Genomic DNA, 230,686 nt, shown 5'->3' with positions numbered 1-230,686 from the left:
CGATAAACTCGATTCTCTTATCTGTCCTCGGATCTCCGATTCCGAGGACTGGGGTTAAAAGATGTTCCTGTAAGAGTGAAACATCCAGACCTTTCACCGGATCTGCGGTCATTATGCTCTCTCTGGCTTTCAGCGTATACCAGGCGCCGTCAAGCAGCATGCAGATTTCACCTTTGCGGGCAGGAATTTTCCCGGAGCATGCATCGCATCCGGCGTTTTCGGTGTTCACTGTATTTTTGGCCGTTTTCCCGGCGGTATTCTCAGCCTTCCTCTCAATTTTTCCGGTTATCTCAAATGACTCCTGTACCTGAGCGAGAAATTCCTGCGTTCCAAGTCCGTTCAAATCCTTTACCACCCTGTTATAGGACAGGATCTGGAGTTCGTCATCCGGGAACAGCACGGAAAGGAAATAATTAAACTCTTCCTCCCCCGTGTATTCCGGATGCTCCTCCCGCCTCTTTAATGCCACCTTCACGGCCGAGGCCGCACGGTGATGTCCGTCCGCTATGTAGGTATAGGGAATATGGGAAAATTCTTCCGTGATCGCGCTTACCCATTCCGGGCGCGCAATTTTGAATACTCTGTGGCGCACTCCGTCAGGGGAAGTAAAGTCATAAAGAGCTTCTTCCTTTTTCACCTCTTCTTCCAGTTTCTTTATTACGCTGCTGGCCCGGTAAGCGAGAAAAATAGGGCCTGTCTGGGCATCCGTCACATCAACGTGCCTGATGCGGTCCACCTCTTTATCCGCCCTGGTGTTCTCATGTTTTTTCACTATCTGGTTCAAATAGTCATCCACCGATGAACAGGCCGTGATACCGGTCTGGGTATGGCCGTCCATCGTAAGCTCATAGAGATAGTAGCAGGGAACCTCTTCGGTCACAAAAATCCCTTCCTCTTCCATCTGGGCCATAAGCTCCCTGGCTCTGGCGTAAACGCGCTCATCATAGGTATCCACTTCGTCCGGAAAAGACGTTTCCGCCCTGTCGATTCTTAAAAAGGAGAGGGGTTCTCTCTCCACCTCTGACTTAGCCTCTTCTCTGTTGTAAACATCATAGGGCAGGGCCGCCACCCTCGACGCGAATTCTGCGGCGGGCCGCATGCAGTAAAACGGTTTAATACCGGCCATTTTTCTTCCTCCTTCATCATCAAAAATACCGGGGCGGCCGCTCTTTATCAAGCTGCCGCTCCGGCGTATCCTGCATTCATCAACAATTATCTGATTACGCGCACACGCATCATGCCTTTGATCGCATTCAGTTTCTGGCGTGTCAGATCATCCAGCTCCGTCTCCAGATCAATCAGTGTGTAGGCATATTTATCCTTGCTCTTGTTGGTCATGTTGGCAATATTCATGTCGGCGGCAGCCAGGATTGCAGAAATCTGGCCGATCATGTTCGGAACATTCATATGCAGCAGAGCCACACGGTTTAACGAGGAGCACACACCCATATCACAGTCGGGATAGTTAACCGAATTCTTGATATTGCCGTTATTGAGATAATCCATCATCTCTTTTACCGCCATAGCGGCGCAGTTATCCTCGGACTCTTCCGTGGACGCGCCCAAGTGAGGCGTAACGATGGAATGCTCCATAGCCATAACCTTCGGGTTCGGGAAATCGGTTACATAGCGTCTCACCTTGCCGGACTTCAGAGCTTCGGCCATATCATCGTCATTTACAAGCAGATCCCTTGCAAAGTTCAGGATGACAACGCCGTCCTTCATATCCGCCATAGTGGTCTTATTAATCATCTGTCTCGTTCCGTCGAGAAGCGGAACGTGAACGGTTATGTAATCGCACTCTTTGTAAATAATATCGGCCGACATGATGTGTTTTACATCCCTTGAAAGCATCCAGGCTGCGCTTACGGAAATAAAAGGATCGTATCCGTAAACTTCCATTCCCAGCGCTGCCGCCGCATTAGCAACCTCCGCGCCGATCGCGCCGAGGCCGATTACGCCCAGCTTTTTGCCCTTAATCTCGGTGCCGGCAAATGCCTTTTTCGCCTTTTCAACGTCTTTTGCGATGTCCGGGTTTTCTTTCTCCTGTTTACACCAGCCGATTCCTCCGGCAATATCGCGGGCAGACAGCATAAGGCCTGCAATCACCAGCTCCTTCACTCCGTTTGCGTTCGCACCCGGTGTATTGAATACGACGATACCGCGCTCCGCACAGGCATCCAGAGGGATGTTGTTCACGCCGGCCCCTGCACGCGCCACGGCCCGGAGGTTCTCCGAGAACTCCATCTCGTGCATGGAGGCGCTTCTTACAAGGATTCCGTCGGCCTCAGCCGCAGAGTCCGTCATCTCATATTCTTCAGGTAACAACCCGGTTCCGTATTTGGAAATCGGATTGAGGCAATGTATCTTTCTCTTTTTCATATCAGTTGCGTCCTCCGTCTCATCGATTACTTCGCGTGATTCTTCTCAAATTCACGCATAAACTCCACCAGCTTCTCGACGCCTTCGATTGGCATGGCATTATAAATGCTGGCCCTCATACCGCCTACCGTGCGGTGTCCCTTTAAGTTTACAAATCCGGCTGCCTTTGCCTCTTTGACAAACAGGGCATCCATCTCTTCATCTCCCGTCACGAACGGTACGTTCATCAGGGAACGGTCCTTCTTCTCTACCGTGCCTTTAAACAGAGCGCTCTCATCCAGGAAATCGTAAAGGATCTTCGCTTTTTTCTCATTGCGCTCCTTCATTACTTCCAGGCCGCCCATCTTCTTCAGCCACTTGAACACCTTGCCGCACATATAAATCGTATAGGTCGGCGGTGTGTTGTAAAGGGAATCACTGTCCGCATATGTCTTGTAGCGCAGCATCGTAGGTGTACCGGGAAGTACATCCTCCGTAATCAGGTCTTCACGGATAATCACAATGGCAACACCGGCCGGCCCTACGTTCTTCTGTACGCCGCCCCATAAAATGCCAAATTTACTTACATCGATCGGTTCTGAGAGAAAACATGAGGAGATATCGGCCACCAGGGGTTTTCCCTTGGTGTTTGGAAGTTCATGGTATACGGTACCATAAATTGTGTTGTTCAGGCAGATATAAACGTAATCCGCATTCTCATCGATAGGCAGATCCGAACAGTCCGGAATGTAGCTGAATGTCTTGTCGGCGCTTGATGCAACCGCATTCGCCGTGCCAAACAGCTTAGCCTCCGAATATGCTTTCTTTGCCCACTGGCCTGTGATGATATAGTCGCCGACTTTGTTCTTCATCAGATTCATCGGGACCATGGCAAACTGTACGTGTCCGCCTCCCTGTACAAATAATACTTTGTAATTGTCGGGAATATTCATCAGTTCGCGCAGATCTTTTTCAGCGTCGTCGATAATATCCTGGAAATCCTTTGATCTGTGGCTCATCTCCATAACGGACATGCCACTGCCATTGTAATCCATCATCTCAACGGCTGCTTCTTTCAGTACTTCTTCCGGCAGAATGGCCGGACCTGCCGAAAAATTGTAGACTCTGCTCATAGATAGTTCCTCCTCTTTTCCTCATATCTCTTCTCAAACTCTGTTACTGCTCACATCCCAGAATATGGAATGTTCTCTATTTTACAACTGTTCTATCCGTAAGTCAATCTCATCAAAGGCTTCTTCGATCGGTTTTCCCGCAGGAACCATCGGGAATACCTTGTCGTCCGTCCCAATCTGGCAGTCAATTACCACCGGGACATTCAGGCTGATCGCCTCGCGGAGAACCGGCTCCAGCTCCTCTTTCGCCGTCACGCGGTAAGCCTTAGCGCCAAGTCCTTCCGCCACCTTCACGAAGTCCACCTGATCGTTTAAGACGGTCTGTGAATATCTCATGCCGTAGAACAGCGTCTGCCACTGGCGTACCATACCCAGCACGTGATTGTTAAATATAACCTGGATAATCGGGATGTTGTAACGTGTTGCGGTGGCAATCTCGTTCATGTTCATGCGGAAACAGCCGTCTCCGCCGATATTGATGACAGTTTTGTCCATACATCCCATCTTGGCTCCGATGGCGGCGCCCAGGCCGTATCCCATCGTGCCCAGTCCGCCCGAAGTGAGAAGCTGTCTCGGCCTCTTGTACTTATAATACTGGGCGGCCCACATCTGATGCTGGCCTACGTCTGTGGAGATGATTGCCTCACCGTCCGTCACCTCATATATCTTTTCCATAATATACGGGCCTGTCAGAATCTCTTTGTTGTAGCGGAGCGGATACATATCCTTTAACCGTTCCACATGGGCAATCCACTGGTCATGGTTGATCGGATCCAGGCGGGCATTAAGTTTTCTTAAAATCACTTTGACATCGCCGATAACGCTGGCATCTGTTATGATATTCTTGTTAATCTCCGCGGGATCCACATCCAGCTGGAGAATCTTTGCATGGGACGCAAAACGGGATGCGTCTCCCACCACGCGGTCGCTGAACCTGGCTCCCACTACGATCAGAAGGTCGCACTCGGCCACGCCGAAGTTGGAAGTCTTGGTGCCGTGCATGCCGATCATGCCCGTGTAGAGTTCATCCGTTCCGTCAAACGCGCCTTTTCCCATCAGGCTGTCGGCCACCGGGGCCTGGATCTTATGGGCAAATGCATGGAGTTCGTCGGCCGCCTCTGCAGCTACGGCTCCGCCGCCCACGAAAATAAACGGCTTTTTGGATGCGCGGATCATGCCGAGGGCTTTTTCCAGATCTTCCTCCGTAATCTCGGAATCTTCCCGCCTTATCTCATCCGGCTTTTTGTATTCGTAATCGCATTCCGCCGCCGTAACATCCTTGGTAATATCCACAAGGACAGGGCCCGGGCGCCCGCTGCTTGCGATGGTAAATGCCCTTCTCAGCACGCCGGCCAGTTTTGTTACGTCCTTCACAATGAAATTATATTTCGTAATCGGCATTGTTACGCCAAGAATATCGATCTCCTGGAAGCTGTCTTTTCCGAGAAGGTTCATGGACACGTTACAGGTGATAGCCACCATCGGGATGGAGTCCAGATTGGCGGTTGCAATGCCTGTAACAAGGTTCGTCGCTCCCGGTCCTGACGTAGCCAGGCAGACGCCCACCTTTCCCGTGGCTCTGGCATAACCGTCGGCCGCATGGGATGCTCCCTGCTCGTGGGAAGTCAGGATATGGGTGATCTCATTCTGATGTTTATAAAGCGCATCGTAAATGTTTAAAATGGAACCGCCGGGATAGCCGAATACGGTGTCAACTCCCTGTTCTTTTAAACATTCGATGACGATTTCTGCTCCTGTTAATGTTTTCATTTATATTCCTCTGCTTTCCTGTGATCTTTTATCTCACGGCTGATGCCGGTTCTTTCGGGACTCCGCTTATTTCTTCGGGACCTCCAGCACAGCTCCCCTGTTGCCGCTGGTAACCATGGCCGAATATCTTGCCAGATAACCGGTTGTAACCTGAGGGGTCCTCGGCTGCCAGTTCTTCCTTCTCTCCTCCAGTACCTCGTCGGAAACAAGAACATTTAATTTATTTTGATTGATGTCGATGGAAATGATATCTCCCTCTTCTACGAGGGCAATCGGTCCGCCCACGGCTGCTTCCGGTGAAACGTGTCCGATGGATGCCCCTCTGGATGCGCCTGAGAAGCGGCCGTCCGTAATCAGGGCAACGGAGGAACCCAGTCCCATTCCCGCAATCGCCGACGTCGGGTTCAGCATCTCTCTCATGCCCGGTCCGCCCTTAGGACCTTCATAACGGATCACAACCACATCTCCGGCCACAATCTTTCCTTCCTTGATGGCGGCAATCGCATCTTCCTCACAGTCGAATACGCGGGCCGGTCCCTGGTGCTCAAGCATCTCCGGCGCTACGGCGGAACGTTTTACCACTGCCGTGTCAGGCGCCAGATTGCCCTTTAATACAGCAATTCCGCCTGTCTGGCTGTATGGGTTTTCGATCGGCCTGATGATCTCGGGGTCACGGTTTACACAGTTTTTAATATTCTCTCCGACCGTCTTGCCCGTCACCGTCATGCAGTCCAGGTTTAACAGGTTCTTCTTCGACAGTTCGTTCATAACGGCATAGACGCCGCCGGCTTCATTTAAATCTTCCATATATGTAGGACCTGCAGGCGCCAGGTGGCAGAGGTTCGGTGTCTTTGAACTCATCTCATTGACCAGCTCCATGTTCAGATCAACGCCTGCCTCATGAGCGACCGCAGGAAGGTGAAGCATGCTGTTGGTGGAACATCCGAGCGCCATGTCTACAGTGAGGGCATTTAAGAATGCCTCTTTTGTCATAATATCCCTTGGGCGGATGTTCTTCTCATACATCTCCATTACCTTCATACCGGCGTGTTTGGCCAGCTTGATACGCTCGGAGTACACGGCCGGAATGGTTCCGTTGCCCTTAAGTCCCATACCCAGCACTTCGGTCAGGCAGTTCATGCTGTTAGCAGTGTACATGCCTGAGCAGGAACCGCAGGTCGGGCAGACTTTATTCTCGAATTCCGTTACCTCTTCCTCCGTCATCGTGCCGGCTGCGTAGGACCCCACCGCCTCAAACATACTGGAAAGACTTCTCTTCTGTCCATGGACTCTTCCTGCCATCATCGGGCCGCCGCTGACGAACACGGTCGGTACATTGACTCGGGCCGCCGCCATCAGGAGTCCCGGTACGTTCTTGTCACAGTTTGGAACCATGACGAGGGCGTCAAACGCATGAGCCAGCGCCATACACTCTGTGGAATCCGCAATCAGATCTCTTGTCACCAGTGAGTACTTCATTCCAATGTGCCCCAGGGCGATCCCGTCACATACGGCAATAGCCGGGAAGCCCCCCGGTGTGCCTCCGGCCATTGCACCCCCCATTTTAACCGCCTCTACAATTTTATCCAGATTCATATGGCCGGGAACAATCTCATTGTAAGAGCTGACAATTCCCACCATTGGTTTTCTCATTTCTTCTTCGGTCATGCCTAGCGCATTAAATAATGAACGGTGGGGTGCCTGCTGCATCCCTTTTCTAACTGCATCACTTTTCATATTTCCTCGTCTCCTTTTTTCTGCCTGTTTTCCGTCTTGTCACAAGTCAACTGACTCCACGACTGATTTTTACACGTTCAGATAAACGCCCATTTTGGTTTATCTTTTATTCTACAGCATTTCCCAGCTTTTTTCACCTGTTTTATATGCTTTTTTCCAGGTTTTTTTTGGATTCTTTCAAGTATTTTGGGCTTTTACCAGGTTTTTGTAAAACCTGCCCCGGTTCGGCGCATTGTTTTCGCCTTTCATGTAATTTTATAAATGATGGAGTTTTGTGCAAAACTCCATCATTTATTCCTGTAACAATTTTTTTATTTTTTTGGGATTTATGTAGTCTTTTATTGATAATAAACTTTTATTTACAATTAATATTCAATTAATGTATCTTGCACTTTTAAACAATTTTCAAGTAATGTCTAAACAATAATCAACACTTTATGTTTTTTAGTTGTTTATTGCATACAGTGTCATTTTCTTCAAGCCTTAATGTTCCGGTCTTTTTTCTTATTTGTGGATCCGCTCGCAAATCAGCTTCCCCATCTGAGTGGTGCCGACCTGGGAACATCCGTCCGCCATAATGTCTACCGTCCTGTATCCTTCCGTCAATACCTGCTGCACCGCATTCTCGACCGCCTTTGATTCCTCATCCAAATCAAAAGAATAGCTGAGCATCATCGCAGCCGACAGGATTGTTGCAATAGGGTTTGCAATCCCTTTTCCTGCAATGTCGGGAGCAGAACCGTGGCTTGGCTCGTAGAGGCCGAATTTGCCCTCGTTCAGGCTGGCCGAAGACAGCATTCCGATAGAACCCGTAATCATGCTCGCCTCGTCAGACAGAATATCGCCAAACATGTTTTCCGTAAGGACGACATCAAACTGTCCCGGATTCATGACAAGCTGCATTGCGCAGTTATCGACCAGCATATGGGACAGGGTGACTTCCGGGTAATCCTTTGCCACTTCCTCCACCACTTTTCTCCAGAGCCTTGAGGAATCAAGTACATTCGCCTTATCGACGCTGGTCACGTGTTTCTTTCTCTTCATTGCAATGTCAAATGCCTTAACGGCAATTCTTCTGATTTCATTCTCATTGTAAACGAGGGTATCCACGGCCTGAAGCACTCCGTCCACTTCCTCTGTATGACGCTCTCCAAAATAGAGGCCGCCTGTCAGTTCCCTCATAATTACCATGTCGAACCCGTCCCCGATTATCTCACGTTTCAACGGGCAGGCATCGGCCAGTTCATTATACAGGTAAGCGGGACGGATATTAGCAAAGAGTCCCAGCCCCTTTCTGATAGCCAGAAGCCCGGCTTCCGGACGCAGGTTCGGAGCCACATCGTACCACCTGGAATTACCCACATCTCCGCCGACAGCGCCTAAAAGCACGGAATCGCTCTTTCTTGCCGTCTCGAGCGCCTCATCCGTAAGCGGTACTCCATGTGCGTCGATGGAAACGCCTCCCATCAGCACCTCCGTATATTGAAAGGTGTGGCCGTAGACTTCTCCTACCCGATCCAGCACCTTGCATGCCTCTCTCACGATTTCTGGTCCAATTCCGTCTCCCGGAATCACTGCTATCTGATAATTCATATCCCTGTCCTCCTGCGTTTCTTAATTTATTATATAGAGCGTGTCTGAAAACTCATTTCCGCAGAAGTGGGCTTTCAGACACGCTCTAACTGATTGATGACGGTGGCCCGCACGCCCGGCGTGCAGATTATCGCTGTATCCATCATATCTTATTCAACTTGATTTTTCAACCGTCTGTACCGATTTACCGGCTCCCGGCGTATAGTAATTTGGAATTCGACCTATAACCTGGGGTTATCTGGGTGGATGGCAGTGATTACCAAACGCGGTAAGCCTGAATCATTGCATGAAATATTACACTTTGCTGCACTCTTCTTTTTAGCGGGCTGTATCAGTATCTTCTTAAGATTAGGTAACGGAACGGCAAAAATTGAACGGACTTATTAAAGCAATTGTAAACGCTACTGTTTATTCCTGTTTTCCAGCTTGCAAATCCCCTGAGTCATTGTTCCCATCGGACAGAAGGTACACCAGGTACGCGGTTTATAGAGAACCATCACAATCAGCCCGATCAGTAAAGATGTCAGCATCAGACTGTAGAAACCAAAGCTGTACTGGGCCACCCAGTCGGGCACCATACCGGCCGTGTAAGTCCATCCCCAGGGGACCCTGAAAGTCCAGAACAGCTTGATTGCCTCTCTGAGACCCGACGCTCCGGCTGCCACAAGATATGTCTGGAATACCATATTACAGAACATGGTAAGGAAAAATGCAAGAAAACCGTAGCGGAACCACGGGCTTACAAGAAAACGCGGAGTCGGCCTGTTTCTGGAGCACTTATATTTTCCTCCCAGCATGGCAAAAAGCTGGCCGCGTCCGCAGAGGTTGTTACAAAACCATTTATTTCTGCCAAATATCGCGATGAACATCGGCAGGAGAAAATCAATCATTCCCAGCCAGGCAAAAAGTATATTAAAAAATCCAAGGGCAAAATAGATAATTGACCATATCCAAAGATAATCATACCAGTGCTTATTTTTCATGACTGCACCTCCCTGGTAAAAATAGAAAGCGCTCCCGCCGGACAAATCCTTGCGCAGAGCCCGCACCCGACGCACCGCCCCGGATCGACGGCGGCATAGCATCCTCTGAAAACCTCAATTGCCGTTTTCGGACACACCTTCTGGCATGCCCCGCAGGCGACACAACTCTTCTCATTCACTGACACGCATCGTTTTGCAGTTGTTTTAACAGACATACATATTACTCCTTTATGTTTGATAGTTAGAATCATAACATATCATCGCGCTCCGTTCTGTAACCAGGTCACGTTTAATCCGCTCCTGTTTGCACAGGATGTATTTTGTAAAATGTTTTGTCCGTTTCTCTATATCGCAGAGCATGTTACCGGGAAATGTTGATTATTTTATGTTTATTCGGTAAGATAGACTCATAACAGACTGTTTTCGTGCCGTCTTATGCCAGTTTCAGGCTCCGCAACCTCAGGTAGCGGACAAAATCAGATTTGATACATGAAGTTGGTGGAGGTAGCGCCGGTGCAACTGTAGAATTAAACACATAAAATACATTCTGCAGGAGGATAAAATATGAGTTTTACAGACAATTTGCAATATTTACGAAAGAAAAAAAATCTGACACAGGAACAGTTTGCCGAACAACTGGAGGTGTCCAGACAGGCTGTATCCAAGTGGGAATCCGGTCAGTCCTACCCGGAGATGGAGAAACTGCTCCAGATCTGCGAACTGTTTGATTGTTCGATGGACACTCTGCTCAAGGGCGACGTGACGGAGGCGGAAAAAGAAGACCTGGCCGGCTATGACCTCCATATGAACCATTTTTCCCTTATGACGGCCTTTGCGGTTTCCCTGATCATATTATCAGTCGTTCCCGCCGCCTCTCTTGAAGGGATTCTTAACGAAGCCTTCACCAGCATTATTATGTTTATCCTGATTGGCATCGGCGTATATATACTGATTATATCAAACGTCAACCACAGATATTACTGCAAACGCTATCCCTCCGTCGCTGATTTCTATACGGGAGAACAGCGTGACGAGTTTCACAGGAAATATGCAATCGCCATGGCATCCGGCGTCAGCCTGCTTCTGTTTGCCCTCTGCCTGAACGTGGTACTGGAATATATGCAGTCTCCTTACTTTGATGAAGCGGGCGGCGCTGTTTTTCTCATCTGTACTTCTCTTGCCGTGGGCATTTTTATCTACTTCGGCCTCCAGAAGGATAAGTATAATATTGAAAAATACAACCGGGCAAACCTTCCGCATGACACGGAAAAAGGCCGTTTGGCCGGTAAACTGTGCGGCGCCGTGATGCTGCTTGCAACCGCCCTGTTTCTGTTCCTCGGCCTTGCGTTCGACATGTTCCGCTATGCCTCGGTTATTTTCCCAATCGCAGGTATTTTCTGCGGCATTATCTATCTGTTCCTGGGTGATAAAAGCTAAAAAGCCTGCGGGATGATCACAACGTGACTGTCCCGCAAGCCTGATTTTTTTCATGGATGCATTATACAACCGGCCTGATATGCTAATTTTCCTTAATTACCTGTTTCCTGAGCCTCAGCAGCAGTAAAATCACGCCAACCGAAAGCAGAATATGGCCAATCCCAGCAATGCCCGATATGGAGGCGTCCATGCCCCTGCTCAGCGTGCTGTTCCATACCTGTGTCAGCCCTCTGATTAAAAAGCCAAGTCCGGTAATATTCAGCCCCGCATGATAGACGGCGATAATCTTTCCAACGCCCCTTTCTCCTGCCAATCTAAAATTCTTTTCAAGCAGCATCAATATAAGAAAAAAGAACATTCCCAGAATAAAATAATGCGTATGCATCACAGACAAATTTGTATAGCCTGTGAAACCGTTCAATTTCGTGTATTCCCTGTAAAACACTCCCGATGCCATGGCTGCCGCCGCGTATACAAGAGATGCGTTTGCGTAATGTTTCATCATTTGCTCCCCTTTCTGTAGGACTCTCAGTTGCTTTGCCGTTCCTGCTTATAAAGTCTTCGGTTCATCAGCACAATCCATACGTAAGCCAGTGTTTTCGGTATCATCAGCATGCCGACCGCAGGCGCGGTTCCGCTGAACAGTACAACCGGCAGATAAAATCCAAAGGACAGCCCCACCGCCAGTGGCATAAAACGGAATACACCGTCGTTTGCCCGCTTTATCTCCCTTGCAAAAATCACAATGATAATAAGGCCCATTACCGCAAACGGCACGTTGCGCAGTATGCCGAACATCAGCGGCTGGCGGTACTGGAGCCATTGGTTCTGCGGCAGAAGGCAGAGCCCAATCCGGAGAATAGAGAGAATCCACACGGCCGCCGTAAGTTGTCTCTCTTCCCTGATTCCATACCGTTCACGCCATATATAATAAAGAAGCAGATAAAAAACTGTCATCGTGATGGAGGTGACAAATTTGCCAATCCCCAGCGCAGCAGCGTTGGCCTCCAGCCCCTTTGTCCATAGTGCGTAGGAACGCGGCACCAGATGAAATGCATCCCCCGCTCCAAGTAATGCCGTCATAAGCCCGGCCAGCTTCACAAGCCTGCCTTTTCCCTTAGCCAGCATGGTCAGTCCCGTTATCAGGGCAAACCCAAGATATAAAATATCAAATATTGTTTCCGCAATCGCCTGTGCCATCTTCGTCTCCCGTCCTGCAGAGCGTACGCCTGACCATCTCGATAAAGAAATGGAATTCATACGGCTCCGTCCTCAATAACATGACCATATTCGCCACAATAAAGCGCGAATACTGTTCCATGGTAAATGTCCCGTTCCAGATATCATTCCGCACGGAAGGGTCCTGCTCCATCCGCCGGAGCAGCGTTTCTGCCAGTACCGCCTGCATCGATTCCATGCGTTCCTGCCCCGCTTTCTTCACTTCACCCAGGCTGTTCATAAGCGAACTTCCCGAGCTGTCGATACGTTCCTTCAGAAAGAAGAAAATCTCTTCAAGCTGTCCGCAGAAAGAATCTGCCGTGACCGCCGTCCTCATCTCGTACAGCGTCTTCTTCCAGTACTCTTCCGTCAGAGCCAGCAGGATATCCTCCTTGCTGGAAAAATAGTTATAAACCGTACCGGTTGCAACCCCTGCCCTCTGTGCAATCGAGCGCATATTGACCGCTTCAATTCCTTCCGTATCTGCAATTGCCCGCGCAGAATCGATCAGAGTGCCGCGCAGACTGTCATCTTTTTTTCTCATACTGTAACCTTCCCCTGTCTCTATTAAATGAACATGTTCATTTATATTATATGATAATGGTTCTTGTTTGTCAACGTTTTAATGAACGCGTTCATTTTAAGATGTTGCCTTTTACTATTAAATGAGGATTTGATTGAGAAATGAGGACACCGCCGTCAGGCCAGGGGCCGGGGTGGTGAGGGGGATCGATGAGTCTTTCGTCCCGGAGAAAGGTTGTCGTGGGCGGGGAATCCGGGCAGAAAAAGTTCCTCCGGGAAACGCTTGCGCTCGTTGGAGTACATATGGTACTAACCTCGAAAAGACCTCGGTAAGTACCAATGAACTCCCAGGTTCCCTCCGGAATCTTTTTCTCCCTCCCCCGCAGGAAGGTTATGGCCGGGACAAAAGACTCAGCCAAAGACGGCTGCCCGGCCCCCGGCCTGCGGCGCCTGATCTGTCCTACTTCTTCAATGGGGGGAGGCGCTTGTCGCTGCCACTACGTTTCCCCGGATGCCCGAAAACTACATCCTGTTCACTTTGAAACTATGTAAACTTATAATCTTATAATCTTAGAGTGTTTATTCTGCTACTCTTTTTATGCATCCCAGGATATCGTCAGAACGTAAAATAGTTACGGCTATATAGTGGCCGCGACAATACTACCACCCCACTTGACGAAAGAGACAATCAGCCCCTGAAGCCGGCGGACGGGGCAACAACCTTCCCTGAGTCTTCAGTCCCGCCGACAACCTGCCCGGGGAAGGAAGGAGAAAACTTTCCGAAGGGAGACCTTGGAATCCGCCGGTGCTTGATGAGGTATTTTCGAATCTAGCACCCGCTGCGCATTCCACAAGCGGGAGCGAGTCCCCGCAGGAATTTTTTCTCCTGGATTCCCCCTCGCCACCCCCTGCAAACCGGGACTGAAGACTCATACACACCCTCCCCCTCCCCCGTCCGCCGTCTCACAGAGGCGTCCTCGCATCTCAACTAAAATAAAAACGCCGCCCGGACAATTCTCCAGACAGCGTTTCCTGCTGCGGTAAAACAATACTGTTACATATCTTCAACCACTATTTTTCAATTACAGTTCCGGTTTTTCAACCTGAACGATTGCATCCTTGCGCATTGGAATACGGCAGTTCTTATTGCTTCCAAATTCCACGATAACCGTGTCATCCGTCATGTCGATGATAACACCGTAAAATCCACTGGATGTCAGAACGCTGTCGCCTACTGAAACACCTGCCATCAGTTCCTGCATCTTTTTCTTTTCTTTCTGCTGTGGTCTGATCGCGATAAAGTACATAAGTCCTATGATAAAGACAAAATAAAGTACCCAGCCCATTGTGCCCATTTTCTTTCCTCCTTTGACCGATCCGCCGCCTCGCCGCGTAATCTTAATTTTTAGTTTGTTCCCGGATGGAGCTCTTAACTGAGTATTCTCAGTTCTGTTCCTCACCGGCCATCATGCCGGCCAGCTTTGCAGCCTTATACTCGGCATAACGGTGATGTTCGATTGCGTCGCGAATCTCTTCCATCATTTTATTATAAAAATATAAATTATGCAATACACATAATCTCATCCCGAGCATTTCTTTTGCCTTGAAGAGATGTCTGATATACGCCCGGCTGTAAGAACGGCATGCCGGACAGCCGCATCCCTCCTCAAGAGGTCTCGGATCCAGCTCATATTTTGAATTGAGCAGGTTCATCTTGCCATGGTTTGTGTATACATGGCTGTGGCGTCCGTTTCTGGTCGGATATACGCAGTCGAAGAAATCCACACCGCGGTCTACCGCCTCCAGAATGTTGGCCGGCGTTCCCACTCCCATCAGGTAAGTAGGTTTATCCTCCGGCAGATATGGAACAACCGAGTCCAGTATGCGGTACATCTCATCGTGAGTTTCCCCCACGGCCAGACCGCCCACCGCATAACCGTCCAAATCCATCTCACTGATGGTCTTTGCATGTTCAATACGGATATCGTCGTAAACCGCTCCCTGGTTGATTCCAAAAAGAAGCTGCTCCCGGTTTACCGTGTCGGGCAGGGAGTTGAGACGTTTCATCTCCTCCTTACAGCGGACAAGCCATCTCGTGGTCCTGTCTACCGACGCCTGGACATATTCCCTGGAGGCCACGCTGGAAGGACATTCATCGAATGCCATCGCGATTGTGGAACCCAGGTTGGACTGAATCTGCATGCTCTCTTCCGGTCCCATGAATATCTTCCTGCCGTCGATGTGGGAGTTGAAATAAACGCCCTCCTCCTTAATCTTTCGGAGACCCGACAGGGAAAATACCTGGAAACCGCCGGAATCAGTCAGAATCGGCCTGTCCCAGTGCATAAATTTGTGAAGGCCGCCAAACTGTTTAATCAGCTTGTCTCCGGTCCTCACATGAAGGTGGTAGGTGTTGGACAGCTCCACCTGGGTACCGATTTCCTTCAAATCGTCGGTCGACACGGCGCCTTTAATGGCGCCGACCGTACCCACATTCATGAAAACCGGTGTCTGGATGGTGCCGTGGGCGGTTTTCATCTCCGCCCTCTTGGCACGTCCATCTTTATAAAGAATCTTGTATTCCATAAATTATTTCTCTTTCTTTTTCATTGCCGTACGTGCCTCGGCTGCCTTCTTATCCTTATTCTGGCTGAAGACATACCACAGGGAACCGGTCAGGCAAACGGAAGAGTACGTACCGCAGACAATACCAACCATTAACGGAAGCGCAAATTCGCGGATGGAAGAAACGCCCATCAGGAAGAGTACAAATACCATAATAAAGGTGGTAAGGGAAGTATTGATACTTCTTGTCAGCGTCTGGCTGATACTTAAGTTTACAACATCTTCAACCGTCTGTGTGTGCTTTTTCAGCTTCATATTCTCACGGATACGGTCGAAAATAACAATGGTGGCATTGATGGAATATCCCACAATAGTAAGCATACACGCAATAAAGGTAGAACCTACAGACCACTTGAATACTGCATAGAATGTGATAACTACAAGCACGTCATGCACAAGAGCCAGAACCGCGCTGGCCGCAAATGTAATGTTGCTGAACCGGAACCAGATGTAAAGCAGCATACAGATAGTGGCAATGACTACGGCTATGATGGCATCCTGCTTCATCTCGTTGCTGATCGCACCGGAAATACTGTCTGCCGTAATCTTCTCCTGGTCAACTCCGAAATTGTCAACCATAGCCTGATCAAGCGCTTCTCTCTCATCCACGCTCAGGGTTCTTGTCTTGATAATAACCTCATTCGTTCCCGCTACTTTTTGGGTCTGAGTTCCCGCTTCTCCCGTAATTTTCTCCACTACAGGGACAACTTCGGACGAAATCTGATCTAAAGACAGATCCTCATTAAAGGTCACGTTGGTAGATGTTCCTCCCCTGAACTCCATGCTGTAATTCAGAATCGTACCTGTGGAGGAGCTGTTCAGGCCCATGGCGGCAAAACCTGCCACAATCATAACTGCTGAAATTGCAAAACAGATTTTTTTGTATTTTAAGAATGGTTTTATCTTGGTATCCTTTTTAATACCATAGAATTTGGCATCCTGCAATCCTGCCTCATACAGGCAGTTCAAGGTGAATTTTGTCACAAACAATGCCGTAAACATGGAAAGGACAATACCGATCGCCAACGTGGAAGCGAAACCTTTTACGGTACCGGAACCTCTCCAAAACAGAACCGCCGCCGCAATCAGAGTTGTAACGTTACCATCGATAATCGCGGAAAGGGCTTTTGCAAAACCTGTCTTAATTGCAGATTTTACAGTCTTGCCAAGGCCAATCTCCTCCTTGATACGGGTGAAGATGATGACATTGGCATCTACCGCCATACCGATAGACAGGATAATACCGGCCACACCCGGAAGGGTGAGCGTTACTTCAAAAGCTGCCAGCAGGACCAGAATCAGGCCTACATACAGGCACAGAGCTATGGAAGCTGCAAGACCGGGTACCAGGTATGCAAAAATCATAAATACAACAACAATTGCAAAGCCAATTGCTCCGGCCTTAAGGCTGGTGGAAATGGCTTCCTGGCCCAGCTTTGCACCAACGACATTGGAACGAAGCTCTTCCAGTTCCAGGGAAAGGGAACCGATACGGATCGTAGCAGCCAGATTCTCAGCCTCCTCATAGCTTCCCATACCGTCGATACGGCACTGTCCGCCTGTGATTGGCTCTTTTACGTTAGGGGCGGAAATGGCCTGCCCATCATATACGATATAAATTGGTTTTCCAACTCCGTTTGTCGTTGCATCGGCAAATGCCTTTGTACCTTCCTCATTGAAGGTCAGGGCAACCACATACTCTTTTACGCCGCTGCTGTCATCCATGCCGGCCTTGGCGCTGCTCACCTGTTTTCCGTCCAGAACCTGATTAAATTCAGAATCCAGGAAAACGAGGGAACCAGGTTTGCCTAATTCCTGCAGAATCGCGTTGGCATCGGAAACACCAGGGATATCTACGTTGATACGGTTGTTACCTTCCTGATAAACCTCAGCCTCGGTGCTGTAGTTCTGCACCCTCTGCTGCAGTTTATAGATCGTGTCCGCCATATCTTCTGAAGACGGATTTTCCTCTTTTGCCTGGTAGGTAATGCTGACACCGCCGGCCAGATCCAGTCCCAGCTTGATTGATTCCATCGTTGAATATCCAAAATAACCGAATATACCGACGGCAACAAGCAGGATCAGCAGCCCTAAGAGGCCCTTTCCTTTTTTGTTCTTCATTGCTTTTCTCCTTTTGCTTTTCATCTATGCTTGCTTTTCAGCCGTGTTTCTCAAATTATCTCTTCTTTTATTCTTCCTCGGCCAGAGCCGCTTTAATCATGATTGCGCATTCAATGCGCTTTTTCTGCATCTCGCATCCGATGTCATAGGCATCTGTGATGGAGCCGTGGAAATTAAAAGAGTTGGCCGCACAGCCGCCGCTGCAGTAAAATCTGGCGAAGCAGTCCCTGCACTTGTCCTTTGCGTAGACGTTGCAGAGCTTGAATTCATCACGGATCGCCGAATTCGTCACTCCCTCGTCCACATTGCCGAGCAGGAATTCTTCATTTCCCACAAACTGATGGCATGGATAGAGATCCCCCCATGGCGTCACTGCCAGGTACTCAGTTCCCGAACCGCAGCCGGAAAGGCGTTTTGCAACGCAGGGGCCCTGGTTCAGATCCAGCATAAAGTGGAAAAAGGTAAAACCCCTTCCCTCTTTCTGGCGTTTAATATATTCTACAGCCAGTTTATCGTACTCTTCCATAATCTGAGGAAGATCTTCCTCCCGGATGGCGTAATCTTCCTCCGGAGGAGCCACGACCGGCTCTATGGACATCTTTTCAAAACCGAGATCTGCAAAATGGAGCACATCCCCGGAGAAGTCCAGGTTATTTCTGGTGAACGTTCCCCTGACAAAGTAGTCGCGCTCCGCCCGCTCTTTCGCGAACTTCTGGAACTTTGGAACGATCAGATCATAGCTTCCCTTTCCGTTTCTGAACGGACGCATCCTGTCGTTGACATCCTGCCTTCCGTCCAGGCTCAGAACAACATTACTCATCTCCCTGTTACAGAAATCCATGATCTCGTCGTTTAACAGAACCCCGTTTGTGGTCAGGGTAAAACGGAACTTCTTATTGTAAAGCTCCTCCTGAGAACGGCCGTATTCCACAAGCTGTTTTACAACCTCCCAGTTCATCAGAGGCTCGCCGCCGAAGAAATCCACTTCCAGGTTTCTCCTGGAACCGGAATTTGCAATCAGGAAATCGAGTGCCTTCTTGCCCACTTCAAAGCTCATCAGCGCCCTGCGGCCGTGGTACTCTCCCTCTTCCGCAAAGCAGTATTTACAGGCCAGATTACAGTCGTGGGCAATGTGGAGGCAAAGCGCTTTTACAACCGTCTGCCTCTTTTTAAAATCCATGACATAGTCTTTATACACATCGGCAGTAAAAAGCTCTTCCCTGTCAATCAGCTCCTGAATGTCGGAAAACGCTTCCCTTATTTCATCCGTACTGTATTTTTCCTTCAGAATACCCGTCACTTCCTCTGCCACAGCCTGAGGCACCGGCGCAGGTTCACTCATATCCGCGAGCCTGTCTGAGAGAAGTTTAATTGCATCATAAAGAAGCGGATCCACTGAATGGACAGAACCGCTGTTCACGTCTAAAACGATATAAAAACCGTTATTTATATATTGATGAATCACTCGCTTTTCTCCTTATCCAGACATATGTAGGCAGGCAATACTGGTGTCTTGCCTGCCTCCCTTGTCAAATCTCTTCTGTTTACCGACGGTGAAAAGTTGACAAAGCAGACTCTTCATCGTTTTCCGAGGAAATTAGCGATTCTGGTTCTCGCAGCTCTGGTTTCCTACCGTACAGGATGTCTTACATGCAGACTGGCAGGATGTCTGGCATTCGCCGCAGCCGCCCTTCTTCATGGTGTTCTTTAAAGTATTTGTGTTTAATGTTTTAACGTGTTTCATTATTCTATATCCTCCTCATTAAAATTACGATATAAATTCTTACAGATTATATCACATGTTACTCACATGTGCAAGCTAAAAGGCCTGATATTACGTGAGAAATCAGGCAGGTAAAGGAAGCTGAGTAACCAATTCCCACCCTGTCCGCATATCCCGCCCTTCTCCTGAATATACATGAAGCAGATGAAAATTTACAAGGAGTCAATATGGGAAAGTCCAGTCTGCGGATTCTCATCCGCACCATTTTTACCACCTACATACTCACCGCCGTTTTTCTGCTGATTCTGGCGTTCAGCCTCTATCAGTTTCACTTGAGTGAAAGTCAGGTAAACCTGGGAATCAATGTCATTTACATTGTCGCCTGCTTTATCGGCGGCGTATTGGCCGGGAAAGCCGCCAGGATGAAACGGTTTCTGTGGGGATTCTTCTCCGGCGCCGTCTATTTCCTGGTGCTTCTGGCCGTATCCTTCATCATTAACAAAAGCATTGGAAGCAATATGAACGAACTGGCTCTTATTTTCGCAATGTGTGCCGGCAGCGGCACCATCGGCGGGATGATCAGCTGACGGCAAAGGGCTGAACAAAATCCCCGCATGTTTTCCGCCTCCTCCTGGGCAGTAAACACACGGGGATTACTTTTCTAATGTTTCTCTTCCTTTTTCTCTGCTTCTTCCTCCCGCATCGCCGTTACGGCCTCCACCGGATTCAGAATATATACATGGATTTTATCGATTCTGTTCTTCTCCACGCTGTCCACTCTCAGGCGGACATTATCTATCACAACGTCCTCCCCCTCCTCGGGTAGGTGATCCAGAAGTCCTATCACCAGGCCGCCGATTGAATCGTAATCCTCCGACTGAAGACTCAGCTCCAGGTGGTCATTTAAGTCCGCCAGCTTCATGGAACCTTCCACCACGTATTCCTTCGGGCTGATTTGGATCAGGGAATTCTCCTCATCCTCGTCGTATTCATCACGTATCTCCCCGACGATCTCCTCCAGCATATCTTCAAGCGTAATCAGGCCCGCCGTTGCACCGTATTCATCCAGGACGATAACGATATTAATCATCGCCTTCCTCATCTCAATCATCAGCTCCGAAACCTTCTTGAACTCATAGGTATAGAGAGGCTGGCGCAGATAACTCCTCACCGAAAAGTCTTCCCTGTTCTCCGCCAGGAAAATATCCTTGATGTTGATGATACCCAGCACATTGTCCGTCGTCTCTTCATAGACGGGAAACCTGGTGTACTTTTCCTCACGGAACAGGTCAATCAGTTCTTCGTAACTGCTGTTCACATCCACAAAACTCATATCGATACGCGGCACCATCACGTCTTTTGCGACGGCGTCACCGAAATCAAACACATTGTTGATCATCTTTTTCTCTTCTGACTCGATTACGCCCTCCTCATGGCTGACCTGCACGATCGTCCTCAGCTCGTCCTCGGTGATGGACTCACCTCTCTTATTCGGATCTACCCGGAAGATTTTCAACACAAAAAAGGAGAGGTGGTTCACAACATAAATCACCGGCGTCAAAATGATCATAATAATATATATGATTTTTGCAAAACGAAGCGCTATATTCTCTGCTGATAGGGTGGAAATTGTCTTCGGCGTAATCTCACCGAACACAAGAATAAGTAAAGTCAGCACACCTGTCGCAAATCCCACTGCCTCATTACCCCACACTCTGGTCGCCAGCAGCGTGGACAGGGACGAAGCATAAAGGTTTACGATATTATTGCCGATCAGAATCGCACTGAGCATCTTGCCCGGGTTACTGATTACTTTCATGACAAACTCGGCTCTGCCGTCACCGGCGTCGGCCAAATTCCTCATCCGAATCTTATTCACCGTGGTAAGGGCAGTCTCTGACGATGAGAAAAATGCAGATAGAGCAAGTAAAACAACTAATATAAGCAACTGTATGGCGTCACTTGAATCCAAAAAGATCACTCCTATTTTTACATATTTTATAGCTGATTTTACATTATTTCATAGAGCCTGTCAAGTTACATTCAGTTACATTCAGGCGAAATCCCGGCTTGCTAAAAAACCGCCCTCTGTATATAATGGTAATAATTCGGATATTGAACGGATTACTCTCAACACGGAAGGAAAAAATCATGAAAGCAACGATTGGTATCGATATCGGCGGCTCTACGACGAAAATCGCCGGGTTTTCAGAGAATAAGAAGCTTCTCGGCACGCTGCAGGTCAAGGCCTCGGATCAGATGACGTCCATGTATGGCGCTCTCGGCCGTTTTCTGCGCGAACAGAAACTCTCACTGGGAGATGTGTCTAAAATCGTACTTACCGGAGTGGGTGCCTCTTTTGTTAATGAAGATATTTATGGGATCCCGACCGTTAAAGCGGTGGAACTGGACGCCATTGCCCGCGGTGGACTGGCTCTCGCGGGTCTGGACGCGGCCCTGATCGTCAGCATCGGCACCGGCACTGCCTTTGTAAGGGCGGATCAAAACGAGATCCGTCATATCGGCGGCAGTGGAGTCGGCGGAGGGACGCTCTCCGGACTGGCCTCACATTTTCTCCATGAAAGTGACATCTTTGTTCTGTCCTCCATGGCGGAAAAAGGCAATCTGTCAAAGGTGGATCTGATGATGAGCGATATTTTCTGCGGTGACATCGCCTCACTGCCCCCGGAACTGACCGCCGCCAACTTCGGAAAAGTAAAAAATGACGCCAGCGACTGTGACGTCGCTGCCGCCCTGTTTAATCTTGTATATCAGACCGTCGGTGTCCTGGCTATCTTTGCCCTGACGAACGATACACTGACCGATATTGTCCTGACGGGTTCTCTTGCCTGTCTGCCGCCGGCCGTAAAGGTATTTGACGTGTTTGAGAAGATGAAGGACCTCTATGGCGTCCGCTTCATCATCCCGCCGAACGCCGCTTTTGCAACCGCCATCGGCGCGGTTATGCTGAACTTTGACGAAAACTGAGACAGATAAATATAACTGCAGAGTCCTGGAAAATCCGGCGCCCTGCAGTTTTTCAATCTTACTTTTTTTAATTCTTCCCGTTCTCTTATTCTTCCCGTTCTTTTATTTTTCTTTTTCCATCACTTTTTCCGGTATGTTCTTATGCTCTGTGCCGGGAAAAAACTCCGACACGGTCAGAAGAAAGGTTCCAAAGAAGATGCAGAGGTCGCCTATATTAAATACCACCTTTTTAAGCCACCCAAACTGAAAACTGAAATAGTCGACCACGTATCCCCGCTTCATCCTGTCGAAAAGATTGCTGAGCGCTCCTGCCGTCACAAAAGTAAAGCCAAGTTTATCGATAAAGCGGCCCTTCCTCGTCAAAAGCCACAGAAAAACGCCTGTCACGGCTGACGTGAATGCAAGCGGAACGTTTTTCACAAGCTCCTTGTTCTGTTTGAGAAGTCCAAAACAGAACCCTTCATTGTGATTCCTGTACAGTCTGATTCTTCCGGAAGTTCCCCCTAAATCCCTGGGATATTCTTCCGGTCTCCCAGCTTCTGTTTTACCCTTTAAAAAAATATCGAGCCCAAACAGTCCTGCCATTAAACCCAGAAAATACATTTTCGCCCTCCTATTCTTTTTCTCTCTGTTTTATCTTTCACTGCCTCTATCGTACCATCTTTTTACTGTCCCGTAAAGGTAACAGACGGTAGTTTCTAAAGCTTTACAACTGATAATATTTTTCCCGCTCCGGCATATATTAATAAAAACAATTTAAGGAAATTTCACATGCCGTGCACTGAAAATCCTGCATCCGAATCAATCGCCGATTTTATTCAGCGTTTCTATGTATTCTCTCCTCTTTCCATCCTGGAAGGTGAGGATTTCTGTTTTGATTTTGTCAATAACCAGTTTGTTATTATCTACCGTCCGCTCTCTGAAGTGGAACCGATATCCACCGAGAGGATAGGATACGACGCAATCCCAAGCCTTTATACCCTGCTGGACTCCACCAATATGGAAAGCGCCGGTATTTTAAAGACCTTTGATCAGCCGCAGCTCGCATTTAAGGGGCGCGGAACATTGATTGGCATTATTGATACCGGGATTGATTATCAAAATCCGCTTTTCAGAAATCCCGACGGTTCTACGAGGATTGTTGGAATTTGGGATCAGTCAATAGAAGGTCCCGGACTTGAGGCGGGTGATATCGTAGAAGATATCCGATATGGAACCGCATACACAGAAGAACAGATTAATGAAGCTTTAAGAAGCGAGAATCCACTTTCAATTGTCCCCTCGGTAGACACCAACGGACACGGCACCTTCATGGCCGCCATAGCCGGAGGTAATCAGGTCCCTGCTGAAAATTTTACCGGAGCAGCGCCCGAATGCAGGTTTGCAATCGTAAAACTGAAACCGGCAAAAAAATATCTCAGGGATTTTTACATGATCACCGAGGATGCAATCGCCTTTCAGGAAAACGACATTATGCTCGGAATTAAATACCTGAGGATTATGGCCAGAACTTACCAGCTTCCAATTACTACGGTCCTGGGGCTGGGCACCAACACAGGAAGTCACAGCGGCACCTCCCCGCTTGCCCGCTATCTGAACGACACCAGCAATAACGTGGGACAGATCAGCGTAGTTGCAGGAGGCAATGAGACCGGTCTGGGTCATCATTTTCTCGGCCACATCTCCTCTGAAGAAGAATTTGAGGAAGTGGAACTGAGAGTCGGCGCCAATGAACCAGGATTTACAATGGAACTGTGGGCCAGAGAATCCGAACTGTACTCTATTTCCTTTATCTCTCCAACCGGTGAGCAGATTCCAAGGGTTCCGAATACTTCCCCCGTAGAACACCGGCTCACTTTTCTACTGGAAGATACGGTAATCTACTTAAGTTACAGCGGAGCGGAGAGCGCAACCGGCAGCCAGCTCATCCTGATGCGTTTTCAGACTCCCACACCGGGAATTTGGAAAATCAGGGTCCACAATGCCCTGGTTATCCAGGGAGAATACCACATCTGGCTTCCGGCCGCAGGCCTTATCTCGGATAATACCTTTTTCCTGCGCCCCGATCCCAACACCATTATCACAGATCCTGGAAATTCGGCCGTCGTCATCACCACAGCCGCCTATAACCACCGCAACAATAGCATCTACATTCATTCCAGCAGGGGTTATACCCGTAACGGCGCAATCAAACCCGATCTGGCAGCTCCGGGAGTCAACGTCAATATCCCCGGCAACCTGACGGCAACCGGCACTTCCGTCGCAGCGGCACATATGGCCGGTGCAGCGGCCAATATTCTCTCATGGGCCATCACGGGCAATAATGATCTCACAATCAACACCACCTCGGCCAAATCCATGCTGATCCGCGGCGCCCGCCGGAATCCCAATTTCATTTACCCGAACAGGGAATGGGGATATGGGATGCTGGATCTCTATAATTCATTCCTGCAGTTAAGGCTGTAGCCATATTGAAGTTTGGCCTTACGGCCTGACCGTCATGCGTCAAAACCTTTATCCTCTCATTTCAATCATTGGCCCGCCGCTCTTTTCCAGATAGGCTCTCGTTATGACAACTGAGCCGATATTGGAATCCTTCGGTATCTCATACATGATGTCGAGCATAAACTCCTCGATAATCGCTCTGAGCGCGCGGGCTCCCGTTTCCTTCTTAAGCGCTTCCTCTGCAATCCACTCCAGCGCCTCATCCTCAAATACAAGCTTCACCTCATCCAGCTCCAGAAGCTTAATATACTGCTTAAGGATCGCATTCTTCGGCTCTTTCAGGACCTGGACCATCAGTTCCTTTGTGAGGGCCTGCAGCGTCACCACGATAGGAAGACGGCCGAGGAACTCGGGAATCATGCCGAATGCGCGCAGATCTTCCGTCGTCACCTTGGAGAGTATGTTCGGGTCCGACTCATATTTGTCGCGAAGCTCTCCCATAAATCCCATCGTCGTGGATTTTGTCAGACGTTCCTTGATAATCCCTTCCAAATCCGGGAATGCCCCGCCGCAGATAAACAGGATATTATTCGTATCAACCGTCGTCATCGGAGTCAGGGCATTCTTCTGGTTTGAGCCCACCGGCACCTCCACCTGGCTTCCCTCCAGAAGTTTCAGAAGCTCCTGCTGCACCGATTCGCCGCTGACGTCACGGTTGGTAATATTCTTCTTTTTTGCAATCTTGTCGATCTCATCGATAAAGATAATACCGTGTTCCGCTTTCTCCACATCGTTATCCGCCGCCGAGAGAAGCTTGGAAACCACACTTTCAATATCATCGCCGATATAGCCGGCCTCCGTAAGTGACGTGGCGTCGGCAATAGCCAACGGCACATCCAGAAGGCGGGCCAGCGTCTTTACCAGATAAGTCTTGCCGCTTCCGGTAGGTCCAAGCATCAGGATATTAGACTTCTCAATCAGGACATCCTTTTCTTCCCCGTCCTCTTTCGGTGTGCCGTTCTGCAGAAGAACGCGCTTGTAATGGTTATAGACAGCCACGGAGATCACTTTTTTTGCCTTCTCCTGGCCTATCACGTACTCATCAAGGCGTGATTTAATCACATGGGGAGCCGGAATATCACGGATGCTGAATTCCGCTTTCTGCTTTTCTTCCTCTTTTTTCTTCTTCACCTTATTCTTTTTGGGAATCTCCATATTAAGGCCGTCCATGTTGGGAAGATCGTTGAGGTTCATGTTCATATACGGCATATTCTGCAGCTTGCTGAAATCAAATCCGCTCTGTGTTACGGAATCAAATGCCTTCTGCATGCAGTCGTGGCAGAAATTCATTCCGCCCGGCATTGTGATCATGGTTCCCGCCTTGCTCTCCGGCCGGCGGCACACGTAGCAGATTTTCTCATAATCGTCGTCGCTGTCGGAATGGTTCTCTTTTCCCGGAACCGTCTCCCGGTTAACGCTGCTATCCACATTCTGCACCGAATCATTATCATGTTCCGTGGACACGCTCTCTTCCAATTTATCTTTTTCTCTGTCTTCCAACGTCTGTTTCCTCCTGTCTGTAAATGCACAATTCGTTTCTTTATCTTTACAGTTCCCTGATTTCCACTATTTCCTGGATCGTCTCAAATTCTCCGTAAACCAGCGCCCTGTCCTCATACTCCGCTTCCCCCATCTGATTGTCGTATGGGTCGCTTCCATGCCACCTCATCGGGGGCATAAACTGCCATCCAAACTCTGAATTCATAGGAATCCTGAATGGATCCAGATTCCCAAAATAGAATTCCCTTCTCTCTTCCTTACCGTCGCGGTATGCGCCTCCGCCAAACGAGCAGTCCGCATAAAGCCAGCCGTAGGGTTCAATATAAAACTGTGCCCAGTCGTGGCAGCCGATATCCCGCGGACTGGCGTAAAGACCAGCCTGCCATCTGGCCGGAATACCTGCAATCCTGCAAAGGGTAATGAACAGGAGGGCCTGTATTCCACAGTCACCTTTTTGCCCCGAAGCCGCATATCCCGGAATGTCGGTTATTGTAAAATAAGATCGGACAAAGGAATAATTCACATGAGAAGTAATATAATCATAGATAAGTTTCGCTTTGCGCAGCGGATCTGTTTCTTCCCCTGTGACCTCCCCGGCCAGGCTCTTAAGAAACGGCGTGAACCGGATCTGCGGAAGCTGTTCTCCCAGCCAGTCTTTCAGCCTGCTTCCGTCGGGAAGAATCTTCTCCCCGTCCGCCTTCATACCTCCTGCGTATGGTTCCAGTGCAGTATAAGGCGTATGGTTCTCGAATTCATATTCGATGGAAAAACAGTGTTCCTTCCCTGCCTCCGCCTCAAAGCAGACCGTCCTCTGAGGCCAGAGCGGCGGCGCGATGCAGAGCGGTTCCATCGATGTGTAAAGAAGCCTGAAATTTCTCACCTGGGAATATTCAAGCGGTATCGGCAGGTAAACTCTTATCTTTTTCCCCTGCTCCACAGCATCTTCTCTGAGCTTCATCGTGGTCCTGATATGAAAATAGCAGGCAAGGCCTCCCGATTCTTTCATCTTTTTAACCGTTTTATCTCTGAGAATCCCTTCCTGTATTCCATCCTCCAACAGAGACCTGTCACAGACGCGCTCCCTGATATCTGCTCTTGTCTTTATGAGATTGTCGAAGAAATCATCTTTAATCCTTCTCTCTCCCTCGATAAACATCCAGTCAACCGCATTATCGTCAATTAGGTCTTCCAATTCCTCCGCAGTAAATTTCCCGACTTTTTCCGCCGCAAGCTCCATGGCCTGCTCCGTGGTATATGGGTACTGCAGGGGAAGCCGGCTTATGATTTCGCGTTCCAGCCTGAGCCTTTCCTTCAACATCTTTGGCAAATCCTTTTCAAGACGTATTTCAATCAGGCGGAGCGCTCTGTTAAAATCTCCGTGCCATTTCAGTTTCTCTATATCCTCCGGCAGCGGCGCAGTAAGCGCAGCCAGATTTTTCGCTCTGTTTTCTTCCATCATGATACGTTCCTCCATCCTTCGGCAGCTACCGCAGTTAAAGTATCCGCCCTGCTTCCCAGTATACAATATTTACCTTGAAAAGTCATTGGAAAGTTTTGTTGCAGAAGGCAGACGCCGCCCGGCCGGTTACTGTTCACACCGCATTGCGCTGTGAACAATAACACGCTTCGCGATGCACAGAAATGGCAAAGAACGCCATTTCGCGCCGCAGAACTCGGGATTTTCACGAAAAACACGTGAAAACACCTCGCGGAATACATCCCGAGTGAACAGTAACCCCGGCCGTGCCCCCTCCCCTCCGGCGGACAGCAGGAGGGGAGGGGCACTGGAACGAGCTAAAAAGCTGTTACGCACGCAGAGAGCCGCTGTGCCCTGAAGGTAAAATGTTCTATTCACATTCTGCCCGTTCCGTGCACAGCGGCCCCGCTGTTCTTCCGGTATATGTTTTCTTCCGGAGTACGTTTCCTTCCGGTGTATGCTTTTTTCCGGTGTATATTTAGTTGTTATGCTTCACAGTACACTGTTTACCTGCAAAGAGTGTTCTGTTTCATTTAGTTCTGCTGTACTTCCTGTTTCTGGCTGTCTTTTTTGAACCCTAATGTAATCTGTACCTGCCGTTCAACATAGGCTCCGTTTTCCAGGCTCTGTACCGTAAGAGTTACATTGGAACCGCCCTTGTAGTAGGTCAGCATCTTCTGAAGCTCATCTCCTGTCTTAACTGTCTCACCGTCAAATTTTGTGATGATATCACGCTCACGCAGGTCGGAATTTGCCGCAGCTCCGCCCTCCACAATCTTATACACATAGATTCCTTCCGGCATTCCATAAGCCTGTGCCATTCTGCTGTCAATATTCTGAAGCTGGATTCCCAGATATCCCTGCTGATCCTCATCCACGGTGATCTTCGTCGTCTTTGTCATCAGATCGTCAATGATGTCCTTGGCAAAAGAAATCGGGATGGCATATCCGATACCCTCAACATCCGTATCCGCATATTTGGCGGCGTTGATTCCAATCACCTCGCCCTGCATGTTAAGGAGCGCTCCGCCGCTGTTGCCGGGGTTGATAGCCGCGTCCACCTGAAGGAGCGTCCTGTCCACTCCGCCGATGGTCACTTCTTTATTCAGTGCGCTTACATAACCTACCGTCACGGACTGGCCCTGGCCGAGTGCATTACCTATGGCAACTACTCCCTGGCCCAGTTTCAGTGTATCGGAATCGCCCAGTGTGGCCGGCTGGATTTTCCCTCTCGTCTCCTCCGGGATATCGGAAAGGCTGACCGCGATTACAGCCAGATCCGAATCAGAGTCCGTACCCTTGACCGCTGCTTTCACCGTTGTATTGTCGATAAATGTGACAGAAAGCTCCTCCGAACCTTCTACCACATGATTGTTCGTCACAATCAGAAGTTCCGAATCATTCTGGCCTGCAATAATACCGGAACCGCTGCTCGGCACCTCGTAGGACTGTTTTCCGAAAAACCAGTCTTCCTGTGTGTAGATCATCTTATTATTAATAGCTACGACGGACGGCATTGCCTTGTCAACAATTGCCGACACATCATTACCCGTGGAAACAGGCACTGCCGCCGCTGTTGTCGGCTGTTCCGCCGCAGCCTGCGTCGAAAGCGCAGCCGCCTCACTGCTCTGCACCGTCTCCTGCGTCATGCGCTCGGTCAGGATGTTCACACCCGCCATCGTCCCTCCGGCCACACAGCCGAAAAGGATTCCCGCGGCCGCAATCCCTGCGAACCGCTTTGCCACATGACCGCTTCTTCTGTGGCCGCGGTTCGGTTCCTGAGGAATATAACTTCTGTCCGGTTTTCTGTCCTGACCGGCGCCGTCTCTTCGCTCCGAACCTTCAGTATTTCCCCTGTATCTTCCATCAGGATCTCCCGCATTACCGGTGTATCTTCCATCAGAGCCTCCCGGATTTCCCGTATATCTGGAATCATGGTAACCTCCATAACTGTTCTCTGGCCTCCTGGAAGAATTGCTGTCTGCATAAGCCCCTTCCGTATAATTTAAATCATTATCAGGATTGTGATCCGGACCCAGGCCGCTGCCCTGGCGATTGTCATGTTCATTTTCATTATACATAATCATGTCTCCTCTCTGTTTTCTATTTTTCTATCATTTTTTCTGTATTTATCTTTTTACAAGGCTTAGTCTATCAGCTATTTGTGATAGAACTGTGAAGAAAATATCATCAAATTATGTTTTATAAAATTTTTATTATTTAGTTGAAAAATGAGGACGCCGCCGTCAGGCCGGGGACCGGGGTGGTGAGGGGGATCGATGAGTCTTTCGTCCCGGTGGAAGGTTATCGTGGGCGGGGAATCCGGGCAGAAAAAGTTCCTGCGGGAAACGCTTTCGCTCGTTGGAGTACATAACGGTCACTAACCTCGAAAATACCTCGGTAAGTGCCGATGAACTCCCAGGTTCCCTCCGGAATCTTTTTCTCCCTTCTTCCCCACAAGAAGGTTATGTCCGGGACGAAAGACTCAGCCCAGGATAGCGGCCCGGCCCCCGGCCTGCGGCGGCTGATCTGTCCTATTTCTTCAATGGGGGAGGCGCTTGTCGCTGCCACTACGTTTCTCTGGATGCCTTAAAACTACATCCTGTTCACGATGAAACTATGGAAACTTACAATCTTATAATCTTAGAGTGTTTATGCTGATACTTTTTTATGCAGCTCAAACCAAGGTGTCGTCAGAATGTAAACTAGTTACGACTATATGGTGGCCGCGACAATACCACCACCCCACTTGACGAAAGAGACAATCAGCCCCTGAAGCCGGCGGACGGGGCAACACCTTCCCTGAGTCTTCAGTCCCGCCAACACCCTCCCCGGGGAAGGAAGAGAAAAACTTTCCGAAGGGAGACCTTGAAGCCCGCCGGTGCTTAGCGACACATTGAGCACTTAGCGAGGTCTCTTCGAGCTTAGTGCAAAAGCGTGCGGTGGCAGGTCCTTTCGAGCTTAGCATCCGCTGTGCGCTTCACAAGCGGGAGCGAGTCCCCGCAGGAATTTTTTTCTCCGGATTCCCCCTCACCACACCCTACCAACCGGGACTGAAGACTCATACACACCCTCCCACCACCCCGTCCGCCATCTTACAGAGGCGTCCTCGCATCTCAATTAAATCCCTATTCTGCTTGCCACCCTTTTCCCACTCCTGTATACTTGTAACAAAACAATAAAAGAAAGAGGGATAACGACATGAATGAACAGGCAGTAGTCCATATAAAAAAAGGTGAAGCCCGTTCCCTGAAGGCAGGGGGAATGTGGATTTATGATAATGAAATAGAACGGATTGAAGGAGAATTTGAAAACGGGGACATGGTAAGAGTGCTGGACTTTGACGGCTATATCCTGGGGACTGGGTTTATCAACACCCGTTCCAAGCTGACCGTCCGCATGATGTCACGCAGAAAAGATACGGTAATCGACAATGCTTTTATTGAGATGCGTGTTAGGAATGCCTGGGAATACAGGAAGGCCACGGTGGACACCTCCAGCTGCCGCATCATTTTCGGTGAGGCCGATTTCCTGCCAGGCATCGTGGTTGATAAATTTTCCGATGTCCTCGTTGTGGAATCACTGGCGCTCGGCGTCGACCGCTTAAAACCCGTCATCCTGGACTGCCTGAAAAAAGCACTTCAGGAAGACGGAATCAGCATCCGGGGTATCTATGAGCGCAGCGACGCCAAGGTACGGCTTCAGGAGGGTATGGAACGGTATAAGGGATTTATCGGAGAACCGTTCGACACCCGAGTGGAGATTGAAGAAAATGGGGTACGCTATTATGTCGATGTGAAAGACGGACAGAAAACCGGGTTTTTCCTGGATCAGAAATATAACCGTCTGGCCATTCAGAAACTCTGCAAAGGAAAACGTGTCCTGGACTGTTTCACCCACACCGGCTCCTTTGCCCTGAATGCGGCAGTCTCGGGGGCCAAAGAAGTCCTCGGTGTGGATGCCTCGGAGCTGGGAATCGCACAGGCGAGGGAAAATGCCGAATTAAACGGCGTATCCGAAACCGCCTCCTTCCTCTGCGCCGATGTGTTTGAACTTTTACCTGAGCTGGAACAGAAGGGGGAAAAGTTTGACGTCGTTATCCTAGATCCTCCCGCTTTCACGAAATCCAGAAACTCTATCAAGAATGCGGTCAAGGGATACCGGGAAATCAATATGAGAGGACTTAAGCTGGTAAAAGACGGAGGGTTCCTCGCCACCTGCTCCTGTTCCCACTTCATGAATCCGGAGCTTTTTGCAAAAACCATCCGCGAGGCCGCCGCAAGCGTGCACAAACGCCTCCGCCAGGTGGAATATCGGACACAAGCTGCGGACCATCCGATTCTCTGGTCCGGCGATGAATCTTCCTACTATCTGAAGTTTTATATTTTCCAGGTATGTGACGAAAAATAAAAAACAAAATACGGGAATATCCAATGTGCCCGTCACACAGTTCACTGACAAAGCAGCGCCCCTGCGGTCCGGTTTCCTGAAAACCTGTCCCGCAGGGGCGCTGTCGTTCTTTACTATATAATACGGTTCTATAATAATCCTATTCTGTTATAATTTGAAACTCTAATATCCCGGCGGGCCCGAATACTCCACGTTGTTCCCGGAATTGTTGGACCCCGGCGTGTTATAATTGCCGCCGTTTCCACTTCCCGTACCCGTTCCCGGAGGCAGAATCACACCCGTGTCCGTATTGCTCCCCGGCGTCTGATTCTGATTCTGGGAGTTGGAGGATCCGCCTCCCGGCGCATTATTGTAGCTCGGTGAGGTTTCGCTTCCCGGTGCATTACTATTTCCGTTGCTGCCGCCTCCCGGGTAGTAACCGCCGGTGCCCTCCGTACCCGGATACGTGCTTTCTTCCGTTGTCCCCGGCCTTATAACGCTTCCGGTCTCTGTCTCACCGGGTCTCTCCGAGGGTTTTGACGGATTGCTCTCATTCTCCCTCGACGGGAATATCATATTACCCTGGGAATCTGTTTCAGCCTCCGTAGGCCTGCCCGGGTAATATCCCGAGGATGACGATTCATCTGTTCCGTGGGTGCTGTGCTCATTCTCGCCAGATTCATTTGTAATATCAATTCCATGCTCCTTGGTCTCTTTCGTCTCATCTGCCGCCGTCGACTTCGGAACCTGTCCGCCGCCCGTTCCCACGTCACCGGCAGGCTTGGCTTCCTTTGCAAGGCCAGTATCGGAAATAATCTTTCTGCTGATACTCTTTACCGTATCCGTCGGTACATAATTCTCATCACCAAACAGGAACTTATGGAGTTCGATTACATTTTTCTCCAGAGTCTGAGGGATGACGCAGTCTCCCTTCTTCCCCATCTTAGCTTCCCCTCTGGAGCTTGGGAAGCCGGTGGTATCGCCCATATGGAACTTGGGCAGTGTTCTCGCTACCGAAAGCAGATCGCTGAGCTGGATACTGGTCGAAACCTGCGGATATATGGTCTGTATCACATTGTTGATCGTCGACCAGTCGGCTTTCTTAAACTTCTCAAATGCAAGGGTAATGACCTTCCTCTGCCGTTCCGTTCTGGCATAGTCCGTATCCATGAGGCGGAGCCTTCCGTAAGCCACTGCCTGGACACCGTCCAGATGATTCATTCCCGTCTTTTTCAGATGGACGGAATAAACTCCCGTCGCCTTGACCGTCTCGGTGATGAAGGCATTAATATAGTAAAGCTCCGCCTTACTTATCTCCACATCGATACCGCCCAGGATATTGATGGCATCCGCCACTGCCTTCCAGTTAAAGGTGGCGTAATCGTCTATATCCAGATCCAGGTTCTTGTTCAGCGCTTTTACAGCCTGCTCGGGACCGCCCTGCAGGTACGCCGCATTGATTTTATTGTATGAATTTTTATCACTGACATTGAGGTACGTATCGCGGAAAATAGAAACCAGCTTAATCTCTCCCGTATCCATGTTAATATTACATACCATGTTTACATCCGAGTTGTTTCCCTTTCCCACCGATGAATTACGGCTGTCAACGCCGAAGACGGCAATCGTCCAGTACCCCTTCATCTGCTCCTGTTTTTCCTGTGAGATTTCAATATTTTTAATCTCATCCGGATTCCACTGGAGTCTCGACATGCCGCTCAGGCGCTTGTCCACATAGGAATATGCGGCGAAGGCAATGACACTCAGGAGAATCAGCACTTCAAAGAGAATAATAACAATCTTTCTTTTCCGTTTCTTCGCTTTTTTCCTGGCGGGAGTATTATAAATCCCTCCGCCTCTTTCCGGCTCACCGCGTCCTCTGCCCTTATCCTTTTCCTGCTTCGCCTCTTTCCGTCCGCGGCTCTTCTTCCGGCTTTCCTGCTCCTGCCTCGGCTTGCCGCGGTTTGGCTTTTCATGGCTCGGCCTCTCGTAATCCGGCCTGTCATAGTTTGGCCTGCGGCCGCCTCCGTCCGTAAATGTATCCGTGATCAGGTTAAGCCCAGGCTGTGAATACCCAGGCTCTCTGTATTTTCTCTGTTCAATTTCCCTGTCCCCCGTCCGTTTGACAGGCTGTCTGGCCCGGCTCTTCCTGTTTCTGGAGCGGTCCACCTCGTCATCATATCCCATGCAGCTGACCTCTTCTAATATATACTAATATGCATTCTTGTTGATAAATCCCTTAAAGAATGTCAGGAATAAAATTTTGAAATCAAATCCCAGGGTCCAGTTCTCAATATAGTAAAGATCGTGTTCAATTCTTTTCGTAATCGAAGTATCTCCCCTGTATCCGTTGACCTGAGCCCAACCGGTCATTCCCGGCCTGACCTGATGCTTAATCATATACCGTGGAATTTCCTCTTTAAACTTCTCCACAAAGAACGGCCGTTCCGGCCTCGGTCCGACAAGGCTCATATCGCCTTTCAGGACATTAAACAGCTGCGGCATCTCATCGATGCTTGTCTTTCTGATAAAACGGCCGATGGAGGTAACTCTCGGATCTCCCGGCGTTGTCCACTGGCTTTTCTCTTTAACCGCGGGCTGAACCGTCATAGAACGGAACTTATACATCTTAAAAGGTTTATTATGAAGTCCGACGCGCTCCTGGCTGAAAATAACCGGTCCCGGAGATGTTATCTTGATCCCGATTACAGTCAGCAGCATAAACGGCGAGAATAAAACCAGAGCCACCAGCGCTCCAAAAATATCCACGCTCCGCTTTACCGTCGCATTCATAAGACTGGTCAGAGGGACATGGCGAATATGGATGACGGGAAGGCCCTGGAGATCCTCCATAAATGGTTTCGTCGGAATAAAGTTGTGGTAATCCGGGATAAATTTCGTATGGACACCAGATTTCTCACAGACGGCCACGATCCGCTCCAAAGCGCCGTACTCTTTGATACTCAGCGTGATGGCAATCTCATCCAGGGTGTTAAGCTCAAGAATTGTATTCAGATCGGTTGTTTTGCCGATGACCCGCACATCCTTGTATTCCTTGCCCCACTCCTCGTGATCGTCCAGGATTCCCCTGACCTTGTATCCCCATTCAGGGTTGGCATTCACCCGGTCGATAAATCCTTCGGCCGCACGGCTGTATCCCACAAGGAGGAGATGCTTCTGGTTATACCCCTTTGAACGCATCGAGCGAAGCGCCTTGCGCAGAATATTCCTGACCAGGACCTCACTGATTACATTGATTGCAAAAAAAACTACCAGCATGGAGCCGGAAAAGTTTACAAAATATGGGTTTTTTCTGAGTGCGAACAGGAACAGTGAAATGATCAGAAGGCCGATTGTGTTGGCTTTCAGAATATTCGCCAGCTCAAGCCTGCGCCCCTGCACCCGTTTCGGTGTATATAAATGAAAGAAAGCATAAAGGATCAGATAAAACGGCACAATAACCACGGCAGTCATCAGGTATACGACCGCCATTACCTGTTTATTGTGGGGCGTTACACCAAACCACGGATTCCCAATCTGGATATACCACGCCAGGGCATAGGAAAGCAATATTACAATAGCGTCCAATACCACATGGAAATTATTCAGACGTTTCTGATTATCTTTTATCATAGTATCTCACCTAGATCCTGCTGTTATTCATCAAAGCGGTGAAAAGCACGTTCTACGGACCTTTCACCGCCATTCTTTTTTCTCAGGCTCCCGGTCCTGAAGGACCGCTTCCGCCAGGTGACTGGTTGGAAACAGTATTCGTCCCCGAGGAAGAATTGCCGCCTGACGGGGAATTATTTCCTGAAGGAGAAATGCTGCCCGATGGGGAATTGTTCCCCGAAGGAGAGTTGCTGCCCGATGTTGGATTGCTGTTCGGTGAAACAGAGCTTTCCTCCGTTGGCTTACTGTTGTTCTCCTTTGTTTCTCCCGGTTTTGTCACATTTGAATTTCCCGGTCCTGTCGCTGCCGGACCCGTTGCATTGCCGTCCGGATCGGCCTCTGTCGTCTTATCGGAGCCAGGTTTGGAGGAGCTTGAAGGTCTTGTGGAGGATCCGGGACCGCTTCCCGGGCCTACGCTGCCTGGTCCGTAATTCTCATTGTCCTCATCGTCCCAGTCGGGCCAGTCGTCCCAGTCATCCCAACCGTCTTCCGTGCTGGATTCGCTGCTGTCTGCCGTTCCGCTCTCGTCGGTGGATGATTCGTCGGTCTCATCGGTCTCTTCCGTAGAAGATTCCCTCGTAGCATCCTCGGCCGCCTTCTTATCGGCTGCCGCTGCTGCCGCCTTATCCGCCTGTTTCTGGGCCTGTCTCTTTACATAGGAACGGGCATTCACTCCCTGGTCAACCGCAACATGGCCAATCAGTTTTCCCTCATTATACATTCCTGAGACACTGGCGATATGCTCGCTGTACTGGCTGACATTGGACGGTACCTTGTAGTCGGATGCGTCAAAAAGAAATTTATGGAGTTCTGTTACGTTATATTCAAGCGTCTGCGGTACAACGCAATCTCCGATTTTTCCGATGTCCATCTCTCCCCTGGCCGCCGGGAATCCATAGGTATCCCCCATATGATAGGTGGTAATATTCCTGGCAAGAGGAATCAGATCGGTAATCGTAATGTTTGTGGCAATCTGAGGCATAACCGTCTCAATTACACAGTTTAAGGTAACCCAGTCGGCTTTTTTCGCTTTTTCAAAAGCCTTGTTGAGGACGATACGCTGACGCTCCGTACGGGCAAAGTCCGTATCTCCCAGCCGCAAACGGCCGTAAGCTACAGCCTGAACACCATCCAGATGCACATCACCGGCTTTTTTAAGATGGGTGGAATAAATCCCCGTCTCTTCAACTGTCTCGGTAATGTATGCATTAATCCAGGAAAATTCATTTTCACTGATCGTGATGTCGATCCCTCCAAGGATATTGATGGCATCTGCCACTGCCTTCCAGTTAAATGTAGCATACTGGGTCATGTTGAGGCCCAGGTTTTTATTGAGAGCCTTTACTGCCTGTTCGGGTCCGCCCTGCGCATAAGCGTAGTTAATCTTATTATAAGAATTTTTGTCATTTACATTCAGATAAGTGTCCCTGAATACGGAAACGAGTTTAATCTCTCCGGTCTCCAGATTGACGTTACAGATCATATTGACATCCGCGTTCGTTCCTTTTCCTACGTTCATTTTACCGCCGACACTTCTGGAATCCACGCCGAAACAGGCAATTGTCAGATAGCCCTTCATTCCTTCAATCTGATCCTGAGTAAGGTTTACGTTCTGTACCTCCTCTTCATTAAAGTCAATCACCTGGAGGGAACCAAAGGTTCTTTCGTATATGTACCAGCCTGCAGCTCCTACTACCAGCACAAGAAGAATCAGAATCTCCGCCGCAATAATCATGATACGTTTTTTCTTATCAGGCCTTCTCTTTCTGTTGTTTACTTTCTGTTCTCTGCGTCCGCGTCCGGAAGTGCCTGAGGTTTTACTTCCGCGTACGGAACTTCCTCTGCTTCCCCTGGGCCCGCTGTATCCGGAACGGAAAGCGTCACCGCTGTCCGACGCACTGCGCCTCGTTTCCGCGCTGTGCCCGGAACCACGTTTTTCGGCAGCACGTCTCTGCTCCCTGCGGGCCCTCATGCGCTCCAGCTCATCGTCCTCATAACTCATTAAGACACCTCAACTTTCGCCATTTTTTTCTTTCGTCTTCTGACGGCAAATTCATATACATAGACGAACGTGCCGGCAATCAGCTCCATCTCAATTGTGAGATAGTGCCTCAGGTTTTCCGGCCTGTATTTCACCTTTTTGCAGGTGTGTGCCGTCTTAAGACCTTCTTTCAGACCTTCCAGATAATCTTTTTCATACCCCAGTTTTCTGAAAAACAGATACTTGAGAAACGTCCCCGCTGCGATCGGAACCGCATTAACCAGAAGCTGCAAAAACGGCATATTCTTATAATTTAAATAAACATTATTCCGCGCCGCCAGCTTCACTTTAAAAGAATTGTACTTGGAACCGCTGGTTCCGCTGCCCACATGGTACACAACCGCCTGAGGACAGTATATATTGTCATATCCGGCAATTTTTGCCCGGTATCCCACGTCGATGTCTTCCAGATAGGCAAAGTGCATCTCATCAAAATAGCCTATCTGTTCAAATACTTCCCGGCGGTAGATAGCCGCACCGGCACAGGCCGAAAATACCCTGCACGGTTTCCGGTAACGCTTTACGTCCTGGCCGACTCCGCGCTGGTAGGCCCAGCCGAGCAGAGAGTACATATCACCGGCGTCATCCATAAGCTCCGGATGGTACATCTGAATCATCCTGCTGCTGACGGAAAAAATCTTCGGTGAACAGGAAACTGCCCTGACCATCTCGGCAACAAAATATTCATCCACCCTGGTATCATTATTCAGAAGAAGCACATAAGGCGTATCCGCCGCTTTAATGCCGATGTTGACCGCACCGGAAAATCCCGTATTTTCACTGAGGAAAACCGTTTCAATCCGATGCTCGTTAAGCCACTCCACACTTCCGTCGGAGGAGCCGTTATCCACAACCAGAATTTTAAAATTCCTGTAAGTCTGGGCTTTCAGCGCTCCGATACACTCATCCATGAACTTAAGCCCGTTATAGTTGGGAATAATAACCGTTGTTGTTAATTCCATATTCATTTCCTTTAAATTTCCAGCTTGTATGGTTCCCCTATCTTTTCCTTCTTCAGATCCCTCAGGGCAAAATTCGATTTCCTGAGCGTCAGGTTCGGGTTGTAATATGGATCGCCGTCCCGTAATATCTCCGGCCACTTTTCAGAGAATATCTTTATCTCCCTGTTAAAGCGCTCTACCTTCTCCGGAGTGTCCTCCAGTCCCCTGGACTTGGATTCGTAATGATATAACAGGGCATATGGGTTGTATACCACCAGTTTACCTGCTCTGCGCACTTTCATGCAATAGTCGATGTCATTAAAAGCAATAGCCAGTTCTTCCGAGAAGCCGCCGACCTCCTCAAACAGAGCCTTCTTGCTCATCATACAGGCCGCCGTCACCGCACTGTAATCCTGTGTGCTCATCGCGCGGTGGAAATAGCTGTTCTCCGCCTGGTGCAGGCCGATAAACGTATGGCCGGCGATTCCTCCGAATCCCACGACAACACCGGCATGCTGAATCGTATCATCCTGATAAAGAAGCTTCGCTCCTACAATGCCCACCTCGTCACGCTGGCAGAGTCCCAGCATTTCCTCGATAAAATTCGGGGCTATCAGTTCGGTATCGTTATTTAAAAACAGCAGATACTTTCCATTTGCAAATGTCACGCCGAAATTGTTGATCGCCGCATAATTAAACTCGCGCTCCCATTTTACGACACGGACATTGGTAAATTCCGTCTGTATCTTATCATAGTATTCAAATGTTTCTTTTTTCGTACTGTTATTCTCAACTATTACGAATTCCACGTTCCTGTAGGTGGCTCGCTCGCAGATGCCGCGGATGCAGGTGTCCAGATCCACATGGTGGTCCTTGTTAGGAATAATAACGGAGACAAGCGGGTTTCCGTTAATCCGGTAAACCGAGTGGTAAATCCCGTAATCCACTCCCTTTTCCACCTTTTCCGCCTCGATGCCGACTCTGTCATAATGGGCCATGATTGCCCTGGCTCCGGCCTCGAACGCGTAAAGCTTGCTCTCCGGGTTGCTGGCCGTGGAATCCTGATGGCAGCGCCAGTGGTACAGCACCTTCGGGATATGGCAGATCCTGGCCGCCTTCTCCGTACAGCGGAATATGAAATCGTAATCCTGGGCGCCGTCGAATTCGTTTCTGAATCCTCCGACCTCAGCCGCCAGTTCGTGGCTCACCACGAACAGATGGCAGATATAATTGACGCTGCACAGTAAATCAATATTAAAATCGGGTTTGAAGTGGGGATCAAAAAGAGCCCCGCCGTCCATATCCATTTTATCCTCATCGGAATAAAGAACATCGCATTCCGGGTTCTGATTAATCGTCCTTGCACATTCATACAGGGCGTCCGCCGTCATCACATCGTCGTGATCGGCCAGTACGATGAAATCGCCGTCGGCCATGTCAATCGCCGCATTGGTATTGCCGGAAATTCCTTTGTTCTCTCCGAGAATCACATATTTAAAACGTCTGTCTTTTTCCGCATAGCGGCGCAGGACGCGTTCCACACTCTCGCCTCTCGGGCTTCCGTCGGCGACGCAGACTTCCCAGTTCCCATACGTCTGCTCCTGAATTGAATCCAGCATCTCCTTCAGATACCGCTCCGGCGTCTTGAAAACAGGGATAACGATGGAAAACTTCGGCATATAGTCAAAGCGTTCCTGCCTCTGCCGTTCCAGTTCTTCGGGAGACGGTTTCGTCAGGGAATACCACTCTCCGTAGTCATAATCGTTGTCAATCCCCTGAAGCTTATGACGGGATTTCAGAAGAAGAGCCTTAAACCCGTTTTCTTTCCAGAAATCCAGGCAGACATGGACCGTCTCCATGTTCATCAGATCGCGTATCTTCTGCATTCTCTTGTGGGCCACACTGCTTCTCTTCTTAATTAAATCCTCGTTGTATTTAACCCTGATACGTCTGCTCTCCCCGCGGATCACCAGATAATAATCCTTTCCCCGCTCATAAGGAAACTGGATGTCAAAGCCGAATTCCCGGTCCAGCACCCTGCCGAAATAGATTTGGCTCACATCATCCCTTCTGGTTGGAACATACTTATACTGAAGCGGATTATGGGCTTCGTCCTCGACTCCATACGTAATCTTCGTATCCGGCGTCTTTCCGATGGCCCAGCCGTTAAGCTGTATGGAATTTTCCCGTATTCTTACCACATCCACATTAAATTTCATACCGTCACCTGCTGTTCCCGGCCGAATCCGTGTCTGATTTGACATCAGGCTCCACCGTTTTCGCGTCCGAACTTTTATCCGAATCCGCAACTGAAATTTTCACACCTGCGTTTCCGGTTTCCTTATCACTTTTTTCATCAAAATTCAGCCGTTCCTCTTCTACGACAAGCGGCCGTTTCATCACTCTTGAATTGATGGACAGAATATACTCTCCCACCAGACCGATGAAAAAGATCTGAACAGATCCCAGAAAGCACATACCGATAAGAACCGGGGCCATGCCGGCCGGGAAATCATACCAGTGCCATAATTTCATGATGAGATATATGAGGGCCACAACCATACTGATGGCGGCGCAGACGCTGCCGAAAATAGTTGCCAGCCGCAGTCCTACCTTTGTGTAGGATGTGATGCTCAGCATCGCGGCATCATATAATTTGTAAAAATTGTTGTGTGTCTTTCCGGCCCTTCTCTCCGGCTGGACATAGGGAATCTCTTTCCTCTTATATCCCAGTTCCGCCACAATCCCCCGCAGAAACGGAGTAGGATCGTCAAGTCCCCGCAGGATCTCAATAAAGTCCCTGTCATAGAGCCCCGAGCCTGTAAAATGCTCAATCTGCTCGACATCGGACAATTTCTTTATCAATTTATAGTAACAGCTTCTGAGCCAGTACATGACCGGGTTCTCTTTGCTGCCCTTTTTTATTCCGATTACAATTTTATAGCCGTTCTCCCATTCCCTGACATACTGGGGAATCAGTTCCACCGGATCCTGGAAATCCGCCACCATGCTGATGACGCAGTCACCCGTCACCTGAAGCATCCCATAGTAGGGCGAATTAAACTGTCCAAAATTCTTTGCATTGAAAATCGCCTTAATCCGGCAGTTCTCACTGCAGAGCCTCCGAAGAACCGGCCTCGTATTATCTGATGAGTCATTGTCGATAAATACCAGCTCATAATCATAGCCCGGCAAATCACGTTCCATGGTTTTTACAATTTCTTCGCTGATAGGGCCGACATTTTCCTCTTCATTATAACAGGGTATTAAAATACTGATTTTTTTCATTTGGGAAACTTCTCTCTCTTCTTTTTACCTGTCTTTTACGCTCCCGCACTAAAATGTGAGGAAACACCTCGCGGGACATTACCAGTGAACAGTAACAAATAATGGCCGTAGCTTATAACTTCCTTATATTCTAAACGCCTTTACAGCATTTGACAACCTACAATTTTCTTAAAATATTACGGATTCCTTGCTCAAATCTTATTTCTGGACGCCATCCTGCCACACGCTCCATCTTCCTGATATCGGGAATCAGGTTCACGACGCCCTCGGCATTGGGAGGCCGGAGGCCGTATTCAAAACTTCCGCGGCGGCCGCAGAGTTCATAAATCTGCTCCACAAAATTCCGGAGCGGACCCGTTTCTTCCATCGGCCCTCCCAGATTGTAGACGCAGCCGTGATCCAAAAGTCTGCCCTCATACTCCGCAAGCGCCGCAAGCGCGCGCCCGGCATCCTCAATATAAAGGAAGTTCCACTTCTGCGTACAGTCCGACAGTTCCATGTGGCCGCCCTTTAAAAATGTACCGATACAGGTGGAAATGAGGGACCACGGATGATCCCCCGGTCCGTAGGTGCTGAAGATACAGGCATGTCCGTAATCCAGTGACAGTTCCCTGCAAAGCTTTTCCGCTTCATGGCGGACCTTTAATTTCGCTTCCCCATAGGGAGAGCCCGGACGGCAGGGAATATTCTCATCCATCAGCGTGTTATGGATTCCGTATTCCGCCTGGGAGCCGGTAAAAAGGAAACGGGTGCAGCCAAGAGCCGCAGCCGTCCTCACAGCGTTTAAGGAATCCTTCACGCTTTCCTCCTGTACCCCCGCATCTTTCCTGGAATTGCTGCCGGCGCCGCGCCATCCCATATGAAGAAATACGCTGCACGGCTCCCCAATCCTATTAACAAGGTTACCCAGATTTCCCAAATCTTCTTCAATAATTGTAAGATTTTCAGGTATTTTATGATTTTCAAGGAGCAAATCCGCCTTTGCCGAGTGTTCCCTGAGAACGGCAAACACATGATGGCCTCTTCGGAGAAGCTCTTTTACCGCCCCGGTACCGACAAAGCTGGTCGCTCCGGTCACTACTATATTCATTCTTTTTTCCTTTATTTCAGATTTCCTTTATTTCAAATCAGTTTCTGATTCTCGGTATCATCATAATCTGATCCATCTCCTCATCGGGAAGAAATGGAGATAAATCCTCGAGCGGCGGTGACACGAGCGTTCCGTCCGGAAGTTTTTTCGCCGCCGACTTTGGCTCAAAGTTCTGTTCCATCGTCACAAACACTTCGCAGATAACTGGACCGTCCAAAGCCAGGGTTTCTTCCACCTTATCGCCGATTTCCGCGTTATTGTGGATTGCAACATACGGAAAGCCGTAGGCCCAGGCCAGTTTTTCCATGCTCGGGAATGTCAGGTCTCCGCTGTCCACGCCGATACCGACCAGCGGCTCCCCGAAGAAATTCTTCTGGGTCTGGCGGATGGAATGGTAACCGCCGTTATTGATAATAAAAATCTTAATCGGCAGATAGTTTCCTATCACGGTCTGAAGCTCCTGTATATTCATCTGGATGCTTCCGTCTCCGGTTACAAGAACAATATCCTGGTCATGGTCCGCAACGCAGGCTCCAATCGCCGCCGGAAGGCCATACCCCATAGAGGCAATTCCGGAGTTGGAAATAAAGCGCTGCCCCTTTTTCATAATATTGCCGTGTCCGCAGACCACATTAGCAGAGCCGTTGCCTACTACGACAATCTGTCCTTCGTTCAGGCGTTCGCTCATCAGGCGTGCAAAGGCATATACATTGGCCTCCGTCTCCGTGCCGTCCTCAAGATGGCGTTTCAATACAACCGGATAATCGCGTTTCCAGCCCTGACAGATTTTCACCCATTCTTCCTGCGCCGTTTTATATTCTTCTGCGATTGGCGCGGCGCCCTCCGGCGTTCCCTCCGCGTCAAGCACCTCTTCCATCACGGTGAGGAGATCTTTTACATCGGCATGAACCGGCATATCCACATGGAACGTCGGTTTTTTCAGCTCTTCGGCATCGATGTCGTTAACAATCACATAGGCAGCCCTTGCCCAGGTATCGAAGCGGTATCCAACCTGACGGAAGCTCAGACGGCTTCCCAGGGAAAGCAGCAGATCGCTGTTCTGGATTGCAAAGTTACCGGCCCGATCGCCCACATTGCCGCCTTTTCCCACATACAGCGGATGTTCATCGTAGATGCAGTCGATACTGTCTGCTCCCGTGGCCACCGGAATTCCCAGTTTTTCCACAACGCGCATAAATACATCATGGGCGGCTCCAATACGGATTCCGTTGCCCGCATTGATTACCGGGCGTTTGGAAGAACGTATCTTCTCAATAATAGCCTTTGCCGTATCACGGCTCACCGGCGCTGGAAGAGTTTCCCGGTACTCTCCCTTCCCTTTTGTATCCTCGGGTATCTCAGAAGCCGATGGAGCGCTCCAGCCGGTCCCGCCTGCCTTATAATCCTCTGCGTCAAAACCGATCAGATCGTCCGTCTCAATGACGGCCGCCTGCACATTCAACGGAATGTCGAGCCATACAGGCCCCGGACGGCCGCTGTATGCCAGATACAGCGCCTTCTCCATACAGAAACGAATTCTCATCGGATCAATGACCATCTCACAGTATTTCGTCATATTCGCCACGGATTTCGTAATGTCGTACTCCTGATCCCCCATGGCTCTCAGATGAAGGCCGGTGCTCCTGGCCGTCGTATCGTAACGGACCTGCCCGGAAATCACAAACATCGGAATGGAATCCATATAACCGCCTGCCACTCCTGTCATGGCGTTAATCCCCCCCGGCCCGGTAGTCACGCAGACAGCAGCGATCTTATTATTAATCCTCGCATAACTCTCCGCCGCCATGGCACAGGCCTGCTCATGGTGATTGTACATGCAGTGAAGACCTTCCTGATGCCCCAGGGCATCATCCAGGTGCATCGCACCTCCGCCTGTAATCAGAAAAACATCGGTAATTCCTGCGTCTAAAAGTTTTTCCGCAATATAGTTGGAAACTTTCTTTTGCATAGTGATTTATTCTCCTCTTCAAACTCTATTATTTATAAATTTCCATTGTTTATTTTTTCATACTATAACGCCTGCTACGCCGACATTATGTCATATTCACTTCCTGAATATGAGTCTCCGACGGATCTTAGCGCCCGGTCTTCTGCGGTGGACGCAGAACCCGGCATGCGCAGTATAACGTCTGCTACGCCGACATTATACCACACTCTTTTCAGTCTGCATATATAAGATTTTCTTACTTCTTAAGGTTTTAAAGGGATCGGAGGGGCCGATAACCGGAAGTTTCCTCCATCCCCCTCACAATCTGCCGGATACTACAGCTCAATCTCCACCTCATATTTATCATCGATTAAAACAGAATCACATCCATACTTCGCACACATCTCCATATTATATGCATTATCCCTGATTAACAAATCGCGGCTGCAGTAAGAGTCATCCAGTCTTCTTTCAATGACATTAGCATAACCGGCAATCTCAGAGAAATGATTCTCAATATATCTCCGTGACATTACCAGACAGAAAAACCGGATCTCCTTTAAATAATCCTCTTCAAAATCCTCTTTCCATGAAAAGGGAATATACACACCTTCCACTATCAAATTCTGATGATTTTCCACCGCCGTCTTAACCATCTCCCTGACAACAGGCCAAAGATACGTCACAAGTTCCCCATCCTCCTCCGGCGTCAACTCAGTCCTCCCGCTCCTGATCAATCCCATCTTCAGCAAATCAATCGACAAATACGGATAGCCATACCTTTCCAACAACCTCTGAGCCAAAAACGTCTTCCCCGTATGCGATGCTCCCGCAATCAAAACAACCATAATCTTCCCTCCTGATCATATAAATTGTTGCATTTCGTGATGCACAGAGATGCACAGAAACGGTCAAAACACCTCGCAATGCACTACCCGGGGACAATAACTATAAAATCACCTTTAGTCAATCCTTCATCCAAACGTCCCGGCGCCTTCAATATCCCTATTTTACCATCTCCAAAACAATATATCCATATATCGCTTTTACCAATACCGTATCTCCACATATTTTCCATCCTCCCCCCTATTATCCATCACGCTCCCGACATAAAATGAGTTGGTACGCCCCCTCTTCCTCCTTTCTCCCGCCATTTCATTTCTCACTCTTTTTCCTTATCTTTTTATCTTTCTCCCCTCCCCCCAAGAAAAAAGAGGCCCCCGCCAGGATCCGGAATGGGGTGGACAATAACCTTCGCGTTTTGAGTCCCGGCCGTAGCCTGTCCGGGGCGGAAGGAGGGAGAAAAAGATTCCTGCGGGAACGTTGGAGTTCCTCGGCACTTACCGAGGTTTCTCACGAGGTTAGTGTCCGCTAGGAATTCCATAGAGCGCAAGCGATTCCCGCAGGAACTTTTTCTGCCCGTATTCCGCCCCGGACAGGCTGCGGCCGGGACTCAAAACCAACCTCCTCCCACTAACCACCCCATTCCCACCCATCCTCATTTTTCACATCCATTTCCCTATTGTCTTTTCCTCCGAATTTTTCTATAATTGCTTATATGCTTGACGGCTCCGCCGTCGGAAGGAGGCAGTACTATGAGAATTGTCGGGATGATACCTGCAAGGCTTGACTCCACACGCTTTCCGGGTAAAGTTCTTGCCCTGCTAGGAGACAGGCCCCTGTTCTGGCATGTTTACCATGTGGCAGTTTCGAGCGGTATGTTCGACGCCGTCTACGTTGCATCCGGCCACGAGACAATCCGTGAAGCCTGCGGAACATATCAGATTCCCTGCCTGACGACCGGTACCGGCCACCAGAATCCCACCTCGCGTATCTGTGAAGCCGCGGGACAGGTGGATGCCGATCTTTATGTTATGGTAGGAGCCGACGAACCGCTGCTCACTCCGGAAGATATCAAACTTGTGACAAAAAAAGCGGTGACGGCCATGACAAACCCGGATGCGGAGGACCGGCCCTTTGTCGTAAATGCCATGGCTGCCATTTCCTCAGCTCCGGAAGTATTTGACTGCGCCAACATAAAAATCGTATGCAGCGGCAGCGGAAAAGGCCTCTACGCCTCCCGCAGCCCCATCCCCTATCCGAAAGGCAGCCTCGATTATCAGTATAAGAAATTCGTCAGTATCGGCGTTTATACCAAGAAGGCCCTGAACTTTTTTGATTCTACCCCCAAAGGCCGGCTGGAACAGATAGAGGAGTTTGATTTGCTGCGTTTCATGGAACATGGTAAAACCGTTTTATTTGCAGAAATCCCCGGTTCCACGCTTTCCGTCGACACTCCAAAGGATTTGGAGAGGGTCAGGGAACAGTTCGCGGCCAGGGAGAATCATTCATTGTAGTTATTGATAAAAAGGAGTCTCACACAAATGCCAGTTAATCAAAAGAAGATTCCGGAAAACCGGAAACCTAAAAGTAACCGCCGATACCGCGGCATCATTTTCGATTTGGACGGCACTCTGCTCGATACCGCAGAAGGCGTTCTGGAAAGTGTCCGCTACACCACCAGGATGATGGGATATGAAACACCGGATGAGGATGTGATGCAGACCTTTATCGGTCCGCCGATCAAACACTCTCTTATGCAGGTATATGATATCGATGAGGAGGAAGCGGTCCGGGCAACCGAAATTTTCCGGGACCGTTATAAAGACCACGATCTTCTGAAGGCCTCTCCCTACGAGGGCCTGATGAAGCTTCTGGAGGATTTGAAAAAAGAGGGGTATCTCATCGGCGTTGCCACGCTGAAACGGGAGGATTACGCAGTCACTCTTCTTGAGCATTACCACATCAGCGACTACTGCGACTGCATCTGCGGCAGCGATTTTGCCAGCAAAATGCAAAAAACCGATGTGCTGAATAAATGTCTGGACGGACTGAACCTGTCGCCCGGTGAGGCCGTTCTGATCGGAGACACCGCTTCCGACGGCAATGGCGCCAGAAAGGCGGGAACCGATCTGATTGGGGTAACCTATGGCTTCGGCCCCTCCACACCGGACGGCTGGAAAGAGTTTGACCCCGTTTATATAGCCGGTAAACCGGCAGACATTGGATTGTTTCTGGGCTTAGAGCCGGAAACCTGAAGGGAGAAACACTTATGAAAGAAGTAAAATTACTCGACTGTACGCTGCGCGACGGCGGATTTGTCAACGACTGGAATTTCGGACACGCTAACATTGTCAATATATTTGAACGCCTTATCAGCTCGGGTGTGGATACGCTGGAAATTGGTTTTCTGGATGACCGCCGTCCCTTTGACATAAACAGGACGATCATGCCCGACACGAAAAGTGCAGACAAAATTTTCGGAAAGCTCAGTAAGGGCGATGCGATGATCGTCGCCATGATAGACTATGGAACCTGCGGCATCTCAAACATTTCCCGCCGTGAGGAGACTTTTATCGACGGAATCCGGGTGATCTTTAAAAAGCATGTGATGAAAGAGGCAATCGACTACTGCCGTCAGGTTAAAGAGCTGGGGTATGACGTATTTGTACAGGCCGTCTCCATCACCAGCTATTCCGACCGGGAAATGCTCGATCTGATCGATCTGGTAAATGAGCTGGAACCCTATGCCCTTTCCATTGTAGACACTTACGGCCTGCTGCACCAGGAGAACCTGCTGCACTATTTTGAACTTTTAAACCATAATCTGAAAAAGGAAATCGGAATCGGCTATCACTCACATAACAATTTCCAGTTAGCCTATTCCAACAGCATTGATATCCTCCGTGAACCTGCCGACCGCATGGTTCTGGTCGATGCCTCCTTATACGGGATGGGCAAAAGCGCGGGTAACCTTCCGCTGGAACTGATCTCCATGTACATGAACACCTGCTTTGGAAAGAATTACAATACTGCCCAGATGCTGGAGGCCATTGATATCAATATCATGCCGTTTTTCAGGAAAACCCCATGGGGATATAATCTTTTCTTCTATATCGCCGCCTCCAACAACTGTCATCCAAGCTACGTAAAATTCCTGATGGACAAACAGACCCTGTCCTTAAAAGCCCTGAACGGGATCCTGGACAGCATCGAACCTGAGAAAAAACTGCTCTATGATAAAGACTATATCGAGCAGTTGTACCGCACCTACCAGAGCACAGATTGCAACGACGAGGCCGACATAAAGAAATTGGCCCAATGCCTGGCGGGCAAACCCATCCTTCTCCTGGGTCCCGGCAAAAATATGGAACTTCAGAAAGAAAAGGTGCTTTCTTATATTGAAAAAACAAAACCTGTCATTATTTCCGTGAACTATATTCCAGACGGCATTTCCATCGACTATGCATTTTTGAGCAACTCCAGACGCTATGTCCAGCTCGGCAGCCGTCTGCTGGAGCTTTCCGATTCACCGGAAAATGCAGTCAGGGTCATTGCGACATCCAATGTCACCAATGTGAAGGAGCGCTTCGATTACACCTTAAACTACAGCTCCCTGATCGATCTGGACGCCGAAATTATTGATAATTCATTTGTCATGCTTTTAAATGTGCTCATTAAAACAGGCGTACGCCATGCTGCGTGTGCCGGTTTCGACGGATACAGCTATCACGGTGACAACTATTTTAACGCAGATATGGATTACCAGATTGCCCGGGAAAAATCACAGAGTATTAACCAGTATGTCAAAGACACCTTGAACCGTCTATCCGGAACCCTGGATGTCGAATTTATTACAGATTCGCTGTATCAGCGTTAATCTGCCAAAGGCAGCCCTGACGTTACTGTTCACACCGTGTACCGTAATGCCCTAACCCCTGCACACTGCGGGGGCTTCGGCTGCCCTGTTTGATGAGCGGCGTCAGGCTGCGCACAGGCGTAAATCTCTCCCATTCTCCTCCCCACTTCCTTAAGTCCTATTTCCTTCCATCCTTACCAGCAACCTGCACTATCTTTTCCCTCTCCTGATAGGCTATAATCACAACGTAATGCAACGATGGATTTTCGGCCAGAGACATTTAACGAAAAAGGAGAGATTAAAAAATGCGCAAGCAAACAAAATTAATGGCTGTATTATCCGCTGCGGCAATCATGGCTGCGGCTGCACCAATGGCAACAAATTACACAGGTATCCACACATCTTATGCAGCATCTAAGGGTTGGGTAGAAGAAGACGGCAGCTGGTTCTTCTATGATGAAGACGGCTACAAAGAGACAAACACCTGGAAGAAGAAAGACAGTGACTGGTTCTACCTGGATGAGAACGGCGACCTTGCCGTAAGCCAGAGAATCGACGAGTATTATGTTAACTCCACAGGCCGCATGGTGAAAAACCAGTGGGTATCCGTGGACAATGACGAAGAATACGACAGTCCCGACGCCCCAGGCGGAGCGAACTGGCACTATTTTGGCAAGGACGGTAAAATCGTCACTTCCAAATGGATGACCATAAGCGGCAAGACATACTACTTCGACGAGGACGGCCAGATGCTGACCGGGCTTGTAGAAATTGACGGAGCTACCTACTATCTTGGAAATGAAAGCGACGGAGCCAGAAAGACAGGCTGGGTGCTTTTAGAAGAAATGACTCACGATACAGACGATGAAGGCATCTGGTGCTATTTTGACGAAAACGGAAAAATGATTACAGACCAGATGGATAGAAAAATAAACGGTAACTACTATACATTCATTGACGGCAAAATGCAGACAGGCTGGGTTAACGTAACCGAAGCCGGATTTATCTCCTCTGCGGCTGCCGCTACAGAAAGCGAAGCAACCCCTGCTCTTTCCTTAAAAGATTTCCGCTACTACGATGAAGCGAGCGACGGAAAAAGAGCAACCGGCTGGTACACAATTGAAGGGGCTCCCGGAATCAACGAGAGCGATAACGAATTTACCTTCTACTTTAAAAACGGCGAAGCTTTCCACGCTGAAAAAGGACTTGAACTTTTTACTATCAACTCCAACAAGTACGCTTTCAACGAAAAAGGTGAAATGCAGACAGGCATTCAGGTTCTGACCGATGGTTCAGGAAAAGAAGTAACATACTATTTTAACGAAAAAGGTGAAATGCAGACAGGAAAACAGACGATTTACGATGAAGACCTCGAAGAAAACCAGACATGGTACTTCCATGCAAAAGGTTCTCTGAAAGGACAGGGATACCACGGAGAACGTGATAATCAGGTTTATTTAAACGGACTTCTCCAGAAAGCCGATCCGGAACTCCGCTACGAGCCGGTGACGGTTGGTGAAAAACGCTACCTGGTTAACACAAGCGGCAACATCCAGAAAGCATCCTCTACTTCCACTTCCTCTGCAAAACCGGAGTTAGGAAAAGGCTTCAAAGATATCAAAGATACAAATGAAACAGTCTGGACAGTTGACAGTTCAGGAATCATCCAGTAATATATTAATATCATCCGTTCATAAATACCGTAGGCCGTTTCGACGGAACCGCGGTATTTTTTTCTTTGTTTTCATCTACAGGTTCCCGGCATGCACCTTTTACTGCCGCAGACAGCGTGAGAAGCACAGAGCATAGCCTGTAAGCGGATATTATCAATCAGATGAGGGAATTTACCCGAGTGGCTCTCCGACATCATTACGGTATGCTTAAAGAAGTCACAGAGGGTATCCGGCGTATTATCCTGGCAGAAAACTGTATGGATTGATAAAATCCCTTGAATGGAGCTGTCATTAAGATTTATAAGATACTTTTTTGTACAGCCCGCCTTTGTGGCTGTTCTTTTTTTATTCTGCCTCTCATATAATAAAACTGACAAAAAGGCTTACTGCACAAAGTTTTCTTTTAACAAGACACAATTCAGGGCAAAACGTCCCATATGTTTTTAAAAAAATACAATTTTTCTTGTTACACTTCTTATTTTTTATACGTTTTGTATATAAGTATGGTATTTTATGACCAAATGTTGTAATGTAGATGTGGAGTGGATACTACCATATTTATATCGGGTTACAAACTATCACTTAATGACGGGAGATAAAATTATGCGTGAATTGACTGTTTACTATTGTTCCAGATGCGGCCGCTATGGCTTTTACCAGGTTTCAAAAAATGCCATATGCCCCGTGTGCAAAACACCTATGACGGTCTTTCCAATGTCTTATCAAAACTTCATGGATATGGATTACAATATGCGTGACCAACTAATATCGGATCAGATAGCGGGAAATGTAACTCCTCAGACCTCAGTTGTACAGCGAATCACAGAACAGAGTAAAACATCCAATAACCGTTCCGCCATTGCAAAACTGAAGGCCCGAAACGAGGAGCTGGAATACGAAAACGAAGATCTCCACCAGAAGAATGCGGAGCTGGAGAAAACAATAGACTGGATGCACGATATGATCTGGGATTTAACCAGAAAGCTGCACGGCAACTCCAGAGAATAAGCTTTAGAATTTTACTCAAACATCAAAAAGGGCAAGGAAAATATCGTCTCTAACTAAAAACGGTTTTTCCTGCCCTTTTTTTACCTGCTTTTCTCATTTACGATGTAACGGCTAACAAGAAGATTCATACTTTCTTTTAACTGAACTACCGTATTGAATAAGGTATCTACTTCTTCTTTTAATTCAAAGTTCTCCTTTTCCAGTAAAGCAATTCGCCTAGCCTCCTCCATGACCATCTTCCTCCTTCATATATGTAAATCAACACATATATTTATAATATAAAACTGTTGAAAAAGAAAGGCCTTATCCACCGCAAATTTCGACAGTGTAATACAATACCCTGTTAAATTTTTAATATTTAGATCTGACGTGTCTATTAATTTACAATACGATACAACCGATTACTTTTTTGCCAAGACTGCGTACAACATCCAGTTCCTGTTCAATTCCGGAGAACATGGAATTGCCGCGCTGCTCCACGATAACCACTGCATCACAGGAAGCCGCTTTCTTGATGGCGGAGGCATCTTTGCCAAGGTTACCGCCTACTGTGAGCTCTACGTTGCCCAGCATGGACACAAGGCCCGTGTGAACCTGCTCCAGCTTCTCATTATCAACCGTGCCCACAAGAATTACGTCCCTGATGCTGTCCTGTTCAATATAATTGATGGCATTGGCAGCTACTACCTCGAAAGTTCTGCCGTCCTCCATCTCTCTGGCGGATGTACCCTCCAGCTTGTCCAGCCATCTGTCAATGAAAGCAAACGCACGCTTTTTATCGTTCTTACTGAACACTCCAAGAACCATAATACCATATCTGCGTTTCAGCTCTTTCTCGCTGACCAGCTTATCGCTCATCAGGAACGCCACGCAGAGGAAGAATACCACCATAAATGCACCAAGCACGCCACCGAGAACCGCATACTTGATCGCACTCTTTAAAACACTCGTCTTGCTTAAAAGACTGTTCTTCGGCTCTTCCAGCTCAGACAGCTCTTTCGTCTTTTCTTTCAGGCTGATATCCAACTGATCGGTATTGGCTGCAAATTCGGTCTGAGTCTTGTCCAACTCCAAATCTACCGTTACGAATTGAGATTCGTCCACAAGATTGTTCTCATGTTCGCCGATTGCTTCCGTAATGTTCTTCTGGGAGGACGCAATGCTGTCCTTAATATATCCCATCACATCACTGGCCGTCTTTCTCGTGTCTCCGATTACCGTAATATCCAGCATGTTGTTATCATAATCCGGCTCAATCTTTACCAGTTCTTTCAGATAACGGATCCCCATCTTACTGTTCATCTTGCCCAGAACATAATTGTACATCTCTCCGTTCTGTGCGATGGACATATAGGCTTTCAGGATACTGGTAGCCGTATTCGGGTTCTGATAAACCATGCCCGGCATAATTGAATAATCTGTCGAAATATAGAACGTGGCTGTCTCAACATACTCGTCATATGGATTGATATTCATCAAAATCGACTGTTCTTTATACTCTTTCTGGCTTTCAATATTATCCTGCAGATTTTTAATCTCTTTTTCCAGACGATCCTTTGTAGAGGTATACTGCTCCATGTTCATGTTGTATGTATCCTGATTCTTCTTTACATACTCCTCATCGCTGAGCTGATTGATCCCTTTCACCGTTTTAAGGCCGCCAAGTAAAACAGCGAAAATCACGGCGATAATAATGATAGGACGCCACCTGCGAAGCACGGCAAACATCAAATCTTTCAAATCAATTTCCTGTTCATAATTATTGTTCGGTTCCATCGGACAAAACTCCTCCTATTGTAAATGCTTTTCTTATCTTAGCATAAACAGTGAGAATGTGCAATTGGGATTGGGCGGAAAATCCTGTAAAATACTTTAAGATTTCCTTATGCTGTGCTGAACCCATAAGGCTCATACTGCGGTCATCTGATCCATATAAGCCCTTTTCTGGCTCATATTGCTGTGCACATAGATATCCATCGTAATCTTTACGGAGGAATGCCCCAGAATCTCTGAAAGTGACTTACTGTCAAAACCATTCTCTATCCACTGGGATGCAAATGAGTGCCGCAGGGCGTGAATATTGATGTCCGGCAGCCTGAGCTTCCTTAAGAGGTTTTTAAAGCGTCTCTGGACACCCCTGGGCTCCATACAGGCAAGCCTCCCCGTAAGAAGGTAACAGGCGCCGTCTCGCTTCTTTTCTCCCAATCTGGAGAGCATGAAATCGGGAAGCGGAATATCGCGTTGAGATGTACCGGTTTTAGGTGTTCCAATGTAGAGACGTGTTTTGGCAGCTGCATTTTTCTGATCCGTGTTCCGAATTCTGGAAACTGTGCGCCTGATATGAAGCACCCCCTCCTCCAAATCCACATCTTCCCACCTCAAGCCGCACAACTCGCCGACTCTGATTCCGGTACTGAGTGATAATAAAAGACCCAGTTCAAAGTTCGTCCTGCATCCGGCCAGCCAGCTTAATAACTTCCTCCTGTTCTCCTGGCTCAAAAGTCTCATTTCATTTCCCCTGTCCTTTGGAAGAAAAAACTCCAGCGTTTCAGCCGGATAGATTCCTCTTCTCTCCCCCGTGTGGATAATACTTTTCAAAAGAAAAAGTATCAGTCGCAGTGTGTTTGCCGATAACCCCTGTCTCTGTCTGTCCAGAATGAATTCTGTAAGAACTTCATTGTCCATCTTCTCCATCTCCACAGAACCGAGCGCCGGCCTGATATGTTTCTGGATGAGCGTTGCATAGCAGGCAAACGTACTCGGTTTAACCTGATACCTCATGGAGAGCTTCCACGCCTCGCACAGGTGTGAGATTGTGTGATTTTCTGATGGGTCAATGTGTTTCTTTTCTTCTTGTGTCATAATCCTCTTCTCCTTTGCAAATTCTTATCCAATTACGGATAGGAATATCATAGCAAAGGCTGCTCCCGACCGCATATTCAGATGTCGAATTTTGTCGAAAGGTTGTAACGGATTTACTTATCCCTTCTTATGATTTTTAAATGCTTATTTCTTTAAAATTTATTCATTTCAATACCTTTCCCCAAAATTCAATTTTCTCACATTTAGAGATACAAAAATAAGGAGCTATGATAAGCTCCTCATTGCTGTAAAACTATATACTTTTGTCAACTGTCCTTGCGGATATAGGTAGGCACAATTTTTTGAACTGCCGCCTTAATGTCGACCTCGTCACCATTTGCCTCTTCATAAAGTTCATCCAGCTGTTTCTTAAACAGCTCCTCATCAAAGTCAATCGGTTTTCCGATATGGATTTGCTTATTCGGCGTATCCTGTAGTCCTTCTTCATCCATCAGAAGTTCCTCATATAACTTTTCGCCGGGACGCAGGCCTGTGAACTCAATCATAATATCTTCATTTGGCACATAACCGGACAAACGGATTAGATTCTTTGCTAAATCCAGGATTTTAACAGGCTCTCCCATATCTAAAACAAAGATTTCTCCTCCTTTTGCGTAGGAACCGGCCTGAAGCACCAGAGAAACAGCCTCGGGTATCGTCATAAAATAACGGATAATATCGGGATGCGTTACGGTGACAGGTCCCCCCTCCGCAATTTGCTTCTTAAACAGAGGAATTACCGAACCGTTGCTTCCCAACACATTACCGAACCGGACTGCGACGAAATCCGTCTTAGACTCCTTATTCACCATCTGCACAACCATCTCACACATTCGTTTGGAAGCGCCCATAATGTTAGTTGGATTAACCGCCTTGTCGGTGGAAATCAGTACAAAACGCTCGACACCATAACGGCTGGCCGCCTTTGCGGTCTTATATGTACCAAATACATTATTTTTAATGGCCTCATGGGGACTGTCCTCCATCAGCGGCACGTGCTTGTGGGCCGCCGCATGGTAAACAATATTTGGTCTGTAATGTTCAAAAATACTGTTCATTCTGTGCGTGTTGCGTACAGAACCAATTAAAACAACCAAATCCAGCTCCGGATAAGTCCGTTTCAATTCCTGCTGGATGTCATACGCATTATTTTCGTAGATATCCACAATAATAAGCTGCTTTGGGTTATGGCTGGCAATCTGACGGCAAAGTTCACTGCCAATGGAACCGCCGCCGCCGGTAACGAGAATCACCTTATTGCTGACATATCCCATAATCTCATCCAGATTAACCTGGATCGGATCACGGCCCAAAAGATCCTCGATCTGCACCTCTCGCAGTTTTGATACACTGACATCGCCATTGAGAAGCTGAAAAATACCGGGAAGAATTTTGAGCTGGCAATTAGTCTCACGGCAGATTTCCAGAATTTTCTTGATTTCCTTAGCCGGAGCGGACGGAGCCGCTACATAAATCTTGTCGATTTTATATTTTTCTACAAGCTGAGGAATATCATACCGGTTACCCGCAATCGGAACGCCGTTCAGGAATTTCCCTATCTTATTCTTGTCATCATCCACAAAACAGGCCACCTTGCCATGGGCATACTGGCTTGTTTCTATCTCCTTCAGGATCACGGAACCGGATGTTCCAGCCCCTACTATCAGGATTCTGCTGCTGCTCGTTTCACCGTAGCGTTTAAATAAAGAACGGTAGATGCGGTAAGATAATCTCACCAGTCCCTCACAGCCTGTCAGTATGATAAAACTGATGGCAAAATAGCTTCTGGGGACATTCAGCTGCAGCATCGTCATGCCTGCAATCTGGCAAAGACTCGACAGCGCACAGGCAAATACAATATGACACGCTTCCCTGACTCCGGCAACACTCCACATCGAAGAATACATGCGGAATACATAGAAAATAATCAGAGTTATCAGTGTATAGGGAACCACATACCCTGCCGCCGCCATTCTGTAATTTTCCGGAATAGACTGGAGCCGCATATCAAACCGCATCCACAGACCCATGAAACTGCTGAACTGGATTACGCATATATCCACCAGAAGCAGAACCACCATCCTGATTTTTTTATCTCTTGGCATCATTTTTTCAAACATTTTATCGTTCCTGCAACTTTTCTAAATTATATTTATCTCTTAGTAACCTGTCTTTATAATTGCTTCCGGATATTCACATCCACTTTACTTATTCTGCACAGCCGGTTCCTGTTTGTCCGCACCCCTTGCAGTTTCTGAAACATTTTTGCACATTGCCAAACCAACTGCCAAAAGAGCCCACATAACCGGTGTCGCAATCGGAAGATTAATATTAACAAGCGCCTGTGCCCCATAACAAACCGTCGCTCCCAAAGGAGCCAGAAGCCACGGCTGTACTTTGGCAAATCGGAACATTCTCGCACAACTGGATACAAGGAAGAGAATGTATGCAATCATGGTAAAAGGCCCCATTGTAACAAGATACTGGAAATATTCATTGTGGGCGCTTTCAAAAAATACGCCGTACGTATCAAGGGAGTCCTGCCTGAACGGCCAGGTAAGAATACCAAAGGTATCCGGTCCAAACCCAAACAACTTGTGAATAAGAGGCTGCTGCATATAAGACTCCCATCCAATACGCCAGCAGTATCCCCGGTTCGTTCCCCAACTGTCGTTAAAAATCAAATACCTTGACAGTGAAGAATATTTCTCCGGATTTGGCCCGAAGTTAGCATCATACAAAACTGCAATTACCGCGGCAACACCAGCCGCGATCAGGCAGAACCATGTAATTCGAAGCCATTTACCAACCTTATCTTCTTTGTCCTTCATCAGAACTCGGTCACCTATATATAATACAGCAACCAAAAGCCACAATGCAATAACAATAACTTCCAGATACTTATGCCTTACCAGTACATCGAAAATACCGCTTAATCCGATTACCTTCTCCGCCATTTTCTTATTAATCTCATCAATTACCTTAATAACCGACATGAACGAAGCTATCACTGTAATATAGCGGATTATGCCTTTTCTTGTCGCAAAGAGTGCGAGAGGAAAAAGTGCAAATACTGCCCCCAATGCCAGGTAGGCATTATCACTCTGACCTGTAATAATAGCAAAAAAGCCAATCAGCAGTACCATAAAATACCAGATATTACGAAAGATGTTTTTCTCCGTGGTAAAAAGTCCGCATGCCACTCCCAATACGAGTGCAACATAAGCCGTATAGGTATTAATGTTTCCAAGGGTAGACGTAAATGAATCTGCTTGTGTTGAGGTAACTCCCGCCTTCCAGTGAAGAAGATCCATCCTGAAATAATCCGTAATTCCGAATAAACATACCAGCACTCCGGACAGCAGGAAAAGATCCAGATACCACTTTTTGATCTTTCCAAGCTTCCCGATCATAAATACGCCCAATGCATAAAGTGATATCAGGAATAAACCACTGAATCTCCCTTCATTCCCCCAAAATGATTCAAATTTGTAATCCGATAACAGTGTCGATATTGCCGCCAGGATTAAAAACAGAATCAGGAATTTATACGCTGCCGGCTGTTTTTTTAAGCTGCCTAAGCGAAAATGGCTGAAAAACCGTTTTGTGTTGACTCCGTCATATTCCATCCGATCTACAAACAAAAATACAAGAGCAACAATCAGACATATCACAGCCATCGCAACAACCGTTATCCAATAAAATTTGTATTTTGCCTTTAAAATATCAAAATAGTAATTATGATAGTAAAGCGGAAATACTACCAAAACAACAAGTGTAAATACCGCCATAATCCCTGCAAAAACATTCCCGGCCACCTCGGCCAGAGCATTCGGATCCTTCTTTGGTGTAGCTTTCGCCATGTGCTAAATCTCCTTATGTCTTCATAAAGCCCCTGTTTAAAGGCTTTTTACAGTATAGCATCTGTTGATTCTTAAATCAACCTTCAGGGACTCTTTACCCCCGCTGCAAGTTTTAATTTTTTATTAAGGTGTTTTCTTTTTCTTCATACACTTTATTTGTTTTATGCTTTTTAATGGCTTTATTTGTTCTCAAGGTAATTATTAAACTCTTTTAAAACTCATTATTTTCATGTATCCTGCCGAATAAAACCGGATGAGCGGGCATATTCATCCGGTTTTGTATAAAACAAAATGCTTATTTCGTGATTTCTTATGAACAGATAAAGCTAATGGCTGCTAGTGGTTATGGCTTTTATTGTCAGCATGATCATCTAAAAAACTCTGCATCTGAGCAATCTCATCTTCCTGCACCTCTATGATATTTTTTGCAAATTCAATGACGTCCTCTTCATTTGTATATTTTAAGATTGCTTCGGCCATATCAACCGCCATTTGATGGTGCATAATCATCCCCTCTGCAAAGGCAGTATCGAGATCACTTGTTATCATATTGTGATCCATATCATGACCTTTCATCAAAGCATGATAATCTTTAAGATAGGATTGCTCGTCCTCATAATCAGTCTCCTGCTTCTTCTCTATCTCTTTTGCCATTTCTTTCATCTGCTTTATTTCTTCCTGTTGGGCTTCGATAATCTCCTCTGCCAAATCCTTGAACTCCTGTTTATCCCTGCCTTTTGCATATTTTAAATAACTTTTGGACATCTCAATCGCCGACTCATGATGCGGTATCATTCCATAGAGAAAATCCAGTGTTACATTTCCCGTATCTTGAACCTTATCCATTTCTTCCTGCATTTTATCCATAATATCATTCTGTTCGGTTACATAATTATCTGCCGTATCTTTTTTGCTGCATGCGGTCAGTAAAACTGCCGACATTGCCATGGCAATAAGGAAAAGTACTATTCTTTTCATGTGTTCCTCCATTAAAGTTATAATTTTCCTATTATGGTTCCCATATTTTATTTTTTTATGTCTATTATCTTTTTATGTCTTTTATCTTTTCATTTTTTTCATCTTTTCATTTTTAAGCAGATAACTTTTTTGTTTTTATATCTGGTTTGATTAATAAAAAAGCTGAAAATCGTTGTCTTCTTACTGTTCACTATAATTTTCCTTATCCGAAGTATAATGACCTGGTAATGCAATTAGGAAATTTCGAGAAATAGTTCAAAAAGAAAAAAGGAGAGTGCATTAATTATGAGAAAGCAGACTAAATTAGTTGCAGTTCTTTCTGCAGCAGCTTTACTCGCTATGGGTGCTTCCATGACATCTTTCGCCGCTGGTTGGGAAAAAGATGACGCTGGAATCTGGCACTACTATGATAGTGATGACGAAATGGTAGCTGGAGAATGGAAAAAAGATGGTGGAAAGTGGTTCTACCTTGATGATGACGGCGAAATGCTGACAGATTCTTGGGTTGACGACGAGTACTATGTGGATGAGAGCGGCGCAATGCTGATTAATTCCTGGAAGAAGACTCTTGCTGATGAAGATATGGATGATCCGGAAGATGACGGCGAGTCTTGGTACTACTTCGGTTCTAAGGGTAAGAAAACCACATCTGAGACAAAGAAGATTAACGGTAAAACCTACTTCTTTGATGATGACGGAAAAATGAGAGATGGCTGGTATCAGGATGACAATGATGTTTATTACTTAGGTGATGAAGATGACGGTGCTAGAACTTCTGGTTGGTTATGGCTCGAGAAACCAGACGATGATGCTGATATCGATCTTTGTGATGATGATTGCGATGTATGTGATGAAGAAGGCTGGTACTGGTTCGGTTCCAACGGCAAAATGTACAAAGACGCAAAACAGAAGAAGATCAATGGTAAATACTACTATTTCAATGAGCATGGCCAGATGCTGTATGAGTGGATCAATGGCGCGAAAGTTTCCGTTGGTTCTAACGCTCAGTTAGATGGTAATAATGCAAATGCAACTCCAAGCGACGTATATTACATGAATCAGGTTGAAGAAGGTTGGAGAGCAGATGGCTGGTATCAGATCGATGGTTCTGAGGATCTTGCTACAAACAATGATACCGACTGGTACTATTTCAAAGATGGTAAGGCTAAGAAAGCAGATAAAACAAAACCTGCTGACGATACCCGCTTAACTGATGATGGTGATCCTGTTTATATGGCAAAAATCAAAGTTGAAGGCAAATATTTTGCATTCAATGAAAATGGCCAGATGCAGACTGGTTTACAGTACATTAATGGAGATACCTACTACTTCGATAGCAATGGTTATATGAAGACTGGTAAAGTTTCTAACGTAGAAGAAGAAAATGATTCCTTCACCTACTATTTCCAGACTAAGAATGGTGGAAACGGCAAGGGTGTGACCGGTGAAAAATCTGGATACCTCTACTGGAAAGGTAAGAGACTCGAGGCAGACGATGATTACAGAATCTACGTTGTAGAAGACAAGTACTACCTTGTAAACAAACAGGGTAAAATTCAGAAATCCGAGAGCAAGAAGTATGACTTAGAGCTTGCCGATATGGAAGATGTACAGTTCGAGTTCAGTGGAAATACAATCAAAGATCTTAGTGATTCTCTGAAAGAATATGTTGCTGTTCCTAAGATTGAACTTTACGACAATGTAATCTCTCTTGATGATAATGGCGTACTGCAGTATTATACTGCAGATGATTATGCAGATCTGGGAAGAAATTATTAATAATTTTATACAGTAGAACAAATTAGTCTTTCAAGGTTCTTTACTGAATGTTGGGGTGTGCTGAAAAGCACACTTCCAACATTCTTTTCGATCTCTAAAAAACTGCCGTACCTATGCATTGTTAGCCATAGGTACGGCAGTTCTATTTTTGTATTACTACTCAAAAAAACAATGTAAAATTATTTTTTTGAAAGGTCAGGATTCAGACCTACAATAGCCTTAGTGTCATCGAAATAAGTTGCAAGTGTAGAGTTGACGTCATTCTTGTTACCATTTGTCCAAACTACGCTATCAAATAATTCAATGTAAGGTAAGTTTACACTTAAGTCTTCTACCTTAACATTATCTTCTTCAGTTACCGCTTTGCCATCAATAGCCTTTACTGCAGTTACTTCGTAGCTGCTCTTGCCGATTTCAAATCTGTACTCCTGACCGTCCTTGTTTTCAAGCTCATAATCTTTGCTTGTAGACTTCTGAAGTTTACCCTTGTTGTTTACAAGATAACACTTACCGTCAACTTTGTAAAGTCTGTAATCATCATCAGCTTCCAGTCTCTTACCGTTCCAGTACAGGTATCCAGATTTTTCACCAGTTACACCTTTGCCATTTCCACCGTTCTTGGTTTCGAAATAGTAAGTAAAGGAATCATTTTCTTCTTCTACGTTAGATACTTTACCAGTCTTCATATAACCGTTTTCATCAAAGTAGTAGAAGTTCAGCTTCTTAGTTTCGGTATCACCAATTGGCTGTAATCCTGTCTGCATCTGTCCGATCTCATTGAAGCAGAAGTATTTACCATTGACTTTGATTTTTGCTCTGATAACAGCAGTGTCATCAATTAAGCCAGTTTTATCTGTATATTCAGCTTTCTTAGCTTTACCATCTTTGAAGTAATACCAGTCTGTATCATCTCCTGCGCCCAGAACATCAGCACCGTCGATCTGATACCAACCATCGGCTCTCCAGCCTTCTTCAACCTGATTCAGGTAACGAACTTCACTTGGAGATGCTTTCTTATCATCAGAATCCAACTGAGCATTAGAAGCTACACCTGACTTAACGCCATTAATCCACTCATACAGCATCTGGCCATGTTCATTAAAGAAGTAATATTTGCCGTTGATCTTTTTCTGTTTGTAATCTTTATACATCTTACCATCGCTTCCGAAGTAGTACCAGCCTTCTTCGTCGCAAGGATCTTCAGACTTATCACCATCATGATCTACTGCATCAGCAGCATCTTTCTCATCATCATCATCTGCGTCTGGTGCTTCTAACCATAACCAGCCAGAAGTTCTTGCACCATCGTCTTCGCCGCCTAAATAGTAAACGTTTTTGTCGTTTTCATACCAACCATACTGCATCTTACCATCTTCGTCGAAGTAATATGTCTTACCGTTGATTTTCTTACTATTAGTAGTTTTCTTACCTTTGCTTCCGAAGTAGTACCAGTTCTCACCGTCTTCATCCGGATCATCCATGTCGTCATCTGTCATGGTTTTTTTCCACTGGTTAATCAGCATAGCACCATCTTCGCCAACATAGTAATCGTCGTCAACCCAAGTGTCTGTAGCCATCTCGCCGTCATCATCAAGATAGAACCACTTTCCACCGTCTTTCTTCCATTCTCCAGTTACCATCTCGTCATCACTATCATAATAGTGCCAGATTCCAGCGTCATCTTTTTCCCAACCAGCGGCGAAAGATGTCATGGAAGCACCCATAGCGAGTAAAGCTGCTGCAGAAAGAACTGCAACTAATTTAGTCTGCTTTCTCATAATTAATGCACTCTCCTTTTTTTCTTTTTGAACTATTTCTCGAAATTTCCTAATTGCATTACGAGGTCATTATACTTCGGATAAGGAAAATTATCAATAGTTTTTTTACAAATTTTCCAACTTTTTGTTACAAAGTGAAATTTTTGCACTTCATGCTACCGATTCATTTTCTGGGAAGTTGACCCTGTCTCCGATACATTCACATTATAATATATCTATTCCGAAATTACCATAACTTTTATCTGTGCATTTCCTTACAGAATTGTTACAAAAAATCGTTTTTAACTCATTATTGTTTTTATATTAATACAATCATAAGAATTGAGGTTTACAATTAAGAATTTCATGCTATAATGTTCATATCCATACGCAAAATTGCATTTTTGAACATTTTATCAAAATGTCGTTTTTTAAATATATGTAATAACCCGCTTAATTTCTACAATTCATTATACCACACATTATCATACATTAAAACGGAGGTTCCACCATGGATCGATATGGATTAATATGCAGAAGCATTTATGAAGATTCTGATGTCACACAGAGAGAGTTATCCTCAATTCTGGGCGTTTCTCTCGGAAGTGTTAATAAACTGGTCAGCGACTGCATCAACGACGGCCTGATTCAGAACCGTTCTGAACACGGTAAATACAGCTTAACCAAAAAAGGAATGGACTATCTGGAGCAGTACCGTGTGGACGGCGCCGTTATCACTGCGGCCGGATTCGGCTCACGCTTCGTACCTCTTTCCTTTGAAACACCAAAGGGACTTCTCGAAGTTTTTGGGGAAAGAATGATTGAACGCCAGATCCGCCAGCTCCATGAGGCGGGAATAACCGACATCACACTCGTAGTCGGTTATTTAAAGGAAAAGTTCGAATATTTGATTGATAAATATAATGTAAAGCTTTTTTATAACCCCGAGTACACTTCCAAAGGCACCCTTGCTACGGTCTATCAGGCCAGGGAGTTTTTCCGCGGCAGGAATATGTATCTTCTTGTCTCCGACAACTGGATTCGTAACAACATGTTCCACACTTACGAGTGCGGCTCCTGGTATTCAGCCGTTTATATGGAAGGAAACACATCCGAGTGGTGCCTCGGCGCCAACAAAAAAGGGAAAGTTACCTCCGTTGTTGTAGGAGGACAGGACTCCTGGGTTATGTATGGACCGGCTTTTATGTCCAAAAACTTTTCCGATTCCTTCATACCGCTGTTGGAGGCCGACTATAATCGGCCCGGAACTGAACAGTGCTACTGGGAACAGGTTTTACTGAACCATATTGATAAGCTTGATTTTTACATGAACTGTCAGCCTGAAGATCAGGTATATGAATTTGAAAACCTGGAAGAGCTTCGTCAATTTGATCCCAAATACAGAAACCATTCAGACAATGAAGCAATGCGCCTCGTTTCCCAGGTATTCCAGGTAAAGGAATCTGCAATCAGCAACATCCGCTGTCTCAAATCCGGAATGACCAACAAATCTTTCCTGTTTGAAGTTAATAATGAACATTATATCTGCCGCATTCCCGGTCCCGGCACAGAACTGCTCATCAACCGCAAAGAAGAACAGGCCTCCTATCATGCGGTTGAACCTCTTAATATAACGGAACATATTATTTATTTTGATGGTGAAAACGGATATAAGATTGCAAAGTTTTATGAGGGGTCCAGAAATGCAAATGCAAAAAACTGGGATGACATTGCCGCCTGTATGGCCGTTCTGCGCAAACTGCATCAATCCAACCTGAAGGTTGAGCATCGTTTTAACCTCAGAGAACGGATTAATTTTTATGAAGCGCTCTGCCATCACCATGAACTGCTGCTATTTGAAGACTATAATGAAGTCAGAGGCTGGATGAATACGCTGTTAGATCGTGTTGAGAAGTTTGACCGGCCATGCTGCCTCTCCCACATCGACTCAGTTGCCGATAATTTTCTTTTTCTTCCCGACGGTTCCGTCCGCCTGATTGACTGGGAGTATGCAGCCATGCACGATCCTCTGATTGATATTTCAATGTGCAGCATCTATTCCTACTACAATGAAGAAGAACTGGATCGTCTCCTGGAGCTCTACCTCGAGCGTGTCCCATCTCCCGAGGAGCGGATCGTCACTTACGCATATGCAGCTCTCGGCGGCTTTCTCTGGTGTCTCTGGGCGGTCTTTAAAAGTCTGGAAGGCGAGGAATTCGGCGAATATACGATTGTCATGTACCATTATGCAAAGCTGTATTACAAGAGAATATCCAGGCTCTTCCCAGCCTAAAACGCCATTTTTCCCCAATTGTAATAAATTATTTATAACTTCACTAGGTAAATATGGTATAATGTCCACAAAGTGGACATTATACCTCATAGTGTCGACAAAGTCGCCACTATGTAGAATTCATGGCATAACGCCATAAATTCTAGTCACCGCAGGAAGAACTGCCGTTTTCTGTGTTTACTACAGAAATTCAGGCGCTAAATTCCGTTTTACCAAAATTGCCAAAACCGGGTTAAATCATATAGGAACACCAGATTGGTTTTTCCGAATCCGGCAGAGGTTATAATAAATGCAGCAGATACAGTATCTGCCGGGAGCCTTTCCCGCAGGTTACCGTATGTTTTACACAGGAGGAGGAGTATTATGATACACAAGAAACGTATCCGGGCGCTGGGGCTTGCCTGTCTGATCGGGCTGATGAGTCTGGCCCCGGCATCAGAAAGTCTGGCCGCCGTTTCCTGGACTAAAAATAACGGCGTATATGTCGGCAGCGACGGCACTACCATTGCCGGAGTTGTAGCCAGAGGTATTGACGTTTCTCACTGGAAACAGGCTATTGACTGGACTGCCGTTGCAAATGACGACATCCAGTTTGTTATGCTCGGAACACGCTATGACAATGCAGTGGATCCTTTTTTTAAGACAAATGCAGATGCGGCAGCAGCGGCGGGCCTTAAAGTTGGGGCGTATATTTATTCTTATGCCACCACTACCGATATGGCGGTTCAAGAGGCTGATTTTGTCCTTGATCTGATCAAGGATTACCCGATTTCCTATCCTGTCGTATTTGATGTGGAAGCTTCGGTTATGAGTACGCTTACACCGTCCCAGCTCAGTGACATTATCAATGCTTTCTGTAAAAAGGTAAAAGATGCCGGCTATTATCCGATGCTCTATGCCAATGACTACTGGCTTACCAATAAGATTGACATGAGCAAAGTCACATACGACGTATGGGTTGCCCGCTATGAAACAAAACATACATATAATAAGGCCTCCATGTGGCAGGCCACAAACCAGGGAACGATAGCCGGTATTTCCGGCGATGTGGACATTAACTTTGCGTACAAAGATTTTTCCACCGCAATCCCTGCCAAGCAGTGGCGCCAGATTAACAACAACTGGTATTACTATTCCGATTATAAGAAACAGACGGGATGGATCAATGACGGGAACGGCTGGTACTACATGAAGGAGGATGGAACGCAGCATAAGGGCTGGCTCCATATTGACGACAAATATTTCTACCTGAACGACAATACGGGTAAGATGATAACCGGATGGCGCAAAGATTCCTCCACCTCCAAATGGTATTATTTTAAATCGGATGGAGCGATGGCGACAGGATGGATACAGGACAATAATAAGTGGTTCTACCTGAATAACGACGGAACAATGGTTACCGAATGGCTGAAAGTAGGAAATGACACCTACTATTACCTCAAGAGTGACGGCTCCATGGCCAAGGGATGGTATCAGATTGACAATGCATGGTACTATTTCAATCCTACCGGTGAACTGCTCCGGGGATGGACCGATATTGAAGGGGCCCGTTATCTTCTTGCTAATGACGGTAAGATGTATACCGGATGGCAGCAGATTGACAATAACTGGTATTATTTCGGAACCGACGGCAAGCTGCGCACCGGATGGCAGAAAGTGGACAACGCCTGGTACTATCTGGACAATAGCGGACGGATGTTGTCGGGCTGGCAGCAGATTGACGGTGAATACTACTATCTGCATGAAGGAAAGATGCTGAGCGGCTGGCTGAGCGACAGCAACGGCAGCAAATATTACATGAGCACCAACTCCGGACGAATGACAAGAGGATGGAGAAAAATCGACGGTTCTTGGTTCTATTTTAATCAAAACGGCCATATGCAGACGGGATGGATTAACCTCTCCGGCAAATATTATTATCTTGATCCGGAAACTGGTAAAATGACAGAGAATGTTTCCCGTGTGATTGACAACGTAAACTACACCTTTGATCAAAATGGTGTGTGTCAGAATGAAACAAACAATATGAGTGGACTCGCAGACAGTTCATTTAACCTGGATGACCTGAAAAATTCTTCAGGCTCCCAGAATTCCAACCAGACGAACAATTCCACCCAATCTCCGGGAGGGACTGCCGGGAACAGCAGTTCTCCATCGGGCAGTTCAGGAAACAGCGGCTCGCCGTCCGGTTCCTCGGGCAGCTCTTCCGGCGGACCGACGGGTAATGTGACGAATGCAGGTTCTTCTTCCGGCAATGGCAGCAATGTAGTTGCACCCGGCAGTTCTTCCTCGCCGGGTGGTTCTTCTGGTTCAGGAAGTTCCTCCGCACCGGGCGGTTCTTCCAGCTCAGGAAGTTCCTCCGCACCGGGCGGTTCTTCCAATTCCGGAAACTCCTCTGCACCGGGCGGTTCTTCCAGCTCAGGAAACTCTTCCGCGCCAGGGGGATCTTCTTCGGGAAGTAACAGCTCGACGCCTCCTGGCAGTTCAGGCTCCTCCGGTTCTTCAGGATCCGGCAGCAGCGGAGGACTCCGCCCCGGTCTGACCACTGGCCCAGGACGATAACGCCCAGATCCTTCATACTGCAAAGCAGTCTAACAGTAAAGCAATACAACAGCAAAGCAATACAACAGTAAGGCAATGTACGGGAAACAATATACAGCAAGGTCGTACACAGTAAATAAATATGCGGCAAAGCAACAAAACAGCAAAGCAATATGCGGTAAAGTCGTACAACACTAACATATAAGATGGTAAAAAACAGGGACTGTTTCAGTGATTCATCACCGGAAACAATCCCTGTTTTTTATAATACCATACTTCTAAACACTCCCCCTGATATCTAATATATCCTTATATATCGCATATACCATATATCAAATATCACATATCATATAACCGAATAATATGCTGCTCCCTTTATCTCATTTATCCAATCCAGCTTTTATACAGTCTACACCTCAAATATCAAATCCCCATAACTCGGGAACGGCCAGAGTTCTTTATCCACAATCATCTCCAGCTTATCCGCCGGTATTCTGAGTTCTTTCATTGCTGCGGTCACCTTCTCCAGGCAGTAATAGGCCCTTTCTTTGCTGTTCGGAATCGCCATTGCCGCCTTCGCCTCATTTTCAAGGGCAGAAAGCGCCACCTTCATCTCAGACAAAAGAGCCGATGTTTCTAAAATCAGTTCTTTCTGAACACTGACATCTGCTTCCGGGCAGGCATCCCTGACAGCGGAAAGTGATTTTGCAAGCTGCGTCGTATATTCTACCACAGCAGGGATAATCTGCTTTCCGGCCATGTCAATCATGGTTTTTGCCTCTATATTGATTGTCTTTGCATAGGATTCATACTCTATTTCAGCCCTGGATTCCAGTTCTGCCTTCGTATAAACACTGAAGTGCTCAAACAGTTCGACCGCCTTATCGGTAATCAAAGCCGAAACAGAATCAATCCCCGCTCTCAGATTCGGAAGTCCCCTGCTCTCCGCTTCCTTAACCCACTCCTCGGAGTAACCGTTTCCGCTGAAAATAATCCTTCTGTGCTCCGCGAACAGTTTTTTAATCATATCATGGACCGCCATATCAAAATCGTCCGCTTTTTCCAGCTGGTCCGCTGCCTCCTTAAATGCCTCCGCTACAATCGTGTTTAAAACAACATTCGGGGAGGACACGGAATCTGAGGAACCTACCATACGGAACTCAAATTTATTACCCGTAAAGGCAAACGGTGACGTCCTGTTGCGGTCCGTGGCATCCTTGGCAAAATCAGGAAGGGTGGCAACGCCTGTTTTCAGCACACCGCCCTGCTTGGAATGCGCCGCAGAACCGGTACTGCAGAGCTGGTCAATTACATCTTCCAACTGCTCACCAAGGAAAATGGAGATGATCGCAGGGGGAGCTTCGGCCGCTCCCAGACGCTGATCGTTGCCCGGCACTGCTGTTGACTCTCTAAGCAAATCGGCATGGACGTCCACCGCTTTCATGATGCAGGCCAGAACCAGAAGGAACTGGATATTCTCATGCGGTGTTTCGCCGGGATTCATCATGTTAATTCCGTCATCGGTGGTCAGGGACCAGTTGTTATGTTTACCGGAACCGTTGATACCCGCAAATGGTTTTTCATGAAGAAGGCAGGTAAGACCGTGATGGCCGGCAATCCTCTTTAAGGCCTCCATCATCATCTGGTTATGGTCGACCGCAACATTCACCTGTGTATAAACAGGAGCCAGTTCATGCTGGGCCGGAGCGGCCTCATTGTGCTGTGTCTTAGCGCAGACGCCGAGATGCCACATTTCCTCATTCACTTCTTTCATAAAAGCGCCGACACGCGGACGGATGCTTCCAAAATAATGGTCATCCATCTCCTGCCCTTTCGGCGGCATAGCGCCAAACAGAGTCCTGTTTGCGTAAATCAGATCTTTCCTCTGTAAATATTTCTCTTTATCAATCAGAAAATACTCCTGCTCCGGTCCGACATACGGAATAACACGTTTTGAAGTGGTATTCCCGAACAGGCGGATAATGCGCAGGGACTGTTCGTTGATCGCCTGCATGGAACGCAGCAGCGGCGTCTTCTTGTCAAGAGCTTCGCCCCTGTAGGAACAGAAAGCCGTCGGTATGTAGAGAGTCACGCCCCAGGTATCCTCCCGCAAAAAGGCAGGGGAAGTGCAGTCCCAGGTTGTATATCCTCTGGCCTCAAAGGTGGAACGGAGTCCCCCTGATGGAAAAGAAGACGCATCCGGTTCTCCCTTAATCAGCTCCTTACCGGAAAATTCCATAATCACGCGGCCCGCTGCATCCGGAACCGAAATAAAGGCATCGTGTTTCTCGGCCGTCACTCCGGTGAGCGGCTGGAACCAGTGGGAATAATGGGTCGCCCCTCTCTCGATCGCCCAGTCCTTCATTGCATGGGCCACCACATCCGCAATGGACGGATCCAGTTCCGTTCCGTCCTCTATGGTCTGCTTCAGCTTTTTATAAACGCTTTTCGGAAGTCGCTCTTTCATTGCAGTATCATTGAAAACGTTTTTTCCGAAAATTTCAGACACATTAATTAAGTCACTCATTATTTTCTCCCTTACTATGACGAAAAAGTATAATCCGCGGAATTTCCCTCGGGGCGCGGCCTCCGGGATTCTTATTCTGCGGATTTCTCATCAAAATCTAAAAACAGAGCCGGCCTGTAAGTAATATTCTTTCGAAATGCCGAAACTTTATTACCTGCAGGCCGGCTCTAAACAATGACAAACAAGTCTAAAAACTCACTTGCCACCGTCATCGGTTAAACTCCGTTTTAAATTACAATCAGGCTTTGCCGACAGAACCGAACAGTTCCATCTTAGTCTTAACTGTTTCCTTGATTGCTGCTGTACCAGGAGCAAGAAGTTTACGCGGGTCAAAGCCCTTGCCTTCCAGATCCTTGCCTGCTTCGATGTATTTACGTGTTGCATCTGCAAAAGCAAGCTGGCACTCTGTATTAACATTAATCTTTGCTACGCCAAGGGAAATTGCTCTCTTGATCATATCTTCCGGGATACCGGTGCCGCCATGGAGAACTAACGGCATTTCACCCGTCTTATTCTTTACGGCTTCCAGGGTCTCAAAGCTGAGTCCCGGCCAGTTTGCCGGATATTTGCCGTGGATATTGCCGATTCCCGCTGCCAGCATATCTACGCCGAGATCTGCAATTGCTTTACATTCATCGGGATCTGCGCACTCGCCCATTCCTACGACGCCGTCTTCTTCGCCGCCGATGGAACCAACCTCTGCCTCAAGTGATAAACCTTTTTCAGCACAGATGCGAACGAGTTCTTTTGTCTTCTCAACGTTCTCGTCGATTGGATAATGAGAGCCGTCGAACATGATAGAGGAGAAACCTGCCTCGATACATTTCATGCAGCCGTCATAAGTACCATGGTCTAAGTGGATTGCTACCGGAACTGTAATCTTAAGTTCATCGATCATTGCCTTCACCATATCAGCAACCGTCTTAAATCCGGCCATGTATTTGCCGGCTCCCTCAGATACGCCCAGGATAACCGGTGAATTCTGTTCCTGTGCGGTCTGTAATACTGCCTTTGTCCATTCCAGGTTGTTGATATTAAACTGCCCAACTGCGTAGTGGCCTTCTTTTGCCTTCTGAAGCATGTCCTTTGCGTTTACTAACATATTACGAACCTCCTTGTCGCTTTTCTCACTTACATTCTTTTATTATATACCATATTTATGGTTTTGGGAAGACTGTTAAAAAATTAGCACATTTTTTTCGTAACGCTCCAACCGAACGTTAATCCGTAACATTTCTTCATCCCTTCTATTTCAGAATGTCAGCCACCGTGCTCTTCATCGTCTCGGATGTGCACTGTATATTATGGCGGATTTCAGCATTTCTAATCTCCTCAATAGCAGCCGGAACTGCAACTCCGGAGGCTTTCTCCATCTCGTCGATCAGCTCAAACTCATCCTTGCCCTCTTCGCTTCCGAAGATTGCTTCCATAACGCTTCTGGAGAACTTATATGGGCTGGCCGTGGAGGCAATTACGGTTTTGGCCGTATCATTTGTTTCTTTTACATACTTTCTATATACGCAGGAAGCGACGCCCGTATGCGTGTCAATCATATAACCGGTCTCATCATAAAGACGTTTAATCTCGGCGGCGTTCTCTTCCTGTGTTGCAAAGCCTCCGAAGAAATCGCACATTCTCTCTCTCATATCAGGAGTAACCGTGTATTTTCCGTCTCTTACGAGTTCTTCCATCAGTCCCTTTGTCTTTGCAGCGTCACAGCCGGTGGAAAGATAAATCAGTCTCTCCAGGTTACTGGAAATAAGGATATCCATGGACGGCGATGAGGTCAGGATAAACTCCCTCTTTCTGTCATAGATACCGGTCTGGAAGAAATCATATAACACTTTATTGTCGTTGGACGCGCAGATCAGTCTGTCAACCGGAAGACCCATCTGTTTCGCAAAATAAGCGGCCAGAATGTTTCCGAAATTGCCGGTCGGTACGGTAATATTGATCTTCTCGCCTTCGGAAATCTCGCCGTTGTCAAGCAGTTTTACATAGGCATAAACATAGTAAACAATCTGCGGTACAAGACGTCCGATATTGATCGAGTTTGCGGAGGAGAGCTGGTATCCCTTTGCGGCTAGTTCCTTTCCAAACTCTCTATCATTAAATATCTTCTTAACGCCGTTCTGGGCGTCATCGAAGTTTCCGTCGATTCCCACAACGCTTGTATTATCACCTTTCTGTGTAAGCATCTGCAGTTCCTGCACGCGGCTTACGCCATCCTTCGGATAAAATACGATAATCTTCGTCCCTTCCACGTCCGCAAAACCGGCCATGGCTGCCTTACCGGTGTCTCCGGAGGTTGCGGTCAGGATTACAATTGTGTTGTCAATTTTATTCTTTCTGGCTGATACCGTCATCAGGCGGGGAAGAATCGAGAGCGCCATATCCTTAAATGCAATTGTGTTCCCGTGGAACAGTTCAAGGTAATATGCTCCGTCTGCCTTTACGAGAGGGGCAATCTCTTCTGTGTCAAATTTACTGTCATAGGCACGGTTAATACAGTCCTTCAGTTCCTCTTCCGTAAAATCTGAAAGAAATAATTTCATCACCTCATAAGCGACTTCCTGGTAGCTCATCTTTGCCAGTTCTGCAAAAGAACGGTCAAATGCAGGAACCTCATCCGGCATAAAAAGACCGCCGTCCTCTGCAAGTCCTTTCAGGATCGCCTGTGATGCCGTAACATTTTTTTCACCGCCGCGGGTACTGCTATAGTAGATTGCCATGATTTTCATCCTCTCTTTATTTAATGATTCAGCCTCTTTATTGTCCTGTCTTTATGCCCTCCGGAATTGAAAAAAGCCTTGTATCTCCCTATATTCCGAGGGTATCCTGGTTAAGAATTTTACCATACTTTGGTTGTTAGTGCAAGAAGAATCGTGGGGCGGGAAACAGGGGGAAATGAGCATGCCCTTAAATCATGGAATCATTCCGTAATTGCAATACAATGCCTGTATGCAGTATAATAGAAATACTTCTATAAGAAGTTTACTGCAGGAAAGGCAATGGTGTATCTTATTATGCAATATGAACATATCGTAACTGGAACATTTTTAAAGAGACCCAACAGGTTTATTGCCCATGTAATGATCGATGGCAGGGAAGAAGTCTGCCATGTTAAGAATACGGGGAGGCTCAGGGAGTTTTTAGTTCCCGGGGCGGAACTTCTTGTGGAGTTTCATCCGGATGCTGCGGCTCTGGGAAGGAAAACCGCTTTCTCTGTTATCGGCGTTTATAAGGAGAACGCGGGGTACAACCATGAACGCCTTCTTATCAATATGGATTCACAGGCACCCAACCAGGCCGCCGCGGAATGGCTGAATGAAGGAGGACTTTCCTTAGAAGTAACGGAGGTGAAAAGAGAGGTTACATATCATGAATCCCGTTTTGATCTGGCATTTAAACAAGGGGGATGTCCATCGTTTATGGAAGTAAAGGGGGTTACGCTGGAACACGACGGCGCCGCTATGTTTCCTGATGCACCGACCGAACGCGGAGTTAAACATATTATGGAACTCAGGGACGCCGCCATGGAGGGATATCATGCCTATATTCTTTTTGTCATTCAGATGAAGGGAATTCTTTCTTTTTCTCCCAACAGGGCCACCCATCCGGAATTCGCGGATGCGCTTAAACTGGCATCGGAATCCGGCGTCCATATTCTTGCCCGCGACTGTATTATAACAAAACAGGAAATGAAAATTGATATGCCGGTGAAAGTGATAATCTAAAGCGTGTTTGAAAATTGCTCTAATCCGGCGCAGACGGAGAGTCCCGCAAACGGGATTCTTTTTTTGCTGCCGTTCAGTCCGTTCTATCGTTCACGGAAAGAACCGGCATTTTCCCATACGATTCTTCATGGGCGGGCGGCGTAAAACGCCCCCGCCGCCTGTTTCTTTTCATTGCTAAACATCAGGTTTTTTTCCATATAAAGTTATATTTAAACAGCATTTATTTTTTCTGTGCCAGGCACTTCTGCCTGACCGTTCACATATCTAATAATAAAGCTATCATTCTGTGATGTGAGACCATGTTATATCCCCTAAGTAAAATGTCCATTGGGCAAACCTCTGTAATTTGCTGGCTGTCAGATAATAAATCCATTACCGGAAGACTTCTCGATCTCGGTTTTGAGCCTGGTACCTCAGTTACCTGTATCTTACGAAAGTGCGACGGCGAACTATCTGCATTTCTTATTAAAGGTGCTGTCATCGCCCTTCGGCGCGAAGACGCCGATCTGATTTTTATCAAAGAAAACGAAACGGAAACGGAGGAACCCCATCTATGAATCAAAACAGCCCTTTTACAATAGCCCTGGCCGGAACCCCCAATGTGGGAAAGAGTACCATTTTCAACGCCCTGACAAAAATGCACCAGCACACCGGAAACTGGTCCGGAAAGACAGTTGCCTGCTGCAGCGGCCAGTTCCACTATAAAGATATGTCCAGCCTGGTTGTCGACCTGCCCGGAACCTATTCCCTGCGAACCCATTCAGAGGAAGAAGAAATCGCCAGAGAATATATTGTCTCCGGCGGTCCCGATTTACTGCTGGTTGTCTGCGACGCAACCTGTACCGAGCGCGGCCTGCGTCTTTTAAAGCAAATCCGTGACCTGGAAGATTCCCTGCTGACCCGTGTCATCCTGTGTGTAAACCTCTGTGATGAGGCCGCTAAAAAGGGTATCGAGCTGAATTTTGAACTGCTGTCGGAAAAACTGAACATACCCGTGATTCCCTGCACCGCCAGAGACCGCCATGGGTTGGATCGATTGAAAGAGGAAATATACGGAATCTGTAAAGATAACGGAAGGCTGAAACCTGAAAACCAGGCTCAACCGGAGAGCGGCGAAATGGACTACCATAGCTCTTCCGCCTTTCAGATGTGCCGCTGCTGCCAGCAGAGCTGCGGTGATGAGCCGGAAGGTATGTCTGATTTTTCCTTTCCCTGCGATTCCTGTCCCTGCTGCGGTTTATGTTCATCCGGTGTCTATTCCTACTCTGGTGAGACCGACGGGAATGGCAAAACCGCTGATTCGGAAAATGATAACACCGGCGGGAACGAAGCCTCCAAGCGCTCCCTGAGGGAGCTGATTCCCGACTTCTCCCCCGCCTCCCTGGCCGCTCAGGCCGTAACCTATAAAAACCCGGCTTACCTGAAGCGGCAGGAACGGATCGACCGCCTGATTACCGGCCGGTTTACCGGCTCTCTTATTATGATCGCCCTGCTGCTTGCCATATTCTGGCTTACGATCACCGGCGCCAATTACCCGTCTTCCTTCCTGTGGGATCAGTTCTTCCGCCTGGAAACCTGGCTGGCCGCAGCTCTCACAAGCGCAGGCGCCCCGGAATGGATTATCAGTTCCATGATTTACGGTGTTTTCAGGGTTGTTGCATGGGTTGTATCCGTCATGCTCCCCCCGATGGCTATCTTCTTTCCGCTCTTTACCCTGCTTGAAGACTTGGGCTATCTGCCTAGGGCTGCCTTCAACATGGATTGCGCCTTTAAAAAATGTAAAGCCTGCGGTAAGCAGTGCCTTACCATGTGCTTAGTCAATGCCGCCCAATGAATCTGTCATGCTCCATACAATTCTTCACCTAATATATCACTTTCCATTTTCCAAACAGGCTCTTCTTAAAATGAGAAAATCTGCGTCCGGCGCTCTCATTTCCCATCTCTATCGCACGCTGGTAATAGTCAGCCGCTTTCTCCAAGTCCTCCGGGGATTCATTTTTTCTCTCATAGAGGTAACCCAGCTCATAAAAGGCATAGCCGTCGCACTCTGTTTCGGCCGCCTTCTCAAAAAGCTCCCTGGCTCTCTCCTCGTCGGCCTCGCATCCCTGGCCTTTCATGTACAGAAACGCCAGCTTGGAATAGGACTGCAGGGTTCCCATCTGATGGCATTGGTTCAGCCAGTAAAATGCCTTCTCATAGTCCGCGTCGAGACCTTCCCCGCCCTGAAAATAAAGGCCGCCCAGTATCTCCATGCACTCGGCATTTCCGAGTTTCGCACCCTTCTCATACCAGGTAACCGCCTCTTCCATATCGGGAGTTTGGCAGATTCCGTCCCTGCTCATATTCCCCAGGGCAAGACTTGCAAAACCGTCCGTCTCCGTCTCGGCCGCTTCCTTAAACAGTTTCTCGGCCGCCTGGAGATCCTGGATATCCGACGTTCTCAGATAAAGGTGGGCAAGGGGCAGAGCCGTCTCTTTCTGTCCTGCCGCATAGGCGCGGCTGTACCAGTAAAACGCCTTTCCATTATCGCGTTCCACCACCTCGTCACGGTAAAAGATATTGCCCAGTTCTGTATAGCTCTCCGGCTCCTGGCTGTTTGCCGCCTTCTCAAAAGCCTCCACCGCTTTCCCTATATCGCGTTCTGTTCCCTGGCCGTTCAAATACATCCGCCCCAGATGGAGATATGCCTTCAGCGCTCCCTGGCTGGCCGCCGCCCTGAAATACTGATACGCTGCCTCAGCGTTATCATGCTCCAGGTGATAAATCCCCATCCGGTACAGGCCCCAGGCGCTGCCAAGCGCGGCGCATCGGTCCGCCCATTCAAGAGCCTTCTCCTCATCCTTCGGTGTGTATTCTCCATTTAAATAGCATTTTCCGACCTTGACCATAGCAGTGACGATGCCGCTTTCCGCCGCCTGCTGGTACCATTTAAAACAGGTATCCCTCTTCTGCTCCTCACCCGGAAGCAAGTCAAAAATGGTCTCTCCCTCATAGGCCGTCGCGATCTGCAGGGCGGAAAACGGATCCCCCTGCTCTGCAGACTCAAGCACCTCTTTATAACTTTCCTCCAGCGTATGGAGGGAAGATTTCTTCATTTCTTCATCATAGTGGCCTGCCCTGACCGCTCCGAGTACACAGCGGAAGCTCCCGGCCTCAATGCCTCTCTTATAACATTCGTATGCCTTTTTCTCGTTGAATCCAACGGCGCCCTCTCCCCAGCCGTAGCAGTTTCCCAGGAAAAACCAGCCCTCCGGGTCACCCGCCCTGGCCGCTTCCTCGAGGTACTCAATCCCCTGGGGGAATAGTTCCTCATTGCACTGTTTCCATATCAGTTCAACGCCTTTTTCGCACAATCCTGTCATCAGTATTGCCATATCGATCAGTTCCTCTTTCTCTTAACATGTATCTTTTTGTGCCTTTATCCATTTTCACGTGCACGGCCCTGCCGCGTTTAAGCCATACCAGAGCCTGATTCTACAGGCTTATCATACTATTTTTACCCTCCGTAGACAACTGTTTTTATCTAATTTCATTTCTCTGTAATTGAAATTTAAGATTCCCGCATAAAATATCCTGACCACATTATAAAGAGGTTGTATATGTATCCATCTTTTTCTGAAGGTTCACTTCTGCCCGGAGCTATCTATCTGCGGCTTTCAAAAGATGATGAAGGTTCCGGGGAAAGTTTAAGCATTGTCAATCAGAGAAAAATGCTTCTGCGCTACGCCCATGAGCACCACCTTACTATTGTCCGCGAATATGTGGACGACGGCTACTCAGGCACTTCATTCGACCGTCCCGGTTTTTGCAGCATGATCGAGGATATTGAGAAAAAAGAAATCAGGCTGGTTCTCACTAAGGATCTGTCACGGCTCGGCAGGGATTACATTAAAACAGGAGAATATACGGAGTTATTCTTTCCATCCAGAGGCGTCCGCTTCATCGCTGTCGGAGACGGATATGACTCCGCCTATTCAAGTACCGATCTGATTCCGTTCCGTAACGTGGTAAACGAAATGTATGCCCGCGATATTTCGAGAAAAATCCGGGCATCTCTGCAGGTACGAATGGAGGAAGGTTCTTATATCGGTAACTTTGCCCCTTACGGCTACCGTAAATGCGGAAAGGAGCACCATCAGCTTATCCCCGACGACGAGACAGCGCCCATTGTACTGCGGCTTTTTCTCGAAGCGTCTTCGGGTGTTCTGCCCTCCGCGCTGGCCGGCGAATTAAACGCGGAACATATCCCCTGTCCTTCCCTCTACCGCTGTCTGAAACATCCCGGCCTGAACCCGGGCCATTACAGCAAAAGCGGCTTGTGGACGGCCAACACCATCATAAAAATACTGCACAATCCCGTGTACCTGGGCCATATGGTACAGGGAAAAACGAAGAAACTGTCCTTCAAAAGCAGGGCGTCTCTCACAGTTCCCTCCTGTGACCGGATAAAGGTTCCCGGCACGCATCCCCCCATTGTGACGGAAAAACTGTTTGCCCGGTGCAGCGAACAGCTGAAAAGCAGGGCAACCCGTAAAAAGGCACCGCCTTCTCAGGAGATGCGTTGACCACTCATGGCTATGGGCTTCGGCTGCAATGCCGCCGGCGTCGTCGGCTGCCGTATTATCGACTCTCCAAGAGAGAGGCTGATTGCCATCCTGACCAACTCCATGGTTCCCTGTAACGGCCGTTTTCCTACCCTTATCATGCTGATTACAATCTTTTTTATGGGAATCGGCTCAGAGAGCGGCGGAATTTTAGAATCCTTTACTACCGCGCTTGTCCTGACGGCATTCATCCTGCTCGGGGTTCTTGCCACTCTTTTATCATCCCTTCTGCTGTCCAAAACAGTGCTTAAAGGAATTCCATCCTCTTTTACTCTGGAACTGCCTCCCTACAGAAGGCCGCAAATCGGCAAGGTCATTGTCCGTTCCATTTTCGACAGGACCCTCTTTGTCCTCGGCCGCGCCGTTTGTGTGGCGGCTCCCGCAGGCCTTATAATCTGGATGACCGGAAACCTGTTTATCGACGGCCAGAGCCTCTTATCCCACATGTCCTCCTTCCTCGATCCGTTCGGGCGTTTCCTGGGAATGGACGGTATGATTCTGGTTGGATTCATACTGGGATTTCCGGCCAATGAAATTGTAGTTCCCATTATCCTGATGGGTTATCTGCAGACCGGCAGCCTGGTGGAGATGTCCGACCCATCCGCCCTGATGGGGCTCTTCGCCGCCCATGGATGGACCGTGAAAACCGCGGTGTGCATGGCTGTCTTCGCCCTGTTCCACTGGCCGTGTTCCACCACCTGCCTCACTGTAAAAAAGGAAACAGGAAGTATCCGCTGGACTGTCGTCTCATTCCTGCTGCCGACAGTGATCGGAATCATTCTCTGTTCCCTGATTAATCTTATATAACTATTCAGTATCTTCATAGTTACCGCTTCACGATGTACAGAAACAGCAGAAAGCGCTGTTTCGCGCTGGCTAAACTCGGAATTTTCATGCAAAAACACATGAAAACACCTCGCGGAATACTATCTTCTGAACAGTTAAAACCTTATATTCTATAGCCTCTCAAAATTTCCTTCCTCCGCCGCCGTGCATCCTTCCGCTGCTGCTTCTGTGAAGGGTCGTGCGGCCGGCTGAGGAGCCGGGACCCCGGCCGGAACCGGAATTTCCTGTATTCCTCGGGATTCTTCGCTGAGTAACCATCCTGTTTAAAAACAGGTCATTTACAAGCCGGTACTGAAATTCGCTGTTTCCCCTGTAAGAGAAACGGTAATTAAGAGCCTGCTTCTGCTCCTTTTTCATCTTGTACTGGTTGACTGTACTGATGCACGGCAGAGCGGCTGCTGTTCCGGCTGCCACAAATGCAAATACCACTTCATGCCATCTCAGGGACGGTCGGTAATCGCTTCGTATATAATCATGCTGATTTGCCGGAATACCGGCTTCCATATAACTGCTGATCTCTTTTAACGCCGCATACGAACATCCCGCATAATCTCCATCGGAGACGTAACCGTAAGCAGCGTCCAACACCTTTTCGATTCTCTCATCTGTCAGGTAATCGGCCATCCTTCCTAATGTGGAAACATGAATCTCCCGGTTGTCCATATCTATAACGAAGAGCGCCCCGCTGTGATCACTTCCCACGCCCAGGCCGTTTCTGTCATAAAAATCATCTGCAAGACGTTCCGTCGATTTTCCCCCCGCATCGTCCGTTGTCATGATTCCCAGCTCCATCTGCCACTCATCATGGAAAGAAGCAAGTGTTTGCTCCAACGCTTCTTTTTCCTCCTTATCGAACAGACCTCCGTTGTCAAAGACGCGCTGTTCTCCTGCGTAAGCTGGTCCCGGAGACGCAAGGACAATCAGGACAGATAAAACCGCTGCCAGGAATCCGGCACAGACAAATCTTAAATAATTGCCCGTATGGCTTGTTCTCATATCAGGTACCCTCCTATCAGAAGCAGGATCAGAACCGGGAAAAAGATAACGGCAAAAAGGCCCGCCAGTTTTCCATAGTCCACAGGCAGCGCTCCGCAGATTTTCCCGCTCTGGCCGTTCATCGCGAAATAGTACATTTTATCGTTCTTTTTATCCCTGTAAGTCAGGACCCACACGGGCAGAAGTGTGTAATTCCACTCCGAATCCACAATTTCTTCCCTGTGGTTTTTAATATTGACGCTGTCATAGGAGGAAATGCTGTTTTTCAAGGCATTAATTGCAAAATCACGCACTTCTGCCTCAAGTCCCTGTTTAAATTCATCCCTCTCCATATCACGCCGCTCGGCCTTAAATCCGGAAAGATACGCGGCCTGGAACGGTTTCAGCTTTTCCATGTCAAAGGGCAGAACATTCTCCGACAGTCTTCGGTCAGCCCGCTTCAGGGCATTCCGGGAAATGTTTTTAACGTCCATCTCCCCCTTTCTCTCGACCTGATACCGGCTGGTCTCCAGATACTCGATGCTCCCCGTCCTCGTTGTCCTGCGCTTAATTCCCTCCGCGTCGATCCATCCGTCCACTTTGCAGCTATAGAGCCAGTAGGGGTAATAAATCCCTTCCATCAGTTCTATCTGCCTCGGTGAATAGAAATCTCCCGGCACAAATCTTTTGCGTTTAATCCAGTCTTTGAAAATCTCCTCTGCCTTTTTCCGATCCATCTCAAAAGGAATAATATAATCCGGCTTATAAATACCTTCCAGCCTGCCTGAGAGCACCACCGGATTGTGGCAGTAATAGCAGAATGTGGCTGCCGTCGTCTCATCCGTGACGATCTCGGCTCCACAGCTTGGGCAGTGATAAAGAACCAATGGGGAAGCATCCTGTGAATTTTCCTCAGAACCTCCTGCCGGTTCTGCCGCGTCTTCCCGCTCCGCCGTCTCTGCCTCTTCCATGTCGGCCAGTCCTACCAGTTCTTCCTGTGTAAACTCGGACAGGCAGTATCCACATCTGAATTTCTGGGTTTTCGGTTCAAATACCAAACCGCCGTCACAGTTAGGGCATTTATACGTAATTGTATCCATCTTTTGTTTCACCTTTTATGGCCTCGGTTTCCCACATTCTGAACAAAAATTTCCCTTGTTTGTATTGCCGCAGCTGCAGGTCCACTCCTCTAAGGGTTTCGGTGTGCCGCATTCGGAACAGAACTTGCCTGTATTCACATTTCCGCAGGCACAGGTCCATGATGCCGGCTGCATGGGAGCCGTTTTGCATCCCGCACCGCCCTGGGCATTTCCCTGTGAGCCGGCCTGCTGCATCCAGTCTGTCTGGAACAACGGCTGCTGCCCCATAGCCTGGTTCATCTGCATCTGCTGCATATTAGCCGCCGACAGCGCTCCCATTAAGCCGCCGCCTGCGTTCATTCCAACACCCATACCCATGAATCCGGCCAGGGAACCGTTTGCATTGGAACCTGCCGCTTCCATTCCTCTTGCCACGGAACCCTGCACATATCCCTCACGTACAGACGGATCACCAAGCATGGCTCCCTGATTTCTCATATTAATCAGCCTCTGTGATTCCTCGTCATAGGAAATACTGGCGATACCCACCGCCTGAATCTCCATCCCCCTCATCTGGTTCCACTCGGCATCCAACGTTGTCGACATATACTGGCCAAGCTCGCGGCTCTTGGAGCTGACATAGGAGATCCTTGTGCCGTCTGACGACATCTGGTTGATGGAGGACTGGAGCGCCGACAAAAATTCGGACAGATACTGTTCATTAATTACATCGATATCCACATGGTCTTCGTTCTTAGGAATGACTTCCGAATAAAATTTGAGAGGCTCTGTAACCTTAATCGAATAGGTTCCATGCGCCCTTAAAAACAGCTCGGCATTGTAGAAATTGTCGAAATAATTAATCGGCGTCCTGGTGCCGAAGCGGATTCCTTTGATTTCCTGGAGATTGATAAAATACACCATCTGTTTCAGCGGCGTCTGACCGCCGAAACGGATTCTGTTAAACGTCTCCTTCAGGGCGTCTCCGAATTCACCGTTAAAAAGGGACGGCATTGCGGAATTATCCACCTTGTAATATCCTTCTTCCGCCGTATAATCCACAACCTTGCCGCCGTCCACCAGCATCATGAACTGATTCGGGTACACATGAATCATAGAACCGTTGGAAACTACGTCAGCCAGTCCTTTTTTATTCTGTCCCGACCTGATTTTAACGCCTTTGGTAAAAACCGTCTGGTCGCTCATATCCTCCGCTTCAATGACCTCCAGCCACTGATCCGCTAAAGACGTCCCGATTGCCCCCGTTACCGCTTTAATAATTCCCATTCCGCTACCTCCCGTTTTAATCCCTGTATTTTGACTTAAGCAGCGCTATCTCCCTTGCATATCCATCCAAATCATTGGGTGTTTCCAGATAAAAAGGCAGATTTCTAAGCGCCGGATGATTGATAATCCGCACCATCGCGTCGAGGCCGATATGGCCCTCCCCGATTTTCGCATGGCGGTCCTTGTGTGCTCCCAGGGGATTCATGCTGTCATTTAAATGGATGGCTTTCAGCCTGTGAAGGCCAATCTCCCGGTCAAAATGATTCAGGACGCCATCCAGATCATTTACAATATCGTATCCACCGTCCCATACATGGCAGGTATCCAGGCAGACGCCCATCTTGTCGCTTAGTTCAACCCGGGAAAGGATTTCCCGAAGTTCTTCAAATTCTCTCCCAACCTCACTGCCTTTTCCTGCCATCGTCTCCAGGAGCACGGTTGTACTCTGTTCCGGCTTTAAAATCCCGTTCAACATTTCCGCAATATATGCAATTCCGGTCTCCGCTCCCTGCTTCACATGGCTTCCAGGGTGGAAATTGTAACAGTTTCCCGGCGTGTATTCCATTCTGTTTAAATCATCTTCCATGGTCTCCCTGGCGAACTTTCTGATATTTTCATCCGCGGAACAACCGTTTAACGTGTATGGCGCATGAGCCAGAATCTTTTCAATCCCCTGTTTTTCGGCAAATGCAAGAAAACTCTCAGCGTCGGCAGAATCAATCTTTTTCGCGCTGCCGCCCCTCGGATTCCTGGTAAAAAACTGGAAAGTCCCTGCGTCGATCTTCTCCGCCTCCTTTCCCATGGCCAGATACCCCTTGGAGGATGACAAATGACATCCGATTCTCAACATGGCTGTCTCCTTTTTTCTCTTTCAAATCTTCTGATTTTCTGATGCCGCTCCGCCCTCTCTTTTCTTCCGTGGATAGGCGTGACGGCATAAATGGAAATTACAATCAATATTATAGCCAGAACCAACTGAATCGCCATGCTCACACCGGCCCAGTGATCCATGATAAAATTGTCGGGCAGCGCCCCGAACCACTGCTCAAACGGTTTACGGATATCACCGGCTCCCGCCTGCCCGTTTATCACGGAATAAAATGTGAGCGCCGGGTTTACAAGCAGCAGATAAATAAAACCGCCTGAGCTGGCCTGCCTCGCCGCGGAGTTTAAAACCGACACATAGGAATTGACCTCATTGGCGTCCAGATGGTATGTAAACACATTGACGGCATACGTCCCGGCCACCAGAAGCACGATGGTAACGTAGGTGCAGACTGTGGCTACAGTAGAACGTTTCAGCAGTGAGGAATAAAACATACCGATGCCTCCCGTGAACAGCGCCACAATCCCGTAACAAAGAAACAGCACCAGCACATCTGCAATCGTAATTCCTCCATACACAAATACCAGCGACTGCACCGGCAGCGCGGATATGGCCAGAATCAGCATCGTAGTAAGCGCCGACCAGAATTTACCCAGTATAATTTCCCTCGGCTGCATCGTCGTGGTCAGCATCAGTTCCAGCGTCTGCCGTTCCCTCTCACCGCTGATGCTGCTGGCTGTCAGAGCCGGCATGATAAACATCAGCATCAGAAATTCAATGGAGGAGACAAAGGTGTACAGCTCCAGAAATCTGGAATACTGTATCTCCGCCGTCACCTTCACCTGCTCCACCACGGTAAACATATTGAACAGGGCCACTATAGCCAGAACACTGTTAAATATCAGAAGAATCAGCGCCATGCGGATGCTGCGGCTGCTGACAGTCAGTTCTCTTTTATAAACCGGATTCAATTTCATGTTTCAGCACCGCCTTCTCTCCTTCGTGTCCGGTAATCTGCATAAAAAGCGTTTCCAGACTCCCCTTCTCTCTCATAAAACCGCTTATCATTACATCGGCATCTATCATCTGCTGGAGCAGCATCGCTTCATCCTGCTTATCTCCGATAAAGCCGACCTTAATCTCCTCCTCTTTCACCGATATCGTCTGCACACAGGGATGGCTCTTTAATATGGTCAGCGCCTTCTCCTTATTGCTGAAAACGCAGATTAAAAGCGGATTAGAAGAATTGACACGCTCGAAAATCTGGGACATACTGCCCTGCAGCACCATCCTGCCCTGCTCTATGATGCCGATGCTGGTGCATAACTCCGACAGCTCCGACAACATGTGGGAACTTACAATCAACGTCTTGCCCTGTTCCCTCAGTTCCTTCAGCATCAGCGTGTACTCCACCCTCGTTCTGGGATCCAGGCCGGAAGCCGGTTCATCCAGAATCAGCAGTTCCGGATCGTGGATCAGAGCCCTGGCCAGGCAGAGTCTCTGCTTCATTCCTCTGGAAAGGCCGTCCACAAAAAAGTCTGCTTTGTCCTCCAGCTTTACCTGCTCGAGCAGAAGTCCGCATCTTTTTCTGGCCACCAATCCTTCTATTCCATAGCAGGAGGCGAAGAATTCCATATACTCCGATACCTTCAGGTTGTCATAAACCCCAAAGAAATCAGGAACATATCCTATCTTCTGTTTCAGCGCCGTATTGTCTCTTACGGCATCCACACCGTCTATTATCACTTCACCGCCGTCCGGCGCCAAAAGGCCTGCCACAATCTTCAGTGTCGTCGTCTTGCCCGCCCCGTTGGGACCGACAAAGCCGAACAGTTCCCCCCTGGCTATCTCCAGGTTTAAACCGTCAAGGGCCTGGAAATTGCCGTATTTTTTTCGAAGCTGTCTAATCTCCAGCATTATTTTTCCCTCCCTGTGACGTAAATCATCGGAAGCTGCCTGTCCCAACCGCCCTCGTTCGTTCCCTCACTGACATATTTCACTGTCAGTGTGTTGGCCGGTGACAGGTATGGCTTTAATTCTTCTGCCGTATAGCTTTCCTTTTCCTCCATCAAATCATTGCGGCCTGTATCATAGTTGTAAAAATACATCTTCCCGGTGAACATATTCAGATATGGATATCTTGGGTTGTCAATAAATACAGATGATAATTTCTTAAAATCCACACGGATGATATCCAGATCATTGCCAAGCGAATACTCAATAATCGCCGGTTCCGCCGGCTCTCCCGTGTACATGCTGTTATATCTGGACTGGTAATTGCCCGAAATCACCTTGGGATCCTGCTCCAGGGCTGTCCTGTATACGAGGCTGTTCTCCTTCCGGCTGAGTTCCACCTTGGCTGTCACCATTGTGAGGCCTTCCGTAATAAAATCATCGTCCACCAGGAATGTTTCCATCTGTCCTGGGCTGAAACCCACCACCGTTGCCTCGGGAGTATATTCATTCATCACGGAATCCAGATAAAAGGAAAGCAGGCGGCTGTGTTCCTGTGAGCGCATATAACCCTCGTCGTTGATATCTGTCTTCTCATACTGATCTCCTCCGGTCACCCGCTGGGAAAGGGCATACGTATAGCTCAGAGGATAATTAAGAATCTCCAGTTCATCCAGTTTTATCTCCTGTCCCGGCTCCATGTCTCCCAGCAATACAGCCTGTCCGTAGAGGAGCAGAACAGCATCCTCCAGTTTGTAGTCAAACCGGTTGACCAGAGTCCCCTCGATTTTTCCTCCATATATATCCACTTTTCCGTCTATTCCCACATGCTCCGTCCTGTCGAGCTGTTTTCTCAGCATAAACAATTTCGGCGTAAAGGCGACGGTATCACGTATCTTAATTTCGGTTCTGTCCGGAAGGTAATTGATGTCCGTCTTATATTCTTCCTCCCCTGTGAAACGGGCGGCGGTAAACGAATCATAGTAATAGCTCTTAGTCACAGGCCTCACCGCGTACTGCGGGTTCAGCTTCACCGTATACGGTTTATTGTAAGGGCTGCGGATATTGACATAAGTCTCCTCCTCCACTTCCTTTCCCGAAACATCCAAAATCGTAGCGTACGTAAAGAAAGGTTCCCTGAACCGCGTCCTCATGCCCAAAATATAAATAATACCCGTAAAAACCAGGGCACAGGCGGTCACGCCTCCCATATAGTATCGGTGAATGGAGCGTTTTTTCAGATAGAGATAGATAACCGGTCCTATCAGAACCAGGTAAACCACAATGACAAATGTATAGAGGATGATATTGGGCAGCCTTCCGGCATCTCCTGTGTTAATCAGTCCCTGCACGGTAAAATACAGGCTGGCAAAGCCTGAATACTCCATCTGAGCCAGCTCATTGGTCTTCACATCCCCCATAGCCATTGTGTAGAATTTTTCAATGAATGCGGGGTGGGTCTCACAAAATCCCCTGATATCTTTCAGTTCGAATGCCGCCGCAACAATCCTGCCCTTTTTCTTATGCACATAAGAAAGGAGCGGGAAAGTGTCCCCTGGCATCAGGGATGAACCATTTTTCAGTCCGATATTAGCACAGACCATCTCCATGACGGCATCCTGCGGGGCATTCTGTGAGTATTCCGCCCCGAGATTAATCTCCTGAAGGAGAGCTTCCTCATACGGCGGTTCCAAAATCTCGGAGGCAAAGCGCCCCATGGATTCTTTATACCGTGCGCCTCCTCCCACAAGAAGCGTTCCGCCGTCATCTATCCAGCGGCTAATCGCTTTATGCTGCGCTTCGGAAAGCTGGTTTAAATCATAATCCGACACGAGAATCATGTCCAGCTGATCATAACCAAAGGTATCCTCCGGAGCGGTATCGCGGCTTAAATACACCTGGCGGATTTTAATAGAGCCATAGTGGATTCCCACTTCATCCATAAACTGCAGTTCTTCCGGATGGTCGCTGAATACACCGACAAACGTCTCTGCGACATCGCCGCTTATATTGAGTTTCAGGCGTTTCCTGATTACCTCATTGCCGCCTGCATCCGTCATACTGACGAACATCTGATCCGTCTTAATTCCAAGGGGGATGTAGACAGACTTTTCTTCCTGTCCTCCGCCGTTAATCAATATTGGGTAATCATAACGGTAAACCTCCATGCTCGACTCAGTGGTCAGGATTTCCAGTCTCCCTGTAAAGTCCTGCTCTTCCCTGTTTTCCATATGGACCTTTATCTGCAGGTAGCGGTTTCCTTTTGCCGTGTCATTAAATCCGTATGTTACCTCCATTGCAACAGGAGCGTCCTTTCCCGCCTGGACGGCCGCCATGGTTCTGAGCGGCAGCAATGCCGCACCCGCCAGAAATATTAGTGCAAATAAGGCAAAAAAGAGGCCTGCCCCTCTTTTCCCCTGTTTTATATGTTCTTTCATGTCCACTCTTCCCCCGCTTTACGCCGGCGTGTCAAAATTCTCTTTGTTTACGTCAAAGTTCGTCTTCAGCTTAACGGTGAATACGGTTCCGTTCAAATCGCTTGTCACCTGGATCGTGCCGCCATGCATGTCCACGATATTTTTGGCAATCGCAAGGCCCAGGCCCGTCCCTCCCGTGTTGGTGGAACGCGACTGCTCCACTCTGTAGAACTTGTTGAAGATAAAAGGAAGTTCATCTGCCGGAATTACGTAACCGTAATTGGTGACGGAAACTGTAACTGTCGGCTCGGCTACCTGTATCTTAACAAGCACCCTTTTCCCATCGGCTCCGTATTTAATTGCATTGTTGATCAGGTTGTCAAAGAGACGGGCCAGAAGATTCCCGTCCGCCGTAATCACTTTGCCTGGCACATTGCTCTGAAGTTCATAAGACAGGTTCTTGTCCACAAAGCTCGGATAGAACTCCTCCAGAAGCTGGCTCAAAAGCTTAACAACGTCCACCTTCCCCACATGCATGCTCATCTTACCATAATTCATCTTGGTAAATCCAAACAAATCCTCGATCAGCTTCTCCAGGCGTTTAGACTTGGCATATGCGATATCAATGTACTTCTTCTGCATCTCCTGCGGAATCTCCACCTTGCCGGACAGCAGCTCCAAATATCCGATGATCGATGTGAGGGGCGTCCTCAGGTCATGGGCCACATTGGTGATCAGCTCATTCTTCGTCCTCTCCGCTTCCCTCTCTTTATCCATCAGCCTGCGGATATCCTCCATCATCTTGTTGAGGTTTACCGCCATCTGGGTAAATTCGTCATCTCCCGTAACCTCCACCGTTGTGTTCAGATCACCCTCCGAAATATTCTGGATGGCGGAAGAGATCTTCCCGATGTAGCGCAGCGCTTTCTCCTGCAGGGTCATAAACGTCACGGTAAATACGCCAATCCCCAAAATCACATAGATGAGGACCATCAGCGTATTGATTTCCGTCATCTGCAGAAAAAAGGAATCGGCGTATCTTGTCTCTTTCAGATAGCCAATGATCATGGAAACATTCGCGATGAGAAATACTTCTATCAGGCAGGTAATCACTGCGCTGTAAAATATGTTTGTAACGATTTTCGTACGAAACCGTTTGCTCATGTCACTACTTTTCAATCTTGTATCCTACCCCCCAGACGGTAGTGATGATCTTATTCTGTCTGGTGTCTTCTTTCATCTTGCCGCGAAGGCGCCTGATATGTACCATAACTGTGTTGTTGGCTTCATAGACCTTCTCATTCCAAACCTTCTCAAATATCTCATCTGTGCTGAATACGCGGCCCGGATTGGAAGCGAGAAGATAGAGGATATCGAATTCAATCGGGGTCAGCTTGATCTCTTCCCCATATACCATCACCTTGTGGTTATCCTTGTTAATAATCAATCCCTTGATGGAAATCTCATTCTTGGCGGAGGAACTCACGTTGCTCTGCGGATTTAACTGTGTGTATCTGCGAAGCTGGGACTTCACTCTGGCTGTCAGCTCCAACGGATTAAACGGTTTGACCACATAATCGTCCGCCCCGGTCCCGAGTCCCAGAATCTTATCAAGATCCGTGGAACGGGCGCTGAGCATAATAATCGGGATATTGTTGGTCTCCCTGATCTTCTTGCACATCTCAAGTCCGTCCATCCCCGGCATCATGATATCCAGAAGGACGAGATGAATGCTCTCCTTCTCCAGAATATCGAGTCCTGCCTGTGCGTTATCCGCCTTAAATACTTTATATCCGTCACTGACCAGGTAAATCTCCACCAGGTCCGCTATTTCCTTTTCATCATCTACCACTAAGATGTTGATCTCTGACATAAAAATCCTCCCTCATTAGTAAACCTTTTCTGTCATTTTCCCGTTTTGTTTCTCTCCGGAAAATCATACAGCTTTAGTTTACCATACAGCAGAAAAATTTGCTTTAATTTTCTCTTACATTTTTGGAGAAATCTTCCCTTGCAAATCAAGGGTTTTCCAGGTTCTCCGGCCCCCGGCCCCTCCCCGGCCCTTCTTCTGTAACAGAAACCTGAAAGAATCAGACCGTGTACGCAAACATTCCATATTTTCCTTATATAACAGTATATTACACCATTTCCCAGCAAAACGTCAGAATGCATTGACGGAAATGCCAAAAAATGTATATAATTGAATCACTACAAAAGCATACGGTTCTAAGTGAACAGGAGGTACACAGATGTCAAAGCGAGATATAAAAAGGATTGCCCTGCTGCTGCCCAACACAGATTCCATTCTGGAAACGGATCTTCAGATTTATCTTCCTTCCAACGTCATTATCCACACCGCCAGGATGCGCCTGGATGAAGTTGGGGAGGCGGCGGAAAAGCGTATGGTGGACGAAGAGCTGCCGAAGGCAGTCTCATTCCTGAAAGACATTACTCAGTTTGACGGCGCGGTGTTCGGCTGTACATCGGCCTCAGCGGTTTACGGTGAGGAGGGGCTGCAGCGCATCGGCCATCTGATGGAAGAGGGGCTAAAATGTCCCGTGACCAATGCATTTTCCGCCGTTCTCTCTGAAATCAGGCGCTTTGAAGCAAAGCGGATCGGCCTCCTGACCCCCTATACCGGGGAGGTTAACCAATTCTTTGCGGCCACTCTGGCGGAGTTTAACATCGCCTGCGGAGCCTATTACGGACTTGGAATCTCCGACGATACACAGATTGCCCGCGTGGAACCGCAGGAGATCGAGGATATGGCATCCAGATACAGGGATGAATTAAAAGAACAGGATCTGCTCTTACTTTCCTGCACCAATTTCCGTGCCGCCGAAATCCATAACAGAATCAGCCGAATGCTGGAGCTCCCGGTTGTTACCAGCAATCAGGCTATCATCCACTGGATATTATCTATTGTATGACAGTGCGGGGAAATATTGTCCTCAGAAAATATAAAAACGAAACAGCGATGCATCAAAGCGGTAGAAAGCCTGATAAGCATCGCTGTTTCGTTTTTTATGTTTTTATAACGCCATTCCCAATTTCCTACTGTTCCAGAGGAATAAACACCCGGTTCTTTACCGGATCCGTCAAATCCTTCTCCGCCCTGGCCGCCTGGATCGCCTCCTCGCAGAATACTTCCTGGGAGATGACAAGGGCTTTTCCCCTCTTATCCTTCTTAGCATAGGTGCCGTCCGGCTGCAGGAAATGGGCCTTCACATTGTCATTTAACTGGACATCCAGGATATGGATTACGCGCTCTTTCAGCTTCTCGTCTTCCACCGGGAAGAGGATTTCCACACGCCGATCCAGGTTTCTCGGCATCCAGTCCGCACTTCCCATAAACACCTTCTGTTCCCCGCTGTTCTCGAAGAAGAAAATCCGGCTGTGCTCCAGGAAATTGCCGACGATAGAGCAGACTGTAATATTTTCACTCAGCCCCGGCACGCCCGCTTTCAGGCAGCAAATGCCGCGTACAATCAGTTCCACCTTAACACCTGCGCAGGACGCCTCATACAGGTTGGCAATGATCTCCTTGTCACAGAGGGAGTTCAGTTTCGCCACAATTCTCGCATTCTTTCCGTTCCTGGCATTTTTCGTCTCCCTCTGAATCAGGCGCAGAAACTTACCGCGAAGCCACAGGGGAGCCAGGGACAGTTTATTCCATCCCAGAGGTTCGGAATAGCCCGACAGCATGTTGAATACGGCCGTGGCATCCTCTCCAATCTGCGGATCGCAGGTGAACAGACCGCAGTCCGTATAGAGCTTGGCTGTGGAATCATTGTAGTTTCCCGTTCCCAGATGGACGTAACGGCGGATGCCCTCCTCCTCTTTTCTGACAATCAGCGTGATTTTACTGTGGGTTTTAAGGCCCAGCAGGCCGTATATTACATGGCAGCCAGCTTTCTCCAGCATCTTCGCCCAGATAATATTATTCTCCTCATCAAAACGTGCCTTCAGCTCCACAAGAACGGAAACCTGTTTTCCATTATCCGCCGCTTCCGCAAGGGCTGCAATAATCGGAGAGTTTCCGCTGACTCGGTACAGGGTCTGCTTGATAGCCAGAACATCCGGATCCTTGGCTGCCCATTTGATAAATTCCACGACCGGTTCAAACGACTCATACGGATGGAATAAGAAAATATCTCCCTTTCTGATATTGGTAAAAATATCGTCGTCGTTCATCAGGGCCGGTACCGGCTGCGGAGTGTAGCCCGGCGTCTTGAACGCTTCATAGCCAGGAAGCCCGTAAACTTTCATAAGCACGGTCAAATCCAGCGGGCCGTTTATCTCATATATCTCGTCGCTTGTCACTTCCAGCTCATTTTTCAGGATATCCAGAAGGCGTTTATCGGCTTTCTCCTCGATATCCAGACGGATTGCCTCGCCCCACTGGCGCTTTTTCAGCTGCTTTTCAATCTCCTGCAGCAGATCTTCGGCCTCGTCCTCATCAATGCTCAGATCAGCGTTTCTCATAACGCGGAACGGATGGGAGCAGATGATATCATAGTTCAGGAACAGTTTATCGATATTACGTTCAATAATCTCCTCCAGAAAGATAATCGTCGTCTTCGTCTCTTTCTGCTCCTGGCCATCGCCCCCGGCGCTTTTCTCGTCATCCGGGATTGCAACGACCCTCGGCAGGCCGGTCGGCACACGGACCATGGCAAAATCCAGCTCACTGTCTCCCTTTTTCTTTCTCACCAGTGCGGCAATGTTCAGGGATTTATTGCGGATCAGCGGAAACGGCCTCGAGGAATCCACTGCCATCGGCGTAAGAACCGGATAAACCACATCTTCAAAATACTTATCTACGTAGGCCGCCTCTTTTTTCGTCAGGTTCTCATGGCAGGTCACTATCTTCAGGCCGTTCTGTTTTAAAACCGGAAGAAGACCCCTGTTATAGGTCTTATACTGATCCTCCACCAGTTCATGTGTCTTAACTCCGATGGCTTCCAGCTGTTTTGCGGCCGTCATCCCTGCGATGTCGGGCTTTGTATATCCGGCATGGATCATATCCTTTAAAGAGGCTACGCGGACCATGAAAAATTCATCCAGGTTAGAAGCTGTAATACTCAAAAATTTCAGCCGGTCAAACAGCGGCGTGGTTTTATCCCTGGCCTCTCCCAGAACGCGGTAGTTGAATTCCAGCCAGCTCAGTTCCCTGTTAACATAATTTTCAGGACTGGTATATTTCGATGCTGTTTCTGTCATCTCTTAGATCCCCCTTTTCTGTCTCAATACCGGATGGATGCCGAAAATCTCCTCGAAGAAGTCGGCCTTCTGCTCGAATGAAAAGCGTTCCAACACAATACTGTCGGTATAGCCCGTTGTGATTACCAGGTTTCCATCCCTGACCGCCACTTTGAAATCGGAAAGCTTCTGCTTATGCCCCCTGTCCATGGAATTGGCAAGGCGCAGGATCGCAGTCAGCTTTGCGATAATAATAGTCAGCTCCCGCCTTGAAATATTCTTTCCCCCATGCCGTGAAAAATCGGATTCCAGAACTACCTCGTCATAGGCAAATTCCTGTATATTATATCTCACGACGTTGGCGACAATCTCCCTCTCCAGATGGGAAAGGCCGATAATCTCCGTTGCCATGATAATCTGGTAAGCATTTTCCGTGCTTTTTGTAATGCTGACAAATTTACCGCAGGCATGGAGAATCGCGGCAATCTGCAGCAGCAGTCTCTCCCTGTTTCCCAGGCCGTGATATTTCCTGGTCGCGTTGAAAATGGCCACTGCCGTCCTCTCCACTTCCTGGGTGTGGGCTGCATAGCACTTATAGCGCTTCGCCATATTGCGGGCTGAGGAGAGAATATCTCCCTCAAAATCATGGTGGAATTTTACAAGGCGGCTTTCCTCCGCATATTCCGCCGCAATCCCGTCACAGAGCCGGATCCCCGGAATCCATACAGATTCTGCTCCAAGCATATCCAGCACCTTTTTATAAATAATGGCGCCCGGGATCAGAAGAGCCGCATAGTCATGCTCTATCTCATAGTAATCCTCTATCTCGTCCACGGACATCGAGGTCAGTTTCTTGCAGAAGGCCTTGAACTGCTCGGCGGTAAACCGGTCCCGGTTCGCCTCCTTCATTCCTCTCTTGACCATGTAGATAATGCTCTCTCCGGTCGCAATCAGATTTTTAATTTGTCTGTCTTTTAAGTACATCTTTTTAAATGTATAAAGCTCATTGTCCACCAGCTCATCAACTATCTCCGGTATCATCTGGTAATTGACCTTCCAGTGGGCGGCCATCTCACTGAGACGCAGCACGCCCAGAATCAGGTTCTGGGTTGATACGAGAGAATCCTTGTCAAACAGGGAAATCTGGGAACTTCCAAATCCCACGTCCACAATCGCAGTTCCCGTCTGAACGGTCTTCTGAAACTCCGCGTCCTTCGATGCCACCGCTTTATACGTCATAAAACGAAGCTCGGAGTTATTGATCGGTATTACCCTGACGCCGGTCCGGACCAGAATCTGGTCGAGAACAATCTGGCTGTTTCTGGCCTCCCTCAGCGCACTGCTGGCATAAGCCCGGTAATCCTGAACCCTGTAGGTCTTCATGACATCCATGAATTCCTTCAGCACCCGGCACATCTCATCCACCAGCACATAGGTGATCTTCCCGTCATTGTAGGTATCCTTTCCCAAAGCCAGAACATGGCGCAGGTGGTCTATTTCCCTGATGCCGTATTTGCCTGAAATCTCATAGATTCCAAGTTCCAGCTCAAACGATCCTACGTCAATCGCAGCAAATGTTTTAATTGCCATACTGTTTTTCCTCCAGCTTTAACTTACCCAGCAAATAAGTGATGAACTGGGCGGCTGTCCTGCCGGACAGTCCTCCATGGCTCAGCTCCCATTTATTTGCCTCCAGATACAATTCTTCCTCCGGTATATTGACATGGTATTTCTCCGCCAGCGCCTTCACGATCTTCTGGAATTCCTTTTTATCCGGGGAACCGTAATAGATCGTCACTCCAAACCGGGCCACCAGGGATAATTTTTCCTGCACCGTGTCGTTGACATGCAGATCATCGTCCAGCTCACGTTTATCACTGAACTTTTCCCGGATCAGATGGCGCCTGTTGGAGGTTGCGTAAATCAGGACATTCAGAGGTTTGATTCCCAGCCCGCCCTCGATAATCGCTTTCAGATATTTGTACTCTATCTCATATTCCTCAAAAGACAAGTCATCCATATAGATAATAAATTTGTAGTTACGGTCCTTAATCTGCTCCAGCACATCCGACAGGCTGTGGAACTGATGCTTATATACTTCTATCATCCGCAATCCCCGGTCATAATATTTATTCAGAATTGCCTTAATGCTGGAAGATTTTCCCGTGCCGCTGTCGCCAAACAAAAGTACATTGTTGGCAGCCCTGCCTTCGATAAATGATTCCGTATTTTCGATGAGTTTTGCTTTCTGCATCTCGTATCCGACGAGATCCTCCAGATAAATATGCTCCACCCTGGTGATCGGCTCAATCGATGCCTTTGGGCTGTTTTCATTCATGCTGATATGGAACGCCTTATTAAGGCCAAATTTGCCGACGCCGAATTCTCTGTAAAACTCGGTCACCGTAGCCTGGAACGTCCTGTCGTCGCCTGCGCTCTCAAGCGCCGCGGCCAGCTCCACAATCCTGTCGCGGATTCTCCGGTTGAACACCCGGCTCTCATCCGATGAACTCTGATACCGCTTCATCAGATGCCAGATGCCGTCGTCCCCTTCGTCCAGAGCAGCGATGTCACATGAAAAAAGCTCCCTCATCAACCGGAAATCATGAACCGCCAGTTCATTTAATGTGCCTTTTACAGGGCCTGTAATCTCACATGAAGTGCTGTAGGCGTTCTCATGGTTCGCCATACAGAATGCCAAAAAGCAGTGCCATAGATTTCCTTTAAAACCATAGGTCACTGCCAGTTCTATCAGACAGTTGGCACAGGCAAAGGCATCCGGGGCCTCAGGGCCCCTGTCCGATGCCAGCAGTGCGCATACGTCGTCAAATAAGTTCTGATATTTTAAATTTCTGTAGAGAATCATCTGATTCCCCTGTGTTTTTCCGTTTTCTTTCCTCATTATCTCTTCCATGCTGCCCTCTTTCCGGCTGAGCCGAAATACCGTACCGTCAATAATTACCGAGAATTCTCATGTTCTTCGCTTCCTGTGATATGCCGTAAAGCGCATTAATGACTCCCGGATTCTCCAGATTTCCTTCTATGTCGACAAAGAAACGGTATTCCCAGTTACGCCCGGGAACCGGACGTGACTCGATCATCCTCATGTTGACGTGATTAAAAATAAAGTTCCCCAGTATGTTGTAAAGAGTACCAATCTTGTGGGGAAGTTCAAAACAGATGCTAATCTTCTCGGCGTCTTCCCTAAATACCGGCTCAGCCGACAAAATCAGGAAACGCGTCGTGTTCTCTTTACTGTTGTTGATGGAAGTGGCAAGCGGTTTTAAGCCGTAGATTTCCCCTGCTATCTCACTTGCCACCGCAGCCTGGGTCCTGTCGTTCTCATCCCTGATCTTCTTGGCGGCGACCGCATTATTCTCCATGCTGAGCTGCTGCCAGTTCTCCCTTCCGTTCAGGAATCCGGAGCTCTGCATCAGCGCCTGGGGATGGGCATATACGCGCCGGATATCCTCAATGGAGGCATCCTGCGTCCCAAGCAGGAAGTGGTTTACCGGAACAAAAGTTTCCGCCACTATGTAATTGTTATACTTTAAAAGCAGATCATAGTTATCCGTAACGGCTCCTGCGGAGGAGTTCTCGATCGGAAGCACACTGTAATCGGCCCGGCCCTCCTTCACCTCTATCATCAGGTCTTCAAACCTGCGGACGTGGTGGATATCGGCCGCTTTGCCAAAGTATTGCAGCGCAGCGGCATGGCCATAGGCCCCTTCTAATCCCTGGAATGCAATCCTTTTTCCCGCAGTGTCCAGTTTCTTCACTTTCTCAAAGCCCAGCTCCATCAGGCCGATGCGCCCCGCCATCGTCTGGTACTGGTACCGGCGGCTCAGTGTCATCATCTGGAGAAAAAGCTCCCCGACCGCCTGTTTATTAAAATCACCCTCTGCCATCCCGGTCAGGGTTTCTATCTTCTCCTGTTCGCGCTTAGCGTCGTAAACAGCCTTGCCCGTCTCAATCTTATACTCCGCCACATCCGCGCAGAGTCTCATTCTCTCTTCAAAAAGCTTCTCAATCTGTGTATCGATTCCATCCAGTTTAATTCTGATTTCCTGTAAGTCCATGCTGCTCCTTTTCAAGCATTCTGATAATCTGCTTTCTCGTATATGCCCCTACAAACTTGCGCTCCTCCGGAGGCAGTTCCTTGATAATAAACGGCTGTCCAAACTCAATCGTCACATGGGCCGGCCTGATAATGGGAAAATGTTTTTCAAATATCTCCGCCGTTCCGGTGATGGCGACCGGTATTACCGGGCATCCTGATTTCTCGGCAATCTTTAAGCTTCCTTCTTTAAAAGGCAGGAGCTCCAGGAGATCTTCCCCTCTGTTTCTCGTTCCCTCCGGAAAAATCCAGATGGAAACGCCCCTCTTTACCTTTTCGATTCCTTCCAGGATTGTCTTAAGCCCCTCTTTCAGGTTCTTGCGATCCAGGAACAGGCAGTTGACATTAGTCATCCAGTCGGAAAGCAGCGGATACCGCTTCATCTCTTTCTTTGCTACAAACCCAAGTAAGCTCGGCACTGTCGTATAACCAACAAGAATATCAAAATAACTTCTGTGGTTTCCCACATACAGGACAGGCTGTCCTTCCGGCACATTCTCCATCCCTTTGACGGTCACGGTCACTCCCGACATTTTAAGTATAAAACGGAATACTTTCTGCACAATGCGCAGACTCTCCCGCTCCATCTTCTCCTGGTCACTTTTGCCTGTCTTTTTCAGTTTATGCAAAAGTCCTGTGGAAAAAATAAGGAAACCAATTACAGTTGATGCCACTAATATAAAACGTATCATATCTTCACCTCTCTATCCGTTCTATTATATAAAAATAACGGCTCTTTTACAAGCTTTTCCTGTCTGTAAAATGCCTGTAAAGAACCGTTGGGTTACTGTTCACTCGGGATGTATTCCGCGAGGTGTTTTCACGTGTTTTTCGTGAAAATCCCGAGTTCTGCGGCGCGAAATGGCGTTCTTTGGCAGTGCTGCTGTTGCTCCGTAATCCGTAGCACGCCCGCGCAGTATATCCGACGTAAACTGTAACACCTCTTGTAACTCTTAATCCGCTCTATAAAAGCGGAGACAGCAGGCGGCTGCACTGTTCCTTAAAACGGATCACAAGCCCCCTGGCCTCATAATCCTCCGGTGTAATCTCCCTGCACAGCGGAAGATCATTCAGGAATGCCTCTTCCAAGCGTTCCGTCGTAGCCTCGTCATAGATGACCGCATTAACTTCAAAATTCAGTTCAAAACTTCGGATATCCATATTAGCCGTACCGTAACAGCTCACAAAACCGTCCACGGAAACGCCTTTGGCATGAAGAAAACCGTTCTCATACGTGTAGCATCTGGCTCCCGCCTTCAGCAGATCGCCCACATAGGAATAGGTGGCCCAGTACACAAACGGATGATCCGGTTTGCACGGAATCATCAGACGCACATCCACGCCGGAGCGGGCCGCAATCTGAATGGCTGACAGAACGGCATCATCCGGGACAAAATAAGGTGTCTGAATATAGATATGATGCCTGGCCTTATGGAACAGTTCCAGGTAATTATCGCGTATCTGCCTGGTCTGGGTATCGGGTCCGCTGGAAACGATCTGGATTCCGGCCATACTGTCAATCAGCGCAGGTTCCGTCAAATCGGCCGTCTCATTAAAATAGCTCATATCCTTAAACAGATTCTCCCCCGCCGCATAATTCCAGTCCTGGGCAAAACGGAGCTGCAGGCCGATTACCGCCTCGCCGTAAATTTTCAGATGGGTATCCCGCCAGTATCCGAACTTTGGATCCTTAGAGATATATTCCCGGCCGATATTAAAGCCGCCGACATAGCCGACGCGGCCGTCAATCACAACAATCTTCCTGTGGTTTCTGTAATTCACACGGAAATTGAGACGGCCCAGAATCGGCGGGAAGAAGCTTGCAATCCCAATGCCGGCTTCCTCAAGCATCTTCCATTTTCGCTTCGGCATAAAACGGCCGCCCATCCCGTCGTACAGAATCCTGACTTCGACGCCCTCCCTCACCTTCTCAAGCAGGATCGGAATCATTGAATCAAACAGTTCATCATTCTTTATAATATAGTACTGAATATGGATATAACGTCTGGCCTTCTTAAGTTCTTCTTTTAAATCGTCAAACTTCTCCACGCCGTCTGTAAAAATTTCCACATGGTTATTCATCGTCAGCACTGCTCCGGATACCTCCAGGTTATAAAGAACCAAATCCGCATATCCTCCGGCCAGGGAACCCAGAAGTCCCATGTCCTGGCTTTTGATGAATTCTTCCTGGTTTTTAGCCGAATATTTGAGACGGTCCTCCACCTCTTTAATCCTGAACATCTTGCTCTTCCTGAAATCCTGGTCAAAAAACAGATAAAAGAGAATGCCAAATACCGGAATGAAATACAAAGCCAGAAGCCACGTCCAAACCGTCTTCGGATCATGCCTCCTGAAAAATACGATAATAATCGACAATATTAAATTGACAAAAATCAGATGTTCCAGAAGCCATGTCCAGACCGACACCGCTCCATCAAAAATCGTTCCAATCACGCCCACTGTATTCACTCCGTCCTATTCTTCAAACCGGAATCTGTTCTAACCTGCTCCGGCTATTCACCGTCCTCTGTCACTCCTGTTTTTGTTATACTGATATCCGGCTTTTCCCTCACGATGGAAATATCCCCCGCCAGCTTTACAGAGATTTTGTAGCCATCCACGGCGTAAACAAATTCAACCAGCACGGATTTCACAAAATGGAATTCCTGTATTTCCGCTCCCATGGTGGCTCTCCTCGTCAGGTACGGATTCAGCACATGTCTCTTTGAAGATACTTCAATCTCACATAGCTGAGCTGCTAATTTTTCCTGTGTCAGCGGAGTCCCGGCTGCTTCCATATCTATCATATAAAGCTGTGTGGCCAGGCTGACGCTTTCCGCTTCCGTCATATAGCGCTGTTCCCGGGCTTTTTCAATGTACTTTGCCAAAACAGGTGCCGCCATCCCTACCAATATGGCAAGTATCGATACGGATACAACCAGTTCCAACAGTGTAAATCCTTTATTTTCGCCGCATCCCCTATTCTCGTTCATCTTTTGTCTTTTAGTCATATCATCGAAAACGGTTCTGGCCTTTGTCGTAACAGTAACCGGCCTCTGCCAGTTTTTTCTCCAGCTCCTGCCGGTCCACCATCAAGTCGTCACAAAGTGATTCCAGGCTGGAATAATAGTCGCGGAGCTGAGTATTAATAAAACTCAGGCACATAATCGGATCCTGTGGTATTTTTTTCATCTTGGGTCACACTTCCTTCTCTGTCGGTTATCTTTTTCCCACACACTTTATCACAATGCACCTGTAAATTCAATTGTTTGTCAACATAAATTTACAAAAATTTACAAATTTCTACAAACTTACTCCTCCGGAAACGTGACGGTCACGTAAAAACCCCGGTCATTTTCTACAATTTCCTTCACAATTCCCCTTGTAACCCCGTTCTCCGTTTTTAATCTGTTGTTGAGCTTGAAAAGCCCCGACATCGCCACGGCCGGTTCTATCATATAGTTAACGTTAAAAGGGGTGACTGATTCGCTCACCTCGACCTCCTGGCCCTGCTCCACAAGTCCCGGCCTCTCCATCTTAAATATGATTTCCTTTGCCATCACAATCCCTCTTTCATTCATATATTGGTTATTGTCCACTATAAATATTACCATAAGAACTGTCCTTTTTCCAGAGTTCGCACGGCTGTGGTTAATCTGTTACTGTTCACTCGGGATGTATTCCGCGAGGTGTTTTCACGTGCTTTTCGTGAAAATCCCGAGTTCTGCGGCGCGAAATGGCGTTCTTTGCCATTTCTGTGCATCGCGAAGCGTGTTATTGTTCACAGCGTAATGCGATGTGAACAGTAACGCTAATCTATCTTAATTCTGCTGTAATCCACGGTCAGCTTCTCCCTGGAAATTCCGCCCGACATATGGTCTATTCTTCCTGCTCTCTTCCTAGTTTCCGCTTTCCCGGCCATTTTATTCGTTTTGTTCGTCTTATCCTGATCTTTGACAGAATCGTCTTTCGGATTTCGTTCTTCAGGAACCAATGCAGTTTTTGTCCCCTGCACGCTCACTTTCCCGTTGTCCTTCTCTTCCTTATCATTGATATCAGGAGGAAGGAATGAAGCCCTTTTGACGGCATCCGTACCGAATTTACCGCGGATGGCATCCACGGCCCTGTCTAACTTCTCCAGTTTTTCGTAGTCCGTCGTATCGAAAATGCTCATCTGGCGGGCGCTCTCTTCCTTAATTCTGGTAGTCTGTATCCCAAGATGGCGGATTGGCGCCCCATCCCACAGCTCCTCAAAAAGACGGCAAGCCGCCTGATAGAGCTCCGCCGTAATATTGGTGGGTGCCGCCAGCACCATCTGGTGCCCCTGCGACTGCAGGAGGTTGTTCTTAATTGATACCGAGACCACTTCCGCCTTAACTCCATGGCTTCTGAGCCGCGTTCCGACGGTCTCCGCCAGAGACAGCAGCACCATCTTCGCGATCTGCGCGTCCGTCACGTCAAAAGAAATCGTCGTGCTGTTGCCGTATCCCTTATTGTCGGGCGCTTCCGGCTCCACCAGATCGGGAGCCTCGCCGTTGGCAAAATTCCAGATCACCTCGCCGTGCTTTTTCAAATGACTGGTTATTATGGACAGTTCCGTATTCGCCAGCTCCCCGATCGTGTGGATCCCCATAGCCGAGAGCTTCTGCTCGGTTGCCCGGCCGACAAAAAACAGTTCCCTCACGGGCAGGGGCCACATCTTCTCTGCAATCTCATCCTGAAAAAGCGTGTGCACCAGGTTGGGTTTCTTAAAATCCGAGGCCATCTTTGCCAGCAGTTTATTGGAGGATACGCCGATATTGACGGTAAATCCAAGCTCCGACTCAATCCTCTCCCGGATGCGGTTAGCCGCTTCTTCCGGCGGCCCGAACAGTTTCTCCATTCCCGTCATATCCATAAAGGCCTCATCAATACTGTACGGTTCCACGTTGGGGGAATACTCTCTCAGCATATCCATAAACGCCTGCGACGACTCTTTATAAAGATTATAATGAGCCGGCACAAGTTCCAGCTGGGGACATTTCTTTCGCGCTTCCATGATGGATTCCCCCGTCCGGACGCCAAATTGCTTCGCCTTTATGGACTTTGCCAGTATAATGCCGCGGCGCTTGCTGCTGTCGCCGCCCACAGCGCAGATTCCTTCCCTTAAATCCCTGGTTCCTCCCAGGTGCCTCAGCCGGTAAACAGCTTCCCAGGAAAGAAATGCACTGTTCACATCCACATGAAATACAACCTGTCCCATGTTTCCACCTCCGGTAAATTTAGAAACATATAATTCCTGTCTGAAACAGGAACCGTGCGGCGGCTCCTGCTGTTTAATAAACCCATTATATCAGAACGTATGTTCTGTGTAAAGGCAGAACTTTTTTCCATATCAGCACGACATACGCTCCGTTAAAAATCTATTATTCAGTCTCTTGTGCTTTCGTGGAATGCTGGATTCCATAGACATCCAGTTTGTAATCCCTGGTGTAAATCAGTTCTGAGACGGGTACAATTGTATATCCTCTGGCCTATATTTCTTTAATAATTGTCTCCAGTGCCTGTCTAAAGAATCGATAGACCACTGAATACAGTAATACCCGTTATTTTCACCGTGTCAATCACTTTTGAATTATAAGCTTCATAGGGGGCTCTGAATAGAAATGCCTCCCCTTCCCAAACACTTCCGTTACAAATCAAAATGTAATCTGTTAATTTCTGGATTGTTTTTGGTTTTATCAGTGTTTTATCCATAAATACAGTATAAAACAGAACAGTAAAATAAGCAATCTTAATCAGTAAACTGACGTCCCTCCTGATCGAGATGAAAATTTTCTTTCCATATAAGAGACGATACCGGAACAATTTCAAATCCTTTTTGCTGCAGCCCCGTTATGACCGCTTCCAGGGCATCCGGGGTATACTTCGCTCCATTGTGCATCAGAATAATGCTTCCATTGCCGAGATGCGGATCGTCCAGGACTTTATTCACAATCGAATCGGCGCCGTAGTCCTTCCAATCTAAACTGTCTATATCCCACTGAATCGGATAATATCCCATGGAATCGACCACTTCTATCACATTATTATTATAGTCACCGTAAGGAGGTCTGAACAGCGTCATATCTTCTCCCGTCAGTTTTTTCACTTTGTCATGCACCGTCTGCAGTTCTGACTTTATCTTTGATTTATCGAGCTGGCTCATATTCTTGTGATTTTCACTGTGATTTCCAAGCTCATGCCCCTGCCCCGCAATGTAGCGGACATCCTCCGGATATTTTTCCACCCATCCGCCTGTCATAAAAAAAGTAACCTTGATATTGTGAGCCCCCAGGATATCCATGAGCCGGCGTGTATCCTCATTTCCCCAGGCCGCGTCAAACGTCAGCGCCACCTGTGGTTTATCCGTCTTCACGCAGTAAATGGGAAGCCTTCTTTCCTTAATCTGATAATTCCTGCCTGCGGCTTTGACATATTTAAATACGCTCTGTGATGAGACGCTGGACGCATCCCCCTTATGTATGGATTTTTCATACAGAGATGTGATGCAGCCGATTGACAAAAGCACCAGCAGCATCCAGAACAGCGCGTTTTCCGCTATAGGCAGATGATGGCCGGAATGCCTCTCCGACGGTTCCCTCTTTCTTTGTTCCATAAATTTCATTTGACCACCTCGGCAAAATATAATTTTCAGACTATTCGCCGGCCCGGAAAAATCCTGGCAAAACTGCCGTGGATAAGGGCCGGATCGCCTTATTATTATAAGTATATGAGGGAAAAAATGTTACATGCCTATTGACATTTTAACAGCGTAGTGATATAGTCAGATTATGATAATATCGTTTACAAAATTACAATGTCGTTTTTCAAAGTACTATATTTCGTCCATGAAAGGAGTTTTTTATTATGCAGAATAAGCCAATTATCTATCAGCCGGGGGTAGTGCCACAGGAAATTTACAGCGGAGTACCGTCTTTTATGGGACTGCCGGTAGCAAAGACAGCGGAAGATGTAAAACAGTTTGATTTCGCCGTTATGGGTGTTCCGTGGGAAGGCGGTTGTACATATGGCGGATACTCTTCCTGCGTCGTAGCGCCAAAAACATTCCGTGCCGTATCGACACGCTATACAGGTTATCTTCCTGATTATGATATAGATACATTTGATTATCTGACCGCCTGCGATTACGGCGACACCGTTGTTCAGAACGGCAACTATGACCTGACGTTTGCAAAAATGCGTGAGAAATTCGGCGAGATCATTGATGCGGGCGCGATTCCGATTACATTTGGCGGCGATCACTCCATCTCCTACCCAATGATCAGCGAGCTGGCAAAACGCCATAAAAAGAGAGTCGGCGTTATCCATTTTGACGCACATCTTGATACAATGCCGTCCTTTGGTGACGACCTTTATTCCAGATGCTCTCCTTTCAACCGCCTGTATCAGGATGAGAACTTTGATTCCACCAAGATCGTACATATCGGAATCAGAGGACCTAGAAATCATCCGCAGGAGAGAAGGGAAGCCGAGAAATACGGCGCAACCGTTATTCCGGCTATGGAAATCAAAAAGAACGGATACGAGGCTTCCATTAAGAAAGCCCTGGAAATTGTGTCTAAAGATACGGACGTAATCTATGTAACCATCTGCTCCGACGTATTGGATGCTTCCGCCAATCCACAGGGACCGGTTGATCCATGCGGCGTTACATCCTTTGAACTGGCTATGATGGTCAACGAATGCGGCAGGGCCGGAGCCAACGCATTTGACTTTGTAGAGATTTACCCGGAAACCTGCGGTGCACAGACATCTGCCCACACAGGCGTATGGATGGCGCTCTATTTCATGAATGGTCTGGCCGCCAGAAAAGCAGAATTAAAATAATACCGTTTTCTTAAGAGGTGTATTTTATTAAAAATCAGCCTGCATGAGAAAAAACATATTAAAAGAAGGGTAAGAATTCCATTTTCCTGGAATTCCTGCCCTTCTTAAATTTGCTTAAATGAGTTTCTGTCCGCTCCTTCTCCCGGATGCTCCGTCATCTGATTGGATACGGTCTTTCGGCCTTGCTGACCGAACGGTTTCAAATACACAAATACTTTTTCCTTTGTCTTTCAAGTCACTTCTTTGTTCACTAGAGCAAAAGATTCTCTGTCACAAATGCCGCGCATTCCCTCATTGGAATGATAACATCCTGGATAATCGGCATCACAATGGAACTGGATGCCACGATACTGATCGTCCCGTAGATCGCCCCGTTCTTCTTCATGACCGGAATGGCAATACTGCTGATTCCAAGCCCTATTTCTTCAAATTCCGTGGCATATCCCCACTTTTCAATCTTATCCAGCTCTTTTTGCAAATCTTCCCTGGTTACAAGCGTGTTCTTTGTATACATGCGCTTGTCCAGCGTCCTAAAATACCGTTCCCTCTGGCGCTCCCCCATATAATACAGAAGCAGCTTTCCTGATGCGGTGGCATTCAACGCAAAGGTCGTGTTTAAGCGCGTGAGAAGAATGTAATGTGCGTTTTCAGGATTGATGTTTTCAATCGTAAAAATATTATAATTAGAGACCACCTGAAGACGGGCTGATACCTGAAACGCATTGGAAATCTGCTCCAGATACGGCCTGGCCAGCTTCTTGACGCGATCCATATCATTGGAACTCACCAAATCCGCCTTGGGAATAAATACAGGTCCCAACGAATAAATATTTGCTTCTCCATCATGTTCCAGATAACCATTAGCCACCAGCGTATTGACAATTCCCCTGGTCGTATTGATATTCAGGGACAGCATCTCACTGATTTTCGGCAAAGTCAACTTCGGTGTCTGATCACTGAAACAGTTGATAATATCAAATGCCCTCTGGATAGACTGGATCAGACGCACTTCTTTTTCCATAATACAGGCTCCTTTTCTCTTCAATACAAGATAGATTTATACTACAACATTTTCAGGAAATATGCAATGAGTCCTATTTATTGTTCGGGTTTTCGTAATCATTCGTTGGTGGATTTGATTGAGAAATGAGGACGCCGCCGTCAGGCCAGGGGCCGGGGTGGTGAGGGGGATCGATGAGTCTTTCGTCCCGGGCGTCAGGGTGTCGCGGGCGGGGAATCCGGGCAGAAAAAGTTCCTGCGGGAAACGCTCGCGCTCGTTGGAGTACATAATGGTACTAACCTCGAAAACACCTCGGTAAGTACCAATGAACTCCCAGGTTCCCTCCGGAATCTTTTTCTCCCTTCTACCCCGCTGGAAGGTTATGGCCGGGACAAAAGCCCCAGCCAAGACGGCTGCCCGGCCCCTGGCCTGCGGCGCCTGATCTGTCCTCTTTCTTCAAGAGGGGAGGCACTTGTCGCTGCCACTACGTTGCTCTGGATGCCTGAAAACTACATCCTGTTCGCTATAAGACTATGTAAAATTATACTCTTATAATCTTAGAGTGTTTATTTTGATACTCTTTTTATATAGCCCAGGATGCCGTCAGCATGTAAAAGAATCACGACTATATCGTGGCCGCGACAATACCACCACCGCACTTGACAAAAGAGACAATCAGCCCCTGAAGCCGGCGGACGGGGCAATGACCTTCGCTGAGTCTTCAGTCCCGCCGACAACCTGCCCGGGGAAGGAAGGAGAAAACTTTCCGAAGGGGACCTTGGAATCCGCCGGTGCTTGATGAGGTATTTTCGAATCTAGCACCCGCTGCGCATTCCACCAGCGGAAGCGAGTCCCCGCAGGAATTTTTTCTCCTGGATTCCCCCTCACGACAACCTGCAAACCGGGACTGAAGACTCATACACAACCTCCCACTCCCCCGTCCGCCGTCTTACAGAGGCGTCCTCGCATCTCAACTAAATCCCCTTTTTTTGTTCACTCTGCTGAGTTTTTACCGCTTTTTCTGAAAAATTACACAAAACTAACAATGAATACGATAATTTTTCTTGACACGTGAGTATCAGTCCGTTATAATGACAATATAGTTATTAAAACGATATTATCATTTTCTTACCATTTGATTCCCGTTTCGGGAACAAATAACCGATGCAACGCAGCAAAAAACACAAGGAAGGTAATGTGACACGTATGGAAGAATTGTTGGAGCGTCTCTTGGAAGAATGCCGTTCCTATACCCGGCTTGGTGAACTGGCGGATTATATCCCGGAACTGGCGAAAGCGGATAAAGAAGACTTTGGCGTCTATCTGGTGAGCAGTGACGGCAAAGAATTTTCTGCCGGTGATTATAACAAGCAGTTTACCATCCAGAGCATTGTCAAACCTCTCCTGCTTCTACTGGCACTCATGGATAATGGAACCGAATATGTCAGACAATACATAGGTGTGGAAGCCACCGGAAAACCCTTTAACGCCATTGATTATTCAGAGCAGCTGATCCTGAAAGAACATATCAATCCCATGGTCAATATTGGAGCCATCGAGATGTGTTCCATGATTCACGGTGAGACCTACGAAGAACGGTTTGAGCGTCTTCTGGCCTTTACAAGAAAAATAGCCGGAAATCCTGAAATCAGTGTGGATCAGGCCGTTTATCTTTCCGAAAAGAAAACGGGAAATAAAAACCGTGCTCTGGCTTATCTGCTGAAAAGCTCAGGCATCATCGACGATGATGTTGAAGAGCTCCTTGACATTTATTTTCGCGCCTGTTCTATTCGCGTGACCTGCAAGGATTTGGCGAATATCGGTTTTGTTCTGGCTAACCACGGACGCGGCAAAAAGCCGGAGGAAGTTCTTTTTTCTGGACATCATGCCCGCTTTGTCAATGCCATCCTCACCACCTGCGGTATGTATGACGGTTCCGGTGATTTCGCGATTAAGGTAGGCCTGCCTGCCAAGAGCGGAGTGGGCGGCGGTATCATGGCCGTATCTCCCACGCGTATGGGAATCGGCATTTACTCACCCGGCCTTGATAAAAAGGGGAATAGCCTGGCCGGCATCCAAATGCTCGAAAAGTTAAGTGAAATCCTGTACCTCAGTATATTTTAAAGCTTTATTCAACTAATTCAAGAAACTACTTATGGAAATGGAGGCAGTACATGGAAAAGAAAAAAACTTATACTTTTAAAGAGAAATGTAAAGCTTTAGGCCCTGGAATCCTGGTTGTGGGATCCTTTATCGGCCCAGGTACCATCACCAGCGCCACGAAAGCAGGCGCCACTTACGGATACTCTCTTCTCTGGACCGTTATCTTCTCTGTCATTGCAGTTATTGTAATGCAGGAAATGGCCGCCCGTCTGGGAATCGTAACCCAGAACGGACTAGCAGAAGAGTTAGTCAAAGAACTGTCGGATCGCCCGCCTCTCAAATGGGCTATGATAGTCCTTGTTGCATCCGCCATCGGACTGGGCGGTGTTGCCTATATGGGCGGTGATCTTACAGGAACTGCAATCGGAATTTCTTCACTGACCGGTGTTTCTTCCCATATTATCGCACCTCTATGGGGTATCGGCGTTCTGATTCTGACAAGTATCGGCGATGCTGTCAAATCCCTGGAAAAACTCTTAAGCGTCTGTGTCAGCGTCATGGCAATCGTATTTGTTATTACCATGATCATTGTAAAACCAGACCTCGGAGAACTTTTTAAAGGTATTGTTCCGAATGTTCCTCAGAATGCTATTATGACCTGCGTGGCCATGATTGGTACTACCGTTGTACCATACAACATGTTTATCCATGCAACAAGTGCAAGGAAAACATGGCATAATCCGGATCAAATTCCGCTGGCCCGTTTTGATGTCACGATTTCCATGATTATCGGCGGAGTTATCACAGGCGCGGTTTTGGTCACAGCCGGTACCGTTATGCGCGGTATGAGCGTTTCTTCTGCAGCCGATATGGCGTACCAGTTGGAACCGCTCTTAGGTAACTTTGCAAAACCCTTCCTCAGCATCGGTTTAATCGCTGCAGGAGTTTCCTCCGCAGTTGTTACTCCGTTAGGCGTATCTTACGTATTTGCCGGACTCTTCCACTGGGGAATGGATAAAAAAGACAAACGTTTCTTTGCAACCAATATTATTGTTGTTGTAATCGGTATCATCGTTTCCGCTACCGGCTACAACCCGATTTCAATTATTATGATGGCTCAGGCCGTTAACGGAATCTTCCTTCCGATTATCGTTATCGCCCTGGTATTTATCACAAGCCGTACCCGTGCTATGGGACAGTATAAGAACAGCATGGTCCGCAACCTGCTGGGAGGATGTGTGGCGATTATCTCCCTGATTATCGGTGTCAGCAGCGTTATGTCCCTGTTCTAAAATGTTTTTGTTCTAATATATATTTCTGTTTTGATATGTTTCTTTTAAAGAAAAAAGAAAGCTTTGTGGGCTTTTCAGCGCCCTCAACGACGAGATGTCTACTCAGCTTTCTTTTTATCACCAATACGGTGTAAGGTCCGCCCTGCGGTTCCTGCACCGTATTTAATTTCCGATTTCCGCCAGTATCAGCCTCTCCGGCTCCCTCTAAAGCTCTTCCTTACCTGCGCTTTTTGCCATCTTTAATAAAAATCTCAGAACTAAAACAGCCGCCGCAATACAGAAAATCCCAACCGACACCTGGATTCCCCTTCTGATCATTTGCTTCAGCCTGTCCCACAATGTCGGCTCCGAAGTTTCCCCGTTCTCTTCCGCGCTGATGGGAACATCTGCCACCTCAACCGATTCCCCGTTTTCTTCGCTTTCCTCCTCACCCACTTCGTATGTCATAATCATACGGTAACGCTTGTAATCCGGCATCTTTACGACACCGCCATAGACGGCTGTACAGTCCCACACCTTCTTTCTGCCGCTTATCAGGGCATCCCGGCACATGTTTTCCTCCCCATCCCTGTATGGCTCTCCCTGCCAGATAAAATCATCCAGCAGACAGTCTTCCGGTTCCATCCCTATCTCCCTCAAAAGTTGCTCTCCTACTTCGGAAAGTTCCGGCCTGTCCTCCCGGTGGGGAATCCTGGTTTCCCCCAATATGTAATAGTCGGCTCCATATTCGTGAAATGTTGCAGTGAAGGAAAAGCCGGTCTGCCATCTTTCATCCGTGTATTCAACCCGTTCTAAAGAAAGCTCCGTTTCAAATTCGGTTCCGCTCTCTTCATCTCTCACCGTCATTGCCGCCGTATCCGGTATTGTATCTCCCCGGCTTACACCCTCGTAAACCGTCTGCCCGGACAGTTTTTCCGTGCGTCCTGAAACCGGCACGGCGGCAATCTCCTGTTCCTTTAACCGGTATTCTCTTCCGGCTTCGTCATGTATCAATTTCTCCGGCTCCGGTATCTCCCCGGGATCATCAAATACTTCTGAATATCTCTGTATGTTTTCCTGTGCCCAAGCCTGCCCTGCATCCTCCCGGCATAATAACACCGCCAGAAGACATATAATTCCTGCGTGCAAAACTTCTGCCTTTCTCCTCATCTTCACAGCACACCTCCGCGCCTTGTTCCTCTTTCGTAATAAGTTGTTTTGCAGTCAATCGCTCCGGATTGGCCATCTCAGGCGGGAGTTTTCCCACCCCCGCCGCACTTCCCTGCTGACAATAATTCCTGGATGTCTCCTGCCAGCAGAATATCATTTCACTGTATGCCTGTTCGAGCATTTTGTATTTCGTTATAACGTCCCTCCTCCCTGTTGTTTATTCCTGCCGATATACGGCTCCTTAAGTTTGCCGGAGACTGCTTTCGGATCCGGCTGTTTTTCAGTTGTAAAATACTTGTTGATTTTTCAGAAGTTCTTTAGAATTTTTGATTTACAGATATTGTAAGAAAAACCTGTCTTTCAAACGCCAAAGCGCCCGTCAAAACAGACTCCCTGTTATATATGCTTAAAAACAGAAAAAGGTTAAATATATTCATAAATGATTCTAAAACCATCATTCGTTATGGAAGTTCCCGCGATTTGCATTCTGGAATTCAGAATAGATTTTTTATCTGGAGCATGATTTTAAGATAGTTTGGTTATTATACACCAGCGGTTTCCAAAAAGCAAGTATAAAAAGTTGATCTGTCAGGAGTGATCTGTCAGGACGCCTCTTTAAAATGTCGGACAAGGACGGTTGATGATTCTTAAGTTCCTTTGCCGTTCTCATTTCTCAATTGCAATTGCTATTTGAGTTCCGCCCGTATATAATATTTATATCGTATTTAAGAAACGGAGGAGTACAAAGATGGATTTTACTTACAGTCCCAACCGAATCTCCCTGAAGGGTGAGGATGAGCAGATGCTTGCCGAGGTAACATTCCCGGCTATTGATGAAACTACCGTGGATATCAACCATACCTTTGTTGATCCGTCCCTCAGGGGACAAAATGTAGCGGACAGCCTGATGGGCGCTGCTGCGGCACAGCTGCTGGCCGAGGACAAGAAAGCCGTGCTAACCTGCTCCTATGCCGTAAAGTGGTTTGGAAAACATCCCGAATACGGCAACATTCTGAAACAGGATTGACAGCTGGCAAACACTCAAGAAAAAAGACAGTTGGAAACGTACTCTTACATTTCCAACTGTCTGCTTCGTTACGGCGTATGATCAGTTTTCCTACTTGAACACCACCGGTTCTTCCATAAACGGCATCTTCACCACAATAAACGGGAAGGAGGCCTCCGGACCTGTCTGCTCCTGTTTTTCCGGTCCTTTCAGTTCAGTCCTGATCGTGATGGAGTTTTCCGTCAGATACAGCTCCGGAACGGCAATGCTGTATCCACCCGACTTCTGCTCACCATATCCGGCTGCTATGTAAAGATCCTGCCCACCCGAGTATGTCAGTCTGAAAGGTTCCTTTTTCTTCTGCTCGATTATTTCCTGAAGCTCCTGCGGTATCTCGTTTTGACCAACTACCGTGAATTCCAGATCACGGACTTTCTCCTCTTCCTTCTCACCGCCGCATCCGGCCATCAGAGCGGCTGACAGAAAGAGCGCTGCGGCCAGAATGATGCCATACCGCTTACCACTCAGAATTTTTCCCATAAAAAGCTCCCTGTTCTTTTGGTTACTATCATTCTATTAGAAAACTTTTCCTTTTATTACCTTTTCGTCCCTAAAGCCGTCTTTTCCCACGCTTCTTACAGACTGAAAGGCCGCACACCCTGCCGGTGTACAGCCTTTCAAAACTTACGCTATATGATGTGCCTATTTCCTGCTGCATGCCTGAAGCTGATGCTGATATTTTTCCTTTGTAGCCATGCCCCCTCTGATATGGCGTTCGGCCTTATTGATATCCAGAACCACTCTGGCCTGTGCTGCCAGAGAGGGATTGATATGCTCCAGGCGATCAGTAACATCCTTATGTACCGTTGACTTTGAAATCCCAAATTTCCTTGCCGTCTGACGCACTGTTGCATTGTAATCGATGATGTAATTCGCTATAGCTACCGCCCGCTCTTCAATATATTCTTTCAAAAGGTTGCCCCCTGAAATCATTGTTTTTACAATGTATGCAGGGTCTTAGCCAAGTATGAATACACAGATACTAATTATTGGCTGTTATTTTTCAAATACAATCCTGCCGTCCATCATGGTCATCACAACAGAACATTTCAGGATATCATCCGGATTTAACTCAAACAGGTTCCTGTCTATTACGATAATATCAGCATATTTTCCCGGCTCCAGTGTGCCCAGTTCATCCTCGCGATCGTATGTATTGGCTGCATCGATAGTATATGCCTTCAGTGTTTCCTCCAGCGTCAGACATTCCCATGGATTATGGCTGGCCGGGCTGCCATCCAGGTTCTTTCTCGTCACCGCCGCATAGATTGTTGGGAAGGGGTCAAAGCCAACAACTGGATAATCCGTGCCGAATGCCAGTTTTCCGCCTGCATCCAGAATACTTCTGAATGCCCATTCGTATTTAACCCGCTCTTCTCCCATTCTCAGGATCTGCTCATCCGCATCCAACAAAAGATGCATCGGCTGCATGGAAGGAATTACATCCAGTTCTTTGAATCTTCCTATATCATTCGGATTAATATTTTCTATGTGTTCCACCGCATTTTTCAAATGAAGTCTTCCATTCGCCCTGATAGATCCCTCATATAAATCAAGTGCCATTCTTACAGCGCCGTCCGAGATACAATGGATTCTCACCTGGAATCCGGCTGCATTTGCCGCATTAACCGATAACTGCATCTCCTCCTTAGGCACCAGCGGAACTCCAATTCCGCAGCAGTCGGGCTTATCACTGTACGGTTCAAGCGTCAGTGCCGTATAGGTTGAGGCCACCCCATCAATAAATCCCTTAATTCCCTGCATTCTGAGTTTGGGGGAATGGAATTCCTTCTTATATTCCAGAGCTTGGGTAAAATCGGTATAACCAGCAAGTTTTGTATACAGATGGAGCCTGGCCGTCAGTGCCCCTTCTTCCTCCAGCTCCTTTATGATACGGAAATTTCTGAGCGTCTTGTCCGTATAATCGTTTGCGGTCATTTCACTAATTGTCGTAATGCCGCAGGAAGCAATTTCTTTAAGGAAATCTCTGTGTACCTCTTTCATCTGCTCTTTGGGCAGCTCCATCACCTTATCCATCGCAGGCTGATATGCCTCCGGTTCGAATAAAAGACCACTCAGTTCCCCATTTTCGAAAGTGCCAATCTCACCGCTTTTAATTGGCATATCTGCATAAATCCCGGCCTCCTCAAGCGCCTTCGTATTGCACCAGATTGTATGGATATCTGCACTGAGAAGATATACGGGCCGATCCGGAATGACTGCATCAATAGACCGCTTGTCCGGAAGCGGTGCGTTCCCCCAATAAGATGGGAACCACCCGAGACCGATAATTCTGATCTCATCAGGATTGTTATCTGCAAATTTTTTGATCATCGCGATGCATTCCGCCTCTGATTTAGAATTGGTAATTTCCGTGCAGACATGTTTGCTGCCGAACATTCCTCCCATAAAATAGTGGACATGTGCATCTACAAAACCGGGCATTATCATTTGCTCCCCATAATCGACAACTTGGGTATTTTCCCCTACGCAGCCGGGAATCTCATCACCGTGGGTCACCGCAAGAATTCTGTTTCCTTTAACCGCAACAGAACCCGCGAAAGGTCTACTTTCTCTGCAATCATAAACCGCTCTGCTTTTTAATAATTTATCTGCAAATTCCATATTTTCTCCTCTCCTTTCCTATCCGATAAAGCCTGCTATTGTAAAGAGAACGGCCGCTATCACCGCTCCCGACAAGACATAGGGCGCAATGGCCTTAATCTGGTTCACATTAGGAACTCCCGTTCCAGCAGCCGTCATAAATACCGCATCCGAGTAAAAACAGAACTGGCTTCCAAATGCAATCCCCGACATAATGGCCGCAATAATCAGGGAAGGATTCATTCCGAAATTCAGCGCCATCGGCACAAATATCGGAGCTACGATCACAACCAGAGGCCAGAAGCTTCCCGATGCAAAAGCAATAAATGCAACGAGCAGAAATGCGATAACCGGTAATACCGTAGCCGGTATCAGCGCACCCAGAATATCAATCATATATTCCGAAAAGCCCAGATTCGTATTTACAGCCGTCATCATGAACGCCAGCGCCACGACAAAGCTTACACTGGCCATGGAATAAATTCCATTAAACGCAGTTTCAATAAACTCTTTTGGAGACATAATTTTCTGACCGATATACAGCACTGCCTGAGCAACTAACGCCGCCAGAAGACCGTGAATCAGTTCATTATCGCATAAAATCATCGTGACAATCAGCACCAGCATTGGGAGTAAAAAATTAATTGGAGAAGACGGAACTGCCCCGTCGGTTTCCTCTGCCCTTGCTTCATCGGAAGGCACCAGCGTTGAACCGCCTGCCGCCACTCTGTCATACGCCTCTTTCATTCCTCCCAGTTTGGGCAGCAACTCATAGCCGAATAAAAGACATATAATCAGTGCAACTATCGGGTAAAACATAAAGGGAAGAGCCTTAACATAATCGGAAAATTCCAATCCGTAATCCTTGAAAACGCCGATTCCAAAGGCTGCCCAACTGCTGAACGGAATCAGTACGCAGACACAGGAGCCGGTACAGTTGACCGTGTATGCCAAATGTTCCCTCGGCACCTTATATTCATCCGTTATATTTTTCATAGCGGAAGATACTGCCAATGCGTTTAAATAGTCATCGATAAAAACGATTACGCCGAGAATCCAGGTAAATAATAAAGCTCTGTCTTTGGTGCTCGCTGCTTTCCGAATCATATTTCTAAACCCCAACATTGCACCGGATTTTTCCAGCAATGCAATGAGCGCGCCGGAACCTACGAGAATCAGAAGAATGAACTGGAAAGAACCATTTGCCAGAGCTTCATACATAATGTTGATATAGCCCGTAAAAAATCCTTTCCCATACAAAATGACTGCGCCGATAAATGATGAAAGTAACAGCATTTCCGGCATTTTCCTAGTAATTGTGGCCCCCACCAGCAATACTACAATTGGGATACACGATAAGATACCAAAACCCATACAAATACCTCCTCTTTTTTTCCCTACTTATATTGCAACTAATATAAAACTGGAACCGACTTATTATGTAATAAAATACCATTTTTTTATTAAATTGCAATATGTTGTAATTTATGCTACAATATTTTCTGTAAATAATCAATTATTATTTTATAATTATTTTATGTAATAATTATTTTTTATTTAAATAAATAATTATTTTCTATACTTAAAATACTTAATTTATACTTAAATAATTATCAGTTCGGATGCTTTTTCAACCTGGGGGGGAATTGTCATGGAACTTAATGAATACTGCCTGTTGAATGAATTAATATACTGTATCTATACAGAAAAAAATTTCGAGGCGCTATGCCGGATCTTATTGAAACGTCTGAAACATTTTATTAAATGCTCCTATGCCAGCGTTCTTTTAGCCGATCTGAAAAATGAAGGTCATCTCTGCCACCCCATTTGTGAGCCCGAAAGCTTTATCGAGGCGGAAAAGCGTTATCTTCAGTACGAGGAGCAGGATCACCTTCTCTGGATGAGTTACTCTCCACAGACTATGGTATTCAGGGACAGCCAGGCTCTCTCAGATTCGAAGCGGCTGTCCTCCAGAATCTACAGGGACTGCTACTCTCACTATGATATTTTTGATACATTGCAGATGAACCTGACCTATAATTCTCATTTTCTGGGATGTGTGACTCTCTATAGGACAAAACATGAACCTCAGTTCACCGATCTGGATGTACTGTATCTGAGACTTCTCAGCATTCATCTGAACGGTGTATTCTATCAGCGTTACTATCTGGCTTCTTCACCAGAATTCCAGAATGATGTTTCGACTGAGAAACATAATTCACCAAGCGGCGGTCAAACTCAAATTCACTCACTTCTTACAAAACGGGAGCATGAAATTGCAGACCATGTCCAGAAAGGCCGCAGCAATGCAGAGATTGCCGAAACATTGAATATCACAGAGCACACGCTCAATAAACACCTGCAGAATATCTACAGAAAATTAAATATTTCTTCCCGCTGGGAACTGCTCTCATACCTGAACTACATTTCAAAGCAATAGCAAAGCATTCAGGTCAAAATTAATGCGGATGTTTTACCTACTTATTCTTGTCCTTAATAAAACCACCCTAAATAAAAAGGAATTGACCCAAAGCCTTCCAGGCAATGTGTCAATTCCTTTTTATTGATTGGCAATGAAATAACCAGTTTTCACCAGTCAAATTTTTGTCTTGGTTTTTTATCTTTAAATGACTTTTTAGCCGAATTCAGTGATTCCTCAATCGCTGTAAACATCTTTTCCACCTGTTCATCCGTGTAGCTGTACTGATTTTTATTAGACAGATTCTCCAGACGCTCAATTGCATCAATAACTTTATTCACACGCTCTTTCGATAAACGGAGGAAATTTTCATTTTTCCTGTCGGTTTCCTTTTTTTGCGGTTCAGCCATGTTATTATCCCTTCTTCTTCGTTATCGTATCGGTGCCTGCAATTGGAATTTCTGATAAGTCAGTCCCTCTTTTGTCTAGAATTATAGTCATAATAATGACTATAGTCAAGAATAAAATAGAATTTTATCCTAATAATATTAACCCCTGTGTTCTCTTTTTCTTTGATATGAAACGGCAAAAATTCTGCTAAGAAAGAAGGTATAATAAATGATTGACTATGGCCCGTTCTGGAAAACACTCATGGCCTCTTCCGAATCAACTTATACTCTTATTACAGTACACCGCCTTTCCAGCGGTACAATCGACCGCCTGAGGAACAATAAACCAATGACCACCACCACTATTAATGATCTCTGCCGGATACTGGACTGCCGTATTGAAGATATCGCCGTATATATTCCTTCCGAGTCGGATCAACAGTTATAAAATACGAAAAAGAGACCAGTCTGCTGAACTACCCCCAAAATTGTCTTTATGGGGGCCATCTCACGCAGATGGTCTCTTTTAGTGCCCTCTTACCGTTCCATACAGACTGTCCGGCTATTCAAGCGCTTCCAAAAACTCCTCATAACTCATCAGTTTCCCAATCTTAGGGAAGATCCATTTCTCGCAGAAGTCCTGCTCTTCCTGTGTGTCGGTAGCCGTGCAGTCACCGAGTACAATTACGCGGTATCCCTTATCATAAGCCGATCTGGCCGAAGATTCCACACACCAGTCCGTGTGGAAACCGGTAAATACCACATATTCAATCTCATTCGCCCTCAGATAATAGTCAAGACCTGTGGAATGGAATGCATCCAGTGTTTTCTTACCCTCCACAATCACGTCGCCAGGCTGCGGGGTCAGTTCTTTGATGATTTCCGGTCCCGGAGTGCCGCGGAGCCAGGCTCCTGTTCCCCAGTCTGCTTCCATGTCCATTTCAAGGCCCCGGAGTCCTTCGCAGGCCGGTCCTCCCTTTTTTAACTCCGGAAATCCGGGATCAAAGGGATGGAACGGACAATAGAAAATCTTCGCCACTTTACCGCGCGCCTGTGAAAGCAGATCCTGAAGATTTGCAATTACATTTCTCTCTGCAAGCTGCTCCTTGATATGGGCGTACATGGTGCCGCCCTCCGTCAGAAAATCATTCTGCGGCTCAATCAGGACAATCGCCGTCTTCTCTTTTGGAATTTTCATATTTGCCATATATAACTCCTCTCATTAGCGGCAGCTTAAAATGGCTCCGCTTTTTTTTCTTTGTCTTACCAGAGCTTTACACTCATTGGGTTATACCTGCTTACTATGCTCCGCCTGCTATACCATATCCTCTGTCTATGTCTCCCACACGATATCTGTCCCTCTCCTACATGGCATTGGGCAGGAACAGCACGAGCTGCGGTAAGAATACACAGCATAAATCCACAATGATAATCGCTACTAGGAACCACATGGAACCGGCAAATATCTCATTTACCGTGATGTCCTCCACGCCCTCCATCCCATACAGCGACGACTTGACCGTAAATACATTCATTCCAAACGGAGGCGTAATCATACCGGTCTCGATCGCAATAATCATAACGAGTCCGAACCACACCAGATCATACCCCAAATCCGCCATAATCGGGCACATCAGAGGCGTTGTCAGAAGCAGGATGGAGGTGGAATCCAGGATACAGCCAAGTATCATCAGGATGACGATAAACAGGATAACCACTCCAATCGGAGGCATATGTAAACTCTCTACAAATCCTCTGATGACATTAATTACGCCGCACATTGCCAGTGTTTTCGAATAGGTGGATGCCGAAACCAGAAGAATCAGTACGCTTCCCGAAGTGGAACCGGCTGAGAGCAGCGTCTCCCAGAAATCTTTCCTGTTAAACCGTTTCTTGAAAACGACAATCAGGAAAGCGCCGAACGCTCCCACCCCGCCCGCCTCGGTCGGTGTAAAGAAGCCGCACCAGATGCCTCCGAGTGAGATTATGATAAGCAGCACAATCGGCCATGGGCGGAGGACGATTTTCCAGAAATTCTTCTTCTCATCTTCCGTCAGCTCTTCCACCTCGGGAATGTAATCCGGCTTCACATGCGCCACCGTAAGAATTACAATGATAAATGCGATGGTCATAAGCACACCTGGGACTACGGCTGCCACAAACAGTTTTCCGATGGATACGTCCGCCTGTGAACCGTAAACAATCATAAGCAGGCTCGGAGGAATCAGCATTCCGAGAATAGCAGAACCGGAAATCGTTCCCAGCGCTATCTTCCTGTCATATTTCAGCCTCAGCATCTGAGGCAGGGCAATCTTTGTAAATACTGCTGCCGAGGCAACCGTTACGCCGGTGATTGCCGCAAAAATCGCATTAGCCACCACCGTGGCGATTCCGACGCCGCCGCGCACCTTTTTCAGAAGGAGGCTGGCCGAATCATACAGATCCTGGCTGGCACCGGACAAGTTGGCCAGCAGGCCCATCAGCACAAACAGCGGAATTACGCCAAACATATACTGTCTGACCGCACCCCAGGCCGACTGGCTCAATACATTCATGGCAGTGGAGAATCTCCCTGTAAACAGGAATACGCTCAGGGTGCTGGTAAACATCAGAGAGGTGCTCAGATGCACGCCGCAGAAAATCAATACCAGCAAAAGGATCAGCGAAAATGCTGCAACAACGCCTGTACTCACCGCTTATTCCCCCCTTCTTCATAAATTTTTTTTCCTGTGACAAGCCTGTAGCCAAATTTAATAATCTGGTCAATAAATTCCAGGATCATTAACCCGGAGCCAAAGATAATCGCAAATCTTCCCGGAACCGTCGTGACACGGAACGAACCCGCAATCTCCGCCTCGCCGATGCTGATTGCATGGAGCAGGTTTCCCCAGCTCGCCTTAATGATAAACGAATATACGAGAATACCCAGAAATGCCGCTATGATATCAATAACCAGCTTCCCCTTTGTCCCGACCTTGTCGTAGAGCATCGTCGTCCGTACGTGTGCCCCCTTTACCGCCACGTAGGGAATTTCTAAAAAGCACACAATGATGATGATGCTCGAGACAATTTCCGCTGTACCCACAAACGGCTTATTAAGCAGTAAGCGGCTGAGTACATCTGCGGTGATTAAAATCATAATTATAAAAATGGATATAGATGCAATTCCATCCATAATGCTCAGAAAACGCTCCAGCATTTTGTCAATTTTTCGCAGAATGGCCATGTATTCATCCTTCCTTAACAATTCCTTTTTCTGTCAATCAGTCTGCAATATTCCAGTCGCGTACTCTTTCAATTCCCTTTGATTCGAGAATCTGGTAATATTTCTCGACAATCTCGGCTCCTTTGTACCCTGCATTGTCCAGGTTCTTTACAAGGCCGTTAACAATATCCGGTAAGCTGGCCGCCCATTTTTCCTGCTCTTCTCTGCTCAGGGTAACGATGGTACATCCTTTTTCCTTTAAATCCGCCAGATCTTTCTCATGGATTTCATTAATATAATTTGCCTCATAGTCCAGATATCCCTCTCCCACTTCCGTGAGAATAGCCTGTACTTCTGCCGGAAGGTCTTTCCATGTATCCATATTGACCGTAATTGCGTTAAATGGCACTACGTTAAAATTGGCATCCAGATAATAAGGGGCAACCTCATAAACCTTTAAATTGACACAGGAGTGTGTCGGCTGTATCGTTGCCTGACAAACGTTGGTCTGCAGGTTCTGATATGTATCGTTTAAAGAGGTCTGGACACCTACTGCTCCGGAGCCTTCAATCCATGAGAGGTTGATGCCGGCTGCCCCTATCTTCATTCCCTTTACATCATCCAGTGATTTTACTTCCTTGGTACTGTAAAAACCGTAAGGATCCGACACCCCGATACCAATAAACTTCTGGTTATAATCTGACTCATAAATAGAAGTAAATTCCGGATACTCCGCATACATCTGCTTAATTGTCTCCGCAACCACCAGTGGATCGGAACAGGAAAACGGCATGCTGTAAACCATATCCTGAAGCGGAAGCCTGGATGCCTCAAACACAAGAATCGTACAACCGATATCCACCAGGCCGTCCTGTACGCCCTGAAGCTCATTACCCAGGGAAATAACGGAACCGCCGTAAGATTTAACCCAGTCAATCTCATAATTTGTCTCTGAACTCACGCGTTCTGAAACATTTTTAACAAAATAATTTTCCAGCGCCGTAATCCATGGATTCGATTCCGAATGACCGGATCCAATCCTCAATGTGATTTTTTCCTTCTTTTCTGACGGAGCCGCTGTTTCCGAGCCTCCCTGTTCAGCCGGAGCTGCTGTCTCTTTCGCCTGTGTACTGCTGCTTCCACACCCCGTCATCGTTGAAATTGCTACTGCTGCCGCCATCCCCAATGCAAATAACCTGTTTTTTTTCATCTTCTCCATCCTTTCTCAATTTGCCGTTACAACTTTTCCTTTTCCGTTGGACACCGGATATTGGATACATTTCTATAGGCACATTGTACAACTTATTGTATATATTGTCAATAAATAATTATTTTCTTGACAATATTTTATCTATATCTTACAATAATATTATTCAACATTGGATACATTGTCCAATCGATTGACAATGTACCTATTTTAGAGTATATTTAAATCTGAAAATTATTTCTAAATCAAAGAGGGGAGCCGCTTATGGAGAACACCACACCGTTAATCCAATATACAACCGTTTCTGATTCTGTTTATCTTTGGATAAAGAATGCAATCATTCAGGGGGATTTTAAACCCGGCGAACATATTGCCCAGGAGAGCCTTACACAAAAATTAGGCGTCAGCCGAACCCCCGTCAGAGATGCCATGAAACGTCTCGAGGCGGAGGGACTGCTGATTACCAAGCCTCATTGCGGAGCCGTGGTCTTTAAACTTTCCAGGGAACATCTCAATGAAATTTATGAGGTCAGAATTCTAATGGAACAATACTGCGCGGCCAGAACCTGCATCAAAGCGTCCGATGAAGACATCGATGCCGTGGAGGCTATTAACCTGCGCATGCTGAGCTTCTCCAACACTTCGAAAGAATTTATGCAGCTCGACCGTCAATTTCATTCTCTGCTCTGCTCCCTGTCCGGATGCACGAATACCGTAGAGATTCTGGAGGGACTCTGGAATAAATGCGATTCCTTCAAATCTATCTACTATTCCCTGGAGGGACGGGCTAATGACACTCTTTCTGAGCACGCCCGCATCATCCAGGGTTTGAGAAAGCGAAATATTTCAGCAACAAAAGAAGCAATCGCAGATCATCTGAAAGATGTTGTCAACAGCGTCGGCACTCATGTGAATTTTTCCTGATTTATCTGCCGGGAACAATTTTTCTTAATCTAAAAAGGTGTCTCTGATTTCTCCCGCTTTAGCGGAAATCAGAGACACCCTTTTCGTTGGCGGCTAATCTGTGCACCCATCATGCTGATTATCATTTACCGGCAATGGAAAATCCACAAAAATTTTCTTTCTCCGGTTTAATCCACGTGACTTTGGGAAAAAACAGAGATTTGCGCCGTCTCCTCTACCAGTTCCGCCAGATACGCAGCCTCTCTCATATTTTTTCCAACCGTCACCTGTCCGTGCCCCTTCAGTAAAAAGGCGTTAGCGCCGGGATTATCCTTAAAGAATTTAATAATCTGCGGAAAATATTCCTTTGGCACCGCATAGGAGTGGGTGTCGAACACCGGTACCACTCCCTTCAGCTTCATCTCAGAATGATGAGTGGCAAACTGAAGTTCCCTATGGCCTGCCGCCCATGCCGTAGCATACGGCGAATGACAATGCATAATGGCGCCTGCCCCCGCCACCTCCTTATAGATGGCTCCATGCAGCAGCGCTTCTTTAGAGGGCCGCAGCTCCCCCTGAATTATATTGCCGTCAAAATCGGTGATGACAACCGTATCGGGACCGACCTCATCAAAAGCGACATCGGTTCCCTTAACAAGCATCCAGTCTTTTCCCGGAATCCTGACACTCAAATTGCCGCCGTTGCTCATTTGGTAACGGAGCGCATAAAATTTAGATGCCGCTTGCCGCATGTCTTCCACCATTTTCATATACTCACTATATTTCATCATTTCTCCGTTCCGCTTAAAAGGCTCATCATTTCCTGCGCACAAATATGAGCAAACTCAGGATCACAGAAATTCAAATCATATGCTTTGAATTTGATTTCCGGTTTGAGTTCCTCCTCAAATATCTTTTTCATTTTCCGTATGGTTTCCGGCTTATGAAAGAATTCTCCCGGATAGCTGAGCGTACGCAGCCCTCCCATCGGAAGAACCACTTCTGTCCTTCCTGCGGAGCGGTTGAGCCGTAATGCAATCGTTCTGGTAATATCTAAAATCTCGTGTTCGTATAGACGGGTATGCGTAAGATCTTTATTGTGCCATACATATCCCCGTTCCTCCTGGTCATCGAACAGCTCCTCCGGGCGCAGACAGGCAAAGTCAATGCCTCCTGGGCATACAAGTGATGGTATTCCCATTTCCGCAGCGGCGCACAGCCGGTTTACGGCGCCTTTGCTGTATCCGTAATCACCAAAATACTCCGCCGTCATCTCATGCAGAGAAAGATCCATTACAGCCGTAACGACCCCTTCCCGGATTAGATCTTCCATCACCTTTCCCCCGATCCCAGTGGAATGGAAGCTGATCGTCTTTATTCCATTTTCCGCCAATTCGTCAGAGGCCTGCATAACAGTGTCATTGGTAATTCCCATCAGAGTGGTGCCAATGTACAGCTCCCCTTTCGTATCAATTCCCCTGCTTCCGTGGGTAACCATGCCTATCATAGCGCTGACCGTGTTTCCCAGCACAGCTTCACTGATCGGGTTCATTCCTGCAAAATCAACGATAGACGGAATTACGGCGATATCCTTATCACCTACTACCGTATCAAAACAGCGGGAACCGCTCGCAATTGTGGAACATATTATCTTAGGAAACCCGATGGGCAGCAGTCTCAGAGCTGCCGAACACACAACCGTATTCTGCAGTCCGCCCATCCCAATCACACCGTCTATTTGCTTTTGCTGATACAGTTTCATCACTGTTTTTGCTATCCCCTCTGTCATCGCGGAGATAGCTCCGCTCTTATCAAAGCTATGTACCTGCTCCCAGGTATAACCTCCTGCCGCTAATACCTCCTCGCGTGTTATATCGGCTTTTATAGGGATGCTGGGTCCCGTGCTGATATCCAGTATAAGCGGCTGGTTACCGCTTTTTATAATCTTTTCCCGCACAAATGTTATCTCGTGATATTTTGTATCACAGCAGGCTATAACCGCGATCACTGCCATATTCTCGAAGTCACGGTGACTTCTTCTTTCACCTGCCTTTCTCTTTCAGTCCAAGTACAGGCGTCGCGGCAGATCGTTCAAGTATCTCCCTGTCGTGGCATGTAAGAATCCGATCCAGGCTCTCCGCCCGCTCCTTAATAAGCTCAATACTCTTCCAGGTGGATACAATATCGGAAAAACGGTTGGGCGGAGTGATATCATAATGCAGTTTTTCGATTGGCTTCACATTATCCATGATAAAAATAGAATCACCACAGCAGATATATTTACCGGTCTCCGTGTCAATCTCAACGGACTGATGTCCCACAGAATGCCCCGGCGTCTCAAATACCCGCACTCCCGGCATGATCTCCGTCTCACCTTCGACGAGATTCATCTCAATACCCTCAAAAGGCCTGGTGATTCCAAGTTCCGGAGCTTCATAGGACTTGTAATACAGCGGAATGGGGTTCATTGCAAATTCATATTCTTTTCGGTTAACATAAAATTGGGCATTCGTGAATTTTTCCATATAAAAACAGTGATCCCAGTGCAAATGGGTAAACACTACAATATCAATGTCCTCCGGTTGATATCCCAAAACGGCCAGCTGCTCTGTGATCGCCATTCCTTCCGGCTGGCGGGAACCATGATGGTGATATTGATCGGCGCGTTCCGTGTATGCCATGCCGGTGTCTACCAGCAAAAGCTTGTCGCCCCCTTCTACAAGGTACGTAAAGACCGGATACTCCTCTTCCTGATCAGAGGCGTCCGGATAGAATGCCACCGTTGAATGGTGGTAAAGATACTGCTTTGGGATCATTGTCACAAAGCCTGTATTGATAGGTCTTATTGTTAGATTACTCATGTGATACCTCCTGGCTTTAATGGGGTATCCAATTGTATCCAGTGTCCAATATTATTATATCGAAGGGGAAAGGCTTTGTCAAGAAGATTTAGTTGAGGAGGCGGAAACGCTGCCGAAGGGCAAAATTGGCAACAAAAAGCACGCTCCGCGAACTTTTTATTGCCAATCACTCAAAAAAAGAGGACATGTTTTCTTACAACATGCCCTCTAAATCATATCGAAACAAACTTAACCAGTAAACCATACAGGTTATAAATCAAATTTTCCAAAATTTAATTCTTTGAGCCATTGATACCGGATTACACCTTGCAGTAAAATACAGAGGCGCGGCTATTACTCTTATAATAATGAATAGCCAAACGTGTTTACAAGCGCATCCAGTTTCTTTCCTGCCTTACACTGCGGGCAGTTTCTGTAGTCTGAATAGGCATAGTCCGGTAAATCTTTCTTGCCGAACACCGCTTTAATCGGAACTCCGTTAACCTCGTCAAGCGCGCTGAATATTGCCGATACTCCCATGAGGATGCCGTCATAGTACTGGATACACTCAACGGCTTTATTAACCGTAAGCCCTGTTGTTACCGTGGACATCAGAATCATCACGTGTTTTCCCCTGATCATCGGGAGCAGGTTCTCCCTGAAGATAATCTGGCTGTTGTTGTTAAATTCAGGACTTACAACGTAAACTGTCTTGTGTGCATTCATGGAGAGAAAGCCGCCCTTGGTCAGTTCTTCCGACAAAAATGCTCCGATTACTTCTGTCTCCTCCATACACACAATTGTATCAATCACCGTGTCATAGAGATACATGCTTACCAGATCTCTGGCCACTTCCTGGGCCTCGCTGGTTCTTGTCTTCATTGTAGTCATATCAATGTAGTAATTGATATGGGCGTGGTTGGTTGCAAAATGTCCCGGCAGTACCTTTAATGAAAGATCGGTTCCTGCTGTCTTAATCTTTGTATACTTATTCTCCATATAAACGCCCCCTTCATAAGAAAGTCTCAACTGTAACTTATCTTTATTATACTAAAAGCCCGGGACTATAACAAGATAAAATCTGTACATTTATGATTTTTTTATAAGATATCAGATATTATTAATTTATGACAATCGGATCAACGGCAGATTCGCGCACACATTCCAGGAACCTGTCCCCATACTTCTCATACTTAATTTCCCCAACGCCGGACACATTAAGCATCTCCTCCCTTGACTGAGGTTTCACAATACTCATATGGGTCAGCGTTTTATCAGAAAATACAATATACGGCGGGACCTTTGCCTCTCTGGCAATCTCCATCCGAAGTGTCCGAAGCTTTTCAAACAGCTTCTCGTCCTCCTCGGTAAATTCCGCGCCGGAAAGTCCGGCAGCAAAACCCTTGCCGTTTTTTTTCTTCTTCCCGCCTTTCTCTTTCGCTTCGTGTTCCTGCTCTTTTGCCATCTTCATGACAACAGCTTCCTCGTCATTCAGAACAGCCATTGATTTTTCCGTCAGTTTCACAAGCATGTATTCATCATTTGTTACCCGCAGATAATCGTTGAGAAGCAGGTAGTTCATCACCTGGCGCAGTTTAAATGCCGGCACCTTGGCGGCCGCAGCATACCATGCGTTCTCGTCCATGCGGTACTGCCTGATTTTAGCCGTGTTGGCTCCGCGGACCGTGTCAAGAATCACGTTCACGCCATATCTCTGCCTGCAGTCTTCCACACAGCCGATTATTGCTTTCGCCGTCTCCGTCACATCCGCCGTCTCAAACTGACTCAGACAGTTTGAACAGTTTCCGCAGTAATTTCCGCCGTACTCCCCGAAATAGCGCAGGATGTAATCCCTCAGGCATTCATTGGTAAAGCAGTAATATGTCATCTTGCGAAGACGATCGCGATCCCTTTCCTGAACCAGCTCTCTGGTCACAAAGTCGAGTTCCTGGTTGTCCTGGTTATTGTCAATAAAAAACTGGTTGGTAATCACATCCTGGCCACCATACAGCAGGATGCACTCGGCCGGTTCACCGTCTCTGCCCGCGCGCCCCGCCTCCTGATAATAACTCTCAATGTTTTTCGGCATGTTGTAATGAATGACAAACCGCACATCCGATTTATCAATTCCCATGCCAAACGCATTCGTTGCGATCATCAGATTCTTTCTGTCATAAATAAAATCTTCCTGGTTGCGTTTTCTCTCTGCGTCGCTCAGCCCCGCATGGTAACGTGTCACCTCAAAACCTTCATCGGCCAGCCTCTGGCTGACCTCCTCCACCGTCTTTCTGGTCAGGCAGTAGACAATGCCGCTCTGGCCCGGATGGCATTCTATGTAATTTTTCATCGTCGCATATCGGTCTTTCGGCGACTGTACCGAGAACCACAGATTCGGCCGGTCAAATCCGGTTGCCACCACCGTCGGTTCCCTCAGCATCAGGATGTCAATCACATCATCCCTCACTTCTTTTGTCGCGGTCGCGGTGAAGGCACTGATGACCGGCCTCTTCGGAAGCTTATCGACAAACTCCATAATCTTTAAATAACTCGGTCTGAAATCCTGTCCCCACTGTGATACACAGTGAGCCTCGTCAACGACCAGCATCGAAATCTCCGCGTGTGTGGCAAAATCAAGAAATTCCTCCGTTACCAGCCTCTCAGGCGCAACATAAATAATCGGATACCGCCCCTCTCTTGCATAGGAGAGCGCTTTATAATACTGGCTTACCGTCAGGGAGCTGTTCAGATACGCGGCATGAACGCCGGCCTGGTTCAGGGCTGATACCTGATCCTGCATTAAAGAAATTAATGGTGAAATGACTAGAGTGATTCCCTTCATCATCAGGGCCGGAACCTGAAAACACAACGACTTTCCGGCTCCTGTAGGCATAATTCCCAAAGTATCCTGTCCGGAGAGGATGCTGTCAATCAACGCTTCCTGCCCCTCCCGGAATTCTTCATATCCAAAATAGTGTTTTAATACCTGATATTTATCCATATAAAATTTCAAATCTCCTTTTCCGTCATCTGCATTCTGACAGAACATTTAAACCCTCTTTATCATATCATGACGGGAATAGATTTACTACTTTCTTTTTTGGGACGTTCTCATCTCTCAAATCCAGCCTCCGCAAAATAGGAAGGCAGATGGAAATCCGGAACATCGCTCTCTATCCTTGAATAGCTCATATAATGCTCAATCTCTGGGCTCTCGGATATCTTGTAGAAATTACAGCGCATCCGTGCTTCCCCTTCTCCTGCTGCCAGCCATTCCTCCAATTTTCTGCCCGTCAGTTCCTCCAGATACCATTCCGGTATCAAAAAATCCACCCTCCAGCCATCCCGGCCGATGACGGCGTTGCAGCGGCTTTCCCGGTATATCTGGTCCGGTACAAATTCCCTGTTTTCTTTGCCATAGCCATACTGGGCATACATTGCCGCATTGGCATTGAGTTCAAAGTTCAGATATAGGCACCTGCCGTCAATCTCCCCCGGTACGCCTCCCTCATGGACGGGAAATGCCAGGAATAATTCCAGGGCGCTGTCCGTCCAGACGGGTCCCTTGTGGTAGACATGGACTCTGTGAGGGTTTGTCTCCTCACAGGCCATACGGACCAGGAGTCCTTTTCCCTCCTGGTATCCCATATAGGCCCAGGCTCTGGGCTGCATTCTGCAGTTCCACTGAGTTTCTGTAATCTCTGCTTTCACGCAGGATTCTATCTCCACCGGAGATTTGATTTTTCTGATTTTGTATTCCTTCATCTTGTAACTCCCCCTGTCTATTGCTTGAATTTTTCCCTCTTACAGCATCCCCAATGTTTCAAGGGCATAAGCTATCCCGTCCGCTTCAACCGTCTTCGTCGTAAAAGTGGCGTAAGGCTCCAGCCCGCTGTCATGTTTTCCCATCAGCACCGAGTTGAGTGAATACTGAAACATGGAAAGGTCATTCATGCTGTCACCGAATACCCAGGCGTCCTCCTTCGCAATCCCGTACCGTTTTAGGATTGCTTCGATAGCCGTCGCTTTGGAATGGCCAGCCGGTATACATTCATAGAAATCCCCGCCTCTGTCTATCACTTCAAACTCGTCCTTCAGCGTGGCGAAGAATTCTTCTTTTCTGCTCTCTCCATCCGCCACAACGCAGAACTTTGTGATCTCATAGGAGTTGTCGTCCCATCCCAGAGGAATATAAGCACCCGCCGCTTTCAGAAGGCGAATCATCTGCTCCACCACGGGCATCCTGGATGTCCCATTATTGAAATAGCAGCCCTCGACTCCTTCCAGCACGCCGTCCAGCCCAAAGCGGATAATATCCTCCTTTAGACGCAACGCCCTTTCGGCCGAAACTCTTCTGTCATAGAGAATTTTATCCCCCACTGTAATGTAGGTGCCGCAGCCGCATAAAAGCCCGTCCAACTCTACCTCGCTTCTGATTCCCTCTGTCTGACAGTACGTCCTGCCCGTGTTGATAAACACAAGGTTTCCCCTCTGCCTGGTTTTTTTTAAGGCAAGTACCGCGCTCTGCGGTACCTGCCTTGTAATCTCACTGAATAATGTTCCGTCAATATCAAAAAATAGCGCTTTTCTATTCATTTCTGAACACGATCTCTCCTGTCTTATCGTCCATGCTGTCCACTATAGCCAGCGATTCCAGCCGGATTCCATTCTCACGGATACGCTTACCGCCTTCCTGGAATCCCTTTTCAATGACTATCCCGGCGCCTGCCAGCTCTGCCCCGGAATCCTTAATCAACGCCGTAAGGCCTTCCAGCGCCTTTCCGTTAGCCAGAAAATCGTCTATCACGAGGACCTTGTCCCCTTCTCCCAGAAACTCTTTGGATACGATGATGTCGTAAACCGTTCCGTGGGTGAAGGATTCCACTTTCGTGGTATATACGTCCCCTGCTATATTCTTGGTCTTCGTCTTTTTTGCAAACACAACCGGCACGTCGAAATATTCCGCCACAATACAGGCAATTCCGATACCGGACGCCTCAATTGTAAGGATTTTATTAATCTCCGTTCCTTCAAAACGTCTCTTAAATTCTTTGCCAATCTCTTTAAAGAGCCCTATATCCATCTGATGGTTTAAAAAGCGGTCCACCTTCAGGACATTGCCTGCTTTCACTACTCCGTCTTTGCGGATTCGGTCCAATAAGATCTGCATATGATATTCCCCACCTGCTTTTGTATTATAACAGTTCAGACATCATGAACTGTTACTTTGTATTATACTTTTATGACGCCGGAACCTCTTCTGCGTCTGCGACTGTGATAACCGCATTCTCCACCAGGAAATCAAGTGTCTTCTGCATCAGAGCCGTATCATCCACGATCTCCTTATCAGCGGTCTCCAGAAAACTTTCCAGATCGTCGTATCCGTACTGTTTTGCAAGAGCTTCCCTGTCTTCGTCTGAGATTGTAATATTCTCTTTGGATGCAATCTCCTTTAAAAGCATCTCCTGCTTTGTCATATCCTTTGCAATCGCCTTAAGCTCACTCTTTAATCCGTCTTCGTCCATTCCCATCAGCCCTGCATATGTAGCAAAATCCATCCCGTACATAGCCGCCTGATTTGTATAGTACTGAACCTGGTTGTCAAAGTTTGTATTCACTTCATCCGTTGCGCAGATAATCTCAGAATTGTCGATAGCTGCGTTAAGGATATCGGTATTTCTCTGATTGTCAATCTGAGCCTGCTTATTCTCCAGGATAAATTCCTTCATATTCTTTTTCAGATTCTCAACGGTTCCGTCCTCCGGTGACACTTCGGTCACAAACTCGTCCGTAAGCTCCGGTACCGTCTTCTCCTGCACGTTATTGACAGTCACCTCGAATACCACATCCTTGCCTGCCAGATCCGTACTTCTGTAATCTGCCGGGAAAGTCAGGTTCAGGGATACATTATCTCCCTTTTTCGCTCCCACAAGGCCGGACTCAAAACCGTCGATAAAACTGTTGGAACCGAGAATTAAATCGAATCCTTCTGCGCTTCCGCCGTCAAAGGCCACTCCGTCCTTCGTTCCCTTGTAATCGATATTGACCTGATCGCCAAGCTTTGCTTCACGATCCACTTCCACATACTTGGCGCTGGAATTCAGCAGCTGCTGAATCTGTGCGTCCACTTCTTCATCCGTCACCGCCGGCTCTGTCACCGTAACGGGAATTCCTTTATAGTCTCCAAGGGTAATACTTCCCTCTGCCACATACTCTTCCGTCTCCGTCTCAGCGGCAGTGCTCTCCGCCTCTGAAGCCGTAGTGCCTGTCGCACTCTTCTGTCCTGAACAGCCTGTTGCAAAGAGCATCAGGGCCGCTGCGCCGCAAAGTCCTACTGTTAAAAATTTTCTCATTAAAAAACCTCATCTTTTCTTATTTTATTCAACTGCAATACCGACGGCAGATCCGAGCTGCAGATCCGTTGCCGTTCACTCCGTGTCCGGCAGCATAACTCCGTCTAACGCATTCTGGAGCCGATGCGTATAACAGACATAATACCACAAACGGCCCCAGAAAAAAAGATCCTATTTATAAAATGCGCAGAACGCCTTATATGTATTGTAGATATCCAGCTTGGAAGCCAGCTCGAACGGAGAATGCATGGAAAGAATCGGAACGCCCAGATCAACTACGTCCACATCCATGCCCGCCACGTACAGGGCAACGGTTCCGCCGCCTCCCACATCCACGGCCCCCAGCTCACCAATCTGCCAGTATACTCCCTCTCTGTCCATGATTTCCACAATCTTCGCCATTGTCTCTGCGCTGGCGTCGTTGCTGCCGCCCTTGCCCCTTGAACCGGTATACTTGGTCAGGACACAGCCCTTGTTGATAAAGCAGGCGTTTCTTTCCTCATAAACCTGTGAAAATGTCGGGTCGTAAGCCGCATTGACATCGGATGACAGGCAGATGGAATTTCTTAAAATCTCCCTGCAGTCAATGCCGGAAATTTCTGCCAGATCTTCAATATAATGGAGTACAAAATCGGAATCCAGGCCCGTATTGCCTACGGAACCTATCTCTTCCTTATCGGCCAGCACTGTAACCGTCGTGTACTCCGGATTCTCTGTAGCGAGTTCCGCCGTAAGGGCAGTGAAAGCGCACACGCGGTCATCCTGTCCGTATGCTCCCACCAGGCTCCTGTCGAGTCCCACATCCACTGCCTTAAAGGCAGGAACAATCTCGATCTCCGCACGGATGAAATCCTTCTCGGTCATACCGTACTTCTCATTCAGGATAGAAAGGGCCAGAAGTTTCACAGGCTCCTTAATCTCCTCATCCTCTGCAAACGGAAGGGAGCCAATTATCACATTCAATTCTTCCCCCTTAATTCCGTCCTTTAATTTTCTCTCATTCTGATCGGCCGCCAGATGGGGAAGCAGATCGGTCACGCAAAAAACGGGATCGCCCGCATTCTCGCCAATGCTGATGTTTACAATCTCCCCGTCCTTTCTGACTACCACGCCGTGCATGGCAAGGGGGATTGCCGCCCACTGGTATTTGCGGATTCCTCCGTAATAATGTGTTTTAAAATAGGCCAGCTCCGTCTTCTCATACATTGGGTTCGGTTTTAAATCAAGACGTGGGGAATCGATATGCGCCACGTTCAGGCGAACGCCCTCCTCCAGCTTTTTCTGTCCGAAGGTAGTCATAATCAGGGATTTCTTTCTGTTGACATAATATACCTTTTCTCCTGCCTGATATGCTTTGCCTTTTTCAAAAAGAGTATAGCCCGCTTCGCTCAGCCGTTTCACCGCCTCCGTCACAAACTCACGCTCTGTTTTTGCACAGTTTAAAAATTCCTTATATCCTTCACAGTAAGCAAACGCCTCTTCCTTCTGGGACGGCGCCTCCTGCGCGATATTCGGGAACTTCCATGTCAGTTCTTTCTGAAGTTCTTTTGCTCTTTCGCCCGCTGTCTTTTCTGTCTGTTCCATTTCCTTTCTTTCCTCCTTCTTCTGTATCGGTTTTATCATGACTTCTTCCATACATGTCATCCTTTTTTCTTCTTTACCATCATATCACTGTCGAGGACAATCGTAAATGGTCCGTCGTTTAAAAGTTCTACCTGCATATAAGCTCCGAACTCGCCGTGCTCCACCTTATCCACGTACTTCCGGCACCGCTCCACCACATGTTCGTAGAGGCGGTTGGCCAGCTCCGGCGCTCCCGCCTTGAAAAAGCTGGGACGGTTCCCTTCGCTGCAGTCCGCATACAGAGTAAACTGGCTTACAACCAGGATCTGTCCGCCCACATCGGACAAAGACAGATTCGTCTTCCCATTTTCATCCTTAAAAATACGCAATTTACATAATTTATCAACCATCTTGTCGGCAATCTCTTCCGTGTCCGTATCGGAAACTCCCAAAAGCACCAGAAAACCGTCCTCTATGGCTCCCAGCACCTTTCCTTCCACCGATACGCTTGCCTTTGACACTCTCTGAAGCACAATTCTCATCTTCAGTTCCTCCTGTTATTTTAACATCTCCCTGATTCTCGCAAGGAGATTTTCCGTCGCCTTCTCTCCGTACAGGACTTCCCGGGCCATCAGGGGGTTATCCGTAATCACGTTATCCGCCCCCAGAATCTTCATCCGCTCCATCTCGCTCCTTCTGTTTACCGTCCATACATGGACTTCTTTACCGCTTTCATGGGCATCGTTAATCAGCTTCTGGTTGACAGAGCTTGACAGCATACTGATAAAGTCTATCGCCTCATCCCTGTAGTAATTCCCATAGGCCGCCGATACAATATATCCCGTGTAAATATCCGGCGCCGCCTCCTTCACTCTTTTTAAATAGCCGTAGCTGGTGGACGTCACAACGCACTGCTCCGTCCATCCGGACTGCTCAATGAGCTCCGCAACCATCTCAGGAAGGCCGGAGGAGGCTCCCATATACTTGATTTCGATATTCAGCTTTAAATGGCCTCTCGCGAATTCCAGGACCTCCTCCAAAGTGGGGATTGTCGTTCCCGCATACTGAATAGAAAATCCTGTTCCCACGTCAATATCCTTTAACTCCTCCCAGGTCATTGACTTAACCGTCCTGTCAATTCCCGCCATGCGTTTCAGGGTGCTGTCATGAAACAGGACCATCACTCCGTCCTTTGTCTCCTGGACGTCAATCTCCGCATAGTCCGCCAGCTCGTCAACCGCTGCCTGCAGGGCCGGTATCGTATTTTCCGGCGCCGTCCGGGAACTGCCTCTGTGCGCCGTAATCTGGACCTCATAGAGCAGATCTTCATCCAGGAAGCTGCCGTTTCTCGACACGTCAAACGCCGTCGCCATACTGACCGCAGTCACAACGGCCAAAAGTCCCAGTACGTTCCTCCGGTTCAGCCACCGCTCCCTTCCGTGCCTGTCGATATCAAAGTCCCACCGCTTCTTCTTTTTGTCCTTTCTGTCATACTGGAAATACAGTACGGTCAGGGCGCCGTAGTTTACGATCACCGACACGATACTGGCAATAAAGATGATTGCCAGCTCGATTTTATCCCTCGCCGCCAGCAGCAGCGCCAGTTCGACTCTCCGGTCCATGAAGCGGACCGCGAACACCGCCACAATGACAACTGAAAACAGGTACATAAGGATACCCGTCGCGACAACCGCCAAATTGCAGGCCGTCAGAATAAACGAGGTCCTTACATACCTTCCCCTCAGAAGCTCTTTGCTCCGCTCCATGCTGTCCCTGAATGTCCTTTGCTCAACCAAACAGCCAAAGCAGATAAACGCGGTCGGAATCGATAAAAGGATACAGGCCGCCAGGAAAAACACGATCAGGAGCCTGCCCCAGTTCTCTCCCATCAGGCCGGGCAGGATAAATTTAAGCGGCTTTAAATGGCACAGCAGCCTGTAAATGAAAAATATATTAGTCAGGATATAATGGACGGCCACAATCAGAAAAAGTTTCCAATTCTTCCGCCTTATCTCATGGGCCGTCTTCGCAAGCCCGCCCAGAAAGACAGAGTACACGTTCATTTTCCTTGAATATGCCGCCGCCTGGAATGCCGTTGTCAGACTTCCGATTTCTATCATGAGTCCCGTCATAATTACCGCCGCGATCAGAAGAACGACGGGTACTGTGACCGGTTTCAGCAGGAATGCCTGCAAATTGCTCACCGTCACATAACTGTAACCCGCCGCCTTCAGGGAAAGGCGCACCAGCGCCCCGGTAATCTGCAACAGAAGAGGAAGAGTCAAAAGACGGAACGCCAGCTCAAACAGAAAAATATTTCCGTTGTTGATGCTCAAAATCTGCTTCGTGTCCTCAAATTCCCGTCTTATTTTCATCTTCCCCGTGCTTCTTTCTGTATTCTGTCACGTTCTTTTCTGAACGCTCTTATCCTTACTTCTCTTTCTCTGCGGCGGCCGCAGCCAGAAGCTCCGCCTGCGCCTCCGCGGCTGTCTCTGCTTCCATCTCATTCTGGTTGATCTTCATAATCTCCTCATTCAGAGAGAACATCTTGGCATCCAGCATATCGACCATATCAGCGCAGGCTTTTAACTCCTCCTCCAGATAATCCGGGGCGTGCCCTTCGAATTTGTAGTAAATCTTGTGTTCCAGGCTCGCCCAGAAATCCATGGCAACCGTCCGGATTTGGATCTCCACCTTTGTCTCCACCGGTCCCTCACTCAAATAAATCGGGATCGTGACTACCAGGTGATAGCTCTTATACCCGTTGGGCTTGGGGGTCTTAATATAGTCCTTGATATAGAGAACCGTAATATCCGACTGTCTGGCCAGCATATCGGCGATCAGGTAGATATCTGAAGTAAAGGAACAGATAATCCGGATGCCGGCAATATCGCTGAGATAATCAATCATATTCGGGATCGTCACATCCCGGCCATCGTGCTTTAACTTCTTTACGATACTCTCCGGCGTCTTCAGCCTGGATTTCACGTGCTCAATGGGATTGTAGTTATAAATATGGATAAATTCATTATTTAAGATTTCGATCTTTGTATTAATCGCTTTTAAAGCCGAATTATACAAAAACATGACCGTTTTCCACTGGTCAAGCTGATCATATGATTTGGGAATGTTCAATTTTTCCCCTCTCCTTTAAGTCACTGTTAGAATTTGAGGTTCTTAAACAGCTCTCCCAGTCCCGTGGTAGCCTCACCCGACTCATGGTAGTTGAATACCTCTTCATCCGGCGCCTCACCCAGCTCCACTGCCTTCATACTGAGGCTGATTTTATTGTCGGCTGTTGATATAATTTTTACCGTTACGGTCTGGCCCTCTTTCAGCACTGCGCCGGGATGTGAAATCCTCTTGCTGCTGATCTGGGAAATATGAACGAGGCCGGACAGTCCGTTCTCAAGGCTGATAAATGCTCCGTATGGTTTGATGCTGTCAACGGTGCCTTCCATGATTGCTCCGACTTCGCATTTTGCGATTTTTTTCTTCTTCTCTTCCTGGAGCTTTTCTCTCGCAGCCTCTCTTCCCGACAGAACCAGCTTGTTATGCTCTTCGTCGGCAGTGATAACAGTGACGTCCACCATTCTGCCGTTCCATTCTTCCAGGTTCTCCACATAAGCTGCATCCAGACGGGAAGCCGGGATAAATCCTCTCATTCCTTCAATCTGTGCTACGGCTCCGCCGTTAACAATCTCCGTGATTCTGACCGGTACGATAGTGCGCTCTTCCAGCATGGTTCTCAGTCTGTCCCATGCCATCTTGTCATTTGCTTCTTTTCTGGAGAGTACAATGTTGCCTTCGCCGTCGTCCGTCTTGATGACTGTGGCTGTGATTTCTTCACCTACGTGGATTTCTTCTTTCATGTTAAAATCGGGATCATTGCTCATATTCTCTTTCTCAATGATTCCCTCGGCATAATATTTCAGATCAAGAAGCACCTCAGTATCGGTTACTCCGATTACGGTTCCGGTTAATATATCGCCCTCCCGTACCTTTTGAAAAGAAGCTTCCAGTTCCGCCGCATAGTCATCCATTGTTTCCCGGCTCTGCTCTTCTTCGATCGCTTCCGCCACATTCTCGCGGTCCTTCAATATTTCTTCGGCGCCTTTCTGTGCTTTCTCTTCCATCTCTGCCCCATATATCATTTCATCTGTCATAGTTTTTCCTCCTTTTGTGTGCTGGTCTACTCTCCTTAGTCTATTTAACCATATCCCACCTCATATTTCTATAGTTTTCTGACGAAAAGTATGATATATTTTTATTAGTTGTTACTGCCCACTCCGTGCACAGTAATGCGCTCCGCGATGCACAGAAACGGCAAATGCTCCTTTTCGCGCCGTCTAACCCGGGATTTTTACGCAAAATGCGCGTGAAACACCTCGCGGAACGTTTCAGTAACTTAGCGATTTCATATTTGGAATTCATGAAAGCCCATGGGTTTCAAGGCGATAATCAGAAATTGATATATTTAGAAATGAGGCTTTTTAAATGAAAGACATTCTTGACCTGCACACTCACACAATTGCAAGCGGCCATGCATACAACACTCTGTACGAGATGGCCAAAGCTGCCGCCGATAACGGAATGGAACTTTTCGGCTCCTCCGATCACGGACCGGCTCTTCCCGGAAGCTGCCATGAGATGTATTTCTGTAATTTCAAATCGATTCCCGGTGAGCTTTACGGAATAAAACTGATTATGGGCTGCGAGCTGAATATCCTGGACTATATAGGCACCCTGGATTTGAAGGAATGGCTTTTAAAACGCATCGATTACGGCATTGCCAGCATTCACGATCTCTGTTACAAAATCGGTACCAGGGAAGAGAACACGGCCGCCACAATAGGCGCCATGAAGAACCCCTACGTCCAGATTATCGGTCATCCCGATAATGCCAATATTCCCCTCGATTACACGGAACTTGTGAAAGGAGCGAAGGAGCACCACGTTCTTCTGGAAGTTAATAACAGCTCCCTGAAACCGGGTTCCCCCCGGCCGGGAGCGAGAGAGAATTACCATATCATGCTGGAGCTCTGCCGCAGGCACAATGTGTCCGTTATCGTGAACAGTGATTCCCACTGTGCCTCGGATGCCGGACGCCACGATTATGCGGCAGAACTTCTGAAAGAGATGGATTTCCCCGAGGAGCTTGTTGTCAACACATCCTTAAAGAAACTTGCAGAGTATCTTCCCTGCATAGGTTCACTTCAGATTAATAATTGATTCCAGTAATTCCTACGCGGTTATCAGCGCCAAGCCCAATCGTAATATTGGGCTTTCCTGATGGATCGCCCACCACAAGTCCGGCTTTCACTACATTCAGGGAGTTTACATCAGCCCCTTTTACCGCTTCAATCAACTCGTCGGTAAAAACTTCATCCGGATTCAGATCCATAAATTCTTCCTCACTGTCTACCGTCACTCCGTCTCCCACGCCCACATAGCAGGGATAAACGACCGCTTCCTTTAACTTCTCCAAATCCCGTTCCCCGATGATATTCTGAATGCCTTTAGCCATAGCTTTATACTCTGTCTCCAGCATCTTTTTTTCTTCTTCTGCCGACAGAGTTGTATCTTCCACGTGTTTCGTTTCCTCTGCTGTTGTCTCTGCAGTCTGCGCTTCTGTTGTTTGAACTGTTTCTGTTGTACCGTTTCCGATCCCGCCGCATCCGCCAAGCCCCATCACTGAAGCCAGCACAACTGCTGCAATCAATTTTTTCTTCATAATCTGCCTCCTGCATGCCCAGTTTTTTTCTGAGCCATTTTGCGATAATAACACGGTTTGAAACACCTGTCAATTCTTTTGCCGAATTCTAAAACCCGGCAGACAGAAAAGTACCTGCCGGACAGGATACGTTCCCGTCGGGCAGGTACTTTTTTGCTATGTATAGCAGTAAAACATTTGTATCATTCAGTGGTCTAACATACCTGTTATGCAGATACGGCTTTTTTAGAACTCATATACTGCCAGAATGTTGTTCCAATAACCAGAATCAGGCCTACCATATCGGTCATGGCGCCCGGATCCATCATGCAGAGGCCTCCGGCGATTAAAAGAATCCTGAATACCGGATTCAGTTTGCCGAAAAGGAATCCGTTCAGCGCTGATGCGATACCGAAAATACCAAGCAGAGAGGTAACGCAAATCTGGATAACCTGAACCACGTTTGTATCAATAAATACCATCGCCGGGTTAAAGGCCAGGATATAAGGCACGATGAAGGCCGCAATCGCAAGACGCGTAGCGTTGATGGCCGTCTTCATCGGTGGGGCCTTAGCTATGGCCGAACCGGCATACGCCGCCAGGGCAACCGGTGGCGTAATATCTGCCACGATACCAAAGTAGAATACGAAGAAATGTGCGGATACCAAATTGATGCCGATTTCCGGAGCAATCAGGATCGGTGCACATGTTGCAGCCATAATACAATAGTTAGCCGTTGTCGGAACTCCCATACCGAGTACGATACAGCAAATCATAGTCAGGAACAGGGCAATAATCGGTTTTCCCTGGGATACTGCTACGATGGCAGTGATCAGTTTGGACGCCAGACCGGTTGAAGTAATGCAGCCTGCCACGAGACCTGCCATTGCACAGGCAACAGCTACTGTGATTGTACCCTTGCCTCCGGCTTCCAGGGCATCGACAATCTTTGTAAGGTTAATCCTGTTGTCTTTATTAATCAGACCTACGCCGATTGCGATAAAAATAGCAACAGACGCGGAGAACTGCATGGTATAGGTATTTGTGGATACTAATGCAACCAATACGATCAGTGGAGCCAGCAGATAGATTTTCTTGATTAATAATCTCATCTTTGGCAGTTCTTCCTTCGGAATCCCCTTAAGGCCAAGCTTCTGGGCTTCCAGATGTACTGCGATATAAATTCCGGCAAAATACAGGACTGCCGGTAAGATTGCCTTTAAAGCTACCGTCGCATAAGGCACTCCCATGTACTCTGCCATCAGGAAAGCGGCAGCGCCCATGATAGGAGGCATAATCTGTCCTCCGGTGGAAGAGGCTGCCTCTACGGCGCCTGCAAACTCCGGTTTATAACCGCATCTCTTCATCATGGGGATCGTAACCGAACCTGTTGTTACCGTATTGCCGACCGAAGAACCGGACACCATGCCGCAAAGAGCCGAGGAGATAACCGCCACTTTGGCAGGTCCGCCGGCCGAAGAACCGCACAGGCTGTTCGCCAGGTCAATGAAGAAACCGGATATTCCGGTCCGTTCCAGGAACGCCCCGAAGATAATAAACACCACTATATATTTAGCGCAGACATTGATCGGAGTATTCATAACGCCGGTCGTCGTATAAAAAAGATCATAGATTACTTTTCCGAAGCGGACGGTGGCAAACGTATATACCAGCAATGCGCCGACAACACACAGAATCGGAATTCCCACGCAGCGGCGGCAGAGTTCCATCAGAGCCAGTACGGCTATGATAGCGATCGCAACCATCACAGGATCTCTTGTAACACGGGTCGCCAGCTTGATAATCTGCTGTGCATGGAAAGCAAAATAGAAAAACGGCGCTGAACCTGCCACCATGAGAACAACATCGTACCATGGCATATAGTTGACCCGGGTAACTCCCTTTTTAATCGGATAGTTCAGATAGCCAAGAATCAGAATCATCCCGAGGAAGGTGGTCAGACGAACCTCCGGAAGCGCTGTACTGAACAGTGTCACGTAGATACAGTAGATAGAGAAAAGCACTGACAGCCAGCGTATGACGATTAATGGCTTTCCTTCCCATATACGTACATTCGATTCCCTGTCATACTTTTTCATGACTGCTTCCACATCAGCCGCCGTTCCTACATCAATATCCTGTACCGGAACAGGCTCTTTCTTGTTCTCATCTTTCATGTTCTCGTTCTCCCCTTTCTCTTTCATGCCCAGTTGTCACAATATAATGAGTTATTCCGTTTATAAAAGCTGCGGCAGGCTCACGCCTACCGCAGCTGCCATTCACTCAGAAAAGATCATTATCACTTTGTGGAAACTTCAATTCCTTTTTCGGAGAAATATTTTGCTGCGCCCGGATGATAAGGAACAGCAGTAACGGAAGATGCAAAGTCAAGGCTCAGTTCAGCACCCTTTGCATGAGCTGCCGTGATTCCTTCCAGATTTTCAAAAATACCATAAAGGAAGTTATAAACATCTGCCTCGGATACATCGTCGCGTGCGATAACAACTGCGCCTACTGCCACTGTTGTGACGTCGCCGTCTGTGCCGTATGCGGAAGCCGGGATTACGTTCTCACTGTAGTATGGAGAAGATTCAAGAAGAGCGCTCATATGCTCATCATCCAGACTAACCAGGTAAACATCTTTTGTTGCTGCCAGAGATGTAATCGCAGTTGTTGGAGCTCCTGCAACTACGAAAGCCGCATCAATTTTACCATCCTGAAGAGCCTCTGCACTGTCGCCGAATGACTGGTATGTTGGCTTAATATCTTTCTCAACATCCATTCCATAAGCTCCGAGTACATCTACTGCATTGTAGTATACGCCGGAACCTGCCGCGCCGACAGAAACATTCTTGCCTGCCAGATCCGCTACGGATTTAATGTTAGGATCCAGAGTAACAATCTGAACCTGCTCCATATAAAGAGCTGCAACTGTGGAGAAATTCTCTACCTTTCCATATTCTTCAAAAAGGTTGGTGCCATTGTATGCATATGCCATAACGTCGGACTGTACGAATCCCAGCTGTGCGTCACCGGCATCCATAGCCTCGATATTAGCCTGAGAACCACCGGATGTAATTGCGGTAACTTTTGTGCTGGTGCTCTCGCCTATCTTACCGGCCAGAACGCCGCCAAAGCCATAATATGTACCCTGATCTCCGCCTGTTGTGAAGTTAAGGCTGGTGCCCCCTTCCATACCGCCTTTAACAGTGCCGGCCGCTGCTGCTTCAGCGCCCTCTGTCTCAGCCTCTTTGGCTGCCTCGGTTGTTGCTTCAGGAGCTGCTGCCTGTGTACTTTCTTTACCGCCTGAACTGCAGCCTGTTAAAACAGTTCCCATAACCATAGCCGCAGCGAGTACAAGTGCTAATTTTTTTCTCATAGATAATTCCTCCCTTATGTGAAATTATTAAATATCCTTTCTTCTTGACTATTTTGCAACAATCTGAAAGGACATCTGCTGTTTTCATTATACAGGTATTTTCACCCAATTACAATACAAAATATTATTATTTTCTATTTTTCCTTTACATTTTATAACAAATCAATAAATAAACTATAAAAAGCACCTCTTTTTTTTATAAATATTGAATAACTTGCATATTTATAAAATGGCAAATTCCAAGCATTGAAAAAGAAAATGATAAAAAAATGACAGGGATAATCAGACTGCCGATTATCACCTGTCATTTATGTCAGAATTAAATTTTTTATATTATAATTATGTATTACAGACCTAACGCTTCCTTAACCTTAGAGATAATAAGAATACCGATATCTTTGGAGGCGTCTACGGACTGAGCGCCAATGTGTGGGGATACGATGAAGTTATCGCACTCGAACAGTGGGCTAGCGAAGGAATCGTTGCCTGTCAGGCCGCTGCCTGCCAACTCGTTCTCCATAACATCGGTAGCATAACCGCCGATTTTGCCTGCTTTAAGAGCTTCATACATATCTTTCTCATTAACAATACCGCCACGGCTCATGTTAAGAACAACTGCATCGTTCTTCATCTCAGCGATGGATTTTGCATTGAACAGATCCTTTGTCTCTGGTGTCAGCGGTACATGGATGGATACGAAGTCAGCAACTTTCAGCATTTCCTCGATTGTCATGCCTGTAGCATGCTCTTTCTCGAAATCTTCCGGTTTAAGGAATGGATCGTAAGCTACAACTGTCATGCCGAATGCACGTCCCAGTTCGCCTACACGGCGTCCGATACGGCCAAAGCCCATAACGCCCAGTGTCTTTCCGCGAAGCTCGCGTCCTACGAATTTGTATTTATCCCACTCATGTTTTACCTTAACATCATAGTTAGCGGTGAAAGTTCCGCGGGAAATGTCAAGCATCTTGGAGATTGTCAGCTCTGCAACCGCATTGGCATTCATACCTGGTGCGTTGAAGATCTGAATTCCTTTTTCTTTTGCATATTCTGTATCGATGTGGTTTAAACCAACAGAGCAAACTCCCATAATCTTTAAGTTCTTTGCTGCATCCAGAACCTCTTTGTCGATCTTCGGGTCAACACGCATAATCAGCACATCTACATCACCAATCTCAGCGATAAGCTGCTCTTTGGTGCATGGAAGGTTAGCTGCTGTCTTTACGTTCATGTACTTGCCAAGTTCTTCTGCGATACCTGAGTATACTCTGTCAATGATAAGACAATTCATATTAATTACTCCTTTCGAAATTTAAGTCTATATTATTATACCAGCAATTTCTTTAATGAGCAATGAAAAGCATGTCGGGCGGACCTTTCAAGCCGTTCCATTGTTTTAACAAAGGGCTGCTGCCTTAAGCCTTATGCCTATCCGGCATTTTCTGCTTAATGCAGCAGCCCATTCATTCAGACAACCGCTATATGCAATTGTTATGTACTAATCTTTTAAATCTTCAGATTACCAAGCGATACCCTGAGCCATCATAGCATCAGCGATCTTCTGGAAACCAACGATGTTAGCACCGGCAACCAGGTTGTAGCCTAAGCCGTAACGCTCTGCTGCTTCTGCGGAACCATCATGGATATCTGTCATAATCTGATGAAGCTTGGAGTCAACTTCCTCTGCTGTCCAGGAAAGTCTCTCGCTGTTCTGGCTCATCTCAAGACCGGAAACAAGAACGCCGCCTGCGTTTACAGCCTTGGAAGGAGCTACTACCATGTTCTTCTGCTCCATTAAGAACTTAAGAGCTTCGTTTGTGGTAGGCATGTTAGCTACTTCGATGTAGTATTTAATGTTGTTAGCAACGATCTTCTTAGCCTGCTCTAAATCAACGTCGTTCTGTGTAGCACATGGCATAACGATGTCAACCTTCTGGCCCCATGGTTTCTCACCTGGGAAGAACTGGCAGCCGAACTTGTCTGCGTAATCCTGAACTCTGTTACGTCCAGATGCTCTCATCTCAAGCATGAAGTCGATCTTCTCTTTTGTTACAACACCGTCTGGATCGTAGATGTATCCGTCTGGTCCGGAAAGTGTAACAGCCTTAGCGCCTAATTCAGCAAGCTTTGTAGCAGCGCCCCAAGCAACGTTACCGAAGCCTGCAAGTGCAACTGTCTTACCTTCAAGAGTATCGTTCTCATGTTTCATAACTGCTTCTACATAGTATACGGAACCGAAACCTGTAGCTTCCGGACGGATTAAGGAACCACCGAAGGATCTTCCTTTACCTGTAAGAACGCCGTTGTAGAAACCACCAACGAGTTTACGGTACTGTCCATACATATAACCGATTTCACGAGCGCCTACACCAAGGTCGCCAGCTGGGATATCAACGTCTGGTCCGATGTGACGGTATAACTCTGTCATAAAGGACTGGCAGAATCTCATAACTTCTCTGTCGCTCTTTCCGTTAGGATCAAAGTCGGAACCACCTTTAGCACCACCCATAGGAAGTGTTGTAAGGCTGTCTTTGAATGCCTGCTCAAAGCCTAAGAATTTCATAATAGAAAGGTTTACAGACGGAGCAAAACGTAAGCCGCCCTTGTACGGTCCAATGGCGCCGTTGAACTGAACGCGGTATCCTGTGTTTACATGAATCTTGTGATTGTCATCCTCCCACGGAACGCGGAACTCGATAACTCTCTCCGGGATTACCATTCTTTCAAGGAGAGCAACCTCTTCATACTCCGGATGTGCATCTACTACCGGGCCAAGGGAAGATAAAACCTCTTCGACGGTCTGGCAGAATTCTGGCTCATCTGCGTATTTCTTCTCCACTTCCGCAATTACTCTGTCAACATACTTGCTCATTGTAATATACCTCCTGTTTGATATATGATTTTAAAAGTTTCACTACTCACTGGAACCAGATTATGTAAATCTTAAACAAAAATCCCTCACGATTCCTTTTGTTTTTGTGAAATTTTCTGTTCTGTTTTTATTATAACGCATTTCCCATTTATAAGCAAATTGAATTAGCATTATAATTGTTATTATTTTTTGTTTATATTCTCCAAAAACGGTGTTTTCTGCCATCCGGCCCAGGACTGTCTTCCCCGCAGGAAGAGGTGAAAAGCCTGCACTGCAGACCCTTCACCGTCCTGTAAAAGTCAACTCTTATAAAAGAATATTTTCCCTCAAAATGTTATTAACAATTATCTCCGATTAGTGGAAGAAGTTAATAAACGCTGTCAGGATAGAAGCGTTAAGGAAGTCGATAAATAAACTTCCTACCAGAGGCACTACCATGAATGCTGTAGGAGCCGGGCCATACTGTCCTGTAACTGCCTGCATGTTAGCCATGGCATTCGGTGTTGCGCCCATACCGAAACCACAGAAACCTGTAGTCATAACGGCTGCGTCGTATGTTCTTCCGAGTACATTGAATACTACGAAATAAGCGTAAAGGAACATAAGTATTGTCTGTGCCGCAAGCATTACTACTAACGGAAGAGCCAGCTCTGCCAGCTGCCAAAGTTTCATATCGATCATGGCAAGTCCAAGGAAAATGGACAGACATGAACCGCCGAGCGTTCCGATTTCTTCCATCGGGATTTCCTTCTGCTGCACATCCATAATATTGCGGATTACAGCGCCGACCAGCATAGCTCCTATGTAGAATGGGAACGTCATCAGCTTGCCGAGGAACATGGAAACAACCGTACCTACACCGATTGCAATAATCAGATAGAGGAACGCATCCAGGAAACGTTTGGAATCGATTGCGCCTGTTTCGTCTTTTTCAACAATTTCTTCAACTGTTGTATCCGAAGCTGCGGAAATTAATTTATATTTATGAATTTTGTTGTATGCAATTGGTCCGCCGATAGCACAGCCTGCAACAAGGCCAAAAGTTGCGGAAGCAATCGCCACTACGTTAGCATTGGCAACGCCCAGCTCTTCCAGCATCGGTCCGAAGGAACCTGCTGTTCCGTGTCCGCCTACCATTGGAATGGAACCTGTGGCAAGGCCAAGTCTTGGATCAAGGCCGAATGCGGATGCAAGGCCTGCGCCCAGACAGTTCTGTAACACTACCATTACTACTGCGAGCAGAAGGAATACGATTGTCTGAATTCCTCCCTTTTTCAGCATTCTGAAAGATGCCGTATAACCTACGCTACAGAAGAAGGCAACCATGAACACATTCTTCAATGTCATATCTGCGGAAATTTCAACGATCCCCGCGCTTCTAACTGCAAGATGCAGAATAGCATAGATGAAACCACCAACTACAGGTGCCGGAATACAGTATCTGCGGAGAACCGCAATCTTGTCAACAAGAATGCGTCCCAGAAGAAGAACGATTGCCGCAACCGCGGTTGCCTGATACATATCAAGCTCAATAACTTTCATACAACTACCTCCAATAAATTATTTGTTTACGTTGAAGGCAGTATAAATCATATCTCTCAAAAAACTACAAAATAATTCAAGAATATATTTAAAAAGTTATAACACTTTTTTAACTTTGTTTATAACGTGTTTAGAAACACTATAAATACGTTAGATTTCCCGGTCTGCCGCCAGCATCAGGCTGTCTATAAATTTTTTGATGCTCACTTTGCCGCCGTACTTTCTCTTTCCGCGGATATAATCCATCTCCGCCCGGATTTCCTCAAATGGGAAAAGCGTGCTTGAATAGGCCGTAAACGTATCGTTCATAAAGTCCTCAATCCCCAGATGCGCAAGATTGGACATGCCCACCGCAATGGCTCTTCTGATTCTCTGCTCCATATTCTTCGGGGCGTCGCTGAGTATATCACAGAGCTGTCCGATACTCACCTGAGAAATCGGCCTCTTATTGCTGTGCAGGTACTGGCAGATTCTCATAATGTCGTCTCCGCCCTTTTCTCCCGACATTCCCAGCCTGTTGAGAATGTACTGGACCTTTCTGCCGTAGCCGTCATCCGGTTTCTTCTCCTTCGGCATGTCGGCAATCTCTGCCATAAACATCTTCTTGATATTGGACAAGGTCTTCTCGTTTTCGATCTGCTTCTCCACCTTCTGGATAACAGATTTCACTTCGATAATATTGATTGGCTTACTGATAAAAAATTCCATTCCGGCGTCATATGCCTTGCCTACAAGCTCTTTGGCGGATACCTGGGATATCATGATACATCTCGCAGTGCATCCCTTTTCCTTCAGTTCTCTCACAAGCTCTACGCCGTCCTTGCCAGGCATCAGGAAGTCCACGAGAATTACATCGGGCGCAAGGGCCAGGATCTCATCCACGTTGGCGGGTTCTCCCTCCGTCGTTCCACAGATAGTTCCCAGTTCATTATCTTCAATAATATCTTCAAGAATACTGATTACGGTTACGTCATCTTCAACAATATAAATTTCCATTTTTACGGCTCCTCTAACATTTCAGCAGGTATCACAATATGGAATTTCGTCCCCTTGCCCGGGGTAGATTCCACATCGATACTACCTTTAAATTGCTCTTCTACTGCATTTTTCACACCAACAAGTCCCACCCCACGGTAAATGTTACCCGTTTTTTCATCAAACTTTGTTGAATACCCCATTTTAAAAATATTTGGAAGCTGCCTTTCTGAAATTCCCGGACCGTCGTCCGTGACTTCAAACAGGTAACTGTCACCTTCTTTTTTCTCCGCAATGCGGACTGTGCCGCTCCGCCCCTTTGTCTCAATGGCCTCTATGGCATTATTGACAAGATTTTTAAGCACCGCCATCAGGATATAATGTTCTTTCGTCACAAAATTTTCCTGACAGTCATATAAAAGACGCACATCCAGCCGCTTCTCCGCCAGCATATGATATGTGGATGCTTCCAGAATCTGCAGAAGATCCTGAAAATTCATCTTCTCCTCATCGTAATCCTCATCTATCTCCTGCTCTATCCCCTGAATAATTCTGATATAATCCTTCTTAATCTCATGGACATCCCTGGCAATCTCTAAGGCCATCTGCTGCATCTCTTTTGGAAGTTCTTCCATGGTCAGGGTCTTCTCATAGAGGCGGTATGCATTGCTCATAACCCTCTCGATCTCTTCCGTGTTCTTATGCATCAGATAGATTTCATTCTTAAGGCCTGTTGTCATAAGAAACAGCCGCTGATAACGGTTCTCATGCTCCGCTTTCTTAAGGAGGGCGCGGTACTGCCGCTCCCCAATCAGCGCAACTGCGGCAAACAGGGTACGGATAATGGCTATCATCATCAGATATTTGATGACGGATAAAGCCGGCAGCGCTCCCTTCTGAAGAATCTCCTGCAGGGATACCTCAAAAACATTGGAACCGAAATCGCAGAAAAAGATCGCAACAATCAGACGTTCCATCTGAACGATATGCTTATTCTTAATCTGGAGTTTGAAAATGAGTCCATAACAGATATAGAACAGAGCTCCGGGAAGCACCTGTATCAGGCTGGGTTCCAGCGGCATTCCCTGGAATAGCAATATGACAAGCCGGAAAACATAGATAATACAGGCCGTCACAAAACAGATCGTCCTTGTATGAATCTGGATTCCCACCGTCATAATCAGGACGGGTAACAGAATTACCGATGTAGAAATACGAAAATTATTTACAAATACGTTCCAGTAAAGCTGAGAGGTCAGAGCTGTGATCACTCCTATCGCGAGTGTCCTCTTCCACGGTTTCATATTCATCTCCACTGTGTTCATTTGTAATGTCCTCCTAACGGCTTAAAATGATATAAACGCCAGGAAACTTTTCGCCGTTATCAAGCGGGATGCCCGGTTCGATTGCAGTATTTGCAGCTGTAATTGGACAATCCCTGTTTTTTAGTATACTTCTTTTCAAACTGTCTGTAAAGTGATTTAGTTGGGAGGCGGGGACGCCTCTGGAAGACGGCGGACGGGGTGGGGGAGGTTGTTTATGAGTCTTCAGTCCCGGTTTGTAAGTTGTCGTGAAGGGGAATCCAGGAGAAAAAATTCCTACGGGGACTCGCTCCCGCTTATGGAATGCACAGCGGATGCTAGCTTCGTGAGAAACCTCAGCAAGCACCGGCGGATTCCAAGGTCCCCTTCGGAAAGTTTTCTCCTTCCTTCCCCGGGCAGGTTGTCGGCGGGACTGAAGACTCAGGGAAGGGTATTGCCTCGTCCGCCGGCTTCAGAAGCTGATTGTCTCTTAACCTCAAGTGTGGGGGTGGTATTGTCGCAGCCACTACATGGTTGAGATACTTTTATGTCTTGATAGCATCTCAGTCTGAAATGAAGGCTGAATCCAAAGTTGGATCAAATCCTGACGATAAAGCCGATTCCCATACCAGACAATCTAAAACCATATAAAACTGATTAAGAGATATTTTCAAGGCATTTGTCGGAATGTAGTGGCTGCGACAATACCCTTCCCACTTGAAGAAATAGAACAATTCAGCGGACGCAGGCCAAGGATCGGGATGGCGAAAAACTTCGCGTCTTCAGTCCCGGTCCATAACCTACCCGTGGGGGAGGAGGGAGAAAAAGATTCCGGAGGGAACCTGGGAGTTCATTGGTACTTACCGAGGTCTTTTCGAGGTTAGTACTATTATGTACTCCGAAGAGCGAAAGCGTTTCCCGCAGGAACTTTTTCTGCCCGGATTCCCCACCCGCGACAACCTATCCTCCGGGACTGAAGACTCACAGCCTCCCTCTCACCATCCCGCCCCCGGCCGTAACCGGCGGCGTTCTCCTTCCTCAACCAATCCCCTTAAATAAGAAACCGAAACGGCGTCATCACAATTCCTGTCACCTTCATCGCAAGCTTTTTCCATCCCGGAATCTCCGCCACCGTAATGCCGGATGGAACCTCATACTCCGTCTCATCAATTACCTTCCGGCACCCTTTCTCAATAGCCTCAAGATTCCCGTTCAGTTCTGTTGTCAGGTCTTTACTCTTGATAACCAGCATCAGTTCGGTGTCGAGATAGGTGCTCCTCAAATCAAAATTGTAGGAACCGACCGCTGCAATATTCTCCCCCAGTGTGAAGGACTTTCCATGGGTCGAAATTCCCCCGTCATACTCATAAAGTGGAATACCCATGGCAATCAGGGACTTTTTCCGGTACAGATAATCGCTGGATGCGAAAAAGTTGTCCCCATTCTCCACTGAGTTAAAGACGATTTTCATATTGGGGACCGCCTCGTTTACTTCTTTGAGACGTTTCTCCATATATGTATTGCATACAAGATAGGGCGTGTGGATAATGGTCTCCTCCCCCTTGGCCTCCATAAGCTTTGTGAGCTGATAAAATACCATAGGTTCCTTCCCATATATTCCTGTAGGGTTTGACACAAGGCAGATTCCCTCTGTTTCAACGGTGCGCTCTTCATAATCAGTCTGTTCGAATATTTGCGGATTGTCTTTCCTGAGGGTCTTTATCCTCTCCCTCAGCATTTCCCGATCGTCCGACACGCTCTTTTTTTCTGCCAGCTTTTCGCTGTCGGCAAAGGGTTTCGTCACGTCCAGGTTCCAGACACCCTCAAAATATTTCTCAACTTCATACAGGGAGCTATCGTGTCCTTCCCCGGTCCCATGGGCGGGATTGTAGACGAGCACCTCCCGGTCGAGGCTCTCGTGCTCCGTGCCGTAGGTTCCGATAAAATAATCAAATGAGTTGCGGCCGCCCAGAATATATCCGATGTCATCCACAATCACATATTTGTCATGCATCCGTCCCTGGGTTTTCCAGGGTTCCAGGAGGTTAATCGGGTTATAGTGGCGTATTTCAATATTGGGATGGGAGCCGACAGCCTGAAACAGGCTCCTTCCCGTCATCCTGACCAGACCGGAAAATCCGTCGACCAGAATCTGCACCTGAACTCCCTGGTCGGCTTTCTCAAGGATCAGGGCAAGCAGATCTTTTGTGCTCTCTCCGTCCCTCATATCAAAGGTTGAGAGTATGATCCGCTCTTTTGCCTGATCCATCAGACAGAGCCGTTCTTCCCAGGCGCTCGCGTTTGTCTCCAGAATCATGGCGCGGTCGGAAAACCCGGATTCCGTATTCTCTCCGTTCACCATTGCTTGGAGTCCCGGAAGCAGCGCCGTTCCTTCCTCCACTTCTTTATAAGTAAGGAATGGAAATACGGCCCCGACGGCCAGATACAGGATAATCAGCAGGGGAAGAAGCCAGAACCGTCCTTTTTTGCGGTATTTCATTCTGCTGCCTCTTTTTTCAGTGTTTTCGTAATGTTTTCTGCAAACTGCTCAATTCTCTCTTCAATACCGGGAAGTTTCATCGCGCTGCCTGCGTTGTTGGCTGTCTCCAGCATTGCGAAGTTTCCCGGAAGATAAAAGGTTTTATTCATATTGAGAGCGGCAATCAACTGCTCTGCCACAATATCGCTTCCGGAATAACCCGAAACCACAATACCGAACAGCGCCTTGTCATAAAACCGCGTCGTTCGGAACAAAGCCGTCAGCCGGTTGATAAATGCCGTCAGGTTGGCGGACAGGGCGTCATTGTAGTTGGGGCACAGCATCATGAGGGCGTCCGCTTTCTTAACCGCCGGATAAACATCTTCCGCGATGATTCCGCCGTAAAAGCAGCTTCCCTTCTCACCAAAGTGAAGGCACATTTTGTACGGACAGCCGGAACAGTCGGAAAGCGTTCCGTTTCTCAGTCCGATTTCCGTGATGTCAAAACCGTCCAGCCGTTCCCTGACCGCATTCCAGAGTGCAAATGTATTGGAAGTCTGATGGCTTGATGCATGAAGAACCAGGAGGTTGGGCCGGTCCGACAGAGGCCTTTCAAATTCCATGATTTCACGTACCAGGATCTCAACGCTTTTTTTGTAAGCGCTTTTCAGATCCGTTTCCATGTTGCCGGCTACAATGGTAAAATTGGACAGTGTTTTCGTTCCCTCCACCAGAGGGCGTCCCACAAAGGTACAGCCGCAGCAGTTTGCAGTAAATGTAAGTTCTCTGGCCACTGATTTTGTGTAGAGATCGCTGTCACCGTCCATGACAACGCCACCTGTCCAGCCGTCCAGGCTTTCCGGGTTCTCCCTGAGGAAGCGCAACACCCTGTAATACTCCGGGTTGATGCCCGTCTTACCTAGACAGACGGCAAACAGCAGCCGTTTTGTGCCGTGCTGCGCCGTCTTATCCGTAAAATATCCCATCTCATCCGCGCTGTGGATAAAGTGGACCTTAAGTCCGTCAAGCGCGGCTAAAAGCACTTCTTTAAGCCGTTCCGACTCCCCGCCGGATTCCCCCTGAAGCTTAATCACTGTTATATCTGAACTGTTCAAAAAACCGCTTCCTTTCTCACGGGAATTCGTTTATCAATGTCAGGTTATACAATTTTCTTCAAATTATCCTCGGCCAGCACGATTCTCTCGTAAAGTTTTTCCGGCAGAGGAAGCACTTCCGTCTCAAGACCGGATGTGGTGTACCTGTTTTTTACTCCCATATAGACGCCGCCAAGGAAAACGGAACCGCAGTGCCAGGCGCCGCGCATCATCAGGACAAGAGAGATTGCCCCCGAAGAATATGCCGGTGCAATGAACGGCTTAAAGCCGATGGCTCTCATATGAAGATTCGCCGTCACAGTCAGTTCGGTCAGTTCTTTTGACAGTTCATCATTGTAGTTTTCAATGGAATCCGCAACAACCAGATCCTGGCCGTGAGGGCCGAAGGAACGTCCTTCCGTCAGGAACTGTTTGAACCTCTCATCGCGCTTTGCATAATAAGCGGCGCGGGCGTTCATTACACCCAGGCCGAATCCATGGACCTGTTCCGGACGGAGGCCCTGATGATCCAGAACCCCGTTTTCATTCTTATTGCTCTCCAGCCATGCCGTCTTGGCAAGAGGATCCACCGGATCGGAAACCACGGCAAACAGTCCTTTAAAATGTTCCGCCCTGGCCTGCCTTGCATACTGGGCGACGATCTTGGAGTTATTCTCAAACTGGTACATCCTCACATCCTTGACACCGGAGCCAACGGGAGGAATCCCCTTGGAGGCCACAAATACGAAAACGTCACATTTGAAGAGATCCTCCGGCTTTACGATGTCAACCTCCGGAAGGGCATCGTAATCCCACGGATAAGCAATCTGGTTTTCTTCAAATTCCCATCGTGCCGTCACTTTATCGGAAATGTCACAGATTCCGATGGAGCTTATCACATCACCTCCCAGCAGATGGAGCCCCGTGAGGAGCGTGCTGCCCACATCACCGATGGCAAGCACGTTGACGCGTTTTTTGCCGCCTTCCTGCTTCTCCTTTACAATCTCTGCAAATTGGGGATGACGCATGTTTACAGCGCGCATCTTACCTTCCCGGATCACTTCCCGGATCGTTTCATCCACTTCTTTTCCTTCTGCGGCTTCGGCCAGTTTTACACTGCTCAGCCAGGAAACATTCTCACTCTCTGCAAACAGCATGGCCGGATCATTTACCCGGAAGGATGCCCTGCAGCTTCCAGGCTCCCTGTCGAACAGATAGATAAGGGATGTGATTTTCTCCGGTTTTTCCGCCTTCTCATAGGGCAGATCTTTCTCCAGTGAACAGCAGAGCTGTCCCTCCACTTTATAATAATACATTCTGTCTCCTCCTTATTATTATAATTCCCGCCCTATGGCTTTCTTCGTCCGGTAAAGCATCTGGAGATCATTTTCCAGATAGACGGACGCGGCCAGGTTCGGGTCATAGCTTACACAGTCTCCCTTATCCGGGCAGAGCGGAAGGATAACTGCTTCCGACAGACGGCTCAGAGTCAGGTTTCTTGCAAATTGATCCCGGTACTCCGCCTCCAGAACCAGCAGGATGTCACGCGCATTCCTGATACAGCAGGCGGAAAATTCAAACAGTGATTCGCTGCTGCAGTCCTTGAGCGGCGGAACGGCATATGGCAGTATCAGGTTGATGGAAGGCGTAAGCCCCGCCACCTGCACCGTATCGCGGCGCACCGTGTCGCCTCCGATAAACGGATAGAGTGTGGATTCCACAAACCAGAATTTGAGGTTCGGCACAAAATAAACGCTGTCTGCCTCCACGCCTTTTGTTGCCAGCGTATCCCGGCCGTACCCGGAAATCACACCCAGAATGATTTTCTTTATCTCTACCCGCGCCCCACTGAGCATTGGCTCCAGCGCTTCAAAACGGCCTCCGCGGTGCAGCAGGTCATCCACCAGAATAACGGGGCGGTCAAACGACTTAATTGCCCGGATCTGACTGCTTAACGGCGAATAGTAAGGGAATGCCTCGATGGCATCTTCATTCAGGTCCGGCGAGAAAACCTTATCTGTATGGAGCGTTTTTGTAACCGTATTCGGGATGACTTTTCCCCTGAGGATTTTTCCGAACGGCACACACATGGCCTCTCCAAGGCTCCTTGGAACCACCGGCTCCCTCGGAACCTCATTCAGGGAAGTAATCATATCCACCAGGCGGTGGTAAATCAGGCTGGCCGAAAGCGACAGCACGAGCTGCCCGGGATAAAATCCGGTCATTGCCATCTGTAAATCCTGGTGTGCCTTGTAGATTGCCTTCAGCACACGCGGATTGCTGGAAAACGGCTCCTTTAAGGTCGTTTCCAGGTTTTGCATCAACAGTAAAGGCGCATGCATATCCACCAGGAACAGCGGCGCCTCCTCCTGGAACTCGGGCGCTTTCACAAAACCCTGGCGTTCGATAGCCGAGAGCACACGCTCGGGGCAGCGTCCCTCATACGGGAAAAACAGGGCATAACCGCACCGCAGCGGCAGGGACCGGGCTATCACTTCCGCAAGCAGAAGCTGTTCCGCATCGTATATCATCGGATCCTTTTCCACATGGATTCCCGATATCAGAAGAATTTCCCCCGATGTGTGGCGGCGGACCAAATCAGCCAGATCCACCTTTTTAAGCACCGTAAAAAGTTCATCCGGCGCCAGGGAACGGAATCTGGCCACGCCTACCAGCCTGTTGTCGTCCACGGTATTTCTCAAAAGCAGCAGGTGATCCCCGGAAATCCGAATCGATTCCATCAGCTGCTCCCTGTGATCCTCTTCCTTCAGGATACGCTCCGAAATTTCTTCTAACAGCGTTTCCTCCGGCTCCTTTACCTCCTCAAAGGCAATAGCTCTGGCCCGTATAATCGGTTTATATTCCGGTTCCCGTAAATACAGACCGTTATAATAGATGTACTCCTGGACAGACGGATCGATCAGGTTGGAAATATCCCTGTTCATATCAATATTTTCCCTGATTTTCGTGGAACTGATATCCTCTAAATGCTCCGGCAGTTCCAGTTCAAAGACCTTGCCGGTGATGGATTCCATCATCTTTCTGTTATATTTGTTGTCCGAACGTTTGTCGCCGACACGCCGGAAGGCAATGTGGTTCATCGTATGGATGGAATGTTCGCAGGGTTTCTTCTTATAAGAAGAAGCATTGGCGATCACGTCGCTGCCTGCTACAATATAGACTTCTCTGCCTGCAAACACTTCTTTCAGCCTCTTTAAGTCCGCCGGGTTTGCAATATTGACCGGAATATCATCCGGAAACAGGTTGACATGGAATTCGTCGGCCACCGACATATTAACAATCTGGCGGCGGATCAGGTGGGGCTGCGCTTTTTTGGACCAGGAGAATTCATCCACGGCCAGGTACACCTCGTAGCCCATATTTCTAATCTCACGGACAATCTCTTTGTGGGACAGCGTAAAGGGGTCAAAGGTTCCCGGGAAAAATGCCACCTCATTTCTCTCCTCAATTTGAAATTCTCCTTCATTCAGGCGGTATGCCGTAATAAAACGGCAGATATTGGACAGGGCTGCCGCGCGGTAAAATGCGGTCAGTTCATCCCCTTTATTTTCGTTGAGCAGAAACAGCAATTTTCTGAAACAGAGGGAGAAAATCTCATTCTTTTCACTGCATGTAAGGCGGTTTGACCCAAACACGGTCTGGCCGATTACAAGCAGAGCCTCCTGGCGCACTGTTTCCCTGTAGTTGGCAAGTCCGTTTAACAGCATGCCGAGGAACCTTCTGCGACGACGCTCCCAGCGCTCCGGTTCATCTTTAAACCGCTCCCTGTAGCACGGATAGCATTCCAGCAGAATTCCCACCGTGTCAAGAGCCACCGAGACAATCCTGTCGTTGGGGCTGGCCATCAGGCTGCTCAGATACACCAGGATTTCATCAAGCTGCTCGGGCGGCAGCCACAGGGCCGACTCTCCCAGATAACGGGGAATGTATTTTGAGAATTCATATTCTCCCACCTCCAGGCCTTTCACCAGCTCGACGGAAATTTCGTTCCGCTGATCCGGCGTCAGAAGTTCGATAATCCGCAAAAGCGCCTGGCCCGCATCGTGGCGCACGACAACGTGCTCACTGACTTTGATCAGGTTGGAAAAATGGGCGGCAATGTGGAGAATGTGCTCATATTTCCCGTGGTCTATCTGATCTACCAGCAGTTTTATGTTAACAGCCTTGATGATCCAGGGTGTAGACGTCTTCAGGTTATCCAGGAAAATATCGGAAACCACGTCCCGCTCGTAAAGCTCTTTCTGCTGAAGCTCCGTTTCGTAACCCAGATTGTTTAAAACGCGGTACTGAAGGAATGTCATTGTAATGTTTCCTTCCACGGTCGCATTCATCACGCACTCAGCGATCGCCTCACAGCATGGATGGGCCGGCTGGTATGCCGTAATCAGCTTAAACGCCCTCCACGCGGCAATCCGAACCTCCAGTTCGTCCGCCCCGGCCTCGTAAACCGCAAAGTTTCCGACGCGGCCCAGTTCTTCCTCGTTAAACTGTTCAAACGGCATAAAGTGCACCGTGTCGAGAAGGACAAAGGCCTCCCCTGGCTCCAGTTCCTCTCCCCTCTCATACCACTTTAAAAATGCCCGGAGAAAATGATGGAAGTCCGCGGCGCCCGCATACTCTACGATTGAATCCAGAACCACCTTCAGGTTATAGCGGATACGGCGTTTCTGCTGGACAGTGAGCTTGTGGTCGGGACGGATGATCATTTCCAGATATTCATTCCACAGTTCCATCACCCTGGCCTCGGCAATATCCGGCATATCGGCCGGCCGCTCTTTTCGGTAACCGGCATTGAACTGGGCAATGACATGGCCGAGAAGCTTCGCGGCCTGGGCCCTGATATCGCCCTCCCTGTGCATCAGGAGTTCATAAAGGAATCCCAGTGTCTGCTCTTTCTGCTTGTCGTTTGTATAGGTGAAATACTCTTCAAAAATGTTCAGGTACGCACGAATATTCTTCCAGCTTTTTTCGCTTCTGGCCGCCTCCAGCAGGTTTCCGAACTGCCGTTCCGCAGCCATGCGGTGCATGATCTCGATATTATGCTCAATTCCCATAAATACCAGGGATTCTATCGTCTGCTCCGTATTTCTGAGTGAAATATCGGGAAGGGCGGCGCGTTTCTGCGGGTGGCCGTCGAGGTTTACATCAACGCCCAGGGAGCGCATGTAGTCCTCAAAGTCATGCAGCTTGGAGTAGACGAAACGGTACCGGTTCAGCTTTGTCTCATCCACATTGTCCAGCTTGGAAAGGATGACATTGAACGCCTCGTCCAGACTGGAGATATAGGTGATTTCCCGGCCGTCTTCGCCGCGGCTTTGTTTAACCCGGAAGTCGGAGTAGATTAAGACCAGGGATTCCGCCGACAGGTTCTCCGGCTCCAGATCCCAGGTCGAATGGTTGGCCGCGATATGGCCGGTATATTCCATGGAGTGATTGTTGAACCACTGGTTTGTATAATAATAGTGAAGATAAGGCACACGCTCGTTGGGCTTACAGCCGAATTTACCGAGATCATGGCCTGCGGCAGCTCCCGAAGTCAGTGTCAAATCGATTGGCAGCCCCGCTTCGGCAAGTCCCCGTCCGACCGTCATGGCCACATAGTGGACTCCTGCAATATGTTCCAGCGTTCTGAACGGAGTTACCTCCGCGTTCAAACGCATCATTTCGTAGATATATTCTTTGGCAAATGTATTTTTAAACCGTATATATTCCTCGAATGATTCAAATTTATGCGCTTCTTCATCGCTCAGGAAGCCAAAATCATAGAGGGAATCAAAAGGAATCACTTCCCGCTCCATATTGAAAAAATATTGGAGAACTTCCAGGTAAAATAAGGCCCCGGCCGAGAATCTGCCCGTAGCTTCCGTGAATGCCTCATCGGGATAGAGAATGTGGCAGACATACTGATAGGTAAATTTCATCCAGCCCTCTTCGGGTTCGCGTCCTAAGAGTGCAAGGGGCTCCTCACAGATTTCGTATACCGTTCGGCAGGAAACCCGCTTTTTTATCGGGATGAGACGCGTGAGCTGCTCCTCCCAGTGTTCTTTATTCATTAACATCAGAATGTTTTTCTTGCTGAGTCCTGATTCCTCCAGGAATTCTTTCCGGCACAGCCGTTCGGTTAAATCGGTGATGATTTGACGGATTTGTTTTTTGCTCATTCAGGGATCCTCCTTGGGGTGGGATTGGGGGGTAAGCATGGGGTGGGGATGGGAGGCTGCCTGGGACAGGGCCCAGGGACGCTATTGGGATGGTGCTTCTCTCTACTCCGCAGGGAGAGTTCGATTCCGCTTCGCTGCATCTCACTCGCGGGCATTCGCCCTATCACCAAATATCCAGGACACAATTTGCTTGTGAGCTTGCTCCCGGGTGTTTCTGGTGCTTCTCTCTACTCCGCAGGGAGAGTTCGATTCCGCTTCGCTGCATCTCACTCGCGGGCATTCGCCCTATCACCAAATATCCAGGACACAATTTGCTTGTGAGCTTGCTCCCAGACAAATTGTGTCCTGGATATTTGGTGGCCCTGCTCTTTGCTTACGCGTACATTATACCACCTCCCCCCTCCCCAATCCAGTTTTTTTCTTTTTGCGGTTTTTACTAACACTTTTTTACCATTTCCTTAATTTCTCTCTTCCTCCCTCTTTTTTCTGTTATAATGTCAGTATGCTTTTATTTTTAACTTTTTATTATCTTTACATATTATAAGGAGGTCTTTTATGCAGTATGAAATTAAGGGTGGGAATCTTCCTGTTGTTATCTGTTCGATGGAGAATGGGGAGTCTATGTTTAATGAGAGTGGGGCTATGTGCTGGATGAGTCCTAATATGGAGATGAATACTTCCGGGGGTGGGATTGGGAAGATGTTTGGGCGGATGTTCTCGGGTGAGAATATGTTTCAGAATATCTATACAGCACGCGGCGGTAACGGAATGATTGCGTTTGCTTCTTCTTTCCCCGGATCTATCAGAGCTGTCGATATTACTCCCGGTTCTGCACTTGTTGTACAGAAATCAGGGTTTCTGGCGGCTGAAGCAGGGGTTGATCTCTCTGTTTTCTTCCAGAAGAAAGCCGGCGCCGGTTTCTTCGGCGGTGAAGGTTTTATTATGCAGAAGCTGTCCGGACAGGGAACTGCGTTCCTTGAAATTGACGGCGCTGCGGTGGAATATGATCTTGCGCCAGGCCAGAAGATGATTATTGATACCGGATATCTTGCCGCCATGACCGAAACCTGCTCTATCGAATTGCAGGCAGTAAAGGGAGCTAAAAATATGCTTTTTGGCGGCGAAGGCTTTTTTAATACCGTGATTACAGGGCCAGGGCATATTATTTTACAGACTATGCCGGTTTCTAAGACTGCTATGTGCATGTATCAGTATATGCCTCACTCCAGTAATTAAGGAGAAAAATCAGGACGCCGATGGGGGACCGGCAACGCGCTTGTGTGTTGCCTATCCCGCTCCGGGCCTGCAGCGGCCGGCTGGCCTTTATTTTTTATGTCCGCTGTTACTAAATTTTATGCCTGATCTTTAAAACTCTTTTTCTGAGGTTTATCTGATAGTATTATTCAATAAACATCATAGGTAAAACAATAAAAAACATTTGACAAATCTACTTGAATGCATCATAATATAAACAGTAACTATTATTAATATCACAATAAGAGAGGCTGCTTATGAAAACACTCAAGTACAGCCGCCAAAGGGAATCCATTAAAACCTGCCTGATGGGGCGTAAGGATCATCCTACCGCTGACGCCTTATACACCTGCATCCGGGAACAGTTTCCCAATATCAGTCTTGGTACCGTGTACCGGAATCTGAACCTCCTGGTGGATTTAGGCGAAATACGCAAGTTTTCCTGTGGGGATGGAACTGACCACTTTGATTATGACACCTCCCCTCATTACCACTTCGTATGTAAACAGTGCGGAAAAATCATGGATATCTCTATGAATGCGGCAAAAGGACTGGAGGAAGAAGCGGGTAAACATGTTAATGGAACGATTGAAGATCACACTATTTTCTTCTATGGTACCTGCGGTGACTGCTCTTCTGCATCCGGCCAGTAATATTTTTAAAAATCTTTAAAATCTGTATTGACAGATGAAACAAGTTGTGATATCTTAATATCAGTAATCATTATCATTATTGATTTTGATTGCTGATATACACAACATCAATTAAATTAATATTAATATATGTAAAGAAAAGGAGAGATTAACGATGAAGAAATTTGTATGTATGGTATGTGGTTATGTTCATGAAGGTGAAGCAGCTCCGGAGAAATGTCCAGTATGTAATGCACCGGCTGAGAAGTTCAAAGAGCAGGCAGCAGATATGGGTTGGGCCGCTGAGCACGTAGTAGGCGTAGCACAGGGCGCAAGCGAAGATATCATGATGGACTTAAGAGCTAACTACGAAGGCGAATGTAAAGAAGTTGGTATGTATCTTGCAATGGCAAGAGTTGCTCATAGAGAAGGCTATCCTGAGATTGGTTTATACTGGGAAAAAGCTGCTTACGAAGAGGCTGAGCATGCTGCTAAATTTGCAGAGTTACTTGGCGAAGTAGTAACAGACAGCACAAAGAAAAACCTTGAGATGCGTGTAGAAGCTGAGAACGGCGCTACAGCAGGTAAGTTTGACCTTGCAAAACGTGCGAAAGCTGCCAACCTTGACGCAATCCATGACACAGTTCATGAGATGGCCAGAGACGAGGCTCGTCACGGCAGAGCATTTGAAGGTCTGTTAAAGAGATACTTTGCTAAATAATTTTTGCACCACAGCGCAATTACTATAAACAACTTGCAATTTATAAAGTGAAATACTCCTCCACCATTTAAACATAGAGAAGTCTCAGAGTATAACCGGTTTACCTGCCGGGCTCTGAGACTTTTTTACTGTTTAAAGTTTTATGGAGGAGAAACAAGTTCAGGCATCCTCTGACGGAGCCTCTGTTTCCCGGAGGGCTGCATCCACCACATGCTCCATCAGGATGCAGGATGTAACGGCTCCAACGCCGCCGGGAACCGGTGTAATAGCTTCCACTATCTGCCCGACCGCATTAAAATCTGCGTCGCCGCACGTCTTTCCATCGTTTCCCATATTTACGCCCACATCGATCAGAACCTGGCCCGGACGCACATATTCCTCCCCAATCAGCCCGGCGCATCCCGCCGCGGATACAATCACGTCCGCTTCCCTGCAGAGACGTTTTACTTCCTCCGGAGCCGTAAATATATGACAGACGGATACTGTCGCTTCCTCATTCAGTAATAGCAGGGAAATCGACAGGCCTACATTGATTCCCTTGCCTACAACGGTTACTCTTCTGCCCTTCAGTGGGATATCATAATACTTCAGAAGTTCCAGACAGGCCGCCGCCGTACAGGGAGCGTATTCGCGCGCTCCCGTAACCATCCTGCCTATGGATGCTGCTGTTATGACGTCCACATCTTTCTCCGATTTGAGAGTCTCCAGTATTTCCGCCTCATTTAACCGGTTTGGCAGCGGGCGGAATATCAGACAGCCGTGAATATCGGAATCAGAGTTGATTTTTTTCAGTACCCGGCACAGTTCCTCTCCGGAAATTTCTTCCGCAAGCGTAATCTGCTTTACCCTTATTCTCAGCTTCTGCGCCTGTTTCATTGCCCCCCGCTCATAGGCGATGTCGTTTCCCCTGCTGCCGACCCGCACAATTCCGAGGGTCGCAACCACTCCCCTTTTCAGCAGGATTTCGCATTTTTCCCTGATTCTCTGGCGCACATTTTCCGCGACCGGCTCTCCTCTCAATAGAGATGCCATAACAATTCCTCCTTTTATAGGGCGGCAGCTGCTTAATCTTTCTTTACTTTGAATTCCCGCCCTGTAATGATCCCGCGTCCTGATTTCTGCGCGCTATAATTTTTTTCAGTCTATTTTGCGCGCTTTTTAATGATTACTGCCTAAAGTCCCTGCTCCTTCAAAAGTTCCTGAAGTTTCTCTTCCTCGCCCGGTTTCATCTTATAGCAGTGCTCAGGAGCCGGGTAAGTCCCGTCGTGGCATTCATCTACAAAACGTCCTACCGCATCCAGGATTACGCCTCTTACATCGGCATATTTTTTGGCGAACTTTGCATTTTTTTCATAAAATCCCAGTAAATCGTAAAAATTAATCATCGGACTGTCGCTGTAAGGTCCACATCCTGTTCCCAGAATCGGAATGCTGCTGCGCTCATAAATAATTCCGGCAACCTCGGCCGGTACCGCTTCCACTACGATTGCAATGGCTCCCGCCTCCTCAAATGCTTTTACTTCTTTTATCAGCTCGACAGCTGCCATCATGTCGCGTCCCTGGGTTTTATAACCTCCCTGCTGAAGCGCTTTCTGTGGGGTCAGTCCCGTATGGGCAATGACAGGGATACCCGCTTTAGTCAGCGCTGCGACGGTGTGGGCGATTTCCATGCCGCCTTCGATTTTAACGCAGTCCATACCTGCCTCACGGATATAGCGTCCGGCGTTTCTGATGGCTTCCTCATCGCTGATTTGATAGGAAAGGAACGGCATATCTCCCATAATAAATGCACTTGGCGTCCCTGCACGTACCGCCTTTGCATGCTCAATCATAATATTTAAATCTGCCTCATTTGTCGTTTTGTGCCCCAGCATAACGGTTGCAATGGAATCGCCCATGTTGATAATCTCAATTCCGGCTTCCTCCGCTAATACGGCCATCGGATAATCATAGAGCGCCGTTCTTGCGAGCTTTTCCCCCCTGGCCTTCTTTTCCAGAATATAGCTCAGCGTTACTTTTTTTCTTGCTTCCATTCCAGTATTCCTCCTCATTTTTGTATCAATCTCTTGGTTGATACCATTTTTCTTAGTTGATTTTAACTATTGGATTTGATATTACTCCCTTGGCTGATTTTGCTTCCTTTTCTGATATCGCTTTCTTGATTTAGTATTTCTTCTTTCTTTGAGATATTTTCCCAGCCCGATTTCATTTTAGGTTTGATTATTTTGCCTTTTGAGCCAGCCCATAAAATTCCACAACCCCACTCAGGATGTGTTCCCCTATCCCATCATATGCCTCATGGGTGCTGCCGCCGATATGCGGGCTGACGGTAAATCCCTTTGTACCAAACAAATTGGATTCGAGTTTGGCATTGTCGCCCAACCCTTTTCCCGCCAGCTCATTTTCCAGTACATCCGTGCTGAAACCGGCAAGCCGGCCGCTTGTCAGAGCCGCTTTAGCCGCAGATTCATCCACAACTCCGCCCCTGGCGCAGTTAATCAGGATTGTTCCATCTCTCATCTGCTCAAATTCTTTCGTCGCGATCATCCCACGAGTCTCGCCGGTCAGCGGTGTGTGGGCGCTTATGTAATCGGATGCGGCGCAGAGTTCACCCATCGTTTCCATTTTGGTAACACCCTTTTCCTCCATTGCCGCCGCATCCACATAAGGATCGTAGGCTAACACCCTCATGTCAAAAGCCTGTGCCAGGTGGGCAACCCGGCTTCCGATTTTTCCGAACCCCACAAGGCCGAGTACATGGCCTTTCAGTTCATGACCGGTATACTTGTATTTGTTCCAGATGCGTTCCTCCTGCACCTCTCTGTTCCCCTCCATCGTGAAACGGGATAAATCCAGCATTTTTGATATCGTCAGCTCCGCCACTGCATTGCAGTTGATTCCCGGCGCATTCAGAATACGGATTCCCAGTTGTGCCGCATACTCCAGATCGATATGATTCGTTCCCGCCGCGCAGACCGCTATCATCTTAACCCGCTTTGCCGCCGTGTCCAGAATCTCCCTGTCTATTTTTGGATCAACCCGCATAATCAAAAGGTCGTAATCCGGGAGCAGTTCTTTCAGTTCATCCACAGACGGCAGAATCTTAATATCCACCTCTACTCCGAATTCACGCAGCCCTGAGGCGATTACCTCGGAAACCCGGTCAATAATTAATGCTCTCATTTTATAACAACTCCTTTCTATGTTCATTCAAATTCATTTGTCAGTTCATCATTCAACAACATCATCAGTAGTCAATGGCTTGTTTCTCTTCAGTTTTCTGCTCTGCATATACTGGCCGCCTATCACCACAATGAAAATCACATAGCAGATAAGATCGGTCTTAATTCCCGGCCAAATGCCGCAGACTGCGCAGACTGCCATCAATATACGTTCCACAAGATTCAATTTGCGGAATACAAATCCTTCAAAACAGGCGCACATGCAGAACAGGCCTACAAAGCTGGAAAATATTATAGATGCAATCGACAGTACATTTCCCTGCAGAAGCAGTTCCTGATGGTATACGAACATAAACGGCAGTATAAATCCGGGCAGTCCCAGCCTCGTGGCCGTAACCGAGGTCTTAAAATAATCTGCCTTTGCAATCTTTGAAGCGACAAGGGCCGCGCTGGCAACCGGAGGTGTGATATTTGCCAGGGCCGCATAATAATAGATGAAAAGATGGATGGCAAGCTTGTCAAATCCCAGTTCCACCAATACGCTTCCTGCAAGGGATGCCACCAGGACATAAGCGGCCGTTGTCGGAACCCCCATACCGAACAGAATTGTCACCGCCATGGTCAGAATCAGTGCAACCAGGCCTACACTGCCGGAAAGTGTTTTAATAAAGAATACAATGTTCATAGCAAGACCCGTCATGACGAAGATCTGTGTGACAATTCCCATCGCCGCGCAGGCCGCTGCAACCGTCATGGCGCTTTTGGCCCCGCTTACCAGGCCGTTATATAAAAATCCCCAGAATTGACGGGTGAAAATAAATTTCGGGTTGTGCAGGGAATGTTTCACCGCATAGCAGATGACCAGTATCACACAGCCCAGAAATGCGCTTCGCATTACCGAGGTTCCTGAAATCAAAAGGACTATAATTGCCAGCAGCGGGAGAAAGAAGATTCCATCCTCTTTCATCAGCTTCTTCTTATCCGGAATCATTTCGTCGGGAAGCGGTTTGAATCCGCATCGCAGGGCGCGCATATGTACGGAAATCCCCGTCGTTACATAGTACATAAGCGCCGCCGGCAGGGCACAGAGTGCGATCTTAGCGTAGGGAACTCCGATGATCCCGGCCATAATGAAGGCTCCGACTCCCATGACGGGAGGCATAATCATGCCGCCTGTTGATGCGACCGACTCGATGGCGCCCGCGTAATGCGGTTCATATCCCCTGTCCTTCATCATTGGGATTGTAAATGTACCGGTGGATGCCACGTTTGCCACGGCGCTTCCGTTGATTGAGCCAACCAGGCCGCTTCCGATTACCGCTGCCTGCGCCGCGCCGGAACGTGTTTTCCCGCCGATGGCAATCGCTATATTAATAAAGAACTGCCCCGCACCGCTGGATTCCAGAAGGCCTCCGAAAATCATGAACAGGACAATATAGGTGGCCGAGACATTCAGTACCGTTCCAAAAATTCCATACAGATATGTGGTAACGCTGGCAATCAGCCGTGGCCAGCTGTATCCGCCGTGGTGAAAAAGTCCCGGCAGAAATTTCCCAAAATGTCCGTACAGCAGGGAAATGACTACCAGTCCCGGAAGGAGCAGTCCGTAGGTACGCCGCGTGGCCTCCAGTACAGCCAGGATCATAATCAGTCCGATGATGGTGTCCATTCCCGTGTACCTGCCCGCCCTGTTCAGCAGAGCTTCAAAGTTTATAAAGATATAGGCGGTGGAAACAAGGGCCATTATTAAAAAACAGATACTCGCTATTTGTGACAAATACACACGGCGCGGATTCTTATCGTCTTTGATTGTCATTGCACTCAAAAATACCAGCGCCAGTGCAAAAGCAAGGTGGATATCCATATGCTTGGTGGGATCCATGGTCGGTATCATCACCTGCCAGAGATGGTAAACACTCATAGCAAAAGCAGCAACAGGAAAAATTTTACCTGCCATTTTGCTTATTTTGTTTTCCATGCAAAATTCCTTTCTTTGATCTGATGAAAAAACCCGGACATCCTGTCCGGCGGTCCGGGTCTCCCGTTATAATATAGTTCCTTTACCTGATTCTCTTTTTACTGGCCGATTGTATAAGCGTCATCCCATACACCCGCCTCTTTAAAATATTTCGCAGCGCCCGGATGGATCGGTACTTCTTTGGGCAGGCCGTGCAGTGCATTTTCAGCGGTAATGCATTTTGCAGGGGCATAGTAACTTTCCAGTGAATCTACATTTTCGCAGATTGTTTTTACAAATGTATAAGCAACTTCCTCACTCATTGCCGCAGAAGCAAACTGCTCAGCCGGAGCTGCCATATTAACGTAATCGCCTTCTACAAACGGCAGTGTTCCGCCCGCAATGGCGGACTGGAAAAAGTCCTTGCTCTTGCTGCAGGCCAGTTCGATTTTTTCCGGTTCCTGAGGAAGCGCCCGGCAGTCAACCGTCGTATAGAGCGATTCCAGATAGGATGCGGGCACTTTCGCACTGCAGAAGCCCCAAATCATATCCACGGTTCCGTCCTTCAGTGCGTCCACAGCCTGATCATTAGCCAGATTGAGCATCTTACAGTTGCTGTCATCATAACCGTAAGCCGACATAAGCGCCGTGGCCATCGATGCAATTCCGGAGCCGGATGGCCCCAGGACTACGGTCTTTCCCTGCAAATCTTCCAGTGACTGGATGTTGCTCTTATCAAGCACAATCGCCACACTCTCCACATCATACAAATCCATCAGTGCAAGGATTTTATCATTGGCTCCATCCTCCGCAAATGGCCCCTGCCCCACATAGGCATCATACATCTGTGTGGTATGTCCAATGTTAATGTCACCGGAAGACAGCAGACGGCAATTCTCAATGGAACCGCCTGTTGCCTGTACCGTGACGGTCATATTCGGTATCTTCTCCTGCAGAACGGAAGCGCATGCTGTCCCCATCAGCTGAATCGTGCCTCCCAGAGTGCCGGTTCCCCATGTCAAATCGGTATTTTCAAGCGTTGTCTCCCCTGACGCCCCCTGTTCCCCCGCAGATTGTTTCGAAGTTTCCGTATCGGGTTTCGCCGACGAAGCGCTTCCCGCTCCTCCACAACCGCTTAACCCGCCGAGCATTGCTGCCAAAATGGTTAACATAAAAATCTGAGTACCTGTTTTTTTCATGTAATTTCCCCTCCTTATAGCGTTTGCCTGACTCACCAAAATAAGCCAAAATTATTTATGTATTTAAATCATATATTACAATGTGTTATAAGTACACGATCTATAAATCATTTAAAGTATAACTTTTTGTCATAAGTTAATTAATACACGTCTGAACCTGGAAAGCACCGGTTCCGGCACAGTGCAGGGCTGCTGTATATTCCGGTAACGGTAACAATAATTTGTACAGGTACCTCCAGCCCAGAGCTTTTTTACCAGATGGAGAAGTTTTTGGACTCCCTAAATATAAAAAGAACCTCCGGCCGTCATTGTCCGGAAGCTCCATTTCTTCTTTTGCTCTTATTCTTTAGCCGTCTGTTTCCTGCTGCCTTCGCTTCTCAAAATACCGCACTACAAACCGCTCAAACAACTTAATAATATAAGTTTTGTACGTATTTTTATTCTGCATCAGAGTTCCCACCCACGGGAATCTCTCCTTTAAAGGAATAATTGTTACCCCGGGACTTAAATGACTCTGCACCGCATAGGGACGCGGCAGGATACAGATTCCCCTGTCGCACTCCGTCATCTGGAGCATGAAATTTACCTTGGAGCTGGATATGTTCACTTTTGGGATAAATCCGGCCTTCACGCAGCGTTCCGTAATCTGCTGGGATAATGCGGATGAATAGGTATAAAGGTTAAATTTCTGTTGCTCCAGTTGTTCGAATGTAACGTACGGATACCGGGACAGCGGATTTTCTACGGAAGCGATTACGACCATCTCGTCCTCAAACAGGACGGTGTCCTCCAGTTCCGGAAAGGATTCCCCCGTAATCCCGAGGGCCAGATCCAGGCTGCCGTCGAGAAGCATCTTTCTCAGCCTCCGGCTCCCGTCCTCTATCAGCTGCAATTCAATATCCGGCCACTGTCTGTTAAAATTTGTCACAATGTCGACCACATAAAGGGATGCTATCATCGGGGTGACACCCAGTTTCAGTTTCCCAACCGGGGCCGAATGCATTGTCTCCACAAAGGCGGACAGTGAGTCAAACTCGGCAATGATCGGCACGGCACGCTGATAAAACTGCTCCCCATAGTCCGTCAGATAGACTCCGCTCTTTTGGACCCTGAAAAGCGGCACTTTCAGTTCCCGCTCCAGTTTCTTTATCAGCTTGCTCAATGCCGGCTGGGACAGATACAGGTGCTCCGCCGCCCGCGTATAACTCTGATCCCGGGCAACCTGTACAAAATATTTAAGAACTTTTATATCCATCCGAACCACCTCCCCAAACGTTATCCGCGCGCACCCCCATCAGGCCGCCGCCTTCAATAAAGGAGCAAACGGCTTTTGGCCATATTGCTCCTCTTTCCTTTGTTGCTGCTCTTTTCTTAATTAACCTGATTTACCGGTTTTCCTGCCGCATAAGACGCCAGATTGTCAGCCGCTATCTCCAGAAGTCTTGCCCTGCTCTCTTTTGCCGCCCACGCAATATGTGGGGTGATGATGCAGTTTTGCGCGGTAAGCAGAGGATTCTCCATGGAAATCGGTTCCTCCGAAACGACATCCAGGCCTGCCGCATACACTTTTCCACTGTTCAGCGCTTCGGCGAGGTCTTCATCCACAATGAGGGCTCCTCTGGAACTGTTCAGAAGAATGACGCCGTCCTTCATCCCTGCGATTGTCTCCCTGTTGATCATACCCCTGGTATCCGGGAATAGCGGACAGTGGAGAGCGATGACATCGGATTCCCGAAACAGTTCTTCCCGCTCCGCAAACTTCACGTTCTCGGTCTCCAGTTCCGGCTTTCTGAAACCGTCATTGTAGAGAATTTTCATTCCCATTGCAGCGGCGATAGCGGCCGTCCTCTGGCCAATCCGGCCAAAGCCCACAACACCCATGGTTTTTCCCGACAGCTCAATGAGCGGGTAATCCCAGAAGCAAAAGTCCGGCTGCTTGCCCCATCTTCCCTCCCTCACGGCATCTCCGTGGTGGCCGACGCGGCTGCAAATCTCCAGCAGCAGAGCAATGGTAAACTGGGAAACCGAGTTGGTTCCATAGGTTGGGATATTGCATACAGGAATATTCTTCTCTCTGGCCGCGGCGATATCAATTCCGTCATACCCGGTTGACAATAAACCGATGTAACGGATAGAGGGACAGCTTTCAATTATCTTTCCGGTTATCGGCACATTAGATACCAGCACCGCCTCCGCATCTCCTATCCTCTCAATAATCGTATCCATATCGCCGGCAGGAGTCCTGTCATAAATTCTTAATTCCCCCAGCTCCTCAAAACGCTTCCAGCTTAAATCACCCGGGTTCTTTACATATCCATCTAATATAACAATTTTCATTGCTCTCTTCCTTTCTACAGCGTTAAAGCTCCAGATGTTTCAAAAGCAGTTCCAGGGACCATTCCAGATGGGCGCTGAGCGCCATTTTCAATTTCTGAAGATCCCTCTCTTTCAGACAGTCCAGCAAATCCAGGTGCTGTTTCGTGCTCTCCTCCAGATCGAGTGATACGCTGAACGAAATAACCCTGTAACGGTCCACATTAAAATAAATCTGATCCATCAGGATTTTAATATACCCGTTATTCGATTTCTGGACAATCAGATCGTGAAACTGGCCGTCCAGCTTGCTGAACTCCATCCTATCTATCCCCTCACCGGCTGCGTGCCGGTCAAGCAGGGACTGAAGGCTGCTTCTTACTTCTTCTATCTCTTCGTCGGTAATCTGAAAAATTGAAGTCTCGCAGGCAATTAATTCGAGTGCCTCTCTGACCTCATAAATATTTCTTACGTCTTTTGATGTGAGCGGCTTTAAGAAGGTTCCCAAACCTTTCCTGGATTCCAGGAATCCCTCTGCCTGCAGGCGGCGTATTGCCTCCCTCACAGGTGTCCGGCTCATGTTCAGATAAGCGGCCAGCTGATTCTCACTTAATAACTCACCCGGGCTTATCTCCTCTTCAATAATCAAGTTCCTGATTCCATCATAAGCCATCTGTACATAGCTTGGCTTCTGTGTTTTTCTTAATAAACTGTTCTGTTCGCCCATTTACATAATTCCTTGTCTGTATATATATATTTGAAACCAGCTGTAAAATTTCCGTCTTTATCCCCTTGGTCATGGGGAATCCCCTGCTGAATAGTTACCATTATCTTACTATTAAAAAAGGCCCCTGTCCAGTGTGGCAGGAGCCTTTTCCCCTTTATTTTACAGCTTTTTTACTATTTAAGGAATATTGTTGTAAAGACAGGCACATATGTAATTAAAAGTAATACCGCAATCAGCGCCAGCAGCGGTTTTATAATCTTCTTCGTCAAATCCTCAATTGAAACTTTCGATATCGAGGACGCGACAAACAAATTAATTCCGTAAGGCGGACTGCAGAAACCGATCGCCAGGTTCATTGTCAGCATAATACCAAACGTGACCGGATGCATACCTATTCCCGTACAGATGGGAAGCAAAATCGGAGTAAGGATAATTGTTGCAGGGATATTATCAATAAACATACCGACAATCAGCAGGAAGATATTGATAATCAGCAGGATCAGGATTGCATTGTCCGTCAGCCCCAGAATCACCTGTGCAATCATATTCGGTATCTGCGCCATCGTAAGGAAAGCTGCAAATACGGTTGAAAAACCTACCATGAACGTTGTCGCTCCGTTTACCACAATTGCGTCTTTAAATGATTTATACGCGCCTTTGATATCCAGCTCTTTGTATACAAATACCCCAACAATGAAGGAATACACAACGGAGATAACCGCAGCTTCCGTCGGTGTGAAGAAACCGGAATAGATTCCTCCCAGAATGATAACCGGTGATAAAATCGCCCAGAACGCATCTTTAAATGCCGCCCATATCTCTGCCGGGCTAGACGCTTTTTCTTTACCCCTGTAACCGTTTTTCTTCGAAACAAAGTAACAGACAATCATGAGGGCAACACCCATCATAATTCCGGGCATAAAACCGGCTGTAAACATATCCGTAATTGAAGTTCCCGACACAACACCGTAAATTACAAATGGAATCGACGGCGGGATAATGACGCCAATCGTTCCAGCTGCCGCTGTAAGCGCCGCACTGAACGGTTTATTGTAACCGTGATCCACCATCTCAGGAATCATAAAAGCTCCTACGGCCGATACCGTTGCCACTGCGGAACCGGATATTGCGGCAAAAAACATACACACAATGATGGTAACCATACCAAGGCCACCTGTAACATGGCCAATTAGTGCATCAAAGAAATTTACGAGCCGCTTAGCAATGCCGCCGCTGCTCATCAGGTTCCCCGCCAACATGAAAAATGGGATAGCCAAAAGCGGGAACGAATCGACTCCGGTAATCGACTTCTGTGCAATAATAATCAGAGGAATGTCCGAAAAATAATATATTGCAATCAAACTGGAAATACCAATGGCATATCCAATTGGTACTGTCAGGAGCAGTAGCACGAAAAAGCTTCCAAATAATACGGCTGCACTCATATGACATTTCCTCCTTCCTCAACTTTTACAAAAAATTTCTTCGCGTCCTTCACCAGCACTCCCATCATTCTGACGCACACAAGAAACGAGGCAATCGGGAATACAGAGTAGACGTATACAAGCGGTAGCCTGAGCCCTGAGGAAACAGCTTTTCTGGCTGCCATAGACACCAGCAGATCTTTACCGTTTACTACCATATAGGCGCAGAACAGGAACCATATCAAATCAGCCAGAAGACCGATTGCCGCCTGTACTTTTTTATTTTTAAGGAAAGAATAAATCAATGTTACTCTGATATGCTCATCATATTTCAGGGCAATACTGGCCCCCAGCCAAATCTGCCAAATGAAAATGTACCTTGACAGTTCCTCCGACCAGGTAAGTGAGTTTTTAAACACCGTCCGCATTATAACCTGTAAGAATACCAGAAGCACATTTATTATAAGACTGGTAACCAGAAGGTATTCTTCCAGATCGTTGTAAATCCTGCCTATCCTCGAAAGTATACTTTTCTTTTCCATGCTTCAGCTCCTTTAACCTTTGTACTTACTGCTCGTATTTTTCTGCCATGTTAAACACTTCTTCTCCAAACTGAGCTTTATACTTATCATACATTGGTGCAAGGGCTTCTTTAAATACTGCTTTATCCTCTTCAGTCAGCCTGTTGACCTGCATTCCATCCTCTTCCAGTTTTTCAACAAAGAGGTTTGTGTCTTCAAGTTCCATCTTGCGCTGTTCTTTAACAAACTCTGCCGCCGCCTCTGTAATAATCTGCTGCTGCTCTGCCGTCAGGCCATCGTAAAAATTCTTGTTCATGATGAAACCAAGAAAATTGTTAACATGCTCCGTGACGCTTAAATATTTCTGCACTTCCTGGAACTTGCTCGCGTAAATCAGAGACGGCGGGTTTTCCTGTCCATCTATCGTGTTCTGCTGAAGCCCCGTAAACAGTTCGCTGAAGCTCATCGGTGTTGCGCTTGCCCCCAGCGTGTTAAAGAAATCGATAAATACCTGATTCTCCATAACCCTCATCTTCAGTCCCTTTAAATCCTCGGGCTTTGTGATAGGACGTACATTGTTCGTCATACTTCTGAGGCCGTTGTAGGAGTAACCGAGGCTGTGGATTCCAACCGCTTCCAGTTTCTCATTAAAGTAATTACCCATGTCTCCATCCATTGCCGCGAATGCATTTTCCGCATTGCTGAAGAGCCATGGCATATCCATTACACCGAAGTCGGGTGAATATGCAACCAGAACCGATGTAGAAGGAAGCGCTGCTTCCAAAGTTCCCATTGCCACTGATTCCGTAAGCTCTGAATCGCCGCCGAGTGCACTGTTGGGATGGATTTCCACCTTGATTGTACCGCCCGACTTTTCTTCCACCGTTTTCTTGAAATATTCTACCAGTGCCTTATGTGTGGAACGGTCTTCCGCCTCCACGTGTCCAATCTTGATTGTAACTGCCGCAGCCGATGCCTGCCCCCCCTGGCTCTCAGCCGCATTATCTCCCTCTGCGACAGGAGCCTGTGTCTGGGCTGCCTGATTCCCCGCATTTCTTCCGCCGCACGCACTGAGTCCGAAGGCCATCACCGCTGCCATACCAAGAGCCATCACTTTTTTAGCTTTTTTCATAGTACATCCTCCTTGATTTTTCATCATTTGAACTTTTTACCCTCTTTGAATCATTTATAAAATTTCAATAATTCCGTTGTCAGCATCTACCCTGATTCTGTCTCCGTCTTTTACATCCTCATAAAAAGCCGGATCGACCTTATCAACCATCGGTACTTCCATAATAATGGCACTTGATACAAGCACGGTCTCCGGGAACTGCACAATCATCGCAGCCGGCATGTTCTGATGCATCTTAAGCTGGTATAAACCGTCTGCCTGAACTACGGAGCTTCCTTTTCCGCCTGGGAATATCAGCACCTTCTTTGCCACCGATCTTCCCTCCAGATCGTGGGCCTTCTCAATAACCTCCCCTGTCTCGGGGTTCATCAGATAGAACATAATGTGATCCTTTGAAACGATTGCTTCCGCCTCTGCAGAACCTTCCGATATCTTATGACAGCTGTATTTTTTCATCTTACTTTACCTCCCCTGTTAATGCCGCTTCAATACATGTATCTAAATCGCGGATGACAAAATGGATTCCTCTTCTCTGCGGATAGTACGCGCACTTCGGAGACTCCGTTACGCCTACTTTTCCGTTCAGATGGCGCCAGCATGGCTGATCCGGACATGAATCCGGTACAATAAATCCGCCTGCTTCTGTAATGATTTCGTCTAATCCCATCCTCTCCGCCATTTCTTTTACAAGGCTTGAGGTTAAGATCCACATTTCTTTTTCCAGTTTCTTTCCTTCGATCTTTTCGGCAATGTGTTTTACCTCATCCAGCGTAAAATGCGGACATCCGAACATGACAAAATCGATAGGGCGATTTCCTTCCAGGGAAATCTCCTTCAGTATGTCTTCCATATCCTGGTTTGTGATAACAACCTTTCTCTCCGGCTCTTTGCCGCCGAAAGCGGTCGTGAGATCCGGCGCCTCTGGTGTTACGCCGAGGATATGGTACATGCCGTAGGCTCCCGATGTGTTCAGCTCTGCTCCCAGGTTCCTGAGCGCTTCCTTCGTGATCGTTTCTTTGGGAAGTCCGGTGAATACTGGAATTCCCTCACCAATCTTCTTTCCTAACATACCCAGGATATGGTAATCGTAGGCTGTCTTCATATCGGCTTCCACCTCTACGAGAATATTGCCTTTTCTGTTCTCATCCAGGAGAAGACCGTATTCCGGTACAAAACCGGTTACCGCAGCACAGAGCGCGCTGTTGGCTCCCTCACGGTTACTTCTTGCCCCCCATACCGAATTGACGTAAGGAGTTGCACTAGACTCTGAGAATGCGATAACTTCCTTATACATTGGAACATTCGTGTCAATATACGGCGTGCAGTTATATGTAAGCTGAGCTCCAATTCCCTTATAAGCATTGTGGGTTCTTTGCATTAAGTCGGCAAATTTGGGATCCACCATATCTCTCTTTGTGAAAAAGTCATAGCAAAATCCCGGATTGACGGTTGGAGCAATACGGCACTTCGCCCCCTCGCTCAGTAATTTTTCGCAGAACCATAAATCAGCTTCCTGATTGGAAAGCGCTACGTGAGCCCTTGTAATAGGCACCATCCTTGGAGCATCAAAGCACTCACCGATGGCTACCTGAATTTTCATGGCGTATGCGGTACCTTTCCCATACTTTCCATCCAGCATATCTTGCTGTTCCTGTGTCAGTTTCATAAAAACCTCCTCCTTAATTATTTATATTTTTATAAGTTTATTTGACGGATTTATCCGTTTATACTATCCTGATTCTCTCGTCTTCCCTAATGTCATTCAGCACGGCATCTGAAACTTCGATATATTCCAGCTCCAGTGTATTCTTGATCTTAACAATACGCAGCTGTTCTTTTTCTACATTTCTAATGCACTTAATCGCCACGCGGACCGCTTCGTCCTCATCGGCCGCCACTAACGGCACACGGCAGTCCTCTATACAACGGCAGGCAATAGCATTGGCATACATGGCCTCATAGTCCATCTGCTCAAATACCTCCTTTACCGTCACGTCGAAAAGCCCAACCCCTATGGCATTCCCATGCGACTGCGGTGTAACTCCCAGTAAGACCATCCGCTTGATCTTTGGAACGGGAAGACAGAACTGCTTTAACACGGAACTTTTCCCGAGAATATTGGGATCGTAACCGGCTCCTGAAATATTCTTTCCAATTTCCTCGACAACCAGCACGTCGATCTCAGGTGGGATCAGGAGCGGCATTTTAGTTCTGGCGATCTTTACCAGTTCCTTCTCCCGTTCTATCAGCACATCGGCGGGAACTGCCTCCACCATAAATGTCTCATCGTATGCATTCTCAATTGTTGCGATTCCATAAGCTACTTTACATTTCTCAAGAATGAGTCTGGCGGCATCTTCTATAATCGCTGCAAATTCATCCGGATCTTCCTCGTGGATGGAGGAACAGCCTATCTGGTTGCCCAGTCCAATCACCAGCATCTTGCAGAGACCGCTCTGTAAGTCTCCTACAAAATCCGTATGCAGCTTGACGCGGTTGATGGGAATGATTGCGTCGGCTTCCATAGCCGCTCTGTCAAAATAAACTTTTTTACCGGACGGGGTCACTCCCAGATAATTGACATCTACCGTTGTAACTACCTTGACTCCCAGGTTCTCTTCCGTGATTCCATAGCTTTCAAGAACCTCTCTCTGTCCTTCCTCCGTGCCGTTTCCATGGCTTCCCATGGCCGAGACGATATACGGAATACCGCCTTTCTTTATGATATCTTCGAGCACAGTTTTGACAATCTGATACAAATTCTTAATCCCTCTGCTCCCCACTGCCACCGCCACTCGGTCTCCAGGACGAATCTTCTTTATTATTTCTTCTTTTTCCAGCTCTCTTTTTAGCGTATCTTCTACATCTTTCATCGATGTTCTGTCAAAGAGCTGTTGAACCCTGTATAATTTCGGCAACGTATATGTATAATCCTCATTTAAAAGCACCGGCATAAGTAACCTCCCTTACCGCACCACTTGTATGTAACTTGTATAATCTAATTATACATATTTATTTTTCGATGTCAACAGAAAATATTTGCGATATTTTCAATATTCTCTGATATACATGTAATAAATTGTAAGTTAAATTGTTTTATTGATATTAATTCTGTAACATTATGAATGTAAATGGCGAAAAAATAAACGAAGTCAGAATTTTCCAAATATTTTCAATCCTTTTTGCAGGCTTTTTCCGTTTTTTCCTTACTTCGCATCCCTTATCTATGTTTGATACAGCTATAGGGAGTATATCGAAAAGATATTTTTTATACTTGTAGAATTTCTTTTGAGCACCGCTTCCACATGAAGATCAACACCAATAATAAAAAAGCTGCTGAATCCAGACATACCGTCTAAAAATTTCAGCAGCATACTATCCTCGGAAGCGTCCCCGGTCTCTGACCGTCACATCAACCTTCTCTTTTTCATTTCCACATCTTTTTCATTCTCGCCATCGCCTCTCTGGTATTTTCCAATGTTCCAAAGGCCGACAGCCGGAAAAATCCTTCTCCGTTCTTTCCAAACCCGCTTCCCGGAGTTCCGACCACATGGGCTTTATCTAACAGCTCGTCGAAAAAATCCCAGGATTTCATCCCGTTGGGGCACTGCATCCAGATATAGGGGGAATTTTTCCCGCCGACATACCAGATTCCAAGCTCCGTCAGCGTCTGTGTTATCACTCTGGCATTTTCCTGGTAAACATCGAGATGGTTCCGGCATTCTTCTAATCCTTCCGGGGAAAAGGCCGCCTCGGCCGCTCTCTGGACCGGATAGGAAACACCGTTAAATTTCGTTGTCTGGCGGCGGAGCCACATTTTTCTGATGGACATTCCCTCCCGTATAAGCTCATCGGAGATCACGGTGTAACCGCAGCGTGTACCCGTGAAGCTGGCCAGCTTTGACAGGGAACAGAATTCGATTGCGCACGTTTTGGCGCCCTCGATCTCAAAAATACTTCTCGGAAGATCCGGTTCCAGGATAAATGACTCATAAGCGGCGTCAAAAAGAATCACCGCCTCCTGCTCATTGGCAAAATCCACCCATTCTTTGAGTTGTTCTCTGTTATATACGGCGCCGGTGGGATTATTCGGAGAACAAATATAAATCAGATCCGCCTTCTGCCCTTTTTCAGGCAGCGGAAGAAACCCATTGCTCACAACAGCATCCAGATACTCGATATTTCTTCCCGCCATCACGTTCGTATCCAGATAGACCGGATACACAGGGTCCGGGATTAAAACCGTATTATCCTCATCAAAGAGATCCAGGATATTTCCCAGATCGCTTTTAGCTCCGTCGCTGATAAATATATCCTCCGCTTTGATTTTCACGCCAAAGCCGCCGTAATAATCACGGATAGTATCTCTGAGGAAATCATATCCCTGCTCCGGGCCGTAGCCGTGGAATGTTTCTGCATTCCCCTGCTCCATTGCCGCCCGCGAAAATGCCTCCGCCGCCTTTTCACAGATTGGCAGGGTCACGTCACCGATTCCCATCCGGATAATTTGAGCTTCAGGATGAGATACCATATATTCTTCCACCTTTTTGGCAATTGTGGAAAACAGGTAGCTCTCAGCCAGATTATTATAATTTGCATTGATTTTCATTCGCTTTCCTCCTCTTTCATGAATGACCGTTCTTTTTTCCTGCCGCCGCTTTTACAAACTCCCGAAACAGCGGATGCGCTCTGTTCGGACGGCTTTTAAATTCCGGATGGTACTGGACTCCCACATAGAACGGATGCCCCGGTATCTCCATCGCCTCCACCAGGCTCCCGTCCGGTGACTGTCCGGAAAATACGGCTCCGTTCAACGCATATTCATCGCGGTAACGGTTATTAAACTCATAGCGGTGGCGGTGCCTCTCCTCGATCTGCCTGGCATGGTATGCCTTTTCCATCATTGAATTTGGTGTTATTTTGCACGGATAGGCCCCCAGACGCATCGTTCCTCCCATATCTTCACAGCCCATCTGCTCTTCCATCAGAGCAATGACCGGATGGGTGGTTTCCGGATCGAACTCACTTGAGTTGGCGTCCGAATATCCCAGCACATTTCTGGCGAATTCGATGGCCGCGATCTGCATTCCGAGACAGATGCCGAAGAAAGGAATCTGATTGTTCCTTGCATATTCCGCGGCCACAATCATCCCCTCGGTACCCCGGATTCCAAAACCTCCCGGCACAATAATTCCGTCCGAACCGGCCAGCAGTTTGGCCGCGGTCATCCGTGTCAGACTCTCGCTGTCGATCCAGTTGATGAAAACCTTTACCCCATTTTCCCATCCGCCGTGACGGAGCGCTTCCACAATGGAAAGATAAGAATCATGCAGCTTAACATACTTGCCGACCAAAGAAACCGTCACTTCTCCGGCGCTGTTTTTAATGCGCTCAAGCATCTCTTTCCACTCGGTTAAATCGCACTCCTTCGGCGTGTCGGCAATTCCCAGTTCCCGCAGGGCAATCTTTGCGAGACCGGCATTTTCAAGCATCATCGGCGCTTCGTAGAGAACAGGGAGTGTCAGGTTTTCAATCACGCAGTCTTCCTTCACGTTACAGAACAGAGCGATCTTCTTTAAAATGGACGGCTCCACCGGGCGGTCGCATCTTGTTACAATAATGTCCGGCATGATACCAAAGGACTGAAGCTGTTTTACGGAATGCTGGGTCGGTTTGGATTTATGTTCTCCGGAGGATTCCAGGTAGGGGATCAGCGTGACATGGATAAAAAGGCAGTTTCCCCTTCCCGTCTCATGGGACACCTGGCGGATTGCCTCCAGAAACGGCTGGGATTCTATATCTCCGGTAGTGCCCCCAATTTCCGTAATGACAATGTCGGCATCCGTTTTTTCCTGCACGGAATAAATAAATGATTTAATCTCATTGGTAATATGGGGAATTACCTGGACCGTCTCTCCCAGGTATTCTCCCTTTCTCTCCTTATTCAGCACATTCCAGTATACTTTTCCGGTTGTAAGATTGGAAAAACGGTTTAAATCTTCATCGATAAAACGCTCATAATGGCCCAGATCCAGATCGGTCTCGGCACCGTCTTCCGTCACATACACCTCACCGTGCTGATAAGGGCTCATTGTTCCCGGATCCACATTGATATAGGGATCCAGTTTCTGGGCGGCTACCTTGTAGCCTCTCGCCTTCAGAAGCCGGCCCAGGGATGCCGCCGTGATCCCCTTCCCCAGTCCCGATACGACACCGCCTGTCACAAAGATAAATTTTGCCATGTTCCATTTCTCCTCTCTACTGCATCTTCTGGTTATTATTCATGCACCTGAAGCACATATCCCGGAATCCGGATGTCCTCCGGTCTTTCCTTCCGTTCACCTCTGTCTGCGGTTCCGTAACCGCTGTGGGTGATGTGGGCAATATCAATAAGCTCCACATTACTCTCATCGTATTTACTCTCCAGACTCAGCGCCAGAACCGCCGCCGTGTCAAGTGAGGTAAGGCAGGGAATCCCCAGTTCCACCGCTTTTCTCCGGAGCCTTACGCTGTCGCGCCCCGGCTGGCGGCCGGTGGCTGATGTGGAAAGAACGTAGCTTACCAGGCCCTTTTCCATCACTGAGATGGTTGTCTCCTCTCCCTCTTTTGCTTCCTTCGGTTTTTTCACAATCGCAGAAGAGATGCCCGCGCTGTTCAGTTTTCTGGCGGTTCCTTCCGTGGCATAGATGGGAAATCCCATTGAAACAAACGTTTTTGCAAGCTCTTTTAAGTCGCCCTTATCCGTATCACGGATACTGATTAAAAGACCTCCGTCTCTCTTCATCGAGTAACCGGCTGCCGTCATTCCCTTATAGAGCGCCTCCTCCATCGTCCCGGCAATACCCAGAACCTCGCCGGTGGACTTCATTTCCGGACCGAGCTGTGTGTCTACGTCGGACAATTTTTCAAATGAGAATACCGGTACCTTTACCGCGTAGTACGGGGAGGAGGGATAGAGTCCCGTCTCGTACCCCATATCTTTTAAAGTCTCTCCCATCATGATTCTGGTTGCCAGATCCACCATCGGAACGCCCGTCACCTTGCTGATGTATGGGACGGTGCGTGAAGATCTCGGATTGACTTCTATGATGTAAATCGTATCTTCATGAAGTACATACTGGATGTTAATAAGCCCCTTTGTCCCCAGAGAAAGCGCAAGACGGATGGAGTAATCCACAAGGCGGTCCTTCTGGCTCTCCGTCAGCATAAACGCCGGATATACGGCAATGGAGTCTCCCGAATGGACGCCCGCACGTTCGATGTGTTCCATGATTCCCGGAATCAGTACATCTTCGCCGTCGCAGATGGCATCCACCTCCAGCTCGGTCCCCATAAGGTACTTGTCTATCAAAATAGCATTTTCAATTCTATGGGCCAGGATGATTCTCATGTATTCGCGTATATCGCCGTCGTTATAAGCAATAATCATGTTCTGTCCGCCCAAAACGTAGCTCGGGCGCACAAGTACCGGATAACCCAGGCGCCGCGCCGTATCTACGGCCTCATCTTCCGTATAAACTGTATCGCCGGACGGCTGTTTCATATTGAGTTTTTTTAACAGGGCATTGAAACGGCCTCTGTCCTCCGCCATATCGATGCTGTCCGGCGGCGTCCCAAGAACCGGAATGTTGTTTTCAACCAGGCATTTCGTCAGCCTGATGGCGGTCTGTCCGCCAAAAGCCACAACGGCCCCGGCCGGTTTCTCCACACGGATAATATCCATCACATCTTCCGGCGTCAGCGGTTCAAAGTACAGGCGGTCCGCCACATTGAAATCCGTGGATACCGTCTCCGGGTTGTTGTTGACGATGACCACCTCGTATCCCGCCCGTTTTAAGGACCAGACGCAGTGCACGGAGGCATAGTCGAATTCAATTCCCTGGCCGATGCGGATTGGGCCGGAGCCGAAGACCATGACAACCGGCTTACCCGTAGAATGCTCCCTGATAAACGGCTCCGCCTCATCCTCTTCCCCGTAGGAACCGTAAAAATACGGTGTGCTGGCTGCGAATTCGGCGCTGCATGTATCCACCATCCTGTAACATGCCGGTATATGCTTGATTTCCGTAAGTCCCGTCATCTCCTTAATCACCTGGTCGGGGAAGCCGTACTGTTTGGCCTCCCGATGGAGTTCTTCGGTAAAATTGCCGCTCTGCATCCTGCGTTCTAAAACCAGCAGATGGAGTAATTTATTTAAAAACCATTCGTCGATTTTCGTCAGTTCATGGATCCACTCTACCGTCATTCCCCGTTTCATGCTCTCATAAATGGCAAAAATCCGTTCATCATCCTGGGAAAGGATTTTCTCCTTCAGCTCTTCTTCCGAGAGTCTCCCCATCTTGTCCATATTCAGGCTTTCCTGGGAAATCTCGGCACCTCTGACGGCTTTTAGCAGCGCCTGTTCAAAGTTTCTTCCGATCGCCATTACTTCGCCGGTGGCCTTCATCTGGGTTCCCAGTTTTCTCCGTCCGTAAACGAATTTGTCAAACGGCCATTTGGGGAATTTGACCGCCACATAATCTAAGGCAGGTTCAAAGCAGGCCATGGTTTCCCCGGTGACCTCGTTGGGAATTTCATCCAGTCGGTAACCGATTGCAATCTTCGTCGCCACGCGGGCAATCGGATAACCGGTGGCCTTGGAGGCCAGGGCCGATGACCTGGAAACACGCGGATTCACCTCAATTACCGCATATTCAAAGCTCTCGGGATTCAGCGCAAACTGGCAGTTGCAGCCGCCCTCAATTCCCATGGCCTGTATGATATTCAGGGCTGCGGAACGGAGCATCTGGTACTCCCGGTCCGCCAGGGTAACCGCCGGTGCGATGACAATCGAATCGCCGGTGTGGATACCGACCGGGTCGAAGTTCTCCATGGAGCAGACGGTAATCTCATTGCCGGCGCCGTCCCGCATTACCTCAAATTCAATCTCTTTCCAGCCTGCGATGCACCGTTCCACCAGAATCTGGCCGATGGGGGAAAGTCTTATTCCCGCGGTTGCAATGTCATGGAGTTCTTCTTCCGACATTGCAATGCCGCCTCCCGTTCCGCCCAGCGTGAATGCCGGCCTCACAATAACCGGATATCCGATTTTTGCCGCAAACCTTAGTGCCTCGTCCACCGCCCGGACAACCTCGGACGGAATCATCGGCTCTCCGATCTCCTCCATCGTGTCTTTAAAGCACTGTCTATCCTCCGCCTTGTCTATCGTCTCCGGAGAGGCCCCCAGCAGAGTCACGCCGTGGCTTTTAAGGAAACCTTCTTTCGCCAGCTCCATGGAAAGAGTCAGTCCGGTCTGTCCTCCGAGTGTGGAAAGAATGCTGTCCGGCTTTTCTTTTTCTATAATCCGCTTCACCACATTAAGTGTCAGCGGCTCGATGTAAACGTGATCCGCAATAGCGCTGTCCGTCATGATTGTGGCCGGATTGGAATTGACCAGGACCACGGACAGGCCCTCTTCCTTGAGTGCACGGCATGCCTGGGTTCCCGCGTAATCAAACTCGGCCGCCTGCCCAATGACAATCGGTCCGGAACCGATTACCATCACCTTTTTTAAATTCTTATTTAACGGCATGCGTCTCCTCCTTCTCTGTATCCGCTGCGATATCTCTATCTGCTGCATTATCTCTATCTGCTGCATTATCTCTATCTGCTGCATTATCTCCTATGGCAGTTCCTGTTTTCTCTGCCCCATTCTTCTCTTTGTACTCCTTCATCATGCTGATAAAACGTCCGAAGAGGACTTCCGTGTCCTTCGGACCCGCACACGCCTCGGGATGGAACTGCACGGTAAACGCCGGGATATCGCGGTATGTGATTCCCTCGCAGGTGCCGTCGTTGACATTGATAAACGTCTCCTCGGCTCCTTCCGGAAGTGATTCTTTCAGCACCTCATAACCGTGGTTCTGGCTGCTGATATAGACGCGTCCGGATTCCAAATCCTTGACCGGCTGGTTTGCTCCCCTGTGGCCGTATTTCATTTTACCGGTCTTTGCTCCCCTTGCGATGGCCAGAAGCTGATGTCCCAGACAGATGCCGAAAATCGGAACCTTCGTGTCTGCAATTTTTTTAAGTTCTTCTATCACGGACACATTGTCTTCGGGGTTACCCGGTCCGTTGGACAGCATGATTCCGTCGGGAGCGAGCGCAAGTATTTCCGCCGCTGTGGTGGACGCCGCAATGTCGTATACGTCACAGCCCCTCTTTGTCAACTCTCGGAGGATATTTTCCTTTGCCCCGAAATCCCAGAGGGCAACCCGGTATTTTGTTTCTCCCCCGGTTTTAATCAGTCTGTTTCCCTCCGGCGTTACATTTTCAACCGCATCCCGGATGCGGAATTTCTTTATTTCTTCCAGTTCCTCTTTTGCAAACGGCGGCTGCTTTACCGTCAGTTTTCCGTTCATGGATCCCGTTTCACGGATAGTCTTTGCCAGCTTCCTGGTATCTATTCCGTATACGGCGGGAATATTTCTTTCCTTAAAAAAAGTGTCAAGATTACCGCTGCTCCTGAAGTTGGAGGGGTCCTGACACCATTCTTTTACGATATAAGCTGATATATACACTTCCTTGTTTTCAAAATCCTGCGGAATCACCCCGTAATTGCCAATCATCGGGAATGTCTGCACGACAATCTGTCCAAAATAGCTGGGGTCGGTGATTGTCTCAAGGTATCCCGTCATTCCCGTCGTGAATACCACTTCACCGGCCACTTCGTCTAAAGAGGCGCCAAATCCTTTTCCCTCAAAGTATTCGCCATTTTCCAAAAGGAGATATACCGTTCTTTCCATCCTGTCACCATTCCTCTCTTACGCCTGATTATTCTGCACTGCCACCGCAGCATCATTTCTGTCCTCCCGCGCCAAGCGCAGCCTTAAGAAGGAGTCCTGTTCACTGGACTCTCGCGCCGAACGCGGCCGCGTAGCGGCATATTACATCTTCGCGCGAGTGCGAATCCTGCCCGGAGGGCTTTTTTGTATCATAGGAACACGTTCCTATGATACAAAAAAAGCGTCCATGAGGCCAACCCTCATGAACGCCCTTGTTCATTTCTGGTGAATTATAGCATAGGCAGATTTCTGCGTCAATATGTAAAAATAAATTTTTCTTAGAAAATTTTGGCCTGCCGTAACTGTAATCCACATAATAGGCGGAATTTCTTATCGCTGTCTCCATGATCAGGAATCAAACCGATGATAACTGGGCATTCTAATTGAAATTCATTTGTAAGGAGGCCCGAACATCCTATGGGAAAAAGCGGCAGTGACCGGCCTGGATCGGTATGGAGCGATACATCTTCTGTTTTGAAATTTAAGAGTTTAAAAAAAGATATGAAAACCGGCGTCCTTATTATCGGAGGTGGCATGGCCGGAATCCTGTGCGCTTACATGCTCGGGCAGGCCGGTGTGGATTATGTTCTGGTTGAGGCGGAGACGGTTTGCAGCGGAATCACCAAAAACACTACCGCTAAAATCACTTCCCAGCATGGGCTGGTTTATCACAAACTGCTCAAAAGCCTGGGAACGGAAAAAGCGGGCCTCTATCTTCGCGCAAACCAGGAGGCCGTCGAAAAATATACGGAACTCTGCAGCGGGATCGAATGTGATTTTGAAAAGAAGGACGCATATGTTTATTCCCTGGACGATCCCAGGGTAATTGCCGAAGAACTGGATGCCCTGCGTAAACTGAGCTTTCCTGCGGAGCCGGTTCATCAGCTTCCCCTCCCCTTCCCGGTGGCCGGGGCCGTCCGCTTTACGGGGCAGGCTCAGTTTCATCCGCTTAAGTTCGTAAATGCAATTGCCAAAGATTTAAATATTTACGAACACACCGAGGTGCTGGAACTGGAAGGCTGCACAGCGCGCACGGCCAGCGGCGTCATCACGGCTGATAAAATAATTGTTGCAACGCATTTTCCGTTTATCAATAAGCACGGCAGTTATTTCCTGAAGATGTACCAGCACCGCTCCTATGTGATTGCACTGGAAAATGCGCCGGATTTAGACGGAATGTATGTCGATCAGGCGCAAAATGGAATGTCGTTCAGAAACCATGACGGCCTTCTCCTGATTGGAGGAGGCGGCCACCGCACGGGAAAAACCGGCGGAAGCTGGGAAGAGCTCCGCCGGTTTGCCTCGAAATATTATCCAGGTTCCAATGAACAATACCACTGGGCCACACAGGACTGCATGACGTTAGACAATGTTCCCTATATCGGGCATTATTCGAAAAACACGCCGAATCTCTACGCCGCTGCGGGATTTAACAAATGGGGTATGACCTCCTCCATGGTGTCCGCTATGGTGCTCACCGCCCTTATAACGGAACAGCATTCCCCTTATGCAGCCCTGTTCTCACCGTCCAGAACCATACTCCGGCCACAGCTCGCCGCCAATGCACTGGAGGCGACAATGAATCTTCTGACCATATCCAGGCCCCGCTGCCCGCACCTGGGATGCGCCCTGAAATGGAATAAGCAGGAGTATACCTGGGACTGCCCGTGCCATGGCTCCCGGTTTGATTCGGACGGACATCTGATTGATAATCCGGCGACAGGAGGTTTGAAATCGACGCACAGGTAATAACTTCTCTGTTGCAGTTATGCAGGATGCTGTTACAGTCGTTTTAAATATTCTGATTTCCATCGCATACGCGAAAACATCTGACAAAATGACCTTCGCCGAGATCTGTAATCGGCGGATCTTCTCTGTGGCAGCGTTCGGTGGCATACCGGCAGCGCGCCGCAAAACGGCAGCCCGGTTTCGGATCAATCGGGGAAGAGATCTCTCCTTCCAAAAGGATCCTCTCTTTCTTCGCCCCGATCTTTGGCACAGGAATTGCCAGAAGCAGCGCCTGCGTATACGGATGCATTGCGGAAGTGAACAAAACCTTACTCGGCGCTTTTTCCACCATCTGGCCGAGGTACATGACCAGAATGTCATCCGAAACGTGTTTAACTACCGACATATCGTGGGTGATAAACATATAAGTATAATTAAAGTCTTTCTGTAATTTCTTAAGTAAATTTAATATCTGAGCCTGAATTGAAACATCCAGTGCCGAAACCGGCTCATCGCACACAATAAACTCCGGATTTAAGGCAAGCGCCCTGGCAATCCCAATACGCTGCCGACGGCCGCCATCCATCTCATGGGGATAAGAATCTGCAAAACGTTCGGCCAGGCCCACAAGCTCCATCATTCCAAATATCTTTTCATCTCTCTCTGCTTTGGACTGAAAAAAATTGTGAATGTAAAATGGTTCCGCAATATTCTCATAAATCGTATTACGTGGATCCAGTGAAGAATACGGATCCTGGAAAATCATCTGTATCCGGCGTCTGTAAGCCAGTTTTTCTTTCTTTTTAAGTTTTGTGATATCGCACCCGTCAAAGAACACCGACCCCGCCGTAGGCTCAAGCAACATGGACATCAGACGCCCCGCCGTGCTTTTTCCGCATCCCGATTCCCCTACAATCCCGATGGTTTTACCCTTCTCAATCGTAAAATCCAGACCATCCACAGCATGCAGCGTTCCGGAGGAGACTTTGAAATATTTTTTCAGGCCTTCTACCCTGATATATTCGTCACTCATATTTCTTTACCTCCTTCGCCGGAATGGTATTTTCATAGATCAGACATCTGACATAATGGCCGTTCCCATGATCGATGTACTTCGGTTTTCTGGAGGAACAGCATTGATCCGCATATTTACACCGTGGATGAAACTTACATCCCTCCGGAAGATTCATTGGATCCGGCATGAGTCCCTCAATAGGGGACAGATATTCCGCGTCGCTTGTAATGTCGGGAATTGACCCAAAAAGCCCGTTGGTATACGGATGCAGCGGATTTTCAAAAATCTGTTCCAGGCTTCCGTATTCAATGATTTCCCCTGCATACATGATAGCCACTGTGTCACAGATTTCCGCCACAATTCCCATATCATGAGTAATCATAATCATAGAGGTATTATTTTTTTCCTTCAGTTCCGCCATCAGTTCCAACACCTGGGCCTGGATCGTAACGTCCAGTGCGGTAGTCGGCTCATCGGCAATCAAAAGTTTTGGGTTGCAGGCAAGCGCAATGGCAATAACAACCCTCTGCTTCATTCCGCCTGAGAACTGATGCGGATACTCAAAGGCGCGTTCCGCCGGAATCCGCACGGTCTCCAGCATCTTAATTGCTTTTATCTTTGCTTCGTGTTTGCTGACCTGTTGATGCGCAGAGATTACTTCACTTATCTGATCCGCCACGGTATAGACCGGATTCAGGGAAGTCATCGGATCCTGGAAAACCATGGATATTTCTTTTCCCCTTATCTTTAAATACTCTTCTTTGCTGATTTTCTGCAGATCCTTTCCTTCAAAGAAGATGCTGCCGCTTTCAATCTTACCCGGAGGGCTGTCAATCAGATTCAGGATTGACAGAGCAAGCGTCGTTTTACCGGCTCCTGTTTCCCCTACCAGCCCCAGTGTCTTTCCTTCCTCTAAAGAAAGGCTGACATCGTTGATGGCGTTCACAACTCCATTATCCGTATAAAATTTCACGTTTAAATCTTTAATGTCTAATAATAATTTTTCGTCCATTTCTCGTACCTCGCCGTTTATCGCTTCATTCTCGGATCAAGAGCATCCCTGAGTCCATCTCCCATCAGCGTCAGCGCCGTTACCGTCAGCACTATCGCAATTCCCGGAAATACGGTAAGATGCCAGCAGTCACGGATAAATTCACGGCCGCCGGACAGCATCGTTCCCCACTCGGGCGCCGGAGGCTGAATTCCAAGACCGATAAAGCTCATGGAGCTTATCAATACAATGCCGGTTCCAACATACAGTACGAACTGAGAAATCAACGGGTTTATTGCATTGGGAATAATATGTTTGAGTATAATCCAGAAATCCGAACCTCCCAGGCCTTTGGACGCCTCAATATATTCATTATTTTTTACCGTAAGAACCTGGGCTCTGATAAAACGGGTGTCACCCGGAACAAAGCTGAGCCCCAGGGCCAGCGTGAGGTTAAATGCGCTTGGTTTCATAATGCTCACCAGAGTAATCATAAGGAGCGTCGTCGGTATTGCCATGATTACGTCCAATGTTCTCATGATGAGAGCGTCGGTCGTACCGCCGTAATAGGCGGCCAGAGAGCCCAGAAACAGGCTGATGACCATAGAAACCAGAACCGACACCACGCTGATGGTGATGGATGTTTTCCCTCCCCAAAGGAGTCTGGCAAGCAGGTCTCTCCCCAGCTCGTCGGTTCCTAAAAGGTGGCCCGGTGCCGGGAACTGGCGTATCATGGAATAATCGGCTTTCAAAACGTCATTTTCATAGCTCAGATAGAGAGGTGCGGTAATGCATATGGTCAATATGACTCCAAGCATAATCAATCCGACAACAGCAGATTTATTGCGCCTGAACTTAACCCATGCATTATAGCCGGGACTGTGTCTCCTTTTGCTTCTCCCGGTGTCGGCAGCCTGTTTCGTGTCTGTATTTTTAAGCATTGTTCATCGCCTCCTTATGTGGTATTTTCTTTGGCTTCACATAAAGGGAACGGATTCTCGGATCCACCGCGGCGTAGGCTAAGTCCGTGATTAGATTGGTGAGCGCTATCAGTATGGCGATAATGATAACTCCGCCCATGATTACCGGCATATCCTTCTGCCGGAGTGCTTCTACCAGCATTTTTCCCATTCCGTTAATACTGAACAACTGCTCAATTACAATCGAACCGCCAAAGCAGAACCCGACTGAAACCCCGATAGAGGTAATCGTTGGCATCAGGGCATTTTTAAGCGCATGTTTACGGATTACAACACGCTCATCGAGCCCCTTGGCCCGGGCCGTTTTAATATAGTCCTGCCGTATTACCTCCAGCATCGAGGCTCGCGTCAGTCTCGACCCGGAAGCCCATCCATAGGTGGACGCACAGATCACAGGCATAATCATATGCCTGACGCTGTCGAATCCAGTGGACGGCAGCCACTTAAGCTGTACGGAAAAGAGCAGCATCAGCATCAGCCCCAGCCAGAACTCCGGCATAGAGGCCAGAATCAGCGTCACAATCCTCATTGTATTGTCAAAAACAGTATTTTGCTTCACCGCAAGCGCAATTCCAAGCGGTATCTGCACAATCACAATCAGCGCGATTCCGGTAAGTGAAAGTCTCAGCGTATTCGGCAGACGCAGCTTTACCATATCTGAAATCTGTTGTTTTGATATGTAGGACTCTCCCAAATCCCCCCGCACCGCTTTTTTGACATAATTAATGTATTGGACCGGATAGGGATCATTGAGTCCGCGTTCCTCCTTAAACTGGTATAACTGTTCCTGTGTTGCATTGACGCCCAGCGCCAGTCTCGCCGGATCCCCGGGGGCAAAGCTGAGCATTGTAAATACTAAAATCGACACTCCAATTACTATCGGGATAATCTGTAAAAGCCGTTTTATTATATATCTCGTCATACTAATCGATACCTCCTTGCAGGTATGTATGAAGCCCCCGTCTAACCAGGTATATACCGGTCAAACCATTCCGCTGTTTCCTGCATAATTTTAAGCCGTGCCCATGGCCTGCCCGACCGGAACACACAGTGTGTTTCCCCATTCAAAATTATGGTGCGCGAAGGAATCCCCTGTGTAATCAATGCCTGATACAGACTGAGTCCCTGATCGACAGGACACCTGTAGTCCTCTCCGCACTCGATGAACAAGGTCGGAGTCGAACAACGGCCGGCATAAGCAAGCGGTGAAATCCTCCAGTGTTCACGGATATCTTCCCACGGATAACTTCCCGCTATGGTCCGATCGAATCCCGGAAGATCATCCGTAGCATGGAGGCTTATCCAATCTGCAATTCCAGACTGGGAAACTGCGGCTGCAAAGCGGCGGCTTCTCGTTATAATCCAGTTAGTCATAAAACCGCCATAGGAAATTCCCGTGACACCCAATCTTTTTTCATCAATCGCCCCATATCGCTCCAGCACGGTATCTACAAACTTCATAATGTCTTCATAATCAATTGTACCGTATCTTTTTCTCAGATTGCTGAACTCCGCCGTATCACCTATGCTTCCATGAGGATTACAGTACATTACAAAATATCCGTCTGCTGCCCAGACCTGATGTGCAAAATTGAAGCCTCCGTAAAAACGAAGCTGTGGGCCACCGTGAATATTCAGGATTGCAGGATATTTTTTCCCCGGGTTATAATTGGCGGGGGGAACCACCCAGCCGTCAACCTCGCTGCCGTCACTGCTTGTAAAAACAAGATGCTCCGGTTTAGACAAATCAAATGTTCCGAGTCCTGATTCATGAAGCGCCGTCAGCTGAACCGCCTTGTCCTGAAATAATTCATAAATTTCCGCTCCGCCCAGTTCCGGCAGTCCCACGGCAAAGATACGGCCGTCTGCAGAAATAGTAAAATGCAGGACATCGATTCCTTCCGGTGAAATTCGCACTTCTTTATTTCCGTCCCGGCGATACAGCCCAACACCTCCTCTGTTTTGCAGCGTATAATACAGACTGCCCTTTAATGCCAGGAATTCATGCCCGTTTCCTCTGGAAAAATCAGTTGAAATCAGATTAAACGGAGTATATTGGGTCTTAAATCTGGCGTCCAGCTTTCTGTCGCCGCCTTTTGCCGTATAGATGTATGAATTTACATCGTCGGGCAGTGTATCGGTGACTGTGAAAATCCTGTCGCCCGACACGGCCAGGGCCGCGAACATACAGTCCCCCATTGCGCTGAGCCGGAACTGTCTGTTTTCCCAGCAGTATACGGAGTATTTCTGTTCCGTACTGATCTGATACTCTTCTCCCAGCACATATAGCCGGCCTTCATCGACGGCGTAATCATGTGTTTGAAATTCCGGCGGCGTAACAGATACCAGGGAGCCGTCTCCACGATTGTACTCATAAAGCCGGTTCCGCTTCTTGTTTACATACCCCTGACCATCTATCCGATAGGGATATTCATCGCATACAATTACTTCACCCCTGAGATGGGCCTCGACCGCTCTCTCATCCCCGGCGGCTTTTAATTTCTCAAGTTCCAGATCCCAAACCGCGCTAATTACAAGACGATCTCCCGCAAGCAGATCTGCTCTCGCATGGGGCAGGGGCAGGCTAAAAGCCTCCCCTGTCTCCCCGGATACGGGATCCGCCTCCCAAAATTTCGTGCTCTGGGATGATGCACCATCCTCCGGCTCATCCCATGTATAAATCACTTTTCCATCCTGGTCAAAAAAACAGTTCCGGATTGAATCATGGCTGTCCAAGCGATGCAGCCTGCCGCTGCACAGTTCATAAGCATAGAGATATGAGTGGTATCTGTTTTCTGCGATACATGCGCTTTCCAGGCAAAATGCCAAAATGGTTCCATCCGGAGATACACATAAATCAGAAATGCTCTTAATTAACCCCATATTTTCGGCATGAATCAGTTTCATACTCGTCCTCCCATACTCTGTCTGATTACCGGCACAATTTTCTTAAAACAGGTCTGCCGTTATTCTGCAGTTCAACTCCTTTTATGTCTTTGTCCGCAACAAAGTACATCTTAGGTGAGAATGTGGGGATAAACGGCACCTGATCCCATGCTATCTCCTGCAATTCTTTTGCTGCGTCCAGGCCGACCTGAGGATTCGTTGCCGAACCTGCGGCGATGTGATACAGCTCGTCGCACCGCTCATCCGTGAAAAAGGTTCCGTTATAGTCTCCCTGAGAACCGGAATATAACATCGCCATATAATTCATGAGAAACGGAGGAATCGACCAGTCATCGGAAATCACTTCAAATTCTCCCTTGTACATTTTGTCAAGATATGCGCCGAATTCCATGGTTGTAATTTCCATGTCTATGCCAATTTGTTTAAGCTCCAGCTGGTATGCCTCATAAGCCTGTCTTGTCTTCTCACCGGCATATGTAATAAGTTCAATTTTAAGCGGATTATTCTGTGTATAGCCTTCTCCCTCCAGGAGTTCACGAGCTTTCTCTAAATCGTAATGAATAGCGTTGGGTGCCGAATAGTAGAATTCCGCCTGTCTAGGAACAAAGCTGTCCGATACGGTCATCAGTTTGTTCAGGGCTAAAAAGCCTTCCCGATTATACGCATATGCCATAGCCTTTCTGAGGTTCAGATTGTCAAACGGCGGTTTGGAGACATTCATCCATACCTGATATAAGGTAATCGTCTCTCCTTCATAAACAGTAACCGCCTGATTTTCTGAAGCGCGGTCGTAATCAGCGATAGAGATTGCCGTGGCATCCACGTCTCCCGACTCCAGGGCAATATAGGCAGCGGAATCTTCTTCCATACAGAGGAATGTATATTCATCCATATAACATTTCTCAAAAGGATAATCCTCCCATGCTTCCAGAACTATTTTCGATCCGGGAACATATTCTTTTAACTTATACGGTCCTGTGCCGACTGGCTTATTGGCCCAGTCTTCTCCGGCAGATTCGCAGTAAGATTTGTCATACAGATAAACACTTGTAAGAGCGGCAACCGTATCTACGAACGGAGTTTCAAGATGAATAACCACCTTGTTATCCCCCTCGGCCTCCATGCTCTTAATGCTTCCAAAAGCATGTCCGCCCAATGAATGTTCCCTGTTTTGTTCAATGGAATAAATGACGTCCTCCGGTAATGCTTTTTCTCCGTTCTGGAACATGTATCCTTCACCCATAGTCAGCACTACTGTAAGATCGTCCGGCGTCTCCCACTCCTTCACAACGCCTGGAAGAGGTGCCCCGGTCTCCGGATCCGGTTCTAATACCAGATCGTAGAGAAGTTTTGAAATCTCCTCACAGTCAATGGTTCCCGCCGCATAACAGTCCAATGTGTTCGGGATAGAGACCAGTCTAATCGTAATAGACTTACTGTCTCCTGCCGCCTGGTTCTGAACCGGGGCAGTAGTTTCCGGCTTCGAGCAGCCCCCAAGAATCATCATAGCCGCCATAGCAATACATAGCACTTTCTTCATCTCTCTTCCTCCTTTAAATTCTCCTTTTTCTTAATATAATTTATTGTGAAACTCACTATCGGCTCCACATAAAATCCCGCTGTTTATGTCGATAATTTAATCATGTTTGTTTTATACTCATGATTATATTCTCTATAGTATGATTTGTCAACCTATTATGTTTTATTATTATCATAAAAATACATTATTATCTGATAAATTTTTTTCTTCGATTTTGTTTGTTTCTTATGATACCTTAAACCTATCCTAAAGGATTCCTTTAGACTGATTTACACTGTACACTCTTCAGCTCAGATCATAAAAGTGACCATGAGCTATGGCTCATGATCACTTTTATAATTAATATTTCTTTATAAGCATAACATTTACGCTATCGTTAAAGATTACCACTCTCCTGCAAAAACTCACCAATTTTCATGGGACTCCTTTCTACCCAATCGTATTCGTCAGGCTCCCAATCTTCTCAATTCTGCATTCCACAGAATCGCCCTTCTTCAGATACTTCGGCGGTTTAAACCCAACGCCCGCCCCGGCAGGCGTACCCGTGGAGATAATCGTCCCCGCCCTCAGCGTCATTCCTTTCGAAAGCTCACTGATGATATGTGCAATACCGAATATCAGATCGCCTGTGCTGGCATCCTGCCTGAGTTCGCCGTTTACCCTGGAACTGATACCAAGTTTTGGCGGGAAATCAAACTCATTTGCCGTTACGATCCATGGCCCCATCGGTGTAAAGCCGTCCAGACTCTTTCCGAAATACCACTGTCCGTGGCGATCCTGCATATTTCTGGCGCTGACATCATTTAAAATTGTATAACCGAAGATATATTCCCCGGCCTTTTCCTCCGGCACGTCTTTTGCATCTTTTCCAATGATGACGGCCAGCTCCGCTTCATAATCCAGCCCGTCCACCAGTTCCGGATAAGAGGGTATAATTTCCTTATCACCCGAAGCCCGGTTTACTCTCTTACCAAAATAGACGGCATATTCCTGTTCTTCCGAATAGGCTCCTTTAAGAAAGTCGCTGCTCTCCTTCAGATGGTCGATGTAATTGACACCCAGACATATGATGTCCTGATCCGGATCTGGAATCGGAGCCAGGAGTTTTACATCCTCCAAAGGGGTTGCCCCTCTAATCTCCGCCTCATAGGGCTGCTTGCCGGCAATATGCTCCGCCAGCTGGATCTCCGACTCACTAATCTCCCGGATCAGTTCTTTCATGTCGCGATACTCCATCCCTATGGATTCCACAGGGTAAATCCACTGATCATCGTTACTCAAAATTCCCAGTCTCTCCCTGTCATCTATCTGATACGTCAAAACCCTCATCTTAATTTCCTCCGTTTACAAAAATGCATTTCCAAAAAGCTGCCGCCCCATCCTGTTAAATGGAAGAGGCCGGCAGCTTCGCCTTTGAAACCAACTTATCTGATTCGTTCCGGGAAGCCTACTTTTTTCTGTACTTTCCGAAGTGTCTTATTGCAGAAATACTGGGCTTTCTCGGCATTGCCCTTAATTACGCCGTCAATATAATCTTTATTGCCTGAGAGATCGGCGAACCGGTCCTGAAGCGGTTTCAAAACGGAAACAACTGCTTCTCCCACCGCAAGTTTAAAGTCTCCGTAACCTTTCCCGTCAAATTCCTTCTCTGTCTCCGCGGCAGTTTTCCCTGTGCATGCACAGTAGATATCAATCAGGTTTTTGATTCCCGGCTGTTCGTCGCAGTAGCGCACGCAGGCCTCGGAATCAGTCACCGCACGTTTAAATTTTCTGATAATGGTATCGGGGTCATCCATCAAATAGATGCTTCCATTCGGGTTCTCATCCGATTTAGACATCTTTTTAGACGGCTCCTGCAGGCTCATAATCTTAGCTCCGGCTTTTCCGATATATGCCTCCGGCACAGTAAATACGTCTCCGTAAATGTTATTAAAACGGATTGCAATATCTCTTGTCAGCTCCAGATGCTGCATCTGGTCGATGCCAACCGGCACGACGTCCGCCTGGTATAACAAAATATCTGCCGCCATCAGCACCGGATAAGTGAAAAGACCGGCATTGATATTGTCCGCATGTTTGGCGGATTTGTCCTTAAACTGGGTCATACGGCTCAGCTCACCCATATAGGTGAAACAGTTCAGAATCCATGCCAGCTCCGCATGTCCCGTCACATGGGACTGATAATAGATGCAGTTCTTCTCCGGATCGAGTCCGGCCGCAATATAAAGTGTCAGAAGGGTTCTGGCTCTTTTCCTCAGTTCAGCCGGATCCTGGCGCACCGTGATGGAATGCATATCCACTACGCTGAAAAATGTCTGGTAGTCGTCGCTGATATTGACCCAGTTCTTAAGCGCTCCCAGATAATTGCCAAGTGTCAGGTTTCCTGTCGCCTGCATGCCGCTGAATAATGTCTTCTTGCCGTCTAACATATAATCTATCTCCTTTTACTGAAATTTCTGCTGTTTTAATGCATTTATTTTGTATTATGTTTTCTATCCTGATTATCATATTTTCTGAAAATACCTTCTCATTATAATACAGATGGCATTGCCTTGCAAGACAGGGATTTGATTTTCCGGTTGTTTGCGTAGTTGTTTAGCCCTAAAATGGGGATTGGGTTGAGAAATGAGGTCGCCGCCGTCAGGCCAGGGGCCGGGGTGGTGAGGGGGATCGATGAGTCTTTCGTCCCGGGCGTCAGATGGTCGTGGGCGGGGAATCCGGGCAGAAAAAGTTCCTGCGGGAAACGCTTGCGCTCGTTGGAGTACATAACGGACACTAACCTCGAAAATACCTCGGTAAGTGCCGATGAACTCCCAGGTTCCCTCCGGAATCTTTTTCTCCCTTCTTCCCCACAGGAAGGTTATGGCCGGGACGAAAGACTCCGCCAGGTATAATGTACCCATAAGTGTGGACACGGAACGAAGTGGGGGACCCATCTTTTAGACATCCCCCACATCCCATTCCCCTTATCGTGGACACATCTTATGGAAAGACAGGAGGGACGTATCTGACCTGGATGATGGCCGCACATCCTTTTCCTTTCGACACATTCCGCCGCCTATGGTATTCTTAAGCAAGAACAGGAGGAATCCCATGATTAAAAATCTTTTCACCGCTGAGCAGGTTTTGGTGCTGCGTGAAAACCCTTTCACCTACCGGGTGGACCAGGCCAGGTTAGCTTTTACCAAGGAATTCAAGGAACTCTTTTATTCGGAGTATCAGGCCGGGATGCCTCCCCGGCAGATCCTCGAGAAATACGGCTACGATCCCGCCGTCCTCGGCCAGCGCAGGGTATGGGGCATCTCCGGCCATATCCGGGAGCAGTACAACAAATATGGCGGTTTCCACGATGGGAGTGTCTCTTCCGGCAGGGCCAATCCCGCCTCTTCGGACTCTGGTATGCCTGTATCGGGAAAAGAGGAACTCAAACAGCTCCGGCACGAGGTTGATTACCTGAAACAGGAAGTTGCCTTTTTAAAAAAAATTTCCTCCATCCGAACCACAAGGAAGTAGGTGCATGGCTAATGAACGATTCTTCCTGTGTCTTCGAAATCATCAGTAACACCCTGCAGCAAAGCGGAAATGTCCTTTCAGTGAAAGAACTCTGTTCCACCGCCGGTGTTTCCAGGAGCGGTTATTATGCCTGGCTGAAAGCGGCCCCGGCCAGAGAACTTCAGGAACAGAAGGACCGTGCGGATTTTGAGCGGATCCTGGCGGCTTACGGGCTCCACGGTTACACCAAAGGGGCCAGAGGGATCTACATGGCCCTGCTCCATATGACCCCGCCGGCCGTCATGAACCTGAAAAAGATCCGGAGGCTGATGGATAAGTTTAAGCTTTCCTGCCCGCACCGGGGCCCCAACCCTTATAAAAGGATGGCAAGGGCCCTGAAAACCAGCCATGTCGCTGATAACCTGCTAAAGCGGGAGTTCGACTGCTATGGGCCCAGGATGGTCTTGTTAGCCGATATCACTTACCTGCCCTATAACGGGACCTTTGCTTATTTATCAACGGTCCTGGACGCCTTCACCCGGCAGATCCTTTCGTATGTGCTGAGCGAATCCCTGGAAGTGGATTTTGTCCTTGAAACGGTGAAGCAGCTGGTTAAAAACCATGGGCTTTCCCTTCATGAGGAAACCATTGTCCACAGTGACCAGGGCTGCCATTATACCAGCTACCGATTTATCCGCATCCTTTCCGACAAGAAGCTGCGCCAGTCCATGTCACGCCGGGGCAACTGCTGGGACAATGCCCCACAGGAAAGTTTCTTTGGCCATATGAAAGACCACATCCGGGCGAAACTGGCTGGATGCGGGACTTTTCGCGAAGTACAGTCCATCATTGATGACTATATGGAGTATTACAATAACCGGCGTTACCAGTGGCATCTTGCAAAGCTTGCCCCCAATGAGTTTTACCACTTTATCACCACCGGAGAATATCCACTGGATATTCCCAACGTACCGGCACTTCCGGCGATTGCCCGGAAACCGGAGGAACTTGGTGCCAGTGCGGGCCCCTCCCGTACCGAGAGTCACCCAATCATATAGAATACCATGGCAGGGGAGAGCGTGTGTCTAAGAATCAGGATACACTTTGGGCCGATTATCCAACCGGGGGGATTCCCTCTGTTTCAGTGTCCATGATCAAGGCTACACGGAAGGAAGGGTGTCTGAAAAAACGGGTCCCCCACTTCATAAAGTGTCCTTGACAAAGGGGACAGTTCAAGGATAACGGCCCGGTCCCCGGCCTGCGGCGCCTGATCTGTCCTCTTTCTTCAAGAGGGGAGGCGCTTGTCGCTGCCACTACGCTTTCCCGAATACCGGAAAACTGCCTCCTATTCACTATGAGACTGTGTAAGCTTAGAATCTTAGAGTGTTTATTCCGATACTCTTTTTATGCAGCCCTGGATGTCGTCAGAATATTAAATAGTTACGACTATATCGTGGCCGCGACAATACCACCGCCGCACTTGACGAAAGAGACAATCAGCCCCTGAAGCCGGCGGACGGGGCAATAACCTTCGCTGAGTCTTCAATCCCGCCAACCACCTGCCCGTGGAAGGAAGGAGAAAACGTTCCGAAAGGGGCCTTGGAATCCGCCGGTGCTTGCTGACACATTGAGCACTTAGCGAGGTCCTATCGAGCTTAGTGCAAAAGCGTGCGGTGGCAGGTTTCTCACGAAGCTAGCATCCGTTGCGCATTCCACAAGCGGAAGCGTGTCCCCGTAGGAATTTTTTCTCCTGGATTCCCCTCACCACACCCTGCCAACCAGGACTGAAGACTCACCCCCCTCCCACTCCCCCGTTCGCCATCTTACAGAGGCGTCCTCACATCTCAACTGATATGTAATGACTTTTGTCAAGTGTAAATTGCGGAACATCACCACAAACTTTTATTTTTTGTTTCTGAAGACATCTGGAAAGAGCTTCGGAGTGTCAGTTCCCGGCATTGGCCACTCTGATATACGTGGATTGGTTACCTACAGGTCAATGGTCCGCCGTGGGCTCTACCGTCTAAATGCGTGGATCACTGATATTTGTGCCAACATAGTTGAGGCGTAGATAGCCCAAACCTTGAAATGGCCGAAACCCTTTCAAGATGTCTTCAGTTGTTACTTTGGATTGTGGCCAGATGTATGTGGCACTGGCCAGCTTACATCGGCTTGTTTACCCGCTACAGTAGCGGGCGGTTACTGTCAGGGCCCTGACGCCGCAGGCGGTGCGCAGCAGCCTTGACCGGAGCCGCACGGTGCTGTACCCGCATCAGGCTATGTGATTTGTCATCATTCCCCACATGAAACAGGCCAGTTCCCTTGCGATTGCTGTTTTTGCTACATTGCTGCGCTTGTTCTGTCCAAGCACCATTTTATAATAGCGCCGCCTTAGACGTTCATTGGCTTTGTCTGCGTATGCAATCAACTGTGGTGTATTTCCACTCTGGCGGGCTTTTAATTCCCTGGACTTGTATCCGATTTGCCCACGGCTATAACTCTGCGCCGCTTCAACCAGCAACCGACGCACGTGGGTGTTCCCCGCCTTGGTGATGCCAAGCCTCTGGCGTCCGTCCCCGCTGGAATCTACGCCGGATACCAGCCCCAGGTACGATGAAAACCGGTCTGCTGGCGCAGCCCGCTTGAAATCTCCAGCCTCCACTATGACAGACAAGGCGGTCTGGGTTTTGACGCCAAGTAAACAGGTAAGCTTTTTGACATCTGCCCCATATTCCTCCCTGGACCCAAGCTCCTCAATACGCTGTTCAAGACGTTCCAGTTTATTGCTGAGATGATCGAAGATCAACAGATATTCGTCGAGAATCTCCTTGTACAGGCCATCCGGGGTCAAGGCCCTGAGCCATTTGATATGGGTTTGAGTCCAGTGGCTGCCGCCTCTCTCATAGCGATAATTATGGCGCAAACAGAATGCCAGGATCTGCTGCTTTATCTTTTTAAGCGCCAGCTTGTGGTCGGTTCGCATCCGGAGATATTCCTTGGTTTCTTCATCCTGCTCTGTGGGGATATGGACCGGGCTGTAATTATGCTGGGCCAGGCAGCGGCCAATCAGGGCAGCGTCGCGTTTGTCTGTTTTGATTTTTTTCTTCCCACGCTGCTGTAACATGGTAGTCGGAGCGAGGATTACGCAGTTAACATGATGTTCCGTTAACTGATGGTATAAAGTGAAGCCGAGACAGCCAGCCTCATAACCGCATATGAAATACGCATCCTTTCCGTAAATGGTACGTAGAAACTCGAGATATTTTAGGACTTGTTTGTAATCCGATTCGACTTTCTGGGCATGGGACGCTTTGTCTTCTTCGATTGTGAAGCTGCAAAGTGAAAAACTTTCCTTATGAACATCCATTCCTACGTAAACTGTGTTATAATTCATTTGATGACCTCCATTTGTATGCGGTAATCCCTGTTACCTTTGTTCTTAACAAACTTTAGTATACAGGTAAATCCACGAATTTACAAACTGGGGGTCATTACTTATTGTCTAAATCCCCCTCATAACGTTTTAATGCCACTGATTCTAATAACTCCCCCGGCTTCCTCAAACTCAATCGCCAAATCCTGTTCAAAATGCGCCGTAAAACGGCTGTCCGTCTTCTCGTAGTCTGTTCCATTCCACCTCAGAAAACTCTCGACGAATATCTTGTGATCAACGGCAAACTGCTGGATGCACTGCATCGTCAGGTTTGTAAACTTTACCATCCCGACAGGGGCAAACACTTCCTTGGGCACATTGCCAAAAGCTATAAAAACAGCTCCCCCGGCATGAGGTCCGCGGTAATAGCAAAGCTCACGGTCCGATAAACCGCAGGCAACAATCGACAGATTATGCCCGTTAAAGGTATCGTCCAGCTCGAATTCAGCAACGGTAAGGGGTTCCAGCCCCCACGCTGCGCCTTTCCGTCTTGTCTCCTCGGCTGTTTTTAAAATTGTTTCATTAAAACCGTTTATATTTTCCCATCCCCACAGCCAGGTGCCGGGGGAGATGGCTTCGCTTCCGATAAACTGAATCGGGTACTTATCTTGCCCAAAGCTGATAAAACCGGATTCAAAGTCCACGTTCCAGTCCTGTCCACGCACCACCAGTTCGCCGCAGGCCATCTGAACCGCCAGCATTTTCCCCAGACAGGCGGAAAAGACCTGCTTCCAGTTACCTGTATCGATTGTCAGGCCGTCAAATATAACTTTTCTTTCCACCGGGGCGGCCTGTTCCTTTTTCTGTGTCTTTTTGAAAAATCCCATTCTGGTTCTCCCTTCTTCTGCTGCAATCATTCCTCTGCCATTATATCAGAAACTTCCTGTTATAGCCACATTTCAGCCGTTGTCCACGGACGGCTCAGGATGATTCGTTTTGTCCTGTTTCCCTTTCTGTGCATTGTAAAAATTGTCACCGCCCATAGGGCGAACAGTCATGTAAATACCATGGACGGAGCCGCGCCGCTGTGATAAACTGTAGGTAACTGAAAAATCAGATAAGTACCGTTTTTCCGCCGCGGGGAGGGGCAGATTTATGAAGAAATTAAGCAGTTCTAAATCGATTGTATTGTGGATTTTTATCTGTATGTTCACCGTTGCCCTATGCGTTCCCTCATTTGCGGAGGATATCAAAACCTGCATCAAGGACAATGAACTGATAAAAACGCCTGTCGCCGAACATGACGGAGTGGTCATAACCCCGTCGGAATGGCATGTAAATGACTATTTTTCAACACCATCCCTGGACATCAGCTTTCTGGTGGAAAACGGTTCAGGCCAGACGATTGGCGTGACAAGCAGATACTTCTATATCAACGGCCAGAGTGTCGGTGTCAACCCCGATTTCACAGGTGATATCGCCCCGGGTTCCAGCAAGACGCTCACTATTTCCATCAGTGAATTTCACTTTACCTCCCAGCGAATTAAAAACATTAATTCCCTGGGCGCTTCCTTTCTCATTAAATACAAAAAAGACGGACGCACCTATACGACTCTTCCCGGCTTTGCACAGACGGAGCATCCGTCTGAAACAGCCCTCACACCGCTTAGGGGAACTGAACTATACAGCGACGAAAATGTGAAAGTCACCGCCGAATCCTCCCTGAAAAATTTTCCGGGTGCCTATGTATTCAATGCAAACGTGGTAAATACCGGTGACCATGTCATTTCACTCCGGACCTACAACACAGCGGTTAACGGGAAGACGCCCGAAATAGATGAGTCCCTTCAATCCTCAGACTGGGTTCTGCTGTATCCGGGGACATCGGCAGACGTATATAATATGATTTATTTAAAGGAATCGAGGGATGAACGCCTTCCAGCCAACCGCTTCCACAATATAACCTGGAAAATGTCCTATACAATATATCAGAGGAATGAGGAAACGGGAGAACTCACACAGCAGGATACGAGGGATACGGAGGGAATAACGGTAGAGCTAAAAAAATGATGGGGATTGAGTTGAGAAATGAGGACGCCGCTGTCAGGCCAGGGGCCGGGGTGGGGTGGGGGATCGATGAGTCTTTCGTCCCGGGCGCCAGGTTGTCGTGGGCAGGGAATCCGGGCAGAAAAAGTTCCTCCGGGAAGCGCTTGCGCTCGTTGGAGTACATAATGGTACTAACCTCGAAAAGACCTCGGTAAGTACCAATGAACTCCCAGGTTCCCTCCGGAATCTTTTTCTCCCTTCTTCCCCACAGGAAGGTTATGGCCGGGACGAAAGACTCCGCCAAGACGGCTGCCCGGCCCCTGGCCTGCGGCCTGATCTGTCCTCTTTCTTCAATGGAGGAGGCGCTTGTCGCTGCCACTACGTTTCTCAGGATGCCTGAAAACTACATCCTGTTCACTATGAGACTATGTAAACTTATAACCTTATAATCTTAAAGTGTTTATTCTGATACTCTTTTTATACAGCCCAGGATGCCGTCAGAATGTAAAATAATTCCGACTATATTGTGGCCGCGACAATACCACCATCACACTTGACGAAAGAGACAATCAGCCCCTGAAGCCGGCGGACGGGGCAATACCCTTCGCTGAGTCTTCAGTCCCGTCGACCACCTGCCCGGGGAAGGAAGGAGAAAACTTTCCGAAGGGAGACCTTGGAATCCGCCGGTGCTTGATGAGGTATTTTCGAATCTAGCACCCGCTGCGCATTCCACCAGCGGGAGCGAGTCCCCGCAGGAATTTTTTCTCCTGGATTCCCCCTCACCAAACCCTACCAACCGGGACTGAAGACTCATAAACAACCTCTCACCACCCCGTCCGCCGTCTTACAGAGGCGTCCTCGCATCTCACCTAAATCCCCCTTCTTGCGCATCGACTGCAATTCTGTTAGAATGTAGGGAGTTTTTACAAATAAGCTTCGGCTAAAAGTTTAGAGACATTTTTTATAACACCAGCATTATTTCGAAAGGAGTTTTTATCATGGAGCAGATTATGAACAAAATAACCAGCTTTACCATCGATCATTTAAAGCTGCTGCCCGGAGTCTATGTTTCCAGGAAAGACAAGGCCGGGGACAGTGTGATTACCACTTTTGATATAAGAATGACACGCCCCAACTATGAACCTGTCATGAATACCGCCGAGATTCATACGATTGAACATCTGGGGGCCACCTATTTGAGGAATCATGAGGTATTCAGGGAACGCGTCATTTACTTTGGGCCGATGGGCTGCCGGACCGGTTTTTATCTGCTGCTGGCGGGAGATTTCAGTTCTGCGGATATCGTGCCGCTTATGACCGGGATGTTTACCTTTATCGCCGGCTTTGAGGGAGAGGTTCCGGGAGCCTGCGCAAAAGACTGCGGTAATTATCTCGATATGAATCTTCCGATGGCCAAATACCTGGCGGATAAATTTTTGAGAGAGGTTCTGGAAGGCATAGACGACAGCAGATTAAAATATCCGGAAGCTTAACCGCTCCCGGATATTTTTTGTTGGCTGGCTATGAATTTTCTTGCCCGGCTATGGATTTTCTTGCCCGGCTATGAATCCTGCCGCTGCGCTACTGTACCAGCCCGGCCATCCACTTCAGCCAGCCGCTCACCGATGAGGCTCTGCGCCCCGCCACATTGCTGCTGCAAAGATTCTGTTCCAGTATCTTTTTTTCTATGTATTTCTTCTCGGGAATCTCTCCTCTTCTCATAACCGTCTCAAACAGCTCATGAAAAATGCCGTGTTCCAATATCAGCTCCACATACCGGATCTGTCTGGCCTTGTAATTCAGTTTCAGAAGTTTTTTCCCCTGTGGGGTAATCGTCACCCTGACCGTCCTGTCCCCGTCCTTCTCCTTCACCGCCAGCCCAAGATACCTGCAGGCGTTAAAGTAATAATCCGACTGACGTTCCCGGAATCCAAACACTTCCGCTATCTCAGCCGGCGTGAGGGGGCCCTCATTCAAATGTTCCACCAAAGAGATTACCTTCTCAAAGCTGTCGGCCTGGATAAACGTAACCTGCGGTTCCGGTTTTACCGCAGTGCGTTCCCATGCATCCCTTAAGTCCGCGGCGGAAATATCGGTATCCTCCAGGCTGTATTGCCCCTCCCTGATCAGGCGGATGGAATTATAGCAGAACGGGTCTGTAAACTCATACTCCATCAGCCGGAAAATATTGTTGGAATAAACCATAAAGACAGGCCTGACCGGTTTTGCCAGCTTCCCGCTCCACAATCTGTAGGGATAGTAAAGCTGACGGACCAGAAAATTACTGTGTACGACATTCTTTCCCTCTATCACAGCGAATGTATCCCTGTCCTCAAAACCTCCATCGATCTCCACCTGGGAGTTGTTGACCGTAAGCTGCCAGCCTCCGGCTTTTCCGCCGGTTCCTGCTATTGTCCCGGTTCCTGCTATTGTCCCGGTTCCTTCCGTTGGCCCGCTCCCTGCCGCCGTTCCCGCTTTCGACGCGGATTTAACAGGATTCACCTGAAAGGAAAAGTTACCGGATGCCATGCGGCCGGAGACGGTCTGTTTAAACCCTTCCCCTCCCAGAAAATCATCCAGTATCCCGGAAATGCCCATCACGTTGATCGCGCCCGCCTCCGAGCGAATATCGTTGATGTCAATCGTCTCATAATAGTCCGGGATCGACGCTTTCTTCACTTTAGCCGGACGTTTCCCGCTTATGCCGTCTCCTGCCTCGGGGAAATCGGAATAGAGATCAAATTCCCCTATGACATAGCTTCCCCTTGTCACGGGCAGAATACCGAGACGGTTCCCGAAAACGGAGGGCAGTGATTCCCTTGTATCAAACTTTGTCATCAGTCTGGGTTCTTTATATTCCCGAATCTGATCGGCCGTAATACAAAAAGGGCCGCTCTCCGACACCTTTTTCTCTATCTCATATCGGTCAAAGAGCAGCTTCCATTTATCATCTATCAAGCTCATAGTTTCTCACCAGCACTTCATCGATGGCTCCGCGCTTGTCCGCTTTTGCGTTGATTGTACGCTTGGCCGCCACGCGCTCCACAATGTAATCTTTATATAAATCTTCGATAAAATCACAGCAGGAGTTGGATAACAGGAACCGGATTCCCTTCTTATTCAGCAAATCACACTGCTTTTTAAGTTCCTTCTGCTGCTCCGCCCCAAATCCGGCCGCGGTATATCCGGTAAAAGAGGACGAGGTGCTGAGCGGCATATAAGGCGGATCCAGATACACAAAAGAGCCCTTCCTGATTCCCTTTAAAGCCTCCCTGTAGTCACCGCAGAGAACCGTCACCTTCGCCCTGTTCAGATAGCGGCTCATCGCCCGTATCGTCGCCTCATTCGTGATATTTGGATTTTTATATCTTCCCCAGGGAGAATTAAACTCTCCTGCGCGGTTCACCCGGAACAGACCGTTATAACACGTCTTATTCAGGTAGATAATCCTTGCTGCCTGCTCCACCGGAAGCATTGTCTCATATTTCTCCCTGTCGCGGTCTAGCGAACGAACTTCATAAAAATATTCCTGGCTGTTCTTCTCTTTATGACGCTCCAGACAGGCGATCAGTTCCTCCGGCTGCGCTTTAATCACTTCATATATATTAATCAGTTCGGCATTCGAGTCATTGATCACCGCTCTTCCTGGCTGTGTGTGAAACAGCACTGCCCCTCCGCCGACAAACGGCTCATAGTAAGTTGTGTGTTCCGGTATCAGCGGCATAATCGTCTCAAGAAGCTGTCGCTTGCCGCCTACCCATTTCAAAATGGGGGTTACCGCTGGGTCTGTTGTGGACATAAATTCCTCCGTACGTATGTTTGAAAAGTCTTTTACTATTATAACCGCTATCGGATGAGAAAGCAAAGAGTTCCTGCAATAATTTCCTGCAAAATCTGCAGGAAAAAACTGAAATGCGGATGATATCTGCAAAATTTTCCCTTTTTTCAACCGTTTTACAGGCTTTTACCGCGTTAAGAGAGTTGGCACGAAAATTGCTGTTAAATAAGATGTATATCATTCACAAACGAAATGAAAGGTGGGTAAAAAATGGGAACAAAGCTTAAACTTGGCTTAATCCAGATGGATTGTATTTTAGGGGATAAGCAGGCAAATCTTGAAAAGGCCGAAACTCTAATCCGGAATGCGGCAAAACAGGGGGCAGGGATGGTATGTCTTCCCGAATGTTTTAATACTGGTTACAGCGCCGGGGGCATACGGCAAATGGCAGAATGGGCCGAACCTCCGGAAGGGAACACGGTCAGGAGAATGCAGGAATTAGCTGAAGAATTAAAGATTTATCTGATTGCACCCCTGCTTTTAACCACGGGCCCCGGAATCTGTGAAAACAGCGCCCTACTGATTAACGATGACGGTACACTGGCAGGCTCCTACTCAAAAACGCACACTATCGGCGACGAGAAAATATACTTCAGACGCGGCAGCCGGTATCCTGTATTTCAGACAAAATACGGAAAAATAGGATTGTTGATCTGTTATGATATGGCATTTCCCGAACCGGCCAGGCTGCTGGCCCTTCAGAATGCCGAGTTAATCCTGTTTCCCTCCGCATGGCGCGACCGCCTGAATTACCGGCTGATGTGGGAAAACAATCTCATTAGCCGGGCCCTTGACAATGTGATATTCACGGCAGGCATAAACAGGGCAGGCGTCGTGGACGGGGTTTATTTTTCAGGGCAGTCCATGGTCGTGGATCCCCGCGGCTCTATTCTGCAAAAAGCGGACACAGGGGAAACCGTCATGATCCAGGAAATCGATTTTGAAGAAATCCTGATAGAGCGCCGGGTTAACCTGGCTATGCTCGACCGTCACCCGCAGGACTATGCCAATCTGGCAAAATTATAATAAAAAGGAGCAGAGCTATGAAAAACACAGCAAAACATTCATCTTCCAAAGGTTCTTTTCTCGAGCGTCTTCTGATGAAAATGCCTCATACACTTGTACTTGTCTTTTTTATGATTGTCGCCGTGACAATCTTAACTTACATAATCCCTGCCGGTCAATATGACAGGGAAGTGATAAACGGTGTCGAAACCGTTATTCCCGGCAGTTTTCATTATGTGCAGCAATCTCCCGTCAGCTTTTTTAAAATCTTTACAGCTCTGGACGAGGGTATGATTAATGCGGCCTCCATTATCATGTTCATTCTTGTTATCGGCGGATCCACCGGCGTACTGACCGAGACCAGGGCGGTGGATGCCATGATGGCGAAAGTGGTTCTTGGAAAAAACGGGCGCAAAAAGGAAAAGCTGATCCTGATTGGCATTACCGCGTTTTTCGCTTTCTTAGGCGGCGTAGTCGGACTTTATGAGGAGACCCTTGTGTTCCTTCCTTTTGCCATTATGGCTTCCATCGCATTGGGATATGATGCGGTGGTCGGTGTATCCATCGGTTATCTGGCCATGTGCGTCGGTTCTGCATGCGCCGTTATGAATCCTTTTACGGTTGCTATAGCCCAGGAAATAGCAGGACTTCCATTATACTCCGGCATGGCATACCGGGGCGTCGTCCTCGTTGCGATGGAGTCCGTAACAATGTGGTATATATTCCGGTACTGTAAAAAAATCCGTCAAAACCCGGAAAACAGTCTTGTCTACGGAACAGACTACTCTGAGATGCAGCTTGAAAGTGATCAGAGCAAGATTGAATTAAACACCCGGAGAAAAATTGTGCTTTTTATCTTTGCAACTATGCTTATTGTACTCGTTGTAGCGGTTGTCAGGTTCGGATGGGGTCTCGTCAACATGTCCGGTCTCTTTCTTATCATGGCTATCGCAAGCGGCCTTTGTATGGGAATGAACGGCACACAGATAGCCAACCGTTTCTCTAAGGGCGTCGCAGAAATTTCTTTCGTCGCCCTCCTGGTTGGGATTGCCCGGGGAGTCACCATCGTCCTTAACGACGGCATGATTATAGACACTATCATCAACGCCCTGGTTTCCCCTATGCAGGTAATGCCCAAATCCCTGGCCGCCATCTGTATGTATATCATCCAGATGTTTATGAACTTCTTTATTCCTTCCGGAAGCGGGCAGGCCATGGTGGCAATGCCCATTATGATCCCTATTTCCGACCTTCTGGGAGTAAACCGCCAGATAGCCGTCCTGGCTTTCCAGCTGGGAGACGGACTTTCCAATATGATTATCCCGATGATGGGGGCTACAGCCGCCGCAATACAGATTGGTAAAATTCCCTTTGGCAAATGGCTTCCTTTTGCCGGAAAGCTTCTGGCTATCCAGTCGGTTCTTTCAGCCGTCTTCCTGATTATCGCGAATCTCATCAATTACGGTCCTTTTTAGGAGGAGTGACCTCCCCGGCAAGAGACGGCATGCACATGCTTCGAGTACATTTCATTGCCAATCAAGAAAGACAGGTTTCCGGGAACGGTATGAAAACCGCTCCCGAAACCTGCCTTTCCTTGTACCGGACTTCACCGGCCGGCGTTATAATCCGTACTCTTTGATTTTATATTGGAGGGAACGCTCACTGATATCCAGCGCCAGCGCCGTGCGCCGCCGGTTAAAGTCATTCTGTTTCAGAGAAAATGCAATCATCTTCTTTTCCATGTCTTTCAGTGTATCATTCGCCGTTACGGGAAGATGACCCTCGTTCCCGCTTTTTGTCCGCTCCGGCTTCGCTATATACAGCGCCGGGAGAAACAGATCCTCTTTTTCTATCATGTTCCCGGAGGAAAGCAGAATCGCCCGCTGGATGATATTTTCTAATTCCCTTATATTTCCGTAGAACGGATAGCCGTGCAGCGCCCCATAGGCCTCCTCTGTTATCCCCGACACAGTTTTGCTGAACGCCACATTGTATTTACTGATAAAGTAAGATACCAGATACGGAATGTCTTCCATCCTTTCACGCAGAGGCGGAATACACAGATTGATGACATTGATCCGGTAATACAAATCACTTCTAAACCGTCCCGCAGCCATCTCCTCTTCCATGTTCCGGTTTGTCGCACAGATAATTCTGACATCCACCGGATGAGTCTGACCTCCAATTGGGCTGACTTCCTTTTCCTGAAGAAATCTCAATAGCTTAGACTGAAGGCGCAGATCCATCTCTCCTATCTCATCTAAAAATAATGTGCCGCGATCCGCCCTGCGGATAATTCCTATCTCATCCCTGACCGCTCCTGTAAAGGCTCCTTTTTTATAACCAAACAGCTCACTCTCCAGCAGGTTCTCCGGAAGTGCGGCGCAGTTCAGTGCAATAAACGGTTTGTCTTTGCGTATGCCCGAAAAATGGATTTCCCTGGCTACCAGCTCCTTACCCGTACCGCTCTCCCCGGTTATAAGCACATTGGCATTTACGTCTTTCACCTGCTTTATCAGGCCGAAAAGCTTCTTCATGGAAGGCGATTCCCCGATAATCCTGCTGCGGGCCGCCCCCTCCAGGCTTTCAATCCGCTTTGACATCTTCACCTGTTCCGCAGCCTGGTTCAGCAGGGCCATCAGCTGTTCCGACTGAATCGGTTTGCTGATAAAGTAGAAAGCGCCCGCCCGTATAGCCTCAATCGAACTATCAATGGAGGGGAATGCCGTCATCACAATAATTCTGGCCTGGGGATCCCGCTCAAGCAGCTTCTTCATAACGTCAAATCCGTTCTCCCGTCCCAGCCTGACATCCAAAAGCACCAAAGAAATCTGCTCTCTGTCAAAGATTTCAAGAGCGTCTTTGGAACACTCTGCCGTAAACGCCCGATACTCTCCATCAACCAGAAAGCTGAGCGCCTTCAATACTTTCGGCTCGTCATCCACAATCAACAGTTTCTCCATCACTCTCCCCACTTTCCATATAAATAACAAACGAGGTTCCCTGTTCCTCTCTGCGCGCCTCGATCTTGCCTCCGTTTTCTTCCACAAGCTGGCGAACGACAAACAACCCCAGCCCATTTCCGCAGCTTTTTGTTGTGAAAAAAGGATCGAACAGATATTTCATCCCATCTTCGGAAATGCCGCACCCATTATCCGTCACGGTAATCATGACCCGCCCTTCCTCTTTTTCCGCCGATATACGGATTTTCGGTTCCCCGCTCTCCGCTACGGCATCGATACCGTTGAGAAGTATATTTAAAAGGACCTGCCTGAAATGATTCCTGTCAAAAACAATGCAGAGCGCGTCCTGAATATCCACCGTCACATCCACTTCCTTCAGCTGATTATGCGAAAAAGACAGGGTATTCTCCACTTCGTCGGCGACAGAAAGCACTCTGCGTTCCGGTTTCCGCGGGGATGTATATTCAATGAACTCCTTAATCAGCATGTCAATGCGGTCTATCTCCGGAGGTACGTCTTCCGCAACGGCCATCATAAACTCCCGGTTATCAATTTTTTTTGGAATCTGTTCTGTATATAGCCTTATGGAGGTCAGAGGGTTTCGGATTTCATGGGCAATAGAGGAAATCACCTTATCCATAAACTGCATTTTATCATATTCGCGGAGTTTTTCATTGATCTTCTTCTGCTGTTCAATTTCCCGTGCCAGAACCATCTTTAGATTGTGGTTCAGACGGTTATAGATAGCAATAACCGTCAGTGCAATCATCATAATAACCGCAGCCACGGACAGAATAAGCCGGATGCGCTTTGATGCGTCCGGTCTCGGTTTCCCAAACCATTTCCGGTACAGCTGATCGTAAGTCCCGTTTTCCTTCACGATGGAAATCCCACTGTTAATCTTTCCCATCAGTTCCGGATTGTTTTTTGAAACGGCTATCGCATAAGCTCTCTCATTAAACGCGTCCCCCACCACTTTGACTTCATTCTCCATCCCGTGCCTGAGCAGGAAAAAATTCACGGCAAGGGTATCGCCGACCACTGCGTCTACCTCACCGCCTACCAGCGCTTTGAGGACCGACTCCGTATTATCGTAAACTATCATCCGGGAATCCGGTATCTTGTCCAGCCTGGGATCGTAACTGTCTCCGTAATCAATTCCTATCAGGCGCCCGCTCAAATCCGAGAGGCTTTCAATCTCCCGGTCCGACTCCAGCACAAAAAGAGAATCTGTATTGAAAACCAGAGTGTTACTGTAGATAAATTTGTTTTTTCTGTTATCCGTTACCTTCATACCCTGGATAATATCGGCGCTGCCGTTCTCCAGCGAACCGTATGCCTCCTCCCACGCCATGGGACGGAACTCAATCTGTATGTCTGTAAACAGACTGACGGCCTTCATCAGATCCACGTTAAATCCTTTATAGGCCCCGTCCTGATCCACGAACTCATACGGAGGAAAATTATTGTCGCCTGCCACTATATATATCTTGTCCGAGGCCAGTGAAACAAAGGAACTGCCATATAAAAAAATAAGGGCCAATACCGGCGTCATCAGTTTATATATAAGTCGGTGCATTTTCATTTTTCTGCCTTTCCTTCATTTTTCTGCCTTTCCTTCATAAATAAACAAAAGTACAATTAAATTTTAGCAAAAATCAAACAGAAGTACAATCTTTCATTCCGAATCCGCCCATTTTAACGGTAAAAAAGAACCCGCCCGCCGGCATAAAGTGGACATCTGCCGATGGGCGGGCGGTTTACTGTAAAAGTTTCCCCGTTTATACTTACATCTTTATTTTGTTATTTCATGATAATCCCGGCCAGCTTCTCAGCATAATCCCTGATATCGATTCCCTTTGTGAATGTCAGGCAAGTTCCTGTTGGGAATCTGGTCTTGTCAATCCATGCGGCCGGCATTGCCTTGGCGCCGTACTTGGCTCCCAGGATAGTTCCGGCTACTGCGCCGATTGTGTCTGCATCCCTGCCGAAGTTTCCGGCTACCACAACACCCGTCCTGAAATCCTTGTTGACTGCTTTCAGGCAGGCAAACGCGGAAGGGATAGCTTCTGCCGTTGTGGCCCAGGTGCTGGTGCGCAGGTCGTCGTGAAGCTGCATCCATACATCGAAAATATGGCCGTCCGCAGAATCCACCAGCTCAAATGCATGGCTCATGGAATAGTGGAGCCAGGACTCTTCCGGAATCACTTTCATTGCAGCATCCAGAATCTCATCCATGCTTCCGTCTACCATAGCTACGGAAACAGCCGCAGCTACCGCCTGTGCCCCCCATACACCGTCACGGAAATGGCTCACTTCCGACTCGATTTTTGCCATTGCCGCCGCCTTCTCCGGGTCGCCGGCGCATACGATGCCGATCGGCCCGATACGCATTGCGGAACCGTCGCTCATATGAAATGCATTATATTTACCGGACAGAGGAGGACGAAAACCTCTTCTTAAATTGTTAGCAGCCTCAATCTCACTGGCTCCGCCCCGCTTGAATTCATCCTGTATCGCCACATCCTCAAGCCAGGATTTAACCACTTCCTCCGATGTCAGCTCCCCGCCGCAGCGGATCAGGGTTTTTGCTGTCAGCAGTGCGAACTCCGTATCATCTGTGCTCCATGATGCTTTGCTGTTAAAATCGGTTGTAATGGCATAATTTTCACGGTTTTCCTGCTTTCTTGAAGCATCTCCGAAAGAATCTCCGATGGCCAGTCCCGATAAGGAACCGTATGCCTTGTCGAATACCAGCTCCGGATTTTTCTTAAACTCTTCTCTTGTCAGCATTTGTCATCCTCCTGTTTTACCTCTGCCGCTTATTTTAAATAAATATTCTTGTTTCTGTTTTTACTATGGTGTCCTTAATGACAGGAACTTTCATTTTGTGAACCCCGGCTATTACGGGTTGCCCAGCTCTTCAGTTAAAAGGCTTTCGAATTCTGTTCCGCCGGCTTCTTCCCATTTTGTCTTCATCTCACTGAACGCATCAATCGATTTTACGCCCCTGACAATGTCTGCTGAATACTCATTATAATATCCGGTCATTGCATCCCACTGCGGTGTCATCTCTTCCGGAATCAGGATATTGACATCCTGTACCAGGTATTTCTCCAGATTGTCGAATGCACTCTGGCCCACGGTTGTAAGTACAGGCTGTGCAAGGGATGGATCCTGCGGGTCAAAATTGTTGGTTGTATCCCAGAAACGCGCCCACCATTCCGGCCATCTGTCGGTAAATACGATCTTGTTGTCTTCGATTGTGTAATGTTTGCCTTCGATACCAACTTTGTCTAAAATTCTTCCTTCAGGACTTGCCATGAATTCCAGCACCGCCCATGCCGCATCTTTATTCTCAGAATCAACATTCATTACAAAACCGCGTTCTTCTTTTGTAACATCCTCTGCCCTGTAACCCTGTGCCACTCCTTTTGCCGGAGGAAGAATGATAAGTTCGGACTCCTCGCCGTTCACGGACTGCATCTTATTGTCATAAATCTGCGTGGAAGAAAGTGTTCCTGCAATCACTCCAGTCTTTCCTTCATAGAATTTCTGCTCCATTGTATCCCATGTATCGGTCAGATAAGCTGGATCCAGGAGACCGTCTTTATAGAGTTTTGCATAGAATTCCAGTTTGTTTTTTTCCGCCTGGCTCTCTTTGCTGAAAATCCACTTTCCGTCTTCTTTTACAATTGTTCCGGTTACGCCGAAAGCCTGATTGAAAATACTGTCCAGACGTGCCGTGCTTCCGTCTGCTGTAAATGCATACTCTACAAGTCCTTTGTCTTTCATTTCTTTAAACAGGTTGTAATAATTATCTACCGTTGGGTCTGCGATTAATTTCTCGTAGGAATCCAGCTGCTCTGCCCAGTCTTTTCTCATTGCCGGTATCTGGATTCTGGACGGGGCCAGCCAAATCAGGTATGGATAGTTTGCCATACGGGTCTTGTTTACATCTGTCATGATACTCTTAACAAATGTGGATTTCTCTACATATGGATTTAAATCCTCAAACAGCCCCTGCTGCGCCAGAGCCAGATCTCCGCCCTGGAAGTAAATGAGATCCGCTTCCGCATCGCCGTTCATCATGGCAATGGGCACTGCCGTTGCATAACTTCCTGCCGGCGGCTCCAGAAACTGTAAGTCCACATACTGGCCATGGGCTGCCATCTTCTCATTGATAGCTTCCCGTAAAAGCTGTACGTCCTCCTCGTCCGGGAATACATCCTTAATCATTACTTTTACTTCTACAGGTGAATCCGCAGAACCGATAGCCGGCCATTCCGATGTTCCCTCCGCCTGCGCGGTTCCTCCATTTTCTGCTGCGCTTTCTGCCGGTTTTGTATCCGGAGTTTTCTCTTCCGCTTTGCCGCCGCACCCCGCGAGGCTGGTTCCTGCAAGCGCTGCTGCCATAATCAGTGCCAATGCTTTTTTCATTTTTTCTCCTCCATTTTATGATTAATTTTTAACATCCCTTTGTATGCGGCAGCCGGTCATTGCCGCGTGTGATTCTCCCCGGTCCGCCTTCCGTCCTACTCCTTAACGCCTCCGGACATGATTCCCTTGGTATAATATTTGAGTACCAGCGGATAGATCAGCAGAATCGGGACAACCGCGATTACAATCGTCGCGTACTGGAGCGCCGTGTAATCAATCTTTGCCAGGTCGTTGTAGTTCAGCAGGTTCTGTGTACCGATAATCGTGGTAACGTCGCTGTCCACAATAAATTTACGGAGAATTACCTGCAGCGGCACCTTTTTGATAGAAGAAATATAAATTCCCGAACGGAAATATTCATTCCATCTAGTCACGCCGTAGAACATAGTCAATGTTGCAATTCCCGGTTTTGCCAGAGGCAGAACCACGGAAAACAGAATCCTCAGATGGCCGGCCCCGTCGATTTTCGCCGCCTCGCAGAGGGATACCGGAACATCCTCAAAATACCGCATCATGATTACGAGGTAATATACGTTAACCGCCATACAGAGTATTACGGACCACTGGCTGCCCATCAGGCCTATCTTCTTCACCGTCATATACTCGGGAACAATTCCCGGGTCAAAGAGCATCATAATGATGAAAAATACCATCAGCACCCTCTTCCCCACCAGACCGGGACGTGTCAGTACATAAGCCGCCAGGGCCGTAAGGACGATATTTAAAAATGTGCCGACTACCGTAATGAAAATTGAGTTAAAGATGGACGGTACCAATGTCTTGTTGCTGAACAGCACCTGATAATTGATCAGAGAAAATCCTCTCGGTATTACTTCCAGGCTGCTCATTCCGGCCGACTGAAGCGGATCGGAAAGCGAACGGGCCAGAATATGTAAAAGCGGTACAATCATAGTCAGCGTAAGGAACAGCATAAGAATCGTAAGAAGCAGCTGTGAAATGCTGAATTTTTTCTTTTTCATTCTTACCACACTCCCTTCCCAGTCATCTTTTTAGAAACAAGATGCGTAACAAGAACCAGGAAAACTCCGACCACACCCTTAATCAGCGCTACCGCCGTCGCCAGGGAATACTGGCCGCTCTCTAGTCCGATACGGTAAATGTAGGTATCGAGAATATCAATCACACTGTTGACGGACTGGTTTGTAAAGTTGAACACCTGGTCAAATCCGGCTGTCATGAAGAAGCCCAGATTCAGAATGAACATTGTAGTCATCGGTGTAATAAGCGCCGGCAGGATAATATAACGGATGATATCCGTCCTCTTCGCGCCGTCCACTGTGGCTGCCTCATAAAGATCGGGGCTGATCGCCAGGATTGCCGTGAAATACACGATGGAGTCCCACCCAAGGCTTCGCCATCCCTCCGAGAAGAACAGAACCCACCTGATAGCTCCCTTGTTCGTCATAAAATCTACCGGGTCGATTCCGAACCAGCCCATAATCTGGTTGACGGCACCGCCCGAAACGGACAGCATGGAAATCCAGATACCCGCGATAACAACCCATGACAGGAAATGCGGCATGTAGGAAATGACCTGGACATACTTCCGGAATTTTCCGCACCGTATCTCATTCAGGAGCAATGCAAAAATAACAAAAAACGGGAACAGCAATATGTACTTCATAAAGCTGATAATCAGCGTGTTTCTCAAAATCTCCATAAATGTGGACGATTTAAAAATCATATTGAAATACTTCAGCCCCGCAAATTCCCACGGCCCTTTGGCCTTGTAATTGCAGAACGCCAGCCTCATGTTAATAATAGGCCATACCCTGAAAATCAGGAAGTAGATTATCGTGGGCGCCAGCATCAGGTAAAGTACCCTGTCTTTCCACATTCTCTGCAGCGTTTTGTTCTTATTTCCTGTTTTCTTTTCTACCTTTGCCTGCATACAGGCTCCCCCTTTTCTACACACTGTACATTACTGTAATTTTAAGTAACCGGTTTCTCTCTAGTTGGTATTATAACACAGTTAATCCTTGATATCAATTGTATATTTTATTAAATTTAGCGCCCCTATTTTTTAGCATATTGCACTAATCATTGTTTTTCTTTGGAAAAGCATGCCCTTTTTTATTCTGTATCCTCCTTGTTATAGATAAACCGTTTTCCTTATTTTTCCTGTTAATTGGATATTTATGTTAACTTCCTCTGAATTTTCTACCGAGAAACCGCATTTTTACCGATTGTTGCCGCACGCCGGTAATGTAACGGGTTTCGTTATCGAAAGCTTTAAAAAGAAACAGGAAGCGGATATTTCCTTCCGGAAATTCTACTCCCTGTTTCTTTAATATTTAATTTTTATTCAACTTTCTTCATCCGGGCTTCTTTTATCCCCGTTTGTTTATCCGTGTTTCTCTATCCGGGCTTCTTTATTCGTATTCCTCATCATAATCCCGCGCCTTTGTTGTCTTTCGCAGCTTCAGGGTAGGCTCTACCACCATATGGCTCAGTCCCACTTCCTGCCCCTCGATAATCCGTATCATCTGTTTGGCCAGGTGCTGGGCCATCTCATAATGAGGCTTGGAAACGGTGGACAGAGCCGGGCGGAACACTTCCGCCAGCTCAATATTATCAAAACCCATAACCTCAATCTCTTCCGGTATCTTTTTTCCCGCATCGAGAAGGCCGGAGACAACGCCGATCGCAATCAGGTCGCTGCCCGTCATTATTGCGTCAAATTCAATCCCCTTTTCCAAAAGCTCTACTGCCGCCCTGCGCCCGAATTCAATGGAATATTCCCCCGAAAGCGTCAGTTTCTTGTCAAATTCTATTCCGTGTTCCCTGAGGGCCTCTTTATATCCCTGCAGCCTCTGTTTGGAGCCGGAAAGCTCCGTATTGCCTTCCACGTATACTATACGTCTGTTTCCGCCGCGCAGCAGATAGGATGCCGCTTTTCTGGAACCTTTCACATTATCGCCCGTAATACTGGCGTCACTGACACTGCTGTCAAAAGTACGGCCAAGAAGCACTAAAGGCACCTGATACTTCCTGTACTGCTCCAGAAATGCCTTGTTCGATATACCGGAGCAGAGGATCACTCCGTCCACTCTCTTGTCCACAAGTGACATAAGAAGCCCTGCTTCTTTTTCCGGATTGTAATCGGAGTTGCAGACAATAACGGAATAGTCCTTTTTTTCCAGATAATCGCTGATTCCCCTGATGATCTTCGGATAAAAAAAGTTCGACACATCCGGCACTACGACTCCTATCATTCTGGAACGTGACACCGCAACGCCTCTGGCCAGGGCGTTTGGCCTGTAATTCAGTTCTTCTATAACTTTGCGCACCCTCTCTTTCGTGGCTTCGCCTACACCGCATGGGCTGTTGTTTATTACCCTGGATACGGTCGCCTTGGATACGCCGCAGATCTCCGCAATCTGTGAAATGCTGTATTTTGTCTTTGTTTCCATATACACTCCCCCGCCTTATTTAAGACTCAGAGACGCCACACTCTAAAGCGTGTTTGAAAATTCCTCTAAGGCAATTTTGCTTCTTCTACCTGTTTTTCCCAGGGAATGGAAGGAGCCGCCCCTTTTCCCATTACAGTAATAGCCGCGGCTTTCGTTGCCTTCAAAAGAGCTTCCGGCACCGTGCTCCCTTTTACCGCCGAGGCAATAAAATACCCTGTAAATGTATCCCCTGCCGCCGTCGTATCAACCGCATCGACACGGAAAGCCGGCTGTTCATAACGTTTTTCACCGTCGTAGTAAATACATCCCCTGCTGCCGAGAGTCAAAAGAACCACGGCGCGGGGATATTTTCCACGCAGAAGGCAGGGAATCTCTTCCTCCTTTGCCTCCTGTCCGCAGATATCAGCCCCCTCCACCTCGTTCAGGATAAAGCAATCCACAAGCTCCAGCGGAAGTTCCAGCAGCTCCTTTGTCGCCGGAGAAGGATTCAGGTAAATCTTCATCCCCTTTTCCGATGCCTTTTCGATCAGTCCGGCAAGTCCGTTTATCTCATTCTGAAGCAGTAGAATGTCTCCCTCCCCAAAATGAGACAGTGTTTCGTCGATTTGGCCCGATGTGATTTCCTGGTTCGCACCGCCGTACAGAATGATGCAGTTCTGGCCGTTCTTATCCACCTGGATGATCGTATGGCCCGACACACCGTCCGTCTTGCGCACAAATTCTGTGTTTACGCCCGACTCCGCCAGAAGTTCCAGCAGTTTCCCGCCGTCGTTCCTGCCCACAGCTCCCGCGTGCCAGACCTGCGCCCCTGCACGGGCCATAGCGATAGACTGGTTCAGGCCCTTGCCGCCGCAGAATACTTCCATCCCAAGGGAACTCATCGTCTCACCGGGACGTATGAAATGATCCACGGTATAGACATTATCAATATTAAGGGAACCAAAATTCAATATTTTCATTCTTACACCCAAACCTTTCTTCCGGCTGTGCTCACTCCGTAACCGCCGTTCCCGCGGACATCAGCCTTGCTCTTCCAGCATCATGATACCTTTATTTTGTCAATTACACGTTCTCCGTACACTTCCTCATTGTGCCTGTAAATCTGTATAGGCAAAATCCGCGTAGGAGGTGCGTCCCGTCTTCAGGGAACCGCAGCCGAACATTCCGTTTGCAAAACACGTGTCCTCTGCTTCCAGGACTTTTTCCCCGTCGATCTTAAATATGATTCGTCCTTTGATACATTCCATCTCCATTCTGTATTCTCTGCCGTATTCCCACGGGAAACCGCACTCGGCCAGAACTTCGATGCCGAAGTCATTTTTAAGCAATACGGCTTTTCCCTCTTCATCAAAACCCGCGGCATAAAAACGCTTTGCTCCCTGTGCTCTCGCAGTAATCAGGTGCGATGCGCCGTGGCGCGGAATTACTGTTGCAGCAATCCTGTAATCCGTACTGTAATAATTTCCGGTATAAGCGAATGCCTCCTCGTTACGCATCAAATTCATCGTGCCCCCGTACAGGTCCCATGCCCCATGATCGGTAGAGAACGGCGTGACGCAGCCGAATTCTTTTTTCTGTTTTTTGATGTCAATCGTATAGGCCGCCGGTCCGGTAATAGTAAAGTCATCCAGGTAAATCAGGCCAAGGCTTTTTTTCTTCGAAGGGGAATATCCCTCGATCACAATTCCGACTTCATCCACAATATCGCCGTCCACATCAGGAATTGTAAATTCAACGTTGATCCACTGTTCCTGAACAAGCTTAATGTATCCCTGAAGCAGGTTTTCTTTTCCATAAACCGTATGTACGAAAGGAGCGATCCCGAGTGTCTCCCAGCCCTCCCACTGATCCAGGTAAAGTTTCATCGTAACCTTCTGCCCCGGGTATGCAGTCGGTGAAAATACAGGGCTGTATCTCTCGTCCGAGAAATCATTTCTGGTATAAAATGGTTTGTAGAATACCTTGCACTGGTCTCCGCGCACCATGCGGTCCACGAGAATTTTGAGGGAGCCTGTTCCGCTGTATGCCTGATCCTGTGAATGGGACAGGGCGCAGAAGAACGGATCCGAAAGGCGCATATTGTGGGTGCTGCCCGGCAGTTCAAAGTCAAAATGAACTTCTCCATTCTTAAAGCTTCCTTCAAGCTCGGCCGGAGCCTTCTCTCCTGCCAGACGGTAACCGAGCATTGCCAGTTCTTTCGAGAAGGTTGGGATATCAAGGATATTCAGATATCCTGATATGCTGGAGCACACAATTCCATCGTTAACCGGCTTTCTGTAACGCTCCGGAATCCCCTTAAGGCCGCAGGCCACTCCAAGTACCGTGCCCACATTACCTGCGTTGCAGTCCGTATCCCAGCCTGCCATTGTCGCAATCTCAACGGTCCTGTCAAACTGCCCTTTGCCGTAAGCCATAGCCATAAAGCAGACTCCGGCATTGGGAATGATGTGGCATACTCCCTGGTATTTATCGTATCCCCAGTCGCGCACCAGCATCTGATAGCAGTCGCGCCAGGACTCCTCCTCCGGATGGGCGCGGTAGAAATCGAGAACTGCATCGGCCACCCGGTGATACAGGCTGTCCTTTGGAATCTCGGCAAGTCCTGTCTCCATGATATCAAAAATGTCGTCCGACTCAAATGCCCTGGCAATAGCGGCGCAGAAAAATCTGGCTCCCAGCACTCCTTCCCCGCCGTGGGATACACTGGCCGCCGCCTCGCCGTAATCCGCGGCTTTCTTTGGATTACAGGGATTCACAAGTCCCCATGTATCAGTAAAAATCTGTCCCCCGATCTGTTCCGCCAGGATCAGCCCATTCTGCTCAATGGAACCCGACTGAGGCGCTTCAATACCATTTTTCAGGTTCAGATAAGCGGTATGCTCGGTACTCGTTCCGTAGCCTCCCCACCAGAACATGCCGACACCCTCCCTGGCATAATTGAGCCAGGCTCTGGCAACATCCTGCGGTACAAGCTCCCTGTCTTTCGCATCGTCATAAAGAGCTCTTATAAAAAACACGGGGCCGTTGGCATCGTCATCGGCAGCAAAATTTTTAAATTCCTTTACATAATCTGTGATTTCTCCATAAGTTTTCCGTATTCTGTCATAACTCCAGATAGTCGGCTCCACCGGAGCTCCGAGACGGATTCCAATATTCATTCCCAGAAACCCCGAATACACTTTTTCCAGATAATCTTTCACCATTTTTTAATGCCCTCCTGTGAATTTTCACACTGTTTTAATTAGTCGAACTTTTATTAGAGAAACCGGTTACTCTAATTATACTGGATTCGTAAATGGATTGCAAGCAGAAATGTTTCTTCTGGGGGATGGGAGAAATGAGGATGCGGCAGGAAGGGGGGTATGGGATGGGAGATGGGGAATGAGTCTTCAGTCCCGGGCGGGATTGGCAGGGCGGGGAATCCGAGCCGAAAAAATTCCTACGGGGACTCGCTCCCGCTTGTGGAATGCGCAGCGGCTGCTAGCTTCGTGTAAAACCTCAGCAAGCACCGGCGGATTCCAAGGTCCCCTTCGGAAAGTTTTCGCTCTCCTCCCCCGCCGGAACACTATGACCTGGACTGAAGACGCCCAGCGCGTCGAGCCCCATCCCGTACACGGCCTTCGGCCGCTGATAATCCTCTCCCTTTGAAAAAGAGGACACCGGCCTCTGCAGAGCCGGCGGACGGGGGCCGATCCCATCCCGGTCTTCAGTCCCGTCGACGCACATCCCAGGGGGGACGGAGGGTGAAAATATTCCGCAGGGGACCTTGGAATCCGACGGTGCTTACCGAGGTCTTATACGAGGTTAGCAGCCGCTTCGCATTCCACAAGCGCAAGCGAGTCCCCGTAGGAATTTTTTCAGCCCGTATTCCCCCTCCGCAACCATCCTCGCCGGGACTGAAGACCTCCCCCCATATTCCCCAGTCCATCCCCTGCAAAAGTCCCCTCATTTTTCAACCTCCCCTTGCTTTCCCTCCCTATCCTTCCTATAATAAGATTATAGCATCATAAAATAATGTTCTGAGAGGGAATCACACGCCAATGAAAAAAATCCTGATTGTAGATGATGACAAACGAGTCGTAAAAATGTTGGAAGAATATATGAGACTGTATAGTTTTCTGACCCTGTGCGCCGAAAGCGGAAAGGACGCCCTGGCACTGTTTGACGAAACCGTGGATCTCATTATCCTGGATATCAATATGCGCGGAATGGACGGCGTCGAAGTGTGCCGCCGCATCCGGCAGCTCAGCAATGTCCCGATTATCATGCTGAGCGCAAATGCCGCTTCCTTTGACAAGGTACAGGCCCTGGGCGCGGGAGCCGATGACTATATTGTGAAACCGTTCGATCCCGTGGAGCTGCTGGCCAGGGTGCGCGCCCATATCGGGCGGGTGGAACGTTTTAAAGCATCGCGCACCATGGAAGCCCCCATTGAATTTGAAGATTACAAAATTTACCGCAGCGCATACCGGGTGACGAAAGGCAGTGAAGAGATCCGCATGTCCAACACGGAATTCCGCCTGCTTGTCTACCTGGTCGATCACGCATTTACCGCGGTCAGCAGAAAGCAGATTCTGGCCGATGTATGGGAAAGTGATCTGTATGATGAAAACATTGTCAATACTTACATTAAACGGCTTCGACTGAAATTGGGCGGCGGGGAAGGATTCATCAAATCCATCCGCAGCGTCGGATATATGTTTGAGGCCGAACTGCGGTAGTATCAGGAAGACAGACTCCCGGAATGTCTGAAACGGTTCCCCTGGCCGTATCCGCTTAATCGGACTGTACCGATTCGCCATCACGCCTCTGCTTCAGAGGCGTCGCCGTTTGTATCCGCCATTGCCGGCAGCTTAAACCAGAATGTGCTCCCCTTGCCCGGCTCCGATTCAAAACAGAGTTTGGAACCGTGTGCTTCCAGGATCCGTTTGGACACATAGAGCCCCAGTCCGTAACTCTCCTTCTGCGACGGATCCCCTTTATAGAACATATCAAAGATATATTCCCTCTCATCCGCACTGATCCCCATTCCCTGATCCGTTATCTGGAACAGAAACTGCCCGTTTTCAAGGGTAATACGGATCGAAACCGTTGAATAGGGCGCGGAATATTTTACTGCGTTGCTCAGCATATTCTGCCATACCCGTATTATCTTCACATCACTGATAAAAAGTTTGCCGCCGGCTTTCTCAAGGCTCCCCTCAAAGAGCCTGTCGGAATTCTCCACATAAGCCTGGGCCGTCTGGTAGAGGGATTCGCAGAATTCTTCCGCGTAGACAATCTCCTTATTAATCTGTTCGCTGTTCTGGGCCTCATAGGTGCTGTCCAGCACGTCATAGGATATCCTCTCCAGCGTGTCGGCGCTTCTGTATATCTCCTGGATAAACCGTTCCTTTGTCTCCTCGTCCTCCACCAGGCCCGAGAGAATTCCCTTTGAATATCCTTTTATCAGGGTCAGGGACGTCCTTATGTCATGGGACAAAGCAGACAGGAAACGGGCTGTCAGATAGGATTTCATCTCCAGGGACGCCGTCAGGGTCCTGGACTTCTGGATCAGGGCATGGGCCTCCTTGTCAAATGCATTTGTCTTCACATTTTCTATCGTCTCACTAATCGAATTTCCCAGAAAATCATTCCCGCTCTCCGCGCTGTTGATATATTCCGTAATACTGTCGATCGGCGAAGAAATTTTATTTGAAAAATAGATGCTGGCAAATATAGCGCATCCCGAGATAATCGTACCAAATATAATAACAGACTTTAAAAGCTGAAGCGATTTTGCGGCCAGTTCCCGCCGGGGCATCACGGTATACAGCACCCAGTCGTTCTGATCCATTTTTTTATAGGAGCAGACATAATCATGATCCACATGTTTGTATATTTCTCCCGGCTCTTCGCCATTCATTTCGGAAAAAAACGGCAGTACCTCGGCAGCCGGATGCCCAATCAGCGCAGGATCCCGGTGGGACAGAACCAGCCCGTTTGAATCGACAATAGAAAAATAGCCGTTTTCTCCAATGGCAAAGTTTTTGATGAAACCGACAAACTTCTCAGCCCGGATGGCAATGCCGAACAGGCCCAGCATCCCTCCGTTTTCGTCAAATACCGGATGTGTCGTGTTGACTATGCTGGCCTGATCGGTCAGGGCAATCAGGATATCACTTGTCGCCGTCGTGCTTTGTTTAAAGCTTTCCTGGACATATTTTCTGCTGGAAAGATCCACATACATTGCATTAGGCATCGTCGATGATGTAATGACACCGTCCAGATCCAGACAAAATAGATCTTTATAATAATAGCTTTCCGCTTCCCGGTTCATCGTCTCCATCTCTTCCGTAAGGTAACGGTTCAGTTCCTCTGTTCCGAGCTTACCCTTAAAAAAATCCCTGACCCGCTGATCCTTTGACAGGGCCAGCGTCTCCAGACGTATCTTATCCACCTGAAGTTCTATTTTCTCCTGGGCCCTTAAAATCTGGACCTCGGTAAATGTATTGGAATCCTCACTCAGAATTGAAGCAGACATTGCATAGAGAGATGTACACATGACTACGAGGGATAAAATAACAATGATGCAGATATTAAATGTAATCTTATTCTTCAGGTTCATTTTCATAACGGACCAGTCCTTTTTCTTTTTTATGGCGCTTTCATTTATATTTTTCAGTTTGTCCCTTTGATTTTATCATATTTTTAACTTCCTTACTACCATTTGCCCAATTATACCATGAATGTCCTGTAGTTTTATGTACATTTCATATAAGATAATGTCATTATGATAGATAACCGCTGTTAATATTGTGTAAAAAAACGTTTTATATTTTATTTATGTTATACTTTATTCACTTGATACGTATCAAAAAAATAATGATAAAGGGGAAACAGACATGGAAAAGAAAATGACTGACAATTCAAGAAGCAGCTCCAACGTAATGAAATTCGTCCTGCTGAATCTGGTTGGTATTTTTATGTTCTTCATCACAATCAGCGTAGGCGGTAAAAAATCGATTCCCATTGACCATATTGTGACAGCGCTCCGCTCCATCCCTCACTTTGAGGTAGTCTATGCGGGACTGGTTGTCGTTGTGGGAGCAATCCTCCCATTTGTCCGCAAAACCTGGAATAAAGATGTGGTAACCACCATTTTTTCTATATTTAAAGTAATCGGCATCGGTGTCGTAGGCATGGCTATCTTCGGCTGGGGACCGGAGAGTTTCCACACCCCCGACATGCTGCCATTCGTATTTAACAAAGTAGTAATTCCTGTAACCATCCTTGTACCCGTCGGAGCCGTATTCCTGTCTTTCCTGATTAATTACGGACTCATGGAATTTATCGGCGTATTTATGAAACCGGTTATGCGTCCCATCTGGAAAACTCCGGGGCGTTCCGCCGTCGATGCGGTAGCTTCTTTCGTAGGAAGCTATTCGGTAGGTCTTCTGATTACCAACCGGGTTTATAAAGAAGGATTTTATTCCGAAAAAGAAGCCAGTATCATTGCAACCGGATTTTCCACCGTTTCCGCTACCTTCATGATTGTAGTTGCAAAAACTCTGGGACTGATGGATCACTGGAACCTGTATTTCTGGGCTACCCTGATTATCACATTTGTGGTTACCGCCATCACCACCCGCATCTATCCGCTGTGCAAGAAGTCGGATAAGGGTTATAACGATATGGAAGTCATTCCTGAGCCAAAGGTTGAAAAAGGAAAATTAGTCTCCACTGCTGTGGATGAGGGGTTGCATGCCTGCGCACGCGCACCGAAATTTGTAGACGGTCTTGTAAAAAACTTTATTGACGGCCTTAACATGGCGCTTAATATCGGGCCTACTCTGATGGCAATCGGTTTCCTCGGCCTTGTACTTGCCGCATTTACACCAGTATTTGATATTCTGGGATACTTATTCCTTCCGTTTGCCATGCTGCTGGGCTTCGGCTCTGAAGCTGCCATGGTTGCCAAGGGCTGCGCAATCAGCCTTGCCGAGATGTTCCTTCCGGCTAATATCGTAGCAGCCGGTTCACCGGCATCCCAGGCTGTTATCGCCATCGTGTGTGTTTCCGAGATTCTGTTCTTCTCGGCATCGATTCCGTGTATTCTTGGAACCGATATTAAACTCAGCATTAAGGATATACTGATTATCTGGTTTGAGAGGGTCGTGCTGTCGCTTATTCTGGCAACGCCTGTAGTCTTCCTATTGTTCCGGTTCTAGCAGGTTCTGTTAAAAGTGGGGCATCACCCAATTCATAAAAATACCGGCGGTATGGGAAATCTCCCGTACCGCCGGTATTTTTACGGTTCCGAAACTGCGGTCAGCCCGCCTTCCGGATTTCCTTCACTTCAAATCCTTTATTTTCCACTGCTTCCTTAAGCTTTAAGTCCGTCACTTCCTCTTTCATGAATACTTCGGCTGTGCCTGCTTCCAAATCCACATCCGCACAGATAACGCCGCTCACATGGCTTAAAGCGCTCTCCACGGACTGCTTACAGGTGTTACAGTGCATACCGTTAATCTGAAGAGTTTTAGAGAGACTGTTTCCTCCGATGAACTCCCCGGCGCTTTTGGCGGTCTTCACACTGCCCTGCGTACTGCAGGAGGAACTTCCTCCCGAGCAGCCGGAACAGCCGCAGCAACCGCCGCCCTTACCGCTGTAATGCCTCAGGGTGGAGCGGAGCGCCAGGAGCAGCAGAACCGCCACTACTATTAAAATAATAATATCTATTGCCTGCATACCGCATCCTCTTTTCCGATCTCTGTCTGTTATTTCATTTCAGTTATCTCTGTCTTTGCCGTCAGGTTCCCATCTATTTCTTTGAAATCCTGCCGATTGTCTTTTTTATTATATCATATACTTTGTAGATTATCACTCCGGCAAAATATAAAATCAGGAAACCGGCAACGGCATATAACATCGATCCGGATGAATCTCCCATCTCTTTTCTCCCTTCAAACACGCCCGGAAGTTCTGGAACTTACTGATTAGTGCTTACGCCGCAGCTTCCACGGAACTTCTGGAGTAGGTTTTCTGCGCCTTATACGGATCCGGCCTGAACAGCATATAGAGCATCAGCGCCAGACAGATTAATGCGATTACCGTCCATACGTTAAATGCAACAACACCGGCAGCCAGGCCGCCCAGCTGGTAGATACAGAGTGCAACTACGTAAGCGAAGATGTTCTGGTAAAGAATTGCAAACCAGAACCATTTTCTGGACTGGAACTGCTGTGCCATCGTGGCAATCGCCGCCAGGCACGGGGAATCCAGGAGGTTAAATACCAGGAAGGAGAATGCTGCAATCGCAGACGGGAACCATGTCTGGATAGCCATTGCAACAGCGTCCGGATCCTCTGAAAGCTCTTCCGACACATTCGCCAGAACGCCCATCGTACTTACAATCGCTTCCTTTGCGGTAAAACCGGAAATAGAAGCCGCTACCGGCTGCCACTCGCCAAAGCCCAGCGGACGGAACACAATAGCAATTGCACCGCCGATTACGGAGAGAAGGGATGCGGATGAATCCTCCACAAGACCAAAGGCTCCGTTTTCAAATCCAAAAGTAGATAATGCCCACATTACCACACAGGCCAGGAACAGGATGGTACCTGCCTTAATAATGAATCCTTTCAGTCGTTCCCAAACATGGAGAAGCACCGTCTTAACGGAGGGAACATGGTACGCCGGAAGCTCCATAACGAACGGGGCCGGTTTTCCGGAAAACGGTTTTGTCTTTTTCAGCATGATAGCCGATATAAGCACTGCGCCGATGCCAAGGAAATACATCAGCGGAGCCATCATTCCGCCAATTGCGGCGCTGCCCGACAGATGTCCTGCCATAACGCCGCCCATCAGTGCGATTACAGGAAGTTTGGCGCCACAGGGAACAAAGGTGGCGGTCATGATTGTAAGTCTTCTGTCATTGTCCTGCTCAATTGTTTTACTTGCCATGATTCCCGGGATACCGCAGCCGGAAGAAATCAGCAGCGGGATAAAGCTCTTTCCCGAAAGTCCGAAGTGACGGAACACGCGGTCCATAACGAATGCAATTCGGACCATATAGCCGCAATCCTCAAGAATGGAGAGGAAGAGGAACAGGATAGCCATCTGCGGAACAAATCCGAGAACGGCTCCCACACCGCCTATAATTCCGTCCACCACAAGGCTCATAATCAGATCCGACGCCCCTGCCATTTCAAGCAGTCCGCCGGCCCAGCCCTGAACGGCCCCTACAAACGTATCATTGGTCCAGTCTGTTACAAAGGTTCCCAGCGTTGTTACGGAAACGTAGTATACCCCCCACATAACAAGTACGAAAATCGGAATACCCAGGATTCTGTTCGTCACAATGCTGTCGATCCGGTCGGAAACACTCATTTTAGCCGCCGGTTTCTTTACGGTGTCCTCAATCAGTTTCTGGATGTACTGGTATCTCTGATCCGTAATTACGGATTCAGCGTCATCGTCGTACTCTTTTTCCAGATCCTTTGTATAATTAGAATACCGGTTGTCTTTCTCCAGTCCAAACTGTTCCAGGACCTTGTTGTCCTGTTCCAGCAGTTTAATTGCGTACCATCTCTTTTCCCCCTCCGGAATTCCGGTAGGAAGCTCCGATTCGATCTGCTCTACTCTCGTCTCAACCCAGTTGTCGAAAATTGCCTGTACTTCCGGCGCCTTTGACGCTTTTGCCTGACGGATTGCCGTCTCCACAACCTCGTTAAGACCTATTTTCTTAAGTGCGGACGTCTCCACAATCGGACAGCCCAGCCTCTTTGACAGTGTCTTTACATCAATCTTAATGTTATTCTTTCTCATCAGATCAGCCATGTTGAGGGCGATCACCACCGGAATTCCGGTCTCCAGAAGCTGTGTGGCCAGATAGAGGTTTCTCTCAATATTAGTCGCATCCACCAGATCTACGATGACATCCGGTTTTTCCTTCAAAATAAAATCTCTGGATACGACTTCCTCCAGTGTATAAGGAGAAAGGGAGTAGATACCAGGAAGGTCGGTTACGTTAACCTCTTCCCCCGTCTTTCCTTCTTTCAGCTTTCCCGTCTTCTTCTCAACCGTTACCCCCGGCCAGTTTCCGACATACTGATTTGCTCCCGTCAGCGCGTTAAACATGGTTGTTTTACCGCAGTTCGGGTTTCCTGCCAATGCAATATGTATTGCCATTTTTTTCATCCTCCTGCTATTCTCGCAATTATATTAACTGAAGTGCTTATTTAAACAAAGGTTATTCAAAGCTAACCCGTCGGCAAAATATTATACTGACGTGTCTCAGGCGCTTATCTCCTCGATATCCACACAATCAGCATCATCCTTACGCAGTGAAAGCTCATACCCCCGGATTGTAACTTCAACCGGATCTCCAAGAGGCGCTACTTTTCTGACAAAGATCTCGCTCCCCTTCGTAATTCCCATATCCATGATGCGCCGCTTATAGGCGCCTTCTCCGTGGATCTTGA

At 47.8% G+C, this 230,686-nt stretch carries 183 protein-coding genes and 1 pseudogene (2 of these 184 running past the window's edge); 40 read left to right on the top strand and 144 right to left on the bottom strand.

The genetic code is table 11. The features are described from left to right. From EJL91_RS17210 to EJL91_RS17175, 8 genes are all read right to left on the bottom strand, one after another. Positions 1-1,126, bottom strand: partial view of a DUF1015 domain-containing protein gene (locus tag EJL91_RS17210; RefSeq protein ID WP_125143189.1) — the 5' portion only. The gene continues 188 nt to the left of window position 1, outside the view; the window shows 1,126 of its 1,314 coding nt (coding positions 1-1,126); the start codon lies at positions 1,124-1,126; the stop codon falls past the left edge of the window. A gap of 86 nt (positions 1,127-1,212) precedes the next feature. After that, a complete protein-coding gene (locus EJL91_RS17205) occupies positions 1,213-2,382 on the bottom strand; it encodes a phosphoglycerate dehydrogenase (protein ID WP_125143188.1) in 1,170 nt (389 codons plus the stop codon). Positions 2,383-2,408: 26 nt separating this feature from the next. Further along, positions 2,409-3,494: a 3-phosphoserine/phosphohydroxythreonine transaminase gene (gene serC, locus EJL91_RS17200; RefSeq protein ID WP_125143187.1), complete on the bottom strand. Its 1,086-nt coding sequence runs from the start codon at positions 3,492-3,494 to the stop codon at positions 2,409-2,411. Between the two features lie 81 nt (positions 3,495-3,575). Continuing rightward, on the bottom strand, positions 3,576-5,264 hold the full coding sequence (ilvB, locus tag EJL91_RS17195; protein WP_125143186.1) for a biosynthetic-type acetolactate synthase large subunit: 1,689 nt from the start codon (positions 5,262-5,264) through the stop codon (positions 3,576-3,578). Positions 5,265-5,330: 66 nt separating this feature from the next. Then, positions 5,331-7,001 carry a dihydroxy-acid dehydratase gene (gene ilvD / locus EJL91_RS17190; protein ID WP_125143185.1) on the bottom strand — a complete coding sequence of 557 codons (1,671 nt, stop codon included), beginning with the start codon at positions 6,999-7,001 and terminating at the stop codon, positions 5,331-5,333. 504 nt (positions 7,002-7,505) lie between these two features. Then, positions 7,506-8,594, bottom strand: a complete 1,089-nt coding sequence (gene leuB, locus EJL91_RS17185) for a 3-isopropylmalate dehydrogenase (protein WP_125143184.1) — start codon at positions 8,592-8,594, stop codon at positions 7,506-7,508. 401 nt (positions 8,595-8,995) lie between these two features. After that, positions 8,996-9,577: a 4Fe-4S binding protein gene (locus tag EJL91_RS17180; RefSeq protein ID WP_125143183.1), complete on the bottom strand. Its 582-nt coding sequence runs from the start codon at positions 9,575-9,577 to the stop codon at positions 8,996-8,998. Beyond that, positions 9,574-9,792 (bottom strand): 4Fe-4S dicluster domain-containing protein, encoded by a 219-nt coding sequence (locus EJL91_RS17175; RefSeq protein ID WP_125143182.1) that lies wholly within the window; start codon positions 9,790-9,792, stop codon positions 9,574-9,576. Before EJL91_RS17175 ends, EJL91_RS17180 begins: the two co-directional genes overlap by 4 nt. Before the next feature lie 349 nt (positions 9,793-10,141). Here EJL91_RS17175 and EJL91_RS17170 point away from each other — a divergent pair, with 349 nt between their 5' ends. Further along, on the top strand, positions 10,142-11,014 hold the full coding sequence (locus tag EJL91_RS17170; RefSeq protein WP_125143181.1) for a helix-turn-helix domain-containing protein: 873 nt from the start codon (positions 10,142-10,144) through the stop codon (positions 11,012-11,014). Positions 11,015-11,096: 82 nt separating this feature from the next. Here EJL91_RS17170 and EJL91_RS17165 read toward each other — a convergent pair whose 3' ends face one another. The 8 genes from EJL91_RS17165 to scfA all read right to left on the bottom strand — a co-directional run bounded on the left by EJL91_RS17165 (position 11,097) and on the right by scfA (position 19,244). Continuing rightward, a complete protein-coding gene (locus EJL91_RS17165; RefSeq protein ID WP_125143180.1) occupies positions 11,097-11,519 on the bottom strand; it encodes a DUF2871 family protein in 423 nt (140 codons plus the stop codon). A 23-nt stretch (positions 11,520-11,542) separates the two neighbouring features. Further along, the gene (locus EJL91_RS17160) at positions 11,543-12,214 is read right to left on the bottom strand and encodes a hypothetical protein (protein ID WP_125143179.1); all 672 of its coding nucleotides are present in this window, start codon (positions 12,212-12,214) and stop codon (positions 11,543-11,545) included. Then, complete coding sequence (locus EJL91_RS17155; RefSeq protein ID WP_125143178.1) at positions 12,183-12,776, bottom strand: TetR/AcrR family transcriptional regulator; 594 nt, start codon at positions 12,774-12,776, stop codon at positions 12,183-12,185. Before EJL91_RS17155 ends, EJL91_RS17160 begins: the two co-directional genes overlap by 32 nt. A 1,060-nt stretch (positions 12,777-13,836) precedes the next feature. Further along, on the bottom strand, positions 13,837-14,109 hold the full coding sequence (gene yajC / locus EJL91_RS17150; protein ID WP_125143177.1) for a preprotein translocase subunit YajC: 273 nt from the start codon (positions 14,107-14,109) through the stop codon (positions 13,837-13,839). Positions 14,110-14,197: 88 nt separating this feature from the next. Beyond that, the gene (tgt, locus tag EJL91_RS17145) at positions 14,198-15,340 is read right to left on the bottom strand and encodes a tRNA guanosine(34) transglycosylase Tgt (RefSeq protein WP_125143176.1); all 1,143 of its coding nucleotides are present in this window, start codon (positions 15,338-15,340) and stop codon (positions 14,198-14,200) included. 3 nt (positions 15,341-15,343) lie between these two features. Further along, complete coding sequence (secD, locus tag EJL91_RS17140; protein ID WP_125143175.1) at positions 15,344-17,500, bottom strand: protein translocase subunit SecD; 2,157 nt, start codon at positions 17,498-17,500, stop codon at positions 15,344-15,346. Positions 17,501-17,567: 67 nt separating this feature from the next. After that, positions 17,568-18,965 carry a thioether cross-link-forming SCIFF peptide maturase gene (gene scfB / locus EJL91_RS17135; RefSeq protein WP_125143174.1) on the bottom strand — a complete coding sequence of 466 codons (1,398 nt, stop codon included), beginning with the start codon at positions 18,963-18,965 and terminating at the stop codon, positions 17,568-17,570. Between the two features lie 132 nt (positions 18,966-19,097). Beyond that, the gene (gene scfA, locus EJL91_RS17130) at positions 19,098-19,244 is read right to left on the bottom strand and encodes a six-cysteine ranthipeptide SCIFF (RefSeq protein WP_125143173.1); all 147 of its coding nucleotides are present in this window, start codon (positions 19,242-19,244) and stop codon (positions 19,098-19,100) included. Between the two features lie 206 nt (positions 19,245-19,450). On the opposite strand from scfA, the gene EJL91_RS17125 reads away from it, so the two are divergent. Beyond that, complete coding sequence (locus tag EJL91_RS17125; protein ID WP_125143172.1) at positions 19,451-19,810, top strand: TIGR04086 family membrane protein; 360 nt, start codon at positions 19,451-19,453, stop codon at positions 19,808-19,810. A gap of 74 nt (positions 19,811-19,884) precedes the next feature. Here EJL91_RS17125 and EJL91_RS17120 read toward each other — a convergent pair whose 3' ends face one another. Beyond that, a complete protein-coding gene (locus EJL91_RS17120; protein ID WP_423243452.1) occupies positions 19,885-21,204 on the bottom strand; it encodes an HlyC/CorC family transporter in 1,320 nt (439 codons plus the stop codon). Positions 21,205-21,374: 170 nt separating this feature from the next. Here EJL91_RS17120 and EJL91_RS17115 point away from each other — a divergent pair, with 170 nt between their 5' ends. Next, positions 21,375-22,211 carry a BadF/BadG/BcrA/BcrD ATPase family protein gene (locus EJL91_RS17115; RefSeq protein WP_125143170.1) on the top strand — a complete coding sequence of 279 codons (837 nt, stop codon included), beginning with the start codon at positions 21,375-21,377 and terminating at the stop codon, positions 22,209-22,211. Between the two features lie 102 nt (positions 22,212-22,313). Here EJL91_RS17115 and lspA read toward each other — a convergent pair whose 3' ends face one another. Continuing rightward, on the bottom strand, positions 22,314-22,814 hold the full coding sequence (gene lspA / locus EJL91_RS17110; protein ID WP_125143169.1) for a signal peptidase II: 501 nt from the start codon (positions 22,812-22,814) through the stop codon (positions 22,314-22,316). 168 nt (positions 22,815-22,982) lie between these two features. Between lspA and EJL91_RS17105 the strand changes: the two genes are divergently transcribed. Then, on the top strand, positions 22,983-24,677 hold the full coding sequence (locus tag EJL91_RS17105) for a S8 family peptidase (RefSeq protein WP_125143168.1): 1,695 nt from the start codon (positions 22,983-22,985) through the stop codon (positions 24,675-24,677). Positions 24,678-24,725: 48 nt separating this feature from the next. On the opposite strand, the gene clpX is transcribed toward EJL91_RS17105, so the two are convergent. The 3 genes from clpX to EJL91_RS17090 form a co-directional block, all read right to left on the bottom strand. Continuing rightward, positions 24,726-26,216, bottom strand: a complete 1,491-nt coding sequence (clpX, locus tag EJL91_RS17100; RefSeq protein ID WP_423243451.1) for an ATP-dependent Clp protease ATP-binding subunit ClpX — start codon at positions 26,214-26,216, stop codon at positions 24,726-24,728. Positions 26,217-26,262: 46 nt separating this feature from the next. Beyond that, complete coding sequence (locus EJL91_RS17095; RefSeq protein ID WP_243125425.1) at positions 26,263-27,675, bottom strand: transglutaminase-like domain-containing protein; 1,413 nt, start codon at positions 27,673-27,675, stop codon at positions 26,263-26,265. 551 nt (positions 27,676-28,226) lie between these two features. Further along, the gene (locus EJL91_RS17090) at positions 28,227-29,774 is read right to left on the bottom strand and encodes a S1C family serine protease (RefSeq protein ID WP_125143167.1); all 1,548 of its coding nucleotides are present in this window, start codon (positions 29,772-29,774) and stop codon (positions 28,227-28,229) included. 1,120 nt (positions 29,775-30,894) lie between these two features. On the opposite strand from EJL91_RS17090, the gene EJL91_RS17085 reads away from it, so the two are divergent. Next, on the top strand, positions 30,895-32,103 hold the full coding sequence (locus tag EJL91_RS17085; protein ID WP_125143166.1) for a class I SAM-dependent rRNA methyltransferase: 1,209 nt from the start codon (positions 30,895-30,897) through the stop codon (positions 32,101-32,103). Between the two features lie 162 nt (positions 32,104-32,265). On the opposite strand, the gene EJL91_RS17080 is transcribed toward EJL91_RS17085, so the two are convergent. The 10 genes from EJL91_RS17080 to EJL91_RS24630 all read right to left on the bottom strand — a co-directional run bounded on the left by EJL91_RS17080 (position 32,266) and on the right by EJL91_RS24630 (position 46,140). Beyond that, positions 32,266-34,269, bottom strand: a complete 2,004-nt coding sequence (locus tag EJL91_RS17080; protein ID WP_125143165.1) for an LCP family protein — start codon at positions 34,267-34,269, stop codon at positions 32,266-32,268. A 24-nt stretch (positions 34,270-34,293) separates the two neighbouring features. After that, a complete protein-coding gene (locus EJL91_RS17075) occupies positions 34,294-35,715 on the bottom strand; it encodes an undecaprenyl-phosphate glucose phosphotransferase (RefSeq protein ID WP_125143164.1) in 1,422 nt (473 codons plus the stop codon). An 82-nt stretch (positions 35,716-35,797) separates the two neighbouring features. Then, complete coding sequence (locus EJL91_RS17070) at positions 35,798-37,756, bottom strand: LCP family protein (protein WP_125143163.1); 1,959 nt, start codon at positions 37,754-37,756, stop codon at positions 35,798-35,800. Next, positions 37,756-38,757 carry a glycosyltransferase family 2 protein gene (locus tag EJL91_RS17065; RefSeq protein ID WP_125143162.1) on the bottom strand — a complete coding sequence of 334 codons (1,002 nt, stop codon included), beginning with the start codon at positions 38,755-38,757 and terminating at the stop codon, positions 37,756-37,758. Before EJL91_RS17065 ends, EJL91_RS17070 begins: the two co-directional genes overlap by 1 nt. Before the next feature lie 11 nt (positions 38,758-38,768). Then, entirely contained in the window at positions 38,769-40,955 is a 2,187-nt protein-coding gene (locus EJL91_RS17060) for a glycosyltransferase family 2 protein (protein WP_125143161.1), read from the bottom strand. A gap of 4 nt (positions 40,956-40,959) precedes the next feature. Continuing rightward, positions 40,960-42,024: a glycosyltransferase family 2 protein gene (locus EJL91_RS17055; protein ID WP_243125423.1), complete on the bottom strand. Its 1,065-nt coding sequence runs from the start codon at positions 42,022-42,024 to the stop codon at positions 40,960-40,962. Positions 42,025-42,181: 157 nt separating this feature from the next. Further along, entirely contained in the window at positions 42,182-43,114 is a 933-nt protein-coding gene (locus tag EJL91_RS17050; RefSeq protein ID WP_125143160.1) for an NAD-dependent epimerase/dehydratase family protein, read from the bottom strand. Between the two features lie 37 nt (positions 43,115-43,151). Next, complete coding sequence (locus EJL91_RS17045) at positions 43,152-45,083, bottom strand: thiamine pyrophosphate-binding protein (RefSeq protein ID WP_125143159.1); 1,932 nt, start codon at positions 45,081-45,083, stop codon at positions 43,152-43,154. Positions 45,084-45,397: 314 nt separating this feature from the next. Beyond that, a complete protein-coding gene (locus tag EJL91_RS17040; RefSeq protein ID WP_125143158.1) occupies positions 45,398-45,910 on the bottom strand; it encodes a P-loop NTPase family protein in 513 nt (170 codons plus the stop codon). A gap of 83 nt (positions 45,911-45,993) precedes the next feature. Further along, positions 45,994-46,140, bottom strand: a complete 147-nt coding sequence (locus tag EJL91_RS24630) for a hypothetical protein (RefSeq protein WP_164516872.1) — start codon at positions 46,138-46,140, stop codon at positions 45,994-45,996. 517 nt (positions 46,141-46,657) lie between these two features. On the opposite strand from EJL91_RS24630, the gene EJL91_RS17035 reads away from it, so the two are divergent. The 5 genes from EJL91_RS17035 (at position 46,658) to EJL91_RS17015 (ending at position 52,442) form a co-directional block, all read left to right on the top strand. Next, entirely contained in the window at positions 46,658-47,419 is a 762-nt protein-coding gene (locus EJL91_RS17035) for a cytidylyltransferase domain-containing protein (protein WP_125143157.1), read from the top strand. Between the two features lie 27 nt (positions 47,420-47,446). Continuing rightward, positions 47,447-48,160 (top strand): HAD hydrolase-like protein, encoded by a 714-nt coding sequence (locus tag EJL91_RS17030; RefSeq protein WP_125143156.1) that lies wholly within the window; start codon positions 47,447-47,449, stop codon positions 48,158-48,160. 14 nt (positions 48,161-48,174) lie between these two features. Continuing rightward, a complete protein-coding gene (locus EJL91_RS17025; protein WP_125143155.1) occupies positions 48,175-49,782 on the top strand; it encodes an aldolase catalytic domain-containing protein in 1,608 nt (535 codons plus the stop codon). A 284-nt stretch (positions 49,783-50,066) separates the two neighbouring features. Next, positions 50,067-51,434, top strand: a complete 1,368-nt coding sequence (locus EJL91_RS17020) for a cell wall-binding protein (RefSeq protein WP_125143154.1) — start codon at positions 50,067-50,069, stop codon at positions 51,432-51,434. 603 nt (positions 51,435-52,037) lie between these two features. Beyond that, positions 52,038-52,442 (top strand): coiled-coil domain-containing protein, encoded by a 405-nt coding sequence (locus EJL91_RS17015; RefSeq protein WP_125143153.1) that lies wholly within the window; start codon positions 52,038-52,040, stop codon positions 52,440-52,442. A gap of 80 nt (positions 52,443-52,522) precedes the next feature. Here the strand turns inward: EJL91_RS17015 and EJL91_RS24625 are convergent, their stop codons facing one another. From EJL91_RS24625 to EJL91_RS16990, 6 genes are all read right to left on the bottom strand, one after another. Then, entirely contained in the window at positions 52,523-52,672 is a 150-nt protein-coding gene (locus EJL91_RS24625) for a hypothetical protein (RefSeq protein ID WP_164516871.1), read from the bottom strand. 151 nt (positions 52,673-52,823) lie between these two features. Next, positions 52,824-54,218: a chain-length determining protein gene (locus EJL91_RS17010; protein WP_125143152.1), complete on the bottom strand. Its 1,395-nt coding sequence runs from the start codon at positions 54,216-54,218 to the stop codon at positions 52,824-52,826. Between the two features lie 132 nt (positions 54,219-54,350). Then, the gene (locus tag EJL91_RS17005; protein ID WP_125143151.1) at positions 54,351-55,304 is read right to left on the bottom strand and encodes a tyrosine-type recombinase/integrase; all 954 of its coding nucleotides are present in this window, start codon (positions 55,302-55,304) and stop codon (positions 54,351-54,353) included. Between the two features lie 266 nt (positions 55,305-55,570). Next, positions 55,571-57,424 (bottom strand): polysaccharide biosynthesis protein, encoded by a 1,854-nt coding sequence (locus EJL91_RS17000; RefSeq protein ID WP_125143150.1) that lies wholly within the window; start codon positions 57,422-57,424, stop codon positions 55,571-55,573. 84 nt (positions 57,425-57,508) lie between these two features. Continuing rightward, positions 57,509-59,167 (bottom strand): O-antigen ligase family protein, encoded by a 1,659-nt coding sequence (locus EJL91_RS16995; protein ID WP_125143149.1) that lies wholly within the window; start codon positions 59,165-59,167, stop codon positions 57,509-57,511. 336 nt (positions 59,168-59,503) lie between these two features. Continuing rightward, complete coding sequence (locus EJL91_RS16990) at positions 59,504-60,145, bottom strand: DUF305 domain-containing protein (RefSeq protein WP_125143148.1); 642 nt, start codon at positions 60,143-60,145, stop codon at positions 59,504-59,506. A gap of 285 nt (positions 60,146-60,430) precedes the next feature. Here EJL91_RS16990 and EJL91_RS16985 point away from each other — a divergent pair, with 285 nt between their 5' ends. Then, entirely contained in the window at positions 60,431-61,924 is a 1,494-nt protein-coding gene (locus EJL91_RS16985; protein ID WP_125143147.1) for a glucan-binding protein, read from the top strand. 179 nt (positions 61,925-62,103) lie between these two features. On the opposite strand, the gene EJL91_RS16980 is transcribed toward EJL91_RS16985, so the two are convergent. Then, the gene (locus tag EJL91_RS16980) at positions 62,104-63,702 is read right to left on the bottom strand and encodes a PspC-like choline-binding domain-containing protein (protein WP_125143146.1); all 1,599 of its coding nucleotides are present in this window, start codon (positions 63,700-63,702) and stop codon (positions 62,104-62,106) included. Positions 63,703-64,192: 490 nt separating this feature from the next. Between EJL91_RS16980 and EJL91_RS16975 the strand changes: the two genes are divergently transcribed. Together EJL91_RS16975 and EJL91_RS16970 are read left to right on the top strand one after the other, a co-directional pair. Next, a complete protein-coding gene (locus EJL91_RS16975; protein WP_125143145.1) occupies positions 64,193-65,974 on the top strand; it encodes a phosphotransferase in 1,782 nt (593 codons plus the stop codon). A gap of 363 nt (positions 65,975-66,337) precedes the next feature. After that, the gene (locus EJL91_RS16970; RefSeq protein ID WP_125143144.1) at positions 66,338-68,539 is read left to right on the top strand and encodes a GH25 family lysozyme; all 2,202 of its coding nucleotides are present in this window, start codon (positions 66,338-66,340) and stop codon (positions 68,537-68,539) included. Between the two features lie 388 nt (positions 68,540-68,927). Here EJL91_RS16970 and EJL91_RS16965 read toward each other — a convergent pair whose 3' ends face one another. From EJL91_RS16965 to thrC, 3 genes are all read right to left on the bottom strand, one after another. Further along, the gene (locus tag EJL91_RS16965) at positions 68,928-71,045 is read right to left on the bottom strand and encodes a glutamine synthetase III family protein (RefSeq protein WP_125143143.1); all 2,118 of its coding nucleotides are present in this window, start codon (positions 71,043-71,045) and stop codon (positions 68,928-68,930) included. Between the two features lie 238 nt (positions 71,046-71,283). Beyond that, on the bottom strand, positions 71,284-72,147 hold the full coding sequence (gene fba / locus EJL91_RS16960; RefSeq protein ID WP_125143142.1) for a class II fructose-1,6-bisphosphate aldolase: 864 nt from the start codon (positions 72,145-72,147) through the stop codon (positions 71,284-71,286). 145 nt (positions 72,148-72,292) lie between these two features. Next, positions 72,293-73,777 (bottom strand): threonine synthase, encoded by a 1,485-nt coding sequence (gene thrC / locus EJL91_RS16955; RefSeq protein ID WP_125143141.1) that lies wholly within the window; start codon positions 73,775-73,777, stop codon positions 72,293-72,295. 294 nt (positions 73,778-74,071) lie between these two features. Here thrC and sfsA point away from each other — a divergent pair, with 294 nt between their 5' ends. The 3 genes from sfsA (at position 74,072) to EJL91_RS16940 (ending at position 76,616) form a co-directional block, all read left to right on the top strand. Beyond that, on the top strand, positions 74,072-74,782 hold the full coding sequence (gene sfsA, locus EJL91_RS16950; RefSeq protein ID WP_125143140.1) for a DNA/RNA nuclease SfsA: 711 nt from the start codon (positions 74,072-74,074) through the stop codon (positions 74,780-74,782). Between the two features lie 299 nt (positions 74,783-75,081). Further along, a complete protein-coding gene (locus EJL91_RS16945) occupies positions 75,082-75,339 on the top strand; it encodes a FeoA family protein (protein WP_341467022.1) in 258 nt (85 codons plus the stop codon). Beyond that, positions 75,336-76,616 (top strand): FeoB small GTPase domain-containing protein, encoded by a 1,281-nt coding sequence (locus tag EJL91_RS16940; protein WP_125143139.1) that lies wholly within the window; start codon positions 75,336-75,338, stop codon positions 76,614-76,616. The genes EJL91_RS16945 and EJL91_RS16940 overlap by 4 nt, the downstream gene beginning before the upstream one ends. A 28-nt stretch (positions 76,617-76,644) precedes the next feature. Here the strand turns inward: EJL91_RS16940 and EJL91_RS16935 are convergent, their stop codons facing one another. Further along, complete coding sequence (locus EJL91_RS16935) at positions 76,645-78,156, bottom strand: tetratricopeptide repeat protein (protein WP_243125422.1); 1,512 nt, start codon at positions 78,154-78,156, stop codon at positions 76,645-76,647. Positions 78,157-78,381: 225 nt separating this feature from the next. Between EJL91_RS16935 and EJL91_RS16930 the strand changes: the two genes are divergently transcribed. Together EJL91_RS16930 and EJL91_RS16925 are read left to right on the top strand one after the other, a co-directional pair. Beyond that, on the top strand, positions 78,382-79,347 hold the full coding sequence (locus tag EJL91_RS16930) for a recombinase family protein (protein WP_125143138.1): 966 nt from the start codon (positions 78,382-78,384) through the stop codon (positions 79,345-79,347). A gap of 6 nt (positions 79,348-79,353) precedes the next feature. Further along, a pseudogene (locus tag EJL91_RS16925) lies at positions 79,354-80,193 on the top strand (nucleoside recognition domain-containing protein); the annotation flags it as partial. 159 nt (positions 80,194-80,352) lie between these two features. Here EJL91_RS16925 and EJL91_RS16920 read toward each other — a convergent pair. The 9 genes from EJL91_RS16920 to EJL91_RS16880 are packed head-to-tail and all read right to left on the bottom strand — an operon-like array spanning position 80,353 to position 90,642. Further along, positions 80,353-81,228, bottom strand: a complete 876-nt coding sequence (locus tag EJL91_RS16920; protein WP_125143136.1) for a TPM domain-containing protein — start codon at positions 81,226-81,228, stop codon at positions 80,353-80,355. Beyond that, positions 81,225-82,307: a TFIIB-type zinc ribbon-containing protein gene (locus EJL91_RS16915; RefSeq protein WP_125143135.1), complete on the bottom strand. Its 1,083-nt coding sequence runs from the start codon at positions 82,305-82,307 to the stop codon at positions 81,225-81,227. The genes EJL91_RS16920 and EJL91_RS16915 overlap by 4 nt, the downstream gene beginning before the upstream one ends. 15 nt (positions 82,308-82,322) lie before the next feature. After that, a complete protein-coding gene (locus tag EJL91_RS16910) occupies positions 82,323-83,573 on the bottom strand; it encodes an SPFH domain-containing protein (protein ID WP_125143134.1) in 1,251 nt (416 codons plus the stop codon). A 16-nt stretch (positions 83,574-83,589) separates the two neighbouring features. Further along, positions 83,590-84,423: a deoxyribonuclease IV gene (locus EJL91_RS16905; RefSeq protein ID WP_125143133.1), complete on the bottom strand. Its 834-nt coding sequence runs from the start codon at positions 84,421-84,423 to the stop codon at positions 83,590-83,592. Further along, positions 84,417-85,376 carry an ABC transporter permease gene (locus EJL91_RS16900; RefSeq protein ID WP_125143132.1) on the bottom strand — a complete coding sequence of 320 codons (960 nt, stop codon included), beginning with the start codon at positions 85,374-85,376 and terminating at the stop codon, positions 84,417-84,419. The genes EJL91_RS16905 and EJL91_RS16900 overlap by 7 nt, the downstream gene beginning before the upstream one ends. Then, positions 85,354-86,316 carry an ABC transporter ATP-binding protein gene (locus EJL91_RS16895; RefSeq protein WP_125143131.1) on the bottom strand — a complete coding sequence of 321 codons (963 nt, stop codon included), beginning with the start codon at positions 86,314-86,316 and terminating at the stop codon, positions 85,354-85,356. The genes EJL91_RS16900 and EJL91_RS16895 overlap by 23 nt, the downstream gene beginning before the upstream one ends. Then, positions 86,316-88,790, bottom strand: coding sequence for a hypothetical protein (locus EJL91_RS16890; protein ID WP_125143130.1), 2,475 nt, complete (start codon positions 88,788-88,790; stop codon positions 86,316-86,318). The genes EJL91_RS16895 and EJL91_RS16890 overlap by 1 nt, the downstream gene beginning before the upstream one ends. Positions 88,791-88,808: 18 nt before the next feature. Continuing rightward, the gene (locus tag EJL91_RS16885) at positions 88,809-89,948 is read right to left on the bottom strand and encodes a sensor histidine kinase (RefSeq protein ID WP_341467021.1); all 1,140 of its coding nucleotides are present in this window, start codon (positions 89,946-89,948) and stop codon (positions 88,809-88,811) included. Continuing rightward, positions 89,938-90,642, bottom strand: coding sequence for a response regulator transcription factor (locus tag EJL91_RS16880; RefSeq protein WP_125143129.1), 705 nt, complete (start codon positions 90,640-90,642; stop codon positions 89,938-89,940). The genes EJL91_RS16885 and EJL91_RS16880 overlap by 11 nt, the downstream gene beginning before the upstream one ends. A gap of 376 nt (positions 90,643-91,018) precedes the next feature. On the opposite strand from EJL91_RS16880, the gene EJL91_RS16875 reads away from it, so the two are divergent. Next, the gene (locus EJL91_RS16875; RefSeq protein WP_125143128.1) at positions 91,019-91,699 is read left to right on the top strand and encodes a maleate cis-trans isomerase family protein; all 681 of its coding nucleotides are present in this window, start codon (positions 91,019-91,021) and stop codon (positions 91,697-91,699) included. Positions 91,700-91,823: 124 nt separating this feature from the next. On the opposite strand, the gene EJL91_RS16870 is transcribed toward EJL91_RS16875, so the two are convergent. The 11 genes from EJL91_RS16870 to EJL91_RS16820 all read right to left on the bottom strand — a co-directional run bounded on the left by EJL91_RS16870 (position 91,824) and on the right by EJL91_RS16820 (position 104,725). Next, the gene (locus EJL91_RS16870; RefSeq protein WP_125143127.1) at positions 91,824-93,992 is read right to left on the bottom strand and encodes an RNA degradosome polyphosphate kinase; all 2,169 of its coding nucleotides are present in this window, start codon (positions 93,990-93,992) and stop codon (positions 91,824-91,826) included. 3 nt (positions 93,993-93,995) lie between these two features. Then, positions 93,996-95,561, bottom strand: a complete 1,566-nt coding sequence (locus EJL91_RS16865) for a Ppx/GppA phosphatase family protein (RefSeq protein ID WP_125143126.1) — start codon at positions 95,559-95,561, stop codon at positions 93,996-93,998. Continuing rightward, positions 95,551-96,885, bottom strand: coding sequence for an ATP-binding protein (locus EJL91_RS16860; protein WP_243125420.1), 1,335 nt, complete (start codon positions 96,883-96,885; stop codon positions 95,551-95,553). Before EJL91_RS16860 ends, EJL91_RS16865 begins: the two co-directional genes overlap by 11 nt. Before the next feature lie 37 nt (positions 96,886-96,922). Next, a complete protein-coding gene (locus tag EJL91_RS16855) occupies positions 96,923-98,050 on the bottom strand; it encodes a bifunctional chorismate mutase/prephenate dehydratase (protein ID WP_125143125.1) in 1,128 nt (375 codons plus the stop codon). Beyond that, a complete protein-coding gene (locus tag EJL91_RS16850) occupies positions 98,025-98,780 on the bottom strand; it encodes a lysophospholipid acyltransferase family protein (protein WP_125143124.1) in 756 nt (251 codons plus the stop codon). The genes EJL91_RS16855 and EJL91_RS16850 overlap by 26 nt, the downstream gene beginning before the upstream one ends. A 271-nt stretch (positions 98,781-99,051) precedes the next feature. Then, the gene (cls, locus tag EJL91_RS16845) at positions 99,052-100,557 is read right to left on the bottom strand and encodes a cardiolipin synthase (protein ID WP_423243450.1); all 1,506 of its coding nucleotides are present in this window, start codon (positions 100,555-100,557) and stop codon (positions 99,052-99,054) included. A gap of 44 nt (positions 100,558-100,601) precedes the next feature. Next, a complete protein-coding gene (locus EJL91_RS16840) occupies positions 100,602-101,081 on the bottom strand; it encodes a type II secretion system protein (RefSeq protein ID WP_206429513.1) in 480 nt (159 codons plus the stop codon). A 19-nt stretch (positions 101,082-101,100) separates the two neighbouring features. Further along, positions 101,101-101,280: a DUF4250 domain-containing protein gene (locus EJL91_RS16835; RefSeq protein ID WP_125143122.1), complete on the bottom strand. Its 180-nt coding sequence runs from the start codon at positions 101,278-101,280 to the stop codon at positions 101,101-101,103. Positions 101,281-101,399: 119 nt separating this feature from the next. Next, positions 101,400-101,702 carry a hypothetical protein gene (locus EJL91_RS16830; protein ID WP_423243449.1) on the bottom strand — a complete coding sequence of 101 codons (303 nt, stop codon included), beginning with the start codon at positions 101,700-101,702 and terminating at the stop codon, positions 101,400-101,402. Between the two features lie 197 nt (positions 101,703-101,899). Further along, positions 101,900-103,330 carry a DNA polymerase Y family protein gene (locus EJL91_RS16825; RefSeq protein WP_125143121.1) on the bottom strand — a complete coding sequence of 477 codons (1,431 nt, stop codon included), beginning with the start codon at positions 103,328-103,330 and terminating at the stop codon, positions 101,900-101,902. 531 nt (positions 103,331-103,861) lie between these two features. Next, the gene (locus EJL91_RS16820; RefSeq protein WP_243125418.1) at positions 103,862-104,725 is read right to left on the bottom strand and encodes a polysaccharide deacetylase family protein; all 864 of its coding nucleotides are present in this window, start codon (positions 104,723-104,725) and stop codon (positions 103,862-103,864) included. A gap of 251 nt (positions 104,726-104,976) precedes the next feature. Here EJL91_RS16820 and EJL91_RS16815 point away from each other — a divergent pair, with 251 nt between their 5' ends. Then, positions 104,977-105,957: an agmatinase family protein gene (locus EJL91_RS16815; RefSeq protein WP_125143120.1), complete on the top strand. Its 981-nt coding sequence runs from the start codon at positions 104,977-104,979 to the stop codon at positions 105,955-105,957. A 250-nt stretch (positions 105,958-106,207) separates the two neighbouring features. On the opposite strand, the gene EJL91_RS16810 is transcribed toward EJL91_RS16815, so the two are convergent. Then, positions 106,208-106,978, bottom strand: coding sequence for an IclR family transcriptional regulator (locus EJL91_RS16810; protein ID WP_125143119.1), 771 nt, complete (start codon positions 106,976-106,978; stop codon positions 106,208-106,210). Positions 106,979-108,163: 1,185 nt separating this feature from the next. Here EJL91_RS16810 and glsA point away from each other — a divergent pair. Further along, positions 108,164-109,081, top strand: coding sequence for a glutaminase A (glsA, locus tag EJL91_RS16805; RefSeq protein ID WP_125143237.1), 918 nt, complete (start codon positions 108,164-108,166; stop codon positions 109,079-109,081). 50 nt (positions 109,082-109,131) lie between these two features. Continuing rightward, complete coding sequence (locus EJL91_RS16800; protein WP_125143118.1) at positions 109,132-110,352, top strand: Nramp family divalent metal transporter; 1,221 nt, start codon at positions 109,132-109,134, stop codon at positions 110,350-110,352. Between the two features lie 204 nt (positions 110,353-110,556). Here the strand turns inward: EJL91_RS16800 and EJL91_RS16795 are convergent, their stop codons facing one another. Next, on the bottom strand, positions 110,557-111,501 hold the full coding sequence (locus tag EJL91_RS16795; protein WP_125143236.1) for a hypothetical protein: 945 nt from the start codon (positions 111,499-111,501) through the stop codon (positions 110,557-110,559). 748 nt (positions 111,502-112,249) lie between these two features. On the opposite strand from EJL91_RS16795, the gene EJL91_RS16790 reads away from it, so the two are divergent. Continuing rightward, a complete protein-coding gene (locus tag EJL91_RS16790; RefSeq protein WP_125143117.1) occupies positions 112,250-112,528 on the top strand; it encodes a GNAT family N-acetyltransferase in 279 nt (92 codons plus the stop codon). 90 nt (positions 112,529-112,618) lie between these two features. Here EJL91_RS16790 and EJL91_RS16785 read toward each other — a convergent pair whose 3' ends face one another. The 4 genes from EJL91_RS16785 to EJL91_RS16770 all read right to left on the bottom strand — a co-directional run bounded on the left by EJL91_RS16785 (position 112,619) and on the right by EJL91_RS16770 (position 116,545). Beyond that, on the bottom strand, positions 112,619-113,047 hold the full coding sequence (locus EJL91_RS16785; RefSeq protein ID WP_125143116.1) for a protease complex subunit PrcB family protein: 429 nt from the start codon (positions 113,045-113,047) through the stop codon (positions 112,619-112,621). A gap of 162 nt (positions 113,048-113,209) precedes the next feature. Then, positions 113,210-113,479, bottom strand: coding sequence for a sporulation transcriptional regulator SpoIIID (gene spoIIID, locus EJL91_RS16780; protein ID WP_125143115.1), 270 nt, complete (start codon positions 113,477-113,479; stop codon positions 113,210-113,212). 84 nt (positions 113,480-113,563) lie between these two features. Further along, a complete protein-coding gene (locus tag EJL91_RS16775; RefSeq protein WP_125143114.1) occupies positions 113,564-115,192 on the bottom strand; it encodes an amidohydrolase in 1,629 nt (542 codons plus the stop codon). Between the two features lie 18 nt (positions 115,193-115,210). After that, positions 115,211-116,545, bottom strand: a complete 1,335-nt coding sequence (locus tag EJL91_RS16770; RefSeq protein ID WP_125143113.1) for a Na+/H+ antiporter NhaC family protein — start codon at positions 116,543-116,545, stop codon at positions 115,211-115,213. 277 nt (positions 116,546-116,822) lie between these two features. Here EJL91_RS16770 and EJL91_RS16765 point away from each other — a divergent pair, with 277 nt between their 5' ends. Then, complete coding sequence (locus tag EJL91_RS16765) at positions 116,823-117,611, top strand: helix-turn-helix transcriptional regulator (protein WP_125143112.1); 789 nt, start codon at positions 116,823-116,825, stop codon at positions 117,609-117,611. 149 nt (positions 117,612-117,760) lie between these two features. On the opposite strand, the gene EJL91_RS16760 is transcribed toward EJL91_RS16765, so the two are convergent. Further along, positions 117,761-118,000: a hypothetical protein gene (locus EJL91_RS16760; protein WP_125143111.1), complete on the bottom strand. Its 240-nt coding sequence runs from the start codon at positions 117,998-118,000 to the stop codon at positions 117,761-117,763. Between the two features lie 208 nt (positions 118,001-118,208). On the opposite strand from EJL91_RS16760, the gene EJL91_RS16755 reads away from it, so the two are divergent. Next, positions 118,209-118,427: a helix-turn-helix domain-containing protein gene (locus EJL91_RS16755; protein ID WP_125143110.1), complete on the top strand. Its 219-nt coding sequence runs from the start codon at positions 118,209-118,211 to the stop codon at positions 118,425-118,427. A 114-nt stretch (positions 118,428-118,541) separates the two neighbouring features. Here the strand turns inward: EJL91_RS16755 and EJL91_RS16750 are convergent, their stop codons facing one another. The 4 genes from EJL91_RS16750 to EJL91_RS16735 all read right to left on the bottom strand — a co-directional run bounded on the left by EJL91_RS16750 (position 118,542) and on the right by EJL91_RS16735 (position 122,394). Next, the gene (locus EJL91_RS16750; protein ID WP_125143109.1) at positions 118,542-119,186 is read right to left on the bottom strand and encodes a cysteine hydrolase family protein; all 645 of its coding nucleotides are present in this window, start codon (positions 119,184-119,186) and stop codon (positions 118,542-118,544) included. A 157-nt stretch (positions 119,187-119,343) separates the two neighbouring features. Further along, positions 119,344-120,672 carry a TRAP transporter large permease gene (locus tag EJL91_RS16745; protein ID WP_125143108.1) on the bottom strand — a complete coding sequence of 443 codons (1,329 nt, stop codon included), beginning with the start codon at positions 120,670-120,672 and terminating at the stop codon, positions 119,344-119,346. After that, positions 120,669-121,205: a TRAP transporter small permease gene (locus EJL91_RS16740; protein WP_125143107.1), complete on the bottom strand. Its 537-nt coding sequence runs from the start codon at positions 121,203-121,205 to the stop codon at positions 120,669-120,671. Before EJL91_RS16740 ends, EJL91_RS16745 begins: the two co-directional genes overlap by 4 nt. Before the next feature lie 37 nt (positions 121,206-121,242). Then, positions 121,243-122,394: a C4-dicarboxylate TRAP transporter substrate-binding protein gene (locus EJL91_RS16735; RefSeq protein ID WP_243125417.1), complete on the bottom strand. Its 1,152-nt coding sequence runs from the start codon at positions 122,392-122,394 to the stop codon at positions 121,243-121,245. 261 nt (positions 122,395-122,655) lie between these two features. Here EJL91_RS16735 and EJL91_RS16730 point away from each other — a divergent pair, with 261 nt between their 5' ends. Beyond that, positions 122,656-123,315 carry a GntR family transcriptional regulator gene (locus EJL91_RS16730; RefSeq protein WP_125143106.1) on the top strand — a complete coding sequence of 220 codons (660 nt, stop codon included), beginning with the start codon at positions 122,656-122,658 and terminating at the stop codon, positions 123,313-123,315. 167 nt (positions 123,316-123,482) lie between these two features. Here EJL91_RS16730 and EJL91_RS16725 read toward each other — a convergent pair whose 3' ends face one another. The 14 genes from EJL91_RS16725 to EJL91_RS16660 form a co-directional block, all read right to left on the bottom strand. Beyond that, entirely contained in the window at positions 123,483-124,085 is a 603-nt protein-coding gene (locus EJL91_RS16725; RefSeq protein WP_243125415.1) for a class II aldolase/adducin family protein, read from the bottom strand. Continuing rightward, positions 124,082-125,308 (bottom strand): Tm-1-like ATP-binding domain-containing protein, encoded by a 1,227-nt coding sequence (locus EJL91_RS16720; RefSeq protein WP_125143105.1) that lies wholly within the window; start codon positions 125,306-125,308, stop codon positions 124,082-124,084. Before EJL91_RS16720 ends, EJL91_RS16725 begins: the two co-directional genes overlap by 4 nt. Positions 125,309-125,336: 28 nt before the next feature. Next, positions 125,337-126,155, bottom strand: coding sequence for an N-acyl homoserine lactonase family protein (locus EJL91_RS16715; protein WP_125143104.1), 819 nt, complete (start codon positions 126,153-126,155; stop codon positions 125,337-125,339). A gap of 339 nt (positions 126,156-126,494) precedes the next feature. Beyond that, positions 126,495-127,133 carry a type I phosphoribosyltransferase gene (locus EJL91_RS16710; protein ID WP_125143103.1) on the bottom strand — a complete coding sequence of 213 codons (639 nt, stop codon included), beginning with the start codon at positions 127,131-127,133 and terminating at the stop codon, positions 126,495-126,497. A 121-nt stretch (positions 127,134-127,254) separates the two neighbouring features. Then, positions 127,255-129,132 carry a DNA helicase RecQ gene (recQ, locus tag EJL91_RS16705; protein ID WP_125143102.1) on the bottom strand — a complete coding sequence of 626 codons (1,878 nt, stop codon included), beginning with the start codon at positions 129,130-129,132 and terminating at the stop codon, positions 127,255-127,257. A 110-nt stretch (positions 129,133-129,242) separates the two neighbouring features. Further along, the gene (locus tag EJL91_RS16700) at positions 129,243-129,896 is read right to left on the bottom strand and encodes a carbohydrate-binding family 9-like protein (protein WP_125143101.1); all 654 of its coding nucleotides are present in this window, start codon (positions 129,894-129,896) and stop codon (positions 129,243-129,245) included. Between the two features lie 39 nt (positions 129,897-129,935). After that, on the bottom strand, positions 129,936-130,727 hold the full coding sequence (locus tag EJL91_RS16695) for an HAD family hydrolase (RefSeq protein WP_125143100.1): 792 nt from the start codon (positions 130,725-130,727) through the stop codon (positions 129,936-129,938). Continuing rightward, the gene (locus EJL91_RS16690; protein ID WP_125143099.1) at positions 130,720-131,301 is read right to left on the bottom strand and encodes a xanthine phosphoribosyltransferase; all 582 of its coding nucleotides are present in this window, start codon (positions 131,299-131,301) and stop codon (positions 130,720-130,722) included. Before EJL91_RS16690 ends, EJL91_RS16695 begins: the two co-directional genes overlap by 8 nt. Positions 131,302-131,371: 70 nt before the next feature. Beyond that, entirely contained in the window at positions 131,372-132,484 is a 1,113-nt protein-coding gene (tig, locus tag EJL91_RS16685) for a trigger factor (protein WP_125143098.1), read from the bottom strand. Between the two features lie 171 nt (positions 132,485-132,655). Beyond that, a complete protein-coding gene (locus EJL91_RS16680) occupies positions 132,656-134,068 on the bottom strand; it encodes an aminopeptidase (RefSeq protein WP_243125411.1) in 1,413 nt (470 codons plus the stop codon). Positions 134,069-134,124: 56 nt separating this feature from the next. Beyond that, entirely contained in the window at positions 134,125-134,589 is a 465-nt protein-coding gene (gene dtd, locus EJL91_RS16675) for a D-aminoacyl-tRNA deacylase (RefSeq protein WP_125143097.1), read from the bottom strand. Between the two features lie 15 nt (positions 134,590-134,604). Next, the gene (locus EJL91_RS16670; protein ID WP_125143096.1) at positions 134,605-136,422 is read right to left on the bottom strand and encodes a glycerophosphodiester phosphodiesterase; all 1,818 of its coding nucleotides are present in this window, start codon (positions 136,420-136,422) and stop codon (positions 134,605-134,607) included. A gap of 55 nt (positions 136,423-136,477) precedes the next feature. After that, positions 136,478-137,182 carry a GTP pyrophosphokinase gene (locus EJL91_RS16665; RefSeq protein ID WP_125143095.1) on the bottom strand — a complete coding sequence of 235 codons (705 nt, stop codon included), beginning with the start codon at positions 137,180-137,182 and terminating at the stop codon, positions 136,478-136,480. 26 nt (positions 137,183-137,208) lie between these two features. After that, positions 137,209-138,213: a S1 RNA-binding domain-containing protein gene (locus tag EJL91_RS16660; RefSeq protein ID WP_125143094.1), complete on the bottom strand. Its 1,005-nt coding sequence runs from the start codon at positions 138,211-138,213 to the stop codon at positions 137,209-137,211. Positions 138,214-138,544: 331 nt separating this feature from the next. Between EJL91_RS16660 and EJL91_RS16655 the strand changes: the two genes are divergently transcribed. Continuing rightward, entirely contained in the window at positions 138,545-139,279 is a 735-nt protein-coding gene (locus tag EJL91_RS16655; RefSeq protein WP_125143093.1) for a phosphatase, read from the top strand. Here EJL91_RS16655 and EJL91_RS16650 read toward each other — a convergent pair. From EJL91_RS16650 to EJL91_RS16595, 12 genes are all read right to left on the bottom strand, one after another. Further along, complete coding sequence (locus tag EJL91_RS16650; protein WP_125143092.1) at positions 139,269-139,781, bottom strand: hypothetical protein; 513 nt, start codon at positions 139,779-139,781, stop codon at positions 139,269-139,271. The genes EJL91_RS16655 and EJL91_RS16650 overlap by 11 nt on opposite strands. A gap of 206 nt (positions 139,782-139,987) precedes the next feature. Further along, positions 139,988-141,937, bottom strand: coding sequence for a TRAP transporter permease (locus tag EJL91_RS16645; RefSeq protein WP_125143091.1), 1,950 nt, complete (start codon positions 141,935-141,937; stop codon positions 139,988-139,990). Between the two features lie 122 nt (positions 141,938-142,059). Continuing rightward, positions 142,060-143,139: a TAXI family TRAP transporter solute-binding subunit gene (locus tag EJL91_RS16640; protein ID WP_125143090.1), complete on the bottom strand. Its 1,080-nt coding sequence runs from the start codon at positions 143,137-143,139 to the stop codon at positions 142,060-142,062. Between the two features lie 346 nt (positions 143,140-143,485). After that, positions 143,486-144,430, bottom strand: a complete 945-nt coding sequence (locus EJL91_RS16635) for a D-2-hydroxyacid dehydrogenase (RefSeq protein ID WP_125143089.1) — start codon at positions 144,428-144,430, stop codon at positions 143,486-143,488. 228 nt (positions 144,431-144,658) lie between these two features. Next, entirely contained in the window at positions 144,659-146,011 is a 1,353-nt protein-coding gene (gdhA, locus tag EJL91_RS16630; protein WP_125143088.1) for an NADP-specific glutamate dehydrogenase, read from the bottom strand. A 354-nt stretch (positions 146,012-146,365) separates the two neighbouring features. Further along, positions 146,366-147,553 (bottom strand): sodium/glutamate symporter, encoded by a 1,188-nt coding sequence (gene gltS, locus EJL91_RS16625; RefSeq protein ID WP_125143087.1) that lies wholly within the window; start codon positions 147,551-147,553, stop codon positions 146,366-146,368. A gap of 150 nt (positions 147,554-147,703) precedes the next feature. Next, entirely contained in the window at positions 147,704-148,549 is an 846-nt protein-coding gene (locus EJL91_RS16620) for a DNA-binding domain-containing protein (RefSeq protein WP_125143086.1), read from the bottom strand. Positions 148,550-148,551: 2 nt separating this feature from the next. Continuing rightward, positions 148,552-149,853 (bottom strand): sensor histidine kinase, encoded by a 1,302-nt coding sequence (locus tag EJL91_RS16615; protein WP_125143085.1) that lies wholly within the window; start codon positions 149,851-149,853, stop codon positions 148,552-148,554. 1,027 nt (positions 149,854-150,880) lie between these two features. After that, complete coding sequence (locus EJL91_RS16610) at positions 150,881-152,329, bottom strand: phospholipase D family protein (protein ID WP_125143084.1); 1,449 nt, start codon at positions 152,327-152,329, stop codon at positions 150,881-150,883. Beyond that, positions 152,326-153,423 carry a flavodoxin family protein gene (locus EJL91_RS16605; RefSeq protein WP_125143083.1) on the bottom strand — a complete coding sequence of 366 codons (1,098 nt, stop codon included), beginning with the start codon at positions 153,421-153,423 and terminating at the stop codon, positions 152,326-152,328. The genes EJL91_RS16610 and EJL91_RS16605 overlap by 4 nt, the downstream gene beginning before the upstream one ends. Positions 153,424-153,467: 44 nt before the next feature. Further along, positions 153,468-154,718: a Rossmann-fold NAD(P)-binding domain-containing protein gene (locus tag EJL91_RS16600; RefSeq protein WP_125143082.1), complete on the bottom strand. Its 1,251-nt coding sequence runs from the start codon at positions 154,716-154,718 to the stop codon at positions 153,468-153,470. Between the two features lie 18 nt (positions 154,719-154,736). Continuing rightward, positions 154,737-159,584, bottom strand: a complete 4,848-nt coding sequence (locus tag EJL91_RS16595; RefSeq protein WP_125143081.1) for a nicotinate-nicotinamide nucleotide adenylyltransferase — start codon at positions 159,582-159,584, stop codon at positions 154,737-154,739. Positions 159,585-160,139: 555 nt separating this feature from the next. Here EJL91_RS16595 and EJL91_RS16590 point away from each other — a divergent pair. The 3 genes from EJL91_RS16590 to EJL91_RS16580 all read left to right on the top strand — a co-directional run bounded on the left by EJL91_RS16590 (position 160,140) and on the right by EJL91_RS16580 (position 162,191). Further along, positions 160,140-160,820 carry a TIGR00266 family protein gene (locus tag EJL91_RS16590; protein ID WP_125143080.1) on the top strand — a complete coding sequence of 227 codons (681 nt, stop codon included), beginning with the start codon at positions 160,140-160,142 and terminating at the stop codon, positions 160,818-160,820. 275 nt (positions 160,821-161,095) lie between these two features. Continuing rightward, positions 161,096-161,491, top strand: a complete 396-nt coding sequence (locus tag EJL91_RS16585; RefSeq protein WP_125143079.1) for a Fur family transcriptional regulator — start codon at positions 161,096-161,098, stop codon at positions 161,489-161,491. Positions 161,492-161,645: 154 nt separating this feature from the next. After that, entirely contained in the window at positions 161,646-162,191 is a 546-nt protein-coding gene (locus tag EJL91_RS16580; protein WP_125143078.1) for an NADH peroxidase, read from the top strand. 159 nt (positions 162,192-162,350) lie between these two features. Here EJL91_RS16580 and EJL91_RS16575 read toward each other — a convergent pair whose 3' ends face one another. The 18 genes from EJL91_RS16575 to EJL91_RS16490 all read right to left on the bottom strand — a co-directional run bounded on the left by EJL91_RS16575 (position 162,351) and on the right by EJL91_RS16490 (position 185,430). Continuing rightward, entirely contained in the window at positions 162,351-163,223 is an 873-nt protein-coding gene (locus EJL91_RS16575; protein WP_125143077.1) for a bifunctional 5,10-methylenetetrahydrofolate dehydrogenase/5,10-methenyltetrahydrofolate cyclohydrolase, read from the bottom strand. A gap of 140 nt (positions 163,224-163,363) precedes the next feature. After that, complete coding sequence (panB, locus tag EJL91_RS16570; protein WP_125143076.1) at positions 163,364-164,224, bottom strand: 3-methyl-2-oxobutanoate hydroxymethyltransferase; 861 nt, start codon at positions 164,222-164,224, stop codon at positions 163,364-163,366. Positions 164,225-164,411: 187 nt separating this feature from the next. Continuing rightward, positions 164,412-165,374, bottom strand: a complete 963-nt coding sequence (locus tag EJL91_RS16565; RefSeq protein WP_125143075.1) for an NAD(P)-dependent oxidoreductase — start codon at positions 165,372-165,374, stop codon at positions 164,412-164,414. 48 nt (positions 165,375-165,422) lie between these two features. Then, complete coding sequence (locus EJL91_RS16560) at positions 165,423-167,351, bottom strand: TRAP transporter permease (protein WP_125143074.1); 1,929 nt, start codon at positions 167,349-167,351, stop codon at positions 165,423-165,425. A 98-nt stretch (positions 167,352-167,449) separates the two neighbouring features. Beyond that, positions 167,450-168,529: a TAXI family TRAP transporter solute-binding subunit gene (locus tag EJL91_RS16555; RefSeq protein WP_125143073.1), complete on the bottom strand. Its 1,080-nt coding sequence runs from the start codon at positions 168,527-168,529 to the stop codon at positions 167,450-167,452. Between the two features lie 346 nt (positions 168,530-168,875). After that, complete coding sequence (locus EJL91_RS16550; protein WP_125143072.1) at positions 168,876-169,784, bottom strand: LysR family transcriptional regulator; 909 nt, start codon at positions 169,782-169,784, stop codon at positions 168,876-168,878. Positions 169,785-169,900: 116 nt separating this feature from the next. Next, the gene (locus EJL91_RS16545) at positions 169,901-170,866 is read right to left on the bottom strand and encodes a D-2-hydroxyacid dehydrogenase (protein WP_125143071.1); all 966 of its coding nucleotides are present in this window, start codon (positions 170,864-170,866) and stop codon (positions 169,901-169,903) included. A gap of 22 nt (positions 170,867-170,888) precedes the next feature. Further along, positions 170,889-171,569: a GntR family transcriptional regulator gene (locus EJL91_RS16540; RefSeq protein ID WP_125143070.1), complete on the bottom strand. Its 681-nt coding sequence runs from the start codon at positions 171,567-171,569 to the stop codon at positions 170,889-170,891. Between the two features lie 173 nt (positions 171,570-171,742). Continuing rightward, the gene (locus EJL91_RS16535; RefSeq protein ID WP_125143069.1) at positions 171,743-173,014 is read right to left on the bottom strand and encodes a TRAP transporter large permease; all 1,272 of its coding nucleotides are present in this window, start codon (positions 173,012-173,014) and stop codon (positions 171,743-171,745) included. Further along, entirely contained in the window at positions 173,011-173,535 is a 525-nt protein-coding gene (locus EJL91_RS16530; RefSeq protein ID WP_125143068.1) for a TRAP transporter small permease, read from the bottom strand. The genes EJL91_RS16535 and EJL91_RS16530 overlap by 4 nt, the downstream gene beginning before the upstream one ends. A gap of 25 nt (positions 173,536-173,560) precedes the next feature. Beyond that, positions 173,561-174,646 (bottom strand): TRAP transporter substrate-binding protein, encoded by a 1,086-nt coding sequence (locus EJL91_RS16525; protein ID WP_125143067.1) that lies wholly within the window; start codon positions 174,644-174,646, stop codon positions 173,561-173,563. A gap of 54 nt (positions 174,647-174,700) precedes the next feature. After that, positions 174,701-175,102 carry an aconitase X swivel domain-containing protein gene (locus EJL91_RS16520; RefSeq protein WP_125143066.1) on the bottom strand — a complete coding sequence of 134 codons (402 nt, stop codon included), beginning with the start codon at positions 175,100-175,102 and terminating at the stop codon, positions 174,701-174,703. Between the two features lies 1 nt (position 175,103). Beyond that, positions 175,104-176,312 carry an aconitase X catalytic domain-containing protein gene (locus tag EJL91_RS16515; RefSeq protein ID WP_125143065.1) on the bottom strand — a complete coding sequence of 403 codons (1,209 nt, stop codon included), beginning with the start codon at positions 176,310-176,312 and terminating at the stop codon, positions 175,104-175,106. Positions 176,313-176,370: 58 nt separating this feature from the next. After that, on the bottom strand, positions 176,371-177,600 hold the full coding sequence (locus tag EJL91_RS16510; protein WP_125143064.1) for a nickel pincer cofactor-dependent isomerase, group 22: 1,230 nt from the start codon (positions 177,598-177,600) through the stop codon (positions 176,371-176,373). Positions 177,601-178,073: 473 nt separating this feature from the next. Beyond that, positions 178,074-179,255: an LL-diaminopimelate aminotransferase gene (locus EJL91_RS16505; protein WP_125143063.1), complete on the bottom strand. Its 1,182-nt coding sequence runs from the start codon at positions 179,253-179,255 to the stop codon at positions 178,074-178,076. A 16-nt stretch (positions 179,256-179,271) separates the two neighbouring features. Continuing rightward, positions 179,272-180,888, bottom strand: a complete 1,617-nt coding sequence (locus tag EJL91_RS16500) for a CTP synthase (RefSeq protein ID WP_125143062.1) — start codon at positions 180,886-180,888, stop codon at positions 179,272-179,274. 35 nt (positions 180,889-180,923) lie between these two features. Beyond that, a complete protein-coding gene (carB, locus tag EJL91_RS16495; protein WP_125143061.1) occupies positions 180,924-184,217 on the bottom strand; it encodes a carbamoyl-phosphate synthase large subunit in 3,294 nt (1,097 codons plus the stop codon). Next, entirely contained in the window at positions 184,204-185,430 is a 1,227-nt protein-coding gene (locus tag EJL91_RS16490; RefSeq protein ID WP_125143060.1) for a carbamoyl phosphate synthase small subunit, read from the bottom strand. Before EJL91_RS16490 ends, carB begins: the two co-directional genes overlap by 14 nt. 456 nt (positions 185,431-185,886) lie before the next feature. On the opposite strand from EJL91_RS16490, the gene EJL91_RS16485 reads away from it, so the two are divergent. Continuing rightward, positions 185,887-187,218: an FAD-dependent oxidoreductase gene (locus tag EJL91_RS16485; protein WP_125143059.1), complete on the top strand. Its 1,332-nt coding sequence runs from the start codon at positions 185,887-185,889 to the stop codon at positions 187,216-187,218. Positions 187,219-187,261: 43 nt separating this feature from the next. On the opposite strand, the gene EJL91_RS16480 is transcribed toward EJL91_RS16485, so the two are convergent. The 9 genes from EJL91_RS16480 to EJL91_RS16440 all read right to left on the bottom strand — a co-directional run bounded on the left by EJL91_RS16480 (position 187,262) and on the right by EJL91_RS16440 (position 197,397). Continuing rightward, positions 187,262-188,230, bottom strand: a complete 969-nt coding sequence (locus tag EJL91_RS16480; RefSeq protein ID WP_125143058.1) for an ABC transporter ATP-binding protein — start codon at positions 188,228-188,230, stop codon at positions 187,262-187,264. Beyond that, positions 188,223-189,224: an ABC transporter ATP-binding protein gene (locus EJL91_RS16475; protein ID WP_125143057.1), complete on the bottom strand. Its 1,002-nt coding sequence runs from the start codon at positions 189,222-189,224 to the stop codon at positions 188,223-188,225. Before EJL91_RS16475 ends, EJL91_RS16480 begins: the two co-directional genes overlap by 8 nt. 17 nt (positions 189,225-189,241) lie before the next feature. Next, on the bottom strand, positions 189,242-190,144 hold the full coding sequence (locus tag EJL91_RS16470; protein ID WP_125143056.1) for an ABC transporter permease: 903 nt from the start codon (positions 190,142-190,144) through the stop codon (positions 189,242-189,244). Continuing rightward, positions 190,137-191,105, bottom strand: coding sequence for an ABC transporter permease (locus tag EJL91_RS16465; protein ID WP_125143055.1), 969 nt, complete (start codon positions 191,103-191,105; stop codon positions 190,137-190,139). Before EJL91_RS16465 ends, EJL91_RS16470 begins: the two co-directional genes overlap by 8 nt. Positions 191,106-191,146: 41 nt before the next feature. Further along, positions 191,147-193,090, bottom strand: coding sequence for an alpha/beta hydrolase family protein (locus tag EJL91_RS16460; protein ID WP_125143054.1), 1,944 nt, complete (start codon positions 193,088-193,090; stop codon positions 191,147-191,149). A 25-nt stretch (positions 193,091-193,115) separates the two neighbouring features. After that, positions 193,116-194,630 carry an ABC transporter substrate-binding protein gene (locus tag EJL91_RS16455; protein ID WP_125143053.1) on the bottom strand — a complete coding sequence of 505 codons (1,515 nt, stop codon included), beginning with the start codon at positions 194,628-194,630 and terminating at the stop codon, positions 193,116-193,118. A gap of 429 nt (positions 194,631-195,059) precedes the next feature. After that, entirely contained in the window at positions 195,060-195,959 is a 900-nt protein-coding gene (locus EJL91_RS16450) for a fumarylacetoacetate hydrolase family protein (RefSeq protein WP_125143052.1), read from the bottom strand. A gap of 95 nt (positions 195,960-196,054) precedes the next feature. Next, on the bottom strand, positions 196,055-197,059 hold the full coding sequence (gene trpS / locus EJL91_RS16445) for a tryptophan--tRNA ligase (RefSeq protein ID WP_125143051.1): 1,005 nt from the start codon (positions 197,057-197,059) through the stop codon (positions 196,055-196,057). 101 nt (positions 197,060-197,160) lie between these two features. Further along, entirely contained in the window at positions 197,161-197,397 is a 237-nt protein-coding gene (locus EJL91_RS16440; protein ID WP_125143050.1) for a hypothetical protein, read from the bottom strand. A gap of 326 nt (positions 197,398-197,723) precedes the next feature. On the opposite strand from EJL91_RS16440, the gene EJL91_RS16435 reads away from it, so the two are divergent. Beyond that, a complete protein-coding gene (locus EJL91_RS16435; RefSeq protein ID WP_125143049.1) occupies positions 197,724-198,143 on the top strand; it encodes an HTH domain-containing protein in 420 nt (139 codons plus the stop codon). Between the two features lie 11 nt (positions 198,144-198,154). Beyond that, positions 198,155-199,180: an IS3 family transposase gene (locus tag EJL91_RS16430; protein ID WP_125143048.1), complete on the top strand. Its 1,026-nt coding sequence runs from the start codon at positions 198,155-198,157 to the stop codon at positions 199,178-199,180. A gap of 1,214 nt (positions 199,181-200,394) precedes the next feature. On the opposite strand, the gene EJL91_RS16425 is transcribed toward EJL91_RS16430, so the two are convergent. Together EJL91_RS16425 and EJL91_RS16420 are read right to left on the bottom strand one after the other, a co-directional pair. Beyond that, positions 200,395-201,516 (bottom strand): IS110 family RNA-guided transposase, encoded by a 1,122-nt coding sequence (locus tag EJL91_RS16425; protein WP_125143047.1) that lies wholly within the window; start codon positions 201,514-201,516, stop codon positions 200,395-200,397. 119 nt (positions 201,517-201,635) lie between these two features. Next, positions 201,636-202,382 (bottom strand): DUF6882 domain-containing protein, encoded by a 747-nt coding sequence (locus tag EJL91_RS16420; RefSeq protein ID WP_206429512.1) that lies wholly within the window; start codon positions 202,380-202,382, stop codon positions 201,636-201,638. Positions 202,383-202,650: 268 nt separating this feature from the next. On the opposite strand from EJL91_RS16420, the gene EJL91_RS16415 reads away from it, so the two are divergent. The 3 genes from EJL91_RS16415 (at position 202,651) to EJL91_RS16405 (ending at position 205,034) form a co-directional block, all read left to right on the top strand. Continuing rightward, a complete protein-coding gene (locus EJL91_RS16415; protein WP_125143046.1) occupies positions 202,651-203,565 on the top strand; it encodes a hypothetical protein in 915 nt (304 codons plus the stop codon). Positions 203,566-203,762: 197 nt separating this feature from the next. After that, a complete protein-coding gene (locus tag EJL91_RS16410; protein WP_125143045.1) occupies positions 203,763-203,990 on the top strand; it encodes a hypothetical protein in 228 nt (75 codons plus the stop codon). 561 nt (positions 203,991-204,551) lie between these two features. Then, positions 204,552-205,034 carry an S-ribosylhomocysteine lyase gene (locus EJL91_RS16405; protein ID WP_125143231.1) on the top strand — a complete coding sequence of 161 codons (483 nt, stop codon included), beginning with the start codon at positions 204,552-204,554 and terminating at the stop codon, positions 205,032-205,034. An 88-nt stretch (positions 205,035-205,122) separates the two neighbouring features. On the opposite strand, the gene EJL91_RS16400 is transcribed toward EJL91_RS16405, so the two are convergent. Continuing rightward, on the bottom strand, positions 205,123-206,505 hold the full coding sequence (locus EJL91_RS16400) for a type II restriction enzyme (protein ID WP_125143044.1): 1,383 nt from the start codon (positions 206,503-206,505) through the stop codon (positions 205,123-205,125). Next, positions 206,489-207,340, bottom strand: a complete 852-nt coding sequence (locus EJL91_RS16395; RefSeq protein WP_125143043.1) for a DNA adenine methylase — start codon at positions 207,338-207,340, stop codon at positions 206,489-206,491. Before EJL91_RS16395 ends, EJL91_RS16400 begins: the two co-directional genes overlap by 17 nt. A gap of 249 nt (positions 207,341-207,589) precedes the next feature. Here EJL91_RS16395 and EJL91_RS16390 point away from each other — a divergent pair, with 249 nt between their 5' ends. Both EJL91_RS16390 and EJL91_RS16385 read left to right on the top strand, forming a co-directional pair. Further along, entirely contained in the window at positions 207,590-208,405 is an 816-nt protein-coding gene (locus tag EJL91_RS16390) for a carbon-nitrogen hydrolase family protein (protein WP_125143042.1), read from the top strand. A 17-nt stretch (positions 208,406-208,422) separates the two neighbouring features. Further along, positions 208,423-209,859 (top strand): YfcC family protein, encoded by a 1,437-nt coding sequence (locus tag EJL91_RS16385; RefSeq protein WP_125143041.1) that lies wholly within the window; start codon positions 208,423-208,425, stop codon positions 209,857-209,859. 144 nt (positions 209,860-210,003) lie between these two features. On the opposite strand, the gene EJL91_RS16380 is transcribed toward EJL91_RS16385, so the two are convergent. The 9 genes from EJL91_RS16380 to EJL91_RS16340 form a co-directional block, all read right to left on the bottom strand. Then, positions 210,004-211,347 (bottom strand): sigma-54-dependent transcriptional regulator, encoded by a 1,344-nt coding sequence (locus EJL91_RS16380; RefSeq protein ID WP_164516870.1) that lies wholly within the window; start codon positions 211,345-211,347, stop codon positions 210,004-210,006. Continuing rightward, positions 211,322-212,932, bottom strand: a complete 1,611-nt coding sequence (locus tag EJL91_RS16375; protein WP_125143039.1) for a transporter substrate-binding domain-containing protein — start codon at positions 212,930-212,932, stop codon at positions 211,322-211,324. The genes EJL91_RS16380 and EJL91_RS16375 overlap by 26 nt, the downstream gene beginning before the upstream one ends. A 218-nt stretch (positions 212,933-213,150) precedes the next feature. Next, the gene (locus EJL91_RS16370) at positions 213,151-214,140 is read right to left on the bottom strand and encodes an ADP-ribosylglycohydrolase family protein (protein WP_125143038.1); all 990 of its coding nucleotides are present in this window, start codon (positions 214,138-214,140) and stop codon (positions 213,151-213,153) included. A gap of 111 nt (positions 214,141-214,251) precedes the next feature. Then, the gene (locus tag EJL91_RS16365) at positions 214,252-215,787 is read right to left on the bottom strand and encodes an extracellular solute-binding protein (RefSeq protein WP_125143037.1); all 1,536 of its coding nucleotides are present in this window, start codon (positions 215,785-215,787) and stop codon (positions 214,252-214,254) included. A 95-nt stretch (positions 215,788-215,882) separates the two neighbouring features. Next, entirely contained in the window at positions 215,883-216,767 is an 885-nt protein-coding gene (locus EJL91_RS16360) for a carbohydrate ABC transporter permease (protein WP_125143036.1), read from the bottom strand. 2 nt (positions 216,768-216,769) lie between these two features. Then, positions 216,770-217,699, bottom strand: coding sequence for an ABC transporter permease (locus EJL91_RS16355; RefSeq protein WP_125143035.1), 930 nt, complete (start codon positions 217,697-217,699; stop codon positions 216,770-216,772). Between the two features lie 481 nt (positions 217,700-218,180). Beyond that, positions 218,181-219,221 carry a LacI family DNA-binding transcriptional regulator gene (locus tag EJL91_RS16350; RefSeq protein ID WP_125143034.1) on the bottom strand — a complete coding sequence of 347 codons (1,041 nt, stop codon included), beginning with the start codon at positions 219,219-219,221 and terminating at the stop codon, positions 218,181-218,183. 65 nt (positions 219,222-219,286) lie between these two features. Next, entirely contained in the window at positions 219,287-220,180 is an 894-nt protein-coding gene (locus EJL91_RS16345; RefSeq protein ID WP_125143033.1) for a ribokinase, read from the bottom strand. Between the two features lie 126 nt (positions 220,181-220,306). After that, positions 220,307-222,424, bottom strand: a complete 2,118-nt coding sequence (locus tag EJL91_RS16340; RefSeq protein ID WP_125143032.1) for an ADP-ribosylglycohydrolase family protein — start codon at positions 222,422-222,424, stop codon at positions 220,307-220,309. Positions 222,425-223,261: 837 nt separating this feature from the next. Between EJL91_RS16340 and EJL91_RS16335 the strand changes: the two genes are divergently transcribed. Next, a complete protein-coding gene (locus EJL91_RS16335) occupies positions 223,262-223,942 on the top strand; it encodes a response regulator transcription factor (RefSeq protein ID WP_125143031.1) in 681 nt (226 codons plus the stop codon). Between the two features lie 80 nt (positions 223,943-224,022). Here the strand turns inward: EJL91_RS16335 and EJL91_RS16330 are convergent, their stop codons facing one another. Next, a complete protein-coding gene (locus tag EJL91_RS16330; RefSeq protein ID WP_243125409.1) occupies positions 224,023-225,834 on the bottom strand; it encodes a sensor histidine kinase in 1,812 nt (603 codons plus the stop codon). Between the two features lie 271 nt (positions 225,835-226,105). Between EJL91_RS16330 and EJL91_RS16325 the strand changes: the two genes are divergently transcribed. Beyond that, the gene (locus EJL91_RS16325; RefSeq protein WP_125143030.1) at positions 226,106-227,431 is read left to right on the top strand and encodes a YjiH family protein; all 1,326 of its coding nucleotides are present in this window, start codon (positions 226,106-226,108) and stop codon (positions 227,429-227,431) included. A gap of 100 nt (positions 227,432-227,531) precedes the next feature. On the opposite strand, the gene EJL91_RS16320 is transcribed toward EJL91_RS16325, so the two are convergent. The 4 genes from EJL91_RS16320 to EJL91_RS16310 all read right to left on the bottom strand — a co-directional run. After that, positions 227,532-227,951, bottom strand: coding sequence for a heavy-metal-associated domain-containing protein (locus tag EJL91_RS16320; RefSeq protein ID WP_125143029.1), 420 nt, complete (start codon positions 227,949-227,951; stop codon positions 227,532-227,534). A 73-nt stretch (positions 227,952-228,024) separates the two neighbouring features. Next, positions 228,025-228,153 (bottom strand): hypothetical protein, encoded by a 129-nt coding sequence (locus tag EJL91_RS25150; protein ID WP_279230048.1) that lies wholly within the window; start codon positions 228,151-228,153, stop codon positions 228,025-228,027. A 53-nt stretch (positions 228,154-228,206) separates the two neighbouring features. Next, entirely contained in the window at positions 228,207-230,393 is a 2,187-nt protein-coding gene (gene feoB, locus EJL91_RS16315; protein WP_125143028.1) for a ferrous iron transport protein B, read from the bottom strand. Between the two features lie 105 nt (positions 230,394-230,498). After that, on the bottom strand, positions 230,499-230,686 hold the 3' portion of the coding sequence (locus EJL91_RS16310; RefSeq protein ID WP_125143027.1) for a FeoA family protein. It continues 43 nt past the right edge of the window; 188 of the gene's 231 nt are visible here — the last part of the coding sequence; its start codon lies off the right edge, out of view — the gene reads right to left on this strand; the stop codon is at positions 230,499-230,501.

It is taken from the genome of Clostridium transplantifaecale (assembly GCF_900626075.1).
Taxonomy (GTDB): Bacteria; Bacillota; Clostridia; order Lachnospirales; family Lachnospiraceae; genus Otoolea; species Otoolea transplantifaecalis.
The sequence above is the reverse complement of the archived record's forward strand: the minus strand, read 5'-3'. Positions and strand labels throughout refer to the sequence as shown.

Coding starts and splice junctions, on each gene's coding strand:
- EJL91_RS16990 (WP_125143148.1), bottom strand. CDS start 60,145: ATGAAAAGAATAGTACTTTTCCTTATTGCCATGGCAATGTCGGCAGTT.
- EJL91_RS16490 (WP_125143060.1), bottom strand. CDS start 185,430: ATGGAAAGAACGGTATATCTCCTTTTGGAAAATGGCGAATACTTTGAG.
- EJL91_RS17055 (WP_243125423.1), bottom strand. CDS start 42,024: ATGAAAAAAATCAGTATTTTAATACCCTGTTATAATGAAGAGGAAAAT.
- EJL91_RS16975 (WP_125143145.1), top strand. CDS start 64,193: ATGGATCGATATGGATTAATATGCAGAAGCATTTATGAAGATTCTGAT.
- EJL91_RS16345 (WP_125143033.1), bottom strand. CDS start 220,180: ATGAAAATATTGAATTTTGGTTCCCTTAATATTGATAATGTCTATACC.
- EJL91_RS16670 (WP_125143096.1), bottom strand. CDS start 136,422: ATGAAAATAAGACGGGAATTTGAGGACACGAAGCAGATTTTGAGCATC.
- EJL91_RS16565 (WP_125143075.1), bottom strand. CDS start 165,374: ATGAGAGCATTAATTATTGACCGGGTTTCCGAGGTAATCGCCTCAGGG.
- EJL91_RS17000 (WP_125143150.1), bottom strand. CDS start 57,424: ATGTTTGAAAAAATGATGCCAAGAGATAAAAAAATCAGGATGGTGGTT.
- EJL91_RS16890 (WP_125143130.1), bottom strand. CDS start 88,790: ATGAAAGAACATATAAAACAGGGGAAAAGAGGGGCAGGCCTCTTTTTT.
- ilvD (WP_125143185.1), bottom strand. CDS start 7,001: ATGAAAAGTGATGCAGTTAGAAAAGGGATGCAGCAGGCACCCCACCGT.
- EJL91_RS16690 (WP_125143099.1), bottom strand. CDS start 131,301: ATGCAGATCTTATTGGACCGAATCCGCAAAGACGGAGTAGTGAAAGCA.
- EJL91_RS16610 (WP_125143084.1), bottom strand. CDS start 152,329: ATGAAATACCGCAAAAAAGGACGGTTCTGGCTTCTTCCCCTGCTGATT.
- EJL91_RS16635 (WP_125143089.1), bottom strand. CDS start 144,430: ATGAATTGTCTTATCATTGACAGAGTATACTCAGGTATCGCAGAAGAA.
- EJL91_RS17050 (WP_125143160.1), bottom strand. CDS start 43,114: ATGAATATAGTAGTGACCGGAGCGACCAGCTTTGTCGGTACCGGGGCG.
- carB (WP_125143061.1), bottom strand. CDS start 184,217: ATGCCGTTAAATAAGAATTTAAAAAAGGTGATGGTAATCGGTTCCGGA.
- EJL91_RS16830 (WP_423243449.1), bottom strand. CDS start 101,702: ATGGTAATATTTATAGTGGACAATAACCAATATATGAATGAAAGAGGG.
- EJL91_RS16910 (WP_125143134.1), bottom strand. CDS start 83,573: ATGGGAATTATTAAAGCGGTAACGGGGGCAATCGGGACGTCTTTAGCG.
- EJL91_RS16460 (WP_125143054.1), bottom strand. CDS start 193,090: ATGAAACTGATTCATGCCGAAAATATGGGGTTAATTAAGAGCATTTCT.
- EJL91_RS16680 (WP_243125411.1), bottom strand. CDS start 134,068: ATGGAACAGACAGAAAAGACAGCGGGCGAAAGAGCAAAAGAACTTCAG.
- EJL91_RS16750 (WP_125143109.1), bottom strand. CDS start 119,186: ATGGCAAATATGAAAATTCCAAAAGAGAAGACGGCGATTGTCCTGATT.
- EJL91_RS16710 (WP_125143103.1), bottom strand. CDS start 127,133: ATGGAGAATAAGTATACAAAGATTAAGACAGCAGGAACCGATCTTTCA.
- EJL91_RS16720 (WP_125143105.1), bottom strand. CDS start 125,308: ATGGCAGTGATCGCGGTTATAGCCTGCTGTGATACAAAATATCACGAG.
- EJL91_RS16540 (WP_125143070.1), bottom strand. CDS start 171,569: ATGGGCGAACAGAACAGTTTATTAAGAAAAACACAGAAGCCAAGCTAT.
- thrC (WP_125143141.1), bottom strand. CDS start 73,777: ATGGCAATCTACTATAGCAGTACCCGCGGCGGTGAAAAAAATGTTACG.
- EJL91_RS16875 (WP_125143128.1), top strand. CDS start 91,019: ATGTCAAAGCGAGATATAAAAAGGATTGCCCTGCTGCTGCCCAACACA.
- EJL91_RS16765 (WP_125143112.1), top strand. CDS start 116,823: ATGGAACTTAATGAATACTGCCTGTTGAATGAATTAATATACTGTATC.
- feoB (WP_125143028.1), bottom strand. CDS start 230,393: ATGGCAATACATATTGCATTGGCAGGAAACCCGAACTGCGGTAAAACA.
- EJL91_RS16385 (WP_125143041.1), top strand. CDS start 208,423: ATGAAAAACACAGCAAAACATTCATCTTCCAAAGGTTCTTTTCTCGAG.
- glsA (WP_125143237.1), top strand. CDS start 108,164: ATGGAAGAATTGTTGGAGCGTCTCTTGGAAGAATGCCGTTCCTATACC.
- EJL91_RS16355 (WP_125143035.1), bottom strand. CDS start 217,699: ATGCAGGCAAAGGTAGAAAAGAAAACAGGAAATAAGAACAAAACGCTG.
- EJL91_RS17160 (WP_125143179.1), bottom strand. CDS start 12,214: ATGGCACAGGCGATTGCGGAAACAATATTTGATATTTTATATCTTGGG.
- EJL91_RS17105 (WP_125143168.1), top strand. CDS start 22,983: ATGCCGTGCACTGAAAATCCTGCATCCGAATCAATCGCCGATTTTATT.
- EJL91_RS16585 (WP_125143079.1), top strand. CDS start 161,096: ATGAAAACACTCAAGTACAGCCGCCAAAGGGAATCCATTAAAACCTGC.
- EJL91_RS16985 (WP_125143147.1), top strand. CDS start 60,431: ATGAGAAAGCAGACTAAATTAGTTGCAGTTCTTTCTGCAGCAGCTTTA.
- EJL91_RS17045 (WP_125143159.1), bottom strand. CDS start 45,083: ATGCAAAAGAAAGTTTCCAACTATATTGCGGAAAAACTTTTAGACGCA.
- EJL91_RS16505 (WP_125143063.1), bottom strand. CDS start 179,255: ATGAAAATCAATGCAAATTATAATAATCTGGCTGAGAGCTACCTGTTT.
- EJL91_RS17095 (WP_243125425.1), bottom strand. CDS start 27,675: ATGATGGAAGAAAACAGAGCGAAAAATCTGGCTGCGCTTACTGCGCCG.
- EJL91_RS16350 (WP_125143034.1), bottom strand. CDS start 219,221: ATGGAAACAAAGACAAAATACAGCATTTCACAGATTGCGGAGATCTGC.
- EJL91_RS17025 (WP_125143155.1), top strand. CDS start 48,175: ATGAAAGAAGTAAAATTACTCGACTGTACGCTGCGCGACGGCGGATTT.
- EJL91_RS16415 (WP_125143046.1), top strand. CDS start 202,651: ATGAAGAAATTAAGCAGTTCTAAATCGATTGTATTGTGGATTTTTATC.
- EJL91_RS16815 (WP_125143120.1), top strand. CDS start 104,977: ATGCAGAATAAGCCAATTATCTATCAGCCGGGGGTAGTGCCACAGGAA.
- EJL91_RS16545 (WP_125143071.1), bottom strand. CDS start 170,866: ATGAAAATTGTTATATTAGATGGATATGTAAAGAACCCGGGTGATTTA.
- EJL91_RS16340 (WP_125143032.1), bottom strand. CDS start 222,424: ATGGTGAAAGATTATCTGGAAAAAGTGTATTCGGGGTTTCTGGGAATG.
- EJL91_RS17180 (WP_125143183.1), bottom strand. CDS start 9,577: ATGAAAAATAAGCACTGGTATGATTATCTTTGGATATGGTCAATTATC.
- secD (WP_125143175.1), bottom strand. CDS start 17,500: ATGAAGAACAAAAAAGGAAAGGGCCTCTTAGGGCTGCTGATCCTGCTT.
- EJL91_RS16425 (WP_125143047.1), bottom strand. CDS start 201,516: ATGAATTATAACACAGTTTACGTAGGAATGGATGTTCATAAGGAAAGT.
- EJL91_RS16915 (WP_125143135.1), bottom strand. CDS start 82,307: ATGGATACAATTACGTATAAATGCCCTAACTGTGACGGCGGTTTGGTA.
- tgt (WP_125143176.1), bottom strand. CDS start 15,340: ATGGAATACAAGATTCTTTATAAAGATGGACGTGCCAAGAGGGCGGAG.
- EJL91_RS17020 (WP_125143154.1), top strand. CDS start 50,067: ATGCGCAAGCAAACAAAATTAATGGCTGTATTATCCGCTGCGGCAATC.
- EJL91_RS16375 (WP_125143039.1), bottom strand. CDS start 212,932: ATGAAAATGCACCGACTTATATATAAACTGATGACGCCGGTATTGGCC.
- EJL91_RS16785 (WP_125143116.1), bottom strand. CDS start 113,047: ATGGGAAAAATTCTGAGTGGTAAGCGGTATGGCATCATTCTGGCCGCA.
- EJL91_RS16775 (WP_125143114.1), bottom strand. CDS start 115,192: ATGGAATTTGCAGATAAATTATTAAAAAGCAGAGCGGTTTATGATTGC.
- EJL91_RS16945 (WP_341467022.1), top strand. CDS start 75,082: ATGTTATATCCCCTAAGTAAAATGTCCATTGGGCAAACCTCTGTAATT.
- EJL91_RS17040 (WP_125143158.1), bottom strand. CDS start 45,910: ATGGTTGTTTTGATTGCGGGAGCATCGCATACGGGGAAGACGTTTTTG.
- EJL91_RS16880 (WP_125143129.1), bottom strand. CDS start 90,642: ATGTCAGAGATCAACATCTTAGTGGTAGATGATGAAAAGGAAATAGCG.
- serC (WP_125143187.1), bottom strand. CDS start 3,494: ATGAGCAGAGTCTACAATTTTTCGGCAGGTCCGGCCATTCTGCCGGAA.
- EJL91_RS16470 (WP_125143056.1), bottom strand. CDS start 190,144: ATGCTTAAAAATACAGACACGAAACAGGCTGCCGACACCGGGAGAAGC.
- EJL91_RS16555 (WP_125143073.1), bottom strand. CDS start 168,529: ATGAAAAAAACAGGTACTCAGATTTTTATGTTAACCATTTTGGCAGCA.
- EJL91_RS16435 (WP_125143049.1), top strand. CDS start 197,724: ATGATTAAAAATCTTTTCACCGCTGAGCAGGTTTTGGTGCTGCGTGAA.
- gdhA (WP_125143088.1), bottom strand. CDS start 146,011: ATGAGCAAGTATGTTGACAGAGTAATTGCGGAAGTGGAGAAGAAATAC.
- EJL91_RS17085 (WP_125143166.1), top strand. CDS start 30,895: ATGAATGAACAGGCAGTAGTCCATATAAAAAAAGGTGAAGCCCGTTCC.
- EJL91_RS17205 (WP_125143188.1), bottom strand. CDS start 2,382: ATGAAAAAGAGAAAGATACATTGCCTCAATCCGATTTCCAAATACGGA.
- yajC (WP_125143177.1), bottom strand. CDS start 14,109: ATGGGCACAATGGGCTGGGTACTTTATTTTGTCTTTATCATAGGACTT.
- EJL91_RS16855 (WP_125143125.1), bottom strand. CDS start 98,050: ATGGACTTACAGGAAATCAGAATTAAACTGGATGGAATCGATACACAG.
- EJL91_RS16360 (WP_125143036.1), bottom strand. CDS start 216,767: ATGAAAAAGAAAAAATTCAGCATTTCACAGCTGCTTCTTACGATTCTT.
- EJL91_RS16575 (WP_125143077.1), bottom strand. CDS start 163,223: ATGGCATCTCTATTGAGAGGAGAGCCGGTCGCGGAAAATGTGCGCCAG.
- EJL91_RS16795 (WP_125143236.1), bottom strand. CDS start 111,501: ATGAGGAGAAAGGCAGAAGTTTTGCACGCAGGAATTATATGTCTTCTG.
- fba (WP_125143142.1), bottom strand. CDS start 72,147: ATGTTAGTAAACGCAAAGGACATGCTTCAGAAGGCAAAAGAAGGCCAC.
- EJL91_RS16870 (WP_125143127.1), bottom strand. CDS start 93,992: ATGACAGAAACAGCATCGAAATATACCAGTCCTGAAAATTATGTTAAC.
- leuB (WP_125143184.1), bottom strand. CDS start 8,594: ATGAATTATCAGATAGCAGTGATTCCGGGAGACGGAATTGGACCAGAA.
- gltS (WP_125143087.1), bottom strand. CDS start 147,553: ATGAAAGTTATTGAGCTTGATATGTATCAGGCAACCGCGGTTGCGGCA.
- lspA (WP_125143169.1), bottom strand. CDS start 22,814: ATGTATTTTCTGGGTTTAATGGCAGGACTGTTTGGGCTCGATATTTTT.
- EJL91_RS24625 (WP_164516871.1), bottom strand. CDS start 52,672: ATGGAGGAGGCTAGGCGAATTGCTTTACTGGAAAAGGAGAACTTTGAA.
- EJL91_RS16695 (WP_125143100.1), bottom strand. CDS start 130,727: ATGAATAGAAAAGCGCTATTTTTTGATATTGACGGAACATTATTCAGT.
- tig (WP_125143098.1), bottom strand. CDS start 132,484: ATGAGAAAATTTTTAACAGTAGGACTTTGCGGCGCAGCGGCCCTGATG.
- EJL91_RS16735 (WP_243125417.1), bottom strand. CDS start 122,394: ATGAAAAAAAACAGGTTATTTGCATTGGGGATGGCGGCAGCAGTAGCA.
- EJL91_RS17125 (WP_125143172.1), top strand. CDS start 19,451: ATGGGAAAGTCCAGTCTGCGGATTCTCATCCGCACCATTTTTACCACC.
- EJL91_RS16550 (WP_125143072.1), bottom strand. CDS start 169,784: ATGGATATAAAAGTTCTTAAATATTTTGTACAGGTTGCCCGGGATCAG.
- EJL91_RS17115 (WP_125143170.1), top strand. CDS start 21,375: ATGAAAGCAACGATTGGTATCGATATCGGCGGCTCTACGACGAAAATC.
- EJL91_RS16510 (WP_125143064.1), bottom strand. CDS start 177,600: ATGCCGGTGCTTTTAAATGAGGATTATACATATACGTTGCCGAAATTA.
- EJL91_RS25150 (WP_279230048.1), bottom strand. CDS start 228,153: ATGGGAGATTCATCCGGATCGATGTTATATGCCGTTGCCGGTTTCCTG.
- sfsA (WP_125143140.1), top strand. CDS start 74,072: ATGCAATATGAACATATCGTAACTGGAACATTTTTAAAGAGACCCAAC.
- EJL91_RS16440 (WP_125143050.1), bottom strand. CDS start 197,397: ATGTACTCCAACGAGCGCAAGCGTTTCCCGCAGGAACTTTTTCTGCCC.
- EJL91_RS16410 (WP_125143045.1), top strand. CDS start 203,763: ATGAACTCCCAGGTTCCCTCCGGAATCTTTTTCTCCCTTCTTCCCCAC.
- EJL91_RS16595 (WP_125143081.1), bottom strand. CDS start 159,584: ATGAGCAAAAAACAAATCCGTCAAATCATCACCGATTTAACCGAACGG.
- EJL91_RS16480 (WP_125143058.1), bottom strand. CDS start 188,230: ATGAGTGACGAATATATCAGGGTAGAAGGCCTGAAAAAATATTTCAAA.
- EJL91_RS16475 (WP_125143057.1), bottom strand. CDS start 189,224: ATGGACGAAAAATTATTATTAGACATTAAAGATTTAAACGTGAAATTT.
- EJL91_RS16430 (WP_125143048.1), top strand. CDS start 198,155: ATGAACGATTCTTCCTGTGTCTTCGAAATCATCAGTAACACCCTGCAG.
- EJL91_RS16800 (WP_125143118.1), top strand. CDS start 109,132: ATGGAAAAGAAAAAAACTTATACTTTTAAAGAGAAATGTAAAGCTTTA.
- EJL91_RS16535 (WP_125143069.1), bottom strand. CDS start 173,014: ATGAGTGCAGCCGTATTATTTGGAAGCTTTTTCGTGCTACTGCTCCTG.
- EJL91_RS16330 (WP_243125409.1), bottom strand. CDS start 225,834: ATGAAAATGAACCTGAAGAATAAGATTACATTTAATATCTGCATCATT.
- EJL91_RS17010 (WP_125143152.1), bottom strand. CDS start 54,218: ATGGAACCGAACAATAATTATGAACAGGAAATTGATTTGAAAGATTTG.
- EJL91_RS16660 (WP_125143094.1), bottom strand. CDS start 138,213: ATGACAGATGAAATGATATATGGGGCAGAGATGGAAGAGAAAGCACAG.
- EJL91_RS17015 (WP_125143153.1), top strand. CDS start 52,038: ATGCGTGAATTGACTGTTTACTATTGTTCCAGATGCGGCCGCTATGGC.
- EJL91_RS17030 (WP_125143156.1), top strand. CDS start 47,447: ATGCCAGTTAATCAAAAGAAGATTCCGGAAAACCGGAAACCTAAAAGT.
- EJL91_RS17155 (WP_125143178.1), bottom strand. CDS start 12,776: ATGAGAAAAAAAGATGACAGTCTGCGCGGCACTCTGATCGATTCTGCG.
- EJL91_RS24630 (WP_164516872.1), bottom strand. CDS start 46,140: ATGGAAAATATGTGGAGATACGGTATTGGTAAAAGCGATATATGGATA.
- EJL91_RS17060 (WP_125143161.1), bottom strand. CDS start 40,955: ATGAAATTTAATGTGGATGTGGTAAGAATACGGGAAAATTCCATACAG.
- EJL91_RS16730 (WP_125143106.1), top strand. CDS start 122,656: ATGGAGAACACCACACCGTTAATCCAATATACAACCGTTTCTGATTCT.
- EJL91_RS16465 (WP_125143055.1), bottom strand. CDS start 191,105: ATGACGAGATATATAATAAAACGGCTTTTACAGATTATCCCGATAGTA.
- EJL91_RS16715 (WP_125143104.1), bottom strand. CDS start 126,155: ATGAGTAATCTAACAATAAGACCTATCAATACAGGCTTTGTGACAATG.
- EJL91_RS17075 (WP_125143164.1), bottom strand. CDS start 35,715: ATGATAAAAGATAATCAGAAACGTCTGAATAATTTCCATGTGGTATTG.
- EJL91_RS17175 (WP_125143182.1), bottom strand. CDS start 9,792: ATGTCTGTTAAAACAACTGCAAAACGATGCGTGTCAGTGAATGAGAAG.
- EJL91_RS17080 (WP_125143165.1), bottom strand. CDS start 34,269: ATGGGATATGATGACGAGGTGGACCGCTCCAGAAACAGGAAGAGCCGG.
- EJL91_RS16860 (WP_243125420.1), bottom strand. CDS start 96,885: ATGGAAGAGATAATGAGGAAAGAAAACGGAAAAACACAGGGGAATCAG.
- EJL91_RS16995 (WP_125143149.1), bottom strand. CDS start 59,167: ATGGCGAAAGCTACACCAAAGAAGGATCCGAATGCTCTGGCCGAGGTG.
- EJL91_RS16620 (WP_125143086.1), bottom strand. CDS start 148,549: ATGGAAATTTATATTGTTGAAGATGACGTAACCGTAATCAGTATTCTT.
- EJL91_RS16725 (WP_243125415.1), bottom strand. CDS start 124,085: ATGATGAAATATAGTGAGTATATGAAAATGGTGGAAGACATGCGGCAA.
- EJL91_RS16420 (WP_206429512.1), bottom strand. CDS start 202,382: ATGGGATTTTTCAAAAAGACACAGAAAAAGGAACAGGCCGCCCCGGTG.
- EJL91_RS16655 (WP_125143093.1), top strand. CDS start 138,545: ATGAAAGACATTCTTGACCTGCACACTCACACAATTGCAAGCGGCCAT.
- EJL91_RS16905 (WP_125143133.1), bottom strand. CDS start 84,423: ATGTTGAGAATCGGATGTCATTTGTCATCCTCCAAGGGGTATCTGGCC.
- EJL91_RS16450 (WP_125143052.1), bottom strand. CDS start 195,959: ATGAGGGTTTTGACGTATCAGATAGATGACAGGGAGAGACTGGGAATT.
- EJL91_RS16820 (WP_243125418.1), bottom strand. CDS start 104,725: ATGGAACAAAGAAAGAGGGAACCGTCGGAGAGGCATTCCGGCCATCAT.
- EJL91_RS16395 (WP_125143043.1), bottom strand. CDS start 207,340: ATGTCCACAACAGACCCAGCGGTAACCCCCATTTTGAAATGGGTAGGC.
- EJL91_RS17070 (WP_125143163.1), bottom strand. CDS start 37,756: ATGAGTTATGAGGACGATGAGCTGGAGCGCATGAGGGCCCGCAGGGAG.
- EJL91_RS17005 (WP_125143151.1), bottom strand. CDS start 55,304: ATGACACAAGAAGAAAAGAAACACATTGACCCATCAGAAAATCACACA.
- EJL91_RS16760 (WP_125143111.1), bottom strand. CDS start 118,000: ATGGCTGAACCGCAAAAAAAGGAAACCGACAGGAAAAATGAAAATTTC.
- EJL91_RS16580 (WP_125143078.1), top strand. CDS start 161,646: ATGAAGAAATTTGTATGTATGGTATGTGGTTATGTTCATGAAGGTGAA.
- EJL91_RS16370 (WP_125143038.1), bottom strand. CDS start 214,140: ATGCTGACAAGAGAAGAGTTTAAGAAAAATCCGGAGCTGGTATTCGAC.
- EJL91_RS16380 (WP_164516870.1), bottom strand. CDS start 211,347: ATGGAGAAACTGTTGATTGTGGATGACGAGCCGAAAGTATTGAAGGCG.
- dtd (WP_125143097.1), bottom strand. CDS start 134,589: ATGAGAATTGTGCTTCAGAGAGTGTCAAAGGCAAGCGTATCGGTGGAA.
- EJL91_RS16940 (WP_125143139.1), top strand. CDS start 75,336: ATGAATCAAAACAGCCCTTTTACAATAGCCCTGGCCGGAACCCCCAAT.
- EJL91_RS16590 (WP_125143080.1), top strand. CDS start 160,140: ATGCAGTATGAAATTAAGGGTGGGAATCTTCCTGTTGTTATCTGTTCG.
- EJL91_RS16365 (WP_125143037.1), bottom strand. CDS start 215,787: ATGAAAAAAGCATTGGCACTGATTATGGCAGCAGCGCTTGCAGGAACC.
- EJL91_RS16770 (WP_125143113.1), bottom strand. CDS start 116,545: ATGGGTTTTGGTATCTTATCGTGTATCCCAATTGTAGTATTGCTGGTG.
- EJL91_RS16865 (WP_125143126.1), bottom strand. CDS start 95,561: ATGGCAATTAAAACATTTGCTGCGATTGACGTAGGATCGTTTGAGCTG.
- EJL91_RS16525 (WP_125143067.1), bottom strand. CDS start 174,646: ATGAAAAAAGCTAAAAAAGTGATGGCTCTTGGTATGGCAGCGGTGATG.
- EJL91_RS16400 (WP_125143044.1), bottom strand. CDS start 206,505: ATGAGCTTGATAGATGATAAATGGAAGCTGCTCTTTGACCGATATGAG.
- EJL91_RS16320 (WP_125143029.1), bottom strand. CDS start 227,951: ATGCAGGCAATAGATATTATTATTTTAATAGTAGTGGCGGTTCTGCTG.
- EJL91_RS17170 (WP_125143181.1), top strand. CDS start 10,142: ATGAGTTTTACAGACAATTTGCAATATTTACGAAAGAAAAAAAATCTG.
- EJL91_RS16390 (WP_125143042.1), top strand. CDS start 207,590: ATGGGAACAAAGCTTAAACTTGGCTTAATCCAGATGGATTGTATTTTA.
- EJL91_RS16790 (WP_125143117.1), top strand. CDS start 112,250: ATGGATTTTACTTACAGTCCCAACCGAATCTCCCTGAAGGGTGAGGAT.
- EJL91_RS16455 (WP_125143053.1), bottom strand. CDS start 194,630: ATGAAGAAAGTGCTATGTATTGCTATGGCGGCTATGATGATTCTTGGG.
- EJL91_RS16700 (WP_125143101.1), bottom strand. CDS start 129,896: ATGAAGGAATACAAAATCAGAAAAATCAAATCTCCGGTGGAGATAGAA.
- EJL91_RS16640 (WP_125143090.1), bottom strand. CDS start 143,139: ATGAGAAAAAAATTAGCACTTGTACTCGCTGCGGCTATGGTTATGGGA.
- EJL91_RS16810 (WP_125143119.1), bottom strand. CDS start 106,978: ATGGAAAAAGAAGTGCGTCTGATCCAGTCTATCCAGAGGGCATTTGAT.
- EJL91_RS17090 (WP_125143167.1), bottom strand. CDS start 29,774: ATGTATAATGAAAATGAACATGACAATCGCCAGGGCAGCGGCCTGGGT.
- EJL91_RS16935 (WP_243125422.1), bottom strand. CDS start 78,156: ATGGCAATACTGATGACAGGATTGTGCGAAAAAGGCGTTGAACTGATA.
- EJL91_RS16900 (WP_125143132.1), bottom strand. CDS start 85,376: ATGAAATTGAATCCGGTTTATAAAAGAGAACTGACTGTCAGCAGCCGC.
- EJL91_RS16515 (WP_125143065.1), bottom strand. CDS start 176,312: ATGAAACTGACACAGGAACAGCAAGATATGCTGGATGGAAAGTATGGG.
- EJL91_RS16645 (WP_125143091.1), bottom strand. CDS start 141,937: ATGAAAGATGAGAACAAGAAAGAGCCTGTTCCGGTACAGGATATTGAT.
- recQ (WP_125143102.1), bottom strand. CDS start 129,132: ATGGATAAATATCAGGTATTAAAACACTATTTTGGATATGAAGAATTC.
- EJL91_RS17035 (WP_125143157.1), top strand. CDS start 46,658: ATGAGAATTGTCGGGATGATACCTGCAAGGCTTGACTCCACACGCTTT.
- EJL91_RS16835 (WP_125143122.1), bottom strand. CDS start 101,280: ATGAAAAAAATACCACAGGATCCGATTATGTGCCTGAGTTTTATTAAT.
- EJL91_RS16840 (WP_206429513.1), bottom strand. CDS start 101,081: ATGAACGAGAATAGGGGATGCGGCGAAAATAAAGGATTTACACTGTTG.
- EJL91_RS17065 (WP_125143162.1), bottom strand. CDS start 38,757: ATGGAATTAACAACAACGGTTATTATTCCCAACTATAACGGGCTTAAG.
- EJL91_RS16970 (WP_125143144.1), top strand. CDS start 66,338: ATGATACACAAGAAACGTATCCGGGCGCTGGGGCTTGCCTGTCTGATC.
- EJL91_RS16520 (WP_125143066.1), bottom strand. CDS start 175,102: ATGAAAAAATACAGCTGTCATAAGATATCGGAAGGTTCTGCAGAGGCG.
- panB (WP_125143076.1), bottom strand. CDS start 164,224: ATGGAAGCAAGAAAAAAAGTAACGCTGAGCTATATTCTGGAAAAGAAG.
- EJL91_RS16560 (WP_125143074.1), bottom strand. CDS start 167,351: ATGGAAAACAAAATAAGCAAAATGGCAGGTAAAATTTTTCCTGTTGCT.
- EJL91_RS16980 (WP_125143146.1), bottom strand. CDS start 63,702: ATGAGAAAGCAGACTAAATTAGTTGCAGTTCTTTCTGCAGCAGCTTTA.
- EJL91_RS16615 (WP_125143085.1), bottom strand. CDS start 149,853: ATGAACACAGTGGAGATGAATATGAAACCGTGGAAGAGGACACTCGCG.
- EJL91_RS16895 (WP_125143131.1), bottom strand. CDS start 86,316: ATGCTGGAGATTAGACAGCTTCGAAAAAAATACGGCAATTTCCAGGCC.
- ilvB (WP_125143186.1), bottom strand. CDS start 5,264: ATGAAAACATTAACAGGAGCAGAAATCGTCATCGAATGTTTAAAAGAA.
- EJL91_RS16405 (WP_125143231.1), top strand. CDS start 204,552: ATGAACAAAATAACCAGCTTTACCATCGATCATTTAAAGCTGCTGCCC.
- EJL91_RS16930 (WP_125143138.1), top strand. CDS start 78,382: ATGTATCCATCTTTTTCTGAAGGTTCACTTCTGCCCGGAGCTATCTAT.
- EJL91_RS16650 (WP_125143092.1), bottom strand. CDS start 139,781: ATGAAGAAAAAATTGATTGCAGCAGTTGTGCTGGCTTCAGTGATGGGG.
- EJL91_RS17165 (WP_125143180.1), bottom strand. CDS start 11,519: ATGATGAAACATTACGCAAACGCATCTCTTGTATACGCGGCGGCAGCC.
- EJL91_RS16755 (WP_125143110.1), top strand. CDS start 118,209: ATGATTGACTATGGCCCGTTCTGGAAAACACTCATGGCCTCTTCCGAA.
- EJL91_RS16740 (WP_125143107.1), bottom strand. CDS start 121,205: ATGGCCATTCTGCGAAAAATTGACAAAATGCTGGAGCGTTTTCTGAGC.
- EJL91_RS16500 (WP_125143062.1), bottom strand. CDS start 180,888: ATGGCAAAATTTATCTTTGTGACAGGCGGTGTCGTATCGGGACTGGGG.
- trpS (WP_125143051.1), bottom strand. CDS start 197,059: ATGTTAGACGGCAAGAAGACATTATTCAGCGGCATGCAGGCGACAGGA.
- EJL91_RS16965 (WP_125143143.1), bottom strand. CDS start 71,045: ATGAGTGACTTAATTAATGTGTCTGAAATTTTCGGAAAAAACGTTTTC.
- EJL91_RS16335 (WP_125143031.1), top strand. CDS start 223,262: ATGAAAAAAATCCTGATTGTAGATGATGACAAACGAGTCGTAAAAATG.
- EJL91_RS16920 (WP_125143136.1), bottom strand. CDS start 81,228: ATGAGAACAAGCCATACGGGCAATTATTTAAGATTTGTCTGTGCCGGA.
- EJL91_RS16325 (WP_125143030.1), top strand. CDS start 226,106: ATGGAAAAGAAAATGACTGACAATTCAAGAAGCAGCTCCAACGTAATG.
- scfA (WP_125143173.1), bottom strand. CDS start 19,244: ATGAAACACGTTAAAACATTAAACACAAATACTTTAAAGAACACCATG.
- EJL91_RS16600 (WP_125143082.1), bottom strand. CDS start 154,718: ATGTATTATTATAAAGTGGAGGGACAGCTCTGCTGTTCACTGGAGAAA.
- EJL91_RS16850 (WP_125143124.1), bottom strand. CDS start 98,780: ATGATACGTTTTATATTAGTGGCATCAACTGTAATTGGTTTCCTTATT.
- EJL91_RS16825 (WP_125143121.1), bottom strand. CDS start 103,330: ATGGGACAGGTTGTATTTCATGTGGATGTGAACAGTGCATTTCTTTCC.
- EJL91_RS16530 (WP_125143068.1), bottom strand. CDS start 173,535: ATGGAAAAGAAAAGTATACTTTCGAGGATAGGCAGGATTTACAACGAT.
- EJL91_RS16485 (WP_125143059.1), top strand. CDS start 185,887: ATGGGAAAAAGCGGCAGTGACCGGCCTGGATCGGTATGGAGCGATACA.